Annotated in this window: 175 protein-coding genes and 7 pseudogenes (1 of these 182 cut by a window edge); 117 read left to right on the forward strand and 65 right to left on the reverse strand. The window is 63.9% G+C overall.

Annotated elements, in window-relative coordinates:
* Positions 1 to 126: 126 nt before the first annotated feature.
* Positions 127 to 1,098 carry a bile acid:sodium symporter family protein gene (locus DM374_RS03420; protein WP_110968602.1) on the reverse strand — a complete coding sequence of 324 codons (972 nt, stop codon included), beginning with the start codon at positions 1,096 to 1,098 and terminating at the stop codon, positions 127 to 129.
* Positions 1,099 to 1,180: 82 nt separating this feature from the next.
* On the opposite strand from DM374_RS03420, the gene DM374_RS03425 reads away from it, so the two are divergent.
* Entirely contained in the window at positions 1,181 to 1,978 is a 798-nt protein-coding gene (locus DM374_RS03425) for an AraC family transcriptional regulator (protein WP_110968603.1), read from the forward strand.
* 89 nt (positions 1,979 to 2,067) lie between these two features.
* Positions 2,068 to 2,538, forward strand: a complete 471-nt coding sequence (locus DM374_RS03430) for an FAD/FMN-containing dehydrogenase (protein WP_110968604.1) — start codon at positions 2,068 to 2,070, stop codon at positions 2,536 to 2,538.
* Between the two features lie 2 nt (positions 2,539 to 2,540).
* On the opposite strand, the gene DM374_RS03435 is transcribed toward DM374_RS03430, so the two are convergent.
* From DM374_RS03435 to DM374_RS03445, 3 genes are all read right to left on the reverse strand, one after another.
* Positions 2,541 to 3,740, reverse strand: a complete 1,200-nt coding sequence (locus tag DM374_RS03435; RefSeq protein WP_110968605.1) for an MFS transporter — start codon at positions 3,738 to 3,740, stop codon at positions 2,541 to 2,543.
* An 83-nt stretch (positions 3,741 to 3,823) separates the two neighbouring features.
* A complete protein-coding gene (locus DM374_RS03440) occupies positions 3,824 to 4,270 on the reverse strand; it encodes an SRPBCC family protein (RefSeq protein WP_095155023.1) in 447 nt (148 codons plus the stop codon).
* 83 nt (positions 4,271 to 4,353) lie between these two features.
* The gene (locus tag DM374_RS03445; protein WP_095155024.1) at positions 4,354 to 4,671 is read right to left on the reverse strand and encodes a DUF2388 domain-containing protein; all 318 of its coding nucleotides are present in this window, start codon (positions 4,669 to 4,671) and stop codon (positions 4,354 to 4,356) included.
* A gap of 260 nt (positions 4,672 to 4,931) precedes the next feature.
* Between DM374_RS03445 and DM374_RS03450 the strand changes: the two genes are divergently transcribed.
* Complete coding sequence (locus tag DM374_RS03450; protein WP_110968606.1) at positions 4,932 to 6,872, forward strand: methyl-accepting chemotaxis protein; 1,941 nt, start codon at positions 4,932 to 4,934, stop codon at positions 6,870 to 6,872.
* Between the two features lie 80 nt (positions 6,873 to 6,952).
* On the forward strand, positions 6,953 to 8,083 hold the full coding sequence (gene ampC / locus DM374_RS03455; RefSeq protein WP_110968607.1) for a class C beta-lactamase: 1,131 nt from the start codon (positions 6,953 to 6,955) through the stop codon (positions 8,081 to 8,083).
* A 14-nt stretch (positions 8,084 to 8,097) separates the two neighbouring features.
* On the opposite strand, the gene DM374_RS03460 is transcribed toward ampC, so the two are convergent.
* Both DM374_RS03460 and DM374_RS03465 read right to left on the reverse strand, forming a co-directional pair.
* The gene (locus tag DM374_RS03460; protein ID WP_110968608.1) at positions 8,098 to 8,688 is read right to left on the reverse strand and encodes a 2-hydroxychromene-2-carboxylate isomerase; all 591 of its coding nucleotides are present in this window, start codon (positions 8,686 to 8,688) and stop codon (positions 8,098 to 8,100) included.
* A gap of 53 nt (positions 8,689 to 8,741) precedes the next feature.
* Positions 8,742 to 9,476 carry an SDR family oxidoreductase gene (locus DM374_RS03465; RefSeq protein WP_110968609.1) on the reverse strand — a complete coding sequence of 245 codons (735 nt, stop codon included), beginning with the start codon at positions 9,474 to 9,476 and terminating at the stop codon, positions 8,742 to 8,744.
* A 92-nt stretch (positions 9,477 to 9,568) separates the two neighbouring features.
* Here DM374_RS03465 and DM374_RS03470 point away from each other — a divergent pair, with 92 nt between their 5' ends.
* On the forward strand, positions 9,569 to 10,135 hold the full coding sequence (locus DM374_RS03470; RefSeq protein ID WP_110968610.1) for a TetR/AcrR family transcriptional regulator: 567 nt from the start codon (positions 9,569 to 9,571) through the stop codon (positions 10,133 to 10,135).
* Between the two features lie 6 nt (positions 10,136 to 10,141).
* On the opposite strand, the gene DM374_RS03475 is transcribed toward DM374_RS03470, so the two are convergent.
* Positions 10,142 to 10,771, reverse strand: coding sequence for a LysE family translocator (locus DM374_RS03475; RefSeq protein ID WP_110968611.1), 630 nt, complete (start codon positions 10,769 to 10,771; stop codon positions 10,142 to 10,144).
* A 154-nt stretch (positions 10,772 to 10,925) separates the two neighbouring features.
* Here DM374_RS03475 and DM374_RS03480 point away from each other — a divergent pair, with 154 nt between their 5' ends.
* The 3 genes from DM374_RS03480 to DM374_RS03490 all read left to right on the forward strand — a co-directional run bounded on the left by DM374_RS03480 (position 10,926) and on the right by DM374_RS03490 (position 15,760).
* Positions 10,926 to 11,516 (forward strand): eCIS core domain-containing protein, encoded by a 591-nt coding sequence (locus tag DM374_RS03480; RefSeq protein ID WP_110968612.1) that lies wholly within the window; start codon positions 10,926 to 10,928, stop codon positions 11,514 to 11,516.
* A 358-nt stretch (positions 11,517 to 11,874) separates the two neighbouring features.
* Positions 11,875 to 12,489, forward strand: a complete 615-nt coding sequence (locus tag DM374_RS03485; RefSeq protein ID WP_110968613.1) for a response regulator transcription factor — start codon at positions 11,875 to 11,877, stop codon at positions 12,487 to 12,489.
* Between the two features lie 7 nt (positions 12,490 to 12,496).
* Positions 12,497 to 15,760: a transporter substrate-binding domain-containing protein gene (locus tag DM374_RS03490; protein WP_110968614.1), complete on the forward strand. Its 3,264-nt coding sequence runs from the start codon at positions 12,497 to 12,499 to the stop codon at positions 15,758 to 15,760.
* Positions 15,761 to 15,871: 111 nt separating this feature from the next.
* Here DM374_RS03490 and DM374_RS03495 read toward each other — a convergent pair whose 3' ends face one another.
* Complete coding sequence (locus tag DM374_RS03495; protein WP_110968615.1) at positions 15,872 to 16,621, reverse strand: PDC sensor domain-containing protein; 750 nt, start codon at positions 16,619 to 16,621, stop codon at positions 15,872 to 15,874.
* Between the two features lie 62 nt (positions 16,622 to 16,683).
* Positions 16,684 to 17,436 (reverse strand): FadR/GntR family transcriptional regulator, encoded by a 753-nt coding sequence (locus DM374_RS03500; protein ID WP_110968616.1) that lies wholly within the window; start codon positions 17,434 to 17,436, stop codon positions 16,684 to 16,686.
* 249 nt (positions 17,437 to 17,685) lie between these two features.
* Here DM374_RS03500 and DM374_RS03505 point away from each other — a divergent pair, with 249 nt between their 5' ends.
* The 5 genes from DM374_RS03505 to DM374_RS03525 all read left to right on the forward strand — a co-directional run bounded on the left by DM374_RS03505 (position 17,686) and on the right by DM374_RS03525 (position 23,246).
* Positions 17,686 to 19,110 (forward strand): gamma-aminobutyraldehyde dehydrogenase, encoded by a 1,425-nt coding sequence (locus DM374_RS03505; RefSeq protein ID WP_110968617.1) that lies wholly within the window; start codon positions 17,686 to 17,688, stop codon positions 19,108 to 19,110.
* Positions 19,111 to 19,348: 238 nt separating this feature from the next.
* The gene (locus DM374_RS03510) at positions 19,349 to 19,954 is read left to right on the forward strand and encodes a dimethylamine monooxygenase subunit DmmA family protein (RefSeq protein ID WP_095155041.1); all 606 of its coding nucleotides are present in this window, start codon (positions 19,349 to 19,351) and stop codon (positions 19,952 to 19,954) included.
* Positions 19,951 to 20,919, forward strand: coding sequence for a PDR/VanB family oxidoreductase (locus DM374_RS03515; protein ID WP_110968618.1), 969 nt, complete (start codon positions 19,951 to 19,953; stop codon positions 20,917 to 20,919). Before DM374_RS03510 ends, DM374_RS03515 begins: the two co-directional genes overlap by 4 nt.
* A 16-nt stretch (positions 20,920 to 20,935) precedes the next feature.
* Positions 20,936 to 21,985 (forward strand): heme-dependent oxidative N-demethylase family protein, encoded by a 1,050-nt coding sequence (locus DM374_RS03520; protein WP_110968619.1) that lies wholly within the window; start codon positions 20,936 to 20,938, stop codon positions 21,983 to 21,985.
* Between the two features lie 58 nt (positions 21,986 to 22,043).
* Positions 22,044 to 23,246 carry an MFS transporter gene (locus tag DM374_RS03525; RefSeq protein WP_110968620.1) on the forward strand — a complete coding sequence of 401 codons (1,203 nt, stop codon included), beginning with the start codon at positions 22,044 to 22,046 and terminating at the stop codon, positions 23,244 to 23,246.
* A 98-nt stretch (positions 23,247 to 23,344) separates the two neighbouring features.
* On the opposite strand, the gene DM374_RS34220 is transcribed toward DM374_RS03525, so the two are convergent.
* From DM374_RS34220 to paaY, 8 genes and pseudogenes are all read right to left on the reverse strand, one after another.
* Entirely contained in the window at positions 23,345 to 23,839 is a 495-nt protein-coding gene (locus DM374_RS34220; protein WP_225422445.1) for a methyl-accepting chemotaxis protein, read from the reverse strand.
* Positions 23,840 to 23,881: 42 nt separating this feature from the next.
* Positions 23,882 to 24,664 (reverse strand): annotated as a pseudogene (locus tag DM374_RS34225) (PAS domain-containing protein); the annotation flags it as partial.
* Positions 24,665 to 24,755: 91 nt separating this feature from the next.
* Positions 24,756 to 25,775, reverse strand: coding sequence for an HTH-type transcriptional regulator GntR (locus tag DM374_RS03535; protein WP_110968622.1), 1,020 nt, complete (start codon positions 25,773 to 25,775; stop codon positions 24,756 to 24,758).
* Positions 25,776 to 26,111: 336 nt separating this feature from the next.
* Entirely contained in the window at positions 26,112 to 27,260 is a 1,149-nt protein-coding gene (gene yiaY, locus DM374_RS03540; protein ID WP_110968623.1) for an L-threonine dehydrogenase, read from the reverse strand.
* An 80-nt stretch (positions 27,261 to 27,340) separates the two neighbouring features.
* A complete protein-coding gene (ilvA, locus tag DM374_RS03545) occupies positions 27,341 to 28,903 on the reverse strand; it encodes a threonine ammonia-lyase, biosynthetic (RefSeq protein WP_110968624.1) in 1,563 nt (520 codons plus the stop codon).
* 267 nt (positions 28,904 to 29,170) lie between these two features.
* Positions 29,171 to 31,024, reverse strand: coding sequence for a hypothetical protein (locus DM374_RS03550; protein ID WP_110968625.1), 1,854 nt, complete (start codon positions 31,022 to 31,024; stop codon positions 29,171 to 29,173).
* Between the two features lie 69 nt (positions 31,025 to 31,093).
* The gene (gene paaX, locus DM374_RS03555; protein ID WP_110968626.1) at positions 31,094 to 32,017 is read right to left on the reverse strand and encodes a phenylacetic acid degradation operon negative regulatory protein PaaX; all 924 of its coding nucleotides are present in this window, start codon (positions 32,015 to 32,017) and stop codon (positions 31,094 to 31,096) included.
* A gap of 75 nt (positions 32,018 to 32,092) precedes the next feature.
* A complete protein-coding gene (gene paaY / locus DM374_RS03560; RefSeq protein WP_110968627.1) occupies positions 32,093 to 32,692 on the reverse strand; it encodes a phenylacetic acid degradation protein PaaY in 600 nt (199 codons plus the stop codon).
* Between the two features lie 238 nt (positions 32,693 to 32,930).
* Here paaY and paaF point away from each other — a divergent pair, with 238 nt between their 5' ends.
* The 6 genes from paaF to paaK all read left to right on the forward strand — a co-directional run bounded on the left by paaF (position 32,931) and on the right by paaK (position 39,080).
* Positions 32,931 to 33,701 (forward strand): 2,3-dehydroadipyl-CoA hydratase PaaF, encoded by a 771-nt coding sequence (gene paaF, locus DM374_RS03565; RefSeq protein ID WP_110968628.1) that lies wholly within the window; start codon positions 32,931 to 32,933, stop codon positions 33,699 to 33,701.
* An 11-nt stretch (positions 33,702 to 33,712) separates the two neighbouring features.
* Positions 33,713 to 34,504, forward strand: a complete 792-nt coding sequence (paaG, locus tag DM374_RS03570; protein WP_110968629.1) for a 2-(1,2-epoxy-1,2-dihydrophenyl)acetyl-CoA isomerase PaaG — start codon at positions 33,713 to 33,715, stop codon at positions 34,502 to 34,504.
* 4 nt (positions 34,505 to 34,508) lie between these two features.
* Complete coding sequence (paaH, locus tag DM374_RS03575; protein ID WP_110968630.1) at positions 34,509 to 36,026, forward strand: 3-hydroxyacyl-CoA dehydrogenase PaaH; 1,518 nt, start codon at positions 34,509 to 34,511, stop codon at positions 36,024 to 36,026.
* Complete coding sequence (gene paaI / locus DM374_RS03580; protein WP_110968631.1) at positions 36,019 to 36,459, forward strand: hydroxyphenylacetyl-CoA thioesterase PaaI; 441 nt, start codon at positions 36,019 to 36,021, stop codon at positions 36,457 to 36,459. Before paaH ends, paaI begins: the two co-directional genes overlap by 8 nt.
* Positions 36,456 to 37,667 carry a 3-oxoadipyl-CoA thiolase gene (gene pcaF / locus DM374_RS03585; protein ID WP_110968632.1) on the forward strand — a complete coding sequence of 404 codons (1,212 nt, stop codon included), beginning with the start codon at positions 36,456 to 36,458 and terminating at the stop codon, positions 37,665 to 37,667. The genes paaI and pcaF overlap by 4 nt, the downstream gene beginning before the upstream one ends.
* A 93-nt stretch (positions 37,668 to 37,760) precedes the next feature.
* Complete coding sequence (paaK, locus tag DM374_RS03590) at positions 37,761 to 39,080, forward strand: phenylacetate--CoA ligase PaaK (RefSeq protein ID WP_110968633.1); 1,320 nt, start codon at positions 37,761 to 37,763, stop codon at positions 39,078 to 39,080.
* A 103-nt stretch (positions 39,081 to 39,183) separates the two neighbouring features.
* Here paaK and DM374_RS03595 read toward each other — a convergent pair whose 3' ends face one another.
* Together DM374_RS03595 and DM374_RS03600 are read right to left on the reverse strand one after the other, a co-directional pair.
* Positions 39,184 to 39,759 carry a TetR/AcrR family transcriptional regulator gene (locus DM374_RS03595; protein WP_110968634.1) on the reverse strand — a complete coding sequence of 192 codons (576 nt, stop codon included), beginning with the start codon at positions 39,757 to 39,759 and terminating at the stop codon, positions 39,184 to 39,186.
* Between the two features lie 3 nt (positions 39,760 to 39,762).
* Positions 39,763 to 40,341 (reverse strand): NAD(P)H-dependent oxidoreductase, encoded by a 579-nt coding sequence (locus tag DM374_RS03600; RefSeq protein WP_110968635.1) that lies wholly within the window; start codon positions 40,339 to 40,341, stop codon positions 39,763 to 39,765.
* Between the two features lie 214 nt (positions 40,342 to 40,555).
* Here DM374_RS03600 and paaA point away from each other — a divergent pair, with 214 nt between their 5' ends.
* The 11 genes and pseudogenes from paaA (at position 40,556) to DM374_RS03655 (ending at position 54,650) form a co-directional block, all read left to right on the forward strand.
* A complete protein-coding gene (gene paaA / locus DM374_RS03605; RefSeq protein WP_110968636.1) occupies positions 40,556 to 41,545 on the forward strand; it encodes a 1,2-phenylacetyl-CoA epoxidase subunit PaaA in 990 nt (329 codons plus the stop codon).
* A 25-nt stretch (positions 41,546 to 41,570) separates the two neighbouring features.
* Positions 41,571 to 41,852 (forward strand): 1,2-phenylacetyl-CoA epoxidase subunit PaaB, encoded by a 282-nt coding sequence (paaB, locus tag DM374_RS03610; protein ID WP_095155061.1) that lies wholly within the window; start codon positions 41,571 to 41,573, stop codon positions 41,850 to 41,852.
* Positions 41,852 to 42,607, forward strand: coding sequence for a 1,2-phenylacetyl-CoA epoxidase subunit PaaC (gene paaC, locus DM374_RS03615; protein ID WP_110968637.1), 756 nt, complete (start codon positions 41,852 to 41,854; stop codon positions 42,605 to 42,607). Before paaB ends, paaC begins: the two co-directional genes overlap by 1 nt.
* Positions 42,594 to 43,127, forward strand: coding sequence for a 1,2-phenylacetyl-CoA epoxidase subunit PaaD (gene paaD, locus DM374_RS03620; protein ID WP_110968638.1), 534 nt, complete (start codon positions 42,594 to 42,596; stop codon positions 43,125 to 43,127). The genes paaC and paaD overlap by 14 nt, the downstream gene beginning before the upstream one ends.
* Before the next feature lie 31 nt (positions 43,128 to 43,158).
* On the forward strand, positions 43,159 to 44,235 hold the full coding sequence (gene paaE, locus DM374_RS03625) for a 1,2-phenylacetyl-CoA epoxidase subunit PaaE (protein WP_110968639.1): 1,077 nt from the start codon (positions 43,159 to 43,161) through the stop codon (positions 44,233 to 44,235).
* Between the two features lie 214 nt (positions 44,236 to 44,449).
* Positions 44,450 to 44,758, forward strand: a complete 309-nt coding sequence (locus DM374_RS03630; protein WP_110968640.1) for a DUF485 domain-containing protein — start codon at positions 44,450 to 44,452, stop codon at positions 44,756 to 44,758.
* Positions 44,749 to 46,317 (forward strand): annotated as a pseudogene (locus DM374_RS03635) (cation acetate symporter); the annotation flags it as partial. The gene DM374_RS03630 and the pseudogene DM374_RS03635, both read left to right, overlap by 10 nt.
* Before the next feature lie 46 nt (positions 46,318 to 46,363).
* Positions 46,364 to 47,590 carry an OprD family porin gene (locus DM374_RS03640; RefSeq protein ID WP_110968642.1) on the forward strand — a complete coding sequence of 409 codons (1,227 nt, stop codon included), beginning with the start codon at positions 46,364 to 46,366 and terminating at the stop codon, positions 47,588 to 47,590.
* Positions 47,591 to 47,623: 33 nt separating this feature from the next.
* Positions 47,624 to 49,678, forward strand: a complete 2,055-nt coding sequence (paaZ, locus tag DM374_RS03645) for a phenylacetic acid degradation bifunctional protein PaaZ (RefSeq protein ID WP_110968643.1) — start codon at positions 47,624 to 47,626, stop codon at positions 49,676 to 49,678.
* Positions 49,679 to 49,882: 204 nt separating this feature from the next.
* Positions 49,883 to 52,117: a TonB-dependent receptor gene (locus tag DM374_RS03650; RefSeq protein WP_110968644.1), complete on the forward strand. Its 2,235-nt coding sequence runs from the start codon at positions 49,883 to 49,885 to the stop codon at positions 52,115 to 52,117.
* Between the two features lie 61 nt (positions 52,118 to 52,178).
* The gene (locus DM374_RS03655) at positions 52,179 to 54,650 is read left to right on the forward strand and encodes a TonB-dependent receptor plug domain-containing protein (RefSeq protein ID WP_110968645.1); all 2,472 of its coding nucleotides are present in this window, start codon (positions 52,179 to 52,181) and stop codon (positions 54,648 to 54,650) included.
* Here the strand turns inward: DM374_RS03655 and DM374_RS33075 are convergent.
* The 3 genes from DM374_RS33075 to DM374_RS03665 form a co-directional block, all read right to left on the reverse strand.
* Entirely contained in the window at positions 54,589 to 55,047 is a 459-nt protein-coding gene (locus tag DM374_RS33075; RefSeq protein ID WP_157969651.1) for a hypothetical protein, read from the reverse strand. The genes DM374_RS03655 and DM374_RS33075 overlap by 62 nt on opposite strands.
* Before the next feature lie 315 nt (positions 55,048 to 55,362).
* The gene (gene nfuA, locus DM374_RS03660) at positions 55,363 to 55,947 is read right to left on the reverse strand and encodes a Fe-S biogenesis protein NfuA (protein ID WP_095155072.1); all 585 of its coding nucleotides are present in this window, start codon (positions 55,945 to 55,947) and stop codon (positions 55,363 to 55,365) included.
* Positions 55,948 to 56,117: 170 nt separating this feature from the next.
* Entirely contained in the window at positions 56,118 to 58,418 is a 2,301-nt protein-coding gene (locus DM374_RS03665) for a fatty acid cis/trans isomerase (protein ID WP_110968646.1), read from the reverse strand.
* 159 nt (positions 58,419 to 58,577) lie between these two features.
* Between DM374_RS03665 and metH the strand changes: the two genes are divergently transcribed.
* The 4 genes from metH (at position 58,578) to DM374_RS03685 (ending at position 65,285) form a co-directional block, all read left to right on the forward strand.
* On the forward strand, positions 58,578 to 62,285 hold the full coding sequence (gene metH, locus DM374_RS03670) for a methionine synthase (RefSeq protein ID WP_110968647.1): 3,708 nt from the start codon (positions 58,578 to 58,580) through the stop codon (positions 62,283 to 62,285).
* Between the two features lie 120 nt (positions 62,286 to 62,405).
* Complete coding sequence (locus tag DM374_RS03675; protein ID WP_110968648.1) at positions 62,406 to 62,624, forward strand: DUF2970 domain-containing protein; 219 nt, start codon at positions 62,406 to 62,408, stop codon at positions 62,622 to 62,624.
* 524 nt (positions 62,625 to 63,148) lie between these two features.
* Positions 63,149 to 64,807, forward strand: a complete 1,659-nt coding sequence (locus DM374_RS03680) for a nitrite/sulfite reductase (protein ID WP_095155076.1) — start codon at positions 63,149 to 63,151, stop codon at positions 64,805 to 64,807.
* The gene (locus DM374_RS03685) at positions 64,791 to 65,285 is read left to right on the forward strand and encodes a DUF934 domain-containing protein (protein WP_095155077.1); all 495 of its coding nucleotides are present in this window, start codon (positions 64,791 to 64,793) and stop codon (positions 65,283 to 65,285) included. Before DM374_RS03680 ends, DM374_RS03685 begins: the two co-directional genes overlap by 17 nt.
* A gap of 59 nt (positions 65,286 to 65,344) precedes the next feature.
* On the opposite strand, the gene DM374_RS03690 is transcribed toward DM374_RS03685, so the two are convergent.
* Both DM374_RS03690 and sohB read right to left on the reverse strand, forming a co-directional pair.
* A complete protein-coding gene (locus DM374_RS03690; RefSeq protein WP_110968649.1) occupies positions 65,345 to 70,573 on the reverse strand; it encodes a dermonecrotic toxin domain-containing protein in 5,229 nt (1,742 codons plus the stop codon).
* Positions 70,574 to 70,644: 71 nt separating this feature from the next.
* Positions 70,645 to 71,661, reverse strand: a complete 1,017-nt coding sequence (sohB, locus tag DM374_RS03695) for a protease SohB (RefSeq protein WP_110968650.1) — start codon at positions 71,659 to 71,661, stop codon at positions 70,645 to 70,647.
* A 199-nt stretch (positions 71,662 to 71,860) separates the two neighbouring features.
* Here sohB and DM374_RS03700 point away from each other — a divergent pair, with 199 nt between their 5' ends.
* The 5 genes from DM374_RS03700 to DM374_RS03720 all read left to right on the forward strand — a co-directional run bounded on the left by DM374_RS03700 (position 71,861) and on the right by DM374_RS03720 (position 75,918).
* Positions 71,861 to 72,571: a histidine phosphatase family protein gene (locus DM374_RS03700; protein WP_110968651.1), complete on the forward strand. Its 711-nt coding sequence runs from the start codon at positions 71,861 to 71,863 to the stop codon at positions 72,569 to 72,571.
* Between the two features lie 56 nt (positions 72,572 to 72,627).
* Positions 72,628 to 72,945: an SCP2 sterol-binding domain-containing protein gene (locus DM374_RS03705; RefSeq protein WP_036995189.1), complete on the forward strand. Its 318-nt coding sequence runs from the start codon at positions 72,628 to 72,630 to the stop codon at positions 72,943 to 72,945.
* Between the two features lie 193 nt (positions 72,946 to 73,138).
* The gene (locus tag DM374_RS03710; RefSeq protein WP_110968652.1) at positions 73,139 to 74,206 is read left to right on the forward strand and encodes a phosphotransferase family protein; all 1,068 of its coding nucleotides are present in this window, start codon (positions 73,139 to 73,141) and stop codon (positions 74,204 to 74,206) included.
* Between the two features lie 22 nt (positions 74,207 to 74,228).
* Positions 74,229 to 74,996 (forward strand): SDR family oxidoreductase, encoded by a 768-nt coding sequence (locus DM374_RS03715; protein ID WP_095155082.1) that lies wholly within the window; start codon positions 74,229 to 74,231, stop codon positions 74,994 to 74,996.
* A gap of 142 nt (positions 74,997 to 75,138) precedes the next feature.
* Positions 75,139 to 75,918 (forward strand): TSUP family transporter, encoded by a 780-nt coding sequence (locus tag DM374_RS03720; RefSeq protein WP_110968653.1) that lies wholly within the window; start codon positions 75,139 to 75,141, stop codon positions 75,916 to 75,918.
* On the opposite strand, the gene nudC is transcribed toward DM374_RS03720, so the two are convergent.
* Both nudC and DM374_RS03730 read right to left on the reverse strand, forming a co-directional pair.
* On the reverse strand, positions 75,886 to 76,716 hold the full coding sequence (gene nudC, locus DM374_RS03725; RefSeq protein ID WP_110968654.1) for an NAD(+) diphosphatase: 831 nt from the start codon (positions 76,714 to 76,716) through the stop codon (positions 75,886 to 75,888). The genes DM374_RS03720 and nudC overlap by 33 nt on opposite strands.
* 31 nt (positions 76,717 to 76,747) lie before the next feature.
* The gene (locus DM374_RS03730; RefSeq protein WP_110968655.1) at positions 76,748 to 77,560 is read right to left on the reverse strand and encodes a crotonase/enoyl-CoA hydratase family protein; all 813 of its coding nucleotides are present in this window, start codon (positions 77,558 to 77,560) and stop codon (positions 76,748 to 76,750) included.
* Between the two features lie 164 nt (positions 77,561 to 77,724).
* Between DM374_RS03730 and nhaB the strand changes: the two genes are divergently transcribed.
* A complete protein-coding gene (nhaB, locus tag DM374_RS03735; protein WP_110968656.1) occupies positions 77,725 to 79,227 on the forward strand; it encodes a sodium/proton antiporter NhaB in 1,503 nt (500 codons plus the stop codon).
* Here nhaB and DM374_RS03740 read toward each other — a convergent pair.
* The 6 genes from DM374_RS03740 to DM374_RS03765 form a co-directional block, all read right to left on the reverse strand.
* On the reverse strand, positions 79,184 to 81,688 hold the full coding sequence (locus DM374_RS03740; RefSeq protein ID WP_110968657.1) for a UvrD-helicase domain-containing protein: 2,505 nt from the start codon (positions 81,686 to 81,688) through the stop codon (positions 79,184 to 79,186). The genes nhaB and DM374_RS03740 overlap by 44 nt on opposite strands.
* A gap of 208 nt (positions 81,689 to 81,896) precedes the next feature.
* Entirely contained in the window at positions 81,897 to 83,537 is a 1,641-nt protein-coding gene (pgm, locus tag DM374_RS03745; protein WP_110968658.1) for a phosphoglucomutase (alpha-D-glucose-1,6-bisphosphate-dependent), read from the reverse strand.
* Between the two features lie 94 nt (positions 83,538 to 83,631).
* Positions 83,632 to 85,893, reverse strand: a complete 2,262-nt coding sequence (locus DM374_RS03750) for an ATP-dependent DNA helicase (protein ID WP_110968872.1) — start codon at positions 85,891 to 85,893, stop codon at positions 83,632 to 83,634.
* Entirely contained in the window at positions 85,890 to 87,539 is a 1,650-nt protein-coding gene (locus tag DM374_RS03755) for a VRR-NUC domain-containing protein (RefSeq protein WP_110968873.1), read from the reverse strand. Before DM374_RS03755 ends, DM374_RS03750 begins: the two co-directional genes overlap by 4 nt.
* A gap of 71 nt (positions 87,540 to 87,610) precedes the next feature.
* Positions 87,611 to 88,987 carry a hypothetical protein gene (locus DM374_RS03760; protein WP_157969652.1) on the reverse strand — a complete coding sequence of 459 codons (1,377 nt, stop codon included), beginning with the start codon at positions 88,985 to 88,987 and terminating at the stop codon, positions 87,611 to 87,613.
* Positions 88,988 to 89,525: 538 nt separating this feature from the next.
* Positions 89,526 to 90,548, reverse strand: coding sequence for a zinc-dependent alcohol dehydrogenase family protein (locus tag DM374_RS03765; RefSeq protein ID WP_095155091.1), 1,023 nt, complete (start codon positions 90,546 to 90,548; stop codon positions 89,526 to 89,528).
* Between the two features lie 220 nt (positions 90,549 to 90,768).
* On the opposite strand from DM374_RS03765, the gene DM374_RS03770 reads away from it, so the two are divergent.
* Positions 90,769 to 91,683, forward strand: coding sequence for a LysR family transcriptional regulator (locus DM374_RS03770; protein ID WP_110968660.1), 915 nt, complete (start codon positions 90,769 to 90,771; stop codon positions 91,681 to 91,683).
* A 379-nt stretch (positions 91,684 to 92,062) separates the two neighbouring features.
* Here DM374_RS03770 and DM374_RS03775 read toward each other — a convergent pair whose 3' ends face one another.
* From DM374_RS03775 to DM374_RS34235, 3 genes and pseudogenes are all read right to left on the reverse strand, one after another.
* A complete protein-coding gene (locus DM374_RS03775) occupies positions 92,063 to 93,460 on the reverse strand; it encodes a methyl-accepting chemotaxis protein (RefSeq protein ID WP_110968661.1) in 1,398 nt (465 codons plus the stop codon).
* A gap of 193 nt (positions 93,461 to 93,653) precedes the next feature.
* Entirely contained in the window at positions 93,654 to 94,088 is a 435-nt protein-coding gene (locus DM374_RS34230; RefSeq protein WP_404821289.1) for a CZB domain-containing protein, read from the reverse strand.
* 24 nt (positions 94,089 to 94,112) lie between these two features.
* Positions 94,113 to 94,361: pseudogene (locus DM374_RS34235) on the reverse strand (methyl-accepting chemotaxis protein); the annotation flags it as partial.
* Positions 94,362 to 95,301: 940 nt separating this feature from the next.
* Between DM374_RS34235 and DM374_RS03790 the strand changes: the two are divergent.
* The 7 genes from DM374_RS03790 (at position 95,302) to DM374_RS03820 (ending at position 104,311) form a co-directional block, all read left to right on the forward strand.
* Positions 95,302 to 96,240, forward strand: coding sequence for a helix-turn-helix transcriptional regulator (locus DM374_RS03790; protein WP_157969653.1), 939 nt, complete (start codon positions 95,302 to 95,304; stop codon positions 96,238 to 96,240).
* Between the two features lie 103 nt (positions 96,241 to 96,343).
* The gene (locus DM374_RS03795; RefSeq protein WP_110968664.1) at positions 96,344 to 98,350 is read left to right on the forward strand and encodes a TonB-dependent receptor; all 2,007 of its coding nucleotides are present in this window, start codon (positions 96,344 to 96,346) and stop codon (positions 98,348 to 98,350) included.
* Position 98,351: 1 nt separating this feature from the next.
* On the forward strand, positions 98,352 to 99,617 hold the full coding sequence (locus DM374_RS03800; protein ID WP_110968665.1) for an MFS transporter: 1,266 nt from the start codon (positions 98,352 to 98,354) through the stop codon (positions 99,615 to 99,617).
* A 73-nt stretch (positions 99,618 to 99,690) separates the two neighbouring features.
* The gene (locus DM374_RS03805; protein ID WP_110968666.1) at positions 99,691 to 101,496 is read left to right on the forward strand and encodes an ABC transporter ATP-binding protein; all 1,806 of its coding nucleotides are present in this window, start codon (positions 99,691 to 99,693) and stop codon (positions 101,494 to 101,496) included.
* Positions 101,493 to 103,247, forward strand: a complete 1,755-nt coding sequence (locus DM374_RS03810; protein WP_110968667.1) for an ABC transporter ATP-binding protein — start codon at positions 101,493 to 101,495, stop codon at positions 103,245 to 103,247. Before DM374_RS03805 ends, DM374_RS03810 begins: the two co-directional genes overlap by 4 nt.
* A 51-nt stretch (positions 103,248 to 103,298) precedes the next feature.
* Positions 103,299 to 103,697, forward strand: coding sequence for a hypothetical protein (locus tag DM374_RS03815; RefSeq protein WP_110968668.1), 399 nt, complete (start codon positions 103,299 to 103,301; stop codon positions 103,695 to 103,697).
* 248 nt (positions 103,698 to 103,945) lie between these two features.
* Positions 103,946 to 104,311, forward strand: coding sequence for a hypothetical protein (locus DM374_RS03820; RefSeq protein ID WP_110968669.1), 366 nt, complete (start codon positions 103,946 to 103,948; stop codon positions 104,309 to 104,311).
* A gap of 71 nt (positions 104,312 to 104,382) precedes the next feature.
* On the opposite strand, the gene DM374_RS03825 is transcribed toward DM374_RS03820, so the two are convergent.
* On the reverse strand, positions 104,383 to 106,236 hold the full coding sequence (locus DM374_RS03825; RefSeq protein WP_110968670.1) for an ABC transporter ATP-binding protein: 1,854 nt from the start codon (positions 106,234 to 106,236) through the stop codon (positions 104,383 to 104,385).
* 85 nt (positions 106,237 to 106,321) lie between these two features.
* Positions 106,322 to 107,155, reverse strand: a complete 834-nt coding sequence (locus DM374_RS33620) for a deaminase (RefSeq protein ID WP_225422440.1) — start codon at positions 107,153 to 107,155, stop codon at positions 106,322 to 106,324.
* 348 nt (positions 107,156 to 107,503) lie between these two features.
* Here DM374_RS33620 and DM374_RS03835 point away from each other — a divergent pair, with 348 nt between their 5' ends.
* A complete protein-coding gene (locus DM374_RS03835; protein ID WP_110968671.1) occupies positions 107,504 to 108,178 on the forward strand; it encodes a hypothetical protein in 675 nt (224 codons plus the stop codon).
* 113 nt (positions 108,179 to 108,291) lie between these two features.
* On the opposite strand, the gene DM374_RS03840 is transcribed toward DM374_RS03835, so the two are convergent.
* The 5 genes from DM374_RS03840 to DM374_RS03860 form a co-directional block, all read right to left on the reverse strand.
* Complete coding sequence (locus DM374_RS03840; protein ID WP_110968672.1) at positions 108,292 to 109,902, reverse strand: gamma-glutamyltransferase family protein; 1,611 nt, start codon at positions 109,900 to 109,902, stop codon at positions 108,292 to 108,294.
* Between the two features lie 36 nt (positions 109,903 to 109,938).
* A complete protein-coding gene (locus DM374_RS03845; protein WP_110968673.1) occupies positions 109,939 to 110,718 on the reverse strand; it encodes an amino acid ABC transporter ATP-binding protein in 780 nt (259 codons plus the stop codon).
* 2 nt (positions 110,719 to 110,720) lie between these two features.
* Entirely contained in the window at positions 110,721 to 111,497 is a 777-nt protein-coding gene (locus tag DM374_RS03850) for an amino acid ABC transporter permease (RefSeq protein WP_110968674.1), read from the reverse strand.
* A 12-nt stretch (positions 111,498 to 111,509) separates the two neighbouring features.
* Positions 111,510 to 112,316, reverse strand: a complete 807-nt coding sequence (locus DM374_RS03855) for an ABC transporter substrate-binding protein (RefSeq protein WP_110968675.1) — start codon at positions 112,314 to 112,316, stop codon at positions 111,510 to 111,512.
* A gap of 71 nt (positions 112,317 to 112,387) precedes the next feature.
* Positions 112,388 to 113,056, reverse strand: a complete 669-nt coding sequence (locus DM374_RS03860) for a GntR family transcriptional regulator (RefSeq protein WP_110968676.1) — start codon at positions 113,054 to 113,056, stop codon at positions 112,388 to 112,390.
* Positions 113,057 to 113,588: 532 nt separating this feature from the next.
* On the opposite strand from DM374_RS03860, the gene DM374_RS03865 reads away from it, so the two are divergent.
* The 7 genes from DM374_RS03865 to DM374_RS03895 all read left to right on the forward strand — a co-directional run bounded on the left by DM374_RS03865 (position 113,589) and on the right by DM374_RS03895 (position 122,830).
* Entirely contained in the window at positions 113,589 to 114,137 is a 549-nt protein-coding gene (locus tag DM374_RS03865; protein WP_110968677.1) for a GNAT family N-acetyltransferase, read from the forward strand.
* A 282-nt stretch (positions 114,138 to 114,419) separates the two neighbouring features.
* Complete coding sequence (locus tag DM374_RS03870) at positions 114,420 to 116,837, forward strand: glucose/quinate/shikimate family membrane-bound PQQ-dependent dehydrogenase (protein WP_110968678.1); 2,418 nt, start codon at positions 114,420 to 114,422, stop codon at positions 116,835 to 116,837.
* Positions 116,838 to 116,931: 94 nt separating this feature from the next.
* A complete protein-coding gene (locus DM374_RS03875) occupies positions 116,932 to 118,209 on the forward strand; it encodes a carbohydrate porin (RefSeq protein WP_110968679.1) in 1,278 nt (425 codons plus the stop codon).
* Positions 118,210 to 118,475: 266 nt separating this feature from the next.
* Positions 118,476 to 119,711, forward strand: a complete 1,236-nt coding sequence (eutH, locus tag DM374_RS03880; RefSeq protein WP_110968680.1) for an ethanolamine utilization protein EutH — start codon at positions 118,476 to 118,478, stop codon at positions 119,709 to 119,711.
* Positions 119,712 to 119,740: 29 nt separating this feature from the next.
* Positions 119,741 to 120,544 carry a helix-turn-helix transcriptional regulator gene (locus DM374_RS03885; RefSeq protein WP_110968681.1) on the forward strand — a complete coding sequence of 268 codons (804 nt, stop codon included), beginning with the start codon at positions 119,741 to 119,743 and terminating at the stop codon, positions 120,542 to 120,544.
* Positions 120,545 to 120,764: 220 nt separating this feature from the next.
* The gene (locus tag DM374_RS03890) at positions 120,765 to 121,532 is read left to right on the forward strand and encodes an SDR family NAD(P)-dependent oxidoreductase (RefSeq protein ID WP_110968682.1); all 768 of its coding nucleotides are present in this window, start codon (positions 120,765 to 120,767) and stop codon (positions 121,530 to 121,532) included.
* 26 nt (positions 121,533 to 121,558) lie between these two features.
* A complete protein-coding gene (locus tag DM374_RS03895) occupies positions 121,559 to 122,830 on the forward strand; it encodes a D-arabinono-1,4-lactone oxidase (protein WP_110968683.1) in 1,272 nt (423 codons plus the stop codon).
* A 225-nt stretch (positions 122,831 to 123,055) separates the two neighbouring features.
* Here the strand turns inward: DM374_RS03895 and DM374_RS03900 are convergent, their stop codons facing one another.
* Positions 123,056 to 123,670, reverse strand: a complete 615-nt coding sequence (locus DM374_RS03900; protein WP_110968684.1) for a LuxR C-terminal-related transcriptional regulator — start codon at positions 123,668 to 123,670, stop codon at positions 123,056 to 123,058.
* A gap of 167 nt (positions 123,671 to 123,837) precedes the next feature.
* Between DM374_RS03900 and DM374_RS03905 the strand changes: the two genes are divergently transcribed.
* From DM374_RS03905 to DM374_RS03950, 11 genes and pseudogenes are all read left to right on the forward strand, one after another.
* The gene (locus DM374_RS03905; protein WP_110968685.1) at positions 123,838 to 124,326 is read left to right on the forward strand and encodes a dimethylamine monooxygenase subunit DmmA family protein; all 489 of its coding nucleotides are present in this window, start codon (positions 123,838 to 123,840) and stop codon (positions 124,324 to 124,326) included.
* On the forward strand, positions 124,323 to 125,243 hold the full coding sequence (locus DM374_RS03910; protein WP_110968686.1) for a PDR/VanB family oxidoreductase: 921 nt from the start codon (positions 124,323 to 124,325) through the stop codon (positions 125,241 to 125,243). Before DM374_RS03905 ends, DM374_RS03910 begins: the two co-directional genes overlap by 4 nt.
* 18 nt (positions 125,244 to 125,261) lie before the next feature.
* Positions 125,262 to 126,278, forward strand: a complete 1,017-nt coding sequence (locus DM374_RS03915; protein WP_110968687.1) for a heme-dependent oxidative N-demethylase family protein — start codon at positions 125,262 to 125,264, stop codon at positions 126,276 to 126,278.
* A gap of 29 nt (positions 126,279 to 126,307) precedes the next feature.
* Positions 126,308 to 127,438: an aminomethyltransferase family protein gene (locus DM374_RS03920; RefSeq protein WP_110968688.1), complete on the forward strand. Its 1,131-nt coding sequence runs from the start codon at positions 126,308 to 126,310 to the stop codon at positions 127,436 to 127,438.
* A 35-nt stretch (positions 127,439 to 127,473) separates the two neighbouring features.
* Positions 127,474 to 128,328 carry a formyltetrahydrofolate deformylase gene (purU, locus tag DM374_RS03925; protein ID WP_110968689.1) on the forward strand — a complete coding sequence of 285 codons (855 nt, stop codon included), beginning with the start codon at positions 127,474 to 127,476 and terminating at the stop codon, positions 128,326 to 128,328.
* Between the two features lie 210 nt (positions 128,329 to 128,538).
* On the forward strand, positions 128,539 to 129,936 hold the full coding sequence (locus DM374_RS03930) for an NAD(P)-binding domain-containing protein (RefSeq protein WP_110968690.1): 1,398 nt from the start codon (positions 128,539 to 128,541) through the stop codon (positions 129,934 to 129,936).
* Positions 129,937 to 129,966: 30 nt separating this feature from the next.
* Positions 129,967 to 132,309, forward strand: a complete 2,343-nt coding sequence (locus tag DM374_RS03935) for a DUF1989 domain-containing protein (protein WP_110968691.1) — start codon at positions 129,967 to 129,969, stop codon at positions 132,307 to 132,309.
* A 467-nt stretch (positions 132,310 to 132,776) separates the two neighbouring features.
* Positions 132,777 to 133,109 (forward strand): annotated as a pseudogene (locus tag DM374_RS34025) (PAS domain-containing protein); the annotation flags it as partial.
* Positions 133,089 to 133,352 (forward strand): annotated as a pseudogene (locus tag DM374_RS34030) (methyl-accepting chemotaxis protein); the annotation flags it as partial. The pseudogenes DM374_RS34025 and DM374_RS34030, both read left to right, overlap by 21 nt.
* Before the next feature lie 159 nt (positions 133,353 to 133,511).
* Positions 133,512 to 134,873: an ammonium transporter gene (locus DM374_RS03945; protein ID WP_110968693.1), complete on the forward strand. Its 1,362-nt coding sequence runs from the start codon at positions 133,512 to 133,514 to the stop codon at positions 134,871 to 134,873.
* 11 nt (positions 134,874 to 134,884) lie between these two features.
* A complete protein-coding gene (locus DM374_RS03950) occupies positions 134,885 to 135,064 on the forward strand; it encodes a hypothetical protein (protein ID WP_110968694.1) in 180 nt (59 codons plus the stop codon).
* A gap of 118 nt (positions 135,065 to 135,182) precedes the next feature.
* On the opposite strand, the gene DM374_RS03955 is transcribed toward DM374_RS03950, so the two are convergent.
* Both DM374_RS03955 and DM374_RS03960 read right to left on the reverse strand, forming a co-directional pair.
* Positions 135,183 to 135,524 (reverse strand): DMT family transporter, encoded by a 342-nt coding sequence (locus tag DM374_RS03955; protein WP_110968695.1) that lies wholly within the window; start codon positions 135,522 to 135,524, stop codon positions 135,183 to 135,185.
* Between the two features lie 65 nt (positions 135,525 to 135,589).
* Complete coding sequence (locus DM374_RS03960; protein ID WP_110968696.1) at positions 135,590 to 136,909, reverse strand: ammonium transporter; 1,320 nt, start codon at positions 136,907 to 136,909, stop codon at positions 135,590 to 135,592.
* Positions 136,910 to 137,312: 403 nt separating this feature from the next.
* On the opposite strand from DM374_RS03960, the gene DM374_RS03965 reads away from it, so the two are divergent.
* Complete coding sequence (locus DM374_RS03965) at positions 137,313 to 137,966, forward strand: hypothetical protein (protein WP_110968697.1); 654 nt, start codon at positions 137,313 to 137,315, stop codon at positions 137,964 to 137,966.
* A gap of 214 nt (positions 137,967 to 138,180) precedes the next feature.
* A complete protein-coding gene (locus tag DM374_RS03970) occupies positions 138,181 to 140,313 on the forward strand; it encodes a TonB-dependent siderophore receptor (RefSeq protein WP_110968698.1) in 2,133 nt (710 codons plus the stop codon).
* A gap of 51 nt (positions 140,314 to 140,364) precedes the next feature.
* Here the strand turns inward: DM374_RS03970 and DM374_RS03975 are convergent, their stop codons facing one another.
* Both DM374_RS03975 and DM374_RS03980 read right to left on the reverse strand, forming a co-directional pair.
* A complete protein-coding gene (locus DM374_RS03975) occupies positions 140,365 to 142,305 on the reverse strand; it encodes a GmrSD restriction endonuclease domain-containing protein (RefSeq protein WP_110968699.1) in 1,941 nt (646 codons plus the stop codon).
* Entirely contained in the window at positions 142,298 to 143,659 is a 1,362-nt protein-coding gene (locus DM374_RS03980; protein ID WP_110968700.1) for a DUF262 domain-containing protein, read from the reverse strand. The genes DM374_RS03975 and DM374_RS03980 overlap by 8 nt, the downstream gene beginning before the upstream one ends.
* A gap of 394 nt (positions 143,660 to 144,053) precedes the next feature.
* Here DM374_RS03980 and DM374_RS03985 point away from each other — a divergent pair, with 394 nt between their 5' ends.
* From DM374_RS03985 to DM374_RS04005, 5 genes are read left to right on the forward strand one after another with little or no spacing between them, the layout of a single operon-like run.
* The gene (locus DM374_RS03985; protein ID WP_110968701.1) at positions 144,054 to 146,468 is read left to right on the forward strand and encodes a TonB-dependent receptor plug domain-containing protein; all 2,415 of its coding nucleotides are present in this window, start codon (positions 144,054 to 144,056) and stop codon (positions 146,466 to 146,468) included.
* A 53-nt stretch (positions 146,469 to 146,521) separates the two neighbouring features.
* The gene (locus tag DM374_RS03990) at positions 146,522 to 148,150 is read left to right on the forward strand and encodes an ABC transporter substrate-binding protein (protein WP_110968702.1); all 1,629 of its coding nucleotides are present in this window, start codon (positions 146,522 to 146,524) and stop codon (positions 148,148 to 148,150) included.
* Positions 148,147 to 149,097 (forward strand): ABC transporter permease, encoded by a 951-nt coding sequence (locus tag DM374_RS03995; protein WP_110968703.1) that lies wholly within the window; start codon positions 148,147 to 148,149, stop codon positions 149,095 to 149,097. The genes DM374_RS03990 and DM374_RS03995 overlap by 4 nt, the downstream gene beginning before the upstream one ends.
* 1 nt (position 149,098) lies before the next feature.
* On the forward strand, positions 149,099 to 149,989 hold the full coding sequence (locus DM374_RS04000) for an ABC transporter permease (protein ID WP_110968704.1): 891 nt from the start codon (positions 149,099 to 149,101) through the stop codon (positions 149,987 to 149,989).
* On the forward strand, positions 149,986 to 151,602 hold the full coding sequence (locus tag DM374_RS04005; RefSeq protein WP_110968705.1) for a dipeptide ABC transporter ATP-binding protein: 1,617 nt from the start codon (positions 149,986 to 149,988) through the stop codon (positions 151,600 to 151,602). Before DM374_RS04000 ends, DM374_RS04005 begins: the two co-directional genes overlap by 4 nt.
* Positions 151,603 to 151,689: 87 nt before the next feature.
* Here the strand turns inward: DM374_RS04005 and sodC are convergent, their stop codons facing one another.
* Positions 151,690 to 152,217: a superoxide dismutase family protein gene (gene sodC, locus DM374_RS04010; RefSeq protein ID WP_110968706.1), complete on the reverse strand. Its 528-nt coding sequence runs from the start codon at positions 152,215 to 152,217 to the stop codon at positions 151,690 to 151,692.
* Positions 152,218 to 152,350: 133 nt separating this feature from the next.
* The gene (locus DM374_RS04015; RefSeq protein ID WP_110968707.1) at positions 152,351 to 152,836 is read right to left on the reverse strand and encodes an Lrp/AsnC family transcriptional regulator; all 486 of its coding nucleotides are present in this window, start codon (positions 152,834 to 152,836) and stop codon (positions 152,351 to 152,353) included.
* A gap of 121 nt (positions 152,837 to 152,957) precedes the next feature.
* On the opposite strand from DM374_RS04015, the gene DM374_RS04020 reads away from it, so the two are divergent.
* From DM374_RS04020 to DM374_RS04030, 3 genes are all read left to right on the forward strand, one after another.
* Positions 152,958 to 153,989: a histone deacetylase family protein gene (locus tag DM374_RS04020; protein ID WP_110968708.1), complete on the forward strand. Its 1,032-nt coding sequence runs from the start codon at positions 152,958 to 152,960 to the stop codon at positions 153,987 to 153,989.
* Between the two features lie 63 nt (positions 153,990 to 154,052).
* Positions 154,053 to 155,450, forward strand: coding sequence for an amino acid permease (locus DM374_RS04025; protein ID WP_110968709.1), 1,398 nt, complete (start codon positions 154,053 to 154,055; stop codon positions 155,448 to 155,450).
* 145 nt (positions 155,451 to 155,595) lie between these two features.
* Positions 155,596 to 156,813: a DUF3422 domain-containing protein gene (locus DM374_RS04030; protein WP_110968710.1), complete on the forward strand. Its 1,218-nt coding sequence runs from the start codon at positions 155,596 to 155,598 to the stop codon at positions 156,811 to 156,813.
* A gap of 117 nt (positions 156,814 to 156,930) precedes the next feature.
* On the opposite strand, the gene DM374_RS04035 is transcribed toward DM374_RS04030, so the two are convergent.
* Complete coding sequence (locus DM374_RS04035) at positions 156,931 to 158,349, reverse strand: amino acid permease (RefSeq protein ID WP_110968711.1); 1,419 nt, start codon at positions 158,347 to 158,349, stop codon at positions 156,931 to 156,933.
* A gap of 455 nt (positions 158,350 to 158,804) precedes the next feature.
* Here DM374_RS04035 and DM374_RS04040 point away from each other — a divergent pair, with 455 nt between their 5' ends.
* Positions 158,805 to 160,232, forward strand: coding sequence for an aminotransferase-like domain-containing protein (locus DM374_RS04040; RefSeq protein WP_110968712.1), 1,428 nt, complete (start codon positions 158,805 to 158,807; stop codon positions 160,230 to 160,232).
* 82 nt (positions 160,233 to 160,314) lie between these two features.
* Here the strand turns inward: DM374_RS04040 and DM374_RS04045 are convergent, their stop codons facing one another.
* The gene (locus DM374_RS04045; protein ID WP_110968713.1) at positions 160,315 to 161,481 is read right to left on the reverse strand and encodes a metallophosphoesterase family protein; all 1,167 of its coding nucleotides are present in this window, start codon (positions 161,479 to 161,481) and stop codon (positions 160,315 to 160,317) included.
* A 205-nt stretch (positions 161,482 to 161,686) separates the two neighbouring features.
* Between DM374_RS04045 and DM374_RS04050 the strand changes: the two genes are divergently transcribed.
* From DM374_RS04050 to DM374_RS04080, 7 genes are all read left to right on the forward strand, one after another.
* A complete protein-coding gene (locus DM374_RS04050; RefSeq protein ID WP_110968714.1) occupies positions 161,687 to 162,445 on the forward strand; it encodes a class I SAM-dependent methyltransferase in 759 nt (252 codons plus the stop codon).
* Positions 162,446 to 162,605: 160 nt separating this feature from the next.
* Positions 162,606 to 163,457 carry an STAS domain-containing protein gene (locus tag DM374_RS04055; RefSeq protein WP_110968715.1) on the forward strand — a complete coding sequence of 284 codons (852 nt, stop codon included), beginning with the start codon at positions 162,606 to 162,608 and terminating at the stop codon, positions 163,455 to 163,457.
* Positions 163,458 to 163,461: 4 nt separating this feature from the next.
* Positions 163,462 to 163,824: an STAS domain-containing protein gene (locus tag DM374_RS04060; protein WP_110968716.1), complete on the forward strand. Its 363-nt coding sequence runs from the start codon at positions 163,462 to 163,464 to the stop codon at positions 163,822 to 163,824.
* A complete protein-coding gene (locus tag DM374_RS04065; RefSeq protein WP_110968717.1) occupies positions 163,821 to 164,225 on the forward strand; it encodes an anti-sigma regulatory factor in 405 nt (134 codons plus the stop codon). Before DM374_RS04060 ends, DM374_RS04065 begins: the two co-directional genes overlap by 4 nt.
* Positions 164,216 to 165,232, forward strand: coding sequence for an ATP-binding protein (locus DM374_RS04070; RefSeq protein WP_225422441.1), 1,017 nt, complete (start codon positions 164,216 to 164,218; stop codon positions 165,230 to 165,232). The genes DM374_RS04065 and DM374_RS04070 overlap by 10 nt, the downstream gene beginning before the upstream one ends.
* The gene (locus DM374_RS04075; RefSeq protein WP_110968718.1) at positions 165,225 to 166,097 is read left to right on the forward strand and encodes a sensor histidine kinase; all 873 of its coding nucleotides are present in this window, start codon (positions 165,225 to 165,227) and stop codon (positions 166,095 to 166,097) included. Before DM374_RS04070 ends, DM374_RS04075 begins: the two co-directional genes overlap by 8 nt.
* The gene (locus DM374_RS04080; protein WP_110968719.1) at positions 166,087 to 168,048 is read left to right on the forward strand and encodes a response regulator; all 1,962 of its coding nucleotides are present in this window, start codon (positions 166,087 to 166,089) and stop codon (positions 168,046 to 168,048) included. Before DM374_RS04075 ends, DM374_RS04080 begins: the two co-directional genes overlap by 11 nt.
* A gap of 147 nt (positions 168,049 to 168,195) precedes the next feature.
* Here the strand turns inward: DM374_RS04080 and DM374_RS04085 are convergent, their stop codons facing one another.
* The gene (locus tag DM374_RS04085; RefSeq protein WP_110968720.1) at positions 168,196 to 169,092 is read right to left on the reverse strand and encodes a LysR substrate-binding domain-containing protein; all 897 of its coding nucleotides are present in this window, start codon (positions 169,090 to 169,092) and stop codon (positions 168,196 to 168,198) included.
* A gap of 152 nt (positions 169,093 to 169,244) precedes the next feature.
* Between DM374_RS04085 and ydiJ the strand changes: the two genes are divergently transcribed.
* Entirely contained in the window at positions 169,245 to 172,265 is a 3,021-nt protein-coding gene (ydiJ, locus tag DM374_RS04090) for a D-2-hydroxyglutarate dehydrogenase YdiJ (protein WP_110968721.1), read from the forward strand.
* 150 nt (positions 172,266 to 172,415) lie between these two features.
* Here the strand turns inward: ydiJ and DM374_RS04095 are convergent, their stop codons facing one another.
* From DM374_RS04095 to DM374_RS04115, 5 genes are all read right to left on the reverse strand, one after another.
* Complete coding sequence (locus DM374_RS04095) at positions 172,416 to 173,468, reverse strand: GlxA family transcriptional regulator (protein WP_110968722.1); 1,053 nt, start codon at positions 173,466 to 173,468, stop codon at positions 172,416 to 172,418.
* A 128-nt stretch (positions 173,469 to 173,596) separates the two neighbouring features.
* Positions 173,597 to 174,448: an ABC transporter permease gene (locus tag DM374_RS04100; RefSeq protein WP_110968723.1), complete on the reverse strand. Its 852-nt coding sequence runs from the start codon at positions 174,446 to 174,448 to the stop codon at positions 173,597 to 173,599.
* Complete coding sequence (locus tag DM374_RS04105; RefSeq protein WP_110968724.1) at positions 174,445 to 175,296, reverse strand: ABC transporter permease; 852 nt, start codon at positions 175,294 to 175,296, stop codon at positions 174,445 to 174,447. The genes DM374_RS04100 and DM374_RS04105 overlap by 4 nt, the downstream gene beginning before the upstream one ends.
* The gene (locus tag DM374_RS04110; RefSeq protein WP_110968725.1) at positions 175,293 to 176,390 is read right to left on the reverse strand and encodes a quaternary amine ABC transporter ATP-binding protein; all 1,098 of its coding nucleotides are present in this window, start codon (positions 176,388 to 176,390) and stop codon (positions 175,293 to 175,295) included. The genes DM374_RS04105 and DM374_RS04110 overlap by 4 nt, the downstream gene beginning before the upstream one ends.
* 106 nt (positions 176,391 to 176,496) lie before the next feature.
* Positions 176,497 to 177,348 (reverse strand): glycine betaine ABC transporter substrate-binding protein, encoded by an 852-nt coding sequence (locus DM374_RS04115; protein WP_110968726.1) that lies wholly within the window; start codon positions 177,346 to 177,348, stop codon positions 176,497 to 176,499.
* A 581-nt stretch (positions 177,349 to 177,929) separates the two neighbouring features.
* On the opposite strand from DM374_RS04115, the gene DM374_RS04120 reads away from it, so the two are divergent.
* From DM374_RS04120 to DM374_RS33080, 7 genes are all read left to right on the forward strand, one after another.
* The gene (locus tag DM374_RS04120; RefSeq protein ID WP_110968727.1) at positions 177,930 to 178,652 is read left to right on the forward strand and encodes a GntR family transcriptional regulator; all 723 of its coding nucleotides are present in this window, start codon (positions 177,930 to 177,932) and stop codon (positions 178,650 to 178,652) included.
* A gap of 92 nt (positions 178,653 to 178,744) precedes the next feature.
* Positions 178,745 to 180,064, forward strand: a complete 1,320-nt coding sequence (locus DM374_RS04125; protein ID WP_110968876.1) for an NAD(P)/FAD-dependent oxidoreductase — start codon at positions 178,745 to 178,747, stop codon at positions 180,062 to 180,064.
* 189 nt (positions 180,065 to 180,253) lie between these two features.
* Entirely contained in the window at positions 180,254 to 181,582 is a 1,329-nt protein-coding gene (locus DM374_RS04130; protein WP_110968728.1) for an MFS transporter, read from the forward strand.
* Between the two features lie 41 nt (positions 181,583 to 181,623).
* Positions 181,624 to 182,526: a dihydrodipicolinate synthase family protein gene (locus tag DM374_RS04135; protein ID WP_110968729.1), complete on the forward strand. Its 903-nt coding sequence runs from the start codon at positions 181,624 to 181,626 to the stop codon at positions 182,524 to 182,526.
* A 1-nt stretch (position 182,527) separates the two neighbouring features.
* On the forward strand, positions 182,528 to 184,018 hold the full coding sequence (locus DM374_RS04140) for an aldehyde dehydrogenase (protein WP_110968730.1): 1,491 nt from the start codon (positions 182,528 to 182,530) through the stop codon (positions 184,016 to 184,018).
* A 266-nt stretch (positions 184,019 to 184,284) separates the two neighbouring features.
* On the forward strand, positions 184,285 to 185,190 hold the full coding sequence (locus DM374_RS04145) for a DMT family transporter (protein ID WP_110968731.1): 906 nt from the start codon (positions 184,285 to 184,287) through the stop codon (positions 185,188 to 185,190).
* Between the two features lie 43 nt (positions 185,191 to 185,233).
* On the forward strand, positions 185,234 to 185,530 hold the full coding sequence (locus tag DM374_RS33080) for a hypothetical protein (RefSeq protein ID WP_157969654.1): 297 nt from the start codon (positions 185,234 to 185,236) through the stop codon (positions 185,528 to 185,530).
* Positions 185,531 to 185,555: 25 nt separating this feature from the next.
* On the opposite strand, the gene DM374_RS04150 is transcribed toward DM374_RS33080, so the two are convergent.
* A complete protein-coding gene (locus tag DM374_RS04150; protein ID WP_110968732.1) occupies positions 185,556 to 186,764 on the reverse strand; it encodes a diaminopropionate ammonia-lyase in 1,209 nt (402 codons plus the stop codon).
* Positions 186,765 to 186,825: 61 nt separating this feature from the next.
* Positions 186,826 to 188,058, reverse strand: a complete 1,233-nt coding sequence (locus DM374_RS04155) for a Zn-dependent hydrolase (RefSeq protein ID WP_110968733.1) — start codon at positions 188,056 to 188,058, stop codon at positions 186,826 to 186,828.
* A gap of 139 nt (positions 188,059 to 188,197) precedes the next feature.
* Between DM374_RS04155 and DM374_RS04160 the strand changes: the two genes are divergently transcribed.
* A complete protein-coding gene (locus DM374_RS04160) occupies positions 188,198 to 188,665 on the forward strand; it encodes an Lrp/AsnC family transcriptional regulator (RefSeq protein WP_110968734.1) in 468 nt (155 codons plus the stop codon).
* Here the strand turns inward: DM374_RS04160 and DM374_RS04165 are convergent.
* On the reverse strand, positions 188,662 to 189,405 hold the full coding sequence (locus tag DM374_RS04165; RefSeq protein ID WP_110968735.1) for a sulfite exporter TauE/SafE family protein: 744 nt from the start codon (positions 189,403 to 189,405) through the stop codon (positions 188,662 to 188,664). The two genes, DM374_RS04160 and DM374_RS04165, sit on opposite strands and share 4 nt — an antisense overlap.
* A gap of 218 nt (positions 189,406 to 189,623) precedes the next feature.
* Here DM374_RS04165 and DM374_RS04170 point away from each other — a divergent pair, with 218 nt between their 5' ends.
* From DM374_RS04170 to DM374_RS04180, 3 genes are all read left to right on the forward strand, one after another.
* A complete protein-coding gene (locus DM374_RS04170) occupies positions 189,624 to 190,484 on the forward strand; it encodes an AraC family transcriptional regulator (RefSeq protein WP_110968736.1) in 861 nt (286 codons plus the stop codon).
* Positions 190,485 to 190,556: 72 nt separating this feature from the next.
* Positions 190,557 to 191,474 carry a polyphosphate kinase 2 gene (ppk2, locus tag DM374_RS04175; protein ID WP_095158875.1) on the forward strand — a complete coding sequence of 306 codons (918 nt, stop codon included), beginning with the start codon at positions 190,557 to 190,559 and terminating at the stop codon, positions 191,472 to 191,474.
* Positions 191,475 to 191,547: 73 nt separating this feature from the next.
* A complete protein-coding gene (locus DM374_RS04180) occupies positions 191,548 to 193,164 on the forward strand; it encodes an inorganic phosphate transporter (protein WP_110968737.1) in 1,617 nt (538 codons plus the stop codon).
* 269 nt (positions 193,165 to 193,433) lie between these two features.
* Here the strand turns inward: DM374_RS04180 and DM374_RS04185 are convergent.
* Both DM374_RS04185 and DM374_RS04190 read right to left on the reverse strand, forming a co-directional pair.
* A pseudogene (locus DM374_RS04185) lies at positions 193,434 to 194,469 on the reverse strand (transporter).
* A gap of 3 nt (positions 194,470 to 194,472) precedes the next feature.
* On the reverse strand, positions 194,473 to 195,420 hold the full coding sequence (locus tag DM374_RS04190; protein WP_110968739.1) for a Ppx/GppA family phosphatase: 948 nt from the start codon (positions 195,418 to 195,420) through the stop codon (positions 194,473 to 194,475).
* Positions 195,421 to 195,627: 207 nt separating this feature from the next.
* Between DM374_RS04190 and DM374_RS34240 the strand changes: the two are divergent.
* The 12 genes and pseudogenes from DM374_RS34240 to DM374_RS04245 all read left to right on the forward strand — a co-directional run.
* Positions 195,628 to 196,425: pseudogene (locus DM374_RS34240) on the forward strand (cache domain-containing protein); the annotation flags it as partial.
* A gap of 102 nt (positions 196,426 to 196,527) precedes the next feature.
* Positions 196,528 to 197,283, forward strand: a complete 756-nt coding sequence (locus DM374_RS34245) for a methyl-accepting chemotaxis protein (protein ID WP_404821290.1) — start codon at positions 196,528 to 196,530, stop codon at positions 197,281 to 197,283.
* Between the two features lie 290 nt (positions 197,284 to 197,573).
* Positions 197,574 to 197,978 carry a hypothetical protein gene (locus DM374_RS04200; RefSeq protein WP_110968741.1) on the forward strand — a complete coding sequence of 135 codons (405 nt, stop codon included), beginning with the start codon at positions 197,574 to 197,576 and terminating at the stop codon, positions 197,976 to 197,978.
* Positions 197,979 to 198,115: 137 nt separating this feature from the next.
* Positions 198,116 to 204,661, forward strand: a complete 6,546-nt coding sequence (locus DM374_RS04205) for an SDR family NAD(P)-dependent oxidoreductase (protein ID WP_110968742.1) — start codon at positions 198,116 to 198,118, stop codon at positions 204,659 to 204,661.
* Between the two features lie 29 nt (positions 204,662 to 204,690).
* Complete coding sequence (locus DM374_RS04210) at positions 204,691 to 206,007, forward strand: flavin-containing monooxygenase (protein ID WP_110968743.1); 1,317 nt, start codon at positions 204,691 to 204,693, stop codon at positions 206,005 to 206,007.
* A gap of 25 nt (positions 206,008 to 206,032) precedes the next feature.
* The gene (locus DM374_RS04215; RefSeq protein ID WP_110968744.1) at positions 206,033 to 209,647 is read left to right on the forward strand and encodes an alpha/beta fold hydrolase; all 3,615 of its coding nucleotides are present in this window, start codon (positions 206,033 to 206,035) and stop codon (positions 209,645 to 209,647) included.
* Complete coding sequence (locus DM374_RS04220) at positions 209,644 to 211,146, forward strand: flavin-containing monooxygenase (protein WP_110968745.1); 1,503 nt, start codon at positions 209,644 to 209,646, stop codon at positions 211,144 to 211,146. Before DM374_RS04215 ends, DM374_RS04220 begins: the two co-directional genes overlap by 4 nt.
* The gene (locus DM374_RS04225; RefSeq protein WP_110968746.1) at positions 211,134 to 213,911 is read left to right on the forward strand and encodes a beta-ketoacyl synthase N-terminal-like domain-containing protein; all 2,778 of its coding nucleotides are present in this window, start codon (positions 211,134 to 211,136) and stop codon (positions 213,909 to 213,911) included. The genes DM374_RS04220 and DM374_RS04225 overlap by 13 nt, the downstream gene beginning before the upstream one ends.
* Positions 213,908 to 215,722: an acyltransferase domain-containing protein gene (locus DM374_RS04230; protein WP_110968747.1), complete on the forward strand. Its 1,815-nt coding sequence runs from the start codon at positions 213,908 to 213,910 to the stop codon at positions 215,720 to 215,722. The genes DM374_RS04225 and DM374_RS04230 overlap by 4 nt, the downstream gene beginning before the upstream one ends.
* Positions 215,719 to 215,991, forward strand: a complete 273-nt coding sequence (locus DM374_RS04235; RefSeq protein ID WP_110968748.1) for an acyl carrier protein — start codon at positions 215,719 to 215,721, stop codon at positions 215,989 to 215,991. Before DM374_RS04230 ends, DM374_RS04235 begins: the two co-directional genes overlap by 4 nt.
* Positions 215,984 to 217,753, forward strand: a complete 1,770-nt coding sequence (locus DM374_RS04240) for a fatty acyl-AMP ligase (RefSeq protein ID WP_110968749.1) — start codon at positions 215,984 to 215,986, stop codon at positions 217,751 to 217,753. The genes DM374_RS04235 and DM374_RS04240 overlap by 8 nt, the downstream gene beginning before the upstream one ends.
* Positions 217,740 to 218,525, forward strand: a complete 786-nt coding sequence (locus DM374_RS04245) for a thioesterase II family protein (RefSeq protein WP_110968750.1) — start codon at positions 217,740 to 217,742, stop codon at positions 218,523 to 218,525. The genes DM374_RS04240 and DM374_RS04245 overlap by 14 nt, the downstream gene beginning before the upstream one ends.
* Positions 218,526 to 218,678: 153 nt before the next feature.
* Here DM374_RS04245 and DM374_RS04250 read toward each other — a convergent pair whose 3' ends face one another.
* The 3 genes from DM374_RS04250 to DM374_RS04255 form a co-directional block, all read right to left on the reverse strand.
* Positions 218,679 to 219,374 carry a hypothetical protein gene (locus tag DM374_RS04250; RefSeq protein ID WP_110968751.1) on the reverse strand — a complete coding sequence of 232 codons (696 nt, stop codon included), beginning with the start codon at positions 219,372 to 219,374 and terminating at the stop codon, positions 218,679 to 218,681.
* Between the two features lie 595 nt (positions 219,375 to 219,969).
* On the reverse strand, positions 219,970 to 220,146 hold the full coding sequence (locus tag DM374_RS33425; protein ID WP_177431508.1) for a DUF6021 family protein: 177 nt from the start codon (positions 220,144 to 220,146) through the stop codon (positions 219,970 to 219,972).
* A gap of 137 nt (positions 220,147 to 220,283) precedes the next feature.
* Positions 220,284 to 221,159 (reverse strand): AEC family transporter, encoded by an 876-nt coding sequence (locus DM374_RS04255; RefSeq protein ID WP_110968752.1) that lies wholly within the window; start codon positions 221,157 to 221,159, stop codon positions 220,284 to 220,286.
* 438 nt (positions 221,160 to 221,597) lie between these two features.
* Between DM374_RS04255 and DM374_RS04260 the strand changes: the two genes are divergently transcribed.
* The 8 genes from DM374_RS04260 to DM374_RS04295 form a co-directional block, all read left to right on the forward strand.
* Positions 221,598 to 223,280, forward strand: a complete 1,683-nt coding sequence (locus tag DM374_RS04260) for a M64 family metallopeptidase (protein WP_157969655.1) — start codon at positions 221,598 to 221,600, stop codon at positions 223,278 to 223,280.
* 36 nt (positions 223,281 to 223,316) lie between these two features.
* Positions 223,317 to 223,703, forward strand: coding sequence for a VCBS domain-containing protein (locus DM374_RS04265; RefSeq protein WP_110968754.1), 387 nt, complete (start codon positions 223,317 to 223,319; stop codon positions 223,701 to 223,703).
* Positions 223,700 to 224,314 (forward strand): hypothetical protein, encoded by a 615-nt coding sequence (locus tag DM374_RS04270; protein ID WP_157969656.1) that lies wholly within the window; start codon positions 223,700 to 223,702, stop codon positions 224,312 to 224,314. The genes DM374_RS04265 and DM374_RS04270 overlap by 4 nt, the downstream gene beginning before the upstream one ends.
* A gap of 1 nt (position 224,315) precedes the next feature.
* Complete coding sequence (locus DM374_RS04275) at positions 224,316 to 224,840, forward strand: 3-hydroxyacyl-ACP dehydratase FabZ family protein (RefSeq protein ID WP_110968756.1); 525 nt, start codon at positions 224,316 to 224,318, stop codon at positions 224,838 to 224,840.
* On the forward strand, positions 224,833 to 226,122 hold the full coding sequence (locus DM374_RS04280) for a beta-ketoacyl-[acyl-carrier-protein] synthase family protein (protein WP_110968757.1): 1,290 nt from the start codon (positions 224,833 to 224,835) through the stop codon (positions 226,120 to 226,122). Before DM374_RS04275 ends, DM374_RS04280 begins: the two co-directional genes overlap by 8 nt.
* Positions 226,119 to 226,859, forward strand: a complete 741-nt coding sequence (locus tag DM374_RS04285) for an SDR family NAD(P)-dependent oxidoreductase (RefSeq protein WP_110968758.1) — start codon at positions 226,119 to 226,121, stop codon at positions 226,857 to 226,859. Before DM374_RS04280 ends, DM374_RS04285 begins: the two co-directional genes overlap by 4 nt.
* 14 nt (positions 226,860 to 226,873) lie before the next feature.
* A complete protein-coding gene (locus DM374_RS04290; RefSeq protein ID WP_157969657.1) occupies positions 226,874 to 227,137 on the forward strand; it encodes an acyl carrier protein in 264 nt (87 codons plus the stop codon).
* A 108-nt stretch (positions 227,138 to 227,245) separates the two neighbouring features.
* Positions 227,246 to 230,686 carry the 5' portion of a DUF6603 domain-containing protein gene (locus tag DM374_RS04295; protein WP_110968760.1) on the forward strand. The gene runs 1,110 nt beyond the window's last position, so only the first 3,441 of its 4,551 coding nucleotides appear in the window; the start codon lies at positions 227,246 to 227,248; the stop codon falls past the right edge of the window.

The following is a 230,686-nucleotide window of genomic DNA, read 5'->3' on the forward strand; positions in this document are numbered from 1 at the left end:
CTTGAGAGCGCTAGAAAACTTCCGGCATGCGCCTGGTGGCCATTCCTCGGTCTGTTGACAAGCGCTTTCCAACCAGCGCATGACCGAAAAAGCGTAGATACCGATGCGCATCGCTCAATCCAAGCCTCAGGCATCACTCCCCCGCCCCGCATACCGCTGCGCCAGCACCGCACACACCATCAACTGAATCTGGTGAAACAGCATCAGCGGCAAGATCAGCGCCCCCACTGCGCTGCCGGCAAACAGCAACTGGGCCATAGGCACGCCAGTCGCCATGCTCTTCTTCGATCCGGCGAACAGAATGGTGATGCGGTCCTCGACATTGAACCCCAGCCAGCGCCCAAGGCTCTGGGTGCAGAACAACACCAGCGCCAGCAACACACAGCACACCAGCGTCAGCCCGAACAAGTGCGACACCGGCACCGAATGCCACAGCCCGCTGACCACCGCACCGCTGAACGCGGTGTAGACCACCAGCAGAATCGAGCCCTGGTCCACCGACTTCAGCCAGCCGGCATTGCGCGCCACCCAGCCGCCAATCCAGCGTCGCGCCAGTTGTCCCGCCACAAACGGCACCAGCAGTTGCAGGACGATCGCCCCTACCGCTTCGAGGCTTGAACCGCTGTCGCCTTCGACGCCCATCAGCAGCATCACCAGCAGCGGCGTCAGGACGATCCCCAGCAGGCTGGACGCCGCCGCGCTGCAGATAGCCGCCGGCACGTTGCCGCGGGCCAGGGAGGTAAAAGCGATCGCCGATTGCACCGTGGCCGGCAAGGCGCACAGGTAGAGCACGCCCAGGTACAGGGCATCGCCTACCAGCGGCAGGATCAGCGGTTTGAGCAGCAGCCCCAGCAGTGGGAACATTACGAAGGTGCAGGCGAACACCAGCAGGTGCAGGCGCCAGTGCCCTGCCCCGGCGACCACCGCCTCGCGCGACAGCTTGGCGCCATGCAGGAAGAACAGCAGGCCGATGGCCAGGTGCGTCAGCCCTTCGAAAAACGTCGCGACCGCGCCGGAAGCCGGCAGCCAGGTGGCCAGGGCGACCACTGCGAGCAGGGCCAGGGTGAAGTTATCGAACAGTAAGCGCAGGTGTTTCATCGTCCATTCCGGCGTGTTGTGGTGAAGGTGGCGGAGACGATAAGGTGTTCGGCAATTTCCGACTAACGCCAGAACACCACTAATGTCGTCGAATGGACAAAACAAACTGCAACTGAGCGACCTAACCGCCCTGCCGCGTCCGCTGTACGGGCAGCGCAGCAGTTTGCCCAATATCGCCCTCGACTACCGCCACCGCCATCCGTGGGGCCAGTTGTCCCACGCGCTGCACGGGGTATTGCAGGTGCACACCGACAACGCCCGTCTGGTGGTGCCGCCGCACCGTGCGGTGTGGGTGCCGGCGCAGGTCGCGCATCGGGTTACCTGCACCGCGGACGCCTGTATCCGCAGCCTCTACCTCGACCCTGCGCTGGCCCTCTGGCCCGGCGAGCAGTGCCGGGTGATCGCCGTCGATCCGCTGTTACGCGAGCTGATCCGTAGCTTTGGCGAGGTGCCCGTGGACTACGACCTGAGCGGCGCCGATGGCCGCCTGGCCGAGGTGCTGGTGGATCGTCTGCGTTTGGCCGAAGAACTCGATCTGGTCTTGCCGCAACCCCGCGACTCGCGCCTGCGCGCCCTGTGCCGCAAGGCCCAGGCCCGGCCGCATGCCAGCGTCAGCCTGATGGATGCGAGCGAGAAAGCCGGAGTCAGCGAAAAAACCCTCAGCCGGCTGTTTCTCAAGGAAACCGGCATGACCTTCCGCACCTGGCGCCAGCGTATGCGACTGGTCAGCGCGCTGCCGGCGCTGGAGCGCGGCGAACGGGTCACCGATGTGGCCCTGGCTTGCGGCTATGACTCGCTATCGGCGTTCAGCGCCGCGTTTGGCAGGCTGTTCGGTTTGTCGCCGGGGGAACTGGGGCGAGGTCACGCTTACAAATCCTGAGCGGCAGGATGCCGCAGGTCGGCAACGCGCAAGCTTGCTATGCTGCGCCCCTGCTGCAATTCCTACCAATCTGCTCAAGGATTCGACTTGTGAAAGCTGCTTGCGTACTGCTGCTGGGCCTGCTGCCGTTCATGGCCAACGCCGCCGAAGTCGGCGACACCCTCAAGCCCTTCACCCTCAACGACCAGCATGACCAGGCATTCAGCCTCGACGCCGGCACCCGGGTCCTGCTTGCTGCTGGCGACATGGACGGCGCCAAACTGGTCAAGGCCGCCGTGGCGGAACAGCCCAAGGGTTACCTGGAAGCGCGCCATGCGGTGTTCGTCGCCGATATCCAGCGCATGCCGGCGCTGATCAGCAAGCTGTTCGCCGTCCCCGCAATGCGCGATTACAACTACCGCGTGGTGCTCGACCGCGACGGCCAGGTAGTACCGCAGTACGCGGTCGGCGAAGCGCAGGTGCAGGTGCTGCAACTGGACAACGGCAAGCTGGTGTCGAAACAGACCTTCAGCGACGCCGACGCCCTGCGCAAAGCCCTCGACGCCTTGCCGCAAGGCTGAGTTCAGCGCTGCAGGCCACGGTCCACATACCAGGTCAGCGGCAGCGTCAACAGCAGGGTCGCCGCCAGCACCATCAGCGCGAACGGCACCCCGCTGGCATCCCCCAGGCGGCCGAAGACGATCGGCGCCAGCGCCCCGCCTCCAATGGTGCCGGTGTAGAACAGGGCAAACGCCTGTTCCCGCCGGCCCGCGGCCGCCAGTTCCGGCACCACGCCATACAGCACCGACGAGGTGCCATTGAGCACCAGCCCGAGCAGCGGCAGCATGATCATCAGCGCGTTGAGCGGCAGGAACACCGCCGCCACCACCAACGCCGCCGTCAGCGACTCACTCAGCCAGACCGTTTTCAGCAGACCGAACCTTGCACCCAGGTAGCCGCAGATCAGCTTGCCGAAGGCGCCGCCGATGAACAGCAGGGTCAATGCCAGACCGATGCCGGCCGTGCCCGCGCCCTTGTCGGTGAGCAGGAATGGCAGGAAGGTGAGGAAACCCATGCGCACGGCGCTATCGAGAAAGCCGGTCGCCAGCAACGCCCGCAGGCCGGCCACCGAGCCGGTGCCGGCATGATCGCCGACCTTTTTCGCGGCGACCGTATGCTCGTTGTTGCCGCGCGGGATCAGCAGGTACATCGCCAGCGCCGCCAGCAAGCCGAGCACCCCGGCCAGGGTCACGCTCAGGCGCCAGCTCATTACCGTCAGGGACACGCCCACCAGCGCCGGAATCAGAGTTTTGCCGATATCGCCGGCGAAGTTGTAATGCGACAGCGCCTGTTTGACCGGCGCCCCCGGCTCATGGGTATCGCTGACCAGCGACGAAGCCAGCGGGTGCTGCGTGCTGGCGCCAAGCCCGCCAAGCACCAGCGCGGCGAACAAGGCGATCAGACCGCCCGCCTGCCCGGCCAGCAGGTAGGCCACGCCAATCAGCACGGTGCCACCAATCAGCAATTGCTCGCGACCAAAGCGCCGCGCCGCACGGCTGGCCAGCAACTGGAACGCCGCCATGGTGGCCGACCAGGCACCTCGCAGCAGGCCGATCTGTGCATAGCTCAGGCCGAACTGGACCTGCCAGATCGGCAGCAGCACATAAATCAGATCAGTCAGGCCATCGTGCACGGCGTGGGCGCCGCAGGCCGCCAGCAAGGCGCGGCGGCGCGGCGAGGTTTCAGCGGGGGATGGGAGAACGGCGTCGTGAGCTTCGGGCATGATTCAGGCGGTCCGTGCAACTGGACTCACCATTAAAACAGTAACAAAACATGAATACGATGCCATTTCTCCCATACAGCGACTCAGCCGGGGATTTCCGGCTCCACCAACGCCGCCAATTGATTCAGCGACTCCTGCCAGCCCAGGTAGCAGCCTTCCAGCGGAATCACGCTGGGCAGACCCTCCTGGACAATATGCACCTCGGTCCCGCACGACACGGCCTTGAAGGTGATGGTCGCGATGATTTCGCCGGGCAGGTTGGGGTCGTCGAAACGGTCGGTGTAGCGGATGCGCTCGTTGGGCAACAATTCGGTGTACTCACCGCCGAAGCCGTGGCGCTGGCCGCTGGAGAAATTGCTGAAGGACATCTTGTAGGTGCCGCCCACCCGCGGGTCGAAGTGATCGACCTTGCAGGTGAAGCCGTGGGGCGGCAGCCATTTGGCCATCGCCTCGGCATCGAGAAACGCCCGGTAGACGCGCTCGGCAGGCGCCTTGAACACACGGTGCAGGCGAACGGTGTTGCTGCTCATGGTCATCTCCTGGTCAGGTCACGGGGTGTAACCAGTCAAGTTGAAGTCCCGGGCGGCGTCCAGCCGTTCGCCTGATGCAGATCTCAGCGCTCATCACCGAAGTGATCGCTGACCAGAATCGCCCGCGCCAGTTCTTCGTCGCTGGCCTGGATGCCAGGGTTTTCCTGGCGGACGCGTTGCAACACCGACTCCAGGTAAGCGCCGCGGATCGCGCCGCCGCTGGCGACGAAGCTGGACGCCTCATCCCGCGCCGGGATGATCCGTTTGTCGTCCTTGAAGGTGGAATACAACGAAGCGGAGACACCGGCCGAAGTGGCGACATCACCAGCATCAACCCGGGCCAGCGCCGTGCCGAAAGGCAGGCAGAGCAACAACGAAGAAACGAGCAATGTACGCCGCATGACGGAATCCTCCGGAAATGACAGGTATTACTCAGTCTAGGATGCGCACGCTCAGGGCGTAGTTCCATCGGATGAACAGAAAGGCCGGTAACCAACAGGGAAAAACCTGACCGATAGCTCAAGACAATACGCTAACAACATGTATACGAAGTGCTTGCCAAATATTTATGTACGCGGTCTGATAAAGAAAAAAATAGCAAGTTGCCATTACTGTAAACAACGCTGCCATCTGCCTCCTGCCTGCATGGATGTACCTCACCATGAAAATAAAGAACAAACTCATACTTGCCTTCGTACTGGTGGCTTTTATCCCGGTAAGCCTTGTCGGAGCCCTATCAGTGTTGAGTATCCGCAGTGATGCGGTCGATCAGTTCGTCGAGAGCAGTACCCGTGAAATACGCCAGATCGACGGTAATATGCGGCAGTTCTTCGACGGCACTTCGCAGAACGTCGATCAAATGTCCAAAGATCCTGTATACAACTCTGTAGAACAATTAAAACAGTACATCAGTACCGACGCCCCTAACCAACCATTGCCGCCAGCAGCAAAACAGGTAATCGAAGCTTTCTCCCGTTATGGCGCCACTCATCCGGCCGCAGCGATCCTGTCCATTGGCCTGGAGGACGGCAGCTACGCCAAGTGGCCGGATGACCCGCAACTGGCTAACTACGACCCGCGCACCCGCCCCTGGTACAAGGCCGCCATGGCCAGCCCGCAAAAAACCGTGCGTACGGCGGCGTACTACTACGAAAAGGATGACGTGGCTCTGGTCGGCACCGCGCGGGCGCTGCTCGACGAGGCTGGCAAGGCCAAGGGCGTGTTCGTCGTCAGTGTCTCGCTGAAAAACCTCACCGAGCTGATCAAGAGCATCAAGCTGGGCGAAAGCGGCTACGTGATGCTGGTCGAGGACGGCACCGTGCTGGTCGATCCGCGCGACGCCAGCCACAGCTTCAAGAAACTCGCCGACCTCGGCGCACCGTACGCACACCTGGCAGCCACCGGCCAGGGCGTCACCGAAGTCGAACTCAATGGCGTGCGCTACATGGCCAACACCTGGACCTCCCCTGGCCTGGGCTGGCACTTCATCGGCCTGATCGAGCACAAGGAAGTGATGGGCACCGCCACCCGCATGACCTGGCTCACGTCGATCATCGTCATCGTCCTGGCGCTGGTCTTCGCCATCGTTGCAGCGGCGTTTTCCCGGGTGATCGTCAAGCCGATCGGCCAGGTCAGCACCGGCCTGCAGTCGATCGCCGAAGGCGAAGGTGACCTGCGCCGCGACCTGCAGGTGCAAGGCAAGGATGAAACGGCCGAACTGGCCGGCTGGTTCAACAAGTTCCTGGCGGCGATTCGCCAATTGATCCAGCACATCGGCGCCGCCTCGGGCAACCTGCAACGCGCCTCGCAGACCAACAGCGAAATGGCCGGCAACATGAATGACGCCGCCGGGCGCCAGCGCGAAGCGGTCGAGCTGGTGTCCACCGCGTTCAACGAGATGGTCGCCACCGCCAACGAGGTGGCCCGCTCTTGCAGCAGCGCCGCCGACGCGGCGGAAAATGGCCACCGCCGGGTGGCCGAAGGCAAGCAGCAGATCGAGCAGACCACCAGCAACGTCAACCGCCTGAGCAATCGCCTGACCGAATCGTCCCAGGCCATGGTCGAGCTGGAACAGGGTAGCCGCGACATCAACCAGATCCTCGGCACCATCCGCGCCATCGCTGAACAGACCAACCTGCTGGCGCTGAACGCAGCCATCGAGGCGGCCCGGGCCGGCGATCAGGGCCGTGGCTTCGCGGTGGTTGCCGATGAAGTACGGGCGCTGGCCAAGCGCACCTCCGACTCCACCGGCGAGATCGATCAGTTGCTCGGCACCCTGGGCAGCAAGACCCAGGAAGTCTCGCAGAAAATGGAAAGCTGCCTGGACCTGTCCCGTGCCAGCGTGTCGTCCATCGCCAGCGCGCAAGACAGCTTCGAAGGCATCCAGTTGTCGGTCAACGAGATCCGCGACCAGAACCTGCAGATCTCGGCGGCGGCGGAAGAGCAGCACAGCGTCGCCGAAGAGATCAACCGGCATATCCAGCAGATCTACGACGAAGCACGGCGGGTCGAGGACCTGGCCCGTTCGGCGCAGCAGGACTCCGGACGGCTGTCGGAGTTGTCGCAGGAACTGAGTGGCCTGGTGGGCCGCTTCAAGTCCTGAGGTGACACGGCGGAAGTATCGGCCTTGATACTTCCGCCCTTCTCAAGCAGGGTGCGTGTTTTTCGACACGGAAGCTTTCCATGCGCCTTCTTGCCCTTGTTGCGCTCTGCGCCACGCCCCTGGTCGCCTGGGCCGATACAGATTTCGACCGGCAGGTTCGCGACGCCGCCGAAGCGGTGATGCGTGACAACGCCATTCCTGGCCTGGCCATCGCCATCACCGACAATGGCCGCCAGCACTTCTATGAATTCGGCGTGGCCGACAAGGCCAGCGGCCAGCCGGTGACCCGCGCCACCCTGTTCGAGCTGGGCTCAATCAGCAAGACCTTCACCGCCACCCTCGCCGGCTACGCCCAGGCCAAGGGCACACTGTCGCTGACCGCCAGCACCGGCGACTACCTGCCGGAACTGGCCGGCACGCCGTTCGGCAAACTGTCGCTGATCAACCTCGCCACCCACACCACCGGCGGCATGCCGCTTCAATTCCCCGATGCCGTGACCAACGACGCGCAACTACTGGCCTGGCTCAAGGCCTGGACGCCGCAACAGCCACCGGGCACCTGGCGCACCTACGCCAACCCGAGCATCGGCATGCTCGGCGTGATTGCCGCCAGGCAACTGCAAACCCCGTTCGTCACAGCCATGCAGGAACAGCTTCTGCCAGAGCTTGGGCTCAAGCACACCTATCTCGCCGTACCGAAAGACCAACAGGCGCTGTATGCCTGGGGTTACGACAAGGGCGGCGCCCCGGTGCGGGTCAATCCCGGCGTGCTGGCCGACGAGGCCTACGGCCTGAAAAGCAGCAGCAGCGACCTGCTGCGGTTCGTCGAGATCAACCTGGGCCGGGTGAAACTCGCAGCGCCCTATGAACAGGCTGTGCAGGCAACCCATCGCGGCTACTTCCAGCGCGGCGCCATGACTCAGGACCTGATCTGGGAGCAATACGCCTATCCCCTGGCCTTGCAGACCCTGCTCGACGGCAACGACAACCGCAGCGCGCTGCAAGGCGCACCGGTCAAGGCCCTCGACCCGCCGCTGGCGCCGCAGCAACGGGCCTGGGTGAACAAGACCGGCGCCACCAACGGCTTTGGCGCGTATATCGCGTTCGTGCCGGAGCAACAGCGTGGCGTGGTGATCCTGGCCAACCGCAACTACCCCAATAGCGAGCGGGTGAAGCTGGCCTGGAACCTGCTGGAGCGGCTGGGCAAGTAGGACGCAATGGCCGATCAGCCCAGCGCGTCCACCACGAAGTCCAGGCGATCCTGACCAAAGAACATCTGCTCGCCGACAAAGAACGTCGGCGCGCCAAACACCCCGCGGGTCACCGCTTCTTCGGTCACCGTCTTCAACGCTGCCTTGACCTCGGCATCACCCACCAGGGCGACAAAGTCGTCCGGCGCGAACCCCGCCTCGGTCAGCACCTCGGCCACCACAGCCGGGTCGCCCAGGTTGCGCCCGGTCACCCACAACGCGGTGAACATCGCCGCCAGGTAATCCTCGAAACGCTCCGGCTGGCGCAATTGCACGCCGATCGCGCCGCGCATCAAGGTCAGGGTGTTGATCGGGAAATACGGGCTGAAGCGCAGCGTCACGCCATAACGGGCGGCATAGCGCTGGAAGTCGGCGTAGGTGTAGCGGGCCTTGGCCGGGACGGTCACCGGCGAACTGTTGCCGGTGGCCTGGAACACGCCACCCAGCAGCATCGGGCGCAGTACCACGTTGGCGCCGTGCTCGGCACGCAGCCGCGGCAGTTGGGTCCAGGCCAGGTAGCTGGCGGGGCTTCCGAGATCGAAGAAGAATTCGACGGTCTTGCTCATGAGATTCAGGTCCTTGTGCGCAGAGGGGGTCATACCAGGGTGAGCGAGGGGGCTTACCAACGTTCCATCCACGGGCGCAAGTCCAGTTCGAAGGTCCAGGCATCCCGCGGCTGGGCGTGCAGGTGCCAGTAGTTGTCGGCGATATGCGCGGGATCGAGGATGCCGTCCTGGTCCTTGAGCGCGTAACGCTCGGGGAAGCTGTCGCGGATAAACGCGGTGTCTATGGCGCCATCCACCACCACATGGCCGACATGAATGCCACGCGGGCCCAACTCCCGCGCCATGCTCTGGGCCAGGGCGCGGATGCCGTGCTTGGCCCCGGCGAAGGCGGCGAACCCGGCCGCGCCGCGCAGGCCGGCGGTGGCGCCGGTGAAGAGAATGGTGCCGCGCTCGCGGGTGACCATGCGCCGGGCCACCGCCTGCGCGGTGAGGAAGCCGGCAAAGCAGGCCATTTCCCAGATCTTGAAGTACTTGCGTGGGGTTTCTTCAAGGATGCTGCAAGGCACGTTGGCGCCGATATTGAAGACGAAGGCGTCGATCGGGCCGATGCTGCTTTCGATCTCCTCCACCAGAGCCGCGACCTCCTCCTCCTTGCGCGCATCGGAGCCAAAACCATGGGCCTGGCCGCCCTCGGCGCGGATTTCGTCCAGCAGCGGTTGCAACTTGTCGGCACTGCGCCGGGTGACGCAGGCGATATAGCCTTCACGGGCAAAGCGCTTGGCAATGGCGCCGCCCGTGGCATCGCCAGCGCCGATCACCAGTACGACGTTCTTGTTGTTATCGGTCATGGGTGTCGTCTCATTGATGAATGATCGTTTAGTGAACGAACGCTATGCTACGATCTGCACATTCGTCAAGCGTGTAACAGAGGATTTCCCAAGTGCGCTATTCCACCGACCACAAGGAACAGACCCGGCAACGGCTGGTGCAAAGCAGCGGCGCCCTGGCCAAGCAGGGCGGGTTCTCGTCCACCGGCGTGGCCGGCTTGATGAAGGCCATCGGCCTGACGGGCGGCGCCTTCTACAACCACTTCCCGTCGAAGGACGACCTGTTCAGCGAAATCGTCCGCGAGGAGCTGTCCCACAGTTTCATCAACCTGCAGACCCAGGCTGGCGAGTTGAACCGGGACAAGTTGCAGCGCTGCCTCGACCAGTACCTGAGCCTGGCGCACCTGCACAACCCGGAAAACGGCTGCGCGATTCCGGCCCTGGGCGCGGAAATCGCCCGAGCGGATATCAAGGTGCGGGAAGAAGCCGAGCACTGGCTGAAAACCCTGCACCAGGCGTGGGCGGTCACGTTGAAGGACGACGCCCTGGCCTGGGTGTTGCTGAGTCAGTGTGTCGGAGCGCTGCTGGTGGCGCGGATGCTCGCCGGGGAAGACACCCGGGAGGCCGTGCTGGCGGCCAGCCGGGGATTTGCGCGCAAGGCGCTGGAGCAAGTGCCGTAAAGGGAATCAGTGCAAGTCGTTGCGGCGGTACAGGCTGACGCCGACCGCCAGCACCGCGAGCATGCCGGCGCAGCCGCGGTTGATCCATTGCATCACCCGCGCCGAGAAGGCGCGCACCGCGTGCCGTCCGCCGAGGGCGTAGACGACCATCACCAGGCAATCGAGCAACGCGGTGACGACCGCGAGAACCAGGTACTGCTGCAATACCGGTTGGTCCGGGCGAATGAACTGCGGCAGAAATGCCGAGAAAAACAGCAAGCCCTTGGGATTGGACAATCCGACGAACAGCGCCCGCAGAAAGCTCGAACGACCGCTCACCGCGACCGCCGTACCACTGGCACTCAACGCCTGCACCGGTGCGCGCCAGAGCATCACCGCGAGGTACAGCAGGTACGCCGCGCCGACCCATTTGACCAGGCTGAACAAGTGCTCCGAGGCTTGCAGCAAGGCGCCAAGGCCACAACCCACGGCGCCGATCAGGATCAGATCGGAGAGCATCGCCCCGGCCATGCCGAAGCCCGCCACGCGCATGCCGTGGCTGGCGCCGTTGTTGAGGGCCAGCAGCATCGCCGGGCCGGGGGTGACCATCACCGCGCTGGCGGCGATGACGTACAGCAGAAGTGTCGAGGCGTCCATGACGGCTCCAGGCAGATCAAAGCGCGAAGGATGCCTGCGCCGCCCTTCTCACTCAAGCCCCCGGACAATTTGTCGGACGGTAGTAACTAAAGTTTGCCTGACCGGTCAAACTGCACGTCCCCGACATTCGCCGCTTATCCCCGGCAGGAGCTACATGTCCCTCCGCGTTCCCTTCAGGCTGTGCCCCTCGCTGCTGCTGTGCCTGGCGCTCGGCGCCGCACCTGTCGCGTCCGCCGCCACACCGGCGACGGGCCAGGCCGATGACCTGTTCACCCTGCTCGACAATGTCACACGCATGGCCTCTTCGGGGCTGGCCAACTGGCTCACGCTGTCACGCGACAGCGCCGTGGCCAGCGGTGTCGAACCGATTCCGCTGCACATCCGCGCGCAACTGGAGCCGTGGTATGACTTCCAGGTGCTCGATGCCGCCCGCTATCAGGTCGGCAACACCCAGCAACTCGACGCGGCCAGCGCCTTCCTGCAGAACCCCGACGTCAGCGCGGTGACCCTGGTCGACGTGATCGTCTTCCGCAATGCCGAAGACGCCCGCGACAACGTCGCCCTCTGGGCCCACGAGCTCAAGCATGTGCAGCAATACCAGCAATGGGGCGTGGAAGGGTTCGCCGCGCGCTACACACGCGATTTCGATGCGGTGGAAGCGCCGGCCTACGCAATCCAGGCCGAGGTGGGCAAAGCGCTGAAGCTGGCGCCGGGCGCTACTCTCGCCGCGCATCCGGCGCACTGAGCCCAACCCTTTAAGGGCATCGGGATCTACACATCCAAACCCGCAGCCACTCACGATCCGCACAAGCTGTGCATTGACCCATGCTTCAAGGACCCAAGGGGAAACGGCGTGTCAGCACACTTCCCTTTGCCCCGTCAGCAACATACCCGGTGCCCAACACCCTTGGCGCCGTGTACCACCGACAGACTCTTCGCCATTCTTGTAGGAGTTTTCATCTATCCCGCCGGAATTCTTCCACGCCTCTATACTCCTCGTACTCATCGAACCTGATTCGACGTATCGTGAGCGGCCCGTCAGAACCGGCGGTTTCCTCTCCTGAGTGACTCGGGAAAAATCCATTCCTGATGCAGGGCCTGCGATGCACAAGATTCTGATCGTCGATGATCACCCCACCATCCGTTTTGCCACTCGCCTGCTGCTTGAACGCGAGGGCTACGAGATCGTCGGCGAAGCCCACGACGGCGTCACCGCCGTCAGCCTGAGCCAGGAACACAGCCCCGATGTGGTGATTCTCGACCTCGGTCTGCCGCGGCTCGACGGTCTCAGCGTGCTGGAACGCCTGCGCGCCCTGAACCCGCCGCCACGGATCATGGTGTTCACCGGGCTGCCGCCCAGGCTGTTCGCCAAACGCTGCATCGAGGCCGGCGCGTCGGCCTTCGTGCGCAAGGACGAAGACCTGCAGATCTTCAGTGGCGCCCTCAAGGCCGTACTCAACGGTTACTCCTACCTGCCCGACGCCCTGCGCATGACGCCCCGCTCCAATTCCGAGTCCAACCGCCTGGAACTCCTGTCCAACCGCGAATTCGAGGTGATGCGCCAACTGGCCAAAGGCGCCAGCAACAACGAAATCGCCGATGCCATGATCCTCAGCGCAAAGACCATCAGCACCTACAAGTCCCGCGTCATGGAGAAACTCCAGGTCGAATCCCTGGCGGAACTGCTCGACCTGGCCAACCGCCACGAAATGATCTGAAGCGCCAATGAACGCCCATCTGTTCTGCGCCTGGGGCCTCGGCGGTTTGCTCCTGCTGCTGCCCGCGTCCCTGCCGGCCAGCGAGCCGGTGACCCAGCGTGAACTGCTCGGGCGTTCACTGAGCAGCAGCGCGGCGCCGGTACTCGGCAGCGCCGACCGGCAATGGCTGGAGCGCAAGAAGGTGCTGCGCCTGGGCACCTCGGCGCCGGACTACCCACCCTTCGACATCAACGTCAGCCAGCACGATTACGAAGGTCTGACCGCCGACTACGCCGGGCTATTGGCAGAGCAGTTGCGGGTCGGCGTCCAGGTGCTGCATTACCCCGACCGCAACGCGGCGATCCAGGCCTTGCACCGCGGCGAAATCGACCTGCTGGGCAGCGCCAACGGGTTTGAAGCAGCCGACAGCGAGCTGCTGTCGAGCCTGCCCTACGCCGAGGACCAGGCAGTGATCGCCACCCCGCTGGGCAAGCCACGCAACCCCGACGATGACCTCGCCGGGCTGCGCCTGGCGATGGTCGATCACTACCTGCCGGCCGAACGTATCCGCGAGGTCTATCCCCGCGCCAGGCTGCAGCTTTATGCATCAAGCATGGCCGCATTGTCCGCCCTGACCCAGGGCGATGCCGACGCCTTTATCGGCGATGCCATCAGTGCCGACTACCTGATCGGCAACCACTACCGCGACAGCGTGCAGATCAGCTACTACGTCAAGCCGCTGCGCTCGACCTTCAATTTCGCCCTCGAACACGACAACAGCACCTTGCTGCGGGTGCTCAACCAGGCCCTCGACAGCCTGTCGGAAAGCGACCGGATCAACGTCGCCCGGCGCTGGAGCAGCGGCCTCAACAGCGTCCTGCTCAACCGCGGCGCGCTGGTCCTGACGCCGAACGAACAGGCGTGGATCCGCGCTAATCCCAAGGTCAGGGTGGCGATCAACAAGTACTTCGCGCCCCTGACCTTCATTGACGACAAACAGCAATTTCGCGGCATCACCGCTGACCTGCTGGAGCAGATCGGCCTGCGCACCGGCCTGGATTTCCAGGTTGTCGAGGCGGCCTCGGTGCCGGAGATGATCCAGTTGGTCGAAGACGGCGAGGCCGATCTGGTCGGCACCCTGCCCTACGGCGCCGAGCGCGCCCGCACCCTTGATTTCACCCGGCCTTACCTGACCACGCCACGGGTGCTGGTCACCGCCGCCCACGCCAATGCCCCCGACACCGCCGAAGCGCTGGCCGGCAAACGCCTGGCGCTGATCCGTGGCACGCCGTACGCGCAAACCTTGCGCCGCGAGCACCCGGCTATCGAGCTGGTGGAGGTCGATGACCCGCTGGCGCTGATGGAATACGTCGCCCAGGGCCGCGCCGATGCCGCCATCAGTTCGCAGATCAACGCCGCTTATTTCATCAGCCGGCTGTTCAAGGACCGCCTGCGCATTGCCGCGCTGCTTGACGACACCCCAGCAACCGCCGCGTTCGCCACCGCCCACGGCAACACCCTGCTGCATTCGATCCTGGAAAAGACCCTGCTCAGCATCGAGCCGGACGAGATGACTCTGCTGGCCAACCGTTGGCGGACCAACGCCTTGATCAGTGACAACCCGTGGCGCAATTACCGCGGTCTGGTGTTGCAGATTCTGGTAGTCGCCGGCCTGCTGATCGCCGCCGTGGTGTTCTGGAACCGCTACCTGCGCCGCCTGATCGGCCAGCGCACCGAAGCCGAACAGGCGCTGCAACGGCAACTGAAAATCAGCGAAGGCCTGTTGCTGGAACTGCGCCAGGCCAAGGAACAGGCCGACAACGCCAACCACGCAAAAAGCGCGTTTCTCGCCACTATGAGCCATGAAATCCGCACGCCGATGAACGCGGTGATCGGCCTGCTGGAACTGGCCCTCAAGGACGCCGCGCAAGGCCGTATCGACCAGCCGTCGTTGCAGGTCGCCTTCGACTCCGCCAGCGGGCTGCTGGAACTGATCGGTGACGTGCTCGACATCGCCCGCATCGAGTCCGGGCACATGGCCCTCGCTCCCGAACCTACCGACCTGCCGCTGCTGATACGCAGTGCCGCGCAAGTCTTCGACAGCAGCGCCCGGCTCAAGGGCCTTACCCTGGAGCTGGACCTGCGCAGCCCGGCGCGGTCGGTGCTGGTCGATCCGCTGCGGTTGCGCCAGGTGCTGTCCAACCTGCTGAGCAACGCCATCAAGTTCACCGAGCACGGGGTGGTCAGGGTCGAGTTGAATATCGAAGCGGCAAGCGACGACCTCAACGCCCGCATCGAACTCAGCGTGCGCGACAGCGGCATCGGCATCAGCGCGACCGATCAGGCGCGACTGTTCAGCCCCTTCGCCCAGGTCGGCCAGCAGCCCGCGCGCCAGGGCACCGGCCTCGGCCTGGTGATCAGCCGGACCCTGTGCGAATTGATGGGCGGCGCGCTGCGGCTTTCCAGCGAACCCGGCCAGGGCACCCGGGTGGTGATCGACCTGAACCTGCCCTGGGCCGGCTCATTGGAGCACGCGCAAGTGATCAGCGAGACACCGGCCAACAGCCCCGCGCTGAACATCCTTGTAGTGGATGACTACCCGGCCAACCTGATGCTGCTGGACAAGCAGCTCGGCGTGCTCGGCCACCGCGTCAGCCAGGCCAGTGACGGCAGTGCGGCGTTACAGCTATGGCGCGACGGCCAGTTCGACGTGCTGATCACCGATTGCAATATGCCTGGCATGGACGGCCATGAATTGGCCCAGGCGGTGCGTGCTGAAGAAACCGCAAGCCAGCGTCGCCGCTGCCTGATCCTCGGCCTGACCGCCAACGCCCAGGCCGAGGAACGCGAACATTGCCTGGCTTCGGGAATGGATGACTGCCTGTTCAAACCCATCGGCCTTGGCGCCTTGCGCCAGCACCTGAGCGGGCTGGACGTGACGCCCGCCATGGCAGTCAACGAGGACGACAGCGGTTTCGACCTCGATGAACTGCGCCACCTGACCCTCAACGACCCGCAATTGATCCAGCGCCTGATCGCCGAACTGGCCCACAGCACCACCCTGGACCTCGCCGCCTTGCGCGCCCTCGGCCCGGACTCGCCGCGCCCGGCGCTCAAGGCACTGGTCCACCGGATTCGCGGCGGCATGAAAATGCTCAAGGCCCGCGGGCTGGTGGCGCATTGCGATACGCTGGAACGGGGGTGTGCGCAGAAGTTGGAGGATGGGGAATTGCAGGTGCTGAAGGGGCGGCTGGAGCAGAGTCTGGAGAGGTTGTTGCGCAGACTTGGCTGATGGGCCCCCATCGCGACGGTTCGGCGCCCCGACAAGCTCGCTACAGGATCGTGGCCACTGTAGGAGCGAGCTTGTCGGGGCGCCGAACCGTCGCGATAAGCCGCTCAACAATCAAGGCGCCTTGCGCAACCCCGGCAACCGCACCAGCGACCACCCCGTCTCCGACTCCGACAAGGTCAGGCGAATCTCGTCCAGTTGCATATTGCTCAACAAGGTCGAGACCAGATCCCCCACCATCCAGTTGGCTGTGTTGGACGCAATCACCCGGCCATCGGCGGACAGCAACACCGCTTCATGGTCCAGGCGCATCAGGCTGCGCACCAGCAAGCGTTCGACGTTGTGCAGCGACAGGTCGAGCCCGGCCACACCGATAAAGCGCCCCTGCACCATGATCGGCATGGTGAAGGTCAACACGTACATGTTGGTGCCGTAGAGGTCCACGTAAGGTCCCTCCACCACGCTTTTGCCGGTATCGCGGGGACGGCGGTACCAGGGCATTTCGGTGTAGTCGTAGTAATTCTCGCGGCGCCGGTCAAAGTTGGGGCGCAACGGCAGGGTCTTGCCGCCGTCCGCCAGGTACCACCATTCCAGGTGCATTTCCCGGTCGGCCAGGCAGTTGGGCTCGACGATCACACCGCCACCGCAGCCAAAGGCGCCGGTGGCGAGCAACTGGCGGTCGATTGCCGGGCGCAGGGACGCCAGGTCCTTCGCGGCGGGCTGCCGGCCTTCGGCCAGAACCCGTTCCCAGAGCGAGCGGGTGTCCTCCACCAACTCGCGGACCTGGTTGAAAATAGTCCCCAGGGTACTGTCCAACTGCTGGGCGCAGGCCGAAAAGGACGCGTTATCGCTCAGGGCAAACATGGCATTACCTCACGCAGGTTCGGCTTTTCTTGTTATGTCATCAGGCGTTGTGTCACGCCATTTCAGTCTTCATCGGTTTCGGCCAGCAGCTCCAGGCGCAGGCTGATCAGGCGCTTGATACCGCGGCTGACATGCGCCTCGGCCAGCGCACCGGCCAGCACCGCATCTCCCGCGACCAGCGCCTGCAGGATCGCCTGATGCTCCTGCTCCACCACCGCCACATCAGCGCCGCCGGCCGCATCCATCCACAGCAACTCGCCCACTTCGGATTGCAGGCGCATCTCTGCGTTGGTCAGGCGCAGCGACTGCGCGGCCGCAGCCACCTCGATATGAAAACGGGCATCCGCACGATGCCGCGCCTGGCGCGAAGCGGCCTGACGCAGCATGTCGATGTGATGGGCGATACGCGCCTGCTGCTCGGGCGAGCTGCGCCGGGCGGCAAGGCGCGCGGCGGTGCCGGAAATGGCGGTCTGCTCGTCGCCCAGGTCGCGCAGGTCCGGGCCGCTCATGTCGCGCAGGCGTTGCAGCAGCAACGCCTCGGGCAGCTCGATCGGCGCGCAGACGAAACTGCCGCCGTTACGCCCGCGCCGGGTCTCGATCAGGCCACGCTGGCGCAGCACCACCAGCGCCTCGCGCAGGGTAACGGTGGCGACGCCCAGTTGCAGCGCCAGCTCGGCCTCACTGGGCAACTGCTGGCCTTCGGCGAACAGGCCCAGTTCAATGGCCTCCACCAGCCTGCGCGCCACCTCATCGGTGCGCCCTTCCTGGCGCAGCCGGATGAATGCGGTGTTACGAGCACTATTCAGGGCAGTCATTGCCTCTCCCTATCGAGCATTGCAGAGCCTGAAGCCAGCCTCGGCGAAAAAATTCAATCCCGCATCTTATAGCGAAGAACCGGGCGCGTGATAGCGCCGAATTCGCTTCAACTTACCTTTCCCAAGCCAGTTGGCAAGATTCAAACTTTAAGATATGGTTTCATATGTTTAAAGCAGAGACGCGGATATCCACTACCTCCGCGCCTGCATCAGCGATTTCCGTCAACAAGTCCAACCAAGGAATACGCCATGCAAACCCGACTCCTGATCAATGGCCAGTTGATCGATGGGCAAGGTGCTCTCTACGCCGTGTACAACCCCTCCGAGGGCTGCGTCCTGGCGAACATCCCCGAAGCCAGCAGCGCCCAGGTTGACGCCGCGGTGCAGGCCGCCGACCAGGCGTTCGACGCCTGGTCGCAGACCCCGCCGAAAGACCGCGCGCACCTGCTGCTCAAGCTGGCCGACCGCATCGAAGCCGAGGCGGAAACCCTCGCTCGCCTGGAGTCGCTGAACTGCGGCAAGCCTTACCAGGCCGCCCTCAACGACGAAATCCCGGCCATCGCCGACGTCTTCCGCTTCTTTGCCGGTGCCAGCCGCTGCCTGTCGGGCTCCGCCGGCGGCGAATACCTGCCGGGCCACACCTCGATGATCCGCCGCGACCCACTGGGCGTGGTCGCTTCCATCGCGCCGTGGAACTACCCGCTGATGATGGTCGCCTGGAAACTCGCCCCGGCCCTGGCCGCCGGCAATACGGTGGTGCTCAAGCCGTCCGAGCAGACACCACTGACCGCCCTCGCCCTCGGCGAAATCATCGCCGAGCTGTTCCCCGCCGGCGTGGTCAACATCCTCTTTGGTCGCGGCCCAAGCGTTGGCGAGCCGCTGGTCAACCACGCCAAGGTGCGTATGGTCTCGCTGACAGGTTCAGTCGCCACCGGCGCGCGGATCATCTCCAGCACCGCCAGCAGCGTGAAGCGCACCCATATGGAACTGGGCGGCAAGGCACCGGTGCTGATCTTCGATGACGCCGATATCGACGCCGCCGTCGAAGGAATCCGCGCTTTTGCCTTCTACAACGCCGGCCAGGACTGCACCGCCGCCTGCCGCCTCTACGTTCAGAAAGGCGTCTACGAGCGCTTCGTCAGCCAGTTGGGCGAGGCGGTCGCCAGCCTGCGCATGGGCCTGCAGGACGATCCCGAAACCGAACTGGGCCCGCTGATCACCCGCGATCACCTGGAACGCGTGGCCGGTTTCGTGGAGCGAGCCAAGGCGCAGCCGCATATCCGTGTGGTCACCGGCGGCAACCGCGTCGACGGCCCGGGCTTCTTCTTCGAGCCGACCGTCCTGGCCGATGCCCGCCAGGACGATGAAATCGTCCAGCGCGAAGTCTTCGGGCCGGTGGTCAGCATCACCCCGTTCGACGACGAGGCGCAGGCCCTGGCCTGGGCCAACGACTCCGACTACGGCCTGGCATCCTCGGTCTGGACCCGCGACGTGGGCCGCGCCAACCGTCTGGCCGCGCGCCTGCAATACGGCTGCACCTGGGTCAACACCCACTTCATGCTGGTCAGCGAAATGCCCCACGGCGGCATGAAGCAGTCGGGCTATGGCAAGGACATGTCGATGTACGGCCTGGAAGACTACACCTGTGTCCGCCACGTGATGTTCAAGCACTGATCCGCACCGAACGGGTGCCTGGCGCACCCCTTTACGGCACCGATCCGATCGTCGCATCACCCTTCACCTTTGCACCACCTGATGAAACCGGCCCCAAACCGGCCTTTGCGATAAAACATATAAAACCATAGGCAATATGGCATAGGTTCTGCTTTATCTCCGACACGAAGCAGAAACCGGTCGCCATTGTTACCAACCGGCCCAAAACCGGGGTAACGACTTACGAGGTGTGTCACCCATGCTTATCACCGGCATCAAGAGCCGTCCGGTCTACGACCGGCTGCAACCCATGACGGGCGGCCTGCGCCACCTGATCGCGGGCCAGGGCAGCGGCGGCGCGGCCATGCTGCGCCTGATCGCGGACATGTCCGCCGAACAGCGCCACAACAGCGCCCTGCTCTACTCCACCGAATCCTTCTCCGGCCACACCCACTTGCAGGACCTGCAAGACGCCGACGTTGCAGGACTGGAAGTGTTCCCCAGCAACCAGGCGCTGCTCGACGCCCTGCGCGAACGCCTCGGCGCCGCCCATATGGGCACCCGCCTGTACCTGAGCGGCTCGGAAAGCTTCATCGGCACCGCCATGCAGGCCGCCAACGAAGTCGACCTGAACCGCGACGAAGTGCTGCGCGAGCACAGCGGCACTCTGGTTCGCCGGGTCTGGTGCGCGCACTGCGACACCTACACCGAGAACGTCGCGCAGCGTGTCTTCACCTGCCCCGGTTGCCAGCTCAACCTCGTGGTGCGCGACCACTATTCCCGTCGTTTGGCCGCCTTCCAGGGCATCAAGGCCGACGGCGAAGTCCCAGGCGAACTGCCCGCTGCCGAGGAGCTCGACACATGAATACCCATAACGGCACCCTCGCCGTCCGCGTTGCCCGGATCGAACCGCTGACCCCGGAAATCACCCGTTTCACCCTGGTCGATCCAGACGGCAAGAGCCTGCCGGCCTTCTCCGGCGGCAGTCATGTAGTGGTGATTCTCGAAGACGGCGACAAGACTCACCGCAACGCCTACTCGCTGATGAGTTCGCCCTACGACGCCAGCGCCTACCAGATCGCCGTGCGCCGGGTCAGCGAAGGCCGCGGCGGTTCGCGCTTCCTCCACGACCAGATCAATGAAGGCGACCTGCTGCACCTGCTGCAACCGGCCAACCTGTTCCCGCTGGCCAAGCACGCCCGCCAGCACCTGTTCATCGCCGGCGGCGTGGGTATCACCCCGGTGTATTCGCAACTGGAAGAACTGCAGCTCAAGCAGTCCACCTTCGAACTGCACCTGGCCGTGCGCGGCCCGGAACACCTCGCCCTCGGTCGCGAACTGCAAGCCCGCTACGGCGCCCGGGTGCATTTGTATGTGCAAGGCCAGGACGAGCGCATGGACATCCCGCGCATCCTCGCCGGCCGCCCGCTGGGCAGCCACGTCTATGTCTGCGGCCCGGACAGCATGATCGACGACACCGTCGACAGCGCCCACGCCCTGGGCTGGACCGACAGCCACATTCACTACGAGCGCTTTGTCGAGCAAGGCTCCAACGGCCTGCCGTTCAGCGTCACCCTGGCGCGCCAGGGCGTGACCATTGAAGTGCCGGCCGAGCAATCGCTGCTCGAAGCCGCCGAACAGGCCGGCTATGCCGTGCCCTACCTGTGCCGCGGCGGCGCCTGCGGCTACTGCGAAACCGAAGTGCTTGAAGTCGACGGCGAGCTGGACCACCGCGACGACTGGCTCAGCGAGGAAGACAAGCTGAGCAAGCGCAAATTCATGCCCTGCGTATCCCGCGCCAACTGCAGCCGCCTGGTCGTAGACCTCTGAGACAGGAAGAACACCCATGACCGTATTCAAGCCGATCGAAACCTACGCCGACGTCGACGCCAGCGACTTCACCTACAGCAACAGCCGCGACGCAGTGCTGCGCCTGCCGTTCCCTTACCCGGAAGACCAGTACATGTACTCGATGAACGTCGAGCCGCATGTGCCGTTCGGCACGGGCGCGCTGCGCGGTCAGTTCGACATCGACGAGCATTACATCTCCGAATGCCATCACCGCGCGCAGATCCTCGAAAGCCAGCCGGGCGTGCACTACGCCGCCCTGGCGCACATGATGGAAGCGCAGTGGGACTTGCTCGAACTGCTGATGGAGTCCTATTCCCGGGATTACCCCGAGCATTTCACCCTGGAGAAGAAAGGCACCCAGTGGCGCTGGATCAACCGCCCGCTGCAACTCGACGACACCTTCGTGTTCGGCGACGCCAGCACCCTGCCGATGGACCCGATGGAATACATCACCCGCCAGGCCCAGGGCGAGTTCATCCTGCTCGAAGAGCGTGACGACACCTTGGTGATGGGCGCCGGCATGGCGACCCAGCGCGCCGACTACTCTCTGCGCTTCAACCTTGGCATGAGCTTCATGGAGTTCCACGGCCCGGTGCCCAAGCTGCATGAAATGGGCATCCTGCAGCGCGCCCTGAAATTCCTTCTGCGCCTGCGTCCTGGCCACCCGGTACGCCGCACCAACTGGTCGATCACCGTCAACCCGCGCCTGGAAACCTCCGCCGAGACCCTGCCGGACTGGGCGCCGGACCGCACCATCGTCACCGCAGAAAACGCCGGCGAGCTGGTCAACCTGCGGATCGAGCTGCAACCGCTGCACCGTCTGCCGCGCAGCAACGCCGTGCTGTTCCCGGTGCGCACCTACCTGGTCAGCCTCAAGCAACTGGCCGAGTTCGCCCCGCAATGGGCCAAGCGCATGCACCGGGTCATCCGCGACCTCGACCAGGAATTGGTGGACTACAAGGGCTTCACCCGTTACCGCGACGCCATGGTCACCTGGCTGTCGCAATATGACGACGGGACGCCAGTCGACGAAAGTAAGCAATAAACCTTGATGAGCGCGCCGATAATGGCGCGCTTTTTTGCGTGCACTCCGGGAATACACAATGAAAACAATACGCAACGTCCTGCCTGAAAGCTGGAGCCTGGTGTTCTCCGCCGCGGGGTCCGCCTACGGGGTCGGACTGCTGGGCCTCTGGGCCCTGCCGTTCCTGATCAGCGCCATCATCCACGACCTGCAACTCAACGAAGCCCAGGCCGGGCTGCTGATGTCGGCGGAATTCGGCTTCACCATGCTCGCCTCGCTGCTGGTCGCTCCCTTCATGGGCCGCGCGCCACGCCGCACGCTGGCTCTGGCCGGTACCCTGCTGGCGATTGCCGCCAACCTGGTCAGCGCCAATATCGAGAACCTTTACGCCCTCGCCGCCGTGCGCTGCATCGCCGGCATCGGCGCGGGCCTGGCGCTGGCCTGCGGCAACGCCGCGGTGGCCAGCGCCAAACACCCGGACCGCATCGCCGGGCACATGAACGTGCTGTCGGTGCTGCTGATGATCGTGGTCATGCTGGGTTACGCCAAGGTCATGGCGTTGTATGGCCTGCCCGGCCTGTATTACGCGATGGCCGCGACCATGGCGGTAATGCTGCTGGCGATTCCGGCGATGCAACAACAGGCGCCGGTTGCCGCACCACTGCTCAACCCGGTCACCGGCAAGGGCACGGGCAATGTCCTGCTGAGCCTGCCGGCGGTGTGCATGATGCTCGCCATGTTTGTCTTCCAGGCCCGCGACACCATGGGCTGGGCCTTTGTCGAGCGGATCGGCACCATGGTCGGCTACAGCGGCGACGAATTGGGCGTGCTGTTATCGGTGCAATCGGTGGTCGGCCTGATCGGCCCGCTGCTGGCGGCGATGATCGGCAAGCGCTTCGGCATGAGCACCCCGGTGATCCTCGCGGTGCTGCTGACCGGCGGCACCAGCCTCGCCTATGTGCTGGGCGAGCACTCCAAGACCATGTACACCGCTGGCGTGATGACCATCTGCATCACCTACTTCTACGCCCTGAGCTACCTGACCGGCCTTGCGGCAGAACTGGACCGTGAAGGTCGCGTGGTTGCGGCAGCCGGCAGCTTCCTGAGCCTGGGCCTGGCGGTCGGGCCGGCGATTTCCGGTGGATTGATTTCGCTCGGCGGCTTCACTTTGGCGGCGTGGGGCATTGCCGTGACGGTGGTGCTGACATTGGCGCTGGTCAGCGTGCCGCTGGCGCGGATTCGGCGGGAGCATGTGGTGGCGCAACTGGCTGCGGCGGTCTGAGTTTGAGGGCCTCATCGCCGGCAAGCCGGCTCCCACAGGGTATGGTACAAGCCGATCCATTGTGGGAGCCGGCTTGCCGGCGATGAGGCCCTGACAGACTAATGCAACTGCAAGGTCGAATTGATCTGGCTGATCGCATCCACCACATGCTGCGAGCCCTGTTGAATCTCGAGGATCACTTCCCCGGCCTCATTGGCCAGTTCCACCCCGAGCCCGGTGCGGCTCAGACTTGATTGCATGCTGGCCACGGCATTCAGCGACAGATCGTGGTTCTGCCGCACCACCTCGACAATCTCCAGCGTCGCCTTGCTGGTGCGTGCCGCGAGGTTGCGCACTTCATCCGCCACCACCGCAAACCCGCGCCCGTGCTCACCGGCCCGCGCCGCCTCTATGGCCGCGTTGAGCGCCAGCAGGTTGGTCTGGTCGGCAATACCGCGGATCGTCTGGACGATTTGCCCGATCAACTCCGACTGACGGCTCACCGCATCGATGCTGCGCGCCGCTTCGTTGAGGTCATGGGAGATTTCCTCGATCACATGCACGGTCTGCTGCACCACTTCCGAGCCTTTGCGGGCACAGGCGTCGTTCTGCACCGAGGTGGCGTGGGCGGCCTCGGCGGCGGATTGCTGGGTACAGATCTGCTGGGTGATGTCGCTGGCGAACTTGACCACTTTGTAGAGCCGGCCATGGGTGTCGAAGATCGGGTTATAGGACGCTTCGAGGTAGACCATCTGCCCGAGCTTGTTCACCCGTTCGAAGCGGTGCGAATGGTATTCACCGCGGTTGAGCGAGGCCCAGAACGCCTTGTACGCCGGCGACTCGCTTTCGCTCTTGTGGCAAAACAGGCTGTGGTGCTGGCCGACCACCTCCTCGAGGCGGTAGCGCATGGTGCTGAGGAAATTGTCGTTGGCCTTGATCACCCGCCCATCAGGGGTGAACTCGATGACCGCCATCGAGCGGCCGATGGCTTCAAGCAGGCAATCGGCCTCGTGCTCATGGACCACCCGCTCGGTGATGTCGGACGCCACCTTGATGATGCTGGTGACCTGCCCGCCAGCGCCGAACACCGGCATGTAGCTGGCTTCGAGCCAGATTTCCTTGTGTTGCCGGTTTAGCCGCAAAAACGTGCCACTGCGCGGCTCGCCCCGCGTCAGGTCGCGCCAGAGCTGGCGGTATTCTTCGGTCTTGGTGAAGGCTTCGTCGCAAAACATCCGGTGATGCTGACCGCGGATGTCTTCGAGGCGGTAGCCCATGGCTTTGCAAAAGTGTTCATTGGCGTCGAGTACTACTCCGTCGGGGCTGAACTCGATCATTGCCATGGAACGGCTGATCGCGGCCAGCTTCGCGTTGGCTTCTGCCAACGCCCGATTACACCGCTCGATTTCTGCTAGATCGGTTTTGCGATGGGAGTCAAACATGTCGCGCTCACTCCATGGGCGGAATTGAGCTAAGCGTAGATGCGCCAAAGCGCACTGCAAGCAGTCTGCCAGCACCGCTTATCGGCTTTAATCAGCTGCTTTCGCGCACCATCAGCTCGAAACCGAGGTCGCGTGCAAGTGCTTGCCCGCGTTTTCCGTCGAGCAAAGCCAGCAGCGCTTGCGCCGCGTGATGCCCCACCGCGGCCCGTGGCGTGCGGATCGAGGTCAGCCGCGGGACCATATGGGCCGCGGCCGGCAGGTCGTTGAAACCGACCATCGCCACCTGTTTCGGCACCGCAATGCCCTGGCGTTGCGCCTGGTAGATCGCGCCCTGGGCGAGGTCGTCGTTACAGAAAAACAGGCCGTCGATATCGCCGTGACGGGCCAGCAACTGGCTGAACAGCTCGCCGCCCAGGCCGATGGACGACGGCTCCGGCACCAGCAATTCCAGCTCTGGATCGTATAATCCGGCGTCGCCGAGGGCCTGGCGAAAGCCCTCGGCGCGCTGCATCACCCGCGCATCCAGTTGTGCGGCGACAAAGCCGAGTCGTCGCCGCCCGCGCTCGATCAGGTGGCGGGCCACGGCGCGACCGGCGTCCTGCTGCGAGAAACCCACCGACAGCGTGCCCGGCTCGTTACTCAGTTCCATCATATGCACGCAAGGCACGCGGCTGGCGGCGAGCATCTGCCGGGCGGCGTCGCTGCGTTCGAAACCGGTGAGCAGCAGGCCGCGGGGCTGATAGGCCAGGTAATTGCGGATCAGGTTTTCCTCCACCGAGGCGTCGTAGTGGTAATTGCCGATCAGCACTTCCAGGCCGCGCGGGCGCAGGACGTCATGGATGGCGTCGAGGGTTTCGACGAACAGTTGGTTGGACAGCGAAGGGATCAGCACCACCACCGACTGGCTCTGCGCCGACGCGAGGGCGCGGGCGGCCGGGTTGGCGACGTAACCCAGCTCAGTGGCAGCGGCGCGGACCTTTTCCACCAGATCCGGAGCCACCGTGGCGACACCGCGCAGGGCGCGGGACACGGTGATCGGGGAAACCCCGGAAAGCCGGGCCACTTCGGCCAGCGTGGGACGTCCGGTGGTGCGGGAGGTGCTGCGGGTCATGGGGGCTCGGGGGCAAGACGCAAAGACCGGCAAGGTTAGAGATGCGATGGCGGGCTGGCAAGGATTCAGGCGGGTAGGTTTTTTGGTGTGATTGAGGGTAGTAGCGCACCAGGCGCATGTCGGGAGTTCTCCAGCGCTCTTGAGATCAAGCGCTGCCCGCGCATCGCGAGCAAGCTCGCTCCTACAGTCGTGTATACGCCAAGGCCCGCAACGCCAATTCCGCAGGCCATGGCGCGTTGCAACTTGCTCGCGATGCGCGGACAGCGCTCGATCTTGAGAGCGAAGAAAAACCGTCGGCTAGCGCCTGGTCACCATGAAATCTTCCTCAACCCAGACTCAAAACGCCGCCTTGAACACCGCCTCGATCTCCGCCTGGCTCGCGGGCCGTGGGTTGGTCAGGCCGCAAGCGTCCTTCAGGGCATTGGTCGCGAGGATCGGCACGTCTTCCACCTTTGCCCCCAGCGCCGCCAATCCCGGCGGGATGTCGATATCCCGGCTCAACTGCTCGATCGCCGCAATCGCCGCAGCCGCGCCCTGCTCCGCATCCAGTTCGCCCACCGGCACGCCCAGCGCCGCCGCCACATCCCGCAGCCGCGCCGCAGCCACCCGGGCGTTGAAGCGCTGCACATGCGGCAACAGCACCGCGTTGCACACGCCGTGAGGCAAGTCATAGAAGCCGCCCAACTGATGCGCCATCGCGTGCACATAACCCAGCGACGCGTTGTTGAAGGCCATGCCGGCGAGGAACTGGGCATAAGCCATGCTCTCCCGCGCCTGCATGTTGGTGCCGTCCGCCACGGCCTGGCGCAGGTTGGCGCTGATCAGTTCGATCGCCTTCAACGCACAGGCATCGGTAATCGGCGACGCGGCAGTCGACACATAGGCCTCGATCGCATGAGTCAACGCATCCATGCCGGTAGCGGCAGTCAGCGACTTGGGCATGCCGACCATCAGCGCCGGGTCGTTGACCGAGAGAATCGGGGTGACGTTGCGGTCGACGATGGCCATTTTCACGTGGCGCGCTTCGTCGGTGATGATGCAGAACCGGGTCATTTCGCTGGCGGTGCCGGCGGTGGTGTTGATCGCTACCAGCGGCAGTTGCGGCTTGGCCGAGCGGTCGACGCCCTCGTAATCGGCGATCTTGCCACCGTTGGTGGCGCACAGCGCTATGCCCTTGGCGCAGTCATGGGGCGAGCCGCCGCCCAGGGAAATCACGAAGTCGCATTTCTCCCGTTGCAGCAGCGCCAGGCCCTGCTCGACGTTGGCGATGCTCGGGTTTGGCTTGGCACCGTCGAACACCGCTGCGTCGATATCGCGCAGCGCCAGTTGCTCGACGATCTTCTCGGCAACGCCGGCCTTGGCCAGGCCCGCGTCGGTCACGATCAAGGCCTTGCGAAAGCCGTAGCCGGCAATGGCGGTCATCGCTTCATCAAGGCAGCCGATGCCCATGATATTCACGGCTGGAATGAAAAACGTGCTGCTCATGGTTTTGTCCCTCAGTGGCTTTATCTCGGTACTTTCAAGCATCCACCGGTCATGGGCAGCACGTGTTGATCTACGGCAATTCAGCCAAGAAACAGCCTGTACGCCGGATTATCGGTCTCGTCCCAATAGCGATAACCCATGGCATCCAGTGCGCCCGGCAGGCCGTCGCGTTCCTCGGCCGGCACTTCCAGCGCGGCGAACACCCGCGCCTCGGCGGCGCCGTGGTTGCGGTAATGGAACAGGCTGATGTTCCAGCGTTTGCCGAGGCTTTCCAGGAAGCCCAGCAGCGCACCCGGCCGCTCGGGGAATTCGAAGCGCAGCACACGCTCATCAGCCCCCGGCCCCGCGTGTCCGCCCACGGTATGGCGGATGTGCAGCTTGGCCAGCTCGTTATCGGTCAGGTCGACCACCTCGTAGCCCTGCTCGCGCAGGTTGGCCAGCAGTGCATCACGCGGATCGGTCAGCGGGTGGGTTTGCACGCCGACAAACAACCGCGCTTCCTTGCCGGGGTAGTAGCGGTAGTTGAACTCGGTGATCTGCCGACGGCCCAGGGCCTGGCAGAAAGCGCGGAAGCTGCCCGGGCGCTCGGGGATGGTCACGGCGATCACCGCTTCACGCTGTTCGCCCAGCTCGGCCCGTTCGGCGACATGGCGCAGGCGGTCGAAGTTGACGTTGGCACCGGAGTCGATCGCCACCAGGGTCTGCCCGCGCACGCCACGGGCGGCCACGTACTTCTTGATCCCGGCGACCGCCAACGCGCCGGACGGCTCGGTGATGGAACGGGTGTCGTCGTAGATGTCCTTGATTGCCGCGCACAGCTCGTCACTGCTGACGGTGATCACTTCGTCCACATAATGCCGGCAGATATCAAAGCAATGGGCGCCGATCTGCGCAACCGCCACACCGTCGGCAAAGGTGCCGACCTGCGGCAACACCACCCGCTCGCCGGCCGCGAGGGCCGCCTGCAGGCAGTTGGAGTCGTGCGGCTCGACGCCGATGACCTTGACCTCGGGCCGCAGGTATTTGACGTACGCGGCGATGCCGGCGATCAAGCCGCCACCTCCGACCGGAACGAAGATCGCATCCAACGGACCTTGCTGTTGGCGAAGGATTTCCATGGCCACGGTGCCCTGCCCGGCGATCACGTCCGGGTCGTCGAAGGGTGGGACGAACGTCGCGCCTTCGCTCTGCGCCAGTTGCAGCGCGTGTGCCAGGGCACGGGGGAAGGCATCGCCATGTAGCACCACATTGCCGCCACGGGAGCGCACGCCCTCGACCTTGAGCGCCGGGGTGGTTTCCGGCATCACGATGGTCGCGACAATGCCCAGCTCACGCGCCGCCAGCGCCACCCCTTGGGCATGGTTACCGGCGGACGCGGTGATCACGCCGCGATCACGCTGGTCCTGGGTCAGGCGGCTGAGGCGGTTGTAGGCGCCACGGACTTTGAAGGAGAAGGTCGGCTGCAGGTCTTCGCGCTTGAGCAACACCTGATTACCCAGTTGCGCCGAGAGCGAGCGGGCCGGTTGCAGCGGGGTTTCAATGGCCAGGTCGTACACCGGCGCGGCAAGAATCCGGCGCACATAGTCCGCCAGCAGGTTCGGTGCGCCAACGGCTGTACGGGTGCATGCGGTGAGGCTGGTCATCGGTAACTCCTGGTTTTTTCAAAGAGCCCAGGAGTCGAGAGAAAAAACCCGCCTCCAGGGCGGGTTCGGTGCAAGTGCCAGCTAACCCGCCAATCTGATAATGGCGGTAATAATGCTGTGGGTCGGCACGAGCTGGAGGTTCTTCATGCCAGCGAAACTAGCGAAGTGCCTTTGCCAAGTCAACGATTGATTCAAAAAGCTGCTGACAGCCACCTGGGTAGTGCCCTCGGTCGGGGGGGCACTACCACAGGCGAGGATTGAGCCGGCTCAGTCCGCTGCGCGCTCCATGGCGTGTTGCTGGATCGATAGATTCGCCCGCTGCAAGATATCGCCGTGCGCCCATAACGGCAGGGGGATGACAATAAAGCCGTGGTGATCGGAAAAGTCATCGAGCACCATCAGGTGCAAAATCGCAAAGCCGCTCGCCGTAGCGGCTGCCGAAAAAATGCCGTCCTCCGTGACGTTACAAGTTGCAGGCATGAGCATTCGCTCGAGTAAACGGTCGCCTATCTCGCCCAGATTGACCGGAATGCCTTTGCGCAGAACCTGAAGCTGAACGCGGTTGGTTTCAGGCTTGCTCTGCGCGCTGATGAACATCGGCACCGAGGGGACGATGTTAAGGACCAGTATCGAGACGAACTGTTCGTCCTCCGGGGCATGGGAATAGGTGCTTTTGACGCGGACCCTCTCCAGATACATGGCCGTCCTGTGTGTACTTGGTGCGGCCGCCTGGTAGGTGGAGCTCAGTCGATTGGTTGCCGTTTTGAGCGTTCCACCCATGTTCGGGGAAACAATCTGCCAGGAAAGCGTCGAATCGTGCGTAGAAGGAATAGCCGCCGACATGACTACGCTCTGTCCGGCGTTGCAAACCTCAAAACCCGGTGAAACAGCCACGGGATGCTTCAAAACGGAAACCAGAGCGGAAGAGCGCAATTCCCGCCCTGGCAGGCTCCAACTGGCCGATACCGTGACGTTCTCGCAGTCTCTCTTCATTGACGCGGGCTCTGGTGGAAAGTAGTGACCAGAGGTGCCGATCCTGCCGACGTTACTGTTACCCGGCTCCGTTGCGCGCACACTCCACTTGAATGCCCAGTTAACCCCCGAAGGCATCATGTCAAAGCCGAAATAAGCCCCCGCCCAAATGACTGGAAATGCCGGAATGACGTCAAACACATCGCTCGGTAATTGAACGTTGCCGTAAGCCGCCAGATGCAGCCCTGGTGCGGAACCGGAGCTATTGTCGTGCATGACAAACTGATGGTAGTCACCAAAAGAGATGACATTCAGGGGTGAAGAAAGTGTGTCTTCGACGGCCTCGTCGCCAAATACCTGTGCATTGCCACCGAAATACATGATCGTCGCTGTATACCGCCTGAACGCGGTGTGCTCTGGAATCGGGTACATGAAGTCCGGACCAGGGTAGGCACCGTCGGAGCCTTTGTTGTGACGTATGAAGATCACTAGTGCGCCGCCACTGCTGGTGAGCGCGCCATCTCGCGTTCCGGGGACGGGCATGACGCGTGCGGCAATCTTTTTCGGCACGGGTAAAACATCGTCGAGCCGGCCCAACTCATAAACCCGCAACCGCTCAGGCAGCTTCTGAAACGCTTCTTTGAAACGCTGACCAATGGCTCGTTGATCCAGTGTGTCGAGCACGAAGTTGGCCGAGAATTCTGTCCCCTTGCTGATATCCAGGACAATTTTTCGACCGTCGCTCACCTGCCCACTCAACTGCGTCAACGGCACGCCCAACGTCAGTTGAGGCCCTCCAACAGGCAACAGGTTGCGGATCTTGCCGACATGGGGCACTACCCCCGCAATCGTTACCTCGGTGATGATCATTCCGCTGATGCAGTCCATGCTCAAGCGTAGCGAATCACTTTCAACTGAAGCCACCGGCGCCCTGAGCCTGATGTCTTGCATATGCTCGGTGGAGTAGGTCAGGTCGATGCTTTGAGAAATCGCCGGCACAAAGTCGTCTTGGCTGAACCGGTGGATGTACTGCTGTTGCAGCAGTTCGTTGATCATGTCCCGGTCATAGGCGACGATCATTTCCCAGCCCAGGCCTCTTGACCCGCTGGCCAGCCAGGACTTCAGTTGTGACAGGGAAGGTTTGGCCATGGTGAAGTCCCTCTTCGGAAGGAGTTCAGTAAGCCCCTTGATCCTTAAACGACACAACTGGCATTTTTATCAGGTCAACCCACCAAACCGCCTGTAAAAACCCTCCCCCGCCTCGGGCAACGGCCCGTCCGCAGTCTCCATCGCCGCCTCCAGCCACTGCTCGGCCGCAGCGTGGATCAACCGGTAGATATTGCGGCACAACTGCCGCGCCGCGCGGCCTTCCCAGTCACCCGGCAGCAACTCGTCCGGCAGTTGCGGGTCGCGCAGCAGCAGCTTGCGGTATTCATGAATCAGCAGCACCCGGGCCAGGAAGCAGGCTTTCGGGTCGAGGGTGTCCTGTTCCTTGAGGCTCTGCCACAACGGCCGGAACAACTGAATGAACTCGCTGTAGTGCGCCGCCAGTTCGTCGATCTTCCAGCTTTCGCGCACCTGCATGCGCAGCGCCTTGGAGGCCAGCACGTCCTGGGCAGTGGTTTCGAAGAGGATGGTGTCTTCCTGGGCGCCGAGGTCCACCAGGGTGGCATTGACATCCGCACGCTCGCACCGCGGGCAACCCAGCACGCCGGGAGAGATGGCGCCGAAGCCCTGCCATTCCAGTTCCTCGCGGACTTCCTTGCGTTTGTCCTGGGGCAACTGGGTCAGGATCGCCAGGCACCACGAACCGTCCCACGCCGGTGGATTGGCCGCATAGACACGCTTGAAGGCTTTCTCGAAACGCCGCCGCCCCGTGCCGGTGAGGCTGTAGTAGCTGCGCCGGCCGACCTTCTCGGCGGTCAGCCAGTTTTCCTTGGTCAGGCGAAAGATCGAGGTGCGAATCAGCCGCTCGTTGATACCCATGGGTTCGAGCAACCGGATCAGGCTGCCCAGCCACACCGTCCCGCCACGGGGCTCGATGGCATCGCCATAAAGGGTGACGATCAGGGAACTGGCGCGAACCGGTGTCTGTTGCTGGAAGCGGTCGATCAGGTGGTCGAGTGGCGTGAGGGACGACATAAGCGTTCCGGTCAGAAAAGGAAGGAATATACCCGCGCGCCCGCAGCATGACCATGCTCGCGGCGCGCCGGCGGTTCAGGCGCCGCCCGGCAATTTCGGGCGCACGGCGTCGTCGCGGTAGCGGCCGCGACCGGCCTCCATCTCGCTCAGGGGCTCGCACTCGCGCAGGCTTTCAAGGCAGCGCCGGGTCAGTTGCTGATAGGCGCGGGTGCCGGTCTGTTTCCAGGCCACTTCGTCGTCGCTCAGGCGCCGTGTCACTTTTGCCGGCGAGCCCAGCACCAGCGATTGTTCCTCGCAATGGAACCCTGCCTTGACCAGCGCGCCCGCCGAAACGATACAGCGCGGCGCGATGTGGGCGTTGTCGAGTACCACTGCGTTCATCCCGATCAACGCATCCTCGCCCACCCGGCAGCCGTGCAACACCGCGCCGTGGCCGACATGGCCGTTGCGCTCGACCACCGTGTCACTGGCCGGAAAGCCGTGCATGACGCAGGTGTCCTGCAGGTTGGCGCCCTCCTCCAGGACGATCCGTCCGAAGTCGCCACGCAGCGCAGCCAGCGGGCCGACATAGCAGTTCGGCCCAATGATCACATCACCGATCAATACCGCCGACGGGTGCACGTACGCCGTGGGGTGAACCACCGGGGTCAGGCCGTCGATGCTGTAACAAGTCATGCCATTTCTCCTCGAAAACGATACGCAACAGGCAATTTCATGAAAACCCTTAACACAAGGTTTGCTTAGGAATAACGGAGCTTCTTGAGCATTACAATCCGCCATTGGACACATTTTTAATTATCAATATTGTTTTTCTGTATCGCATTATGCCTATACTTTGGCGAAACGGCCATCGAGCCCGTCCAACAATAAAACGCCGACCTGTGAGTCCGGCGAGCCTTGCGAGGAAGTCGTGATGCCGAACACCCTTGTGGTGCAGGCGCATCAGGCCACACGCCTGATCACCCTGCATCGTCCACATGCACTGAATGCCCTGACCACCGAACTGCTGGGCGAGCTGGCGGACGAACTGCAACGCTGCGCCGACGACCCCGAGGTCCGCGCCGTGGTCATCACCGGCAGCCGCAAGGCCTTCGCTGCCGGTGCTGACCTCAACGAAATGGCCGAGCGCGATCTGGTCGGCATGCTCGACGACCCGCGCCAGGCCTATTGGCAACAAATCACCCGCTTCCCCAAACCCCTGATCGCCGCGGTCAACGGCTATGCCCTGGGCGGTGGCTGCGAACTGGCGATGCACGCCGACATCCTGATTGCCGGCGACGACGCCCAGTTCGGCCAGCCGGAAATCAACCTCGGCATCATGCCCGGCGCCGGTGGCACCCAGCGTCTGCTGCGGGCGGTGGGCAAGTCGCTGGCGATGCAGATGGTCCTCGCTGGCGAACCCATCAGCGCCCGCCGCGCCCTCGATGCCGGGCTGGTCAGCGAAATCACCCCACCCGAACTGACCGTCGAACGCGCCCTGCAGATCGCCCAGCGCATTGCCGCCAAAGCGCCGCTGGCGGTGCGCCTGGCCAAGGAAGCCGTGCTCAAGGCCCAGGACCTTGACCTCGCCAGCGGCCTGCGCTTCGAACGCCACGCCTTCACCCTGCTCGCCGGCACCGCCGACCGCAACGAAGGCATCCGCGCCTTCCAGGAAAAACGCCCGGCCCAATTCAAAGGCTGCTAAGAGGACCCGTCATGAGCTACCAGCACATCCTGTTTTCCATCGAAGCCGGGGTCGCCACCCTGAGCCTCAACCGCCCCGAGCAACTGAACAGCTTCAACACGCTGATGCACCAGGAAGTGCGCGAGGCGCTGAAGACCGTGCAGAACAACGGCGACGTCCGCGTTCTGCTGCTGACCGCCGAAGGCCGCGGCTTCTGTGCTGGGCAAGACCTCAGTGACCGCAACGTCGCCCCCGGCGCGGAAATGCCCGATCTCGGCCTGTCCATCGAACGCTTCTACAACCCGCTGATCCGCACCCTGCGCGAGCTGCCAATCCCGGTGATCTGCGCGGTGAACGGCGTTGCCGCTGGCGCCGGGGCCAATATCCCGCTGGCCTGCGATCTGGTCCTGGCGGCGCGCTCGGCCAGCTTTATCCAGGCGTTTTGCAAGATCGGCCTGATTCCCGACTCCGCCGGCACCTGGGCGTTGCCACGGCTGGTCGGCATGGCCCGGGCCAAGGCGCTGACGCTGCTCGGCGAGCGCCTGAGCGCCGAGCAGGCGCTGGAATGGGGGCTGATCTATCGGGTGGTCGATGACGCCGAACTGCGCGACCAGGCCATCGCCCTCGCCCGCCAGCTCGCCACCCAGCCGACCTACGGCCTGGGCCTGATCAAGCGCAGCCTGCACGCCAGCCTGGACAACAGCTTCGAGCAGCAACTGACGCTGGAGCGCGACCTGCAACGCCTGGCCGGACGCAGCGAGGACTACCGCGAAGGCGTCGCCGCCTTCATGGACAAACGCACGCCGCAATTCAAGGGGTACTGAGTCGATGAGCGCACTGAACAGTAACGTGCCCGTCGCGGTGATCGGCGCCGGCGCCATGGGCGCTGGCATCGCCCAGGTGGCCGCCAGCGCCGGGCATCGGGTCTGGCTCTACGACAACCGCCCCGGCGCCGCCGCCCAGGCCATCGACGGCATCGCCCGGCAACTGGCGAAGCGAGTCGACAACGGTAAATTGGCCGCCAGCGCCCGCGACGCCTGCCTTGCCGCGCTGGTACCGGCAGACAGCCTGGAGCGACTGGCCGATGCTGGCCTGGTGATCGAGGCCATCGTCGAGAACCTGGAGGTCAAGCAAGCATTGCTGCAGCAACTGGAGTCCCTCTGCGCCCCGGACTGCATCCTCGCCAGCAACACCTCGTCGATTTCCATCACCCGCCTCGGCGCCGGCATGCGGCGGCCCGAGCGGCTGGTCGGCATGCACTTCTTCAACCCGGCGCCGGTCATGGCCCTGGTGGAAGTGATCAATGGACTGGCCACCGACCCGAATGTCGCCGCACGCGTGCTCGCCACTGCCCTGGCGTGGGGCAAGCAGCCGGTGCTGGCGCGCTCCACCCCCGGCTTTATCGTCAACCGCGTGGCCCGGCCGTTCTATGCCGAAAGCTTGCGCTTGCTGCAAGAAGGTGCCGCCGATTGCGCCAGCCTCGACGCGCTTTTGCGCGAGGCCGGCGGCTTTGCCATGGGCGCCTTCGAACTCACCGACCTGATCGGCCACGACGTCAATTACGCGGTGACCTGCTCGGTCTTCGACGCCTATTACCAGGACATGCGCTTCCAGCCGTCACAGATTCAGAAAGAACTGGTGGACGCCGGCCACTACGGACGCAAGAGCGGTCGCGGCTTCTATGACTACCGCGAAGGCGCCGTGCGCCCATCCGCCGCCAGCCTCGACAGCCCGGCACAAGTGCCGGCCGTGATCGTCGAAGGCGAAGCCGGGCTGCTGCAGCCATTGCTGGAGCGTCTGGCCGAACAGGGCGTGAGCATCAGCCGCCGTGCCGGGCGCGGTCTGTTGCGGGTCGGCGACGCCAGCCTGGCCCTGAGCGACGGACGCCTGGCCAGCCAGCGCGCCGCCGATGACGGCCTGACCGAACTGGTGCTGCTTGACCTGGCCCTGGATTACCGCCGCTGCTCCCGTGTGGGTATCAGTTGGGCCAACGGCACCTCGCCCAAGGCCGTGGATCAGGTGGTCGCGCTGCTGAACGCCGCCGGCATCGCCGTCACCCCGCTGCGCGACAGCCCGGCGCTGTGCGTGCTGCGCACCGTCGCCATGCTCGCCAACGAAGCCACCGACGCCCTGCTGCAAGGCGTGGCCTCGGCGGCGGACATCGACCTGGCGATGCGCGCCGGAGTCAATTACCCCCGCGGTCCCCTGGCCTGGGCCGACCAGCTCGGCGCCGACACCCTGGTGACCGTGCTCGATCACCTGCAAGCCGCCTATGGCGAAGAACGCTATCGCCCGTCCCTGCAACTGCGTCGGCAACTGGCCGAAGGAGCACGCTTTCATGAATGACCGTCTGGATCTGGCCAGCCGTTGCGCCCAGGCCCTGTTCGACCGCGATGCCGCCAGCCAGGGCCTGGGCATGCGCCTGCTGGCCAGCGGCCCGGGCACGGCGCGGGTCGGCATGAGCGTGCGCGCCGACATGTTGCAAGGCCACGGCACCTGCCACGGCGGGTTTCTGTTCGCCCTTGCCGATTCGGCGTTCGCTTTCGCCTGCAACAGCCACAACGACGCCACCGTGGCCCAGGGTTGCAGCATCGAGTACATCGCCCCGGCGCTCCTCGATGACACCCTGACCGCCGACTGCACTGAACTGAACCGCGGCAAACGCACCGGCACTTATGACGTCCGCATCGAGAACCAGCACGGCAAGTTGATCGCGCTGTTTCGCGGCAAGTCCTACCAGATACGCGGCAGCGTACTCGAACCGGAGACCCTGACATGAATGACGCCCTGATCATCGATGCCGTACGCACCCCCATCGGGCGCTACGCCGGAGCCTTGAGCGGCGTGCGCGCCGACGACCTCGGCGCCGTGCCGCTGCGCGCCCTGATGCAACGCCATCCGCAGGTGGACTGGAGCCAGGTGGACGATGTGTTCTACGGCTGCGCCAACCAGGCCGGCGAAGACAACCGCAACGTCGCGCGCATGTCGTCGCTGCTGGCCGGCCTGCCGATCAGCGTGCCCGGCGTGACCCTCAACCGCCTCTGCGCCTCCGGCCTGGAAGCGGTTGGCGCTGCGGCGCGGGCGATCCGCTGCAACGAAGCCGGGCTAGTGCTGGCCGGCGGTGTCGAATCGATGTCCCGCGCGCCACTGGTGATGGGCAAGGCCGAGCAGGCGTTTTCGCGCCAGGCTGAACTCTTCGACACCACCATCGGCTGGCGCTTCGTCAACCCGCTGATGCAGCAGCAGTACGGCATCGACAGCATGCCGGAGACCGCCGAGAACGTTGCCGCACAGTTCAATATCAGCCGCGCCGACCAGGACGCCTTCGCCCTGCGCAGCCAGCAGCGCGCCGGCGCGGCCCAGACCAGCGGCCGCCTCGGACTGGAAATCGTCCCAGTGCCGGTGCCGCAGCGCAAAGGTCCGCCAAAACTGGTGGAGCATGACGAGCACCCGCGCGCCGACACCACCCTGGAACAGTTGCAACGCCTCGGCACGCCGTTCCGCGAAGGCGGCAGCATCACCGCCGGCAACGCCTCGGGCGTGAATGACGGCGCCTGCGCCGTGCTGCTTGCCAGCCGCGAAGTCGCCCGCCGCTACGGCCTGAAAGCCCGGGGCCGGGTGGTGGCAATGGCCAGCGCCGGAGTCGAGCCGCGGATCATGGGCATCGGTCCGGTGCCGGCGACCCGCAAGGTGTTGGAACTGGCCGGCCTGGCCCTGGCTGACATGGACGTGATCGAACTCAACGAAGCCTTTGCCGCACAGGGCCTGGCGGTGCTGCGGGAACTCGGCGTGGGCGACGACGATCCACGGGTCAACCCCAACGGCGGCGCCATCGCCCTGGGTCATCCACTGGGCATGAGCGGCGCGCGGCTGGTCACCACCGCCCTCACCGAACTGGAACAACGCAATGGCCGCTACGCCCTGTGCACCTTGTGCATCGGCGTCGGCCAGGGGCTGGCGATGATCATCGAACGCCTCGACGACTGAACACTGAACGCTCCATGGCGCCGGGTTATGCTTGGCGTCATGCACTCGGGCCGACGTGCCGGCCGCAGACAACAACAACATTAGAGTGAACCCATGAACATGCAGCTTTCCCCCGCCTCCGTGCTTGACCCGATGGAAACCGCCAGTGTCGACGAACTGCGCGCCCACCAGTTGCAGCGCCTGCGCTGGAGCCTGGAGCACGCGTACCAGAACGTGCCGATGTACCGGCAGCGCTTCGACGAACTGGGCATTCATCCTTCCGACCTGAACAGCCTCGATGACCTCGCGCGCTTCCCGTTCACGGTGAAGAACGACCTGCGCGACAACTACCCGTTCGGCATGTTCGCCGTGCCGCAACACGACATCGTCCGCCTGCACGCCTCCAGCGGCACCACCGGCAAACCGACGGTGGTTGGCTACACCCAGAAAGACATCGACAACTGGGCCGACCTGGTGGCCCGCTCGATCCGCGCTGCGGGCGGGCGCAAGGGCGACAAGGTACACATTTCCTATGGCTACGGCCTGTTTACCGGCGGCCTCGGCGCCCACTACGGCGCCGAACGCCTGGGCTGCACGGTGATCCCGATGTCCGGCGGCCAGACCGAGAAACAGGTGCAACTGATCCGCGACTTCCAGCCCGACATCATCATGGTCACCCCGTCATACATGCTCAACCTGGCCGACGAAATCGAACGCCAGGGCATCGACCCGCACAAGCTGGCGCTGCGCCTGGGCATCTTCGGCGCCGAGCCGTGGACGCCGGAACTGCGCGCATCGATCGAAGCGCGCCTGGGCATCACCGCGCTGGATATTTATGGCCTGTCGGAAATCATGGGGCCGGGTGTCGCCATGGAATGCGCTGAAAGCCGCGACGGGCCGACCGTCTGGGAAGACCACTTCTACCCCGAGATCATTGACCCGGTCACCGGCGAAGTGCTGCCGGACGGCGAATTGGGGGAATTGGTGTTCACCACCCTGAGCAAGGAAGCGCTGCCGATGGTGCGCTACCGCACCCGCGACCTGACCCGCCTGCTGCCGGGCACCGCGCGGCCCATGCGGCGCATCGACAAGATCACCGGCCGCAGCGACGACATGCTGATCATCCGCGGGGTCAACGTGTTCCCGACCCAGGTCGAGGAGCAGGTGCTGAAAGTCAAACAGCTATCCGAGTGCTACGAGATTCACCTGTACCGCAATGGCAACCTGGACAGCATCGATATCCATGTTGAATTGCGCGGTGAGCACCAGCATCTGGGCGATGCGCAGCAGAAAGAGGTGTGCTCGGAGCTGAGCCGGCATATCAAGACCCATATCGGCATCAGCTCACGGATCGTGTTGCAGCCGGCGTATTCGATCAAGCGCTCGGAAGGCAAGGCGTGTCATGTGTATGACAAGCGCAAGCAGGCGAGTTGAAGGCTGAGCCTCATCGCCGGCAAGCCGGCTCCCACAGCGCTCCATGCAGACCCTGTGGGAGCTGGCTTGCCAGCGATAGGGCCCTCACTAACCAGTGATAACCTCAGCTTCTGTCCACCAGACTGACAATCACCGCAAACAACTCCCCCCGCGCCTGCCCATGGTCAATTTCCCCGGCCACCGCCGCCCCGGACAACGCATCCGCCGCGCCCAGCATTCCCCATAGCCCCGCCGTAGAAAGCGCCCCGGCAAACGGCCCGAGCACCGTCCGGCACTTGCCGAGAAATTCAAGCTGACACTCGCGCTTCAACCGCGCCAGTTCCGGCGAACCTTCCAGCGCCGCCAGCACTCCGGGAATCTCGCGCCCCTCGGCCAGCACGCAGTCGACGTAACTGTCGGCAATCGCCCGCGCCTTACCGGCCAGGCTGGCGTCACCCGCCGCCATGGCCGCGTCGATCAGCAGGTTCTGCCGCGTTTCAAAATCCCGGTACAGCGCGGTCAGCAACCCTTCCCGCGTGCCGAAATGGTCATACACCGTCGGCTTGGTGATCCCCGCAGCCTCGGCCAATCGGCCCAGGCTCAGGGCATCGGTGCCCTCGGCGGCGATCAGTTGCCGGGAAACGTCGAGCAACTGCTCCAGGCGCTGCTCGCGGGTCAGGCGCTTGCGGGTGTCGCTCATGCTTCAACTCCTGTGACTGAACAGTTCACGACCAATACGCCGCACCGTCTCGAAATGCCCTTCGGGAAAACGCTCATCCATCTGGGTCAAAAGCGTCGAGGATGCCACCCGCGCGCCGCAATAGCCAAAGATCCCGTGTTCGATCTGGGTATTCATAGCCACCGAATAGCCGTGCTTGTCGTAGGTACGCGGGCCGGCGCCGGCAATCGCCACCAGGTGCACCGGCAAACGCTGCAACAGCCCCTGCTCGGCCTGATCGTAGGCCCAGCCGCTGGTGAACACGCGGTCGATCCAGCCCTTGAGCAGCGCCGGGAACGACCACCAATACACCGGGTACACCAGCACCAGCGCATCGGCCCGGTTGATTCGCGCCTGTTCGGCAAGGACATCCGCAGGCACGGCCGTCTGGTTGCGAAACAGGTCGAGATCCTCGGTGTTGTAGCGCGGATCGAAACCTTCGGCGCTGAGGTCGGCGAGCTCGAACCCATGCTGTTCAGCAACGCCGTAGGCCAGTTCGGCGGCGACGCGGTGGGTCAGGGATTCGGTGTCGGGATGCGCAACAACGATCAGGGCGTTTTGCATGGGTTTCTCCGGGAAATTGCGATGAATTATCGACATACCAAAGGTAGGTTACTTTTGGTACATAGCGCAACCCTGCCGCCGTTCGTCATCAACGCCGCGATGCGATACAAAAAACAATTACGACACGATTTTTTCTGTTTGATATTTGGTTTTGTATCACTTATAACTGTCTCACGCCCCAAAGCCCCCACGACAAAAAGGCGGGAGACCCCTCATGTATGCACAATTGGTCGAAACCGGCGTCAAGCGCCTGAAGACGCTCGAAGAGATGTCCGAGCAGGAACGCAACTTCCAGGAACGCATCGACGCCGAGATCAAGATCGAAGCCAAGAACTGGATGCCGGACGCCTACCGCCAGACGCTGATCCGGCAGATTTCCCAACACGCCCACTCCGAAATCGTCGGCATGTTGCCGGAAGGCAACTGGGTCACCCGCGCCCCGAGCCTCAAGCGCAAACTGCAACTGATGGCGAAGATTCAGGACGAAGCCGGCCACGGTTTGTACCTGTACAGCGCCATGGAAACCTTGGGCGCCGATCGCGATACAGAAATCGATAAACTGAACAGTGGAAAAGCCAAGTATTCGAGCATTTTCAACTACCCGACCCTGAGCTGGGCCGATATCGGCGCGGTGGGTTGGCTGGTGGATGGCGCCGCCATCGTCAATCAGGTGGTGCTCCAGCGCACCAGCTACGGCCCTTATTCGCGGGCGATGATCCGCATCTGCAAGGAAGAGAGCTTCCACCAGCGCCAAGGCTATGAACTGCTGCTGACCATGATGCGCGAGGGCACCCAGGCGCAGAAGGACATGGTCCAGGATGCGATCAACCGCCTCTGGTGGCCCTCGCTGATGATGTTCGGCCCCAGCGACGAACACTCGCCCAACAGCGCCCAGTCCATGGCCTGGAAAATCAAGCGCCAGAGCAACGACGAGCTGCGCCAGCGTTTCGTCGACCAGACCGTGCCGCAACTGGAACTGCTCGGCTGCACCGCCCCGGACCCGGACCTGAAGTGGAACGCCGAGCGGGGCCACTATGACTTCGGCCAGATCCAGTGGGACGAATTCTACGAAGTGCTCAAGGGCAACGGCCCGTGCAACCAGGAGCGCGTCGCCACCCGCCGCCAGGCCATCGAAGACGGTGCCTGGGTTCGCGCAGCCGCGGTCGCCCACGCTCGTAAAAAACACAACAAGAACGCCGCCTGACCGCCGCCTGACAGGAGATCCCGCCATGTCCGAATGGACCCTTTTCGAAGTCTTCGTGCGCAGCAAGCACGGCCTCAACCACAAGCATGTCGGCAGCGTGCACGCCGCCGACGCGGTAATGGCCATCGAGAACGCCCGCGAGCTGTACACCCGCCGCAATGAAGGCGTGAGCCTGTGGGTGGTGCCCTCGGCCCTGATCACCGCCTCGTCGCCGGACGAGAAAGACCCGCTGTTCGCCCCGTCCGAAGACAAGATCTACCGCCACGCCAGCTTCTACGAGCTGCCCGCTGAAGTGGGGCACATGTGATGAACCAGGACCTGATCCAGTACCTGCTGCGCCTGGGCGACAGCGCCATGGTCCAGGCCCAGCGCCTGTGCCAGTGGTGCGGCCGCGCCCCGGCGCTGGAAGAAGAACTGGCGCTGATGAACGTCGGCCTCGACCTGGTCGGCCAGGCGCGCAACTGGCTGGAATACGCCGCTGAGCTTGCGGATGACGGCCGCGACGCTGACCACCTGGTGTTCCGCCGCGACGAACGCGCCTACCGCAACCTGCTGCTGGTGGAGCAACCCAACGGCGATTACGCGGTGACCATCCTCAAGCAGTTCTTCTACGACGCCTGGCATTACGCGGTGCTTCAAGGCCTGTGCCGCTCCACTGACGAACGCGTGCAGGGCGTCGCCGCCAAGGCGCTGAAGGAAGTCACCTATCACCTGCGCCGCTCCGGCGAATGGGTCGAGCGGCTGGGCGATGGCACCGAGGAAAGCCGCCAGCGCATGCTCACTGCCCTGCCCCAGGTGTGGCGCTTCACGGTCGAGTTGGTGGAGGCCGATGCCGTCGAGCAGCGCCTGTTCCAGGCCGGCGTGATCGGTAACCCGGAGCAGGTAGCGCTGGACTGGCAGCAACAGGTCGAAGCCACCTTCGACCGCGCCAGCCTGCCGGTGCCGCAACCGGCCAGCCACTTCTATCTCAGCGGTCGCCAGGGCGTGCACAGCGAGCACCTGGGTTTGCTGCTGGCGGAAATGCAATTCCTGCCGCGAGCCTATCCCGATGCGACCTGGTGAGCTGATCGCCAGCGACCGCGGCGCCCGCGCGCCCCGGGTCGACGACCTGCAGCAGGCCTGGACGGTGCTGGAGCAGGTCATGGACCCGGAAGTGCCGGTGGTCAGCGTGGTCGACCTGGGCATCGTCCGCGATCTGGACTGGGCCGAAGGGCACCTGCATGTGACGGTGACCCCGACCTACTCGGGCTGCCCGGCCACCGAGGTGATCGAGCAGGACATCCGCGACGCCCTGGAACAGGCCGGTTTCGCCGCGCCGCGGCTGAGCCGGCAACTGAGCCCGGCCTGGACCACTGACTGGATCAGCGCCAGCGGGCGTGAACGTCTGCGCGCCTACGGCATCGCCGCGCCGGTCGGCAGCAGCAACAAGCGCAGCCTGCTGGGCGAGACCGACGTGATCGCCTGTCCGCAGTGCGGCAGCGTGCACACCGAGCTGCTCAGCCAGTTCGGTTCCACCGCCTGCAAAGCGCTGTACCGCTGCTGCGACTGCCGCGAGCCCTTTGACTACTTCAAGTGCATCTAGGCGCGGCCAAGCGCGCCTGATGGAGAATTCCATGAGCCAGTTCCATAGCCTGACCGTCAAGCAAGTCCGCAGCGAAACCCGTGACGCCGTGTCGATCCTGTTCGACGTGCCGCACGACCTGCGCGAAACCTTCCGCTTCACCCAGGGCCAGTACCTGGTGCTGCGCACCCGGCTGGACGACGAAGAAGTGCGCCGCTCGTACTCGATCTGCACCGGCATCAACGATGACGAACTGCGGGTGGCGGTGAAGAAAGTCAGCGGCGGGCGGTTCTCCGCCTTCGCCAACGAAGCCCTGGCGGCCGGTGACGTACTGGAAGTGATGCCGCCGTCCGGCAGCTTCCACGTCGCTCTCGACCCGACCCGCCACGGCCATTACCTCGCCGTAGCGGCGGGCAGCGGCATCACCCCGGTCCTGTCCATCGTCAAGAGCACCCTGGAAGCAGAGCCGAACAGCCGCGTAACCCTGCTCTACGGCAACCGCGCAAGCTCGGCGGCACTGTTTCGCGAACAGTTGGAAGACCTCAAGAACCGCTACCTGCAGCGCCTGAATCTGATCTTCGTGTTCAGCCGCGAACAGCAGGACATTGACCTCTACAACGGCCGTATCGACGCCGACAAATGCGAGCAACTGTTCAGCCGCTGGCTCGACGTGCCCAAGCTCGACGCCGCGTTCATCTGCGGCCCGCAGGAAATGACCGAGACCGTGCGCGATGCCCTGAAAGCCAAGGGCATGGCGGCCGAGCGCATCCACTTCGAACTGTTCGCCAGCGCCGGCAACAGCGAGCGCCGCCAGGCCCGCGAAGCCGCGCGGCAAGTGGACTCGGCACTGAGCCAGATCACCGTGATCAGCGACGGTCGCGCCCTCTCCTTCGACCTGCCGCGCAACACCGTGAGCGTGCTCGACGCCGGCAACGCCATCGGCGCCGAACTGCCGTACTCGTGCAAGGCCGGGGTGTGTTCCACCTGCAAGTGCAAGGTGATCGAAGGCGAAGTGGAAATGGACAGCAACCATGCCCTGGAAGACTACGAAGTGGCGGCCGGGTATGTGCTGTCGTGCCAGAGCTACCCGGTGAGCGAGCGCGTGGTGCTCGATTTCGATCAGCTCTGAATCTCGCGACGGTTCGGCGCCCGACAAGCTTGCTCCTACAAAAGCAAAACGCGCATTCGGTAGGAGCGAGCTTGCTCGCGAAGGGCCGCACGCGGCCCCAGAACCAGGCAATACAGTTTCACCGGAAATACCCAGGGTCCGCTTCGCGGCCCATCGCGGGTAAACCCGCTCCCACAACACAACAACTACAACAAGATCAAGAGAGCGCCCACCCATGACCCCCAGTCATATCGAATCCATAAGCAACAACCCCGACTTCCAGCAACTGGTCCGGCGCAAGCGCCGGCTCAACGGCACGCTGACCGCCGCCATGCTGGTGATCTACTACGGCTTCGTCCTGCTCGTGGCCTTTTCTCCCAGCACCCTGGGCCAGTCCCTCAGTGGCGGCGTGACCACGGTGGGCATGCTGGTGGGCGTGCTGATCGTGCTGCTGTCCTTCGCCCTGACCGGTATCTACGTGTATCGCGCCAACAACGTCCTCGATCCGCTCAATGACAAGGTCAAGCAGGAGTGCGCGCAATGAACTGGACCGCCATCGGCATGTTCCTGCTGTTCGTCGTCTTCACCCTCGGCGTGACCCGCTGGGCCGCCCTGCGCACCCGCTCGGCCAGTGATTTCTACACCGCCGGCGGCGGCCTGACCGGGATGCAGAACGGTCTGGCGATTGCCGGCGACATGATCAGCGCCGCGTCCTTCCTCGGCATCTCGGCGATGATGTTCCTCAACGGCTATGACGGCCTGCTCTACGCCCTCGGCGTGCTCGCCGGCTGGCCGATCATCCTGTTCCTGATTGCCGAGCGCCTGCGCAACCTGGGCAAGTACACCTTCGCCGACGTGGTCTCCTATCGCCTGTCGCAGACCCCAGTGCGCCTGACCTCGGCCTTCGGCACCCTGACCGTGGCGCTGCTGTACCTGGTGGCGCAGATGGTCGGAGCCGGCAAGCTGATCGAGCTGCTGTTCGGCATCAGCTACCTGTACGCGGTGATGCTGGTGGGCGTGCTGATGGTGTTCTACGTGACCTTCGGCGGCATGCTGGCCACCACCTGGGTGCAGATCATCAAGGCGGTGATGCTGCTGTCCGGCACCACGTTCATGGCGTTCATGGTGCTCAAGCATTTCGGTTTCAGCACCGAAGCGATGTTCGCCAGCGCCACCGCTGTACACGCCAAGGGCGCGGCGATCATGGCGCCGGGCGGCTTGCTGTCGAACCCGGTGGATGCCATTTCCCTGGCCGTGGGCATGATGTTCGGCACCGCCGGCCTGCCGCATATCCTGATGCGTTTCTTCACCGTCAGCGACGCCAAGGAAGCACGCAAATCGGTGTTCTACGCCACGGGTTTCATCGGCTACTTCTATCTGCTGCTGATCGTGATCGGCTTCGGCGCCATCGTCATGGTCGGTACTGAACCGGCCTACCGCGACGCCAGCGGCGCAATCATCGGCGGTGGCAACATGATCGCTGTGCACCTGGCGCAAGCCGTAGGCGGCAACCTGTTCCTCGGCTTCATCTCGGCCGTGGCCTTCGCCACCATCCTCGCGGTGGTCGCCGGTCTGGCGCTGTCCGGCGCCTCGGCGGTGTCCCATGACTTGTACGCCTGCGTAATCCGCAAGGGCAAGGCGACCGAACAGGAAGAAATCCGCGTCTCTCGCGTCGCCACCCTGGTGATCGGCGTACTGGCGATCATCCTCGGGCTGATGTTCGAATCGCAGAATATTGCCTTCCTGTCCGGGCTGGTGCTGGCGATCGCGGCCTCGGTCAACTTCCCGGTGCTGTTCCTGTCGATGTTCTGGAAAGGCCTGACCACCCGTGGCGCCGTTGCCGGCAGCCTGGCGGGCCTGCTTTCGGCCGTGATCCTGCTGGTGTTGAGCCCGGTGGTGTGGGTCAACGTGCTGCATCACGACAAGGCGCTGTTCCCCTACAGCAACCCGGCGCTGTTCTCCATGAGCGCAGCCTTCCTCAGTGCCTGGGTGTTCTCGGTCACCGACCGCTCGGCCCAGGCCAGCGAAGAACGCGGCCGCTACCTGGCGCAGTTCATCCGCTCCATGACCGGTATCGGCGCCGCCGGCGCCAGCAAACACTGATTCACAAGCACTCATTCAACAAGAACACGACTCGGGAATAACAACAATGAACCCTGTTCGCCTTCTGGCCGGCATCGCCCTGCCCTTCGCCTGCACCCAGGCCATGGCCGGCTTCGTCGAAGACAGCCACGCGAAAATCGAGCTGCGCAATCACTACATCAATCGCGACTTCCGTCAGGACAACGCGCCGCAATCCAAGGCCGAGGAATGGGCCCAGGGCTTCACCGCCAAGCTGGAGTCGGGCTTTACCGACGGCACGCTGGGCTTCGGTGTCGATGCCATGGGTCAACTGGGCATCAAGCTCGATTCCAGTCCTGACCGCCGTGGCACCGGCTTGCTGCCTTACGGGCGCAACAGCCTGGAGCCGGCGGACGACTACAGCGAGCTGGGCTTGACCGCCAAGGTGCGCCTGTCGAAAAGCGTGCTGCGCCTCGGCACCCTGCAGCCGCTGCTGCCGGTGGTGACCTACAACGACACCCGCCTGCTGGCCTCGACCTTCCGCGGCGGCCTGCTGACCAGCCAGGAGCTGGACGGCCTGACCCTTAATGGCGGCCGCCTGACCAAGGCCAACCTGCGCGACTCGTCGAGCAATGACGACATCGGCTACGGCGCCGCCACCAGCGACCACTTCGACTTCGGCGGTGGCACCTACGCCTTCAACCCGCAACTGGCAGTGACCTACTACTACGCCAAGCTGGAAGAGATCTACCGCCAGCAGTTCGTAGGCCTGGTCCACACCCTGCCGCTGGGCGAAGGCGTGAGCCTGCGCAGCGACCTGCGTTACTTCGACAGCCGCGGCGACGGCGCCGAACGCGCCGGGCGCATCGACAACCGCAACTTCAACAGCATGTTCACCCTGGCGGTCGGTGCCCATAAGTTCAGCGGCACCTTCCAGCAGATGTCCGGTGACAGCGCCTTCCCGTTCCTCAATGGCGGCGATCCGTACACCGTCAACCTGGTCACCTACAACACGTTCACCCGCGCCGGACTGGATTCCTGGCAGGCGCGCTACGACTACGACTTCGCCGCCCTTGGCATCCCCGGCCTGACCTTCATGACCCGCTATACCGACGGCCGCCATGCCAAGACCGCGTCCATCGACAACGGCCGTGAGCGCGAGCGCGACACCGACCTTGCCTACGTGATCCAGAGCGGCCCGCTGAAAAACGTCAGCCTGCGCTGGCGCAACGTCACCTTCCGTTCCGGCAACGGCCTGACCAATGCCCTGGACGAGAACCGCCTGATCGTCGGCTACACCCTGGCGCTGTGGTAACAGCGCCGCCTTAAAAGAATCGGAGGACACACCATGCCTGCTGCCCCAACCTTGCAAAGCTTCATCGCCGGCCGCTGGATCGGCGAGCACGGCGCGCAATCCCTGCGCAGCGCCCTGGACGGTCACGTCCTGGCCCATGCCCACGAAGAGCGCCCGGACTTCGCCGAAGCCGTCGAACACGCCCGCCGGCGCGGTCGCGTGGCGCTGCTGGGCCTGGATTTCCAGCAACGCGCCCAGCGCCTCAAGGCACTGGCGCTGTACCTGGCCGAGCGCAAGGAACAGCTCTACGCCCTGTCCCACCACAGCGGCGCGACCCGCGCCGACAGCTGGATCGACATCGAAGGCGGCAACGCCACGCTGTTCTCCTATGCCGGCATCGGCGCCCGCGAACTGCCGTCGGGCAACCTCGTGCATGAAGGCCCGGCGATCCCGCTGGGCAAACAGGGCCGCTTCGCCGGCAGCCATATCCTGGTGCCGCGCACCGGCGTGGCGGTGCACATCAACGCCTTCAACTTCCCGATCTGGGGGATGCTGGAGAAGTTCGCGCCGACCTTCCTCGCCGGCATGCCGTGCATCATCAAGCCGGCCACCGCCACCAGCTACCTGACCGAAGCCGTGGTGCGCCTGATGGATGAATCCGGCCTGCTGCCACAAGGCGCCCTGCAATTGGTGATCGGCAGCACCGGCGACCTGCTCGACCGCCTCGACGGCCAGGACGTGGTGACCTTCACCGGCTCGGCCGATACCGCGGCTAAGCTGCGCGTCAACCCCAACCTGATCCGTCATTCCGTGCCCTTCACCGCCGAGGCCGACTCCCTGAACTGCGCCATCCTCGGCCCGGACGTGACGCCGGACAGCGAAGAGTTCGATCTCTATATCAAGGAAGTGGTGCGCGAGATGACCACCAAGGCCGGGCAGAAATGCACGGCCATCCGTCGCGCCATCGTCCCGGCAAAACACCTGGATGCCGTGGCCACTCGCCTGCGCGAGCGCCTGAGCAAGGTGGTAGTGGGTGATCCGTCGGTGGAGGGCGTGCGCATGGGCGCCCTGGCGTCCCACGATCAGCAGGCCGACGTCGGCGAGCGGGTCGAACAACTGCTGCAAAGCTGCGACCTGCTGTTCGGCGCGCGGGACGGTTTCGAGCCGCGCGGCGAAGGCGTGGCCAACGGTGCGTTCTTCGCCCCGACCCTGCTGCTGGCCCGGGATGCCCATGCCGAAGGCGGCGCCCACGATATCGAGGCGTTCGGCCCGGTCAGCACCCTGATGGCCTACAACGACCTCGACGAAGCCCTCGACCTTGCCGCCCGCGGCAAAGGCAGCCTGGTGGCGAGCCTGGTCACCGCTGACCGTGCCGTGGCGGCCAAGGCGATTCCAGTAGCAGCGGCCTGGCATGGCCGGCTGCTGGTGCTGGACAGCGAAGCTGCTAGCGAATCCACCGGTCATGGTTCGCCCTTGCCGCAACTCAAGCACGGCGGCCCCGGCCGTGCCGGCGGTGGCGAAGAGCTGGGCGGCCTGCGGGCGGTCAAGCACTACCTGCAACGCGCCGCGATCCAGGGCTCGCCGAGCATGCTGATGGCGGTGACCGGCGAATACGTGCGCGGTGCCGAAGTGATCGAAACCGACGTACACCCGTTCCGCCGCCACTTCGAAGACCTGCGCATCGGCGAGTCGCTGCTGACCCACCGCCGCACCGTCACCGAGGCTGACCTGGTGAACTTCGGTTGCCTGTCGGGCGACCACTTCTATATGCACTTCGACGAAATCGCCGCCCGCGAATCGCAGTTCGGCAAGCGCATCGCCCACGGCTACTTCGTGCTGTCGGCCGCCGCCGGCCTGTTCGTCAGCCCCGCGCCCGGCCCGGTGCTGGCCAACTACGGCCTGGACAACCTGCGCTTCATCAACCCGGTAGGCATCGGCGACACCATCCAGGCGCGCCTGACCTGCAAGCGCAAGATCGACCAGGGCAAGAAGAGCCCGCAGGGCATTGCGCAAGGGGTGGTGGCATGGGATGTGGAGGTGACCAACCAGTTGGGTGAGCTGGTGGCGAGTTACGACATTCTGACGCTGGTGGTGAAACGCGAGGGCTGAGGTTCCCGCGTGCCCTATCGGGCCTGATCGCAGCGATCAGGCCCTGATGGCTGCTGCTGGAGCAGCAGCCATTCCACAGCCGCCTGCTGCCCAACTAGCAGTCATCGCCGAAAAACAACGTTTTATTGATTTAAATCAACACCTTACAAAACTGGCACAAACCCTGCTCTATCCCTGTATCTGCAACGCTCGGGGAGAAGCAGCATGTTCCAGATCAATCCAATCACTAAAGGCATCGGCCTCAGCCTGTTGCTGGCCGGCCAGTTCGCTCACGCCGACGACGACACCACCACTACGTCACTCAAGGCCGTCACGGTCACCGCCCAGCACCGCGAGGAAACCCTCCAGGAAGTGCCGGTAGCGGTCTCGGCGGTCCAGGGCAGCAACATCGTCGCCGACGGCGTGCGCGCCATGGGCGACATCACCACCTTCATTCCCAACGCTTCGGCGAAGAACCCTGACGGTGACGGCCGTCCGCGCTGGTACATCCGCGGCCTGGGCACCGGCGACACCGGCGCAGCCACGGTTTACCCGGTCGGCATCTACGCTGACGACGTCTACCTCAATGCACCGGTGGCCGGTGGCGGTCCGCTGTTCGACCTGGAGCGCATCGAGATCCTGCGTGGTCCGCAAGGCACCTTGTACGGCAAGAACACCACGGCCGGCGCGGTCAATGTGATCTCGAAGAAACCCACTTTCGACACCGACGGCTACGGAACCATCGGCTTCGGCAGCAAGAACGAACGCATCCTCAACGGCGCCATCGGCGGCACGCTGGTGGAAGACCGCCTGGCCGGCCGGGTGTCGCTGTATTCCGAGGAGCGCGACGGTTTCACCCACAACCTGACCAACGACCAGACCTACGGCGACGTCAACAAGAAGGCCGTGCGCGTGCAGTTCCTCGCCAAGGTGACTGATGACCTGGAAGCGCTGCTGAAAATCCACAGCCGCGAGTTCAAGGGCGACGGCAGCAGCGGCTCGCTGCCGCTGGGGCGGTACTACAACGTCGGCTATCAACGCCCCGAAGGCCGGCGCATCGAGCTCAACACCGACGAGGACTACAAACTCGACCACAGCGGCACTTCGCTGACCCTGAACTGGAACCTCGGTGACTACACCCTGACCTCGATCACGGCCTACGATTACCTGCGCAACCAGTCCCTCACCGACGCCGACTACACCCCCTACGAGGTGAACGGCGCCACCGACAGCGACAACCGCTACGACCAGTACTCGCAGGAGTTCCGCCTGGCTTCGCCGCAGCAGGAAACCCTGCGCTGGATGCTCGGCACCCACTACTTCCACGAAACCCTCGACAGCAGCGCCGTGCGCCGCGTGATCCCCGGCCCGACGCCCAATGGCACCGGCTCCAACCAGACCGGCGGCGCCGTCGGTTTCCGCGACCTGAACTACGACCACCGCACCGACAGCTATGCGCTGTTCGGCAATCTGGCCTACGACTTCACCGACAACCTCACGGTCACCGGTGGCCTGCGCTGGACCACCGAGAAAAAGGACATCGACCTCAACCTGACCCAGCTGACCCGCGCCACCGCCAACGGCCCGCTGATCCCGCTGACCGCCGCCGGCAGCAACGGCAACCAGGAAGAAGAGAAACGCTGGGACGCCTGGACTTACGACCTGACCCCGGAATACCGCATCAACGATAACCTGCGGGTGTTCTTCCGCTACGCCCACGGTTTCCGCTCCGGTGGCTTCAACACCGGCCTGTCCACTAGCCTCGCGCAGTTGACCACGGTGGACCCGGAAGAACTGGACGCCTACGAACTGGGCCTGAAATCGGAGTGGTTCGACCGCCGCCTGACGGTCAACGCCAACGTCTTCTACTACGACTACCAGGACATCCAGGTCAACCTGCTGACGGTCAACAACGGCATCCTTACCACCGCGCTGACCAACGGCGCCAAGGGCAAGGTCAAGGGCGCGGAACTGGAGATCGAGGGTCAGCCCACCGATCGCCTGCACCTGCGCGCGGCGCTGTCGTTCCTCGACACCGAATACACCGACTTCAAGAACAGCAACCCCACCACCGGCGCCGTCACTGCCGACTACAGCGGCAACAGCTTCGTCCGTTCGCCGCGCCACGTGGTCTCGCTGGGCGCCGACTACACCCTGCCGCTGGATATCCCCGGCAAGCTGGTGGCCGGTGGCGATGTCAGCTACCGCGACAAGGAATACTTCCTCGCCGACCGCCAGAGCAGCGCCGATGAACCGCTCAATCAGCCGCACTACACCCTGGTCAACAGTCGCCTGACCTGGCTCAGCGGTGACGAAAAACTAAGCGTCACCGGCTTCGTCAACAACCTTACCGACCGCCGCTACCAGGTCCATGGCCGGCCCAACGGCACCGCAGGGCAATACGTCATCACCTACGGCGACCCGCGCACCGTCGGTTTGAGCGTCACCAGCCGGTTCTGATCCCGTGTTTGCCGGCGACCCCGGTCGCCGGCCTCCTTCCGTGTTACAGGAGTAGCCTTGCATGTTCCGTTTGAATCCTTTGGCCGGCGCCGTGGCGCTGGTCATCGGCGGCCTTGCCGTGCCCGCCGTTCAGGCCCAGCAACCCGCCAGTGGTCCCGCAGCCAGGAGTGACAAGCTCGACACCGTGGTAGTGGTCGGTACCCGCCGCAGCGACGTCACCGCGCTGGAAAGCGCCGCGCCGGTCGATGTACTGAGCGCCGAGCGTCTTGAAGAAACCGGTGCCAAGGACTTGTCCGGTGCACTCACCGCGCTGTCGCCGTCCTTCAGCTTCCCGCAGTCGCCACAGGGCGCCTTCGCCGGCTCCATCGCCCAGGGCGCCTCGCTGCGCGGACTGGCTTCGGACCAGGTGCTGGTGCTGGTCAACGGCAAGCGCCGCCACAGCAGCGCCAACGTCACCCGCCAGGCGCTGGCCAACGGCCGCGGCGCAGCGGCGGTCGATCTCAGTCTGATCCCGCTCAGCGCGGTACAACGGGTGGAAATTCTGCGCGACGGCGCTGCCGCCCAATACGGCTCCGACGCCATCGCCGGGGTGATCAACATCGTGCTCAAGGAAAACGATGACGGCGGCAACATCGGCTACCGTTTCGGCGGCTACGACAAGGGAGACGGCCTGCAGCGCAAGCTCAGTGGCTGGAAAGGCTTTGCTCTGCCCAACGACGGCTTCCTCACCCTGTCGTTCGACGCCGGCAACCAGGACCCGGCCAGTGACACCCGTCCGGACAACCGGATCTTTTACCCCGGCAGCACCAGCATCAACACGCCGCGGGAGCAGAACAACCGCTACCGCACCTGGAACTGGGGTTCGGGCGGCGTATCGGACCAGTACAACCTCGTCGCCAACAGCGAAATCGGTCTCGGCGACGGCCTGACCGCCTACGGCTTCGCCACCTACGCGCACAAGAACACCGACGCCGAAGGCTTCTTCGACCCGCCCACCACCCTGCGCAGCAACTACGGCAGCGTGGCCTTGTCGCGCTACCCGGACGGGCGCCTGCCGATCACCCGCTACGCCCTCGAGGACTACGCGCTGACCGGCGGCGTGCGTTACGAGAGCGAGCAACTGGGCAAGTTCGACCTGGCGGCCAACTACGGCAACGACACCCTCAAGTCCACTGACCGCGACGCCATCAACCCGAGCTGGGGCACGGCCAGCCCGTACAACATCTACACCGGTGAACGCGAGAACGAGCAGACCAACCTGACCCTGGACTGGGTACGGGACTTCCCTACCGACCTGCTGGCCAAGCCACTGACCGTTTCCGCAGGCCTGGCCTGGCGCAAGGAAAATTACGCTCTGAGCGCCGGCGAAGCGGCCGGCTGGCAGAACGGTGCGCTGTTCAACACCCTCGACCCGATCACCGGACGGCGCATTCCAGGCTATTACTCGGGGATCACCCAGGTTGATGCCGCCTCGCTGGAGCGCAAGGTCCTCGGCGCTTATCTGGATTTCGAAGGGCAGATCACCGACAAATTCCAGGCCGGCCTGGCGGTGCGGTCCGAGCACTACTCGGACTTCGGCGACACCACCAACGGCAAGCTGTCGCTGCGCTACGACTTCACGCCGCAGATCGCCGCCCGCGGCAGCATCAGCAGTGGCTATCGCGCGCCGTCGCTGGTGCAGAGCGGTTTGTCATCGTTCAGCGTGCAGGTGGTCGAACAGCCGGCGGGCAGTGGCAACTGGGTTGAAGTACAACAGCGCACCCTGCGCGCCGACAGCCCGGAAGCGGCGTTGCTCGGTGGCCGGGCGCTGAAGCCCGAGGAGTCCACCAACTACTCCCTGGGGCTGGTCTGGCGGCCGCTGACCAATGCGTCGCTGAGCGTGGATGCCTACCGCATCGACATCGACAACCGCATCACCCTCTCCGACCAGTTGCCGTCCAACGTGGTCGGGCCGATCTTCGCCGGCACGCCCTACGCCAACATCCAGAGCGCGGCGTTCTACACCAACATCGCCGACACCCGCACCGACGGCATCGAGCTTAGCGGCCAGTACCAACTGGACCTCGCGGCCTATGGCCGGCTGGACCTGAACGCCGGCGTCGCCAAGACCCGCACACGGATCACTGACCTGCGGGATGTGGGTGGCATTCGTGGCGACCAGATCGTCGGGCGCAACACCCAGGGCCTGATCGAACACGGCACCCCGGAGAACAAACTAACCTTCAGCGCCAACTGGCTGTACGAGAACTGGGGCCTGACTCTGACCCAGCGTCGTTATGGCGAATGGAAAAACCTCAACGCCACCAACCCCGCGCTGGACCAGACCTTCAGCCCGCAGTGGGTGACCGACCTGGACCTGAGCTACCGCTTCGACCTCGGACTGAAAGTCTCGGTCGGCGCGATCAACCTGTTCGACAGCCACCCTGACAAGCTCAAGGGTGCGCAGTTGTACGGCGTGCCGAAGTACTCGATCACTTCTCCCGAAGGCGCCCAGGGGGCGTTTTACTACTCCAGCGTGAGTTACGACTTTTGACTGGCTGAGCCAGGGAGCGCGTCGCGCTCCTTGGCTCGATGAACGCCTCATTCAGCCGGGCCACCACACCTTTGGCGCCGTAGCAGCGGAAGCGAAACTCGCCGTTTACATGCCTGACCACCACGATGCCGGTGAACCAGCCGAATTCGTATTCGACCGAGGTCATATCCGCTGTGGGGATATGCACCTCGTTGAGGTGATCATGAGCCAGGCGGTTGGCGAAGTTGGCCAAGAAAGACAGGACGTCCTGCGTCACCTCCACCGTTCCGCCCACCCACCAGCTCTCCATCTTTGGCGCCATCGGCACGGTGGTGAAAGACGACTGGGAGTGGGAGTCGAGGAATGTCGACGCCTGAATATAGGCGTTGACCATTTTTTTGAGATAGAGAGGTTGCATGTCGGCCCTGACTGAGGATCTGCTGAAATACATCGCGGGGCGGGCCCGCGATGTCATATTGCCAGACTGAGACACACTTCAGTAGCAAGTGTTCCCTTTCTGCGAGTCGGTCATGGCATGTCCCCTGTGGGAGCTGGCTTGCCAGCGATTGGGCCTATCCTGCCAACCGCATTGTTCCGGCCGGCCTCATCGCCGGCAAGACCGGCTCCCACAAGGGCTGCGCCAGTCACTGAAATTGCATTCAGCTCAGCTCCCACAAAACGCTTGAGAAATCCCAGACAAAAAAACGGAGCCCTCCGGCTCCGTCTTCTTTGCTTAGTAGTAAGCGTTTTCTTTCTGCGTGTGGTCAGTCACGTCGCGAACACCTTTCAACTCAGGGATACGCTCGAGCAGGGTGCGCTCGATGCCGTCCTTGAGGGTCACGTCGGCCTGGCCGCAGCCCTGGCAACCACCGCCGAACTGCAGCACCGCGATACCGTCTTCGACCACTTCGATCAGGCTGACCTGACCGCCGTGGCTGGCCAGCCCCGGGTTGATCTCGGTTTGCAGGTAGTAGTTGATGCGCTCGTTGACCGGGCTGTCATCGTTGACCATCGGCACTTTGGCGTTCGGCGCCTTGATGGTCAGTTGGCCGCCCATGCGGTCGGTGGCGTAGTCGACGACGGCGTCGTCGAGGAACGGCTCGCTGACAGCGTCGATGTAGGCAGTAAAGCTCTTCAGGCCCAGCGCGGTGTCTTCAGGCTTCTCTTCACCCGGCTTGCAGTAGGCAATGCAGGTTTCGGCATATTGGGTGCCGGGCTGGGTGATGAAGACTCGGATACCGATCCCCGGCGTGTTCTGCTTGGACAGCAGATCGGCCAGGTAATCGTGCGCGGCGTCGGTAATAGTTATAGCGCTCATGGAATTTCCTCACAGACTTGTCGGCAGTTTACGCCAAGCACGCCGACGAACAAAGTCCTACCAAATATGTCGGGAAAGATAGCTGCAAGCCGCAAGTTGCAAGCGGCAAGAAAAAGCAGCCCGCGTCGCCGCTGCTTTCTCTTGTCGCTCGAGGCTCGAAGCTTGCGGCTTCAGAGATTCTCGTAGCGGTTCATGTCCAGAACCCCCGACTCCACCGGGTCGGTCTCTTTGATGTAGCTGTTCAGGTCATGGAAGTACTGCCAGAACTGCGGATGGCTGCGGCGCACGCCCCAACGCATGACGATCCGCTCGAACTTCGCCGTATCGTCGCGGGCGGCCTCCATGTCTTCGACGAACTCCGGCACATCGCTGGCCGGTACGTTGAAGATGAAGTTCGGGTAGCTGCTCATCACGCCCGGATAGATGGTCAGCGTGTCCAGCCCCGGCTGGTAGCGGTAGGCCTCGCCCAGCATGAAGGCGACGTTGCTGTGCGCGCGGTTGCGCAGCATGCTGTAGACCTGCCGTTTGCCGCCCTGCCCCTCGATACGCAGCAAGGTCGCTTCTGGTAACTGACCAATCACCTTCAAACCCGCCGCCGGACGCGATGCCAGGCGGCTCAGGGCCTGCTCGACATCACGGAATTCCTCGCTGACGGTGTCCCGCGAGCAATAGGCGCCGGTGCAGCGGTTGATCGGGTCAGGCGAGGCATTGAGGCTGCCAGTGCGCTCGATCAGCTTGAGGCCGAAATCACGCGTCGGGTTGCGCGGATCAAGCCTTAGCGCGGTTGGCGTGCTGGTGTCGATCTCCTCGTAGTCCATCCACATCTTGACCTTGCCACTGTTCTGATACCAGTTGCTGAGGATGTCGCCACGCTGGTCTGCCGGCATCAGGCGCAGGAAATTGACCTCCGCGCCGTTGCGGATCAGGTCGAAGTACAAGCGGGTCTGGGCCTGGTGCGAGACGTTGCCGTACACGTCGAAGTTGACCGCCAACTGGTAGTAAGTGCGTTCCAGCAACGGGTAGTCGAACAGCCACATCGTCAGCGGCACATCGCCGATCAGGCCCTTGGTCACCGAGGCACTGTCGAAGTGACGGAAGATGGTCAGCAGCGCGTTGTCGTTGCCAGCCCACAAACTCGACCAACTCGGTGCCGGCATGTCGGCGTAGGTGTCGCGGCGCAGGCTCTCGTACTCGTTGCGCTTGTCGCGGTAGGCGTGCCAGAGGCTGAGAATGCTGCCAACGTCGTCGATCTGACCGGGCATTGCCAACAATGGCGTGGCTTCGGCACGGTACACCGCATCGGTGATATAGCGGTCGTGGGCGGGCTCCTGGAACAAAGCCCAGAAGTTGTCGCGAATCACGTCGGTGGCGATCTGCCCGCGGCACACCGGGCCACGGATAAAGGTGCGCACGAAGTATTCGGCGTTATCCAGCATGAACTGATAACGCGCGACCGCCGGGATCGCCTCGAAGGTCTCGAATGGGTTGGAGCGGTGCCGTGGGCCGTAGCCGGGCAGCGACGTGGCATGCCAGTCGCCGCTGTAGAACAACTGCTTCACGCGCTTGAGCTTCTGCGGCCCCATCGGATAGGTGATGTGGGTCTTGTGCACGATCACGCCCTGCACAGGCATTAGCCGGTAGTAGAAGTCGGTACCCGGCGGATCATTGGGCCGGCGCGTGGCAATCAGGTCGACGGGCTGGCCGCTCGGCGTGCGCGAACGCACCCACTGGAAGAAATGCCCCGGCTCGCCACCGACAAAATAGATGTGCGCGAGGAACAGGTGCTCATAGAGCCAGCGCCCCACCAGCGCCTCGGAGGAACCCGGACGGTTCAGCAGTTCCTCCCACTCCGCGACCTGCGCCGCCTCCTTCGCGCTCGGCTGCACCGGGTTGTGCTCCACCGGCGCGCCCTGGGCCAGCCAGCGCTGCAGGGTCTGGTACTGGGCGTCGGTCAGGCCGGTGACGGCCAGCGGCATGCCTTCTTTCGGGTGCGCGCCGGCATACGCATCGAATTCGCCGGGCAACGGGCACAGGTTGTTGCGGTTCAGGCCAAGGACGATTTCCTCGGGCAGCTTGGCATTAGGCGTCAGCGGTGTGGTGTGCCCAAGTTCGAGCATCCGCGCCATCAACGCGGCCTGGCTGCCCTGGCGATCCAGCACCGAATTGAAGCCCATGCGCTGCCAGGCGGCCGGACCGCTGGCGTCATAGAACAATCGAGTCGGCGCGACCGCCTGGCTGCGATCGCCCTGGTAGACGGGTACCTTCGACATGCCGCGGCTAGCGCCCTCGGCACTGCCGAGGTTGAGCTGGCAGGCCGCGTCATTGCAGGCGTGGCAGGCCACACACTTCTCGGTGAAAATCGGCTGGATGTCCCGAGTGTAGGAAATTGCTGGAGCGTTCTGAGGGGCTTGTCCGAGCGCCGCGCCACTGATGAACAGAGCGAAGGCGCCGGCAAGAAAGCGATGCACCATGTGCCGTATGTCCTGATTTCATAAAGGCTTTTCACGATTCTACGGTGGGCCGCGGTGCCAACATGAATGAAATTCATGCAAATGTGCAGCGCGTCTAAAAAGCGCGCAGCTTTGTTATCATCCCGCAACTTTCGTCTTTGTCTGACCCAGGTAGTCCCAATGTCTGACCGCAGCGCTCGTTTCCAAGCACTTCAGCAAGCACTCAAAGAGCGCATCCTGATTCTAGATGGCGGCATGGGCACTATGATCCAAAGCTACCGTCTTGAGGAAGCAGACTATCGTGGAACGCGCTTCGCCGATTGGCCCAGCGACGTCAAAGGTAACAACGACCTGCTCCTGCTGAGCCGCCCGGACGTCATCGCCGCCATTGAAAAGGCCTACCTGGACGCCGGCGCCGATATCCTCGAAACCAACACCTTCAACGCCACCCAGATTTCCCAGGCCGACTACGGCATGGAAGCGCTGGTGTACGAACTGAACGTCGAAGGTGCGCGCATCGCGCGCCAGGTGGCGGACGCCAAGACCCTGGAAACCCCCGACCGTCCGCGCTTCGTCGCCGGCGTACTGGGCCCTACCAGCCGCACCTGCTCGATTTCCCCGGACGTCAACGACCCCGGCTACCGCAACGTCACCTTCGACGAACTGGTGGAAAACTACATCGAGGCCACCCGCGGCCTGATCGAGGGCGGCGCCGACCTGATCCTCATCGAAACCATCTTCGACACCCTCAACGCCAAGGCGGCGATCTTCGCCGTGCAGCAGGTGTTCGAGGACGACGGCATCGAACTGCCGATCATGATCTCCGGGACCATCACCGACGCCTCCGGCCGCACGCTGTCCGGGCAGACCACCGAAGCCTTCTGGAACTCGGTGCGCCACGCCAACCCGATCTCCGTCGGCCTGAACTGCGCACTTGGCGCCAAAGACCTGCGCCCGTACCTGGAAGAGCTGTCGACCAAGGCCGGCACCCACGTCTCCGCGCACCCGAACGCCGGCTTGCCCAACGCCTTCGGTGAATACGACGAGACGCCAGCGGAAATGGCCGTGGTGGTCGAGGAATTTGCCGCCAGCGGCTTCCTCAACATCATCGGCGGTTGCTGCGGTACCACCCCGGGCCACATCCAGGCGATCGCCGAGGCCGTGGCCAAGTACAAACCGCGGGAAATCCCCGAGATTCCAAGGGCCTGCCGCCTGTCCGGCCTTGAACCCTTCACCATCGACCGCAACTCGCTGTTCGTGAACGTCGGCGAGCGTACCAACATCACCGGTTCCGCCAAGTTCGCCCGGCTGATCCGCGAGGAAAACTACACCGAAGCGCTGGAAGTCGCCCTGCAGCAGGTCGAGGCTGGCGCCCAGGTGATCGACATCAACATGGACGAAGGGATGCTCGACTCCCAGGCCGCCATGGTCCGCTTCCTCAATATGATCGCCGGTGAGCCAGACATCTCCCGCGTGCCGATCATGATCGACTCCTCCAAGTGGGAAGTGATCGAGGCCGGCCTCAAGTGCATCCAGGGCAAGGGCATCGTCAACTCGATCTCGATGAAGGAAGGCGTCGACGCCTTCAAGCATCACGCCAAACTGTGCAAGCGCTACGGCGCCGCCGTGGTGGTGATGGCCTTCGACGAGGTCGGTCAGGCCGACACCGCCGCGCGCAAACGCGAGATCTGCCAGCGCAGCTACGACATCCTGGTCAACGAAGTCGGCTTCCCGCCGGAAGACATCATCTTCGACCCGAACATCTTCGCCGTCGCCACCGGCATCGAAGAGCACAACAACTATGCCGTGGACTTCATCGAAGCCTGCGCCTATATCCGCGACCACCTGCCCTACGCCCTGTCGTCGGGAGGCGTGTCCAACGTGTCGTTCTCGTTCCGCGGCAACAACCCGGTGCGTGAGGCGATTCACTCGGTATTCCTCTACCACGCCATCCAGAACGGCCTGACCATGGGCATCGTCAACGCCGGCCAACTGGAAATCTACGACGAGATTCCGCCGGCGCTGCGCGAACGCGTCGAAGACGTGGTGCTCAACCGCACTCCGGAAGGCACCGACGCTCTGCTGGCGATCGCCGAGGATTACCGTGGCGGCGGCGCGACCAAGGAAGTGGAAACCGAAGAGTGGCGTTCGCTGCCGGTGGAAAAGCGTCTGGAGCACGCGCTGGTCAAGGGCATCACCGCCTTTATCGTCGAAGACACCGAACTCTGCCGCCAGCAATGCGCGCGCCCGATCGAAGTGATCGAAGGCCCACTGATGAGCGGGATGAACATCGTTGGCGACCTGTTCGGTGCCGGCAAGATGTTCCTGCCTCAGGTGGTCAAGTCGGCGCGAGTCATGAAACAGGCCGTGGCGCACCTGATCCCCTTCATCGAAGAAGAGAAAGGCGACAAGCCGGAGGCCAAGGGCAAGATCCTCATGGCCACGGTCAAAGGCGATGTCCACGACATCGGCAAGAACATCGTCGGCGTGGTGCTCGGCTGTAACGGCTACGACATCGTCGACCTCGGCGTGATGGTGCCGGCGGAGAAAATCCTCCAGGTCGCCCGCGAAGAGAAATGCGACATCATCGGCCTGTCCGGCCTGATCACCCCCTCACTGGACGAAATGGTCCACGTCGCCCGCGAAATGCAGCGCCAGGACTTCCACCTGCCACTGATGATCGGCGGCGCCACCACCTCCAAGGCCCACACCGCGGTGAAAATCGAACCGCGCTACAGCAACGACGCGGTGATCTACGTCACCGACGCCTCGCGTGCAGTCGGCGTGGCCACGCAACTGCTGTCCAAAGAGTTGAAGCCGGCCTTCGTCGAGAAGACCCGCACCGAGTACGTCGACGTCCGCGAACGCACCGCCAACCGCAGCGCCCGTACCGAGCGCCTGAGCTACGCGCAGTCGATCGCCGCCAAACCGAAGTACGACTGGGCCGACTACCAGCCAGCAGTTCCGAGCTTTACCGGCGTCAAAGTGCTGCAGGACATCGACCTGAACGTGCTCGCCCAGTACATCGACTGGACACCGTTCTTCATTTCCTGGGACCTGGCTGGCAAATTCCCGCGCATCCTCACCGACGAAGTGGTGGGCGAAGCGGCGACCGCGCTGTACGAGGACGCCCGGCAGATGCTGACGAAACTGATCGACGAGAAACTGATCAGCGCCCGTGCGGTATTCGGCTTCTGGCCGGCCAACCAGGTCGCCGATGACGATATCGAGGTCTACGGCGACGACGGTCAGCCGCTGGAGCGCCTGCACCACCTGCGCCAGCAGACCATCAAGCCGGACAACAAGCCCAACTTCAGCCTGGCCGACTTCGTCGCGCCGAAGGACAGCGGCGTCACCGACTACGTAGGCGGCTTCATCACCACCGCCGGCATCGGCGCCGAAGAAGTGGCCAAGGCCTACCAGGACAAAGGCGACGACTACAGTTCGATCATGGTCAAGGCCCTCGCCGACCGCCTGGCCGAAGCCTGCGCCGAATGGCTGCACGAACAGGTGCGTAAAGATTACTGGGGTTACGCAAAAGACGAGCACCTGGACAACGACGCGCTGATCAAGGAGCAGTACGCCGGTATCCGCCCTGCCCCCGGCTACCCGGCCTGCCCGGACCACACCGAAAAAGCCACGCTGTTCCGCCTGCTGGACGGCACCGCCATCGGCGAAACGGGCCAGAGCGGCGTGTTCCTCACCGAACACTTCGCCATGTTCCCCGCTGCGGCGGTCAGCGGCTGGTACTTCGCCCATCCGCAGGCGCAGTACTTCGCGGTCGGCAAGGTGGACAAGGACCAGATCGAAAGCTACAGCGCGCGTAAAGCGCAGGATGTGTCGGTGAGCGAGCGCTGGCTGGCGCCGAACCTCGGCTACGACAACTGAGGGTCTAAAAGCCGCTGCACGGCGGTTCGGGACACCGAACCGCCGTAAGTGGACCGCAAGCGGCTCTGCCAACGTCTTCAACGACTAGACTCTCTGTCAAACCTGAACAGGGAGCCCATCATGGAAGATCCAAGCCAAGGCAAACCGCCCACCTTCTGGCAACTCCTGCACAGCACACTCGCCGCCGCCTTCGGCGTGCAGAGCGGCAAGAACCGCGCGCGCGACTTCACCCACGGCAAGCCCTCGCACTTCATCGCCATGGGCATCGCGTTCACCCTGGTGTTCATTCTGGTGCTGTACGGGCTGGTACAACTGGCCCTGCACCTTACCGCCCGCTGAAACGAAAACCGCCCGCGGGGTCCATGCCGCGGGCGGTTTTCATTTCAGGTCGCAAGATCACGGTTGTTGCAGGCAGCCTCAGCGCTCCATCACTGATGGCTGACCCAATACACAGCGGTCACGACAACCAGGACAATCAGGCAGAGGATTGCCCAAGCGTCGACATTGCTGTCGCTTTTGACGGCTTTGGTCGGGTTTCCCATTGCATTGCCTCTTTTATTGGTGGTTATGGGAATGCATACCCCCAGCAGTTAAGTCCAGCAATGCCCATTGCTCAAGCAGGGACTTTGACAAGTCGACGGACGCCCTGTCCGACCTTCGTTTCGTCGGTTGAAGGCATCTGCCAACCCCCTCGCAAAGACCGGTAAATGCCAGCAAATCTCACTTAGTCCAAATGGTTCTTTTCATATGCAAAAACATCACTTTTGCGCATAAATACAACCTGCTATCTTTCCCCGGCTCCGCATCCGGAGTGCGCGGCCGTGCGCGCGATTAGCTGCAAGCAGCTTGAGAACAGGACCCCTATGTACGTATACGACGAGTACGATCAGCGGATCATCGAGGACCGCGTCAAGCAGTTCCGGGATCAGACCCGCCGCTACCTGGCCGGCGAACTGAGCGAAGAAGAATTCCGCCCTCTGCGCCTGCAGAACGGCCTCTATATCCAACGTTTTGCCCCGATGTTGCGGGTTGCCGTGCCTTACGGCCAGCTGACCTCGCGTCAGACCCGCCTGCTGGCGAAGATCGCTCGCGACTATGACAAGGGCTACGCGCACATCAGCACCCGGCAGAACGTCCAGTACAACTGGCCTGCCCTGGAAGACATCCCGGACATCCTCGCCGAACTGGCCACCGTGCAGATGCACGCGATCCAGACCAGCGGCAACTGCCTGCGCAACGTCACCACCGACCAGTTCGCCGGTGTCGCTGCCGACGAGTTGATCGATCCGCGCCCATGGTGCGAGATCGTCCGTCAGTGGACGACCTTCCACCCGGAATTCGCCTACCTGCCGCGCAAGTTCAAGATCGCCATCAACGGCTCGACCAGCGACCGCGCGGCCATCGAAGTGCACGATATCGGCCTGGAGCCGGTGCACAACGAAGCCGGCGAGCTGGGCTTCCGCGTACTGGTCGGTGGCGGCCTTGGCCGTACCCCGGTAATCGGCGCCTTCATCAATGAGTTCCTGCCATGGCAGGACCTGCTGAGCTACCTGGACGCCATCCTGCGGGTTTACAACCGCTACGGCCGTCGTGACAACAAGTACAAGGCGCGGATCAAGATCCTGGTCAAGGCCCTGACGCCGGAAGTGTTTGCCGAGAAGGTCGAGGCCGAAATGGTCCACCTGCGCGGCGGCAGCAGCACCCTGACCGATGCCGAAGTGCATCGCGTTGCCAAGCACTTCGTCGATCCGGACTACAAGGCCCTGGACAACCTCGATACGCAACTGGCCGAGCTTGACCAGCAGCACCCGGGCTTCGCCCGCTGGCGCGTGCGCAACACCCTGGCGCACAAGAAGCCGGGCTATGTTGCCGTCACCCTGTCGCTCAAGCCTACCGGTGTCGCCCCTGGCGACCTGACCGACAAGCAACTGGACAAGGTCGCCGACCTCGCCGAGCGCTACAGCTTCGGCCAACTGCGTACCTCCCACGAACAAAACATCATCCTCGCCGATGTCGAGCAGAGCGAGTTGCACACGCTCTGGCTGGAACTGCGCGAGCATGGCTTCGCCACGCCGAACATTGGCCTGCTGACCGACATCATCTGCTGCCCGGGTGGTGACTTCTGCTCCCTGGCCAACGCCAAGTCGATCCCGATCGCCGAATCCATCCAGCGCCGTTTCGACGACCTGGACTACCTGTTCGACATCGGCGAACTGGACCTGAATATCTCCGGTTGCATGAACGCCTGTGGTCACCACCACGTTGGTCATATCGGTATTCTCGGCGTGGACAAGAAGGGTGAAGAGTTCTACCAGGTCTCCCTCGGTGGCAGCGCCAGCCGTGACGCCAGCCTGGGCAAGATCCTCGGCCCGTCCTTCGCCCAGGACGCCATGCCGGACGTGATCGAGAAGCTGATCAACGTCTACGTTGAGAAACGCAACGAAGACGAGCGCTTCATCGACACCTACCAGCGCATCGGCATCGACCCCTTCAAGGAGCGCGTCTATGCAGCGAATCATTAAGAACAACCAGATCGTCGACGAAACCTGGCACTTGCTGCCCAAGGACGTGACTCTGGACCAACTGAGCAACTGCGACGACTACATCGTGCCGCTGCAACTGTGGCGCGAACACGCCCACGCCCTGAAAGCCCGCGACGGCGGCCTGGGTGTGTGGCTGGACAGCGACGAAGAAGCCGAGGAAATCGGTGAAGACGTCGCGCATTTCCAGGTCATCGCCCTGAACTTCCCGGCCTTCACCGACGGGCGCAACTATTCCAATGCGCGTCTGCTGCGTGACCGCTACAAGTTCACCGGTGAGCTGCGTGCCATTGGCGACGTGCTGCGTGACCAGTTGTTCTACATGGCCCGCTGCGGCTTCGACGCCTTCGCCGTCCGCGCCGACAAAGACCCGGAAGATGCACTGCAAAGTCTCAAGGACTTCTCGGTGACCTACCAGGCAGCCACTGACGAACCGCTGCCGCTGTTCCGCCGCCGCTGATCGCTCATACAAAGGCCCCGTCACCGGGGCCTTTGTCTATCTGCACGATTCAATTGCTGCTACCCAAGAACCGGGCCGCTCGCGACGGCGTCGTCCTGCACCTTGGTAAGCCGGAAAATGCAGTCGTCTTCAGCCTGGCGCTGGGCATCGCGCACGGCATTGACAGCGACCAGATAGCGTTGGCCATTCAGCTCGATCCTGCGCAAGGCCCCTTGTGCATCCAGCAAGCTCTCACCAAGGGCGGCGCCGATCACATCCTGCACACCCTGTTCCAGTGCAGGGACCGGGTGGTGACTGATCTGCGCACAATACTCCAGGTACTCCAGCCCATCGGACCATGACGCGGTGAGGCGCTCGAATTGCTCGGCAAAGCGCCGTTTCAGATAGCGTTGCCAACTCACATCCGCGACCAACCATTGCTGACGGTTTACTGCGGTCTCATTCTCGAGCACAGCGGCTCTGATGTTTGCCACCACCCGCCTGGAAATGTTCGCCTCCTCTCGGTAGAGCATGCCCGCCGACAGTTCAGGGTAGTCCAGGCTGCGTGCCAACCCCTGACGCAGCGCCAGGCGGATCTCGATATCGTCGACGTTATCGCGCAAGAGCACGCGATCACTGATGTCATCGTGAACCGCCAGATCGGGCAGTGGCTCCTGCATGATCAATGCCCGGCGCCGAAGCACCCGGCGCTGGGCTATCAACTCACTGAGACGCCGCACTTCATGACGGCGGAACAGTTGCCGGTAGAGTTGAACCAGCCCGGTGTCCAGTTCGCTACTGTCGACAGCCTCGGCGGTTCGCCGATAAACCAGCACGGCTGTTTCCAGCTCACTGAAAGCGTCCGTGCCAGCATCGCCGCACGTGAACGGGAACCCACGGCCAATCTCGACCAGTTCCTCACGCAGCTCGTCATGCTGCGAGGTGAACTCCAGCAAGGCCCAGACCCTGTCGTTGAGACCGGCTCGGTTGATCTCGTACTCCCGGGACTCGGCCAGGCGGTCCAGCACGTCCATCAGTTCGATATTGCCTTGGCGAACGAACAGGCTATCCCACAGTTCCCGCTGTTCAGAGCTGCTCTGTTCCAGCCAGGGCAAGGCCATCTGTTGCAGTTGTCCCGATGAATGAACGGTAGATCCAGTGGCCTCAAGCCGCGCCACACTTTCGGCGTTCAGCGGGTTGTAATTGATATGTAGCCAGGCCGGGTTGACGCTGCGTGACTGCAGGACGCCCGCAAAAGATGTGTTTGCCAGCTCAGGAAGCTCGGCGATCAAGTTCGAGCTCAACTCGACCTCGCGCAGTCGGCAGTTGGGCACACTCATCAAGCGGATTAGCCCTTCGGGGAACGCGGTGATAGCACACGACTCAAGATCGAGGTGCCGCAACATCAGCATGGTGCTGACATCAGGAGCATGCCCCAGCGGATTGAACGAGAGTGATAACACACGCAACTGCGAGAATCGGGTGAAAACCCGTGCGCTAGCGGCGTCGAGAATGATTCGGTTATTACCGAGGCTCAACCGCTCAAGTGGCAATCTGGATAACACGTCCAGATCGTCGGCGCTTAAGGCCAAGCCATTGAAGCGCATGCTCAGCCGTGACAGTGAAGGCAAGCTGCACAGATCCCTCAGCGCCTGGGCGGGAAGGTTTCCGAGGCGATTACTGCTCACGTTCAGCAACTGCAGCCTGTTAAGCGGGCGCAGAGGCTCGAACAGTTTGACCGAGCTGGAAAGTTCATTACTGCTAAGGTCGAGGCTGCCAAGGCGAGCAAGACGAGCAACCGGCCCCGGGATTGCCCTCAGCTTGTTGTTGAGCAAGACCAACTCGCACACCGCCGGGAAACAGCCCAGGAAATGGTCGGGCACTTCTTCCAGCGTCATGCTCCCCATGTTCAGCAGCTTGATGTGATCGAATTGTGCTGCCAGTGCTGGAAGCCTGGACACATGCTGACCAGACAAATCGAGGCTATGAGTGCGCTCGCCGTCGCCAGCGAGGCGCCAGGCATTCTTCAACCTCTGCCCTACCCGCCACCGATAGTCACGTTCAAGTGAACTGGTCGGTTCCTGCTGCCACTCCAACAGGTGCCGCGAAAGCTGCGCGTATTCGTGCTCCAGCCTCTCGATGACACGACCCAGATGCTCCCCGCCCAGTGACAGTCGGGCCTTGAGCGCCCGTATCTGGCGGTTGCTCAAATGAGGATAGAGTTCGCTCAGACGACGCCCTGATGCTTGAGTGCTCTGCAAGCCACCCAGCGGATAGCCCAGCCGCCCGTCCGCCAGGCGCAGTGGTGAACGAAACCCTGGCCTTACCGGCTGCTGACCCAGCAGCCGCGAAACCCGCGCGCGATCGTCGATTGCCAAACGGTACAGCAACGCCCGCAATGGCGGCTGTCCGGGCAGGTCAAGTTCGCGCACAGTGCGATCGGCGCCGGGGAGCGCGGCAAGGATTGCCTCGGCCATCGAGTCGCTGTTGGCCAGCGCCTGCCCCTCCTTGTCATACACGACATAACTGTCGTGTTCGCGCACAAGGATCCTGGCAAGAGGGGCGTCCGGCTCGCCAACCTGCGCCAGCAAACGCGCGTCGGGTGCACTTGTGCGTAGCTCCAAACGGACTCCGGCGCTCCAGTTCGGCAGCTTTTCCAGCAAACGCAGAGTCAGGCGGTCACTGTCCCGAGTAGTCAGCGTTGGCCGATACAAGCCCTCAAGCGCTCGACTCAACCGAACCTGACGCTGACAGAGCCGGGCCTCTTCCGCCAACACCAGGGGAATCCGTGCATCGTCCACTTCCAGGCCGCTGGCATGCTTGAGCAGTTCCTCGGCAACCACGTCCGGCAACGACGTGAATTGCTGTTGCAGCTGCTTTACCTTTGACGAGCTGGAGGTCTGTCCCGGGTTGTACAGGTCGTTGAACAGAGCCTTTCTCCGGCGACGCCCGCGCAGGGCGATTTTGTCGCGCAACATCCGCGCCCGTGCATCGGGTGATGCGTCAGCACCAAGCAACTGTTTGATTTCGCTTTCATCAAGCTGCGCGACAATGGCCTCGGGCAGCCTGTTATGGGACAAATCACTGGCCAGGACCTTGATCGATCGACCTTGCGCCAGGAACTGCTGGCCATAGATCGTTGAGGCCGCCATCGAATCGGAACTATCGAACACCTCGATGGCCCGCTGCGGCCAACTCGGCAGCTCTATTGCCAGCTCCGCGCAGAAACTCATATCCAGCCCTGCTTGCCGCCCCGTACGCAGGTGGTCGAGCATCTGGCTGATACGGTCATCCAGACGCAGCCGGTGCAGGGTATCCTCCAGCAGAGGCGCAAGGGATGTGCTGTCCACGTACATTCCCCGCAACATATCGTCGGTGACACCGGCGATATCAGCCGCATGCGCCAACTCTACCTCCTCCAGTCCTGCTGCCAGTGGCCCCATGCGGCGCAGCAGTTGGCGGCGACTCCAGGCCAGGGGCTGCTCGCCCTTTGCGACCCAGGCACCCTGACCGTTGTGCCTGAGGTGTGGTTGATAAGCTCCGGGATTGGTGGGATGGAGGATACGCCACTGGCCGTCGGCGCCCTGGGCGACTTCGTGAGAGGTATCCCCCAGGCGCAGGTAGTGTTTGTCGGCGACCGTATAAATCCCCTGAGCGTTGCACACCTCGCCCGCCAGATCGACCTCACAGGCATAGGGCGTCAGGTCCGGTTTCCACAAGCGAATCTTGCCGTCCGGGCACCTGACCTGGGCCAGACCATCCATCAGCTCGCTGGACGTCGGCCTGGACAGTCGATGACTCGCCAGGCCCAACCCGGCCATCAGCGCGATATTCAAACCCACCGCCTCGAAAGCGGACCAAGCTTCATCCAGATCACCCGCCTCCCAGGCGTGGACACCGTCGACCATATCCGCGAGCAATTGCTCTGCTGCTACAGCCGCCATTACCACGTCCAGCCCGGGTATGAAAAAAGCAGCAGCGTTGAGCAGGTTGAAACCGATACTTTCCCAGTATGCCAGGCGGGCCTTGCGCGCCTGCTCATCGGCGTCCTTGCTGGGGACCGCCAGACGCCTGGCGTCCGCCTTGAGCTTCTCGACATGACGGTCTTGCAGGTAACCGAACAGCTCGGCATCAATGGGCTCCGCTCCCAGATAAAGATTGGCGCTGGGATCAGGCTGGCGCGTATGCACACCATTGGCCAGGCGAACCTGGCGGTACAGCGCCCCTTCGAGCCGGCCCATGACATGGGCCTCGCTGGCGCTGGGTATATACCGTCGCAGCAGTGCCTGATAGTCAGACGAACGTAGCTTCTCCCGCAGATCCCGTATCGCGGCGCTAGCCGAAGGGTATTCTTTCAACGGGCTCGACGGCGCGCCCGGCAGATAGACCAGCAGCGGCTCGGCTTTGTCACCACTACCCAAGTCACCGGCGAACAGCAGCGCCTGAGCCAGCACCGTACCGAACATCGACAATTGCCAGCAGCGTACCGGTCTGTCATTGAAAAGCGGTGCCCGCTCGCCCCGGAGCAATTCCAGCAGCATCTGCCGGGCCGCCGGGCCGATGTCCTTCTTCAGGAACGCTATCTGTGCCTGGACCCGCAACTGATCCTTGCTGGCAGTCATGGATTGCTCATGCACCATGCTCCGGGTGGCAGCAGCCTCGTACACCTGCTCCAGATGCCGCTGATACTGCCCGCCCAGATCAAGCTCGTGGCACATGCGGGCGAATCGCTTCGGCTCGACGTCCAACCGCTCGCGGTAGCGATAGCGAAAACGGGGGTACGCACCGGGGCTGCCAGGGATCAATTCCATAGTGAAGGCATCTTTGGGCGCCAGTGCGGTGCCGGCCTCGAATTCGACCTCACCGGAAAAATTCTGCAGGGCGGCCTGCATCAGGCTTTGCCGCAGCGGCACAGTCCTGAGCATGGAGCCAAGCATCTCTGGCTCGCGGGCGATCTGAACGAACTCATCCTTGTCAACGTCCACCACCACGCCCAACTCCGCACTGATACGTGCCTGGAGCAACGGCTCGGCGAATTCGCCAATACCTTTCAACTGCTTGAGCGTGGTAGCTAGCGCTTGGGCTGAGCGGCGGCGCCGAGCCTGATAGTCGAGCAGCGCCTGGCGCTCCGTTTCAGGGGCGCTGTTGAACCAGTGCCCGGGCGCCGAAGCGCCATGCTGTTCGGCCAGGTGACTGCTGCGCAGGCGCTGGAAGTCCGCGGGCGTGGAATGCTTGAACCACGCCGGCAGTCGACTCTGGATAAAGGGCGCGTGCAGATCAGGGATATCAGGGATAGGAGAGGACGTCATCGCGGGTTTTCCTAAGGCAAATGAGCACAAAGGAAAACCGCTTGAGCTGCTGTGACGGTGCTACATACTGCTTAACGCCAGCGACTGAACCTGCTCCACAGCCCGAGCAATGCATTCTCGACCGAGCCGCTGGCCGCCAGCCCAACCCGTTCCTGCAGACTTTTGCGCTCGGCATAGTGCAGGTGATACAGGTTAGAGTCACGCGCGCGCTCGCCGAGGTACTCATCACTGGTCTTGAGTTCATCGACCAGTTGCTTGTTCAGCGCCGCCACGCCCAGCCAGACTTCGCCGGTGGCGACATCATCGATGTGCAACTGCGGGCGATAACGCGACACGAAATCCTTGAACAACTGATGGGTGACGTCCAGGTCTTCCTGGAATTTCTCCCGCCCTTTCTCGGTGTTCTCGCCGAACACCGTCAGGGTGCGTTTGTACTCGCCGGCGGTGAGTACTTCGAAGTCGATATCGTGCTTCTTCAGCAGGCGGTTGACGTTGGGCAACTGCGCCACCACGCCGATGGAGCCCAGAATGGCGAATGGCGCACTGACGATGCGCTCGCCAATACAGGCCATCATGTAGCCGCCGCTGGCCGCGACCTTGTCGATACACACCGTGAGCGGCACGCCGGCCTGACGAATACGCGCCAACTGGGAGGCGGCCAGGCCGTAGCTGTGGACCATGCCGCCGCCGCTTTCAAGGCGCAGCACCACTTCGTCACGCGGCGTTGCCAGCGTCAGCAGGGCAGTGATTTCGTGGCGCAGGCTGTCGGTGGCCGAAGCCTTGATGTCGCCGTCAAAGTCCAGGACAAACACCCGCGGCTTGTCTTCCGGGGCTTTCTTCTGCTTCTTCAGCTCCTTGGCCTGCTGCTTGCGCAGGGCCTTGAGCTCGCTCTTTTCCAACAGGCCCGACTCCAGGCGCTCACGCAAGTCCTTGTAGAACTCATTGAGCCGAGTAACCTGCAAATGCCCGCCGGCCTTGCGCCGTCCCTTGCCGCGAAGACCGGCGATAGCCGACAACACAACCAGAACCGCGATCACCAGGGTGGCGGTCTTGGCGAGAAAGCTTGCGTACTCTGCAAGAAACTCCACGATAACTCCTTAGCTGACCTGCGCCGCGAGGGCGCGAAAACGATAGTGAAGCATACCGACGCCGACAGGCCGTCGCCAGCGTAGGAAATTTCCAGCAACGCAGTTCAAACGCCCTTTTCAAACGCTTGTATGTTTTTTCGTTGACAGCCTGCCGGTGGCAACCTAACCTCGCCAAATCCAACTTACCCAGGCATACGACGTGGGCAACATCTACCTGATTCGACATGGCCAGGCCTCATTCGGTGCAGATGATTACGACGTGCTGTCCCCGGTCGGCACACGCCAGAGCAAAGTGCTCGGCGCTCACATGGCCGAGCTCGGGCTGAGCCTGGATCGCTGCCTGGCCGGCGACCTGCGCCGCCAACAAGACACCGCGAGCCTGGCGATGGCCAGCATGCAAGCAGACGGCGCCCTGGTGCCAACGCTTGAAACCGATGCCGCTTTCAACGAGTTCGACGCCGACGCGGTGATCCGCGCGCTGCTCCCCGGCCTTCTTCCGGATGAGCCCGAAGCCCTGCATGTACTGCGCAACGCCCGCGATAACCGGGCCGAGTTCCAGCGCCTGTTCGCCCTGATCGTGCAGCGCTGGCATGGCGGACAACACGACAGCGACGGCCTGGAAAGCTGGGCCGGTTTCGTCCAGCGCACCGGCGAAGGTTTGCAGCGAGTGCTGGAGCAGGCCGCCAGCGGCGACAACATCGCGATCTTCACCTCCGGTGGCACCATTGCCGCCCTGCTTCACCGCGTCACCGGTATCAGCCCCAGCCAGGCTTTCGAGCTGAACTGGCAGATCATCAACACCTCGCTCAGCCAACTGAAGTTCCGTGGCAGCGAAGTGACCCTGGCCTCCTTCAACAGCCAAGCCCACGTGCGGCTATTGAGGGTGCCGGAACTCGTCACCTACCGATGAATTCCGGCTCACCGCGACCCCCTGCGTCGCTGAAATCACTTAATAAGGAAAACACCATGAGCGATGTCGCCAAAGCCGTTGAAGCCATGAAAGCCAAATTCAACCCGGCTGCCGCTGCCGGCCTGGACCTGGTCTTCGGCTTCAACATCACCGATGAAGACAAGCACTACGCCCTGATCGTCAAGGATGGCACCTGCGAAATCCAGGAAGGCGAGAACGCCGACGCCAACTGCACTCTGGTGCTGGACAGCGAAACCCTGAAAGGCATCGTCAGCGGCGAAACCGACGGCATGCAGGCCTTCATGGGCGGCAAGCTGCGCGTTGAAGGCGACATGATGCTGTCGATGAAGCTCAGCGAGCTGTTCCCGGCCTAAGCGTCACGCCCATGGCGAAAAAGAACCGAAGCCCTCACCCGCTTCGGTTTTTTTTCGCCCGCGAATCAGACGACATCAGGTGCGTTGATCGACCGGCAACACCCACGCCAATAAGGCGCGGCGGCACTTGGCAGTCATCCGCGCGAGAATTAGATTAGCCAATGTTCCATGGCTACCAAAATAAGGGAAAAGCATGACGCTCACCGACCAGTCCACCCAGGTCCGCCCCGGCGAAGAACTCGATCCCGCCCTGATCGATCCGTACCTGCAGGCGAACATCCCCGGCCTCAGCGGTGTTCCGACCATCAGCCAGTTCCCCGGCGGCGCCTCCAACCTGACCTATTTGGTGACCTACCCGGAGCGCGAATTCGTGCTGCGCCGGCCGCCCTTTGGCCACAAGGCCAAATCGGCCCACGACATGGGTCGCGAGTTCCGCATCCTCAACCAGCTCAACGCCGGCTTCCCGTACTGCCCCAAGGCCTACGTACACTGCACCGATGAATCGCTGATCGGTGGCGAGTTCTACGTGATGGAGCGGGTCAAGGGCATCATCCTGCGCTCCGACCTGCCGCCGGAACTGGGCCTCGACGCTCAGCGCACCGAAGCGCTGTGCAAAAGCTTCATCGACCGCCTGGTGGAACTGCACCAGGTCGATTACCACGCCTGCGGCCTGGCCGATCTGGGCAAGCCGGAAGGCTACGTGCAGCGCCAGATCGAAGGCTGGAACACCCGCTACGAAAAGGCCCTGACCCCCGACGCGCCGCGCTGGGAAGCCGTGATCGCCTGGTTGCGCGAGAAGATGCCGGCGGACCATAACCGCCCGGGCATCATTCATAACGACTACCGCTTCGACAACGTCATCCTCGACGCAGAAAACCCGATGCGCATCATTGGTGTGCTGGACTGGGAAATGACCACCATCGGCGACCCGCTGATGGACCTGGGCAACACCCTCGCGTACTGGATCGAAGCCGATGACCCGGCACCGGTGCAACTGATGCGCCGCCAACCGAGCAATGCCCCGGGCATGCTCACCCGCCGCCAGTTCGTCGACTACTACGCCGAACGCGCGGGCATCGAAATCACCAACTTCGACTTCTACTACACCTATGGCCTGTTCCGCCTGGCCGGGATCGTCCAGCAGATCTACTACCGCTTCTACCACGGCCAGACCCAGGACAAACGCTTCGCCCAGTTCATCCACATGAACACGCTGCTGGAACACATGAGCCTGCAGGTCATCAAAGCGTCCAGCCTCTGACAACTACAACAAGGAACCGCCCATGTCCAAGACCCAACTGTTCGACCTCGACGGCAAGATCGCCTTCGTCTCCGGCGCCAGCCGCGGCATCGGCGAGGCCATCGCCCACCTGCTGGCCCAGCAGGGCGCCCATGTGATCGTCTCCAGCCGCAAACTGGACGGCTGCCAGCATGTGGCTGACGCCATCATCGCCGCCGGCGGCAAAGCCACTGCCGTTGCCTGCCACATTGGCGAGATGGAGCAGATCGGCGCTGTGTTTGCCGGTATTCGCGAGCAGTTCGGTCGCCTGGACATCCTGGTCAACAATGCCGCTACCAACCCGCAGTTCTGCAACGTGCTGGACACTGACCTCAGCGCCTTCCAGAAAACCGTGGACGTGAATATCCGCGGCTACTTCTTCATGTCGGTGGAAGCCGGCAAGCTGATGCGCGAGAACGGCGGCGGCAGCATCATCAACGTCGCCTCGATCAACGGCGTCTCGCCGGGCGTGTTCCAGGGCATCTACTCGGTGACCAAGGCCGCCGTGATCAACATGACCAAGGTCTTCGCCAAGGAATGCGCACCGTTCGGCATTCGCTGCAACGCCCTGCTGCCGGGCCTGACCGACACCAAGTTCGCCTCGGCGCTGGTGAAGAACGAGGCCATCCTCAATACCGCGCTGCAACAGATCCCGCTCAAGCGCGTGGCCGATCCGAAAGAGATGGCGGGCGCGGTGCTGTATCTGGCCAGCGATGCGTCGAGCTACACCACGGGTGTGGCGTTGAATGTGGACGGTGGGTTCCTGTCCTGATTCTTGGGCCTCATCGCTGGCTTGGTACCCCGACATGCCTGCGATGAGGCCCTCAACCCAACACAAAACCTGACGACAGCGGTAACATACAGCCCTTCCGGCGAGCCCATTCCCGCCAGCCCCTGTCGCTCAAGAAATTCCCATGCCTTTCGAACTCAGCGTTGACCTCACCACCCTCGCCATTCTCGCCGCCGTAGCCTTCGTTGCCGGTTTCATCGATGCCATCGCCGGCGGGGGCGGCCTGCTGACCACGCCCGCCCTGCTCACCGCTGGCATGCCGCCGCACCTGGTCCTGGGCACCAACAAACTCAGTTCCACGTTCGGCTCGGCCACCGCCGGCTTCACTTACTACCGGCGCAAGCTGTTCCATCCGGCGCAATGGAAGCATGCCTTGGTGGGCACCCTGGTCGGTGCACTGATCGGCGCGGTCATCGCCCACTACTTGCCAGCAGAATGGCTGAACAAGATGCTGCCGGTGGTGGTCTTCGCCTGCGGCGTTTATCTGCTGTTCGGCGGCACACCGAAGGCGCCACTGGACGCCGATGCCCCCATCAAGAAGAAATGGCAGTTCCCGCAGGGCTTCACCCTCGGTTTCTATGACGGCGTCGCGGGCCCCGGTACCGGCGCCTTCTGGACCGTCAGCACGCTGCTGATCTACCCCATCGACCTGGTCAAGGCCAGCGGCGTGGCGCGCAGCATGAACTTCGTCAGCAACGCGGCGGCGCTGTCGGTGTTCATCTTCTCGGGTCAGGTGGATTGGCTGGTGGGGCTGTCGATGGGCTCGGCGTTGATGGTCGGCGCCTTCTTCGGTGCCCGAACCGCCATCAGCGGCGGTTCGAAGTTCATTCGCCCGGTGTTCATCACTGTGGTGCTGGCGCTGACCGTGCGCCTAGCGTGGCAGCACTGGTTCGGCCAGGCCTAAGCGCCGCGCCACATAGAGGTCGATCAGGTAGCGGGCGATGGAGCGCCCGGCCGGCAGTGGCGGCAGCGCATCGATGCGGAACCACTGGGCGTCCTCGATCTCGTCCGGCTGCATGACAATCTCGCCACCTGCGTACTCGGCATGGAAGCCCAACATCATCGAGTGCGGGAACGGCCAGCACTGGCTGCCGACGTACTGGATGTTCTGCACCTCGATCGCCACTTCCTCGCGCACCTCGCGCACCAGACAATCCTCCGCCGACTCGCCCGGCTCGGCAAAGCCGGCCAGGGTGCTGTAGACGCCGGTGACGAAGCGCGGCGAACGCGCCAGGAGGATTTCGTCGCCACGGGTGACAAGCACGATCATGCTCGGAGAAATCCGCGGGTAGCTGCGCAGGTCACAGGGCTGGCAGTACATCGCCCGCTCCAGCGGCACCTGGGTCATGGTCTGACCGCAACTGCCGCAGAAGCGGTGCTCGCGGGCCCAGGTGGAAATCTGCGCGGCATAGCCAAGGATCTTGTAGGTATCGAAGTCGCCGTCCAGCATGAACTGACGCAGCCCCTGCCAGCCGCACCCGGGCAACGCCTGGGTGCCGTGCAACTCGATCAGGTAGACCGGCTGGCCATCGTAATGACCAATGCCGTGTTCGAAGCGGATATCCAGCTCCTGGCGTTTGAGCCAGTCGCGGGGGAACAGCGCGCCGTTGGCGTCCAGCATGAATCCTTCGGCGCTGCGCACGACCGCCAGGCCGCCATTGAGAGTCGTATCCAGTACCGCTGTGGTCCAACGCGCTGACATGTTCCCTTTCCTTAGCGGGTCGCCGCCCTGCTCAGTCGGCGAACTCCGGCTTCTGTTTGCTCATGTGGGCGGCCACGGCTACCCGCAGGTCGGTGGATTGCAGCATGGCGGCGTTCCAGGTGGCGATGTACTCGAGCCCGTCGTCGATCCGGTGATCGCGCATGTAGCTGAGCATCTCCTTGGTGCCGGCCACGGCAATCGGGGATTTTCCCGCAATTTCCGTGGCAATGGCAAAGACTCCGTCAAGCAGGCTGCCGTGATCGTCGAACGTACGGTTGACCAGGCCGATGCGCAACGCCTCTTCGGCGTCGATGGTGCGCCCGGTGTAGGCCAGTTCGCGCACCAGGCCATCGCTGATGATCCGCGGCAAACGTTGCAGGGTACCGACGTCGGCGGCCATGCCCATGTCGATTTCCTTGATCGAGAACTGGGCATCGCTGGCGGCATAGCGCATGTCACAGGCGGCGATCAGGTCGATGGCGCCGCCGATGCAGTAGCCCTGGATCGCCGCCAGCACCGGCTTGCGACAGTTGTCGACGGCGTTGAAGGAGGCTTGCATCTGCAGGATCTTGCGGCGCAACAGACGGGCGTTGCGGCCGACGTCCTTGCCCAGCTCGTTGGCCACCGAGGCCAGCAGCATCAGGTCGATACCCGAAGAAAAGTGCTTGCCGGCGCCGCTGATAACCACCACACGCACCGCATCGGTCTCATCGATCCACTGAAAGATGTCGACGATCTCGCTCCAGAACGCGGCGTTCATGGCGTTGATCTTTTCCGGACGGTTGATCTGGACGTGGGCGATGTTGTTCGACAGCTCGACCTTGAACGCGGTGTAGTCGGTCACGGCGACGCTCCTTGAGCAGCAGAGTAGGAAAGAGAAGCAGGAAAGCTCGGACTATATCCCAACCGCCAGGCCGCACTTGTGCCAAAAGCGGGACTTCATACCTTGATCTTGCAAAGCGCTTGCGGCACCGTGCGCAGGTCTTTGAATTATCAGGAAACATCTTCATGCCCCGCTCCCTTGCCGGCGCCCTGGCCCGCAACTTCCTCGGCCAATCGCCGCGCTGGTACAAGGCCACCCTCTGCCTGTTCCTGCTGCTCAATCCGCTACTGCTGTTCACCCTCGGCCCGGTGATCACCGGCTGGGTTCTGGTGGTGCAGTTCATCTTCACCCTGGGCATGGCGCTCAAATGCTACCCGCTGATGCCCGGCGGCCTGCTGCTGGTCGAAGCCCTGTTGCTGGGGATGACCACCCCACAGGCGTTGTACGAAGAACTGCAGCACAACTTCCCGGTGATCCTGCTGCTGATGTTCATGGTGGCGGGGATCTTCTTCATGAAGGACCTGTTGCTGTTCGCATTCTCACGTATTTTGTTAGGAATAAAGTCCAAGCCACTGTTGGCACTGACTTTTTGTTTTCTCTCTGCTTTCCTGTCCGCCTTCCTTGATGCACTGACCGTGACCGCCGTGATCATCAGCGCCGCCGTCGGTTTTTACGCCGTGTATCACCGCGTGACCTCCGGCAGTAACCCGCGAGGCGATGCGCAGATCGATAGTGATCAGCAGATTCCCGAACTGGCCCGCGAAGACCTGCAGCAGTTCCGCGCTTTCCTGCGCAGCCTGTTGATGCATGGTGCTGTGGGCACCGCGCTGGGTGGCGTGTGTACGCTGGTGGGCGAGCCGCAGAACCTGTTGATCGGCCATGAGCTGGGCTGGCATTTCCAGGACTTCTTCTTCAAGGTCGCGCCGGTGTCTCTACCGGTGCTGGTGGCGGGCCTGGTGACCTGCGTGCTGCTGGAGAAGCTGCGCTGGTTCGGCTACGGCACCCTGCTGCCGGACCGCGTGCGCCAGGTGCTCGCCGCCTACGCCGCCGAAGACGATGCCCAACGCACCGCCCAGCAACGCGCCGCCCTGCTGGTGCAGGGGATTGCCGCGCTGATCCTGATCGTCTGCCTGGGGCTGCACATTGCCGAAGTGGGCCTGATCGGCCTGCTGGTGATCGTGCTGATCACCTCGTTCACCGGTATCACCGACGAGCACCGCCTGGGCCGGGCGTTCCAGGACGCCATGCCGTTCACCTCGCTGCTGGTGGTGTTCTTCGCCGTGGTCGCGGTGATTCATCAGCAGGCGCTGTTCACACCGCTGATCCAGGCGGTGCTGGCGCTGCCGGCGGAGCAGCAGCCGGGCATGCTGTTCATCGCCAACGGCCTGCTCTCGGCCATCAGCGACAACGTGTTCGTCGCCACCATCTACATCACCGAGGTCAAGCAGGCGTTCCTCGACGGCGCCATGAGCCGCGAGCACTTCGAGACCCTGGCCGTGGCGATCAACACTGGCACCAACCTGCCCAGCGTGGCCACGCCGAACGGCCAAGCAGCGTTCCTGTTCCTGCTGACCTCGGCGATTGCGCCGCTGATCCGGCTGTCTTACGGACGGATGGTATGGATGGCGCTGCCCTATACCGTTGTCATGGGCGGATTGGGCTGGTGGGCTGTGACCTACTGGTTGTGACCCGCAAATCCTCGAAGAACGCCTTCTTCCCATCCACCTGCACCGAAGCCCGGGGCAGGTTCGCCTGCTCCCCGTTAGGCACTTCCACATGCCAGTAGCAGTGGCGCACCGCCCGGGTAATCGCGACATAGGCCAGCCGCAGTATCTCTTCCTTCTGCGCCGTATCGAAGGCTTCCGGGTCACCCGAACGGCCCAGCCCCGCCAGCCGGTAGACCTGATTCTTGTACGGCGAGCGGGTCACATACTGGCAATCCCCGAGCATGAACACCGCATCCGCCTGCAGGCCCTTGGCGCTGTGATAGGTCAATTGGCGCAGCCGGCGCTGCCCTGGCGGCAAGCTAGAATCCACATTAACTACAGATTGAATATGCTCTGAAATCAATGATTTATCAGAACCTTTTCGAAACAGGATCATGATCGAATCGCCGCGCCGGTAGTGCTCCATCACCTGCTGCGCCAGCGCCGACTCGTCCCGCTCCTGTACGTGCACCGGCCAACGCTCTTCAGCCGCTGCCCCCACCGCCTTGGCCTTTTTGCCGGTAATCGACGGCGCGGACTTCACGATATGCTCGGCGGCATCGATGATGTGCTGGTGGCTACGGTAGTTGTCGGTGAGCATGACCCGGGTACTGGAAGGCGCGACGAAGGTCTTGGCGAACTCCATGAAGTACTTCGGCGAGCTGCCCCGCCAGCCATAGATCGACTGCCAGTCATCGCCCACGCAAAGCAGCGAGGAATGCTGTGCCCTGCGCCCGACCTGCATGGCCGGGCCACGGCGGCGGATCTCCCGCAGGCTGGCCCGCAGCCAGGACACAATCTGCGGCGAGACATCCTGAAATTCGTCGATCATCAGGTGCGCTAGCGGCCGCAATAGCGGGTCGGGCAACAAGCGCAAGTTCTCCGGGTTGTTCTCGCCGAACAGGGCGAACATGCGGTTATAGGTCATCACCGGTGGCGACTGCCCCAACAGATGTTCCTCCAGCGCTTTCCAATACAGGCTCAAGGCCTCGAAGAACTGCGCATCGCTGTCGCCCTGCGGGAAGCTCATGCCGCTCACGGCGACAGCGACATCCAACCCCAGATTTTCGATAAAGCCCGCCGCCGTGACGAAAGCATCCAGCAGCGGCACCGCGGCCAGCTCGCCCTTGACCTTGTAATCGAAGCCGGGACCAGCCACCGCATCGCCCGCCAGGGACGCGGTCAAGCGCTTGGCAGCAGCATAATTTTCCAGCCAGATCACAGGCTTATCGCAGAAAGCTTGAAACAGGGTGCGCTTGATCACCCACTCAGCCCAGACCGGCAGCTTGGCGCTCGGGCGCTTGTACTGCTGGTTTTCCCCCGGATCGAAACCCAGCACCACCCAGGCGTCCAGCTCGGCGATATGGCCATGGAAATGGAAACGGCTGCCGTTGATTTCGACCGTCTCACGGCTCGGCTCGATGCCTTTGATGGGCCAGGCACCGGCGCCAAACCACAGGTCTTCGATGGTGTCGCACAGTTCTTCATCGCGACTGGCGGAGAGCTGGGTTACCGCCATGCGTTTCTGCACGTCGGGATGGTCTTTTTCCAGCGACTTCAGTTGCACCGCCTCGCGACGCAGCCCGCCGATCAACGCGGCAAAACGCGGATTGGCCCGCAGCAGGTCGCGGTAACACAGGTTGAGTTGCTGACGCTGGGCGTCGTTGATGCGCAGGTCGAAGGGGTTGCTCTCGGCGTCGGCTTCGGCGCCGGCGGGCAGTTCGCTGCCGAGGGTTTCGAAGGCACGCACCTGGCTGAATCCCGGCAGGCTGCGCACCAGCGGCAGGATCCGCGAGTGGAAGGTGCGCACCAGCTCCCGCGCCTGCGCCGGGTTCAACGCCACCTGCCAGAGGCTGAACACCTGCAGCAAGCGGGCAATGAAGTCCTTGCGCGACTCGCGGGTGAACGTCACCACGGTCATGGCGTCCAGCTCGTAGCCCAGGTAATGACGCAGCAGCAGGATGCGCAGCACCAGGGATGTGGACTTGCCCGCCCCCGCGCCGGCGATGACACAGGTGGAAGGCGTGTCGCTGAAGATCATCTTCCACTGCGCGGCGCTGGGTTGGGCGTGCTCCGGCAGATGCCGGGTGACATCGGCCTTGAAGCGCTTCTTCAGCTCGGCGGTGAGCGGCAGGCGCCAGTCGTCGAACAGGCTGTCGTCCAGGCCGGGAATACCATGGCTGTCGGGGCGGGTGTCACGGATCACCAACACCTGACGACCGGCTTCGTAGCCATCGACACGCCCCTGGTCGTAACCCTCACGCAAGCCATCGGCGTGGCCAGTGCGCTGACCGCTGGCGTGGCCCTGGAACCAGGAATCCCGATGTTGCGCCCGCAGGCGGTTGAGGCCACGGCCGAGCAGGCGCGCGGTGAAGCGCCGGATCCACGGCAACTGGGCGGGAGGGGTCAATTCGAGGGGTTGCGGGGGAAGCTTGTCTGACACACCGGCTCCGGCAGGAAATCACATAAGCCGGAAGTTTTACCCCATTCAGGCGCAATGGGACAGAACTGATTGTCTGGAAAATCAGGGGATTAGCAGGGGGACTTGAGAAAAGCCATTGCGCTGGGCGCCATCGCTGGCAAGCCAGCCCCCACAGGGTGGACTGTGATGTTCACACAACCTGTGGGAGCCGGCTTGCCGGCGATCAGTGTCAGGAAATCGCCTTGTCCACCAGTTCCTGCGCCTCGCTCACCAGACGCTGCAGGTGCGCATCGTCGATAAAGCTTTCGGCGTAGATCTTGTAGATGTCCTCGGTGCCCGACGGCCGCGCGGCGAACCAGCCATTGGCGGTCATTACTTTCAGGCCGCCGATGGCCTGGTCGTTGCCCGGCGCATGGCTGAGGATCTGCTGGATCGGCTCGCCCGCCAGTTCCGTGGACTTGACCTGCTCCGGCGCCAGCTTGCCCAGCAGGGCCTTCTGTTGCGGGTTGGCCTTGGCTTCGACGCGGGTGGCGAACGGCTCGCCCAGTTCGGCGGTCAGTTCGGCATAAGCCTGGCTCGGGTCGCGGCCGGTACGGGCGGTAATTTCGGCCGCCAGCAGTGCCGGGATCAGGCCGTCCTTGTCGGTGGTCCAGACGCTGCCGTCCTTGCGCAGGAACGACGCACCCGCGCTCTCCTCGCCACCGAAGCCCAGCGAGCCGTCGAACAGCCCGTCGGCGAAGAACTTGAAGCCCACCGGCACTTCGTACAGACGACGGCCCAGACGTGCGGTAACCCGGTCGATCAGGCCGCTGCTGACCACGGTCTTGCCCACCGCGGCGTCCACACGCCACTGCGGACGGTTCTGGAACAGGTAGTCGATGGCCACGGCCAGGTAGTTGTTCGGCGCCAGCAGGCCACCGGTCGGGGTGACGATGCCGTGGCGGTCGTGGTCCGGGTCACAGGCGAATGCGACGTCGAAACGGTCACGCAGGCCAATCAAGCCTTGCATGGCGTATGGCGAGGATGGGTCCATGCGGATCTGGCCGTCCCAGTCCACCGACATGAAGCGGAAGGTCGGATCGACCTCGGCGTTGACCACTTCCAGGTTGAGCTTGTAGTGCTCGGCAATGGCCGACCAGTAGCGCACGCCCGCGCCGCCCAGCGGATCGACGCCCAGGCGCAGGTTGGCGCCGCGAATGGCATCGAAATCGATGACGTTGACCAGATCGGCGACGTAGCTGCCGACATAGTCATGGCGATGGGTGGTGGCCGCCTTCAGTGCCTGCTCGTAAGGCAGACGCTTGACGCCCTTGAGGCCGTCGGCCAGCAGTTCGTTGGCCTTGGCCTCGACCCACTTGGTGACATGGCTGTCGGCCGGACCGCCATTGGGCGGGTTGTACTTGAAGCCGCCACTCTGCGGCGGGTTGTGCGACGGCGTTATGACGATGCCGTCGGCGAGGCCGGCGGTGCGGCCACGGTTGTAGCAGATGATCGCGTGGGATACGGCCGGGGTCGGGGTGTACTCGTCATCCTTCGACAGCATCACTTCGACGCCATTGGCCGCAAGCACTTCCAGCGCACTGGCCAGGGCTGGGGTCGACAGCGCGTGGGTGTCAGCGCCGATGAACAGCGGGCCATCTATGCCCTGAGCCTGGCGGTACAGGCAGATTGCCTGGCTGATAGCCAGCACATGGTTCTCGTTGAAACTCAGGTCAAAGGAACTGCCGCGGTGGCCGGAGGTGCCGAAGGCGACCCGCTGGGTGGCCACGCCAACATCGGGCTGGCCAGTGTAGTAAGCGGTCAACAGACGCGGGATATCGACCAGTACGGAAGCGGGAGCCAACTTGCCAGCCAGAGGACTGAGCTTCATGCAAAACCTCAAGAAAAGAGTTTCAGGGTGATGAAATCACGCAGTTTACTGGCACTTCGACTACAAGGCGACGATGAAGATCCACGGCACCTGACTATTTATCCTGAGGTGCCCACCAGGCCGGAAACATCCGTTGCACGCGGGCTTCAGCGAAACGGTCATCGATCAGCAGAACAGTGCCACGGTCCTCGGTGCCACGGATGACTCGCCCCGCCGCCTGGATCACCTTGCGCACGCCGGGGTAGAGATAGGTGTAGTCAAAGCCGGAACTGAACAATGCCGCCATGCGCTCCTTGAGCTGTTCATTCACCGGATTGACCTGAGGCAGCCCGAGGGTGGCGATGAATGCGCCGATCAAGCGGGTTCCCGGCAGGTCCACGCCCTCGGCGAAAGCGCCGCCGAGCACCGCAAAACCAATGCCGTGGCCGTTTTCGACAAAGCGATCGAGAAAACCCTGACGCTGCTCTTCATCCATGCCCGAAGACTGCGACCACTGCTCGATGCCCGGATAACGCTCGGCCAGCAGCGCCGACACTTGCTGGAGGTATTCAAAACTGCTGAAGAACGCCAGGTAGTTGCCCGGCTGATCGCGAAACTGGCTGGCTATCAGTTCAACGATGGGCGCCAGGGAAGCCCGGCGGTGCTGATAGCGGGTGGAGACATTGCTGACGATACGCACTTGCAACTGCTCGGCCACGAAAGGCGATTCGACCTCCAGCCAGGCCGTGTCGGTGGGGATGCCCAGCAGGTCGGCGTAGAAATGCCGTGGACTGAGCGTGGCGGAAAACAGCACGGCGCTGCGCGCGGCGGCGAAACGCGGGGCCAGCAGCGGCGCCGGCACTACGTTGCGCAGACACAGGGTCGAAAGGCTGCGGCGCCCTGCCCCGTTGCGCTTGCTGATATCGAACAGGAAGTGCTCGTCGAACACCTCGCTCAAACGCAGGAATTGCAGAGCCTGGAAGAAAAACTGCAACAGCGCCGGGTCCACCGCCTGGGGCGTGCGGTTCATCAATTCCTGGACCAGGCCGACGCAGCGCAGCAACGCCTTGAGAAACGCCGTCGGCAGCTCGTTGCCCGCCTGATACGGCGCCACCTGTTCCTTGTGCAGGCGGTTCCATTCGCGGTTGAGGCTCTGCAAGGCGCTGACCATGCCCGCCGGCGGTTCGCGTCGCAAGGCCTGCAACTGGCCCTGGTCGAGGCTGGCGCTGTACATCTGCCGCGCCCGCTCCACCAGGTTGTGCGCCTCGTCCACTGCCAGCGCCAGACGCCATTGATCGGTCTGGGCAAGGCCGAACAGCAACGCACTCTGGTCGAAGTAGTAGTTGTAGTCCGCCACCAGCAGATCGACCCAGCGCGCCAGTTCCTGGGCGAGGTAGTACGGACAGACCTGATGAGCCAGGGCCAGTTCGCGGACCTGGGCTTTGTCCAGCAGCGGCAGGCGCATCGCCGCCTCGCGGGCGACTGGCAGGCGATCATAAAAGCCTTTGGCCAATGGACAGGCGTCGCCGTGGCAGGCGGTACCGGGGTATTCGCAGGCTTTGTCGCGAGCGACCAGCTCCAGGCTACGCAGGGCCAGTTCCGGATCGGTCGTCATTACCTGACGCAGCGCATCCAGTGCCAGCGCGCGGCCCGGAGTCTTGGCGGTGAGAAAGAGGATCTTGTCCAGCGACTGGCGGGGCATGGCCTTGAGCAACGGAAACAGCGTGCCGAGGGTTTTGCCGATGCCGGTGGTGGCTTGAGCCATCAGACAGCGGCCGGTGCTGACCGCCTTGTACACGGTCTCGGCCAGCTCACGTTGCCCCTTGCGAAACAACGGCCAGGGAAAACCCAACGCCTGCAGCCCGGCATCGCGCAGCGCCAGGCGCCGGCTCTGCTCCTCGGCCCACTGCACGAAGCGTCCGCATAGCTGTTGGAAATAGGCTTCAAGTTCGGCGGCGCTGGTGGTGCATTCGAAACGGGTTTCCTGGTCGCTGTCGACATCCAGGTAGACCAGCGCCAGGTTGATCGTTGCCAGGTTGCGCTGCTGGCACATCAGCCAGCCATAGACCCGCGCCTGCGCCCAATGCAATTGCCGGTGGTTATCCGGCTGGGTGTTCAGGTCACCGCGATGGGTCTTGATCTCTTCCAGGCAATTGCGGCCCGGCGCATAGCCGTCGGCACGACCACGGACTTCAAGGCTGCCGAACATCCCGTCCAGAGCAACCTCGGCCTCGTAGTCGCTGCCGCGCCGCCCAACCACCCGGCGATGCCCGGCCACCCCTTCCTGCGCGGTTGGTGACGGGGTAAACCGCAGGTCCAGATCACCGACCTTGGCGGTGAACTCGCACAAGGTGCGCACCGCCACCCGATAGCTCACGGGCTTACCCATTCGACGTGGCAGACATCTACCGGCAGTCCGTGGGTGGAGCAGAATTCGATCCAGCGCAGTTGGTTGTCCTGCAGGCGGTCGCCGGGGCCTTTTACCTCGATCATCCGGTAACGCTTCTCTTCGGGCCAGAACTGGATCAGGTCGGGCATGCCGGCGCGATTGGCCTGGATATCCTCGAGCAAACGCAGGAAACAGTGCTTCAAATGCACAGGCGGCAGGCACACCAGTGCTTGCTCCAACAAGGCATGGGTCAGCAAGTCCCAGTATACGAATGGCGATTGCAGACCGTGCTTGGCGGCATAGTTGTCGAGAATGGTCTGGCGATAGCGCCCATCGTCCAGCTGTCCGAGACACTCGGCAAACCGCTCTGCACGGCGGGCGTGGAAACCAGCATCGAGCAAGTCCTGGGGACCACTCTGGAACGGATGAAAGAAGGCGCCGGGTAGCGGCTCGAAAATCGCGGTCCAGCAAAGTAAGCCGAACAGACTGTTGAACAGGGTGTTCTCGACATAGTGAACCGGCGCCGCCTCGGTCTGTTCCAGGTGAGCCCGCACTGCCCCCTCCACACCCAGTGTCGACAGATCCTGAGGCAGGCACAGGTCCAGGCGACGGATCGCGCGCGGCTTGCGCCGTGACTGTGGCGGACCACCGAGCTTGCGCTTGAGCCGCGGCAAGATCCGGGTCAGGGCCTGGGCCTCGGCGGCATTCCCCGGCTGCTCCGCAGCCAGGAGCGCCAATTCGAGTGCTGCGGGGTAATCGCCGCTGCGCTCGAGAACACGGATATGCCGCTCTCGCGCCTGCGGGTGTGCGCAGTTGGGATAGATCCTCAACGCCCGCGACCAGTCACCCAGGCGCTCGCAGTGGTAGGCAAGCTGGTATTGAACGCGGGCCCGGCGACGCTCAAGCCACGGGTTGGCCGTGCTCAGCGTGGCTAGCTTGCCCAGCAGCAGGTCGATGTCCGGTTGGCTTTCCAGTTGTTCGGAACAGGCATGCAGTGCCAGGCACAACTCGATATCGGCGCGCTCGCGCAAGGCCCGGGAGTCGCTGCTGAAACTCACCTGCTCATAGCGCAGAACGCCCAGGTCGGCGAGGACGAACTCAGACCAGTCCTGATAGAGATTTCCGAAAAACATCAGTCGCAGACGGTCACAGATCGCCTGCTGGCGCAGCACATAAATGACCTCGTCGCAGCCCGGCCACCACTGCCGTAACGGCCGCGGCTCGGGGAACAGACCGTGCAATTGCTCGAACAACTCGTGCTTGGCGGCCCTCGGCCGGCTCAGGACCGAGGCGAAGCAGGTACTGATTTCCTCCTTGAGCAACACCTCGAACAGTGCGTCCAGTCCCAAGGGCGCGTCATCCTCAACCCAGCCCAGCGCCAGCAAGGGTTGCAACGCCTGACGTGGCGAACCTATCTCGGCATAGACCAGCCGGCGCTCACGAAACAGCACGCCCTTGCGCATCACCATACGCACAAACAGCGCCTGGCTTGCCTGAGGCAACTGCGCGAAGCTCTCGATAAACGCGTGTTCGTCGGCGTCCAGCAAATCGGCATAACGCGCGCGCAACCAGTCCAGCACTTGCCGGAAGTTGTGCAGGTAGTAGAGCGGTTCGTTGACGGAATGGGCGATCACGAGCGGTACAACCAACAAAAAACGGACACTGGTTATACATACAGACCAATACTATTGGCAACCGCACAAGATCAATGGTCGAGCGCGATCGGGCTCGCCTCGATCAGCGCATCGCGCCGGTATAGTGCCTGCAGGGCGGACATGGGCAAACCACTGGTGCCGGTCAGCCACTGCACGACCGACTCCGGCGACGGCTGCCCCTTCAGGACCTTGTGCAGGTAAGGCAGCGCCACCGCCATCCCGGGATGACAACGTCGCAGAAACTCTTCCAATCCCCTGCCTTGGCTGACGATGGGCGCGAACAACAGGCAGACCAGTTGCGCCTCGCTGACACCAAATGCCTGCGAGGCAAAATCTCCCGCCAGACGTCGCACCTGTTGCAGGTCTTCGGACTTCTGCCAAGGCCCGAGCAATTGCTCGCGCAGGGTTATCGGCAATTGCTCGCGCTGCATGCCCTCTTCCGCACGCTGCAGGCACTCTTCAAGACCGTCCTGGTAACAACGCCCGCCGACGAACTCGCCGCGCAAGCCGTGCAGGTGCGCTCGCAAAAGCGGATTGCCGGGCTCCGTAACGGGAAAGGCAAACGACCACTCATCATGCCGGTAGCGCAACAGATCGAGCAAAAGCCGCCCTTGGCCACAGGACGGGTCGTGAACCAGATCATCCACCGCAACGAAACGCGGCATACGGCCGCGAGGCTCGGGCGCCACAGGTTTCTCCCCGACTGCGTCTGCACAGGCAGGCATCCGGTACTCCTGGCGCACAGCGCTTGCCAGCTCGAACAGCGCCCGTGGGAAGGCTTCGACCGGTCGCACACGTGGCAGGCCAACCTCACGCATCATCCGCAACGCACCGGCGACAAAGCGCTTGCGCCGCGGGCCCGGGTCTCCGTTGACCAACACATCGACCCCACCATTCCAGGCAGCACCGAGGCGATGCAGGTCGGCCAGGTCGAGATAATGTCGATGCGTCAGCGCCAAATGTGGATGGCCTGCCGTCAGATGACCTGCCATCAGTATCGCGTAGCGGTCCGCCTGTTGCTGGGCTCGGGAAATCGCCTGACGGGCATCGAAGGGACGTACCTGGCCGTCGTCGACCATCAGCAGCTCGACCCGGGGGTCGTCATGCACCACCAGCGCAGCGAAAGCCCGTTCGACGTTTCTCAGCACGACGGCAGGCATGTCGGTATGCCGCGCAGTGGCCACCCGCAGGGTGAAAGTGCCGGGAGAGCGCGCCGCCAGGCTCAGTTGGGCGGCCCTGAGGAAGGCCAGCGTGTGAGTGCTGTCCTGACTGCCGGTGTGCACCATCATGACCTTTAACCCATGGATGCACTCCTGGCCTCCGGCAATCACCATTAGTCGCTGGATCAACAACTGCAACGACGCGCGCTGGCCCTGGCTCAGGCTTTCGAGCAGCCGCTGCAGGACTTGTTGATAGACAAATTGCATGGCTTGATCATGAATCGCGCCCATAGTATTTCCCTGATATTTATTGCAACTAATGAAAACCAGAAACACACCCGAAAAGATGCTTCAACAAGGAACTTTCTTTCTCTTCGGATTCAATTTTTAATTCCAATGTAGGAATTTGTTTCCAGCTTGCAGGAAGCCTCCTACACCCAAACAGAACTACCCAAACAGACCCCTGCGGCGGACCTGACCGAGCGCGATGGCATCCGGATCGCACCTGTCCCGACTGGCAATCAATAATTGAACGAACATATCTCACTCCCTGAGACGATAACGGCAAGGCGGTTTGATTACGTGCGGGAAGTCTTTTGCGGCTTGATGCAGCCCATGTTTCTGTACAGCGTTGCGTAATTCAACGGACACTGAAACACCCTTATTCCCACAGCAACAACATAGCCGAAGCAAAGTCCTTAGTCCGCATAAGACTAATAGGAAATTTCTGAAATTTTATGAGGCAAATTTCACAAAAAAGCCCGAGCATATTCTCGGGCTGTGCAGGAGGGAGCTGAAAGTGCTGTCAGGCGTCGGGGAGTTCCAGCACTACACGACCACCACACGGGCACTCGTCCATATGTCGGTGGGCGTCGACGACACGCTCGAACGGGTAGACCTGAATGATTTGCGGCAGCAACTGGCGGTCAGCGGTGAACTGATTGATGTCGCGCAACGCCCGGTGCAAGGCGACCTGGTCCTGGGTGATACCCAGCTCCGGCTTGCCGGTGAAGTTGCTGATGCAGTGGACAAAGAACTGGATGTTCTTCTGGAACGCCGCGCAGGCCGGGAACGGCGTCTGGTTGCCGCCCTGCAGGCCGTACAGGACCAGGCTGCCGCGCGGCGCCAGGACATCGCCGAGCAGCGACATCTGCGGCCCGCCGAGACCGTCCAGGACCATGTCGACCCCACGGTTGTCGGTGTACTTGTTGATCTGCATGAGCAGATCCTGCTCCTCGGTGACGATCACCTTGTCGGCGCCCAGTTTGAGCAGCGGCTCGCGCTGTTCGGCATCGCGGGTGGCAGCGATCACCTTCAGGCCCAGGGCCTTGCCCAGTTGCACGAATGAAGGGCCGGCGCAGTGGCTGGCATCAGTGACCAGCGCGGTCTGCCCGGCCTTGGCACGGGCCAGATCGACGTAGGCGAAATAGGCCATCAGCAGCGGCGTGTAGTGCACGCTGGCTTCGATGGGCGTCAGGATGTCGGGATAACGGGTCAGCGCCAGCCGCGGCAGGACGATGATTTCGCCATAGACCGGGTGATCGTTAGGGCTGCTGGCCGGGAAGCTGGCGACCTTGTCGCCCACCGCCAGGTCATCGACACCTTCGCCTACCGCCGTCACCACGCCCGCCATTTCATGGCCGATGCCGACCGGCAGACGCGCCTGGGACGGCGCCAGATTCTGCCGCCAGAGCACGTCATACCAACTGACGCCGATCGCCTGGACACGAATCTGCACTTCCCCGGCAGCCGGCGCGGGCGTTGGTTGCTCCTCGATCTTGAGCACCTCGGCCGGACCAAACTTGTGGAAACGGATCATGCGGGACATCGCAAACCTCGCCTAGTGAACCTCTAATGCCCTGAACTCTATCGGGGCTTTCACGGTTAGACCATCAGTGGTCATTAATAGTCGACATGCTTGTCATCGATTGGGCTCATGCCTGGCTGCTTGCCGTAAACTGGCACACAGCCACAATTTACGGTGCAGGGTAACAGCCTTTGCTCGTAAGATTCACCCCTTGCCCCGAACCGCCAGCGAAGCGAAGCCGATGAACCGTAACGACCTGCGCCGCGTCGATCTCAATCTGCTGATCGTCTTCGAGACCTTGATGCACGAACGCAGCGTCACCCGGGCTGCGGAAAAACTCTTCCTCGGGCAGCCGGCGATCAGCGCTGCGTTGTCGCGGTTGCGTACCCTGTTCGATGACCCGCTGTTCGTCCGCACCGGACGCGCGATGGAGCCCTCGGCGCGGGCCACCGAGATTTTCGCCCTGCTCTCGCCGGCGCTGGACTCCATCTCCACCGCCGTCAGCCGCGCTGCCGACTTCGATCCGGCGACCAGCACCAACGTGTTCCGTATCGGCCTGTCGGACGACGCCGAATTCGCCCTGCTGCCACTGCTGCTCAAGCGCGTCCGTGCCGAGGCGCCAGGTGTCGTACTGGTGGTGCGTCGAGTGAATTACCTGTTGATGCCCACCCTGCTCGCCTCCGGCGAAATCTCCGTCGGCGTCAGCTACACCGCCGACCTGCCGGCCAATGCCAAGCGCAAGGTACTGCGACGCAGCAAGCCGAAACTGCTGCGGGCCGACAGCGTGCCCGGCTCGCTGAGCCTTGATGATTTCTGCAAGCGCCCCCATGCACTGGTGTCCTTCGCCGGCGACCTCAGCGGCTTCATCGATGAAGAACTGCAAAAGCTTGGCCGCGAACGCCACGTGGTGCTGGCGGTGCCACAGTTCAATGGCCTGGGCAGCCTGCTTACCGGCACCGACATCGTCGCCACCGTCCCCGACTACACCGCCGACATCCTCACCGCCGCCGGCGGCCTGCGCGCCGAAGAACTGCCGCTGGAGGCGCGGACCTTCGAACTGCATATGGCCTGGCGAGGGGCGCAGGATAATGATCCGGGGGAGAAGTGGTTGCGGTCGAGGATTCAGATGTTTTTTGGGGATCCTGAGAGTCTGTAATGAACTTCCGCTTAACCCAAAAAAATCTTTATAAACATATAGTTACCAAACCATTTAATCCAAAGCCGTCTGCCCAGTCCCCCTGGCTTCCAGAGCTTATGGGGGCAAATTTTCGAGTGTTGGAAAAACGGTGTCCCCACCGATGCCCTCAGAAACCGCCGCCCCTTTCAGACCAACACTCAGCGATGCCTTCATCCGCTCGCTGACCGAGCCCGGCAAGCACGCCGACGGCGAAGTCCCCCGTCTCGACTTAGAGGTCAGGCGTCGAGCAAGGTCTGGGAACCTCCTTCCAGGTTCTGCATGCCAGGCGCGCAGGGCGCGGTATGTGCACGCGCCCAATTGCTGCCACAACGCCGAGAGGCCGCGCAGCAATGGACGATTATTTGAAGTTGCGGAAACTCCCAATTCGCTCGGTCAGCGCCTTGCCCAGCGCCGCGATCTGCTGCGTGGATTCATCGATCTTGCGGGTCGCTGTCACGTTCAACTGGGTCACGTCACGAATGCGCACCACGCTGTCGCTCACCTGGTCGGCAACACTGCTCTGCTGCTCCGCTGCGGCGGCAATCTGCAGGCTCCGCTGCTCGATGACCGAGGCCATACGGGTAATGCGCTCCAGTGATGAACCGGCTTCTTCGGCCAGCAGCAAGCTGTCATCGATCAGGACCAAGCCCGACTGCATCTCGTCCACCACCTGGGTGGTGACCTGCAGCAATTGGTCGATGGTGCCTTCGATTTCCCCCGCCGATTGCCGGGTCCGTCCCGCCAGGCCGCGGACGCCGTCGGCGACCACGGCAAAGCCCCGGCCATACTCCCCTGCCCGCGCCGCTTCGATGGCGGCGTTCAATGCCAGCAGGTTGGTCTGTTCGGCCAGGGCCTTGATCACGTCCAGCACCCGCACGATGCTGCGGCTCTGCTCATCCAGACGGGCAACGGAACCTGCGGTCTGTTGCATGCCATCGGACAGCAACCTGATCCGCCCGAGCATCTGCAACACCACCTGCTCGCCACGCTGGGCGCTGCCGTCGGCCTCCAGCGCGGCCTGAGACGCGCGGACGCCGTCTTCGGCGACGCTCTGGGCGCTGGCCGCCAGTTGCTGCACGGCGCTAGCGGTCTGCTCGGTTTCATCGCGCTGGCGGTCCATGCCGTCGAGGCTTTCGCGGCTGAGCTGGCCAAGGCCTTCAGTCGCCTGGGACAGTTGCCGCACGCCGTGCTGGATATGCCCGACCAGCCCGCGCAGGTTGCCCGTCATGCCGTGCATGGCCTGTTGCAGTTCACCAAATTCGTCGCCACGCGCACGCGGCGGCTCTTCACGCAGGTCGCCATCAGCTACCCGCCGCGCCATCAATAGTGTGTCGCGCAGCGGCTCCAGGGTGAGTCGGCGGATCAGCCAGGCGGCCAGCACGCTGAGGGTCATGGACAACAACAGGATCAGGCCCATGCCCAGCAAGAAACCACGGCTTTGCTGATGCAGTCGGGCGACTTCGCTGTCATAGGCACCGGCGGTCAGGTCGAGCATCTGTTGCGCCAGGCCGATCATCCGCGCCTGGCTGGCAGCGCTGCTGTGCAAGCCATCGCGGTAGCCGATAAACGCTTCAGTGTAGTGCTGCAACGCCGCCAGGCCGTTCTGCAAGGCGCTGCGGTGAGCCCCTTCGACCTGGCGTGAAAGGCTTTCCAGGTTTTCGGTGACGCCGGCATTGAACGTGTGCCAGGCGTCGTAGTGATCAGCGCTGGGTTGCAGGTCCCAGGTAAATTCCAGGGTGCGCAGGGTGAGGAGCATGCGGATCAGTTCACGCCGCGCTCTACTGCGCCTGCAAATCTGATCGAAGCCTTGGCGATGGAATGGGCGCGCCACAGCATCAACGTCAATGCCATCGCGCCTGGCCTGTTCGAAACCACCAAACCAATGATGAAAAACAGTAGCGATCTACGACTACGGTTCCGCTGCCTCCGAAAACACGAAGCTCATGTCATCAGTGACACTGCAGCAAACGCGTGTCTTTCTCGCCGCTCTCAGCCATGTGCTCGAGGCAATCCTGGACAATCAGGCTTGCCTCTTCCATGGCAGCAACCTCCTTCAACAAGGTAACCGAATCGCCCTGTGCATGAGCACGCAGCGCCGCGAAAGCCGCGTCGTGGACTTTCTTGTGAGGACTTTCTATATCGCGGTAGCCGGGGAGTTGGGCGTAGCTGGTCTTGCCCTCACCTTCGTAATACCACTTGCCAAGCCTGCAATGGGTATGGAGTGCAAAACTGGATTCGCCTTCATTGGAAATACCGAACAGAACCTTGTACACGCGAAACTTGTAAATCAGATGATCAACTTTCGCCAGCTCGCAGAAACTGCGCAACGCCGAGGCCGAGACCGTTTGCTCGCTAGTGGAAGACATACTCAGAAGACGTCTCATGGTATCCGCTGCGGCCTGCCCATCCTTGCTGAATGACGCTGAATGCTCTGCAAGAGAAGCGATCTGATCGCGGCTGTCCGAGCTGTCCAGACGAATCTTCCCCACCAGGGTGGTGATTTCCGCAGTAGCCTCCGCAGTGCGCTTGGCCAGCTTGCGCACTTCATCGGCCACCACCGCGAAGCCACGCCCGGCGTCGCCTGCGCGAGCCGCCTCAATGGCGGCGTTGAGCGCCAGAAGATTGGTCTGGTCAGCAATCTCCTTGATCATTTGCAGTATTCCACCGACCTTCTGCGCCTGCTCATCAAGCTGTCCGACCTTGTGCGAGGCTTCTTCCGAAGTGCCTGCCAGTGTCTGGAGGTTGACCGCAATCAGGTCGATCGCATTGCGGCTATCCATGGAAATGAGCTGGGCCTGTACTGCGTGTTGCCGCTCATCGCCCATGGTTCCCGCCAACTTGGCGAAGGAGGACTGGGTCATCTCCAGCGAATGCGAAAAGGTAGCGAGATTGGCGGCCAGGTCCTCGAACTTCCTGATACGACCGTGGCATTCGACAACCTGCTGTTCTGCTTGTGCGAGGCGACCATTTGCAGCCTCCAGATCATGGTTTGCAATCTCGAGTGCTTGTTTCAAACGCTCAACCTCAGCGCCGCGTGAATCTGCCTTCTTCCACCACACTTTCATGCTGTACCTATATCGATCAAATTCCAGAATCGTGTCGTTCATCTGCATGCAGCCGCCAGCGTTCTACCTAATCGAACAATCACGGTTGAAACCTGCCGCACGCTCAAGACCGTCATCCAGATAGTTTCTCTGAACCTCCTTTTGTTGCCATGCCGTGGAGCAATGCATGGCGCATTAGGCCGGTATCAAAGGCAAAAAACCGACTCAATGGCCGGTTTCTTTGTCGTTCGTCAGGGTTCGGGCGGACTCGTTGCGTACTGATTAATCCGCCAGAAATGCCTCCAGAATAGATGTCAGCCATTCTGGTCGATCTTCTTGGGGCGAGTGATTCACAGATTCTGCTTTCCAACCCGGCACACCACTAAGGAATCACCGCTTCGCCCAAGTCTTCGCACCAACCCACAATCAACAATAATTATCATTTACATAAAGACAAAAAGCCTTATCCTAGCCCCCGCCCCCTATGCCCCCCGCCCGGATTTGCCACTCCGGTGCCCGGCGCCTCAGGTCATTGGCTTCTGGGAGATATGCCGTGTCTACCCCAACCTGCCCACCCGCTGCATCGCTTTCCACCGATCGTGACCCTGGCTATGCCCGCTTCGACCTGCCCGAACACCACGGCAGCGGCTGGACCGACCTGCACCGCATCGCCCATGGCATCACCCTCGCCCGCGGTCAGTATGATTTCGCCGGCACTTTCGAAGATCACTACGTACAACCCCCCGGCTGCCTGACTATCAAGATCATGGTCGCCGGCGAACTGTACCTGCAGGTCCCCGAGCAGCGCAAGCCCACGGTCTATCACGGTGCCGGGGTGATGCTGCGCCAGGCCAGCGAGCAGCAGACTTTCAACCGCGAGATGGCCGGTCATTTCAGTGGCGTGTCGATCGAGGTGCCCACTCCGCTGCTTGAGCAGCTGTTCGAGGATCAGGCCGAGACCATCGGCGGCCCGGACGGCACCGAACTGCTACTCGACAGCGAACACCTGTGCCACAGCCTCGGCATGACCACCGCCAGTACCCTGCTGACCAGCGCCATGCACACCACGATTGGGCGCCTGCACGCCGAAGCCGCCGCCCTGCAGATGCTCGCCCAACTGGCCGACCACAAACCCTGGCGCCAGCGCCCGCAGTTGCCTGTGCGCCAGCGGGTAGCCGTGCAGGACGCCCGCGACATCCTCCACGGCGAGTTCGCCCACAGCCACTCCATCGCCTCGCTGGCCCGGCGTGTGGGCATCAACGAGTGCTACCTGAAGTCGGCGTTCAAAGCCGCCACCGGCCAGACCATCGCGCAGTACCTGCGCGGGGTGCGCATGCAGCAGGCGCGCTCGCTGCTCGAAGCCGGCGCCTGCAGCGTGCTGCAGGCCTGCGAATTCGTCGGCTATTCCAACCCCGGCCAGTTCGCCGCAGCCTTCCGGCGCATACACGGTGTCGCACCGGCCACCGTCAAAGGGCTCAAGGACATTCACTGAAGTGAAGTTTTCCCGAATGGGATCGTAAATTCCCGCATGGGGTAGATCGCCGGACGCACAGATAATAATAATTATTATTATCAAAAATCAGCGATCCCCCATCATGAAAAAAACCACGTTTCTGCCCTACCCGCTGTCGCTGCTCGCCCTCGCTTTGGCCATCCCGGCACAGGCCGATGACACCACCAGCCCCGCCCTCGAACTGCCTGCCGTAACGGTCAAGGCCACCAAGCGCGACCAGCAGTTGCAGGACATCGCCGGCGCCGCCGACGTGGCCACTGCCGACGAAATCCTGCCCCGTGGCCTGCGCCGGGTCGACCAGCTCGACCGGGTGTTCACCGACGTGCACATCCGCCAGCGCTCCTCGCGGGCCTTCGACAACTTCACCATTCGCGGACAGTCCTCGCCAGACTTCTACAACCCGGCGGCGCAACTGCTGGTCGACGGCCTGCCGCAAGACCAGGCCCTGCTTTCGCAACTGCTGCCACAGGGCCTGGAACAGGTGGAGATTCTCTACGGCCCGCAAGGCACTCTGTATGGCCGCGGCGCGGTCGGCGGGGTGATCAACGTGGTTACGCGCAAACCCGACGATCAAGCGCGCTTCGACGCCAGCCTCGATGCCAACAAGCGCGGCCAGGGTATGCAGCTCATGGCCAGCGGGCCGCTGGTGCCAGGTGCGCTGTTCGGTGACATCGCGGTCGGCACCAGCGACACCCGCGGCGAGCTGGAAAACATGAACACCGGCTCGCGCCTGGGCGACCACGACAACAGCAACGGCCGCGCACGCCTGCGCTACGCACCCACCGACAGCCCGCTGGACGTGATGGTCAGCGCCTCGCGCGATGTCACCCACTCCGACGAGGAATACTTCGTGGTCGACGGCGACAAGGACGCCCGCCGCGTCCTGCCGATGGAGTCCAACTACCGACTGGCCACCAACAGCTACGGCCTGCACGTGGACTACGCCCTGGGCTCGATGGTGCTCAGCGCACTGACCGGCTACCAGACCCGCGACAACGAGCGCACCGTGTTCGGCAGCTACACCCCCGAGCAGCAGCGCACGATCTCCCAGGAGCTGCGCCTGGCGTCGCGCAAGGAACCCGGCAAGGCCGTGGACTTCGTTACCGGCCTGTACGCCGAGGACCTGGACTTCAAGCGCCAGATCCCGGCGTATGCGCTCGACTCGCACCAGGACATCCGCTCCTACGCCGCTTACGGCGAGCTCACCTGGCACGCCACCGAACGCCTGGACATCACTCCCGGCATCCGCATCGAACAACAGCGCACCGATGTCGACACCCGCTTCGCCACCCTGGCGATGGACAACGACAAGCGCGACAACGCCACCTCGCCCAAGCTGGGTATCAACTACAAGCTCACCGACGACGTCTCGGTGTACGCCCTGTACAGCACCGGCTTCAAGGCGGGTGGTTTTACCCGCGCGGTCACCCCGCAGAACATCGACTTCGCCTATTCACCGCAAAAAGCGCGTAATTACGAGGTCGGTTTCAAGGCCAACCTGTTCGACGGCAGCCTGGAACTGGCCGGTGCCGCCTACCAGATGCGCATCAAGGATTACCAGCTCTCGGTCGGCCCGGTGCAGGGCCAGTACCTGCAGAACGTCGGCGATGCACGCACCCGCGGCGCCAGCCTGACCGCCAAGTGGCAGGCCACCGAGGCGCTGCGTATCAAGGCCGGGGTGGCGATGAACAAGTCCGAGTTCAGCCACTATCAGGATCCCACCGGCAGCTCCAGCAACGACCTGTCGGGCAACATCCTGCCCTACGCCCCGCGCAGCACCGCCAACCTGGCCGCCGAGTATGCCTTCAACCTGGACAACGGCATGGCGCTTGTCCCGCACATCGGTCTCTCCTACATCGGCAAGACCTACTTCGACGAAGCCAACAATTTGGTCCAGGGCGGCTACTCGCTGCTCGACGCGGGGCTGTCGTGGCAGGTCAACCGCAACCTGTCCACCGACTTCTACGTCGACAATCTCGCGGACAAGACCTACGCCGTCTATGCCTTCGACGCCGGTGCGCCGATCGGCACCGCCTACCAGGTGGGCGAAGGGCGGCTGGCCGGCGTGCGCCTGAACCTGAGCTTCTGACATGAACGAGTCCACCCTCCCAAGGGCAAACGCCGCACGCCGCGCCGTAGGACTGCCCGGACTGCTCGCCGCATTCGGCGGGCTGTACGCAAGCCAGGGCCTGCTCAGCGGCCTGGCCCACGAAGGTTTGCCGGTGCTGCTACGCGCACAGGGCGTGGGCCTGGACAAGATCGGCCTGCTGTCGCTGCTGTTCCTGCCCACGGCCATCAAGTTTCTCTGGGCCGCGCGCACCGACCGCGTGGCCGGAAACGGCCCCGGCGACCGGCTGCGTCTGGCCAACAAGCTGCAAGGGTTGCTGGTTCTGGGCATGCTGCTGGCAATCATGTTGCCACCCGCCACCGCGATGACCCCGCTGCTGGCCCTGCTTGGGGTGCTGATGCTGGTGATGGTCACCCAGGACATCGTCACCGATGGCACTGCGGTGCTGAGCCTGAGCCGCCGTCAGCGCGGCTTGGGCAACATCATGCAGATTGGTGGCAGCTACCTGGGATACATCCTCGGTGGTGGTGTGTGGGTGGCCCTGGCCAGCAGCGTCGGTTGGGCGCTCGCCAGTCTGTACCTGGTCGCGCTGCTGGGCCTGTGTGCGGTGCCGGCGTTGCTGCTGCGCCGCCGTGCCTTGCCGCTGCCGGCGCGCTGCGCCGAACAGCCGTCCGAGCCGCCCAGCCTGCGCCGCGCCTGGCAAAACCCGGCGGTGCGCTGGGGCATGGCTTGCGTGGTCAGTTTCCAGGCACCGGTACGCTGGTTCACCGCGATCATGCTCACCTACCTGGTCGACCGTGGCTTCGATGTGCTGCAGGTCGGGCTACTGTCGAGCAGCGGCATCGCCCTGTCCGGCATCGCCGGCGCCTGTCTGGGTGGTCTGCTGCTGGAGCGGGCAGGTCGCCGGCGCATGGTCTGGGCAAGCTTGTTCAGCTACCTGCTGCTGCAACTGGGCTACCTGGCCCTGGAAAGCCAGGGCAACACGGACACGGTCCTGCTGACGACGATTTTCCTGGCGTTCTGCCTGAGCATGGCAATGGGCTTCGTGGTGCTCTACAGCCTGATGATGGACTGGGTCTCCCCCGCCCAGGCCGGCACCGACTACTCGCTGCTGCAATGCACCGATGCCTGGTGTGCACTGGTGCTGGGCCTGTCCGCCACCCAGTTCACCCATCACTACGGCTATGCCGCAAGTTTCGCCGTGGCCAGCGTGCTGGCCCTGCTGGCTCTGGTGCTGGCGCCACGTTGCCAGGCCCGCGCCAGCGCCGCCGTGCAGGCGGCTCAATGAGCAGCCGTGATCAACGCCCACCGTTTCAGGCCCGGCTGCGCCGGCTGGCCGAACACACGCTCGCGGAGTGACCATGAGCCAACCCTCCCCCTCCCACGAAACCGGCTTCGCCGCCCTGCTGGCGCTGGTCGGCGGCCAGCGCCGCCGACTGTACGTCGCAGCCTTGTGCAGCGCCTTGTCCGGGGTGCTGTCGATCACCCCGCTGATCGCCCTCTATCTGGTACTGCTGCGCTACGCCCAAGGTGATACGGCCCCGTTTGCCGAGGTGCTGCCGATCCTGGCCTGGTGCGGCGCGGCCATGCTGCTGCGCTGGGTGCTGCTGTGCGCCGGCGGGGTGCTGTCGCACCTGGCGGCCTTCGACTGCCTCCACGAACTGCGCCTGGTCCTGGCCAACAAGCTCACCCGTCTGCCGCTGGGCTGGATCGACGCGCGCACCGCCAGCATCGCCAACCAGGTGTTACGCGAAGACATCGATCGCCTGGAGCAATTCATCGCCCACCACCTCAACGACACCGCTACCGCCCTGGCCCTACCGCTGGCCAGTGCCGTGGTGCTGTTCTGGCTCGACTGGCGCATGGCCCTGGCGACCCTGGTCACCGTGCCCCTGGCGGTGGCGGTGCAGGCCGTGCTGTTCAAGCGCATCCCGCAGGTGATGGCCGAATACGGCCAGGTCAACGCCGAGCTTTCGGCAAGCATCGTCGACTATGTGCAGGGCATCGCCGTGGTCAAGACGTACCTGGGCGGCGAAAACGCCACCGGCCGCCTGCAAGGCGCCATTGACGCCTACCGGACGGTGATCGGGCGCATGGTCGCCAGCACCGTGCCAGGCTGGTCGGCCTTCACCGTGGTGATCAGCGCCAACAGCCTGTTCATCCTGCCCATCGGCGGCTACTTCTATCTGCAAGGCAGCCTCTCGCTTCAAGCCTTCACCCTGTGCCTGCTATTGGGCCTGGGCATCACCCGGCCGCTGTTCGCCCTGGCGTTCTTCGGCAATCTGATGCGCCTGGTGCAGGCGGCCAACACCCGCGTGCAGACCCTGCTGCGCGCCCCCGACCTGGTCGAGGACGAGGCGCCACCCGGCCTCGCGGGCAGCGCCGCACTGGCGTTCGAGCAGGTCGACTTCGCCTACGACGAAGGCGTCCCGGTGCTGCACGACATCAGTTTCAGCCTGCCCCACGGCAGCCTGACCGCCATCGTCGGGCCCAGCGGCGCCGGCAAGTCGACCCTGGCGCAGTTGATGCTGCGCTTCTGGGACGTCAGGCAAGGCCGCATCGTTCTGCAGGGCCGCGACGTGCGCGCCTGGCCGCTGGGCGAACTGCACGACCAGGTGGCCTACGTGATGCAGGAGGTGCACCTGTTCAATCAGAGCGTGCTCGACAACATCCGCCTGGGCCGCACCGATATCGACGAAGCCCAGGTCATCGAAGCGGCCAAGGCCGCCCAGGCCCACGACTTCATCCAGGCCCTGCCCCAGGGCTACCAGACCCTGCTCGGCGAGCGCGGTGCCCGGCTGTCTGGTGGTGAGCGCCAGCGCCTGTCGATCGCCCGCGCCCTGGTACGCAACGCTCCGATCGTAGTACTCGACGAGGCCACCGCCTTCGCCGACCCCATGAACGAAGCGCTGATCCTCCAAGCCCTGGCTACCCTCACCGCGGGGCGTACGGTGGTGCTGATCGCCCACCGCCTCGCCAGCGTCGTCGAAGCCGACCAGATCCTGCTGCTGGACGCCGGACGCATCCGCGCCCGCGGCAGCCACGCCCAACTGCTCGCCGACGTCCCCCTCTATCAGCGCCTCTGGCAAGCCCAGCAGGCCCACGCCGACTGGCGCCTGGGCCAACAACCGACCCACTACCACAGTTTGGAAGCGGCACGCCCATGAACATGCTCCTGGCGGTTTTCCGTATCACCCAAAGTGCCGACAACCGGCGGGTGTGGCGCAGCATCGGCTGGCGCCTGGGCGAGGCGTTGTTCGCCAGCGTGCCCTACGGCGTGCTGTATATCGCCCTGCGCGAGATCTTCGCCGCCCGCCTCGACGGCACGCTGCTGATAGGGCTGACGCTGATCCTGCTGGCCAGCCTGACCTTGCAGTTGGTCTGCAACCTGGCCTCCAACCTTGACGGTTTCCTCGGCGGCACCGGCATGCTCTGCGACCTGCGCCTGCAACTGGCCGCGCACCTGCGCCGCCTGCCCCTGGGTTTTTACAACCGCAACCGCAGCGGTGAACTCAGCGCAGTGCTGGGCGAGAACGCCACCCAGGTCGAGGAAGCCTTCACCCACCTGACCGGCGAGCTCTTCGGCCGCCTCGGCATCGCCGCGCTCACCGGTGCGCTGATGCTGCTGATCGACTGGCGCCTGGGCCTGGCCGCACTGGCCGCTGCCACCGCAGGCAGCCTTCTGGTCACGACCCTGCGCCGGCGCTTCGCGGCCATGAGCCAGGCCAAGCATGCCCAGCGCGCGGCCCTGGCCGGACAGTTGCTGGAGTTCGTCCAGGGCATCAAGGTGATCCGCGCCTTCGGCCTGTCGGCCGAGCGCTTCGGCGCGCTGGAAGCGTCGATGCAGCACCTGCGCCGCCTGTCTATCCGCATCGAGGTGCTGGCGGGGCTTCTGGCAGTGGGCTTTGCCGTGCTGCTGGATATCGGCCTGCTCGGCCTGCTGGCGCTGGCGGTGTACCTGGCCGTACAGGGCGAACTGGCGCAACCCATGCTGATACTGATGCTGGTGCTGGCGCACCGTTTCTTCGCCATGCTCGGCGAATCGGCCACACTCATGGCGCAACTGGCGTTCTACCGCAGAAGCCTTGAGCGCATCGAAACGCTGTTGCAAGCCCCTTGCCTGCAAGAGCCGAGCGAGGCCCGCCTCCCTCAGGGTCACGGCATCCAGGTGCGCAACCTGCGCTTCACCCATCCTGGCGGCGCACTGGCCCTGCGCAACATCTTCTTCGACGCGCCAGCCGGCAGCATCACCGCGCTGGTCGGCGCCAGCGGCGCCGGCAAGACCACCCTGGCGCATCTGCTCGCGCGCTTTCATGACGCCGATGAAGGTCAGGTGCTGATCGGTGGCGTCGATGTGCGCCAGATGCGCCAGGAAGACCTGCTGGCACGCATCGCCTTCGTGTTCCAGGACACCCACCTGTTCGCCGACACGGTCGAGAACAACCTGCGCATCGCCCGCCCCGAAGCTACCCGAACCGAGCTCGAAGCCGCCGCACGCGCCGCCTGCTGCCACGATTTCATCATGGCCCTGCCCGACGGCTACCAGACCCGCCTGGGCGAAGGTCTGAACCTGTCCGGTGGCGAGCGCCAGCGCCTGTCGATTGCCCGGGCTCTGCTCAAGGACGCGCCGATCGTGATCCTCGACGAGGCTACCGCGGCGCTGGACAGCAACAACGAATCCGCCGTCACCCAGGCCCTGAACCAACTGACCCGCAACAAGACAGTCATCGTCATCGCCCACCGCCTGTACACCCTCACCGATGTGCAGCAAATCCTGGTGCTGGACCAGCAGACCATCGTCGAGCGCGGCTCCCATGCCCAACTGCTGGCGGCCGGAGGACTGTACGCGCGCTTCTGGGCGCAGCAGCGAAGCACCCGCTACTGGCACCTGCGCCGTGGGCACAGCACCACGGACTGAGCTTGGCTGGACGAATCGCTGCGTCCATCCCTTCACCTGAACGAGATCGAAATGAACACTGAAGACTTCAAGGTCCACGACATTCGTACCTTTCCCCTCTGCCTGATTGAACCGCAGGTGGTGGTGCCAGGTTACAGCCAGCAGTGGGCAGAGGAACTCGATGCACTGTTGGCACGCGGCGAGCCGTTCGTGCTGATCTACCGGGAACCGGCGGACGACGAACCCCACCCGGACCGCAAGCTGCGCACCCAGTGGCTCAAGCAGCACAAGGTGGCCTTCGCCGGGTTGTGCCGCGGCATCATCAGCGTGCTCGACGATGCCGTACGGCGGGCGCACTTCGACCAGATGGGGGAAATGGGCGAGCAGGTTTTCGGAGTCCGCTACCGCACCGCGCCGACCCTGGTCGAAGGCCAGACGCTGGCCTGGCGCCTGCTTGATGGGGAAGGTTGAGCGCAAGCCCAGGTTTCACCGCCCACATCAGATGCCCTCTGCACTTCAGCGGATCTCCCCGGCGAATAACAGCACCCGTGGATCGGAGGATTTGAAAACCATCGAACCGTTGTCGGCTACCGCGGCGGCAGCATGCTGATCGCATCAATCGACGGGCCCACATTGTCTTTTATCGAATCCCACTCAACTTCATCGGACATTTCATGCTCTGATCACCCACAGCACACACCACCAAGGACACGTCATTCATGGATAGCGCTTTCCCCCAACTCCGCGACCGCCTGCACAACCGCCGCTTCGCCGTCGCCGCCAATACCAGCGGGCTCTCCGGCAGCGGCACGGTGTTTCATTACCTCGTCGAGGACAACGGCATTTCCAGCACCTACCAGGGCGGGCGGATTCGTATCGGCAATCAGGTAGGCCGGGTGACAGGGCCCGACAGTATCGAGCTGCTGTTCCACTGCCTGACCACTGAGGGAGAGATGCTTGCGGGCTGGTCGCGGGGGACGGTGGGGGTCGATGACACAGGGCGGACCACGCTGAGCTTTGTCTGGGGCTGGCTGTCGGGGGCATCCGGGGGCGGAGAGTCGAGTTACGTCGAGCTGGTTGACTGAACAGGAGCGAGTGCTGAAGGCTAACCGATAGCTGCCAGCCTGAACCGCAGCTATCGGTGTTCCGCTGCTTTCTACTCGACCGCTTCGACCACGCCCTGATCCTCGCCCAGGAATCCACCGCTCTGGTGCTGCCAAAGCCGCGCATAAGTGCCGTTCTTCTCGAGCAACTGGGCGTGGGTGCCTTGTTCGATGATGCGCCCGTTATCCATGACAATCAGCCGGTCCATGGCCGCGATGGTGGACAGCCGGTGGGCGATGGCGATCACGGTCTTGCCCTGCATCATTTCATCGAGGCTTTCCTGAATGGCAACCTCGACCTCCGAGTCCAGGGCGCTGGTGGCTTCGTCGAGCAACAGGATCGGTGCGTTCTTGAGCATCACCCGGGCGATGGCGATACGTTGCCGCTGTCCGCCCGACAGCTTGATACCGCGCTCGCCGACCAAGGTGTCATAGCCAGTATGACCCTGCCGGTCGCTGAGCTGGTCGATGAAGCCCGCCGCCTGGGCGTTGGCCGCAGCCTCGCGGATCTGCGCATCGGTCGCGTCGGGGCGGCCATAGGCAATGTTGTCACGGATCGAGCGGTGCAGCAGCGAAGTGTCCTGGGTGACCATGCCGATGGCGCTGCGCAGGCTGTCCTGGGTGACCCGGGAAATGTCCTGCCCGTCGATGCGAATCGCGCCGCTGTCCACATCGTAGAAGCGCAGCAGCAGATTGATCAGGGTGGATTTGCCCGCCCCGGAACGGCCCACCAGGCCGATCTTCTCACCCGGACGGATAGTCAGGCTCAGGCTATCGAGGACCTGGCGCTCGCCGCCGTAGTTGAAACTGACGTTATCGAAACTGACCGCACCGCCGCTGGTGACCAGTTGGCCCGCGTCCGGCGCATCCACCACCTTGGGCCCCTGGGTCAGGGTCTGCATGCCGTCCTGCACGGTGCCGATGCTTTCGAACAGCGAGGTCATCTGCCACATGATCCAGTGCGACATGCCATTGATGCGCAAGGCCATGGCGGTGATCGCCGCCACCGCGCCGGTACCGACATCGCCCTGGTGCCACAGCCACAGTGCATAACCTCCGGCGCCGAGGATCAAGCCCACCACCAGCGTCTGGTTGACGATCTCGAACAGGCTGACCAGACGCATCTGGCGAAAGCCGGTTTCCTTGAAGTCTTCCATCGCCGCGCGGGCGAAGTGCGCCTCGCGCTTGGAGTGGGAGAACAGCTTCACCGTGGTGATGTTGGTGTACGCGTCCGACACCCGACCGGTCATGGATGAGCGCGCATTGGCCTGTTCCTGTCCGACCTTGCCCAGGCGCGGCACGAAATACAGCATGGACAGCCCGAACAGGACAATCCAGGCAAGGAACGGCAGCATCAGCTTCAGGGCGAAGCCGCCGGCCAGGGCAATGATCGCGATGAAATACACGCCGATCCCGGGGAGGATTTCGATCAGGGTGAACAGCACCTCGCGCACCGCCAGGGCGGTCTGCATCACCTTGGTGGTGACCCGGCCGGAAAACTCGTCGGAGAAGAACGAAAGGCTCTGCCGCAGCATCAGGCGGTGGAAGTCCCAGCGCAGCCGCAACGGCAAATTGATCGCCAGGACTTGGTGCTGGACCATGGTCCGCAGCGCCACGATCCCGATGCTGGTGACCAGCACAATGGCGATCCCCCACAGCACGCGGCTTTCCTGCCCCGCTTCAGCGCCGCCGGCTTTCCAGGCCGAAAGCAGGTCCACGACCTGGCCAAGGAAGGCAAACAGCCAGGCCTCGTAGATCGACACTGCGGCGCTCAGCAGCGCGAAGAGAAGGATGTAACCACGGGCGCCGCGTGTGCAGGCCCACAGGAAACGCATCAGGCCGACGGGAGGCGGAGGAAGTTCGTCAGGTGGAAACGGGTCGAGGCGTCGTTCGAAAACACGAAGCATGGTGATCTCTGTAAAAAGTGAAAGTGGCGTAAGTCTGTCATTCGACAGAGGCTTTTTGTGCGATTGAGTTCAAGAGAGAAACATTTTACGAAGACAGGCAATGGCTCAAGCCAGAGAAATCCACCTGGTAAATGCCCCGTGCGGCCCTGACCGGAACCGGCGGCGTGATTGGCCGGACATCGGTCAGTTCCCAGGCAAGCCAGCCCTGCGCATAGCTGCTGGCGCAGGCGGCCGGGATGTCGGCCTCAACGAAGGGGCGAACCGCCCTGACCCGCACGATGGCGACGGCATGACCATCGTCTTCATCGCCATCGACATGAAGGAAGCGCTCGTTTTCAACGATCAACAGGTCCTCGTTTGGGTCCAGATGCGGGTGCCAGCGGCGCACTTCGAGGGTTTTCTGGCCGGATGCAATGCGCCCGCCGTTGGGGCTCACGATGGACAAGGCCTTGAGGGGCTGCACGCGGTGCAAGTACGGGCCCAGGTCCTGACGAGCCTGGTCTTCAAGCAACCCGACCGTGACCTCTATTCCGGCTTGTCGGAGCATGGCAACACCTGCTCCGGCATTACGGGGGTCGGGATCGAGCATCGAGACATGCACTCGCGCGATACCCGCGGCAATCAAAGCCAGAGCGCATGAAGGTGTCCGGCCGGTGAACGAGCAAGGCTCCAACGTGACGTAGGCCGTCAGGTCATCGAGCCCCTGCTCCAGTTGTGAGAGGGCCATCGCTTCCGCGTGATGCTGTCCTGGTGACTGGGTGTAGCCACTGGCAATGATGGAACCATGGCGCGTGATGACGCATCCGACGGGAGGGTTGGGCAGACAATCAGGAAGCGCGCGTCGTCCTTGATCGAGCGCCTGCCCCATGAAAAACGAGTCTGTATCGGAGAACGCATTTAGTTCGCTGGGAAGCGACATACCAGGGTCCTTGGTAGCGACATGACGCGGTCAGGATACAGGGTGAGCCCTTGAGATGCTGTGATCGCGTTTGCGCGGCGGGTACTGGAGGCAGATTACCCGGGGCGCAGCTTGACCCATCACAGGATCGATAGATGGCCACTCGACATCACCCCCTTTGCCTTGCCACACTGCCTCTCGTTCACGCAAGGGATCCTGTGCCATGGAAAGCGCCTCAGCCCTCAAGACAGCACGCCTGCTGCTGCTCCCGCTGCAACCGGGCGACGCCCCGCCATCCAGCAGCCGAACCCGGCAAGAAAAGAAGCCCGACACATCAGCGAGCAACCATCCATCCTGAAGGGGAGTCTTATGAGCACCTACTACACCATTAATGTCACCAACAATTCAGGCTCAGGCCAAGGCTTCTTTTTCTTCCAGTCACCAATCAGTTCTACAGGCGGGGCGGCGCAGTCACACTCGCTGTTCCAGGCAAATTTGCCGGCTTACGCGACCTCGGGATCGGTGCTGACATTCTGCGTTTTGCAACAGTACTACGCGTGTGCCCAGACCGAACTTCCGACAGCCGCAACGAACACCCCGTTCAACGGCATCACCTCCAGCCAGCCGATCGAGCTGGCCCTGCCAGCAGGCCCTTCGGACAACAATTCGACCAATTTGAGCGTCAATCCGTTGGGGCTGTCGCCCGCCTACCCGCAAGCAGGCGTGATGCCAGGTGCATTTCGAATCGTCACACCTTTCTATGACCCCGAAGCGAGCGGAACTATCAATATCGGCCTGGCCGTCAAATTTCCCCGCGATGGTTCCATAGCCATATCAAGCCTGCTCGAGGCAGCGCCCAACCTGACCGTTGACTGCCAGCCAAACCTGCAGTTCTGGGTGCAGACCGGAGAATACCCACAAGGCTACTTGCTCAATTTCCCGGGAGTGTCCCAGGACGCCGCCGTCTGCGATGCCCGCACCGGTAAAACCACATTCAACGTTACTTACAACCTGGACCTGACGTGGACGGTGACTGCTCAGTAACGGTGCTCTCACCGTAATTGGCGGCGCTCAAGCGGCGATGACACCTGGGCTCCACCGCTGATTGAACGCAGCCGATGGCTGCCGGTTTTCCCGGCAGCCATCGGCGTTCGCCGTCAGCAAACCCCGATATGCGAATCCGCCCGCGGCTCCGTCCCACCCCACAACACACCCGTCACAGGGTCCCGCAGAATGATCTGTCCCCGGCCATAGTCGGTAAGGTCACTCGCCACCACCACCTCATGCCCGCGTCTCGCCAGGGCATTGATCAAGTCACGCGATGCCCCCTGCTCTATTCCGACCTTCATTTCGCCCAGCCACTGCCAGCGCGGCGCATCCAGCGCGGCCTGGGGGTTGAGCCCGAAATCCACCAGGTTCATCACCATCTGCACATGCCCTTGCGGCTGCATGTAGCCGCCCATCACGCCGAACGGCCCAAGTGCCTGGCCGTCCTTGGTGAGGAAGCCGGGGATGATGGTGTGGAAGGTCTTCTTGCCCGGTGCGAGGCAGTTGGCGTGCTCGGGATCAAGGCTGAATTCCTGCCCGCGGTTCTGCAGGGCAATGCCGCTGTCGGGCAGCACCACGCCGGAGCCAAAGCCGTGGTAGTTGCTCTGGATGAACGAGACCATGTTGCCCTCGGCATCCGCAGTGGCGAGGTAGACGGTGCCGCTGGCATGGGGATCGCCGGGCTTTGGCGGCTGCGCGTGTTCACCGATCTGTTCGCGACGACGGCGGGCGTAGTCGTCGCTGAGCAGGTCCTGCACCGCCACCCGCATATGCTGCGGGTCGGTGATGTAATGCAGCCCGTCGCTGTAGGCGAGTTTCATGGCTTCCAGTTGGCGGTGCCAGGTGCGCTGACTGTCGCGGTGGTCGAAGTCGAAGCCTTCGAGGATTTTCAGCGACATCAGGGCGACCAGGCCCTGGCCGCTGGGCGGGATTTCCCAGACGTCGACGCCACGGTAGTTGATGTGGATGGGGTCGACCCACTGCGCACGATAGCCTTCGAGGTCGCTGGCGCGCAGGTAGCCGCCAGTGGCGCGGGAGTGAGCATCGAGGCGTTGAGCCAAGGCGCCACGGTAGAGGCTTTCGCAACCGGTGGCGGCAAGTTCTTCGAGGGTCTCGGCCTGGGCCAGGTTGCAGAACAGCTCGCCCGCCCGCGGCGCGCGGCCGTCGATAAGGAAGGTGTCGAACCAGGCTTGCAGAACGCCGTCGCGGTGCGGGGTGAACTCCTTTAGCGCGTTCTGCCATTGATGGGCAACCATCGGTGACACCGGGAAACCATCGCGGGCGAGGTTGATGGCCGGTTGCAACAGGTCGGCGAAGGGCAATTTGCCGAAGCGCCGGGACAACTCGGCCCAGGCCGAGGCACAACCGGGAACGGTGACCGGGGTCCAGCCGTAAAGCGGCATGTGTCCATGGCCGGCAGCCTTCACCGCTTCGACGCTCAGTTCGGCCGGCGCCTGGCCGTTGCCGTTGAGACCGTGCAATTGGCCCTTGGTCCAGACCAGGGCGAAGGCGTCGCCACCGATGCCACAACCGGTGGGCTCGACCACGGTCAGCGTCGCCGCCGTGGCGATGGCGGCGTCAATGGCGTTGCCGCCCTTTTGCAGGATGTCGATCCCGGCCTGCACCGCCAGGGGCTGTGAGCCGGCGACCATACCGCGCCGGGCGAACACGCTCTGGCGCTGGGAGGGATAAGGGTATTCGTGGGCAGAGAGATTCAACATGACGAAGGCTCTTCAACTCGGAATTCAGGAAAAGGCTCACAGCACGCGGCTGAGAAAAGCCCGGGTACGCGGGTGGCTGGGGCGGTTGAAGATCTGTTCCGGCGGGCCCTGTTCGATCAGTTCGCCCTGATCGAGCACCACCACGCGGTCGGCCACTTCCTTGGCGAAACCCATTTCATGGGTGACCACGACCATGGTCATGCCCTCCTCGGCCAGCTCCTTCATCACCTGCAGCACCTCGCCGACAATTTCCGGGTCGAGGGCGCTGGTGGGCTCGTCGAACAGCATCGCCTGGGGTTTCATCGCCAGAGCCCGGGCGATTGCCACCCGCTGTTGCTGTCCACCGGAGAGCATCGACGGATAATGCCCGCCCTTGTCTGCCAGACCGACCCGCGCCAGCAGTTTCTTCGCCTGCTCCAGCGCTTCGGCTTTGGCTACGCCGAGCACCTGGATCGGCGCCTCGATGATGTTTTCCAGGGCGGTCATATGGGGGAACAGGTTGAAGCGCTGGAACACCATGCCGATATCGCGTCGCTGGCGGGCGATATTGCGTTCCGAGTCGCGCACCAGGCTGCCGTCGGCGCGCTCGCGGTAGCCCATGGCGTGGCCGTTGACGCGAATGCGCCCGGACTGAATGTCTTCCAACAGGTTGATGCAGCGGATAAAGGTGGTCTTGCCCGACCCCGAGGCGCCGATCAGCACCACCACTTCGCCGCGCCGCACTTGCAGGGACACACCCTTGAGGATTTCCAGCGCGCCGAACGACTTGTGGATGTCCAGCGCCTCGATGACCAGTTCTTCGCTTTTGTGCGCCATGTTCAGCGTCCTCTCAGCAGTTTCAGGGTGCCGCGGCCGAACATCCGGCTAGCCGCCGGCGGCGGTGACGATGGCCGTTCGGACTGGCCGAACCGCGTCTCCAGCCAGCGCTGGAAGAAGCCCCAGAGAGTGGTCAGCAGCAGGAAGTAGATAGCGACGACGAGGTACAACTCGAAGACGCGGAAAGTCGCCGAAGTGACCATCTGCGTGCTGAGCAGCAACTCCTGCACGCCGATCACGCTGACCAGGGTGGTGTTCTTCAGCATCACGTTGAACTCGTTGCCGATCGGCGGAACGATGACGCGAAAGGCCTGGGGCAGGACGACGCGGCGCATCAGCTTGCCGAAGGTCATGCCCAGCGAGCGCCCGGCCTCGTACTGGCCCTTGTCCACCGCGCCGATACCCGCGCGGATGATCTCGGACATGTACGCGCCTTCATTCAGGCCCAGGGCGATGATCGCCGCCTGGATATTGCCGGGCACCACCAGCCCGAGGAGCTCGATGTCCTCGAAGCGGAAGATCCCGCCCGCCGCCAGCGCGGTGTAGAGAAAGACGATCTGCACCAGCAGCGGCGTGCCGCGCATCAGCCACACATAAAAGCGCACCGGCCATTGCAGCAGCGGGTTCTTCGACAGGCGCAGCAAGGCCGCCGCCAGTCCCAGTGCGCAACCCAGCGCCATCGCCAGCACGCTGATCAGGCAGGTCAGCCAGAGCCCGGTGAGGTACACCCCGCTGGGCTGCAACAGGTATTGCCAAAACACATCCCAATTGAAGTTCATCGCTCGGATTCCTCAGTCGAGAGTGTCGCTGCTGACGTGCCAGGTGCTCAGCAACCTGGCGTAGCTGCCATCGCCGCGCATGTCGTCGATCACCTGCTGCACTGCGGCGCTCAATTGCGGATCGTCCTTGCGAATACCGAGGCCGGTGAGGATGCGGCTGAATGCCGGCACGCCTTCCTCGAACAGATCTGGCGCCATCGCCGCGTAGTAGCCGGCGGTTTCCACGGTGGTGCCGTAAGCGTCCACCTGATTGATGCGCAGAGCCTGGAAGGCATCGGTGTCGGTGTTGTAGACCACCGGCTTCATCGGCGCCTTGCCCGCCTTGGCCAGGCTGTCGTTGTGAGCGTCGAGCAGGGTCTTGATGGTGGAGCCGTTGAGCACCGCCACTTTGTGCCCGGACAAGTCATCGAGGGTCTTCAGGCCTTTCGGATTGCCCTTGGGCACCACCACCGCCTGGCTGGAATACATGTAGTTGACGATATCGATCACCTGGCGCCGTTCGGGCTTGTCGAACAGTTGGTCGACGATCATGTCGCACTGCCCCGCCAGCAGCGCCGGCACCAGGCCGGAGAACGGGATCACCCGCCACTGCACCTGCTTGTTGCCCAGGCGCTTGGCGATTTCCAGCCCCAGGTCGACGGTGAGGCCGCGCGGCTTTTGCGCCTCATCGAAGGAGACCAGGGGCGGCGAGTCCATCCCCGAGCAGTAGGTGAGTTTTTCGACCGTCTTCAGGCGATCCGGTACCTGGGGCGCGCCGGCGGCCCATTGCGTACTCAGACCGAGGGAAACAGCCACCAGCAAGGCGCGGCGTAAATGCATGACCAGACACTCCACTTCGTTGGAAAACGGCAGGATTCAAAGTCAAAACACGGGCGGGTTCGGACCCGCCTCTATTTTTCCGATTGCAGAAACTGGATCAGCGCCGGCACGGTGCCTTCGATGTGCTCGCGCACCACGGCTTCGGCGCGGGCGGCGTCGCCGGCGCGGATCGCGTCGAGGATCACCGCATGTTCCTGGCGGGCGCTGAGGGGTTTGTCGCCGTGCTGCAGCCACAGACGCATCGGCGCCTCGACCAGCGAGTACAGGGCGGAAATCTGTTTCATCAGCCGCGGGCGGCCGCTGAGGCTGCACAGGTATTCGTGGAAGGCGCGGTGCCGGCTGACCCACTGCGCGCTTTCATCGCGGTAGTCGTCCATCTCGTCGAGCATCCGCTCCAGCGCCGCCAACTGACGCTCGCCGATGCGGCCCACGGCGACCCGCACCGCCAGCCCTTCGAGGGCGCTGCGCATTTCGAACACTTCGTGCAATTCCTCGATATCCAGCCCACTGACCACCGCGCCGCGGTTCGGGCGCAGGGTCACCAGGCCTTGGGCGTCGAGGCGGCGGAATGCCTCACGTACCGGCATGCGACTCATGCCGATCTCGTTGGCGATGTCCTCGGCGATCAGGCGGTCGCCCTTGCGGTAGCGGCCACAACAGATGGCTTCCAGCAGGAAGTTGTAGGCCTCCTCCTCGGCGGTCTGCGGCTGACGGTCAACGTAAGCGGGAGCGAACTGCATTGCGGCACCTTTTGTATTTTTGTATCCAATTATCCATGTATCCGAAAAAGCAGAATGCGTGCCAGGTTGGTGGGCGAGCGTTCAAGTGATTGATTCGGATGGAAGGAGGGTTGGGAAACGGGCTGGTGAGGCGAGGGCAAGCGTGTGGGCGGTGCTACCAAATGGCTCAACTAGTGCGCCAGAAGCGTGCAACGTGGTCGCGGAGGTAACAAACGGGGGCAAGCGGCCCAACGAACGAAATGTTCTGACAGTGACTCAACGCAATACCCACTCGAGATATCGGCGGAGGCTACAAAGCCTCTCCCATTTCCGACTGTATTGGAGGCAGTTCCCCAGTCATGCTTTTCCGCCCCATGAGTCGTTGTCAGACATGGCGGCTGTGCACGGGGCGCCTTCGTGCGCGCCGGGTGCGTAGGTCCGGTCTACCAACCTGCGCACAGCCGCCACCCCTTCGGTGATGTCGAGTGGCCCCTCGACATCACCGCCCTTGCGTTGCGAAACTACCCCTCGCCCTCGCAAAGGATCCTGCGCCATGCACAGCACCCCCACCCTCAAAACCGCCCGCCTGCTACTGACCCCGCTACAACTGAGCGACGCCTCGCCCATTCAGCAGCTCTTTCCCCATTGGGAAGTGGTTCGCTACCTCGACAGCCGCGTGCCCTGGCCGTACCCCTACGACGGTGCGCTCACCTACGTCCGCGACATCGCCCTCCCCGCCATGGCCGCAGGTCGCGAATGGCACTGGATGATTTGTCTCGCGGCGGAGCCTGAGCAGAAGATCGGCAGCATTTGCCTGTACGACGAGCCCGGAAACAACCGCGGTTTTTGGCTCGCGCCGCAATGGCAGGGTCAGGGCTACATGCGGGAGGCGTGCGAAGTGATCAATGCTTATTGGTTCGAGACTCTGGGGCGGCCTGTCATGCAAGTGCCGAAGGCGGTGGAGAACGAGGGCTCGCGCAAGGTTTCCATTCGCGAGGGAATGCGGTTGGTGGCGACACAGGAAGGACGTTTCGTGTCAGGCGCCATGCTGAAAGAGGTGTGGGAGATGACGCGGGAGGAGTGGCTTCATCGATCGAGCTGAAGCCGTTGACGCCCCTTCTCCAACCTGCCCCCAGACCATGGCACGTTGCAAAATTGTAGGAGCGGCTTTAGCCGCGATGCGCCGCACAAGCGGCGCTCGATCTCAAGAACGCCGCAACACCATCCGCAAGCGCCAGCCAGCAAACCACCCCGCATGCGTCTAATCTCCCCTTTGTCAAGCCGACCAATTGCGTGCATTTGTCGCAGCTTTTTTAATGGACCACCTAGTTAATTAGCTAGCTAAGCGTATAATCGCCCGCATTCACACAGCGAGATGTTCCGCATGAAACAACCTTCTCAGGCCTCTGGCCTCAGCAAATTCATCCTCATCGGGCTGGGCGTGGTCGTCGCCCTGCTCGGCCTTGCACTGGCCGCGGGCGGGGTTCGTCTGACCTCTCTGGGCGGCAGTTGGTACTTCCTGATCGGTGGCCTGGCCATGGCGGTCGCGGGGGTGTTGATCGCCCTGCGCAAACCGGCCGGCGCCTGGCTGTTCGCCGCATTCCTGGTCGGCACCGCCGTCTGGGCATTGGTGGACACCGACCGTAGCTTCTGGCCGATGTTCTCCCGCCTGTTCATGTTCAGCGCCATCGGCTTCGTCGTCGCGCTGGCCTACCCGACGCTGGTGCGCGCTTCCGGCGGCACTGCCGGGCGCGGTGCCTACGGCGTCGCGGGCGTGCTGGCGATCGCGCTGGTGTGGGCGGTGGGCAATATGTTCGTCGCGCACCCAACCGTCGCCGCCAACGGCAACGGTCCGGGACTGACGCCGGTGGACCCGGCCAAGGCGCAGAAAGACTGGGCTCACTACGGCAACACCGAGGGCGGCAGCCGCTTCGCCGCGCTTGACCAGATCAACCGCGACACCGTCAACAAGCTGAAAGTGGCCTGGACCTACCAGACCGGCGACGTCGCCCTCAGCGACGGCAACGGTGCCGAAGACCAGCTCACCCCGCTGCAGATCGGCGACAAGGTGTTCATCTGCACCCCGCACAACAACCTGATCGCGCTCGATGCCGACACCGGCAAGGAGCTCTGGAAAAACCAGATCAACGCCCAGTCCAAGGTCTGGCAGCGTTGCCGTGGCATGGCCTATTTCGACGCCACCCAGGCCGTCGCGCAGCCGACCCAGCCCAACAGTTCGCCGATCATCGCGGCCACAGTTGCGGCCGGCGCCAACTGCCAGCGTCGCCTGCTGACCAACACCATCGACGCTCGCCTGATCGCAGTCGACGCTGACACCGGCGAGTTCTGCCAGGGCTTCGGCAACAACGGCCAGGTTGACCTCAAGGCCGGTCTGGGCAACGTGCCCGACTCCTACTATCAGTTGTCGTCGGCACCGCTGATGGCCGGCACCACCGTGGTGGTTGGCGGTCGCGTTGCGGACAACGTGCAGACCGACATGCCCGGCGGCGTGATCCGCGGCTTCGATGTGATCACCGGTGCAATGCGCTGGGCCTTCGACCCGGGCAACCCGGAAGACAAGCAGGCGCCAAACGGCGACAGCACCTACGTGCGCAGCACGCCGAACAGCTGGGCGCCGATGTCCTACGACCCGGCGCTGAACACCGTGTTCCTGCCGATGGGCAGTTCGTCCACTGACATCTATGGTGCCGAGCGCACCGCGCTGAACCACAAGTACGGCGCTTCGATCCTCGCGGTCGACGCCAGCACCGGCGCCGAGAAGTGGGTCTACCAGACCGTGCACAACGACCTCTGGGACTTCGACCTGCCGATGCAGCCGAGCCTGATCGACTTCACCAAGGACGACGGCAACACCGTTCCTGCGCTGGTGATCGGCACCAAGGCCGGGCAAATCTTCGTGCTCGACCGCGCCACCGGCCAGCCGCTGACCAAGGTCGAGGAAGTCCCGGTGAAAGCCGCCGGCATCCCCGACGAGCAGTATTCGGCCACCCAGCCACGTTCGGTCGGTATGCCGCAGATCGGTGCGCAAACCCTGACCGAGTCGGACATGTGGGGCGCCACTCCGTATGACCAACTGCTGTGCCGCATCGACTTCAAGAAGATGCGCTACGACGGCCTCTACACCGCGCCGGGCACCGACCTGTCGCTGAGTTTCCCCGGCTCCCTCGGCGGGATGAACTGGGGCAGCCTGTCCACCGATCCGGTGCACGGTTTCATCTTCGTCAACGACATGCGCCTGGGCCTGTGGATTCAGATGATCCCGTCGGCCAACCAGGGCAAGGCCGCCGGTGGTGGTGAAGCACTGAACACCGGCATGGGCGCGGTACCGCTCAAAGGCACGCCGTATGCGGTGAACAAGAACCGCTTCCTGTCGGTTGCCGGTATTCCATGCCAGGCCCCGCCTTATGGCACCCTGACCGCCATCGACATGAAGACTCGCCAGGTTGCCTGGCAGGTCCCCGTCGGCACCGTGGAAGACACCGGCCCGCTGGGCATCCGCATGCACCTGCCGCTGCCGATCGGTCTGCCGACCCTTGGCGGCACCCTGTCGACCCAGGGCGGCCTGGTATTCATTGCCGGCACTCAGGATTTCTACCTGCGCGCCTTCGACAGCGGCAACGGCAAGGAAATCTGGAAATCCCGTCTGCCAGTGGGCAGCCAGGGCGGTCCGATGACCTATGTCTCGCCGAAGACCGGCAAGCAGTATGTGGTGATCACCGCCGGTGGTGCGCGTCAGTCGACCGACCGCGGCGACTACGTCATCTCCTACGCCCTGCCGTGACCTGACCCCGCGCCCGCCCTTGCGGCGGGCGCACGTTTTCCCGCGCGGCCTCGGCCGCGCGTTCTGTTTTGGCTTTACCCCGGGAACCTCCTTCATGTTTTCTGTTTTTTCCGACCGTCGTGCTGCCCTGCTGCTGGCGGCCTGCTGTCTGACCCCCGCCTTCGCTAACGCCTCCGATGTGTTCGACCGCTCGACCCTGACCGGCGACTGGGGCGGCCTGCGCAACCAACTCGAATCCGACGGTATCCGCTTTACCGGCGACTACAGCGGCGAGACCGTGTACAACGCCGACGGCGGCCTCAAGCGTTCGGCGCGTTACTCGCAGAACCTCAAGCTCGGCGTGCGCTTTGACCTGGACAAACTCTACGGCGTCGACAACGCCGGCGTGGTGCAGTTGACCATCAACGACCGACGCGGCAACGACGGCTCCGGCGACTTGGTCGGCAACCGCCTGCCGGTGCAGGAAAACTTCGGCGGCCTCTACACTCGCCTCACTGAGCTGAGCTACGAGCGCAGCCTGTTCACCCCCGCGCTGGACGTGAAGCTCGGCTACATGGCCATGGGCAACGACCTCGGCGGCCTCGACAGCGGCATCCTGTGCAACTTCATGAACGCCGGTTTCTGCGGGCATCCGCTGAACATGTCCGGCGGCAGCGGCTGGACCAACTACCCCAACGCCCGCCTCGGCGTGCGCCTGAAGTACAGCTTCAACCCGGCCTGGCAGGTCCGCGTCGCGGCATTCGCCGTCGACCCGGACAGCAACGGCAACTCCAGCCGTGCCTGGCATGTCATGCCCAAGCACAAGACCGGCACCGTGGTGCCGGTGGAGCTGGTGTACAAGAAACTCGATGGCCTGGCGGGCGAATACAAACTGGGCTGGTACTACGACAGCTCCGACGCCAAGCGCATCGGCAGCAACGAGGAAGTCGCCGGTCGTGGCGGCCATTACCTGCTGCTGGACCAGGCCATGTGGCAGTCCGGCGCGCTGTCCGGCCAGAGCCTGCATGTGTTCGGCCAGGCTGCGGCGGCCAGTTCGGCGGCGTCGCCGTTCAGCAAGTGGTACAGCACCGGCGTGGTGCTCAAACAGCCGTTCGCCAGCCGTCCCAACGACACCGTCGCCCTCGGCTTCGGTCGCGCGGTACCTAATCCACGCAGCCGCGAAGTGCAGGAGCAGAACGCCCTCGCCACTGGCCAGGACTTCCCCAACCTGGGCAACGCCGAGCGCCTGATCGAGCTGAGCTACGGCTACCAGGCGACCCCTTGGCTGATGCTGCGCCCGGATGTGCAGTACATCATCGAACCGGGAGCTTTCTCGGGCAGTGATATCGATAATGCGCTGGTGTTTGGGTTGCAGGTGAAGGCTGCGCTTTGACGTAGCCAGCGATAGCGGCCGGCCGGCAACAGGGTTGTTGCGGCCGGCCTCATCGCCAGCAACTCCAGCAACATTTCATCCCCCCTCCTATACCCCCCGGTATATGTACAGAACGGCGCCCGCCGCCGTACCTTGCCTATCACTCCGGCAAGCGTCCCTCACAACAATCCCGCCCCCGGAGCCGGCGCCAGCCTTGCGCTTCGGCGTCGCCCTGCAGCATCCCTGTCCAACTGCCAATAAACCGAACAAGAGAAGAGGCAGCAATCATGGAAAACATCGGCACGTACATCATTTATCTGATCATGGCCTGCGCCGTCATTGGCGCCATCGCCTCGATCGTCGACGCCGAGTCGGCGCTCGGCAAGGAGTTCACTGCGGGCCTGCACAGCATCGGCCCGATCTTTATCCCGGTCGCCGGGATCATGGCCTCGATTCCCTATATCTCCAGCTTCATCGCCACCTTCATCGCGCCGATATTCCTGTGGATGGGCGCCGACCCGGGAATAGCCGGCCCGATCTTCATCGCCTCGGACATGGGCGGTTATCAGCTGGCCCATAGCCTCGCGCAAAGCCCGGAAGGCTGGATCCTCGGCCTGCTGACCGGCTTTCAGTCCGGGGCCACGGTGATCTTCGTCATTCCGGTAGGGCTGGCGATGCTGCGCAAGGTCGATCACAAGTACATGGCGCTCGGGGTCATGGCCGGGCTGTTGACCATCCCCCTGAGCATCATGGTGATTGCCCTGGTGACCCAATTCCTCGGCCTCGGTGTGCGGGCGGATGTCGCCACCACCGGCGCCGCCACCCAGGTCCTGCACTTCACCCTGCCGATGCTGTTGCGCAACCTGATGCCGCTGATTCTGTTCTGTCTCGCCCTGGCTGCCGCCCTGCGCTACCTGCCCGGGTTGATGGTGACGCTGTTCCTGAAACTGGGTCAGCTCCTGTATCTGCTGGTAACACTGGTGCTGGTCGCCTCCATCGTCGAGTACTTCACCTCCGCCTTCAGCCACCTGTTCGGCGGCTGGGGCTTCGCGCCGATCATTGCCGACCAGGCCGACCAGTTCCGCGCCCTGGAAATCGCCGGCTACATCGGCATCATGCTGTGCGGCGCGTTCCCGATGGTGTACTTGATCAAGCGCTTCCTGTCCCGGCCGATCGAGAAGGTCGCGACACGCCTGGGCCTGTCCGCGGTAGGCGCCGCCGGTGTGCTGGCGGCCTCGTGCAATATCCTGGCGATGTTCCGCCTGGTGCAGGACATGCCGGCCAAGGACAAGGTGCTGGTCATCGCCTTCTCGGTTTGCGCCGCCTTCACCTTCGGCGATCACATGGCCTTCTCGGCCAACTTCCAGCCCACTCTCATCCTGCCCCTGATCATCGGCAAATTGACCGGCGGCGCCCTTGGCATGCTTCTGGCTTACTGGCTGGCGGTGCCGAAAGCCGTGGAGATGGATCTTTCGGACATCGCCGGGCAAGCGCACTTCGAGGCCGCGCCCCGGCTTGTTTGAGCCCGAAACCAGAAGGCGTGGCAATCACAATGAGAGCTGAAGAAGCGACACGCCTGTCGGCGGTCATACGCGCGGCAGGCAGCGAGGCACTGGGCGCTGCGCTGGATGAGATGGTCCGGCACACGCTGGCGTTCGATATGAGCTGCGCCTACCTGTTCCGCTTCAACCACAACGCGCTGCTGATCCACAACGGCTACAACCAGTCGGTGCCGGAAAAGACCCTGGCCGCCTACCTGCGTGGGGGCTATCTGCTCGATCCGTTCTATGTCGCCTGCATCAACGAACACCCCGCCGGCCTCTGGCGCATGAGCGACCTGGCCCCCGACAGTTTCTTTTCATCGGGCTTCGCCATCTCCAGGGACCTGCATCCCTGCGTCTCGTCCGGGCAAGGCAGCGAGATCGAGGAAGTGGGGTTTATCGTGCCCATCCGCCCGCAGGTCGCAGTGGTCTACTCACTGATGCGCAACCTCTCCAAGGGGCCGTTCAGCGACGACGAACTGGCGGAACTGGCACTGATGGCTCCGGTGCTGTCATCGGTCTTCGAACTGCATTGCCGGCTGGCCCTGGGCGACCAACTGGTGGACCCGCAACGCAGCGATGTGATGCTCGAAGACGCGTTCATCGACATGCTCCAGGGGCAACTCACCGATACCCAGCGCTATGTCGCCAAACTGGTGTTGCAGGGGCACAGCAGCACTTCGATCGCACGCACCCTGAATATCTCGGAAGGCACGGTAAAAGTGCACAAGCACAATATCTACCAGCGTCTGGAGATCTCCACTTACGCAGAACTTTTCCGTTTATTCATCAACTACATCGCCAGAACTTCCTGAACAGCCACCGTTATTGCCCCGGGCCTCTGCAACAGGCACCGGGGCTTTTCCGTGCACGAATCCGGTGCAACTTCCAATCGATTTAAATCCCCCCTTCTATACCCCCCGGTATATGGTTTTCCGTAACTTTCCCAGTCATTCTCAATACCACAGCGCCGGTTGCTGCCCTCCAATAAAAGCACTTCATTACGTGGCCTGTTCCACGTTCAGGAGAAACACAATGAGTGGACGCCTCAACGGCAAAGTTGCCCTTGTCACCGGTGGTGCGGGAGGCTGCGGCCTGGCCGCATCGGAGCTGTTCGCCGCCGAGGGCGCACGGGTTGGGATTGTCGACCTGCCGAGCAGCGACGGCAGCCGCATCGCCCATGCCTTGCGGGAGGCCGGTCACGACGTGGTGTTCGCGGCGGCGGATGTGTCCGACGCGGCACAAGTGGCCGCCGCCGTGGCCAGTGTGGAGGAGGCGTTCGGCCCGATCACCGTACTGATGAACCACGCCGGCATCCTCTGCGCCAAGCCTTTCCTCGACACCACCGAAGAGGACTGGGACCGGATCATGGCGGTCAACGTCAAGAGCATGTTCCTCGTGACCAAGGCCGTGTTGCCGGGAATGCTCGCTGCGGGTGGCGGCAGCATCGTCTGCACCTCGTCGATCTCGGCGGTGGTGGGTACACCGATGGAGGTGCTGTATTGCACCAGCAAGGGCGCCACCCATATGTTCGCCCGGGCCATCGCGGTCGAGTACCGTGATCGCGGTATCCGCTCCAACGCCATCTGTCCCGGCTTCATCGCCACCGCTCACGGCCTGCGCGAAATCGACACCCTGGGCAAATACGGTGTGGATGTCACCGAGGCAGCGATCGCCGCAGCCCAGGGCCGTCTGTGCCGCCCCGAAGAAATCGCCGCTGCCGCGCTGTTCCTCGCCAGCGACGACGCCAGTTTCGTCAACGGCGCGCACCTGTTCGCCGACAACGCCTACACCGCTCTCTGATCAGAACAACAAGCAGGAGATCTATCGTGACCACCTCGTCGAACAACATGCACATCAATGAGTTCGGGCTGGAACACGCCCACTGGCGCAACTGGGCCGGCAACCAGTCCTGCATCCGTGCCGAGCGCGGCGCGCCGACCAGTGAAGACGAACTGTGCAGCCTGGTCAGCGACGCAACGCGCCGGGGCCTGAACGTGCGCGTTGCCGGGTCCGGGCATTCCTTCACGCCCGTGGCGCTGACCAACGGCCTGCACCTGACACTGGGCAACCTCAGTGGCATCCGCCATATCGACTACGAGCGCAAACGGGTAACCGCCGGCGCCGGAACCACCGTCAACGCCTTCGGCAAAGCCCTGCGGGACGCCGGGTTTTCCATGATCAACCAGGGCGATATCGACAGTCAGTCCATCGCCGGCGCCCTCACCACCGGCACCCATGGCACCGGCCTGCAACTGGGCAACCTGGCGTCGTCGATCGTCGGCATGAAGCTGATCCAGCCGGACGGCCGCATCATCGTCGTCGACGAAAGCACCCCCGACCTGCTCCAGGCCGGGCGGGTGTCACTCGGCGTGCTGGGCATCGTCTCCGAACTGACGATGCAGGTGACCGACAGCTTCCATCTGCACGAACGCATCTGGCGGGAAGACTTCGAAAGCGTGATGGAAAAGCATGACGAATTGGCCAGGACACACCGGCACTTCAGCTTCTTCTGGTGCCCCACCGAACGCAGCCGTCACTGCTACTGCCTGCCCGACACCGCAGCCACCTCCAGCAGCGGCCGCACCACCGATGTCTGCGAGGTCAAGGTGATGGACATCACCGACCGCCCGCCGATTGAAAGTGCCTTCGAAAAAATCGCCTACAGCTCCGACGTCTACCCCATCGAATACCTGCCCAACTTCCATGAACTGGAATACGCCGTGCCGCTGGCCCACGCCAAAGAAGCGCTGCGGGCCGTGCGCAAGACCATGCTCGAAGACTTCCCGGAAGCGATCTACCCGATCGAGTACCGCTTCACAGCCGGGGATGGCGCCTGGATGAGCCCGTTCTTCGAGCAGGACAGCGTGACGATTTCGGTCTCCGGAGAACCGGGTACGGACTACTGGGGGTTCCTCCGGGCGGTGGATGCCATCCTGCGCAGTTATGGGGGGCGGCCGCATTGGGGCAAGCTGCACTTCCTCACCGGTGAGGATGTGGCGGCGATCTACCCGCGGGCCAAGGACTTCCGCGCCCTGCGCCGCGAACTGGACCCGGAGGGGGTGTACCTCAGCGAGCATTTGAGTCCGTTGTTCAAGTAGCTGTGGGCCTTGTGTCAGGACCCTCTTTGTGGGTAAGCCACTCCCTCTGTGTGTGGCTTGCCAGCGAGAGGCCAGCCCCGGCAATGACATCGCCGTGGCCGGCCTCATCGCCGGCAAGACCGGCTCCCACAGGGTCCTGCGCCAGGCACTGAAATTGCGTTCAGCTCATGGCCCTGTGGGAGCTGGCTTGCCAGCGATGAGGCCCTGTCACCCCCCTCAAGCCTCTCAGACCAACCGCTCGAAAATCGCCCCTTCCACCCCCAACACCTCGCCGCTGCTGGAGTAAATCCCCACCCCCGTCTCCCAGACATCCTTGATCCGCCCCTCCGCGCAGCGGATGCGGTAGCTGAGCTGATACGGCTCGTGCTTGAGCAGCGCGCACTGCACGCAGTACCAGATGTAATCGGCGTACTCATCGAGAATCAGCGAGCCGAAACTGCGTTGCGGATTGCTGGTGAGGTAGTCGGCGGGGTAGCCGGTCAGGGGCATGCAGCCGGCGCTGACGTACTCCATGTACCAACTGCGGTCGTTCTTGCCGCGGTAGATCAGGCCCGGCAGTTCATTCAGCAGGCCAAGGGCGAACGGAATCGGTGCAGCCGGCGCCATGGTTGCACGCTCAGCGGGCACGCCACGGTGCACCCGTGTCGCCAGCGCCAGGCGCGATTCCATGCGGAATTTGCGCAACAGGTTGCGCACGTAGATCTTCACGGTCCCGTCGCTGATTCCCAGCTCCCGAGCGATCTGCTTGTTGCTCAGGCCCGCGCCGATCAGCGTCAGGGTCTGGCCCTCGCGCTCGGTGAGTGCGTCCCAGCCGGGCGTCGACAGCGTGGCGTTGTCCATCCCTCTACTCCTGCAACCCTGGGGAATTGCCTGAGGGGGAGCAACTTCCATGCCCTTTCATGGCAACTACCCCTTTTGGCATACCTCCTCTAGCGGATTGAGCAAAATTTCTTCCGGGGAAATTATTTACCCCACGAAGAAACACGACTTTACCCGCCGAGGTGTCCATGAGCAGTATCGCCACCGTCCATCCGTTCAGCGTCCCGTGCTATCCGGCCAGCCCGTCGCGCCCGGCCATCGATCTGCTGGTGACCCGCGCCAGGGACACCCAGATAGCAGACGAACGCCAATTGGTGCTGACTGACTTCGCCGACAGCGCCGCCCTGCACCACGCCCTGAGTAGCCGCCTGGCCCAGGCCCGTTGCGGCCTCCGTCTGGAACTGCGCGGCGACGAGGCGTTTATCTGGCCGCTGCACGGCGTGGCACGGCAAGCCGGCCTGCAAGACGACGAAATCGTCCTCAGCCATGTGCAGGGCAGCCGCCTGGTGTTCTGCGTGCACTGCGCCCGCTGCCAGCCCGCCAGCCCGGAAGACACCCTGGTCTGTAGCCACTGCGGCGTGCACCTGGAGGTGCGCCGCCACTTCTCGCAACGGCTGGGCGCCTACCTCGGCGTATGCGCCGATGCCGAGCAACCGTTCGCCGAGGTGCACCCATGATCGACGTCCGTATCACCGCCATCCGCGAACTCACCCCGGTGATCCGCGAGTACTGCCTGGAAGCCCTGACCGGCGAGTTGCCCGGTTTCTCCGCCGGCAGCCACGTGCAAGTGCGCCTGCCCAATGGCCGGCGCAACGCCTACTCGCTGCTGGGCGACCCGGCCGACCGCCGCCAGTACCGCATCGCCGTACGTCATCAGGACGATTCCCGAGGCGGCTCGCGCTTTCTGCACCAGGAAATGAACGCCGGCGACAAGCTCGCCATCAGCGCCCCGGCCAACCTCTTTGCGCTCTACGGCAAAGCTCGCCAGCACCTGCTGGTGGCGGCCGGCATCGGCATCACGCCGTTCCTCGCCCATAGCCGCGAACTGCTGCGCCGCGGCGAAGACTTCGAGCTGCACTACGCCTACCGCGCCGGCAGCAGCGATGCCTACCTGGCCGAACTGCGCACGCTGCTGGGCCCGCGCCTGCATGAATACCCCAGCGGCACCCGGCGCCTGAACCCCGCCGCCCTGCTGCGCGATCGCCCGCTGGGCGCCCACGTCTACAGTTGCGGCCCGCAATCGCTGCTGCTGGCGATCCAGGAGCAGGCCGCCGCCTTCGGCTGGAGCTCCCGCCGGGTGCACAGCGAAGCCTTCGCCGCAGCGCAACCCGGCCAGCCGTTTCGCGTCGAGCTGCTGCGCAGCGGTCGACACCTGCAGGTCAGCGCCGAGCAAAGCTTGCTCGAAGCCCTCGAAGCCGCCGGTGTGGACGTGCCCAACCTGTGTCGTGGCGGGGTCTGCGGCCAGTGCCAGACGCCCTACCTGAAAGGCGATGTGGAACACCGCGACCATGTCCTCAGCGCCGCCGAGCGCGCCAACAGCCTGATGCCCTGCGTATCCCGCGGCTGCGGCAGCCCGATCCTGCTCGATATCTGACCCCGGAGACGCCACGCCATGAACCTGACTTTCACGCCGAACGAAACCTACCGGGACGACTTCAGTTTCCACAACAGCGCGGCGGCGATCGCGCGCTTCCCCTTCCCGTTCCCCGAAGACCAGTACATGTACTCGGTGAACATCGAGCCGGCGGTATCCCGCGATCCGGGCTCGGTGTTCGAACACACCTTCGACGTGGACGAACACTACGTCTCGGAAATGGCCGAGCGCGCCCGGGTGCTGGAGCAAGACCCGGAGCGCTGCATGGTCATGCCGCACATGGTGCCGGCGGCCTGGGACATCCTCGAAGTACTGATGGAACACCTCGCCCGCGACTACCCGGCGCACTTTCAGCTGACCCGCCACGGCGACGCCTGGCACTGGCGCAACCTCGCCCTCGGCATCGACCAGCACTTCACCTACGGCGACCCGGCCACCCTGCCCTGCGAGCCACTGGAATACATCACCCGGCAGATGCAGGGCGATTTCGCCCTGCTCGACCAGCGCGACAACGACCTGTTCATGGACGCCGGCATGGTCACCTGCCCGGCCGACTGGTCGCTGCGTTTCGACGCCGGCATGAGCTTCAAGCAGTGGCATTCGCCGGTACCGATCGCCAACCAGATCGGCGTGTTCGACCGCGCCCTCAAGTACCTGCTGAACATTCAGGTCGGCCAGCCGGTACGCCGGCTGAACTGGACCCTGACCATCAACCCGCGCCTGGACACCTCGCCCGAGACGTTCCACCAGTGGGGCAGCGACCGCAGCAAGGTCACCGCCGACAACGCCGGCGAGCTGGTGCACCTGCGGGTGGAGTTGCAACTGATGCTGCGCCTGCCGCGCTCCAACGCGCTGCTGTTCGGCATCCGCACGTACCTGATCAGCCTGGATGAGCTGGTCACCAACCCGGCCTGGGCGCAGCGCCTGCACCGAGTGATCCGCGACCTGCCCGAGGCCATCGCCGACTACAAGGGCATGACCCGTTACCGCCAGCCGCTGGTCCAGTGGCTGAGCCGCTTCGACCCGCAAGCCTGAACCCCGATTCACCACAAGAGGAATTTCCCATGAGCAACTCATGGCGCATCAGCGCGCTCCGCGAACGCCACCTGGCCCTCGGCTCGAACCTGGAAGACTGGAACGGCATGGGCACCGCATGGACCTACGCCAGCGACCTGGCCGACCACCACGAAGCGATCCGCACCCACGCCGGCTTGATGGACGTCTCGGGGCTGAAGAAGGTGCACTACGTCGGGCCCCATGCCGAAAGCCTGCTGCAGTACGCCACCACCCGCGACATCAGCAAGCTCTATCCGGGCAAATCGGTGTACGCCAGCCTGCTCGACGAAGACGGCACCTTCGCCGATGACTGCATCGTCTACCGCACCGGGCCCAACGCCTTCATGGTGGTGCATGGCGCCGGCATCGGCCACGAAATGCTGATTCGCTCGGCCCAGGGCCGCCAGGTCGCGGTGCTGTTCGACGACGACCTCCACGACCTGTCGCTGCAAGGGCCCAAAGCCGTGGACTTTCTCGCCGAGCACGTTCCGGGCATCCGCGACCTGCCGTACTTCCACCACCTGCAGACCAGGCTGTTTGACCGCCCGGTGATGATCTCCCGCACCGGCTATACCGGCGAGCGCGGCTACGAGATCTTCTGCAAGGCCGCCGACGCGCCGCTGATCTGGGACAGCATCCTGGAAAAAGGCCAGGGCCACGGCATCATCCCCTGCGCCTTCACCGCCCTCGACTGGCTGCGGGTCGAGAGCTACCTGCTGTTCTTCCCCTACGACAACTCGCAGATGTATCCCTTCGCCGACCAGAAAGCCGGCGACACCCTCTGGGAACTGGGTCTGGACTTCACCGTATCGCCCGGCAAGCGCGACTTTCGCGGCGCCGGCGAGCACTACCGCCGCCAGGGCCAGGAGCGCTTCAAGATCTTCGGCGTACTGCTCGACGGTCACAGCGCGGCGCAGAACGGCGACACCCTCTGGCACGACGGCCGCCAGGTCGGCGTGATCACCTGCGCCATGTACTCGCGCCTGACCGAACGCTCCATGGCCATCGCCCGCGTCGAGCCGCACATCGCCAGCCAGGGCCTGCCCCTGGAAGTGCGCGGCAGCCTCAGCGCCAGGGCCATCGCCCACAGCCTGCCATTCGACGACCCGGAAAAGAAAAAGCGCACCGCCAAAGGCTGAACGCTTCCGACCTTGCCTGCACGAGAACCACCGATATGACCCACTACATCCTCAAGATCAGTTGCCCGGCCACCTCCGGCATCGTCGCGGCGGTCACCACTTACCTCGCGGGCCGCGAGTGCTATATCAGCGAACTCGCCCAGTTCGACGACGAACTTGCCGGACGCTTCTTCATGCGCGCGGTGTTCCGCTTCAACGACGGCGTGAAGCCCGATCTGGACGCCTTGCGCCAAGGCTTCATCGACGTCGCCGTGCCCTTCGCCATGGACTGGGACCTGTTCGAAGGCAACCGGCCGATGCCGGTGCTGCTGATGGTCAGCAAATACGACCACTGCCTGGCCGACCTGCTCTATCGCCACCAGAAAGGCGAGATGGACATGCGCATCACCGCCATCGTCTCCAACCACCTCGACTTGCGGCCGATGGCCGAGCGCGAGGGCATCCGCTTCGTCTACCTGCCGGTGACCCGCGACACCAAGGCGCAACAGGAAGCCGCGCTGCTGCAACTGGTGGAAGAGACCGGCACCGAACTGGTGGTGCTGGCGCGCTACATGCAGATTCTGTCCGATGACCTGTGCCGGCAACTGTCTGGCCGGGCCATCAACATCCACCACTCGTTCCTCCCCGGATTCAAGGGCGCCAAGCCCTATCACCAGGCCTACGCTCGCGGCGTCAAGCTGATCGGCGCCACCGCGCACTACGTCACCTCCGACCTCGACGAGGGCCCGATCATCGAACAGGAAGTGCAGCGGGTGGACCACGCCTGGCTGCCCGACGACCTGGTCAGCATTGGCCGCGACACCGAGACCGTGGCCTTGTCCCGCGCCGTGAAATACCACCTGCAACACCGGGTGTTTCTCAACGGCGAACGGACCGTGATTTTCCGCTGATACCGCGCACCGCACGAGCAATGCAAAACCTGTAGGGCGAGCTAGTCGGAGCGCCGAACCGTCGCGAAGCCCCCCTCGCCGGCCTGGACAGTTTCAGTTGCCGAGGCTGGGACTGCGTTGCAACGCCCTTCGCGAGCGAGCTCGCTCCTACAGAACCCTTTGAGCCAACAAGTGATGCTCTTCCGAGAAAACTCACATGGAGTACCCCCCATGAAACTGCGTGTTGCCATCATCGGCGCCGGCCCCTGCGGCCTGGCCCAGTTGCGTGCCTTCCAGTCGGCCCATGCCAAGGGCGCCGAAATCCCCGAACTGGTCTGCTTCGAGAAGCAGGCCGATTGGGGCGGTATGTGGAACTACACCTGGCGCACCGGCCTGGACGAACACGGCGAGCCGGTCCACGGCAGCATGTACCGCTACCTCTGGTCCAACGGCCCGAAGGAATGCCTGGAGTTCGCCGACTACAGCTTCGACGAGCATTTCGGCCGGCCCATGGGTTCCTACCCGCCGCGCGAGGTGCTCTGGGATTACATCCAGGGGCGCGTGGAAAAAGCCGGCGTCCGTCCGTGGATCCGCTTCAGTACCGCCGTGCGCGACGTGCGCTTCGACGCCGACCACCAGACTTTCAGCGTCACCGCCCACAACTACGAGCAGGACCTCACCTATAGCGAAACCTTCGATTACGTGGTGGTCGCCAGCGGTCATTTCTCCACGCCGAACGTGCCCTGCTTCCCCGGCTTCGAAAGCTTCGCCGGGCGCGTGCTGCACGCCCACGACTTTCGCGACGCCCTGGAGTTTCGTGGCAAGGACGTCCTTATCGTCGGCGGCAGCTACTCGGCCGAAGACATCGGCTCGCAATGCTTCAAGTACGGCGCCCGCAGCATCACCAGTTGCTACCGCAGCGCGCCGATGGGTTACCAGTGGCCGGAGAACTGGGAAGAAAAACCGCTGCTCACCCATGTCAAAGGCAGCACCGCGTTCTTCATCGATGGCAGCAGCAAGCACGTCGACGCGATCATTCTCTGCACTGGCTACAAGCACCACTTTCCGTTCCTGCCGGAGGCACTGCGCCTGAAAACCGACAACCGCCTGTGGCCGCTGAACCTTTACAAAGGCGTGTTCTGGGAGCAGAACACGCGGCTGATCTACCTCGGCATGCAGGACCAGTGGTACAGCTTCAACATGTTCGACGCCCAGGCCTGGTACGCCCGCGACGTGATCCTCGGGCGCATCGCCCTGCCCGATGCGGCGCTCATGCAGGCCGAAGACCTGAGCTGGCGCTCGGAGGAAGAAAACCTGCAAACCGCCCAGCAGATGTTCGAGTTCCAGGGCGAGTACATCCGCCAGTTGATCGAGGCCACCGACTACCCGAGTTTCGACATCGCCGCAGTGAACGAAACCTTCCTGAGATGGAAGAAAGACAAGTACGAAAACATCATGGGCTACCGCGACAAATGCCACCGCTCACTGATCACCGGCACCCTTGCCACGCCCCATCACACGCCCTGGCTGGAGGCGCTTGACGATTCCCTCACGGCCTACCTGGCCGATGACCCGCGCAGCGTATTGAAAACGCCGGAGCCGATCCCCGGCGCGATGACCACCTCGTAAGCGCGCAACCCGTCAGCCAAGGAGCCTTGCATGCAAACCCCCGTGATATCCCGACCGCTGGAGCCGGCGTTGTTCGCCCGCGCGGCGAGCCTGGAACGCCACCGCGTCGCCCCCGGCGGCATGACGGTGATTGGCCTTGAGCCGGGCGACCGGCTGGAGGTGATCGACCTCGAAGGCGACCAGCGCGCCGAACTGCTGGCCTTCGCCGGCAGCCGCCCGGCGCTGGGCGCCCTCGGCCTGCGGCCAAGCCCCGACACCGGTTTCATCAGCCACCTGCTGCACGACGGTAGCCGCGAAGCCGCGTACATGACCGAGGGCCTGGTGCGGCGCGGTATCGACTGCCGGCACCTGCCGGAGGCCGCGCGACTGTGGCCCGCCGGCACGCCGGCCAATCACAGCCGCCGCTTCCATGCCGCCGAAGCGCTGCTGGTGATGGTCGCCGCGCCCGGCGGGCCGACCGCCGTCGACAGCCAGGCGCGGGCCAGCGAGCTGCGCCTGCTGATCCACCGGGCCAATCCGCGCAATGCCCTGGCTCCGCCGCTGCCCGCTCCTCTGGGCGAGGTGGTGGACGAATTCACCATCCGCCCAGGCTTTGCGCGGGACTATTTGGTCAGTGCCGGCCAGTACATCCAGGTGCTGGACGTCGCCGGGCGGCAGTGCTCGGACTTCGTCGCCTTCGACCGTCGCGGCCTGGATACCGGCCGCGAAATCGACCTCGACCCGACCGTGACCCGCACCCTCAACGGCAGCGCCTACCCAGGGCCCGGCCTGTACAGCCGCTTCTACGACCGCAACCTGCAACCCATGCTGGAAGTGGTGCGCGACACCGTGGGCCGCCACGACACCTTCGCCCTGGCCTGCACCGCGCGCTACTACGAGGCGCAGGGTTACTTCGGCCACGACAACTGCAGCGACAACCTCAGCCGCGCCCTCGCCGCCCACGGCGTGACAGGTCGCCCCGGCTGGCCGGCGATCAATTTCTTCTTCAACACCGGGGTCGATGCCCACCAGCACCTGACCCTCGACGAACCCTGGTCGCGCCCCGGCGACTACGTGCTGCTGCGCGCCATGACCGACCTGGTCTGCGCCAGCAGTTCATGCCCGGACGATATCGACCCGGCCAACGGCTGGCTGCCCACCGACATCCATATCCGTGTGTATTGCGAAAAGGAGCGTTTCAGTATCGCCATGGCCACCCGAAAATCGCCCGACGCCGACCCGGTGCTGACCCGCGAAAGCGGCTTCCACCCCGGTACCACCGCCCTCACCCGCCAGTTCAGCGAATACCGCGGTTTCTGGACCCCGACCCAGTACGACGGCTACGGCACCCTGGCCGAATACCACGGCTGCCGCGAACGCGTGGCGGTGATGGACCTCTCCGCCCTGCGCAAATTCGAGGTGCTCGGCCCCGACGCCGAAGCCCTGCTCGACCACTGCCTGACCCGCGACGTGCGCAAGCTGGCGGTGGGTCAGGTGGTCTACAGCGCGATGTGCTACGACCACGGCGGCATGCTCGACGACGGCACCCTGCTGCGCCTGGGCGCCGATGCCTTCCGCTGGGTCGGCGGCGAGGACCATGCCGGTGACTGGCTGCGCGAGCAGGCGGCCAGGTTGGGTATGAAGGTGTGGGTCAAGAGCGCTTCGGAGCAGATCCACAACATCGCCGTGCAAGGCCCGCTGGCCCGCGCCCTGCTCAAGGAGATGATCTGGACCCCGGGCACCCAGCCGAAACTCGAAGACCTCGGCTGGTTCCGCTTCCTCACCGGGCGCCTGGATGACTACAACGGCCCGCCACTGATGGTCTCGCGCACCGGCTACACCGGCGAACTGGGCTACGAAATCTGGTGCCACCCCGGCGACGCCCTGCGCGTGTGGAACCGTGTCTGGGAGCTGGGCGACCCGTTGGGCCTGGTACCGCTGGGCCTGCAGGCGCTGGACATGCTGCGCATCGAAGCCGGGCTGATCTTCGCTGGCTACGAATTCTGCGACCAGACCGATCCGTTCGAAGCCGGCATCGGCTTCTGCGTGCCATTGAAAAGCAAGCAGGCCGACTTTATCGGCCGCGAAGCGCTGCTGCGCCGGGCCGCCCATCCGCAGCAGAAACTGGTGGGCCTGGAACTGGACGGCAACGAGCCGGCGGCCCATGGCGATTGCGTCCGGGTGGGCCGGGCCCAGGTCGGCGTGATCACCAGCGCCACCCGCTCGCCGGTGCTGGGCAAGAACATCGCCCTGTGTCGCCTCGACGTCGCCCACTGCGAGCCGGGCACCCGCGTCGAAGTGGGCAAGCTCGACGGCCAGCAGAAGCGCATCGGCGCAACGGTAGCCGCCGGCACCGTGGCCTATGACCCGGACAAAAGCCGCGTGCGCGCGTGAGGACGAAACTGGAGGAGAAATTGCTAGGTGTAAGCCGAGGGACTGTCCCCACCGTCAAGGAGTAGCGAGCGATGTGGTTCAGCAAAGCGTCCAGTGAACTGGCCAATGAAGTCAGCCAGTGGCTCGAACACCTGTCCAGCAACGGCGGCGGCGCGCTCAACCCGCCGGTTCTGCAGCGTCAGCCGCGTTTGGCCGGCGCCCTGCAGCACCTGCAAAGGGATTGGGCGGAGCTGCAGCGGGTACGCCTGCAGGCCGAGCGCCAACCGCCGCCGCCCTGCACCGCCGAGGAGCACGCTGCCCTCGAACGTCGCGTGGCCCAGGCCGAGGCGCAGGCTGCGGCCCTTGCCGCCGAGCGCGATGACGCCGAACAACGCTGCTTGACCCTGGAAGCCGAGCGGCAGCGCTGGGACGAAGAACGCCAGGTCTGGGAACTGACCAAGCGCACCCTCACCGAAGGTTGCTGGGCGATGAATGTGGTCAACGGCGACCCGGACCACCCGCAGAACGTGATCCGCTGGTCCGAGCAGTTCCGCAACCTGATCGGTTACAGCTCCGAAGCGTTCCCCGATGGCTGGGACAGCTACTTCGGCGTGGTCAATGCCGACGACCTGAAGAACGTGATGAAGGTCTTCAACAGCGCCATGGTCGACAGCCAGGCTGACGGGCTGTACGCCGTGGAATATCGCATGCGCCACAAGACCCGTGGCGAAGTCTGGTTCCGTGAGCGCGGCCGTTGCCTGCGCGACGCCAAGGGGCGATTGACCTGGGTGACCGGTGCGGTGCGGGAAATCAGCGACGAGAAAACCGCCGCCTCGCTGCATGACCGCGAGCAGGCCAGCATCCAGGCCACCTACGGGCAGATCGCCCAGGTCGCCGGGGTGATTCGCGGGATTGCCGAGCAGACCAACCTGCTGGCGTTGAACGCCGCCATCGAAGCGGCGCGGGCTGGCGAAGGTGGCCGCGGCTTCGCCGTGGTGGCCGACGAAGTGCGCAATCTGGCGCGCAGGACACAGGAGTCGGTGCAGCAGATCCAGACCATGTTGCAGAGTCAGTAGCACAGAATCGCTGGCCAGCCTCCACAGTACCTGTGGGAGCTGGCTTGCCAGCGATGAATCCCACAACAACAAAAGCCCCAAGGCAAGCAGTCCCCTTCCCTCTGCCCACCACAACTATTCCAGCGACAACGCATCGAGGATTGAGTGATGGAAGAACAGAAAACGCCGACCCTGGAGGAACTCAAGGGTCTGATCGAGATGACCAACACCCTCAATATGGAAATCTTCTATTGGTGGTGCATCGCCCTGATGATCCTGATCCACGCGGGGTTCCTCTCCTACGAAATCGGCGCCTCGCGCCTGAAGAACGCCCTGGCCGCCGGGGTGAAGAACATCCTCGCCTTCGGCTTCATCGTCCCCACCTTCTTCCTCTTCGGCTGGGCCATCTACAACGCCTTCCCCGACGGCATCGTGCCGCGCATGGACGCTCTCGCCGCAGCCATGCCCTGGAGCCAGAGCATGGGCCCGAACATCAAGGACAACGCCACCGGCATTTTCTGGGGCGCCTTCGCCCTGTTCGCCGCAACCACCGGCTCGATCCTCTCCGGGGCCATCATCGAGCGGGCGCGGATGAGCGCCTTCATCATCATGACCATCCTGCTCGGCTCGGTGCTGTGGCTGTTCGGCGCCGCGTGGGGCTGGCACCCGGAAGGCTGGCTGACCGTGAAGTGGGGCTACCATGACGTCGGCGCGGCGGGCGTGGTGCACATGATCGCCGGCTTCTTCGCCCTGGCGGTGGTGATCAACCTCGGCGCCCGCATCGGCCGCTTCAACCCCGACGGCAGCGCCAACGCCATCGTCGGCCACAGCATGCCGATGAGCGTGGTCGGCCTGATGCTGATCATCGTCGGCTTCTTCGGTTTCCTTGGCGGCTGCATCATCTACAGCTCGGGCGCGCAGTGGATCAACATCTACGGCGCCCCCACCACCCTTTCCGCCTTCGCCTTCAACACCTTGATGGGCTTCGCCGGCGGCCTGATCGGCGCCTACCTGACCAGCCGCGAACCGTACTGGATGATGTCCGGTGGCCTGGTCGGGATCATCTCCGTGGCCCCTGGCCTGGACCTCTACCACCCCGGCCTTGCGTACCTGATCGGCATGGGTGTAGCCGCCGTCGCACCACTGGTGAACAACCTGCTGCTGAAATTCCGCCTCGACGACGCCGTCGGCGCCTTCGCCGTGCACGGCTTCGGTGGCTTCGCCGGGCTGGTCATCAGCGGCATCTTCCTTGCTGGCTACCCGAACATGAACGGCATGGCGCCGATCAGCTTCTTCGGCCAACTGGGCGGTGCGGTGGTGATGGCGGCGCTCGGCTTCATCCCTGGTTACCTGGTTTCCTGGGCGCTGAAGAAAGCCGGCGTGCTGCGGGTTCCGGCGCATGCCGAAGAGCGTGGACTGGACCTCACCGAAGTCCCGGCCCAGGCCTATCCGGAGTGGAGCGGGATCTATGGTGAACCGGTCAGCAAACCCAAGGCGAACCTGATCGCCGAAAGCAAAGCCACAGTCTGAGGAGCAACGCCATGAGCATCAGTACCTACGAAGGCGCCAGCGCCGTATTCACCTTCGCCGACAAACCGGTCGTGCTCGGCTTCATCACCTTGGTGGTGGTGGCCGCGACCCTGTATGCCCTGGTGACGACGTTTGTGCATGAGAAACACAGCTATGCGATGCAGGATGAGGAATTGCCGAAGCTGAAGTGAGGTAGAGGATTCCGGGGCCTGTGGCTTGGGCCTCGGATGAAGGCTATCAGGTGCACGCCGGCAGATCTTCAGCGCCCTTCAGATCTGCCGGCGTGCACCTGATAGCCATGACGCGACCTCAAGCCACTTGACTCCCCCCCACCAGCTTCAACCCGACAATCCCGCCAACAATCATCAACAAGCACAACCCCTTCAACACCCCCAGCGATTCCCCCAGAAACAGGCTGCCATACACCACCGTCCCCAGCGTGCCGATCCCCACCCATACCGCATAGGCCAGGCCCAGCGGCAATTCGCGTACCGAGAGGCTCAGCAGGTAGATGCTCAACGCCAGAAAGAACCCGCAGTACAGGCTCGGCCACAGCCGGGTAAAGCCTTCGGTGCGGGGGATGATCGAGGCGTAGAACACCTCGCACACGCCCGCGAAAATCAGGTAGCCCCATCCATTCAACCCACCCATCGCACAACTCCCTCGATCCCAATGAAAACGCCGACGCAAGGCGTCGGCGCGGGGTTTTGCAGCACTCAATTGGAGTATTTGTAGCCCACCTCGCCATGGGCGGAGAGGTCCAGGCCATCGACTTCGGCTTCTTCATCCACGCGCAGGCCACCGCACAGCGCCGCCGCCACCTTGAAGGCGATCCAGCTAGTGATCGCGGAAACGCTGATGCTGAACAGGATCGCGCCGGCGTTGATCGACAACTGTTCCATCAGGCCGCGACCTTCGGCAAAGCCCTGGCCGCCAATCGCAGTCAATGCGAAGACCGGAGTCAGCAGGCCACCCAGAATGCCGGCCACGCCATGCACGCCGAACACATCAAAGGCGTCGTCCAGGCCGATCATCGGCTTGAGTTTGTCCACTGACCAGACGCACACCGGACCTGCGATCAGGCCCAGCAAAATCGCGCCCATGGGCCCGACATAACCGCACGCCGGGGTGATCGCCACCAGCCCGGCGATGGCGCCGGAGATCGCGCCGAACAGGCTCGGCCGGCCGCGGTGCTGCCACTCGACGAGGATCCAGCCCAGCGCCCCGGCGCAACTGGCGAGCATGGTGTTGACCATCACCAGCATCGCGAAACCATTGGCCGCCAGCGCGCAACCGCCGCAGAACCCCAGCCAGCCGACCCAGAGCATGCAGCCACCGGTGAAGGTCATGGTCATGTTGTGCGGTGCCAGCGCCGAGGTGCCGAAACCGCGTCGACGCCCAAGCATCCAGGCCCCGACCAGCGCGGCGATACCAACGTTGAGGTGCACCACGTTGCCGCCGGCAAAATCCTGCACGCCCAGGTTGAACACCCAGCCGCCGCCCCAGGCCATGTGCGCCATGGGGATGTAGTTGATGCTCAGCCAGATCGCCATGAACACCAGCACCGCGCTGAACTTCATCCGTTCGGCAAAGGCGCCGACGATGATCGCCGGGGTGATTGCGGCGAACAGCAGCATGAACAGGAAGTAGAGGTATTCGGGGATGGTGCCGACCACCGTGTCCTTGGTCACGCCACTCATGAACAGCTTGTCGAGGCCGCCGATCACCGCTTGCAGCGAACCGCCATCGGCAAAGGTCAGGCTGTAGCCGTAGACGGCGAACAGCACCGCCATCAGCGACGAGGTGCAGAACACCTGCATCATGATCGACAGTACGTTCTTGCTCCGCGCCATGCCGCCATAGAACAGCGCCAGGCCCGGTAGCATCATCAACAGCACCACCAGCGAGCACAACGCCACGAAGGCGGTGTCGCCACTGTTGATCGCGGGCGGCGCTTCCTCGGCCAGGGCCGCAGTCGCGCTCAACATCAGGGAAAGGCCCAAGGTACCGCGGACCACAGGTGAAAACCGGATCATTGCCCACTGCCTCCAATCGATGGGGATGCCTGCACCCCGTGCTCGGATGACGGGTCGGCATTCGGATGCCTCGGGAAGAGCATCCTTCCACGTGGCTGTTGAGTTGCCCCATGGACAAGGCAATTGGCCTGCCAAGTTCTGCGCGCTGCCTTCATCAACATTCAAGCAGATGATTTAAAAGACTTTTATTTGAAGATTCGACGGGAAGACGGTCTTTTTAATATTTCCCCAAGGGAAAGTTAGTTTCTTTTTGTGCAACTTTTAAGTGCACTTCACCGTAAAGGTGCTTCACTCCGGGCGGCCCGCTTCAGCCTCGTGCAGCGCAGCTCAGATTCCCGAGGCAGTCGAAGAGACATCACCTTGATATCATCGCCCAAAACCAAGGACTGGAGAGTCTTGAGCAATGACTACAAACGTTGATATCGCCGCCACGCTACACCGTAAATATGGCGTGCTGGTCGAGCCCTCTTCGCTAAGCGACGAGGTGGTCCAGAGGCTGGCCAAGAAGATCAACTACCCGCGAATCACGTCCTGGCAAACATTGAAAGACTGGAGTGACCGGGTGCTCGGGGAAGGCGAGTCCGTGCGTTTTCTGCTTCCGCAGTCGCCAGGCCGCAACACCCATTTCGGCACACTGCGCTTCCTCAGCGAAGAAGCCCGGGAATTGGTCGAGCATATCGCCGAGCGTCAGGTGGACCAGGCGATCGGTCAACTGGAGGAGGCCGAAGAGGACGTCGATTTCGACGATGAAATCGAGGCCGAGGTCGCCGTCTTCGCACCCGGCGCCGCGGAAGTTGAAGCCATTACCTCGAGCGCGCAACGCGGCCTGAATACCTTGCACGCCCTGCTCGAAGAAAGTGACCGCTGGGAACCGGTGATTGCCGCACGCATCGAAGACCTGCTCAAGCAGCACCGCGGCACAGAAGAAGTGGACACGCTGAGCGTGATGAGCGCGCTGCTGGACCAACTGAACAAGCCGATCAAGGCGATCCGCGAACTGAACGAAAAGCGCTCGGCTGACGTAGCCCGGTCGATGGCGCCCGCCGTAAGCAACTAAGCCAAAACGCCTCCCGCCAGGCCGGTAATCCGGCCTGGCATCTCTACGCTAGAACCGCGTAAGACCCTCTATTCCAAGACATTTTTCTGTCTGACCCATCAAGTTTTCTGGCATACCATCAGTTTAAAAAGTATTTGCAAATGCGAATTACACGCAGATACTATCGCCCGCCTTTCTCGTTGTCCTACAACCTCCCGCCAGGATTTCAAACTCGATGCGTCGCACGATCGTCTCGCTGTGCCTGCTCCACGCCATTCCTTCGCTGGCTTTGGCTGCCCAGTCCCCCGAAAACGCCACCGGCAACGTCCAGCTCGACGCGGTGAACATCAACGCCGACGCCGCCGACTACGAGCGCGCCGACGGTCCGGTGCAAGGCTACAAAGCCACCCGCTCCGCCAGCGCGACACGCACCGACACGGCGCTGCACGAAACCCCGCAATCGATCAGCGTGGTACCGCGGGATGTGCTGGAAGACACCGCATCCACCCGCCTGCAGGACGCCCTCGACTACGCCGGCGGCGTGGGTCGGGCCAACAACTTCGGCGGCCAGGGGCTGACCACCGTGACGGTGCGCGGCTTCACCACCGGCGAGTACTACCGCAACGGCTTCCCGATGAACCGCGGCTACCCCAACGCCCCGGACGCCAACAGCGTCGAGCGCCTGGAAGTGATTCGCGGCCCGGCCACCAGCCTGTATGGCCGTGGTGATCCTGGCGGCACCTTCAACGTCGTCAGCAAGCAGCCGCTGCCGGAAACCAAAGTCACCCTCGGCAGCCAGTTCGATGACCAGGGCATGCACCGCGCCACCCTCGACGCCACCGGCCCGCTGAACCAGGACGGCAGCCTCGCCTATCGCCTGAACATCCTCGGCGAAGGCGGCGACAGTTTCCGCGACGATGTCGAGAGCGAGCGCTACGAAGTCGCGCCGGTGCTCAGTTGGCAGGTCAATGACGCCACGAAGATCATCTTCGAAGGCGACTTCATGCGGAACAATCACCCGCTGGACCGCGGCCTGACCCGCTACACCACCCAGACCGGCAGCGCCTCCCGTGACACCAACATCTGGGAAAAAGGCAGCGACAACCTGCTGCACAACGATAACGACATGGCCCAGTTGCGTTTCGAACACGCCCTGAACGACAACTGGACCCTCGGCGGTGGCTTCCAGTGGTTGGACGGCACCCTGCAGGGCAACGCCGTCGAAGCCAATGGCGCCCCGGCGGACGGCCGCACCCTGCAGCGCAACTTCAACTGGCGCAAGCTGGACTGGACCGACCGCGACTACCAACTGAACCTCACCGGCCACTTCGACACCGGCGGCTTCGCCCACACCTTGCTGACTGGCGTCGAGTACGAAGACTATGACTACCAGTCGATCATCCTGCGTTCCGCGACCGCCAATGACACCTACCCGATCGATATCTACAACCCGGTGCTGGGCCAGCAGCGTCCGGCCCTGACCCGCACCACCACCCACGACCAGGAAAACCTCAAGACCTGGGCCTACTTCCTGCAGGATCAGGTGGCCCTGACCGAGCGTCTCAAGGCACTGGCGGGTGTGCGCATCGAACGTTTCGAGCACCACTACGACAACTACCTGCCGGGCACCAAGGGTTGGGAAGCTGCGGAGAACGCGGTGACACCGCGCTTCGGCCTGATCTACGATCTCACCGACAGCCTCGCGGTCTATGCCAACACCGCGCGCTCGTTCAAGCCCAACAGCGGTGCCAGTCTGCAAGGCGACGGCTTCGAGCCGGAAAAAGGCAAGTCCTATGAGCTGGGGATGAAGTGGGAAGCGCTAGACCGCCAGCTCAGCGTCGACGGCGCGATCTACCACATCGTCAAGGAAAACGTGCTGACCCGCGACCCGACCGACCCGAACTACAGCATCGCCGCCGGCGAGGTACGCAGCCGCGGCCTGGACCTCAACATCGCCGGCAACCTCACCCCCGAGTGGCGTGTGATCGGTGGCTACGCCTACGTCGATGCCGAAGTGACCAAGGACAACCGCCTGCCGACCGGCACCCGTCTGGCCAACATCCCGCGCAACAGCTTCAGCCTGCTCAACACCTACGAGTTCCAGGACGGCGTTGCCAAGGGCCTGGGTCTGGGCGTGGGCCTGAAGTACGTCGGCGACCGCAATGGCCAGACCGAAGCCGTGACCTACACCATGGAGCGCTACAGCGTGGTGGACCTGTTGAGCTTTTATAAGGTCAACGAGCATGTCCGGCTGAACCTGGATGTGAAGAACGTCTTCAACAAGGGCTATGACGAGGGGGCGTTCAACACCTACGCCTACCCGGGTGCACCGCGGACAGTGCAGGCGGGGGTTGCGTACACCTTCTGAGCGAGCTGACAGACTCGGGACTGCCCACGCGGTCCCGAATCATTCGGTCACTCAGGTTCGCGCCAGACTATCGCGCAACACCTGCAACATCTCCCCCTCATGCCTGGCAATGGCCCCGGCCCCCCAATTGCCACGCATCATCAGGTGTTGTTTGACGCTATCCATCTCCGCAGCCTTGTAATGCTGTTTCTTGTGCTCGGGCAAATGGTTGCTCAGTCGAGAATTCTTGCTATGACTGATCAGGTAGAGATTGCCGAACGCATTCAATGGCCCCTCCTCAAGCCGCGTCGCCGAGACGGGATTGCGCGGATAGTGATGCTCGACCGAACTGCGGAAGGTGAACCTGAATGCCTCGACATCCGCATCCGTGGCGCGGTGCTTCTGCCACAGCAGGTAGTCAAGAAAGTTGAACACCAGATTGTTCTCGATGGCGCCATACCGCAACCGTGTGGCTGTCGCTGGCAGATCGATCGACTCAGGACCGCTCAGGCACTGGCGCCCCTCGCGATGAATGATCTCGTGATATCCCATCCCCTCTTGCGCCAACGCCCGGTCAAAGACAAAGCCCTTGGCAATGGACAGCAGGTAGTCGAGATAAGCCGCGGCCTCCACGGGCTGGTCTGCCTGCTGGAACAGATAGCGCAGCGCGGCGTACAGCCAATATTTGTAAGCCTGACTGGGTGCGGACACATGGAATGCCGACAGCAGCATCAGGACCGGCAGGTTCAGGTGTTTGTCCTGCTCACCCCCGAAGGTGTTGGGATAGCTGATGCCGGGGCTGTCTGACTTGCATCGCTTGAGGCTCCAGCCATCGGTCGTGTCCAGTTGCACGCGCTTGACCACAAACTGGTCATAGAGCGCTTTGCACCGCAACAGGTCGACCATGAACTGCCCCGCCTGCTCGCGGTTAGCAGCTTTCAGCAGGTGCGTATCGAAGGCCTGAAGCAAACGCTTGTCGTCCAGCGCGATGGTTTCGGCGGAGCCCGGATTGCGCTGTTCCGCATGCAACCGAAGGACATGCAGCAGGAAGTTGGGGAAGTTGATGACCGAACCGAATCGCTCCGGCGCGCCCTCGTCCTTGTCGACCGGGTAGTGCTGCGCCGCGGTTGCGGGGTCAGCAAGGATCGCGTCCAGTGTCAGTGCCGTCGACGCATCGACGACATCCGCGGGTCTGGCGTCCTTCAGCGCCGCCATCAGCTCGGTGAAACCGTCAACCCTGAGGCGACTCTCGTCAAACAGGCGAGTGCGTTGCTCTGGGGAGAACCCTGTTTGCACGTACTTCTCCATGTTCGCGCAGGCTTCCCAGACCTGATGCACACATGCCGCCGTTTCGGCATCGGCACCCAGCACCTCCAGCAATCGAGCCTTCAACACCTCATGCTTTTCGAGCTGCTCGCCACGGTTGTTCATGACTTCGAAATAGTGATTCAGCTGGGTGCCCTCCGGCACCTGCACCCGCATGATTTGCACCTGCTGCAGCAGGTAGTCGGCAAAGCCCTTGAGGGTGGCATTACTTTCCCTCAGGCGCGCAGGAACCAGCTTGTGCACCAGTCGGTAACCGTTGAGGATCGCGCTGTTGAAGTGTTTGTCCGCCGCTTTTTCGCCGAGATCATCATGTCCTTCCGCACAGGCGATCGCCTCAAGGGTTCTGCTCGATTGCGGACGGTTTTCGAAAGCCACGGGCGAACGGCTGAACGATTCCGACAACGCCAACTGCTTCTGCAGGTACAGCACCAGCAAGGACAACGTGGTCAGCCGCTGCTGTCCGTCGAGGGTCTCGAACTGTGCGGGTCCGTGGCCCGGACGCGGATACACTACCAGCGAGCCAAGGTAGTAGGACTTGCCAGCCGGCATGGCATCGATCACGTCCTGGATCAGTTGACCGATCTCCCCTTCTTCCCAGGCGTAATTGCGCTGGTACATGGGGATCAGGTAACGGTCGTCGCCATTGAACAGCGTCTCGATGGAAAGCTGGGTAACGGGTTCATTCATTGACATTCAGCACCTTGAACAACGCTAGCAATTCTGTCTCGTTTTCACGGTTGATCCGGGTCGCCGGCAACGGGTGCAAAAACACCTCCCGGGGGCGAGCCGCTGCCTGGACCACGCGAAACAGGTTGTGCTCCAGCACGTGGTTGTCCACGGTGGCGAGATGCACGGCGTGGCGTTCCAGGCGCACGTGATAGGCCCAGACGAACGCCTTTTCGATGGCCCGACCGATTTCCTCCGTAGCGAAGCGGTCGAGGTAGTACATGACCAGGCAGTCGAACATCCCGCGCACGTAACGATCGCCCTTGCGGTGTCGGCCCGGGTAGCTGTCGAGCGTCTTGAGCACCTCTTGCGCCGTGTCATCCAGCGCGAACCTGCCGGCCTTTACCGTCTCGACCATCCGTTGGTAGTGGGCCGCCATTTCGAAGAAACGCCGACCATTGACGATGGTCTGGTCGAAGTGAAAGGGAAACGCAGCGTGCTGCAGATCAATACGGCGATCCGGCTGCTGGTTGTATTGATCGACCCAGTGGTGGGCGATACGCAGTTGCTGGACATACGGATACGGCGGCGAGGTGACTAGATTCACCCCCTTGAACAACGCCACATCGTCTTTGCCGAAATAGCGCGCCGAATCCCCCTTCACCCAGCGGCGAATGCGGTACAGGTACTGGCCGAACAGCTTCGCCAGCTCCTGGCTTTTACTGTTCTCCCATTCCGCCACCACAGTAGTTTTAAGTCCATCGTCGGCGGGATCGAACTCGCGCAGGTGATAAGCCTTGAGCAGGTCATGAGGTTCCAGGTCACGGCCACGGGCGTTCTGCGAATCGAAGAACTGGAAGGCCTCGGAGATATCACCCAGCGTGAAGCAGACCACTTCGCATCTGTTCAGCAGAAAATCGATCAACGACTCGTCGAAGTCCTCGCGTTGTACGAGGCGACAGATCGTCTGGTAGTTCTGGCGCAGATTGCGCATCGACACCTGACTGCTGAACCTCAGAGGGTGCTGGATCGCGCCAAGCGCAGCCAGTTGCTCGCGCAAGGCCGAGGACTTCAGCGGCCGGGGCCGAGCAATCAGCGCCCGCACCATCAACAACAGCGTCAGGGTGCGCTGCTGACCGTCGACGATGTCCAGCCAGCCCGTTCCCGCTGGCTCATGCCCGTGATGAAACACCACGGTGCCGAGCCGATAGACCACCTCGCCGTGAAAGGTCTGCAGGTCGAGAAACAGTTGCATCACCTGCTTCTCGGTCCACTTGTAAGGCCGCTGATAGGGAGGAATTCGCAGGTTCAGCGACAGTAATTGCCGCACCGACAAGGCGCGTCGATGCGCAATATCCGTAACCGGGACCGTCATGTAATCGATCCTTGAGCGGCGGTCAGTAGCGTTTGATCGTTCATCGTCAGGCATCCATGGCTTGCATAGGGCGCCAATGGTGAACGGGCTCCGCGTCATCTTGTGTCGCGGTTGGATCGGCATAGCGACAGGCCAGCTCCCACAGGGGTATCCGGCAGCGCAAAAGGCGCTGATGAACACTCACGAAACACATCAATAACTTGCATATTAAAAATAAACAATAATTCCTAAAAAGAATAATATTCATATTCCAAAAAAGAATTTCCGCTGACGTTCTTATAAAAATAAGATCAATCCCAGACGACCTCGTCCCTCCTTCAAAAACGACAACGCCAGGCGATCTACCTGCACCCAGACCCAGGGCCAGTGCCACGCAGTAACGGACTATGCCCGCATGCACATATCCCGATACCCGCACCTCAGCACCCTCACTACCGCCCTGCTGTTCGCCGGCTTTGCGCCCGCAACCCAGGCCGCGGACAAAGACGCCCGCCTCGACACCGTCACCGTCATCTCCACCGGTGTCCGTGGCCAGGAACGTACCGTCGCCGACAGCCCTGCACCGATCGATGTGATCAACAGCGAGCAACTGCTCAAGACCGGCCGCGCCGAGCTGTCCGAAGCTATCTCGCGGCTGCTGCCGTCGTTCAACTTCGGCACCAATATCGCCGGCTACAACTCGGTCACCCGGCCGCTGAGCAACCGCAGCCTGGGCCCGGCCTACACCCTGGTGCTGGTCAACGGCAAGCGCCGGCACAACGGTGCCGTCGGCCAGCGCGGCAATATCGACAACAGCGGCGCCAACGCGGTGGACATCGACCTGATCCCGGTCAGTGCCGTTGACCACATCGAAATCCTCAAGGACAGCGCCGCCGCCCAGTACGGCTCCGATGCGGTGGCCGGGGTGATCAATATCATCCTCAAGTCCAGCGCCTCCGGCGGGCATGTGGAGACCAGCTACGGCCAGCTCTATTCCGGCCAGGGCGAGACCATCAAGGTGGCCGGCGACCAAGGCTTCAAGCTCGGCGAAAGCGGCTTTGTGCACCTGTCCGCCGACGCCCGCAAACGCGGGGATGCCGCCTGGAACGACAAGGCCGACAGCAGCGTACGGGCCTTCCGCGACCCAGTGAAGGAAGCCGCCTGGGACCGCGTCGCGATCAAGAACGGCGACCCCGAGATCAAGGCGTTCAACATCGCCTACAACGCCGAACTGCCGCTGGACGCGCTGACCCTCTACTCCTACGCCACCTACGGCGAACGCGACGCCGAGGCCTACAACTATTTCCGCCTGCCCACCGGCACCGCCGCCGTCCCGGAGCTGTTCCCGGACGGTTACTACCCGCTGAACAACATCAAGGACCGCGACTACCAGTTCCTGTTCGGCGGCAAGGGCGAGCGTGCCGATTGGCACTGGGACCTGAGCACCACCTATGGGCGCAACAACATCCACCACTCCAGCGATTTCAACATCAACCCGTCGCTGGGCACCGCGACGCCCACCAGCTTCGACAACCTGGCGACCTTCCGCTTCGAGCAGTGGGTCAACAACTTCGACCTTACCCGCCGCTACGACAGCCTGTTCGGCCTGACTTCGCCGGTGCAGGTGTCAGCCGGCCTCGAACACCGCTGGGAACGCTTCAGCACCTTCGCCGGCGAACGTGAGGCGTATATCACCGGTAACTACCCGGCGGCCTCCGGCGCCCAGGCGGCGGTGACCCTGCGCCCGGAGGACGAAGTCAGCCTTATCCGCAACAACTATGCGGCCTACCTGGACCTCGGCTTCGACCTCACCGACCGCTGGTTCCTCGACCTGGCCGGCCGCGTCGAGCACTACGACGACGACTCGGGCAACACCTTCGGCCTCAAGCTCAACTCGCGTTATGAACTGACCGACAGCGTCGCCGTGCGCGGCACCGTCGGCACCGGCTTCCGCGCGCCGTCGCTGACCCAGATCGGCTACACCGTCGCCGACAACCGCGTCGCCACCGACGTCAACGGCAACGTGGTCCCAGCCGTCACTCGCCTGACCCCGTCCGACAGCGGTCTGGCCGCAGCCCTCGGCGGTGACGCGCTGAAGCCTGAGAAATCGCGCAACCTCGGCTTCGGTGTGACCTGGCAACCGGCGCCGCGCACCAGCATCACTGCCGACGCTTACCTGATCGATATCGACGACCGCATCACCCTGACCAGCAACATCTATGACCAGGGCAATGGCGTCATCAACAGCATTCTGCAAAGCCAGGGCGTGACCCGCGGCACCTGGGTCAACTACTACACCAACGCCTACGACACCCGCACCAAGGGCCTGGATATCGTCGCCGACCACAGCACCGACTTCGGCGCCTGGGGCGATGTGCGCTGGAGCCTGGCGTTCAACTGGAACAAGACCAGCATCGAGGACGTGCGTGACACCCCCGCCTCCCTCGCAGGTTCCGGCGTAACCCTGGTGGGCCGCGACCGCGAAGGCGACCTGACCGTGGCCAGCCCGGAAACCAAGTGGATCCTCGGCGCCAACTGGAAGGTCAGCGACTTCGCGGTGAACCTGCAGACCACCCGCTTCGGCAGCGTGAAGACCCTGGCGGTCAACCCCAGCGGCGACCGCAGCTTCGGCGCCAAATGGATCACCGACCTGGACGTCGCCTATACCTTCTTCGATCAACTGACCCTCAGCGTCGGCGCCACCAACCTGTTCGACGTGCGCCCCGACAAGCACGCGGTGTACAGCCCGCTGGGCCTGGCGCCGTACGGCAACCCGCCGTTCCATCCGGGTGGCGGCTACTGGTACAGCAAAATCGCCTACGACTTCTGATCAGCCCGGCCGCGCCGCCGGGATGCGGCGCGGTCCTCAACGAGGAACCGCCCATGAGACTGCAACGAACCCTGGCCAGCGCGGCCATCCTGCTTGCCCTGGGCCTGACCCTGCCGGGCTGCTCGCCTTCGCAACCGGACGCACAGGCGGCCAGCACGCTGAAGATCGCGTTCTTCAACGACAACACGCAGTTGGTCAGCATCGATCCGTTCCAGGTCTATTGGATCGAGCACCGCGTGGTGCTGCGCAACGTGGTCGAGTCGCTGACCGACCAGGACCCCCAGACCGGCAACATCATTCCGTGGCTCGCCGAGCGTTGGGAAGTCAGCCCGGACGCCCGCGAGTACACCTTCTACCTGCGCCAGGGCGTGACCTTCAGCAACGGCGAGGTCTTCGACGCCCAGGCGGTGAAGACCGCCTTCGACAGCAACAAGGCGTTCGCCGCCGAGCTGCCGAGCACCTTCGGCGCCACTTACCTGGCCGGCTACGACCACGCCGAGATCATCGACCCGCAGACCATCAAGCTGGTGCTGAGCAAGCCCAACGCGGGCTTTCTCCAGGCCACCTCCACCACCAACCTGTCGATCCTTGCGCCCGAGTCCTACCGCAAGAGCGTCAAGGAACGCTCCCTGGGTGCGGTGATCGGCAGCGGCCCGTTCAAGCTCGACCACTACACCCCGGAAACCGGCCTGAAACTGGTACGCCGCGAGGGCTACGCCTGGGCGTCGGCCAACGTGCAGAACAAGGGCGACGCGCACCTGTCCGCCATCGAAGTCAGCTACGTGCCGGAAGAAAGCGTGCGCAACGGCCTGTTCCTGCAAGGCAAGGTCGATATCGTCTGGCCGCGCGTGCCGTTCTCCGAAGTCGACCTGCAACTGCTGCAACGCAACAACGCCACCATCCAGAGCCGCTCGCTGCCGGGGCCGGCCTTCAACCTCTACCCGAACACCCGCGACAACCGCATCCTCGCCGACCAGGCCGTGCGCCAGGCGGTGCAGAAAGCCATCGACCGCAAGAGCTACGCCAGCACCGTGTACAACGCCGCCTTCCCGGTGGTGGACGGTGTATATGACGTGACCACGCCGTACTTCCGCAGCCAGGGCGACAAGCTCGCCTTCGACCCGCAAGGCGCGGCGGCGTTGCTCGACGGCGCCGGCTGGACGCTTGGCCCCGACAACTACCGCTACAAGAACGGCAAGCGTCTGACCTTGCAGTACAGCGTGGCCGGCAAGGAAAACGCCGGCGACGTGTTGATCCAGGATCAACTGCGCAAAGTCGGTATCGAGGTCAAGCTCAAGATCCAGACCATCGCCGAATGGGCCGCCGGCAACGCCGCCGGCACCTATGACCTGACCTACACCTACATGACCCGCGCCGACCCGATCGTGCTGCAGACCATTCTCGATCCACGCTCGGCCAACAGCTCGACCCTGGCCACCAACACCTACGAACCCAGCGTATTGCCGCTGGCCCAAGGGCTGTTCGACGCCGGCCTGACCGCCACCTCGACGCAGCAGCGCGCCGATGCCTATGGTCAGTTGCAGGATTTGCTGATCGAACAGGGCTCGGCGATCCCGGTGTACGAGCGGGTCTGGCAGGCGGCGACCTCCTCGCGGGTGCACAACTTCCGTTGGAGCGCTGAAGGCTTCGCCTTCCTCAATGACATCGAGATCAAACCATGAGCCGCTACCTGCTCGGCCGTATCGCCCAGGCCGCACTGGTGCTCTGGGGTGCCTACACCATCACCTACTTCATTCTCTATCTGCTGCCGGGTGACCCGCTGAGCATCATGCTCAGCGCCTCGGGCATGGAAATCGATGCGCTGTCGCCCGAACAACTGGCCAAGGCCCGCGCCTATTACGGCCTCGACCAGGGCCTGCTGGAGCGCTACGTCGACCTGCTGCTGGGCGTGTTGCAGGGCGATCTGGGCCAGTCACTGACCCTCAGTCGCCCGGTCACCGAAATCCTCGCCGAGCGCCTGCCGCAAACCCTGGCCCTGGCCGGGCTGGCGATCCTGCTGTCGCTGGTCGGCGGAATCGGCCTGGCCTACCTCACCGCCTATGTGCGCTGGCAGCCGCTGAAAATCGCTCTCGCCCGCCTCCCGGCACTGGGCATCTCGGTGCCGGTGTTCTGGATGGGCCTGCTGCTGATCCAGGTCTTCGCCTTCGGCCTGGGCTGGTTCCCGGCCACCGGCAGCATCGGCTTCGAAAGCCTGGTGCTGCCGGTGATAACCCTGGCGATCCCCAGCGCCGCGGTCTACGCCCAGGTGCTGCAACGTGGTTTCCAGGACATCTGGCGCGAGCCTTACATCACCACCGCCTACGCCAAGGGCCTGAGCCGCGGCCAGGTGCAAGCCCGCCACGGTTTTCGCAATGCCGCCCTGCCGCTGCTGACGCTAATTGGCCTGCAGGTCGGCAACACGGTGTCAGGCGCGGTGCTGGTGGAAACCATCTTCGCCCGCAACGGCGTCGGCCGGCTGGTCCAGGAAGCCGTGCTACGCCAGGACATTTCGCTGGTGCTGGGCGTGGTCACGGTGTCCGCCGCCGCCTTCGTGCTGGTCAACCTGCTGGTGGACCTGCTCTATCCGATCCTCGACCCGCGCATCACCCACGCGCCCAAGGTGACCTGAGATGACTGTCTTGCAACGTACGTTCTCGACTGCCGTGCAACATCCTCACTGGCGCCCGCGCCATCGCCTGCAACGGCTGCTGGACCAGGCCGGGCCGCTATTGCGCCGGCCCGGCTTCGTGCTGGCCATGGCACTGCTGCTGTTCACCCTGCTGGCGGCCGTGCTGCCCGGTCTGTTCACCAGCGTCGATCCCTACGCCACCCAGCCTGCGGCCAAACTGCTACCACCCAGCGCCACGCACTGGTTCGGCACCGATGAACTGGGCCGCGACCTCTACACACGGGTGCTGTACGGCTCACGGCTTTCGGTGCTGGCGGCCTTGCTGGCGGTGGGCCTGGCGCTGGTGGTCGGGCTCGGCCTGGGCATTGTCTCGGGCTTTATCGGCGGGCGCCTGGACGCAGTGATCATGCGGGTGGTCGATGTGCTGCTGGCCCTGCCCGGCCTGCTGCTGGCCCTGGCCATGGTCACCGCGATCGGCTTCGGCACGGTGCCGGTGGCAATCGCCGTGGGCGTCGGGATCATTCCCGGTTTCGCCCGCACCACGCGCGCCGAGGTGCTGCGGATCAAGACCCTGCCCTATGTCGAAGCGGCGCGGCTGGGCGGCGCGAGCTGGGGCCGCACCCTGCTGCGCCATGTGCTGCCCAACGCCTGGGGCCCGGTGGCGGTGCTCGCCACCCTCGATGTCGGCGCGGCGATCCTCGCCACCGCCGGCCTCAGCTTCCTCGGCTTCGGCGCCGCGCCGCCTGCGGCGGAATGGGGCACGTTGATCGCCAACGGTCGCCACTTCCTGATCACTGCGCCGTGGGTGTCGCTGCTGCCGGGGCTGTTCCTGGTGCTGGTGGTATTCAGCCTCAACCATATCGCCCGCACTTTCGAAGAGGTCCAACGATGAGCCGCCTGATCGACGTCAAGGACCTGCGGGTCAGTTACCACAGCGCCGGACGCGTCACCGAAGCGGTGCGCGGGGTGAGTTTTCACCTGGAGCCGGGCGAGACCCTGGCCATCGTCGGCGAGTCCGGCTCGGGCAAGACCACCCTCGCCAGCGCCCTGCTCGGCCTGTTGCCGCTGACCGCGCGGATCGACGGAGGCAGCCTGGTGGTCAGTGGCCAGGACATCAGCCACGCCAGCGACAAGGTCAAACAACAGTTGCGCGGCCGGGTGGTCGGCCTGGTGCCACAAGACCCGATGGTCAGCCTCAACCCGACCCTGAGCATCGGCAAGCAGATCGGCGAAAGCCTGATCCTGCGCCATGGTCGGCGCTATCCGGGGCTGGACGCCGATGTGCTGGAACTGCTGGAACAGGTGGGCATCGACAACCCCGCCCTACGCGCCGTGCAGTATCCCCATGAGCTTTCCGGCGGCATGCGCCAGCGCGTGCTGATCGCCATCGCCCTGGCCGGCGAGCCGAAGCTGATCATCGCCGACGAACCCACCAGCGCCCTCGACGTAACGGTGCAAAAACGCATCCTCGACCACCTGGAGCAACTGGTGAAAGCGCGGGGCATCGCTCTGGTGATCATCACCCACGACCTCGGCGTGGCCGCCGACCGCGCCGACCGGGTGCTGGTGATGAGGAACGGTGAGGTGATGGAAGCCGGTCCGGCGCGGGACGTGCTGTCCGCCCCCAGCCACGCCTACACCCGCGACCTGCTGGCCGCTGCGCCGGCCTTCGGCGAAACCCGTCGGCCCGTGCCGGTGGACATCCGCGGGGCGCAGCCGCTGCTCAGTTTCGAGGACGTTGGTAAAGACTTTCGCCTGCCCCGGCATGCCGGCGCACAGCAGAGTTTCCAGGCCTTGCAGGGGCTGAGCTTGAATGTCTATCCACGACAGACCCTGGCCATCGTCGGTGAATCCGGCTCGGGCAAAAGCACCAGCCTGCGCATCGCCCTCGGCCTGGATCACCCCAGCCGTGGCCGCGTGCGCTTCGACGGCCAGGACATCGGCGGCCTGAGCTGGAAGCAATTCAGACCGCTGCGCCAACGCATGCAACTGGTGCAACAAAACCCCTTCGCCGCGCTGGACCCGCGTTTCAGCATCTACCAGAGCGTGGTCGAGCCGCTGGTGTCGTTCGGCCTGCTCAAGGGCCGTGAACTGGAACAGGCGGCGCGGCAACTGATGGACCAGGTGCAATTGCCCGCCAGCTACCTCGATCGTCTGCCGCGCGAGTTGTCGGGTGGCCAGCGCCAACGCGTCGCCATCGCCCGCGCCCTGGCGCTCAAGCCGGATCTGTTGCTGCTGGATGAGCCGGTGTCGGCGCTGGACGTATCGGTGCAGGCGCAGATCCTCGACCTGCTGCGGGAATTGCAGGCGGAACTGGGCGTGGCCTATGTGCTGGTGTCCCATGACCTGGCGGTGGTCGCCAGCCTGGCCCATGAAGTGGTGGTGTTGCGCCAGGGGCAGGTGGTGGAACAGGGGTCGGCGCAGGATGTACTGGAAAGGCCGCAGGACCGCTATACGCGGGAGTTGCTGGAGGCGGTACCGGGAAGGAGGTTGGCGGTGGCTTGACTCAGGGCTTATCGCACCGAAGCGTCGCGATAAGCCCGCCACAAAAAATCCCGGCCAAAAGACCGGGATTCTTTATTCCAACAACCGTTACTTGATCACGCCACAAGCAAACCGCGCCGCGCCGCCGCCCAGCGGGGCCGGATGATCCGAGTGGTTATCGCCACCGGCATGAATCATCAGCGCATGGCCTTTGAGCTCATCCAGATTCTTGATCTTCGGCGCCAGCAGCGGCTGCGCGGCCTTGCCGTCTGCGGTGACGATCAGCGCCGGCAGGTCGCCCTGGTGGCCGGCGTCATCCCACGGGAAGCTGTGCTTGCCGGTGTTCTTCGGGTCCCAGTGCCCACCGGCACCACCGGCCGGGACCGCCTTGCCGTCAACCTCAGTCGGCGCGCAGCTCGGGTTGGCATGAACGTGGAAGCCATGCACGCCCGGCGCCACGCCACTCAGCTCCGGCGTGAACACCGCGCCATACGGGCTCTGGGTGATAGTGACGAACCCGACGCTCTTGCCTTCGCCCTGGGCGCTGGCTTCCTTGAGCTCGACCTTGAGGGAATCGGCGGCATTCACCGCAGCGCTGGCACACAGGGCGACAGACAGAGCAATCCACTTTTTCATTGGGCACATTCCTTAATTCGCTGAAAAAACGTTTGAGAGCTTAGACAAAACTGCCGGTGGATTCGAATGAAAATCATCCACCGACAATATGAGGCAACAGCTCAACCCCGACAGTTCCAGGCCGGGCGCATGCTTACTGCCGCACCGGCAAGCGCGTCACCGCCTTCACCTCGCGCAGCGACAGGCTCGACTGGATCGAGGCAATCCCCGGCTGGCGGCGCAGCACGTCCTCGACGAAGCGCCCGTAGCTCTCAAGGTCAGTCGCCACCACCGTGAGCACGTAGTCCGCCTCGCCCGTGACCTTGTGGCAGGACAGCACTTGCGGCAGTTCGCCGATGGCCCGTTCGAACTGATCCGGCGCGTTGTCCGACACGTTACCGAACCGCACCTGGGCGAATGCCATGACGTCGTAGCCGAGCTTGCGACGGTCGAGGTTGGCCTGGTAGTCGCGGATGATGCCGAGGTCTTCGAGACGCTTGCGCCGGCGCCAGCACGGCGTGACCGACATCGACAGGCGCTCGCCCAAGGCTGCGCTGGACAGCGTCCCGTCGTCCTGCAGCAGTTGCAGCAACGTGCGGTCCACACCATCCAGCGAGTCAAAAGAACTGTCTTTGCTCATTACGCCAATTCCCTGAAATGAATTCGCTAACTTAACCGTATTCGCCTGAAATAAAGCAAAACAATTTCCCGACCCTAGCGTGAAAATTGTCCTCACAACAACACCATCCGAGGACGCCCCTGTGCTGACCGTATTCAGTCCCAGCCACCGCCTGCACCACGGCACCGAACTCAAGGACGGCGCCCTGACGCCGTCCTTCGAAAAACCGCAACGGGTCGAAACCGTCCTGGCTCGCGTCCGCAGCAGCGGGCTGGGCGAGGTGATCGCCGAGCAGCGTTACGACAGGGCCTGCTATGTGGCCGCTCACAGCGAACGCTACGTGGCCTTCCTGGAAAACGCCTGGGGCGAGTGGTCGGCCACCGGCAAAACCCACGACGCCCTGCCGCTGGTCTGGCCGGTACGGGACCTGGCCGGCGCGCCGGAGCCCGGGTTCATCGACGGCAAGCTGGGCTTCTATGCGATGGACGCCGGGTCGCCGATCACCGCCGGCACCTGGGAAGCGGTGCGCGCCAGCGCCGACGTGGCCCTGACGGCGATGGACAAAGTCCTCGGCCAGCATCACAGCGCCTTTGCCCTGTGTCGCCCACCGGGCCACCACGCGGCCCGCGAGTACATGGGCGGCTATTGCTACCTGAACAATGCCGCGATCGCCGCCGAACGCTGCCTGGCCCAAGGCTCGAAGCGGGTGGCTATCCTCGACGTGGACTTTCACCACGGCAATGGCACGCAGAACATTTTCTACGACCGCCCAGACGTGTTCTTCGCCTCGATCCACGGCGATCCCCATGTGTCCTACCCGTACTTCTCCGGCTATGCCGAAGAGACCGGCCAGGGTGCGGGAGAAGGTTTCAACGCCAACTATCCGCTGGCCCGCGGCACCACCTGGGCGCGCTTCAGCGAAGCACTGGCCCACGCCCTCGCCCGCATCGTCGCCTACCGCCCGGAACAACTGATCATCTCCCTGGGCGTCGACACCTTCGAAGATGACCCCATCAGCCATTTCCGCCTGACCAGCGAAGACTTCCTGCGCCTAGGCCAGCTGATTGCCGGCGCCGCGCTGCCCACCCTGTTCGTCATGGAGGGCGGCTACATGGTCGACGAGATCGGCATCAACGCGGTGAACACCCTGCAAGGCTTCGAAGCCAATACCTGACGTCTCCCGCCCCGCCCGGGCGGGGCCCATCTGATCAACTACAACAACAAAAGAGGTTCGATCATGCACACGTCTTCCGCGCAGCCCGCTGCCGACGGGCACCTGCAACGCACGCTGGAAAACCGCCATATCCAGCTGATTGCCATTGGCGGAGCGATCGGTACCGGGCTGTTCATGGGCTCGGGCAAGATCATCGCCCTGTCTGGCACGTCGATCATCCTGGTCTACGCGATCATCGGTTTTTTCCTGTTCTTCGTGATGCGCGCCATGGGCGAGCTGCTGCTCTCGGACCTGCGCTTCAAATCCTTCGCCGACATTGTTGCCGCCTACCTCGGGCCGCGGGCCGGTTTCGTCCTGAGCTGGTCGTACTGGCTAAGCTGGAGCGTGGCGGTGGTGGGCGATGTGGTGGTCGTCGCCGGGTTCATGCAGTACTGGTACCCGGACCTGCCCGCGTGGATGCCGGCCTTTTTCACCCTGTTCCTGCTGCTGGGCCTGAACATGCTGGCGGTGCGTATTTTCGGTGAGGTGGAGTTCTGGTTCGCGATCATCAAGATCGTTGCCATCGTCGTGCTGATCCTCACCGCATTGGTGATGATTGCCACCTCGTTCACTTCGCCCAACGGCGTGGCGGCCTCGCTGGGGCATATGGTCACGCCGGGGGCGATCTTCCCCCATGGCGCCAGCGGCTTCTTCGCCGGCTTCCAGATTGCCGTGTTCTCCTTCGCCGGTACCGAGCTGATCGGCACCACCGCTGCCGAAGCGAAGAACCCGGAGCGCACCCTGCCCAAGGCAATCAACACCATCCCGGCGCGGATCCTGCTGTTCTACATCCTCGCGCTGGTCTGCATCATCAGCGTGGTGTCCTGGGCCGAAGTGCCGGCCAACCGCAGCCCCTTCGTCGAACTGTTCCTGCTGGCGGGCTTCCCTGCCGCCGCCGGGATGATCAATTTCGTGGTGCTGACGTCGGCCGCGTCGTCGGCCAACAGCGGTGTGTACTCGGGCTGCCGGATGCTCTTCGGCCTGGCCGAGCGGCGCAATGCAGCGGCGATTTTCGGCCGGCTGTCGAAGCTCAGCGTGCCGGTGTACAGCTTGATGTTCTCGGGCATCTGCATGCTGGCCGGATTGACGCTGCTGTTCGTGATCCCCGAGGTGATGACTGCGTTCACCCTGATCTCCACCGTGTCGGCAGTACTGGTACTGTTCACCTGGTCGATGATCCTCGCCGCCTACCTGGCCTATCGCCGGGCCAATCCGGCGGCGCACCAGCGCTCGACCTTCAAGATGCCCGGCGGCGTGCCCATGGCCATCGCCACCCTGGGCTTTTTGCTGTTCGTGCTGTCGCTGCTCGCCCTTGAAGCCGACACCCGTGCCGCGCTGACGGCGATGCCGTTCTGGTTCGTCTTCCTGTTACTGATGTACCGCCGGCGCAGCAACCAGGCCGCCGCCGCTCGCCCCGCGTGACCCCTGGAACGGAGCGGGACTCCCCGCTCCGCCTCCCTGCGACATTTCGTCCAGCCGGACGGACGTGACCTGCCAGTCACTCGCCAAGTCTCCCCAGATACGCAGTTGTATCCGCAGACAATTCCAAAAACACGGCTGAACATCCATGCACCCCCAACGCACCGCCTTGCACAACGAGCTGCATGCTCGTCCCTCCCTGTATTTCGACGCCCCGGCCCATGTCTTTCACCTGGCGTTCATCGGTGGCCAGCAACCCTGTAACGCCCTGCTGCAGCGCTGCTGCCCGGACGCCACCGACACCGACGCGGTGCAGGGCATCAGCCGCTTCGACGGCTGCCCGTTCAAATGGGAACGCCATTCCGAGTTCTTCACCCTGACCCTGGTCCAGCCCAGCACCAGCGCCGATCCGCAGTGGAGCGGCCTGCCTCCTGCCCTGGCCGCCGCCATCGAGCCGTACCGCGAGCAACTGATCAACGCCATGCAACTGGTGGTGCGCGAGGAACCGGGCCTGGACTTCGCCAGTTACGGTTTCAAAGACCCCAGCGGCTCCAGCGTGGGCGGTGGTGATGCGGTGGTGTGGAGCGACTTTCGTCTGGACGAAGATGGCGTCAACCGGTTGCTTTTCGTCAATCACAGGCTCAATGCCTACCGGCTCGGGCGCATGGTGCGTCGCCTGCTGGAGCTCGAAACCTACCGGATGATGGCATCACTGGCGCTGAGCACAGCCAAAGATCTCAGCCCGCAACTGGACGGTTTCGACCGGACGCTGGTCGATCTGTCGCAGCGCAATGCCGGGGCCAGTGGCGTGCAGGCCAAAGTGTTGCTGGAAGACATCGTCGAACTGTCGCGGCAGGTGGTCGCCAGCACAGTGAAAAGCCGCCACCGCTTCAGCGCCACCCAGGCCTACGCGCAACTGGTGTTCGAGCGGCTGACGGAACTGCGTGAGGGCAACGTCGAGGATTACCAGCGCCTGGGCGTGTTCATCGAACGACGCTTCAAGCCGACCGTGCGTTACTGCGCTGCGACCGAACAGCGGCTGGATCACCTGGCCAAGGGCGTGGCCAACCTCGGCGACCTGTTGCAGGCGCGGGTGCAGGTGGACATGGAGGAGCAGAACGCCGAGATCCTGCGCAGCCTGGCTGCCCGGGCCGAGTCGCAGATCAAGATTCAGCGGGCGGTAGAAGGTTTGTCGATCATCGCGATCACCTATTACCTGCTGAGCCTGTTCAAGTTGCTGTATGCGGGGCTGGATACGTTGGGCGCACACATTGCGCCGCGGGATGCGCTGCTGGGACTGGCGCCGGTGGTGGGGTTGATGCTGGGGGTGATTCTGCTGCGGATCAGGAAGGCCAAGCAGCATTAAGGCTGGAGGGCATCGCGACGGTTCGGCGCCCCGACGAGCTCGCTCCTACAAGGTCTGAATACCCGTAGGAGCGAGCTTGTCGGGGCGCCGAACCGTCGCGATGATGGAACTACACCATCAGGCCGCTTTCTTCAGCGCCCGGTAGTGCACAACCATACCCATCATTGCCACGACCGCCGCCGCCGCGCCGGTGGAGATCACCAGAATCTGGTACTCCTCGACGAACGCCATGGTCACCAGGCAGCCAACGATGAACACGATGCTCAGGTAGGTCAGCCAAGGGAACAGCCACATTTTCAGGCGGATCTGCTTGCCTTCGGCTTCCAGCTTGCGGCGCATCTTCAGTTGCGAGCAGGCGATCACCAGGTACACCAGCATGGCGATCATGCCGGTGGTGTTCATCAAGGTGTCCAGTACGTCTTTCGGACGCAGGGCCTCGTTGAAGTTGATCAGGGCGCAGATCACTGCAACAGCGCACGAACCGATGATTGCGAAGACCGGTACGCCGGTGCCGGCACGGGTCATCTTGAAGATCTTCGGTGCGTCACCACGGGTCGCCAGCGAGAACATCATGCGCGAGGCGGTGTAGTGAGCCGAGATCAGGCAGCTGCTGACCGAGGTCAGGACCACGAAGTTCATCACGAACTCGGCGCCCGGAATACCCAGCAGTTCCAGGGTGCGGCGGTACGAACCGTAGCCGGAGGTGCCCATCAGCGGGTCATTCCACGGCACCAGGCAGACGATCAGGAAGATCGAGCCAATGTAGAACAGGCAAACGCGCCAGACCACCGAGTTGGTCGCCTTGACGATCTGGCCGGCCGGGTCTTTCGACTCGGAGGCCGCGATGGTGACGATTTCCGCACCGAGGAAGGCGAACATCGCACCCAGCATCGCCACCACCACCGACTCGATGCCGTTAGGCATGAAGCCGCCGTGGGCGGTCAGGTTGGCCATGCCGCTGACTTCACCGGTCGGCCACAGGTTCATCACCGCCGCCGCGCAGACCACCAGGAAGCAGACAATGGCCACGACCTTGATCAGGGCGAACCAGAACTCGAACTCACCGTAGTGCTTGACGTTGAAGAAGTTCACGCAGATCAGCGCCAGGGTGGCAATCAGCACGAAGCTGTTGATGCTCACCGAGGGGAACCAGCCGTGCAGGATCTTGCCGGCGACGTAGGCTTCCCACGCCATCAGGATCACCCAGTAGCCCCAGTACAACCAGCCGATGGTGAAACCGGCCCAGCGACCAATGGCGCGCTCGGCATAGGTGGAGAAGGAGCCGGTGTCCGGCGAGGACGTCGCCATTTCACCGAGCATGCGCATGACCAGCACCACCAGGATGCCGCCCGCCAGGTAAGCCAGTACTGCAGCCGGGCCGGCGCTGTGGATCACGCTGCCGGAACCGACGAACAATGCGCCGCCGATAACGCCGGCGATCGACATCATGGTCAAGTGACGTGATTTGAGCGAAGCCGCCAGCTTGCTCTCGTGCCCCGACTTCTCTGCAGAAGTCGATGTGGATGTTGCGTCCATCAGTGGTCTACCCCGTGTTCTTTTTATCCAAGGAAACTCAACCGGGGCGCGACATGACGTCGCGCCCCCTACTGCATCAGTTGCTCTGATTCGACGTGCACGACGCTGTCCGGGCCGACGAACGGCTAATGCTGGGCAGCTTTTGTGTCGTGCTCAGGCTCGTCCGGTGGGCCTGAAAGGTGCTGCAAGAACGCTGTTTCCGACGATTTCACACGCCGGTATCAGCGGGAGAGACACAAGGGCTGGGCCTTGCATCGAGAATTCATGGTTCGACGAGCGGTTGTTCATGAAGCTTCACGGCATTGATCTAGCGGTAACTGCTACCTAATGTAAAAATGTACGGCCTCAAGAGCCATGCACAGCGCGCACTAATCGTCACTGCACTGTACAGGCCGTCAATGCAATACAGCGCATGCGCGGCCGGCGTTACGCTCACTCGAAGGCACTGCTTCCCCATGTTCGAACTACGCCCCGATGCCTCGCCCCCGTTGGTCAACCAGATCATCAACGGGTTGCGCGAAGCGATCGAGAACCAGACTCTCAAGCCCGGCGCCAAGGTGCCATCGATCCGCGCCTTCGCCGCAAAATATTCGGTGAGCACCTTCACCGTGGTCGAAGCCTATGACCGCCTGGTGGCCCAAGGGCTGCTGGTCAGCCGCGGCACCGCCGGGTTCTTCGTCAACCGCACCGCTGGCGACCTGATCGATCCCCAGACCAGCGAACCGGACCCGGCCAAGCCGGCGTTCAACTCCGAGTGGTACCTGCAACAGATCTTCGAAAGCCGGCAACTGGCGTTCAAGCCCGGCTGCGGCTGGCTGCCCAACGACTGGATGTTCGAAGACGGCCTGCGCCGCGGCCTGCGCCAGGTCGCCAGCAGCGTCATGGAACTGAGCGGCTACGGCGACCCCATGGGTCTGGCCGAACTGCGCACCTTGACCGCGCAGAACCTGCAACAGGACCTGCGCATCGTCGTGCCACCCAACCAGTTGATGCTCACCCACGGCGCCAGCCAGGCGCTGGACCTGGCGGTGCGCACACTGGTCAAGCCCGGTGACGTGGTACTGGTGGACGATCCCGGCTACCCGAACCTGATGAGCATCCTGCGCTTCCAGGGCGCCACCCTGCTCGGCGTGCCGCGCACGCCCAACGGTTACGACCTGGAGCACCTGGAGCGGCTGCTCGACCATCATCGCCCGACCGTGTTCTTCACCCAGCCGCACCTGCACAGCCCGACCTGCTCGCGAACCCCACTGGTGCAATTGCACCGTTTGCTGCAACTGGCGACCCAGCACGGCTTCCGTCTGGTGGAAAACAACCTCTACGCCGACATGATCGAAGAGCCGCAACCGTGCCTGACCACCCTCGACCACCTGCAGCAGGTGGTCTACGTCGGCAGTTACTCGAAGAGCATCTCGCCCAACGTGCGGGTCGGCTACATGCTGGCCAACCCGGAACTGATGCAGCAACTGGTGCAACTGAAGATGCGCTCGGGGCTGACCACCTCCCAGGTGATGGAACGGGTGGTCTACGCTGCGATCACCGACGGTCGCTGGCGCAAACACCTCAAGCGCCTGCGCCAGCGCCTGGCCGAAGCGCATCAGGAAGTGGGCCGGCAACTGGCGCGGCTGGGTTTCGAACGGTTTATCGAATCGGACGAAGGCATGTACATCTGGACCCGCCACCCGGCCATCGCCGACAGTGCCGCGTTGGTGGACGACGCCCTTGATCAGGGCATCATGCTCGGCCCTGGCCAGTTGTTCATGGTGGACTCCCAGGCCACCGGCTGGATGCGCTTCAACGTCGCCTTCAGCACCGACCCGGCGTTGTGGGAGCAGTTGGAGAAGTTGCTGGTCAAGCATATTCGCGGGGCGAAAGAGCGCTGATGGATGAGCCGCTGTGTCGGGCTGTACGATACGCGGCTCACGGATAAATATAAAAATCGATGCTGGAAATCCTCGTACAGGGTCACCAACGTGTCCTTAAGGTTACGGGAGGGAAGTTTTTCCGTTCGCCTCGGAGCAGCACGCCAGAGACAATCTCTTTCTGGGCATTGCTCTTTCCGGGAGCAACCTTGTAAACCTTGGCAGCACCAAGGTCAGCGGTCACATCCGGCTCAAACTCAACAATCAGATAGCTTTTATTCAGCAGCGCACCACTCTGAAATACCGGAACAAGGCCATACCGCTCTATCTCCCACTCATAGGGCACAAGGCCTAACTCGCCATGTACATGCCCGGCGAACACGGCGCTTACCAGATAGTTATTGACCATCGCCTTGAACCGCGCAACATCCCCCGACGGCCACGTATTACGCTTGTGCAGATTGATAAAGATGTACTGACCGCGTGCCCGTGCATCACGCAAATCAGACTCCAGCCAACTCAGCGAGTCACGGATATTGAATTTTCGCTTTGGCGACGTTATGTGATTGCCCGTCTCGAAATAGACGCTGTAGAGCGGCCCATTATGCAGTTGTATGAAATGCATACGGCCAATATCAAAAGAATAGGAAAGGCTCCCTCGGTGCTCCGGCTTGGCATAGTGGTAATCGATACTGCGCAAGCCAGGAATCTGCATCTCCCACTGCAGGACATCACACACCGAATCACGCGCACATCCATTATTGGCACACTCTCCGACGTTTTGGTCATAGTCGTGATTACCGAGCCCTGGAAAGAATAACGGCCCCCCAGGACCGCCACTCAACCCACGGAACAGCTTCTGGGTCGTCTCTCTCTCGTGACCATGACCAAAGTGCGTAAGATCGCCATTGATAAAAAACGGAACGAAGGTATTACTCTTGACACGGTAGTTAGCGATGTCACTGAAGACCTGGCTAAGTCGCTGATTGGACAACGCGCGGTTTTCATAAAGATGGCCATTTGAATCCAGCGTTGCTGGATACTGCGGATCAGAACCAACGACCATGCTCTTCGGCGTGCTCTGGTTCCAGCCTGGCTGAATGTAGCCGGTGTAATTCTGGGTGGTCGTAGCCTCGCAACCCGCCACGGCATTTTTTTCATCCTGATCGTTTGCAGGAGGCATTGCTGTGCAGGCTGATAGCACTGTGAACGCAAGAGCCGAGGAAAAGAAAGACACTACCCGTTGCTTGATCGAGCAGAAATTGTTCATCGAGACCTCAACTTGCAGTTGTGGGTTTAAACAGTACGACCATGCTGAAACAGGGCTGTATCTCCGTCTACTGACAAAAATATCAGGTGCGCCAAAGGGCCGACCCTTGCCATGCCGGGCAACCACTACAGATAAAGGTCGTATTGGGTCGACACTCTGGCAGGCGCTAGCATCGCTTTACCAAAAAAAGACAGAGGCCGAGCTCATGACAAGCAGCATCTTCAAGGATCATTTCTCCAGCGGCTCGGCCGGCTACGCGGCCTACCGACCGAGCTACCCGCTGGAACTGATCGACGAACTGACCAGCATCAGCCCCGGCACCGGCCGGGCGCTGGATTGCGGTTGCGGCACCGGGCAACTGTCGGTGCTGCTGGCCGAGCGCTTCGACGAGGTGGTAGCCACCGACGCCAGCGCTACGCAGATCGCCGCCGCCGAACCCCGCGAAGGCGTGATCTACCGCGCCGCCCTGGCCGAAGACAGCGGCCTGGCGGAAAACAGCGTCGACCTGATCACCGTCGCCCAGGCCGCCCACTGGCTGGACCTGGACCGTTTCTACGCCGAGGCCCGGCGCATCGCCCGGCCCCAGGCGGCAATCGCCCTGATCACCTACGGCGTGCTGCACCTGGAGGGCGAACTGGACCGCCACCTGCAGCAGTTCTACTACCACGACATCGTCAGCTACTGGCCGCCCGAGCGCCGTCATGTGGAAACCGGCTACCGCGACCTGCCCTTCCCCTTCGCGGCAATAGACTTGCCGCCGCAGGTCATCGAGATGCAGTGGAACCTGCCGCAGTTGATCGGCTACCTGAACACCTGGTCGGCGGTGAAGGCCGCGCAACAGGCGCTCGGTTTCAATCCGGTCGACACCCTGGCGCAACAGTTCGCCGAGGAATGGGGCGACCCGACCACCCGCCGCCGGATCACCTGGCCGCTGACCCTCCGTGCCGGGCGCCTTCGCGATTGATCGTTCTGCTGCCACGGAACCATTTGCCCACCCCAATGATCGGAGTCACATTCCCTGCCAATAGTGGCAAGACGCCCAGCATTTTCTCACCGGCGGTGCTACTGTCCGCAGACCGGTGCTTCGGGACAACCGGTCCTTTTTTCAGGAGCGATCAATAAAAATGGCAACACTCAACACCAGCACCCTCGAAGCGATCAAATCCCAACGCAGTCAACTGCTTGGCGAGTGGACCAAGGGCCTCGAAGACAGCGGCTCGACGCGCAACCTCAAGGAACACGACCTGCAACAGCAGACTTCGGAGTTCCTGCAGTTGGTGACCGCCGGGCTGGAACAAGGCGGCGGTCCAAGCATCAACGCTGCGGGCTGGGAAAACACCCGCCAGTTCCTCGAAAAGCTCTCCCACAGCCGCGCCCTGCTGGGCCATGATTCGCAGCAAACTGCGGCGTTCATCTTTGCCCTCAAAGGCCCGCTGTTCAGTCTGCTGCAACGCCACTACCGTGAAGATCCGGCGCAACTGGCCGAACAACTCTGGGAAATCTCCGAACTGCTCGATGCGTTCGGCATGCACACCATCCGCACCTTCCAGAAATCCCGTGAATCGGTGATCAAGCGCCAGCAGGAAGAGTTGCTGGAACTGTCCACCCCGGTGGTCAAGCTGTGGGACGGCGTGTTGGCGCTGCCGATGATCGGCACCCTCGACTCGCAACGCACCCAGGTGGTGATGGAGTCGCTGCTACAGCGCATCGTCGATACCGGTGCCGAAATCGCCATCATCGACATCACCGGGGTACCGACCGTCGACACCCTGGTCGCCCAGCACCTGCTCAAGACCGTCACCGCGATCCGCCTGATGGGTGCCGACTGCATCATCAGCGGCGTGCGTCCGCAAATCGCCCAGACCATCGTTCACCTGGGCCTGGACCTGCAAGGCGTGGTGACCAAGGCCAACCTGGCCGATGCCCTGAAACTGGCGCTGACCCGCCTGGGCATCAGCGTTATCAAGCCGGTCTGATCCCATGGAACGCATTCCGATTCTGCAAATGGGTGAGTTCCTGCTGGTGACCATCCAGGTCGACATGCACGACCAACTCGCCATGACCCTCCAGGACGACCTGTCCGAGCGCATCAGTCGCACGTCCGCCAAGGGCGTGCTGATCGATATCTCTGCGCTGGACATGGTCGACTCCTTTATCGGCCGGATGATCGGCACCATTTCCGGCCTGTCGAGCATCATGGATGCACGCACGGTGCTGGTGGGCATGCAGCCCTCGGTGGCGATCACCCTGGTGGAACTTGGCCTGACCCTGCCCGGTGTCAGCACGGCACTGAACGTCGAGCGGGGCATGCGCCTGCTCCAGGAACGAGTAGCCCGACAATGATCGTGCGCAGCAGCGGCACCCAACCGATCCGCCTGGAACAGGATGTGGTGCTTGCGCGCCAGACTGCGCGCAAAGTCGCCACCGAGTGCGGTATGCGCTTGATCGACCAGACCAAACTGGTCACCGCGGTCAGCGAGCTGGCACGCAACACCATGGTCTATGGCGGTGGCGGCGACATGGACTGGCAGGTACTGGAAGACGTTGGCCGGGTGGGCGTGCGCCTGAAGTTCAGCGACAACGGCCCCGGCATTGCCGATATCCGCCTGGCCATGACCGACGGCTGGACCTCCGGCGGCGGCCTGGGCCTGGGCCTGTCGGGCGCCAAGCGGCTGGTGGAAGAGTTCGAACTGGACACCGCACCCGGCGAGGGCACCCGCATAACGATCACCCGATGGACGTGACGATTGCGGGTGCACTGACCCAAGTCCTGATCATTGAAGACGTCAGCCAGATCGGCTACGCCCGCCGGACCACCCAGAAGCTCGCCGAACAGCTGGGCTTCAACGAGGGTGATGCCGGACGGGTGGCACTGGTCACCACGGAGCTGGCGAGCAACCTGCTCAAGCACGCCGCCCGTGGTGAACTGCATGTACAGGCGGTGCCTGGCAAAACCGGCGTCGGCGTGGAAATTCTGGCGATCGACCGCGCTGGCGGCTTCGACCGCGAGGCCTGCCTGACCGACGGCTTCTCCACCCGCGGCACCCAGGGCATCGGCCTGGGCGCGATATCACGCCAGGCGGAAGTCTTCGACATGTACGCCGACGAGCGCGGCGCGGTGCTGCTGACGCGCTTCTACGCCGGCGGCCAGCGCAATGCCGACCTGCCCTTCGGCGCCAGCCAACATTCACTGCACGACGACCCGGCCTGCGGCGATTGCTGGCAACTGGTACTGGCGGACAACGGCGTCAGCGCGCTGGTGATCGATGGCCTGGGCCATGGCGAAGAAGCCGAGCGCGCCGCCCTCGCCGGGCGCAAGGTGTTTGCACGCATGCCCTTCGCCGCCCCGCACGACCTGTTTCAGGACATGCACCAGGCGATGACCGGCAGCCGCGGCGGCGCAGCCGCAGTCGCCCAGTTCAGCGCCGGCAGCGACAGCCTGTGCTTTACCGGCATCGGCAATATCGGCGCCAGCCTGATCGCCCCGGAGAACTACCGCGGGCTGACCTCGCACCCGGGCATCGTCGGCGTGCAATACCGGAAAGCCCAGCCCTTTGACTATGCTCACGTGAACGGAAATCTATTGATCATGTACAGCGATGGCCTGCAGTCCCGATGGAACCTGCGCGACTATCCCGGCCTGGTGCATCGCCACCCGGCGGTGATCGCCGCCGTTCTGCACCGCGACTTCAGCCGTGGCCGCGACGACGCCACGGTACTGGTCGTCGCCCTGGAGGCATCCCATGGTTGACCTGTCCAACCTCAGCGATGAACAGCGCACGCTGTTCCAGCGCCTGGAAAGCGAGGCCGGAGCCTTGCGCGCCGAACTCGAAGAAACCAACCAGGGTGTCCTTGCGCTGTACTCGGAACTCGACACCCAGGCCGAGCAACTGCGCCAGGCCTCAGACCTGAAAAGCCGCTTCCTGTCCTACATGAGCCACGAGTTCCGCACCCCGCTGGGCTCGATCCTGAGCATCACCAGCCTGCTCGCCGACGAACTGGACGGCCCGCTGAGCCCCGAGCAGCACAAACAAGTGGCCTTCGTCAGCAACGCCACCCGCGAGCTGAGCGACATGGTCGACGACCTGCTGGACCTTGCCAAGATCGAGGCCGGGCGCATCACCATCTCGCCGGGCTGGTTCGACATGCTCGACCTGTTCGCCGCCCTGCGCGGCATGTTCCGACCGATCGTCAACACCGCCGAAGTGGCGTTGATCTTCGAAGAACCGGTGGGCTTGCCGCGGCTTTACACCGACGACAAGAAGCTGGCGCAGATCCTGCGCAACTTCATTTCCAACTCGCTGAAGTTCACCACCAGCGGCGAAGTGCGCGTCTCGGCCCGCCTTGAAGGCACGGACCAGGTGCGGTTCGCCGTCAGCGATACCGGCATCGGTATCGCCCCGGAACTGCACAACGCCCTGTTCGAAGACTTCTCCCAGGTCGATTCGCCGTTGCAGAAACGCCTGCGCGGCACGGGCCTGGGGCTGTCGCTGTGCAAGCGCTTCGCCGCCCTGCTCGGCGGTGAAGTCGGGGTGCAGAGTGAGCCCGGCATGGGCTCGACCTTTTTCGTCATCATTCCGCTGGCCGTGGCCATGGAGTCTGTCGATGAAACGTGACATCCGCCTGTTGATCGTCGACGACAACGTCGCCACCCGCTACGCCCTGCGCCGACGCCTCGACCGCCACGGCTACGAGGTCCTCGAAGCGGGCACCGGCGGCGAAGGCCTGGCGCTGATCGAGCGCGAACGGCCCGATGCGCTGATCCTCGATGTCAACCTGCCGGACATGAGCGGCTTCGATATCGTCCGCACGCTGCGCGCCGACCCGCTCACCGCCCTGCTGCCGGTGATCCACGTCTCGGCCGCGTCGATCCAGACCGGCGACATCATCACCGGCCTCGACGCCGGGGCCGATGCCTACCTGATCCACCCCGTGGACCCGGACGTGCTGCTGGCGACCCTGCGCACCCTGCTGCGGGTTCGCGACACCGAACACGCCCTGCGCGAGAGCGAGGCGCGCTTTCGCGAGATCTTCACCAACGTCACGGCGCCCATCGCCGTGCTCGACGCCAACCTGACCGTCCACGAATGCAACCACGCCTTTGCCCGGCTGCTGCCGGACAACGATGACCCGAACGCCCTGAATGACTGCCTGAAAGATAATCCGTCGGCCACGATCGGCGAGTTGCGCCTGCGCCTGGCCGACGGCGAGCGCTGGAAAGGCACGCTGAACATGCGGGTCAAGGGCGAGACGCGGGAAACCGAGTGGCAGATTTCACCCTACCGCACGCCGGGCTCCAGCCTGGTGTTCGTCGAGGACGTCACCGAGCACCGCCACCGCGAGCGCTCACACCGGGCACAACTGGACGACGCCAACACCCAACTGGCGAAAGAGGTCGCCGAGCGCGCGCGCACCGAAGCGCAACTGCTGCAGGTGCAGAAAATGGACGCCCTCGGCAAGCTCACCGGCGGCATCGCCCACGACTTCAACAACCTGCTCACCGGGATCATCACCAGCCTGGAACTGATCCGCAAACAGACCAGCGGGCAACCGGCGGGCAAGCTTCAGATCTACGCCGACGCAGCACTGAACTCCGCCACCAGCGCCGCCTCGCTGACCCACCGCCTGCTGGCCTTCGCCCGCCAGCAGCCGCTGGATACCCGGCCGGTGGACATCAACGAGCATGTGCGTTCGCTGGAAGAGCTGCTGATCCGCACCATCGGCGAACGCATCGCCCTCAAGCTGGAACTGACCGATCAACCGGCGACCGCGCTGGTCGACCCGGTGCAACTGGAAAGCGCGGTGCTGAACCTTGTGATCAACGCCCGCGATGCCTTGCCCCAGGGCGGCACCATCTGGGTTACCACGCAGAGCGCCAGCGCCCTCGGCAACCCCAAGCTGCAGGACGGCGCGTATGTTTCGCTGTCGGTGCGCGATGACGGTATCGGCATCGACCACAGCGTGATCGACAAGGTCTTCGAACCCTTCTTCACCACCAAACCGCTGGGCCAGGGCACTGGTCTGGGGCTTTCGACCATCTACGGCTTCGCCCGCCAGTCCGGCGGCGACGCCTATATCCGCAGCGTGATCGGCCGGGGGACGGAAGTGACCATGATCCTGCCGGCCAGCAGCGCGCCCTCGGCGCCCAGCGTGGTGCCTGACAGCGTCAACTCGCAAGGGCACGGCGAGCACTTGCTGATCGTCGAGGACATGCCGGCAGTGCGGATGTTCGTCAGTGAAGTACTGCTGGATGCCGGCTACCGCTGCACGGCGGTGGAAAGCATCGAGCTGGCGCTGGAGAACCTGCAGAACGATCCGTCCATCGAGTTGCTGCTGACCGATGTCGGTCTGCCGCGCATGAGCGGCCGTGAGCTGGCCGATGTCGCCCGGGGATGGCGGCCTGCGTTGCCGATTCTGTTCATGACCGGATATGCCCAGAGTGCGCTGAACCGCCAGGCGTTCCTGGCGCCGGGCATGGACATGCTGTTCAAGCCGTTCCAGATCGGCGAGTTGCTGGACAAGGTGCGACGGGCGCTGGATGGAGCTGGTGCGGGGGCGGGTGCCTGATTCAGGAAAATAAGCGCACCGCAATGGCCATGGTAGACCGCCTCTTGCGAGCCCCCTCACAAGGCGGCCGACCATGGCCTGGCAGGTCGTGACACCCACTGTAGGAGCGAGCTTGCTCGCGATATCCCCCCCAGCCAACACCTCCCCTCAAGCCCGCATATCCGGCTCTTCCAGCAACCATTCGCGAAACGCCTCCAGCGCCGGCAGCGACTGGTTACGCGGTGGATACACAAGGTAATAGCTGCGGGCACTGGCATAGGGCAGCACCGGGCTGACCAGCTTGCCTTCGGCCAACTCATCGGTGATCAGGATGCGCGGCACCAGGCCAATACCGATATCCGCGCGTACTGCCTGGATCAGGTGCGAGGTCAGTTCGAAGCTCGGTCCCAGGCGCATGGCCTGGTGCGCCAAACCATGGTGGGTGAACCAGTCGCCCCAGGCATGGGGATTGTTGGCGACGCTGAGCAGCACCTGGCGGCTGATGTCCTCGGGCGTCCACACATCGCGGGACGCCGCCAGCGCCGGCGACAGGATCACCACCAGTTCCTCTGCATGCAGCAGGTGGCAGACCAGCCCCGGCTGGTCGCCGCTGGCGACGACGATGGCGGCGTCGATGCCGCTGGTGGCGAAGTCCACCGGTTCGATCCGCGAATTGATGTGCACCTGCACCTCGGGATGGCGGCGATAGAACTCGTGCAGGCGCGGCAGCAGCCAGGTCGAACCGAAGGTCGGCAGTGTCGCCAGGCGCAGGTTGCCGCCGCCGGCCTGGTGGGCAATGGCATGCAGGGTGGCGCTGCGGATCCGGCCCAGAGCCTCGCTGATCTCGCGCTGGTAGAGCCGGCCCACCTCGGTGAGCTTGACGGTGCGGCCTTCGCGGCGAAACAGGATGACCCCCAGTTGCTGCTCCAGGGCCTGGACCTGGCGGCTGACCGCGCTCTGGGTCAGGGACAATTCCACCGCCGCGCGGGTGTAGCTTTCATGCCGGGCAGCGGCTTCGAATGCCAGAAGCAGTGACATCGACGGGGTCAGGTTTCGGTAATTCATTCATAAAACTCATCAAAGGCCGCGCCATTATCCGTTTGTGCGCAGCGCCAGACTCGGGAATCATTGGCATCATCCACCACCTGACGGTTCGAGACCATACATTCACGTCAGGAATCCAATGATTAGCCAAAGATAAAATAGGCCATCCCGTGATGATCGCCCAACTGCCGGTGAGCGCACCCGCCACCGACTATTCCGCCTTTCTCGATGCCCTGCGCGCCGCCGGTTTCCGTGGCCAGTTCAGCACCGATTACGGCACCCGTACCGTGCTCGCCACCGACAACTCCATCTATCAGCGCCTGCCCCAGGCCGCGGTGTTTCCGCTGGACGCCGAAGACGTAGCGCGGGTCGCCACGCTGATGGCCGAGCCACGCTTCCAGCAGATCAAGCTGACCCCGCGCGGCGGCGGCACCGGCACCAACGGCCAGTCGCTGACCGACGGCATCGTCGTCGACCTGTCGCGGCATATGAACACCATTCTCGAAATCAACGTCGAAGAGCGCTGGGTGCGGGTTCAAGCCGGGGTGGTCAAGGACCAGCTCAACGCCGCGCTGAAACCCCACGGGCTGTTCTTCGCCCCGGAGCTGTCCACCTCCAACCGCGCCACCGTCGGCGGCATGATCAACACCGACGCCAGCGGCCAGGGCAGTTGCACCTACGGCAAGACCCGCGACCACGTACTGGAGTTGCACAGCGTGCTGCTCGGCGGCGAGCGCCTGCACAGCCTGCCGATCGATGACGCCACGCTGGACGCCGCCTGCGCCCTGCCCGGCCGGGTTGGCGAGGTCTACCGCATGGCCCGCGAGATCCAGGAAACCCAGGGCGATCTGATCGAAAGCACCTTCCCCAAACTGAACCGCTGCCTGACCGGCTACGACCTGGCACACCTGCGCGACGACGCCGGCCTGTTCAACCTGAACAGCGTGCTGTGCGGCGCCGAGGGTTCGCTGGGCTATGTGGTCGAGGCCAAGCTCAATGTGCTGCCGATCCCGAAATACGCGGTGCTGGTCAACGTCCGCTATGTCAGCTTCATGGACGCCCTGCGCGACGCCAATGCGCTGATGGCGCACAAACCGCTGTCGATCGAGACGGTGGATTCGCGGGTGCTGATGCTGGCGATGCAGGACATCGTCTGGCACAGCGTCGCCGAATATTTCCCGGCCGATCCCGAGAAGCCGACCCTGGGCATCAACCTGGTGGAGTTCTGCGGCGATGAGCCGGACGAAGTCAATGCTCGGGTCGCCGCCTTTATCGAACACTTGCAGGCCGACCGCAGCGTCGAGCGCCTCGGCCACACTTTGGCCGAAGGTTCTGCCGCGGTGACCAAGGTCTACACCATGCGCAAGCGTTCGGTGGGGCTGCTCGGCAACGTCGAGGGTGAAGTGCGCCCGCAGCCGTTCGTGGAAGACACCGCAGTGCCGCCGGAGCAACTGGCCGACTACATCACCGAGTTCCGCGCCCTGCTGGACGGCTACGGCCTGACCTACGGCATGTTCGGCCACGTCGATGCCGGCGTGCTGCACGTGCGCCCGGCGCTGGACATGAAAGACCCGGCCCAGGCCGCACTGGTCAAGCCGATTTCCGATGCCGTGGCCGCGCTGACCCAACACTACGGCGGCCTGCTCTGGGGCGAGCACGGCAAGGGCCTGCGTTCGGAATACGTGCCCGCCTACTTCGGCGCGCTGTACCCGTCGCTGCAACGCCTCAAAGGCGCCTTCGACCCGCACAACCAGCTCAACCCTGGCAAGATCTGCACCCCGCCGGACAGCGCCGAGGGCCTGATCAAGGTCAACGAAGCCCCGCTGCGCGGCGAGCACGACCGGCAGATCGACGAGCGCGTCTGGCAGAGCTATGCCAGCGCGGTGCACTGCAACGGCAATGGCGCCTGCTACAACTTCGATCCTGACGACGCCATGTGCCCGTCATGGAAAGCCACCCGCGAACGTCGCCACTCGCCCAAGGGTCGCGCCTCGCTGATCCGCGAATGGCTGCGCCTGCAGGGCGCGGCCAATATCGACGTGCTGGCTGCCGCGCAGAACAAGGCGTCCTGGCTCAAGGGCCTGCCGCAACGCCTGCGCAACAGCCGCGCCCAGCAACGCGGCCAGGCCGACTTTTCGCATGAGGTCTACGACGCCATGGCCGGCTGCCTGGCGTGCAAGTCCTGCGCGGGGCAATGCCCGATCAAGGTCAACGTGCCGGACTTCCGCTCGCGTTTCCTCGAGCTGTACCACAAGCGTTATCAACGTCCGCTGCGCGACTACCTGATCGGCTCGCTGGAGTTCACCATTCCGTACCTGGCCCACGCGCCGGGGCTGTACAACGCGGTGATGGGTTCGAAATGGGTGAGCAAGCTGCTGGCGGACCAGATCGGCATGGTCGACAGCCCGCTGATCAGCCGCTTCAACTTCCAGGCCACCCTGACCCGCTGCAACGTCCGCGCTGCCAGCGTGCCGGCCCTGCGCGAACTGACCCCGGCACAGCGCGAGCGCAGCATCGTGCTGGTCCAGGACGCCTTCACCCGCTACTTCGAAACGCCGCTGCTGGCGTCGTTCATCGACCTCGCCCACCGCCTCGGCCACCGCGTGTTCCTCGCCCCGTACAGCGCCAACGGCAAACCGCTGCACGTGCAAGGCTTCCTTGGCGCCTTCGCCAAAGCGGCGATCCGCAATGGCACCCAGCTCAAGGCCCTGGCCGACTGCGGCGTGCCACTGGTGGGCCTGGACCCGGCGATGACCCTGGTCTATCGCCAGGAGTACCAGAAAGTCCCCGGCCTGGAAGGCTGCCCGAACGTGCTGTTGCCGCAGGAATGGCTGATGGACGTGCTGCCAGAGCACGTCGGCGGCAAGACGGCCAACTTCCGCCTGATGGCCCACTGCACCGAGAAAACCAACGTACCGGCCAGCACCCGCCAGTGGGAGCAGGTGTTCGCGCGCCTGGGCCTGAAACTGGCGACCGAAGCGACGGGCTGCTGCGGGATGTCCGGCACTTACGGTCATGAAGCACGCAACCAGGAAACCTCGAAGACCATCTTCGAGCAGTCCTGGGCCGGCAAACTGGAGAAGGACGGCGAGCCGCTGGCGACCGGGTATTCGTGCCGTAGCCAGGTCAAGCGGCTGGCGGACCGCAAGTTGCGGCACCCGCTGGAGGTGGTGTTGCAGTATGTGATTGGTTAAGGGAGTGAGCGGGCGCCGTCAGTGACAGAGATGGTGCCTGGTCGAACAGTTACTGTGCGTGCAAAACCTGTGGGAGCCGGCTTGCCGGCGATGAGGCCGTCAGTGACAGCGATGGCGTCTGGTCGAATGCAATCGCTTGCAAGCCCCCGCTCACTTCACCTCTTCCACCCTCTTGCCCTTCCCCCCCTTCACCAGCCCATGGCGAATCTCCTTCGACGGCCCGTAGCCATAAAAGGACGCATAGCACTTGCTGAAATGGCTCGGCGAGACGAAGCCGCAGGCCAGCGCCACGTCGATCAGTTGCAGGTCGGAATGCTGCAGCAACCGGCGACTCTCGGTGATCCGCAGTTCCAGGTAATAGCGCACGGGCGTAGTGCCGAGCTGGGTCATGAACAATCGGCCGATCTGCCGTTTGGAGCGGCCGACGTAATGGGCCAGTTGATCCTGGCTCAAGGGCTCTTCGATGTTCGCGCTCATCAGGTTGATGGCTTCGCGCAGCGGCTCGCTCATTTTCTCGTGCAAGGTCGGCCGCGCGCGACGGTAGCGGGACTCCTCGAAGGCGAGGATATCGACGATGGCGTCGACCATGCCGCGGCCATGCAAGGTATTGATCCACTCCAGCACCATGTGGAACGCCCCCGCCGGGCTGGCGGCGGTCAGGCGGTCGCGGTCGACGATGTAGCTTTCGCTGGTGACCTGGCTGTCCTTGGCGATCTCGGCCACGGCGCCGCGGTGTTCGGGGTGTACGGCGCAGCGGTAGCCATCAAGCAGTCCGGTCTGGCCGAGGAACCAGGCGCCGTTCCACAGGCCGGCCAGGGCCACTTGCTTCTCGGCCGCACGCAGAAGCATCTGGGTCAGTTCCGGGATCGGCTTGAGCACGGTGCGCAAGCCGCCGCAGACCACCAGCAGGTCGAGGTCGTCCAGGCTGGCGGAATTGAGGGCGGCATCCGGGCAGATCACCAGCCCCAGGTCGCTGACCCGCGAGCCGCCGTCCATGGTGAACGTTCGGTAGGTGAAGGACGCCGACTGGATCAGGTTGGCGGTGACCACGGTGTCCAGCGCCTGGGTGAAGGCCGGTAGGGAGAAGTGTTCGAGCAGGATGAAACCGACCCGGCCCTGGGCAATCGCCGGCTGCCCTTTCTCGCCCGTGAAGCGCAGGTTTGAGCCCTGCAGGGCATCACTGAAATGCCTTCTTTCAACCACGTCGTTGCCTCGTTCGATCTTGTTCTGGTGTTGCCGGAGGGATGACGGAAACCGCAACGCCGGCGTGCATCGTTTGCATGATGCACGCCGGCGCGGCGCTTATCCAACAGCCATTGTGGGATTTTTCGTCAGGTTGCGGCCCGCACACGCCGCCCTTGCAAGGCGCCGCGGGATAGCCGGTCGAGCAGCAGCGCCACGGCGACGATGGTCAGACCGGCACGCAAGCCAAGGCCCATTTCCATGCGGGTCAGGCCGCGGGTCACTTCCGCGCCCAGGCCACCCGCCCCCACCAGCCCGGCCAGAACGACCATGGCCAGCGACAGCAGAATGCACTGGTTCAAGCCCACCAACAGGGTCGGCATGGCCGACGGCAGCTCGATCTTCAGCAGGATGCCACGCGGCGTGGCGCCCATGGCCTGGCCCAGTTCCAGCAGGTCGCGGGGCACCTGGTTGAACGCCAGGGTGGTCAAGCGCAGCATCGGCGGAATGCCGTAGATGATGGTGGCGAGGATCGCCGGCACCTTGCCCAGGCTGAAGACCATGACGGCGGGAATCAGGTACACCCACGGCGGCACGGTCTGCATGACACTGAGGATCGGCTGCAGCACCGCGTCCAGGCGTTTGGCCCGTGACGCCAGCACGCCCAGCGGAAAGGCGATGGTCACCGAGATCAGCACCGCCACCGTAACCAGGGCGATGGTCTGCATCGACGCCACCCAGAACCCGGAAAGCAGACAGAAACCCAGCATCGCCGCTGCCAGCACGGCGGCGCGCAGGTTGATCAGCACCCCGGCGAGCAGCGCAACCAGGGCGATCATGCCGTAGGCCGGTACCGCCAGCAGCACGCCTTCGATACCGCCCAGCACCATCTCGATAAAGCGGCTGATGGCGGCGAACAGGCCGTGCAGGTTGGCGTTGAGCCAATCCACCGAGGGCGCCAGCCAGGCACCGGGGGAGAACTTGAGATCAGTAAGGTTCATGCTGCGGCCCTCCTGCCGAGACGCGTGGCGCTTTGCGCCATCCGGTCGAGGATCAGGGTGAGAATGACGATGGCGATCGCGGCGTTGATCGACATGGCGATATCCAGGGTGCGGATCGCGCCGTAGATCACTTCGCCCAGCCCGCCGGAACCGACGATGCCGGCGATCACCACCATGCCGAAGGCCATCATCAGGCCCTGGTTGACCCCGGCCATGATGCTCGGCAGGGCAAACGGCAGGCGAATCTTGTAGAACTGCTGCCAACCGTTGGTGCCGCTGGCATGGCCCAGTTCGATAAACACCTTGGGCGTCATGCGGATGCCGAGGGAGGTCAGCCGCACCACCGGCGGGACCGCGACGATAAAGGTGGCGACCAGCGCCGTGCCCGGCCCGTAGCCAAGCAAGGCGATGGCCGGCAGCAGATAAATGTAGGGCGGCAGGGTCTGGATCAGGTCGAGCACCGGCTCGCTGATCCGGTCCAGCGACGGCATCAGGCCGGCGGCGACACCGACGGGAATGCCAACGATCAGCGCCATGCTGGTGGCGGCCAGCACCAGCGCCAGGGTGCTCATGGTCTGCGGCCACAGGCCCATGATCACGCAGAGCACCAGCCCGAGCATGGCGCCCACGGCGAAACGCCAACTGCCGGTGAGGCGCCAGCCGAGCGCGCCGAACAGCAAAATGATCACGTAGAACGGCACCAGCGTCAGACCGCTGTAGATGACCTGATAACCGCCCTGCAATACCGCGTTGAGGCCATCGAAGAACCACGCGCCGTTGTCTGACAGCCACTCCAGCCGCGCATCGACGAACGCATCGAAGGCTGCGGCGAAACCGGAGCCGTTCATAGCGCGGTCTCCAGTTGCGCAGCAGGCTGCTCGACCGCCGGCTGGCCCTGCACGCCACGCAGCAAGTCTTGCTGGGTGATGACGCCGAGCACCTGGCCCTGCTCCACCACCGCCAGCGCATCACCGCCGGAGCTGATCATCAGGTTGATCAAGGCATCCAGGTCGGCATTCGGCCCCGCGCCCGGCAGGCGAGTTGGGTCAAGCTGTGGATGAGCCGCGACGGAGGACATGATCGAGTGCGCCTTGACCAGATGCAGCCGAGAAATCCCCGCAACGAACTCGGCGACATACGCATCGGCGGGCTTGAGCACGATATCCTCAGCGGTGCCCTCCTGGATGATCACGCCGTCTTTCATGATCGCGATGCGGTCACCGATGCGGATGGCTTCTTCCAGGTCGTGGGTGATGAACACCGCGGACTTGCCCAGGGATTTGGTGAGCTGGCGGAATTCGTCCTGCAGTTGCCGACGGATCAGCGGATCGAGGGCGCTGAAGGGTTCGTCCATGAGGATCACTTCCGGGTCGGAGGCGATCGCCCGGGCCAGGCCAACCCGCTGCTGCATGCCGCCAGACAACTCGTCGGGGTAACGCTGGGACCAGTCGCTCAAACCCACCTTGGCCAGCGCCTGCTCGGCGATCGCGTGGCGCTCGGTCTTGCCGACGCCACGCACCTCCAGGCCGAAGGCGGCGTTTTCCAGCACGGTGCGGTGTGGCAGCAAGGCCACGCTCTGGAACACCATGCCGATCTGGCGGGCGCGGGTTTCGCGCAGTGCCGCGGCGTCGAGGGCGGCGAGGTCCTTGCCCTTGATCAGGATCTTCCCGGAGGTCGGGTCGATCAGCCGGTTGAACATACGGATGAGGGTCGACTTGCCGCTGCCGGACAGCCCCATGATGCAGAATATTTCGCCACGCTTGACCTTGAGGCTGACCTCCGAGACGCCGACCACGCAGCCGTAGTCCTGGAGAATCTGCTTCTTGCTCAAACCACGCTCTTTATAAGCACGCATGGCGGTATCGGCGTTCTTGCCAAAAATCTTCCAGACCGATTGGCACTCCACCAATACGTCTTCTGCTACATCGCTTGCTGTGTTCATCTCGCACCCGTCGAACCAGGAATCTGGTTGGCTTTTTTATTACGTTCAGTTCGGCAGTGTTCAAGGCGTTGTCCGGGAAATGCCCCGAACAACGCGGTGTTTCAAATCAGTATTTTTTGATGTTTTCCCAGCGTTTGATCAGGTCGGCGTTTTTCGTCGACCAGTCGGCAACCGCCTCTTCCACGGTCTTGCCGTCTTTCATCGCGCCGTTGATGGCGGTGATATCGGCCAGTGGCAGGTAGACCCCGGCAATCAGCTCACGGGCCTGCGGGTATTCAGCCGAGAAGCCTTTGTGGCCGATCCAGTAGTAACCCTGCGCCGGCGCGAACGAGCCTTTCGGGTCCTTGAGGAATTTCACGTCGAACTTCTGGCTCATCCAGGACGGCTCCCAGGTGGTGACCGCGATCCATTCCTTGCGGTCCACCGCCGACTTCAGCGCGGCGGCCATGGCCGCGGTGCTGCCCTCGAGCAGGTTGAGCTTGAGGCCGTAGTCGGTCACCGCCTTGGCGGCGTCGCTCATCAGACCCGAACCCGGCTCGATGCCGACGATCTTGTTGCCGAACTTGTCAGCATTGGCGTTCAGCTCTTCCAGCGAATCGATGGTCACGTAGCGCGGTACGGCGATCGCCTGGTAAAGGCCGTGGGAAACCGGCGAGATCTTTTCCAGACGGTTCTTGTTCTTTTTCCAGTAATCCTGGGCGGCGTAATCGATCTGCGACGCCAGGATCTGGATATCACCCTTGCCCAGCGCGGCGTAGGCGATGCCCCATTCGGAGAAGTTGGTCACCTTGACGGTGTAGCCAGCATCTTCGAGCACTTTCTTGGTCACGGTGGTGATGGGGGTGAGGTCTTCCCACGAGAGCGTGCCCATGGTGATGGTCTTTTCCTCGGCGTGTGCCTGGAACACCGTGAGACCGACCATTGCGAGCGTACAGAGAGCCTTCCGGAAGAATTTCATTGTTGTTCATCTCCTGGTTGTGGTGCTGGCAGGGCAATGGCTTGCCCATTCATTGTTGTTGGTTTCGAGCACTGCGTGGTTCAGGGTGCAGGCAGTCTCACCTGCATCCGCTTCACAACTTTCTGGCGGGGTATTTCTGGCGCCGGGATCACCGGTTGACCAGGGGAAGTGCCCGCGAACACTGGCCTTGAGGCGAGATTCGCACGGGTTCAGGAGGCGGTCAACGGAATTGTATTCTTTGTGTATACCTAAGGAATTCAAAAAGAATTCATTGAAAGTGCTATTTTCCCCAGTGTTTTCAGGGCTCTGACGCCCTGAACGTTGCCTGAAACCTTGTCGCGGACTGGCATGTCAATGGCGGGAATTGATAAGAGTGCGTCTCGTGGATGCCATAAAGACCCTCTTTGCGGGTAGCTTTAGACCCTGCGCACCAACAAAACCGGGGATCTGACCCTGTCACAGTCACCTCGATCAGCGGGCAGTACCGCTCATCGAAATATCTGTAGACACATTGTCTAATCCTCCCCTATATTCGTTATACAAATTGTAGACACAACCTGATGAGTACAAAAAAGGCTCCCATGAAAGCCCCCGCAGCCGTCTCCCCTTCCATCGCCGATGCCTCCCCGGATCGCAAGGCGCTTCTCTCCGAAGCCCTGCGCCGCCGCATCCTGAGCATGGAACTGGCGCCAGGCGCGGTGGTAGATGAACTGGCACTGTGTGAAGAGTTCGGGCTGTCCCGACCGCCCGTTCGCGAGTTGCTGCGGCAGATCGCCGCCGAGGGCTACATCGAGCTGGAGGCCAACCGCGCCCCGCGTGTCGCCGCCATGAGTCATGAGTCGTTGCGGGCCTTCTTCCTGGCCGCGCCGCTGGTCTACATCGCCACCACCCAGTTGGCCGCCACCCGCGCCACTGCGGCGGAGATCGAAGAGCTGCGCCGGATCCAGGCCCTGTTCCGCCAGGCCATCGAAGCGCAGCACGTGGAAAACCGGGTCATCTACAACGACGAGTTCCACCTCGAAATCGGCAAGATGGCGCACAACGACTACCTGATGCCGAGCCTGCGCCGGGTCCTGATCGACCACGCACGCCTGGGCAAGATTTTCTACCGCCACCCCACTACCAGCGACATGCAGAAAGACCTGGAACTGGCCTGCGACCAGCACGACCAGATCATCGAAGCCATTGCACGTCACGACAAGGAAGCGGCGGGACAACTGATTCGCGAGCATATGGAACTGTCACGCCGGCGCATGGCGGAATACGCCGCACCGGAAGGCATGGAGGTATCGCTCGCGTTTTGAAATACCCCGGAGCATGAAGGTTGGCGAGGTTCGCCAGTCATTTCGGCCTGGGTGGCAACACCGGATCAAACAAGAACAGCCAGGTCCCTGAAATGACAAAAGTAACCTCGTTGCCGGCCGATGATAAATCGTGCGGCTGGTATCACCTGAGCCCTTCGCGCACACCGCGGCCCGCCCATGTCGGCAACCGCAACGCGCGCTGGGTGGTGCTCGGCGCCGGCTATGTCGGCCTCGCTGCTGCGCGCCAGTTGGCGCTGAAGTTTCCTGACGAAGAGATCGTCCTGATCGAAGCGCAGGAAGTCGGCTTCGGCACGGCAGGCCGCAACGCCGGCTTCGCCATCGATCTGCCCCACGATATCGGTGCCGAGGATTACATCGGCGACATCGGTACCGCAAAAATCTCGTTGCGCCTGAACCTCACCGGCCAGAACTACCTCAAGGATCTGGTGGCCGAGCACAGCATCGACTGCCAGATGAAGTTCTGCGGCAAGTACCAGGCCGCTGTCGAAGAGCGCGGCATCGCCGTCCTCGACGCCTACCGCCGCGGCCTGGAAAAGCTTGGCCAGCCCTTCGAAGTGATCGAAGGCGCCGACCTGCCGGACCACATTGGCACCGACTTCTACCGCAAGGCCCTGTTCACCCCGGGCACCGCCTTGATCCAGCCGTCGGCGCTGGTCAAGGGCCTGGCCGAAAGCCTGCCGTCCAATGTCACGCTGTATGAGTGGACGCCCATCACCGATGTCGAATACGGCGCGAAAACCGTATTGCGCCACGCCAACGGCAGCATCACCGCCGACAAGCTGCTGCTGGCCAACAATGCCTTCGGCGGCCACTTCGGCTTCCTCAAGGGCACCATGCTGCCAGTCTTCACCTACGCCAGCCTGACCCGCCCGATGACGGCCGCGGAACAGGCGCGCCTGGGCGGCAAGCCATACTGGGGCGTGATCCCCGCCGATCCGTTCGGCACCACAGTGCGCCGCACCCCGGACAACCGGTTGCTGATTCGCAACAGTTTCAGCTTCAACCCCAGTGGTCGCGCCGACAGCAAGTACCTCGAGCGCTTCATCAGCCGCCACAAGGCCTCATTCGACCGCCGCTTCCCGATGCTTCCGGATGTCGGCATCGAGTACACCTGGGGTGGCGCGCTGGCGATGTCGCGCAACCACGAAAGTTTCTTCGGCCAACTGGCACCGAACGTCTATGGCGCGCTGTGCTGCAACGGCCTGGGCGTCACCCGTGGCACCGCCACCGGCAAATTGCTGGCGGACTGGCTGAGCGGAGAAAGGAGCGACCTGATCGACTTCCTGCTGCGCTCGCCGGGCCCCAACGTCAACCCGCCCCAGCCGTTCCTGTCGCTGGGCGTGAATGCCAATTTGAAGTGGGGACAAATGCGAGCCGGCAAAGAAAGCTGATTCACCCGAAGTTTCAACGCAGTTCTTAATAACAATTGCCGCACTGTCGAAGTGTGGCGATGCGGGTTAGTGCACCCGTAAACAACGTCGCGATGGCCGTTTGCAAGTTCCGGGACTGAAGTCTTTTTTCAGCGCCGCGGACCCACTCGGCCTCAAGAAACCCGACGCTCGATAATGCAGGAAATAATAATGACAACGCCTACTTGTTCAGTTGAAGACGTTCCACTCAATCGCTTTCACCAGTTACTCACCGTGCGTTCCGGCGGCGGTTCGTTCGTCGACGGTTATGTGCTCAGCATCATTGGCGTGGCCATGGTGCAGATGTCCGCAGGCCTGAGCCTCACCGCGTTCTGGCAAGGCATGATCGCCGCCTCGGCGCTGATCGGCATTTTCTTCGGCGGCTTCTTCGGCGGCTGGCTGACCGACCATTTCGGGCGTAAACGGATTTTCTTCGTCGGCCCGATCCTGTTCATGCTCGGCTCGCTGGTGCAGTTCTGGGTCGAGTCCGGCCCGGAGCTGTTCGCCCTGCGCTTCGTGATCGGCGTCGCGGTCGGCATCGAATACCCGGTAGCCACCGCGCTGCTGGTGGAATTCCTGCCGAAGAAATACCGCGGCCCGCGCCTGGCTACCCTGACCATCCTCTGGTTTGCCGGTGCCGCGTTCGCCTACATCCTCGGTCACTTCATCCTCGCCGCCGGTGGCGAGAACGGCTGGCGCCTGGTGCTGGCAAGTCCGGTGATCATCGGCGCGATCCTGTTCGCCGTGCGCATGGGTACCCCCGAGTCGCCGCGCTGGCTGCTGAGCAAGCACCGCCCGCAAGAAGCCGAGGCCATCATCAAGCAGGTGTACGGCAACGGTTTCTCGCTGAAGAACCTGCCGGAACAGCCCCAGGAGAAAAAGACCTCGCTGCTGAGCCTGCTCAGTTCCGGCTACGGCAAGCGCATGTTGTTCGTTGCCATGTTCTGGTCCTGCTCGGTGATCCCGGTGTTCGCCGTCTATTCCTTCGCGCCGAAGGTGCTCGAAGCGCTGAACCTCAAGGGTGACTGGGCGTCCTTCGGCTCGGTGGCGATCACCCTGCTGTTCGTGGTCGGCTGCATCATCGCCACCCGTCTGATCAACAGCATGGGCCGGCGCAGCATGTTGATCCACAGCTTCCTCTGGTCGGGCCTGGCCCTGCTCGGCCTCGGCGCCTCCCACGACAGCTCGCCGATGGCGGTGCTGGTGCTGTTCGGTGCCTACGCCCTGTTTATCGGCGGTGCCCAGGTGCTGCAACTGGTCTACCCCAACGAGCTGTTCCCCACCGAGATCCGCGCCAAGGCGGTCGGCATCGGCACCTCGTTGTCGCGCGTCGGCGCCGCCGTCGGCACCTGGCTGGTACCGATGTCGCTGCAGACCCTGGGCATCGCCCAGACCATGTACGCCGCCGCCATCGTCACCCTGATCGGCCTGCTGTTCGCCTGGGCCCTGGCCCCGGAAACCCGTTCCCTGACTCTGCAACAAGCCGCCTCGCTGAACTGAGCGCGGCCCGAACCTTCCTTGCGTCCCACTGGAGAAAACACATGAAATTCGAAGGCATCTACACCCCCGCAGTCACCCCGCTGAACGCTGACGGCAGCATCGACAAGGCCGGCTTCGCTGCGGTGCTGGACTACCTGGTGGAATCGAAGATCCACGGCATCATCATCGGCGGCTCCACCGGCGAGTACTATGCCCACACCGCCCAGGAGCGCGTCGAGCTGGCCGCCCAGGCCAAGGACGTGATCAACGGCCGCATCCCGCTGATCATCGGTACCGGCGCGATCCGCACCGAAGACTCGGTGGCTTACGCCAAACACGCCAAAGAGATCAAGGCCGACGCGCTGCTGGTGGGCACCCCGCCGTACGCCCTGCCAACCCAGCAGGAAATCGCCGTGCACGTCAAAGCCGTGGACGCCGCCGCCGACCTGCCGATCATGCTCTACAACTACCCAGGCCGCATGAGCGTAAGCATGGGCCCTGAGTTCTTCGACGCGGTGGCCGACGTCAAGAACATCGTCGCCATCAAGGAAAGCTCCGGCGGCATGAACCAACTGCACCGCCTGGCCACTAAATACCCGCACATCTCGCTGTCCTGCGGCTGGGATGACCAGGCCCTGGAGTTCTTCGCCTGGGGCGCGCAAAGCTGGGTCTGCGCCGGTTCCAACTTCATCCCGCGTGAACACGTCGCCCTCTTCGAGGCCTGCGTGATCGAGAAGGACTTCGCCAAAGGCCGCCGCATCATGGCGGAAATGATGCCACTGATGGACTTCCTCGAAGGCGGCAAATTCGTCCAGTCGATCAAGCACGGCGTCAGCCTGAACGGCCTGCGCACCGGCGGCGTTCGCGCTCCGCTGCAAGGCCTGGATGCTGCCGAACAGGCCGCGCTGGCCGATGTGGTCACCACCTTGAAACGCAACATCGCCGCTATCGTCGAGGGCAAGTGAAATGACCGACCTCCTGAGCAAGGAACAGTACGTCGCGATCGCCGCCGGCCTGACGCCGCGCAACCAGGCCTTTATCGACGGTGAGTTCCGCGACGCCATTGGCGGACGCACCTTCATCACCACCAACCCGGCCACCGGCAAACCACTGGCCGAAGTCGCCGCCTGTGACGTGCAGGACGTCAACGTCGCCGTTGCCGCGGCCAAGGCCGCCTTCGAAGACGGTCGCTGGAGCGCACTGAGCCCGGGCGCCCGTAAAAAGGTGCTGCTCAAGTTCGCCCAGTTGCTGGAAGACAACGCCCATGAACTGGCCGTGCTGGAAAGCCTGGACAGCGGCAAGCCGGTCAGCGAATGCCAGAACGTCGACGTGCCGGAAACCATCCACACCCTGCGCTGGCACGCCGAGCTGATCGACAAAATCTACGACGCTACCGCGCCGACCGGTTCCGCCGCCGTGACCATGGTGGTGCGCGAAGCCATCGGCGTGGTCGGCCTGGTTCTGCCGTGGAACTTCCCGCTGCTGATGCTGGCCTGGAAGATCGGCCCGTCGCTGGCCGCCGGTTGTTCCATCGTGGTCAAGCCGGCCAAGGAAACCACCCTCACCGCCCTGCGCGTCGCCGAACTGGCCCACGCCGCCGGCATCCCGGCCGGTGTTTTCAACATCGTGCCCGGCGGTGGCCGCGAAGCGGGTGAAGCCATCGGCCGGCACATGGACGTGTCCATGGTCAGCTTCACCGGCTCCACCGACACCGGTCGCCTGTTCCTCAAATACGCCTCCGAGTCCAACCTCAAGCGCGTGGTGCTGGAACTGGGCGGCAAGAACCCGGCCGTGGTCATGAACGACTGCGAAGACCTCGACGCCGTGGCCCAGTTCGTCACTGCCGGCGCCTTCTGGAACATGGGCGAGAACTGCTCGGCCTCCTCGCGCCTGATCGTCCACCAGGACGTCAAGGACGAACTGCTGGGCCTGATCGGCAAGCACATCAAGGACTGGAAACTGGGCGACCCGCTCGACCCGGAAAACCGCCTCGGCGCCATGGTCAGCAAGGCGCACTTCGAGAAAGTCCGCTCGTACCTGGAATACGCCGCCGAACAGCAACTCAACGTGGTCCAGGGTGGCGAAACCCAGGACGGCGTGTTCGTGCAGCCGACCATCGTCGACGGCGTCAGCCGCGACAGCCGCCTGTTCGTCGAAGAAATCTTCGGCCCGGTGCTGAGCGTGACCAGCTTCGCCACTATCGATGAAGCCATCGAACTGGCCAACGACACCATCTACGGCCTGGCCGCCTCGGCCTACACCGGCAACCTGCGCAACGCCCTGCGCCTGTCGCGGGAAATCCGCGCCGGCGTGGTCACCGTCAACTGCTTCGGCGAAGGCGATGCCTCGACGCCGTTCGGAGGCTACAAAGAGTCCGGATTTGGCGGTCGCGACAAGTCCATCTGGGCGCATGATCAGTACACGGAACTGAAGACCATCTGGATCGACGCTTCGTGAGCTGAAAACGCGGTGCTGTTCTGACGGAGTTCGGCACCACACCCCGGCCACCGCCCCACGCAGGCGGTGGCCGACCCCTTTTCGGTTTCTGTTTCATCTCGCAGTACGGCGAACAAGCAGCACGGCCCATGCAGGCCACTACAACGCTGCGGCGCTGACGGCTTCCGGTCCCGGAAGACCACACATATTCCTATACCCAAAAACCAGTCCGCACGACCACCGGAGAGTGCTCGCGTGCGCACACTTGCACAGACTTTCTACTGCCCATGCTCGCTTCCAACGTTTCAACCCAGGGTGCAACCCTGGGGCATCGCAATGCGCTGATCATCGCCCACCTGGCCGCCGTGTTGTTCGGCCTGACCGGCATCCTCGGCCACCTGATCGACGCCAGCGCCTCGGTCATCACCTTCGGTCGCGCGGCATTCGCCGTGCTCGCACTGGGCGCCGTGGCGCAATTCCAGCGCCGTGGCGTCTTCCATCAACTGAACTGGCGCAAGCTGGCGATGATCGCCCTCAGCGGGGTCATGCTGATGGCTCACTGGGTGACCTTCTTCATCGCCATCAAGGTCGGCGGCGTGGCCGTCGCGACCCTCGGCTTCGCCAGCTTCCCGGCCTTCATCGCCCTGCTCGACCTGGCGGTTTTCCGCGAACGTATCGGCGCCAGCGAAGGCTTGCTGTTGCTGCTGGTGAGTGCCGGTCTGGTGCTGGTGGTGCCGTCTTTCGACCTGTTCGATCAGGGCACCATCGGCTTGCTTTGGGGCCTGGCTTCAGGGTTGTCCTTTGCGTTGCTGGCGATCACCAACCGCCGTGGCCTGCAAGGCATGAACGCGGTGCAAGTGGCCTTCTGGCAAAACATGACCGTCGCCCTGCTGGTCGCCCCGTTTGCCCTCGACAACATGATGGTCCGCGGCCTGAGCCACAGCGACTGGCTGTACCTGGCGATGCTCGGCGTGTTCTGCACCGGGTTGTCGCAGTACCTGTTCGTCAAAAGCCTGGAAGGGCTGGAAGCACGCAGCGCGGGAATGATCATCGCCCTCGAGCCGGTCTACGCCATCGCCTGCGCCTGGTGGCTGTTCGGCGATCAGCCGTCGCTGCGGATGGTCGCGGGGGCGTCGCTGATCATCCTGGCGACGGTGTTGTCGGCATGGGGCAAGCTGGCCCGGACTGAGTGAAGGTCAGAGCCAGCCATCTCCGAACCGGTGTGGCTTGCCAGCGATGGACCTCATCGCCGGCAAGCCGGCTCCCACAAGTTCTGAGCCAAACCTTGAAGTTGCGGTCGGCTCAAAATTTGTGGGAGTTGGCCTTGCCAGCGATGAGGTCGGTACAGGCACCCGTATCGGCTGCAATGGGCCCATCGCCGGCAAGCCGGCTCCCACAAGTTCTGAGCCAAACCTTGAAGTTGCGGTCGGCTCAAAATTTGTGGGAGCTGGCCTTGCCAGCGATGAGGTCGGTACAGGCACCCGTATCGGCTGCAATGGGCCCATCGCCGGCGAGGTATTCGCCGCCCGGTGATGCACCCAGCCCGGAGGGAAAAATCTCAGGCGCCGGGAGTCCAGCGCTGCTGCCGGGTACGTACCGACTCCGCCGACTCGCCTACCAGCTCGGCATAGACGCCCGGCGCGGTGGCGCCTTCGGTGCTGATCAGCAGCACCCGCGAATTGGCGTTCAAGCCAATTTCGGCAGCCAGGCTCGGCGCCTCGGCCAGACGCTGCAACGCGGCCAGCCCGGCCACCGCCGACTCGCCGGCCTCCAGCGGAATGTCACGGGCGCTGCCAGCGGCGAGGCGGCCCATGGCCCGTACCGCGTCGCTGTCTTCGATGGTCATGAAGAAATCCACGCCCGGCTGCAGGAATTTCCACGCCAGCGGCGAGGTTTCCCCGCAGGCAAGACCCGCCATCACCGAGTCCACCGAACCGCTGGCCTTCGCCGCACGCCCGGCCAGGGCGCTTTGGTACAGGCAGTCGGCCTGCTCCGGCTCGACCACGACAAAGGTCGGGCGCTGCTCGCCCTGCAACTCCCACAGGTAGCTGGCGATACCCGCTGCCAGGCCACCGACGCCGCCCTGCAGGAACACATGGGTGAAGCCTTCGGCATGGGCTTCGATGATTTCGGCGGCGATGGTGCCGTAGCCCTGCATCACGTCGCGGGGGATGTCTTCGTAGCCTTCATAAGACGTATCCGAAACCACCCGCCAGCCGTTGCGATACGCCTGCGCGGCCGCCTCTTCCACCGACTCGTCGTAGTTGCCGCTGATCCGCACGATCTTCGCGCCGTAAGCGGCGATGGCCTGTTCCCGTTCGACGCTGACATTGGCGTGCAGCACGATCACGCAGCGGCAGCCGACGCTCTGCGCCGCCGCCGCCAACGCGCGGCCATGGTTGCCGTCGGTGGCACTGATCACGGTGAAGTCGGCCAGGGCATGGCGGTATTCACCGGCTAGCAGCGCCGGCACGTCGAAGCGCTGCTCGGGAAAACGCCGCAGGATCAGACGCACCAGGGCGATCGGCGCGCCGAGGGCCTTGAAACTGCCCAGCGCCGAGCGGCGTGATTCGTCCTTGACCCGCAACTGACCCACGCCCAGTTCGGCGGCCAGGTCCGGCAGCGCGTACAGCGGCGTGGCGCCCCGGTTGAGTCCGGTCCAGTGACTCAGCCATTCGCGGCTTTCCTGAGCGTTGGCGATGTTCATGATGTTTTTCAGCGCCTCGGGGTATGGCTGGCGAGTGGCATTAGGGTTGGCTAACAGCATGAGGCACATCTCCACATTGCAATTGTCGTCATCTGTTTTTGCAGGAGGGTTTCGAAACAGCTCAGGACAGCCGCCGCACCACCACATCCAGCAGCACCTCGGCGCCTTCGATCAGCGCCGCGTCATCGGTGTGTTCCCGCGGGTTGTGGCTGATGCCGCCACGGCTGGGCACGAAGATCATCGCGGCCGGGGCGATACGGGCGATCATCTGCGCGTCATGGCCGGCGCCGGAGGTCATGCGCCGGTGGCTCAGGTCAAGGCGTCGGGCGCTGGCCTCGATGGCATCGGCCAGCCCGGCGTCAAACACCACCGGCTCGAAGCGCACCAGTTGCTCACGGCTGACGCTCACGCCCTCGTCCTGCGCCAGTCGATCAAGCACCTCGGCAAAGCGCTGTTCGGCCTGACACAGGCGCGATTCGTCGGGGTCGCGTAGATCGACGGTGAAAGTGGCCCGGCGCGGAATCACGTTGATCACGTTGGGCTCGAAGGCAATGCAGCCAGTGGTCGCCAGCGTAGTGCCGGCAGAATCCCGGGCGATGGCGCGGGCTTCGGCTACTGCGGCGCAGGCAACGAAACCGGCGTCGTGGCGCAGGCGGGTCGGCGTGGTGCCGGCATGGTTGGCGCTGCCGCTCACCGTCACCTGCTGCCAGGAAATGCCCTGCAGGTTTTCCACCACGCCAATCTGCAGGCCCTCGGCTTCGAGGACCGGGCCCTGTTCAATATGCAGTTCAAGGTATTCATGGGGCACGATGGCGCCGGGTTCCAGATCACCGGCATAACCGATGCGCGCCAGCTCGTCGCCAAGACGGGTGCCGTCGGTGCCGAGGGTGTCCAGCGCCGCGTCCACCGCCAGGCCGCCGGCGTACACCAGCGAGCCCATCATGTCTGGCTGGTAGCGCACGCCCTCCTCGTTGGTGAACGCCGCGACGGTGATCGGCCGCGACGGCAGCACACCCGCGTCACGCCAGGCACGGACCACCGCCAGCCCGGCGAGCACGCCATAGCAGCCATCAAGGGCGCCGGCGTTGGTCACGGTGTCGATATGCGAGCCCATCATCAGCGGCGCTCGTTGTTCGCCGGACGACGAAGGCAAGGTGCCGAAGATATTGCCGATGCGGTCGATGCGCACGGTCAGGCCCAGCTCGTTCATCCAGGCCACCACCTGGTCGCGACCGGCCTTCTCGGCGTCGGTCAGGGCGATACGGGTGCGTCCACCGTGGCGCGGATCAGCGCCCAGTTCACCGAGGATGCGGATCTGCTCCAGGAGCAGCGCGCCATTGAGCTGAAGGTTCATAGAAAGGTCTCTGCGTGCTCGGTTGATCTGTAAATCCTATTTCAACCTAACGCAGTTATTTCTTGATTTTCGGCCTATAAATGAATTTTTATTCCGCATTCGCCCGCCTTCGGGGGGTTTGACCTCAGGAACCCGTTACATGAGCCTGGACCCCTTTGACCTGGCCCTGCTGGACGCCGTCCAGCAGGACGCCACCACCTCGCAACAAGACCTCGGCGCACGGGTCAACCTGTCCCCCGCTGCCGTCAACCGCCGCCTGAAAAAACTCAATGCCGAGGGAGTGGTGCGCAAGACCGTCGCCCTGGTGGACCCGGTTTCCGTGGGCTACGGCCTGACGGTGATCGCCGAAGTGGAAGTCGAAAACGAACGCCTCGACCTGCTCGACGCGATGAAACGCACCTTCCTCGCCTGCCCGCAAGTGCAGCAGTGCTACTACGTGGCCGGCGAGTGCGATTTCGTGCTGATCATGGCGGTGCGCAACATGGAGCAGTACACCGAGCTGACGCGGACGCTGTTCTTCGAAAGCAACAACGTCAAACGCTTCAAGACCCTGGTGTCGATGAGCAATGTGAAGGTCGGGCTGAATGTGCCGGTGGACGGGCGTTAAACCACATGCGGCAGCGACTGGACAATCAGCAACACACCCGCCAGCGCCAGCAAGCCCAGGACGATCTTGCGAAAGGCGATATCACTGAAATGCCGATAGGCGCGGATACCGGCGAAGGTGGGCAGCAGCACCGCCAGCGCCACCAACGGGAACAGGCCGAGGGCTTCAGCGGTAACGGTGCCGGAAACCAGATAGGTGATCATCGTCAGCAACTGCATCCCCAGGTTGAAACCCTGGATCACCGAGCGCTGGGTATCGCGGTCCCAGCCCTTGAGCACCGCCCACAGCGCCGGCGCCGGCCCGGTCAGGCCGCCGATGCCGCCCATCACCCCGCCCAGCACGCCTACGGCGGCGTCGGCCTTGCGTCCGCCGAGGCGCAGTGTCGGCAAGTTGGTGGAAAACAGCATCAACGGGCACCACAGCGCCAACACGATTCCCACCAGCAGGCGGAACACCAGCGGGTCGATGGCATGCAGCAACACCACCCCCAGCGGCACCCCGGCCAGCCCGCCAATCAGCATCGGCACCAGATGCTCGCGCTTCAGCCCACGGCGTAGCGTCCCCGCAGCCAGCACCTGACCCACCAGCGAGCCGCAGACCACCAGCGGCCCGGTCAGGGTCGGATCCAGCGCCCAGGCCCAGACCGCCATGGCCACCAGGCCGAAGTTCGAGCCCGACAGGCCCTGAACGAACCCGGCCAGGGCAGCGCCGAGGATGATGGTGAGGAGCAGTGAATCCATGAAGAAGGGTTCCGGACAAATGGGCAGCAGAATAGGGGCAGGATAAAGGTTGATAAAGAGCCAATTGATCGGGTTTTGACAGGGCCGTTTTGCGCACGCCAATCGCACCCTTGAGCCCAATCCCGATCTCCCCCACCATCGAGCAAATCCGGCTAGGCGCGCCCAGTCGTCAATCACCGATCCTGTGCCTACCGCAAAACCAGCCCACGGTACCCGAGATGTCCAGCGACTCCAGTTACGCCAAACGCTTCGCCACCGTCCTGACCCACATTGCCGACAACCTCGAAGGCGATCTGTCGGTCAAGACCCTGAGCCATCTGGCGAATTTCTCGGAGTTCCATTTTCACCGCCAGTTTTCGGCCTTTGTCGGCGTGCCGGTTGCCCGTTATGTGCAACTGATGCGCCTGCGCCGGGCCGCGCATCGGCTGGTGCAAAGCGCCGGGCATTCGGTGCTGGACGCCGCGCTGGGCGCCGGGTTCGAAAGTCCCGAGGCGTTCAGCCGGGCGTTTCGCCGGGACTTCGGCATGAGCCCCAGCGCCTTTCGCAAGGCGCCGAACTGGCAGGTCTGGAACGCGGTGTTTGCCATCCCTCACTTTTCCAGGAGCATCACCATGCAGGTCAGAATTGTCGATTTCGCCGAAGTCCGCGTTGCCGCGCTGGAGCATATCGGACCTCCGGGGCTGGTCCCGGAGACGGTGCGCCGCTTTATCGACTGGCGCATCCACAGCGGCCAGTCGCCGGTGGCGTCGAGCCGCAGCTTCGGCATGCCGTTCAACAACCCCGATACCACCCCGCCAGAGCACTTCCATTTCGCCGTTTGCGGCGAGATCGACGAGGCGGTAAGGCCCAACGACTTCGCCGTCGGCGAACGGGTCATTCCCGGCGGGCGCTACGCGGTGGTGCGTCATTCCGGGTCGCCCGACCATATCGGCGAAACCATCTACCCGATCTACCGCGACTGGCTGCCCGCCAGCGGCGAAGAGTTGCGCGATCAGCCGCTGTTTTTCCAGTACCTGAGCGTGTTCCCGCAAACGCCGCTGGAGCAGTGGCAGACGGATATTTTCGTACCGCTGAAGTAAGCGCCCGGATTGTCACTTGCCTGCCACGGAGCCTGCCTAACATCGGCGCTATTACCGTGAGCGAGACCGATGATGATCCTGACCGATGACTCCCTGATCCAGCGCATCTACCACGAGCTGATCGACCACAGCGACGAAGAGCTCGAACTGGAGCTGGCCGAAGACGCCGAGAACCTCGACGAACTGTTCGACGAAAACCTTCCGGACAGCCCGGAAAAAGCCGCACGCCGCCGCTATTTCCGCGAGCTGTTCCGGCTCCAGGGCGAGTTGGTCAAGCTGCAGAGCTGGGTGGTCAAGACCGGCCACAAGATCGTGATCCTCTTCGAAGGCCGTGACGCCGCCGGCAAAGGCGGGGTGATCAAGCGCATCACCCAGCGCCTCAATCCGCGGGTCTGCCGGGTCGCCGCCCTGCCCGCGCCGAACGACCGCGAACAGACCCAGTGGTACTTCCAGCGCTACGTGCCGCACCTGCCGGCAGCCGGTGAGGTGGTGCTGTTCGACCGCAGTTGGTACAACCGCGCCGGCGTCGAGCGGGTCATGGGCTTTTGCAGCGACGACCAATACGAAGAGTTTTTCCGCAGCGTGCCGGAGTTCGAACGCATGCTGGTACGTTCCGGGATCCAGGTGATCAAGTACTGGTTCTCGATCTCCGACCAGGAACAGAACCTGCGCTTCCTCAGCCGTATCCACGACCCGCTCAAGCAATGGAAACTCAGCCCGATGGACCTGGAATCCCGCCGACGCTGGGAGGCCTACACCAAGGCCAAGGAAATCATGCTCGAGCGCACCCATATCGATGAAGCGCGCTGGTGGGTGGTGCAGGCGGACGACAAGAAAAAGGCCCGCCTGAACTGCATCCAGCACCTGCTCGACCAGGTGCCGTATGAAGAGGTGCAGACGCCGACCGTGTCGCTGCCGCAACGGGTTCGCCAGGCCGACTACAGCCGCACGCCGACGCCGCAGGCGCTGATCGTGCCGGAGGTCTACTGATTTCGATGTAGACACATCCTGTAACATCCGCTTCCGATAATCACCGGTGCCCTCCACTCACCGGTACCGGAACATGGACACCAGCACGCTCACCGCAACGCCTTCCCCACGCGCCGCGGGCCCTCGCCCGCAGCTCGTGCACAAGCCTGGCCGGCTCGCCTCGGCGAGTTTCTTCATCATCATTGCCGCCGGCATCCTGTTCTCGGCCTGGAGCCTGGTGCGTGACGTCGGCGACATGAATGCCGTGGTCACCACCTGGACGCCCTTCCTGCTACTGGGCATCGCCCTGCTGATCGCCCTCGGTTTCGAGTTCGTCAACGGCTTCCACGACACCGCCAACGCCGTCGCCACGGTGATTTACACCAACTCCCTGCCGGCGCATTTCGCGGTGGTCTGGTCCGGCTGCTTCAACTTCCTCGGCGTGCTGCTCTCCAGCGGCGCGGTGGCGTTCGGCATCATCGCCCTGCTGCCGGTGGAACTGATCCTGCAGGTCGGCTCGTCGGCCGGCTTCGCGATGATCTTCGCCCTGCTGATCGCCGCGATCATCTGGAACCTAGGCACCTGGTGGCTGGGGCTGCCGGCTTCGTCGTCGCACACCCTGATCGGTTCGATCATCGGCGTCGGCGTCGCCAACGCGCTGATGCACGGCCGTGACGGCACCAGCGGCGTGGACTGGGCGCAGGCGACCAAGGTGGGTTATTCGCTGTTGCTGTCGCCGCTGGTCGGTTTCGTCTGCGCAGCGCTGCTGCTCCTGGCCCTGCGCCTGTTCGTGAAAAACCGCGCGCTGTACAAGGCCCCCGAAGGTGACGCGCCACCGCCGTGGTGGATTCGCGGCATGTTGATCCTCACCTGCACCGGCGTGTCCTTCGCCCACGGCTCCAACGACGGCCAAAAAGGCATGGGCCTGATCATGTTGATCCTGATCGGCACCCTGCCCATGGCCTACGCGCTCAACCGCACCATGCCGGAAAGCCAGGCCATCCAGTTCGCCGCAGTGGCCGAAGTGACTCAGCAAGCCCTGCAACGCAGCGTCCCGCTGCCGGCCCCGGCCGATCCACGTCCGGTGCTGGAAACCTACGTGCGCACCAAGCAGGTCACGCCTGAACTGGTGCCGGCGCTGGCCGTCCTGTCGGGTCAGATCGGCGCCCAGGTGAAAGGCTACGGTTCGCTGTCGCGGGTGCCGGCCGAAGCCATGGCCAACGTGCGCAACGACATGTACCTGGCCTCCGAAGCCATTCGCCTGATGGACAAGGACAAGGTCGGCGGCTTCGACGCCGACACCAGCGCCAAGCTGCAAGCCTTCAAGAAACAGATCGACGATGCGACCCGCTTTATTCCGCTGTGGGTCAAGGTCGCCGTGGCTATCGCCCTGGGGTTGGGCACCATGGTTGGCTGGAGGCGCATCGTGGTGACCGTCGGCGAACGCATCGGCAAGACCCACCTTACCTACGCCCAGGGTGCTTCGGCGGAAACCGTGGCGATGCTGACCATCGGCGCGGCTGACTTGTATGGTTTGCCGGTGTCAACGACTCAGGTGCTGTCTTCGGGCGTGGCCGGGACCATGACCGCCAACGGCTCGGGGTTGCAGTGGGGAACGGTGCGCAACCTGCTGATGGCCTGGGTGCTGACCTTGCCGGCGGCGATTCTGTTGTCGGGGAGTTTGTACTGGGTGTTGAGCAAGCTGTTCTGATCCAATGCCGCATCACTGCGGTTCGGCGCCCGACAAGCCAACTCCCACAGGTCCGCTGACATCGCGCACCCTGTGGGAGCTGGCTTGCCAGCGATACCCATGCAACGACAGCGCCCAGCCCCGCAACAGCGTTGTTCCTGCCGGCCTCATCGCCGGCAAGACCGGCTCCCACAGGGCTCCGCGCCAGGCACTGCAATCGAGTTCAGCTCACCACCCTGTGAGAGCTGGCTTGTCGGGGCACCTAACCGCAGCGATGAGGCTCCGCGAAATCAATAATCCCCACGCTTGCGAAACGCCCACCGCCCTGCCAGCACGGTAAAGGTCGCCACCAGCGCCACCAGCACCCAGAACCCGTGCGGATCATCCGCCAACGGCACCCCACCAACGTTCATGCCGAAGAAGCCGGCAATGATGTTGATCGGCAACGCCAGCACCGTCACCACTGTCAGGGTGAACAGCGTGCGGTTGTTCTCTTCAGTGAGCTTGGCGGCGATCTCTTCCTGCAACAGCTTGATCCGCTCCACCAGCGCGGTGAGGTCATTGATGATCACCGCAAACTCTTCAGTGGCCGAGCGCAACTGGCGCATGTCCTGCTCGCGCAGCCAGTCCGGCGGGCGGTTGAGCAGGCGCAGCAGCGAGCCCGGTTCCAGCGCCAGCAGACGTTGCAGGCGTACCAGCACGCGGCGCATGGCACTGAGTTCGGCACGGTTGTCACTCAGCCGCTGGGACAGCAACTGGTCTTCGATACGGTCCACGTTCAACGTGGTTTCGCGGACGATCTGCGTCAGCAGATCACCCTGGTCACCCAGCAGGTGAATCAGCAATTCGACGGTGGAGGCAAAGCGTTCGCCGCGTTTCACCGAGGAACGCAAACGGTCCACCGAGTGCAGCGGCTGCAAACGTGCACTGACCAGCAGCCGACTGCGGGCGCAAGCCCAGAGCGTGGACACGTCCGACGACACCAGGCCGAAGTTGAACACCACGTCGTTGACCACCGCCAGCAAAGCGGTGTCGGTGTGTTCGATGCGGGTCGAGCGCGAGCCTTCGCGCAGGGTTTCGAAGAAGGTTTCCGGCAGGTCGAGGCTGCCTTTCATCCAGCGCTCGCAAGCGGCGTGCGCGAGGTTCATGTGCAGCCAGAGGAATTCTTCCGGCTCGCCAGGATTGAGCAGCAGTTCCAGGGCCTGCGTCGAATCGATCTCCCGCCCCGGCTGGCCGGGGCGAAAGACGAAGCCGTAGAGCAAGCCATTGAGATCGGCGTCCTGGTGGTGACCCTGAGTGGTGATCATGCGAGTACTCAAGGGCTATTTATCAGTGTCGGGCCGAACCGGTGTCCATCAGGCTGTGCAACAGGCCGAAGCGCAGGCCGGGCTCGGACGGGGTCATGTCCTCGATACCAAAGGCCTTGAACGCCGCCAGCATGATCGCCAGACCGCCGGGCAGCATGCCCAGGCGATGTTCCTGCAGGCCGCAGAGTTTCACGCGTTTGACGTGGCCGGCTTCGAGCAGGCTCAGGGACAGACGCAGCAGGCCGGCGTAAGTGATGCCGTCACGGCCACCGTCGTTCAGACCGTTGGCCTTGAGCACCCGCGCTAGCATGCGCGCAGTGCCAGACGAGCCGATCGCCGCGTGCCAGCCGTGTGCGCCAATCTCCCGGGCGACCCGGGAAAACTCCAGGCAGGCGCTCTGCTCCGCCAATTGCAGCGAACGGCTGTCGACCCGTCCGCCAGCAAAAAAGCGTTTACCGAAAGTGCCACTGCCGATGGTCAGGCTTTCACTGAAGATCGGTTGCTTGCCGCGACCGACGATCAGCTCGGTGGAGCCGCCGCCGATATCCACCACCAGGCGGGTAGTTTTCTCACAGGGCATGGTGTGAGCGATGCCGGAATAGACCAGTTGCGCTTCTTCCTGGCCGGAGATCACGTCGATGGGGAAACCCAGGCGTGCCTCCGCGCCTTCGAGAAACACCGCCGCATTGCGCGCCTGCCGCACCGCACTGGTGGCCACGGCGCGCACGCTGCCTTCGCGGAACCCGCTGAGGTGCTTGCCGAACCGCGCCAATGCCTGCCAGCCACGCTCCAGCGCCAGGGCATCCAGCGCATCGCCTTGCAGCCCTTCAGCCAACCGCACCGGCTCGCGCAGGCTCTTCACCTTGCGAATGACCAGGCGACGGTTGCACACGACCTGTTGGCCGATGGTCATACGAAATGCATTGGAGCCGAGATCCACGGCCGCAAACAGGGAAGCGCTGCCTTTCATGCGAGAGTCCTGACCTATTCCAGGGTTGGAGGATATATCTCGTTACATGACAGTTGGATGAAGGGCGGGATGTGCCCGAAAACAATAGCCCTTAAGCAAAATGCCACCATCTTCAGCTTTCCCCAACCCTGCCGATGAATCGGTAAACCCCTCGCAATGTGCGACGCCACTGAGGAAACGAAGATGCAGTTGACTCTAAGAACAAAAATGCTGTTGCTCGCTGTCCTCCCGGTCCTTGTGTTCGCCCTGGTCATCAGCGGCGCGGCGGACCGGGTCCTCCGCAACCTCGCCGAAGACGAAGTCAGTGAAACCCGCCAGCGCCTGCTCGATGAAAGCCGCCAGAGCCTCGAACACTACATGCAGATCGCCCTTGGCTCGGTGCAAGGCCTGTACGACGCCGCCGCCAACGGCGACGAGGCCAGCCGGGCGCAGGCGATCACAGTCCTGTCGAAGATCAAGTACGGCAAAGACGGCTATTTCTTCGCCCACGACTCCAACGTGGTGCGCCTGTTCCGCGGCGACAGCCCGGTAGACGTTGGCAAGAACCTCAATGAGCGCAAGGACGCCAACGGTGTGTTCGTCAACCGCGAGCTGGTGCGGGTGGCCAAGGACGGCAGTCACTTCGTCAATTACAGCTCGCCGCTGCCGGGCAACGAAAGCGTGCAGGTGCCAAAGCTCGGCTACAGCTATTACCTGCCGAAGTGGGACATGGCCTTGGGCACGGCGGTCAACCTGGACAATATCGAGCTGCGCATCACCGAACTGCGTGCCGAGATCGACCAGCGTATCCAGTCAATCCTCACCAGCATCCTGGGTATCGCCGCAGTATTGCTGGTGATCCTCGGCATCGCCGGGCTGACCCTGAGCAACGCCCTGCTCAAGCCGCTCAAGGCGATGAAAGATAACCTCGACGACATCGCTGCCGGTGACGGCGACCTCACCCACCGCCTGCGCGCCGGCAATGACGAACTGGGCCAACTGGCCGGCTCGTTCAACCGTTTTGTCGAGAAGATCCAGAGCCTGGTGCGCCAGGTAGTGGAAGTCAGCGGCGAGCTGTCGAGCCTGGTGGAGTCGGTGGAAAGCCAGAGCCGTCGCTCGGAAGCGGCCATGGAACAACAACGCCACGAAACCACCCAGGTCGCCACGGCGATCAACCAGATGTCCGCCGCCGCCCAGGAAGTCGCGCACAGCGCGCAGAATGCCGCCCATGCCGCCCAGGAAACCGACACCCAGGGCCAGCAGGCCCGGCAGGTGGTGGACGGCAGCATCAAACGCATCCACGCGCTGGTGGAGAACATCCGCGGCAGCGGTACCTCGCTGGACAGCCTGCAACAGGACGTGCAGTCCATCGTCAGCGTGCTTGGGGTAATCCGCTCGATCGCCGAGCAGACCAACCTGCTGGCGCTCAATGCCGCCATCGAAGCGGCGCGGGCCGGTGAGGCCGGGCGTGGTTTCGCGGTGGTCGCCGACGAGGTACGCGGGCTCGCCAGCCGCACCCAGCAGAGCACCCAGGAAATCCAGGTAATGATCGACCGCCTAACCACCGGCACCCATTCGGCGGTGGAGTCGATGCGCCATTCCTGTGAAACCGGCGACGCCACCCGCAACCAGGCCAGCGAAGCGGGTACCTCACTGGATGCCATGTCCACGCTGATCGGCACCATCAGCTCGATGAACGCGCAGATTGCCAGCGCCGCCGAGGAACAGACCGCCGTGGCCGAGGAGATCAACCAGAGCGTGCACCAGATCGCGGTGGCGGTGGAAAGCGTCGCCGAGCAAACCCGTCAGGGTGCGCAAACGGCGAAAAGCCTGTCGTCGCTGGAAGCGCATTTGCGGGCGCTGGTGCGGCAATTCCGTATTTGAGAACGGTTTCAGGTGGCGGGTCGTTTTGAAACGCCCGCCACTGTTTTTTTGCACACTTGTATCAGCTTGATATAACCGCTCATCGCCCGTTGTATTGAAATAAAACACCCGCATCGAAACTTACGGCGCGCCCAGTATTACTCCCCTCCGCGCCTTTGGTAGTAGGCCCTTTTGTACAGTTGACACTGTTGTTCAGCCCTCGCAATACTTCCCGCCGCAAACCAGCCAGTCACAACAATAATAATTACTGCATGGCGCGTTAACGCGCCAATGGAACAAGGAGTTCTTGAATGCTTGGTTACTATGCGCAATACAGCAAGGAATACATCACCACCCTGATGATCGTGACCACCCTGTTCTTTGCCTTACCCATCTTCCTCGCCCCGCTGCAATGGGCCCGGCTCATGCGCTGGACCGTCCCCGAACACGAACACCTGGCGATCTATTTCGGTCGTTGCCTCGGTGCGTTCATTCTTGTGGTTGAAGTAGCGATGCTGCGCTCGGCCACCACCGGCACCAGTTTCAGCTATGCCTTCGATATTCTTTTCGTGGTCTTCACGTTGATGTTCTTCGTGCATGTCTACGGTGCAATCAAAAAGATCCAGCCTATTACCGAAACATTGGAAATCGGTTTCTGGATGATCCTCTTCGTACTCAATATCCTGTTCTACCCCACTACCAGTATCACGTTGTAAACCTTCACCGGACCGCGACCGGTCAGTTGCCGGTCGCCGTCCACCCCCGTTGAAAGTCCGCATAGCCTGGCGCGCCCTTGCGTCGGCGGCCCTGTGTCCGCCGAACGCCCCGCCGTGGCCGGTTCAAGGAGTGAACAATGATCCAGTCCAGGGAACATACCGCCCTCAAGGCTGCCCTCAAGGAATTGGTGCGCAACCTGTTGCTGCAAGCCACAGGCCTCGCCCCGTCAGCGCTGCACGATGAGGCGCCGTTCCATGAGATCGGTCTGACCTCCCTGGCGATCCTGAATTTCAACGAGCAGATCCAGCCGGTATTCCCCGGCCTGAACAAAACCCTGCTGTTCGACTGCCGCAGCGTCGGCGACGTAGTCGAGCACCTGCTGCGCGAGCACCCCGAGGCTTGCGCGCGCTTTCTGCAACAACGGCACCCGACGCAGCCAGAAACACCCGCGGCGCCAGAAAACGCCGCAGCACCCTGGCCGCACCTCGTTCCCCTTGCCCTTCGGCGGCCGGACAGTGACGCTCTGGATATCGCAATCGTTGGCCTGCACGGACGCTTTCCCGATGCCGACAACCTCGACCGGCTCTGGCAGAACTTGCTGCACGGGCTGGATTCGATCAGCGAGATTCCTGGCGAGCGCTGGCCGCTGGAGGGCTTTTTCCAGGCCGGGGCGAATGCCCGTGAGAGCGGCCTGAGCTACGCCAAATGGGGCGGGTTTCTCCACGATATCGAGCGCTTCGACGCGCAATTCTTCGGTATTCCGCCACGCGAAGCGGCCTGCCTCGACCCGCAGGAGCGGCTGTTTCTGCAATGCGCCTGGCATGCCCTGGAAGACAGCGGCCACCTTGGCGAACGCAGCCGCGTGTTGCGCCACGCCAACGGTTCGCTGGATATCGGTGTGTTCGTCGGCATCACCAGCAACACCTGGCCGCTGCTCGGCCCGGCGCTGTGGCAGGCCGGGCAGACCGCGATCCCCAGCGGCCTGCCGTGGTCGGTGGCCAACCGCGTGTCCTGGGCCCTCGACCTGTGCGGACCGAGCCTGGCAGTGGACACCGCCTGTTCGTCGTCGCTGACCGCCCTGCACCTGGCCATCGAAAGCCTGCGCAAAGGCCAGTGCCGCGCGGCGCTGGTGGGCGGGGTCAACCTCTACAGCCACCCGGCCAAATACGTGCAGTTGTGCCAGCAACACATGCTCTCACCCAGTGGCCGCTGCCAGGCATTCGGCAGTGGCGCCGACGGCTTCGTCCCCGGCGAAGGTGTCGCGGCAGTGTTGCTCAAGCCGCTGTCGGCGGCGCGCCGCGATGGCGACCGGATCCTCGCGGTGCTCAAGGGCAGCGCGGTCAACCACGGCGGGCGCAGCAACGGCTACACCGTGCCCAGCGCCCGCGCCCAGGCCGAACTGATCGAACAGGCGCTGAGCGACGCACGGGTGCCGGCGGCCAGCATCAGCTATATCGAAGCCCACGGCACCGGCACGCGCCTGGGCGACCCGATCGAATTGCAGGGACTGAAACAGGCCCTCGCCGCAGCCGATAACGAGCCCTGCGATGTCGGTTCGATAAAGAGCAACTTCGGTCATCTGGAAGCTGCGGCGGGCATGGCCAGCCTGTGCAAGGTGGTACTGCAACTGCGCCACCGCAGACTGGCGCCATCGCTGCACACGCAGACCCTGAACCCCGACGCCGGGCTCGAACACAGCCACCTGCGCATCGTCCGCGAAGCCCGCGAATGGAACACCCGTGATGTGCGCCGCGCCGGTATCAGTTCCTTCGGCGCGGGCGGCGCCAACGCCCATGTCATCGTTGAGCAGGCACCCGATGCCCTGGCCCGCAGCGCCAGCGTCGGGGTGCCGATCTTCGTCCTCTCGGCACGCAGTGCCCACCAATTGCGCGAACAGGCCAGCGCCTTGCTGGACTGGCTCGCCCACCACGACGGCGACGCCCTTGGCGCCCTCGCCTACACCCTGCAATGCTGCCGCGCGGCCTTCGATCACCGGTTTGCACTGGTCGCCGGCGGCACCCAATCCCTGCGTGACGGACTGTCGCGCTTTCTCGACGGCGAGTCCTCGGGCTATCAGGGCCGCGTTCCGGCGGGGACAACTGCGGATGCCCAAGCACCCGACGACGATCCCCACGCCCTCGCCCGCGCCTGGGTCGCCGGCCAGTTCGCCGACTGGAGCCAGTTCTGGCCGCAGCCACCGATCCCGCTGGCCGCGCCACTGTACCCCTTCGCCCACGACCTGCATCAACTGCCGCGCATTGCCGCCGTCAACGCGAGTGACAGCCGTCGCATCGCCCTCGATCCGCAGCGGTTCTTCCTGCGCGATCACCGTGTTCAGGGCCAGCCGGTGCTGCCGGCGGCGGCATACCTGGATTTCTGCGTCGACAGCGCACGCCACCACGGCCTCGACCTGCCGCTGGAACTGCGCGCCCTGACCTGGGCCAGCCCGGTGCGCTTCGATACTCCACAAACACGCAACCTCGACTGTCACCACGAACGCCACGACCGCGGACTGCGCCTGAGTTTCCAGAGCAATGGCGAGACGCACCTGCGCGGCGAGTGCCGGCCCCTGACCCACGCGCTACACAGCGCACCGGATCTGGCCCAACTGCGCCGCGACTGCCGCGAAGCGCTGGACCTCAGCCAACTCTACCCGACCCTCGAACGCCTTGGCATCGCCTACGGCCCGACCTTCCAGTGCCTGCACGCCGCCTGGCGCGGCGCTGACCAGGCGCTGACCGAAGTGCGCCTGCGTCCCCGCTCCCACGAAGCGCTGACCGCCCTCGATCCGGCATTGCTGGATGCGGTGCTGCAAAGCGCCTTCGTCACCGCGGGCCCGATCGAAACCACCTTCGTGCCCTACGCCTGCCAATCGCTGCGCTGCCATGGCGTGCTGACCGAGCGGCTGTTTGTGCAGGTGCGCCCGCATCCGGCGCAAAGCGGGCCGATGCGCCTCTACGACTTCCGCGTGTTCGCCGATTCCGGCGCGCTGCTGCTGGAAATCGACGGCTTTGCCTTCCGCCAGTACCGGGTGGCCGCCGAGCAGCCGGTGCATTTACTGGAACCGTACTGGCAGCCAGCGCCACCCGTGCAAGCCACTTCGCCGGCCACCACCCTGCTCTATCGCGCGCACCCGGACCTCGCCCTGCCCGCCGCCGTGCTGGACAATAGTTGGCACCTGCACCCCGCCAGCCACTTCCATTACATGGCGCCGCGCACGGTACAAGCCGACCTCAACGACCCGCGACAGATCGACCTGCTGCTGCGCCTGCTGACCACCCAGGGACTGAGCCCCGAACGCCTGCTGCTGGACCTGCGTGCGCCCGCCAACCGTGACGCCGACATGAGCGATGGCCTCGACGCCGTGCTCACCGCCGCCGATCTGCTGCGTCACCTGTGCCAGAGCCTCGGCACGCCGCGCCTGCAGGTTCGGGTAGTGGTCGATGGCGGCCCGGCCAGCGCCATCGAAGGCCTGCTGCGTTCGGTAGTGCAGGAACTGCCGAGCCTGAGCGCCAGCCTGATCGAGGTCGAGGGCAATCCCGCCAGCCTTGAACAGGAACTGCTGGCCGCCGCGCAACCCGGCGTGCAACGGATCCGCCTCGGCGCCGATTCGCGCCAGCTCGCAACCTTGCGGTTCATCGCCCCCAACGAACGCGGCCAGGCCATCGACTTCGCCCTCGGCGACACCCTGCTCATCAGCGGTGGCCTGGGCGCCGTCGGCCGTGCGCTGGCCGGCGCGCTAGCGAAGCTGGGCGGTTTGAACCTGGCCATCCTCGGCCGCCGCGACGCCGACGCCAGCAGCGATCAGTGGCTGCAACAGCTTCGCCAACTGGGCGCGGCCGATGCCGGCTACTGGCAGGCCGATTGCGCCGATGCCGACTCGCTGCACGCCGCACTGGCTGCGATTCGCCAGCGCTTCGGCGGCTGTCATGGGGTGATTCATTGCGCCGGCGTGCTGCACGACGGTTATTTCCTGCGCCAGCCGGCCAGCGAGCGCCACGCCGTGTTGCAAGGCAAAACCCTCGCTGCGCAGCACCTGGGCCAGGCGACGGCGCAGGATCCGCTGAAGCTGTTCATGGTCTGTTCGTCGCTGGCCGGGGTTTACGGCAATGTCGGGCAGAGCGCCTACGCCCTGGCCAACGCCTGGCTCGACCGCTTCGTCGAACGCCGTCAGCAAGGTGGCGGCAGCGGCCGCTCGCTGTCCATCGCCTGGCCGCTGTGGCAGACCGAACACGGCATGCAGGCGCCGGAGCCGGTGCGCCAGTGGCTGAGCCGCAATGGCCTGGCGCTCTTGCCCGAGGACCAGGGCGTGGAAGTGTTTCTGCGTTGCCTGGCCCTGCCGCAGACCGTGCTGGTGCCGGTGTGCGGCCAGCGCGAGGCGGTGGCGACGCTGTTCGGCATCGCCGCGCAAGTGCCAGTCGCCGCGCCCGTCACACAACCGGGCGTGTCGCTGCTGGACTACCTGAGCCAGCAACTGGCAGAAGTCACCGCCACCGCGTTGGAGCGCATCGATCCGGACACCTCGCTGGAGATCTTCGGCCTCGATTCGATCCTGGTCATGGAACTGAACGGTCGCCTTGAGCGGCACTTCCCCGACCTGCCGAAAACCGTGCTGTTCGAAGTGCGCAGCCTGCGCGAGCTAGCGGCGCTGCTGGAAGCCGAGCACCCCGAGCAGGCCGCTCGCCTGGCACCGGTCGAAGTCGCCAGCCCGGAGATACAAGCGGAAGCACCACCACTGCCGGCAACGATCAGGGAGCCCGACGCCGGGCGCCAGGACATCGCGATCATCGGCCTCGCCGGCCGCTATCCCGGCGCCCGCGACGCCCAGGCGCTATGGCAGCACCTGGCGGCGGGTGATGATCTGGTCAGCGACATCAGCCACCGCTGGCAGCAGGCGGACGAGCAAGACCCGCTGTACGCCCGCTGGGGCGGGCAACTGGAAGACTTCGACTGTTTCGACCCGCTGTTCTTCGGCATTTCGCCCCGCGACGCCGAACGCATGGACCCGCAAGAGCGGCTGTTCCTGCAGACCGCCTGGCATGCCGTCGAAGATGCCGGCTACACCCCGCAGAGCCTGTCCGGCCCGCGCCTGCCCGGCGTGCCACGGCGGCGAGTGGCGGTGATCGCCGGGGTGATGTACGGCGAATACCAGTTCTATGGCGCCAGCGCGTGGCCGGAAAAACCGGCGACCCTGACCAATTCCTCCTATGCCTCGATCGCCAACCGGGTGTCGTTCTGCCTTGACCTGGAAGGCCCGTCGTTCGCCGTCGACAGCATGTGCTCGTCGTCGCTGACCAGCCTGCACCTGGCCTGCGACCTGATTCGTGGCGGCAGTTGCGAACTGGCGCTGGCCGGTGGCGTGAACCTGTCACTGCACCCGTACAAATACCGCACCCTGTGCGAGCTCAACTTCGCCTCGACTCAGGGCCAGTGCCGCAGCTTCGGCGCCGACGGCGACGGCTACGTGCCGGGTGAAGGCGTCGGCGTGGTCCTGCTCAAGCCGCTGGCCCAGGCCCTGCGCGACGGCGACCATATCCACGGGGTGATTCGCGGCAGCGACCTCAACCATGGCGGCCGCACGTCCGGCTACACGGTGCCGAACGCCGACGCCCAGGCCCAAGTGATCGGCCGCGCGCTGGAGCGCTCGGGCCTGTCGGCATCGCGGCTGGGCTATATCGAAGCCCACGGCACCGGCACCAGCCTGGGCGATCCGATCGAAATCCGCGGCCTAGGCAAGGCCATCGCTGCCCGGGTTCCAGCGGACTGGCAGTGCCCGATCGGCTCGGTGAAAGCCAACCTCGGCCATCTGGAATCGGCTGCCGGCATGGCCGCGCTGACCAAGGTGCTGTTGCAGTTCAAGCACCGGCAACTGGCGCCGTCGATCCATGCCGAGCCATTGAACCCGAACATCGATTTCAGCAAGACGCCGTTTGTAGTGCAGCAGCAGCTTGCGCCGTGGCCGCAACCCCGCGACGGTCTGCCACGGGTGGCAGCGATCAGCTCCTTCGGGGCCGGTGGCGCCAACGCCCATGTGCTGGTGGAAGACGCCGCGCCGAGCGCCCTGCCGCCGGTGACCGACGCACAGGTGTTCGTCTTCAGCGCCCGTGGTCAGGGGCAACTGCGCGAGTACCTGCTGCGCTTCGTCGATCACCTGGAACACGAACGCGCCCTGGCACCACAGCAGCCGACGGCACGATTGGGCCGCGAAGGCTTCACCACTGCCGAGGTGGCCAGGACCTTGCGCGAGGGTCGGCAGCGGTTCGATGAGGTGCGCCTGGCGGTAGTTGCCGGGGACTTCGATGAGTTGCGGCAGTTGCTCGGTGAGTGGTTGCTGGAAGGTCGCGAGGGTGAGGCGCGGACGCTGTTGGGGGCGGGTGGGTTGCGGGATGAGGCGGCGCGCTGGCTGGAAGGCAGTGAGGTTTCGGCTGTAGCTGATCAGCCGTCCCGAAAAGTCCCGTTGCCTGGGTATGCCTTCCTTCGACGCCGGTATTGGGTTGAGAGCATCGCGACGGTTCGGCGCCCCGACAAGCTCGCTCCTACAGGATCGCGCGTCACTGTAGGAGCGAGCTTGCTCGCGATTGCTCCCCCCAAACCACCCACCCCCCAAGACATCCTCGACCGCCTGTCCCGCCAGGAAATCACCCCGGACCAGGCCCGCACCCTGCTCAAGGCCCTGCTTTGACCACTTCAACCGCAAAGGGAATCGACGCAATGCAGCAGCCGACAATCGCCATCATCGGCGCCGGGGCCAGTGGCCTGGGCGTGGCCAAGGCCCTTCGCGAAGCCGGGGTGAACTTCGAGATCATCGAGGCCACCGCGCGCTTCGGCGGCAACTGGCAGCCCGATGGCCCGGCGTCGAAGATGTACGAATCGGTGCACCTGATCAGCTCGCGGCGCAACACCCAGTTCGCCGACTTCCCCATGCCCGCCGACTACCCCGACTACCCGCGGCACAACCAGGTGTTCGCCTACCTCACGCAACTGGCCGAGCACTGCCAGCTCGCCGCGCACACCCGTTTCAACACCCGCGTCACGCACATGACCAAGGACCGTCAGGGCTGGCAACTGACCTTCGCCGACGGCAGCCAGTCGCGCTACGAGGTGGTGGTGGTGTGCAACGGCCTGCTCGGCGTGCCGAAGATCCCCGCTTACCCTGGCACCTTCAGCGGCCCGAGCCTGCACGCCCGGGACTACCGCTCTGCCGAGCAACTGCGCGGCAAGCGGGTGCTGGTGGTGGGCGGCGGCAACTCCGGCTGCGACATCGCCGTCGACGCCGCGCAAACCGCCAGCCGTGCGCTGCACTCGACCCGCCGCGGCTACCACTACATGCCCAAATTCATCGACGGCCAGCCGACCCAGGAATGGCTGATGGACCAGGCCCCCAAATTCAGCGACGACGATGCCTACTGGGCGCATGTCGAGCGCAGCTTCAAGTTCGCCGGTTTCGATGGCCGCGACTACGGCCTGCCCGCGCCGGACCACGATATCCGCGAATGCCACCCGATCCTCAACTCGCAGATCCTCTACTACATCGGCCACGGCGACCTGCACGCCAAACCGGACATCAGCCGCTTCGACGGCCAGCAGGTGCACTTCAGCGACGGCAGCGTGGAAACCATCGACCTGATCGTCTGGGCCACCGGCTACGGCATCGACCTGCCGTTCCTGCCGCAGGAGGTGTTCGACTGGAAGCGCGATTTCGACGGGTTGTTCATGCGCATTCTGCCGGCCCGGCACGACGACCTGATGTTCGTCGGCTATCTCAACACACCGTCGGGCATCGGCAACCTGGCCAACATGACCGGTCGTTTCATCGCCGCCTGCATCCAGGCCCGCGCCGCCGACAGCCCGGCGTGGCGGCAACTGCAACAGATCAAGCTCGCGCCGGAACGGCTCGACCTTGGACAGCAACGCTTCATGCAGACCCAGCGGCATGCCCATGAAGTCGACCTGTGGAAATTCATTCGCACCATGAACTTCCTCACCGCCCGCCTGCAAACGGCGCAATCCCTGGCCCACAGCGCCTGAACCCGAAGCTTCGCGAGGCTCGACCATGAACCAGCCCACCCACCTGCCATCTGCCAACGAACTGAGCGCCCTTGACGCGCTGCGCCTGCTCGACAGCCTCGACGCACCGCCGACGCTGGAAGCCCGCTTGCTGGAGGATCTGCGCGAACTGCTGCTGGGCGTACTGAAGATCGCCCCCGAAGACTTCTCGCCGACCCGGCCGCTGATGGACTACGGCCTGGACTCCATTGCCTCGACCGAGATTGGCACGCTGTTTACCCGGAAATTCGGCATCACCGTGCCGCCGACGGTGTTTTTCGAGTTTCAGGATCTGCAGAGTTTTTGCGGGTATTTGCTGGCGGGGCATCGGGTGCAGTTGGAGAACCACTACGAAGCCCCTCTCTCATCCCCATCTTCATCGCCACTCTCTGTAGGAGCGAGCTTGCTCGCGATGGACCGCAAAGCGGTCCCAACGCATGCCACAACGGACCTTAAATTTCAAAAACAAGCGGTGATGCCTACATCACCTAGCACCTCGGAGATCACATCATCCGGTTTTAGGGCCGCTTCGCGGCCCTTCGCGACGGTTCGGCGCCCCGACAAGCTCGCTCCCACAGGGGAAGGGGCGGTCGTCACGGAGCTGTCTGGCAACACCGCCTTATCAATCGAAGCCCTCTGGCAAGAATCCCCCCACCTGGAACCCGCCCAATCCCTCCTCGACCACCACCTCCTCACCTGCCGCCAGGCCACCCGCATCCAGTTCCAGCGCCCTGCCGCGCCGCGTCTGGAATGCGCCACTTACGGCCAGGGCACGCCAGTCCTGCTGCTGGGCGGGTTGGTCATGCAGTACGACGTGATGTGGCGCCTGCAAATGCAGGCCCTGGGTGAACGCCACCGGCTGATCATGTTCCACCTGCCCGGCTGCGGCGACGCCGAGCTGCCGGATGCCTTCGATATCGCGCACCTGGTCGCCGGCCTCACCGACCTGCTCGACCAACTCGGCATCACCGCCCCGCTGCCGGTGATCGGCTATTCCTTCGGCGGCGTCCTCGCCCAGGCCTTCGCTCTGGCCCATCCCGAGCGCTGCGCCGGGTTGTGCATCACCGTCAGTTCGCCGTTCAGCGAAGGTGCCGGCAATTTCCCGGTGCTGATGCGCGAGCTGCAAAAAAGCCCGCGCTTCATGACCCTCAATCGCGGCTGGAACATGCCGGCGCTGCCGGCCTACCAACAGGTGATCGACAACTTCGATCTGCGCCCGCATCTGCCGACATTGAGCTGTCCGTGCCGGATCATCTGCGGCAGCGACGACGCCTACCAGCCACCCGCCTACTCGGCGCTGATCGCCGAGGCCATGCCCCACGCCGAGCTGATCGAGGTGGCCGGCGCCGGGCATTTGCTGGGCTTCACTCACCATGAGCGCTACAACCGCCTGCTGCTGGAATTCCTCGCGGGGCTGCCAGCGCCTGGCAATCCGGCGCCACGCCCGCGCCCCGGGGTGTTCCAGGCGGCCAGCCCGCAGACCCTGGAAACCCTCGGCGACTACGTGCGTCAGGGCGACCAGAGCCATTGCGCGATTCTTTCGGCGCCAGCCGCACAGACCGCGCTGCTGCTCAATCACCTGGGCCAGCGCGGCAAACGCGAGACCGCCGACTACCGCAGCTACTTCCTGACCTCACTGGAAGAAGCCCTCGACGCCGCCCTGCGCCTGGCCCGCCACCACGCGCGCAATCGCACCCCGGACGGCGAAGCCGGACTGTTGCTGGTGGATGCCAGCGGCTACTGGGCGCGCTACTTCAACCCGCTGCAAAGCGCGGACGCCCAAGCCCTGGTCCCCGGCGTGCGGGTGGTCGGCAGTCTCGCCGAAGCCCGTGTGCTGCTCGCCAGCCTGGGCCCGCAACACCTCGCGGCGGTAGCCTGTATCGAGGCCGCCGATGCCAGCCCGCAGGCATGCGATTCGCTGATCGCCAGCCTCGCCGGCAGCGGCATTCTCAGCCTGTTCATCGAACACTGCCGTGGTGACGGTGACTGGTCGCTGGCGGCCCTGCGCGAAAGCCCGGATTTGCTGGTCTTCGGCGAGGGCATCAGCGGCTTCCAGGCGCCGCTCGGCGCATGCCTGGTGCATGAGCGGGTGAAGAACCCCTGGCTGATGACGCCCAACGAAAGCTATGTGCGCCATGTGATGAGTAACTTGGGTCTGCCGCTGCGCCTGGCGGCCGAACACCTGACGCAGCGCTTTGCCGGCGAGTTGCCCGGCGACTTGTTGCGCCAGTTGCGCCGTGTCGAATCGAGCAGCGAAGCGACTTTCCAGGCGCACCTGCGCCACGGCAACAGCGGTTATGCGCGCATTGCCCGCATGCACGGCTTCGATGCGCGCTTCTACGAAGCTCGTGGCGTGCGTTCGCGGCTGCGGGTGGATGGCGAACCGTCGCGGGAAATCATCGACTGTTTCGTCAATGTCGGTACCTGCCCGCGCGGCCTCAACCCGACCGATGTGATCGATCAAGTGGCGGGCAAACACGACCCGCGCCACGACTACTGGGCCGAGCTGACCCAGTTGCTCGCCGAGCAAACCGGCCTGTCGCTGGCGCTCCCGGCATCGAGCACGGTCACGGCGGTGGAAGCCGCCCTGACCCTCGGCCTGCTCGGCGCCCCCGACAAGCGCCGCAAGCTGCTGTGCTTCAGTGGCGGGCTGGGGTTTTCCATGCTCAGTGCGGCGGCATCGCGCAACGAAACCTTCGATATCTTCCGCCAGCCATTCGAGCCGCTGCACGCCAACACCCTGTTTATCGACCCGCAGGCGGCAGACGCCGAAAGCCAGTTGCAGGCGCATCTGCTCAGCGGCGAGGTCGCGCTGGTCTGGTTCGAAACCCTGCAGGTCGACGCCAACGCCTCGCGGCCGATTCCACCGGCATTGATCGCCCTGATCGAGCGCCACCGCGAGGCCGGCGGCTACCTGGTGGGCGTCGACGAAACCCAGACCAACCTGGCCACCGGGCAGTTTCTGCATAGCCAGGCGCAGGTGTCGCAGCCGGATATCGTCGCCCTCGGCAGCGCGCTGTGTGACAGCCTGATGCCCATGGGCGTGGTGCTTTACGGCGAAGCGCTGGGGCAACGCGCCGCGCAACGCCAGCCCGAAAGGCTGCTGGATTTGCAGACCCGCGGGATCAATCAGTTGTGCGCTCACCTGGCGCTCAACTGCCTGCGCGCCATCGCCCGCGATGCCGGTCTCGCGCAAGCTCGCGATCAGGGCGAGTACTTCAAGCAAGGCCTGCTGGCGCTGCAACGGGAGTTCCCGCTGATCAGCGGCGTGCGCGGCGAGGGCCTGCTGCTCACCGTCGAGCTGGACCTGCGCGACACCCCGGCCTTCGTCGAGCGCAGCTTCGGTTACATGCTCTGGGGCAGCCTGCTGCGCGACCCGCACGGCGGCGTCGCTGCGGCCGTGTGCCCGATCTACAACAACTGCCTGCGTTACCTGCCACCCCTGACTATCGACCGCGAGGCCATCGACCTGATGCTCGCCAACCTGCGCCGGGCCCTGGTCCTGGGCATCGATGGCGTGCTTCAGGACTGCGCCGCGCACAACCGGCGCCTGGGCGATTCGCGCACCGCCGACTTTCTCGCCGGGCTGATTCCGGCAAAAAAAAAAGGAGCCACGCTGTGACTGAGCACACCCGCGTCAACCCGTCGCGCCCCGCCGAACCCGGCGTGGCTTCCATCCGCCCCTTGCAGGGCCGTGGCCCGATGGTCTGCATCATCGGCGCCGGGGTCGGCGGCCTGTCCATGGCCCGCGCGCTGAAGCGCAAGGGCATCGCCTTCGACTGCTTCGACCGCCGCGACCGTATCGGCGGCATCTGGGCCTTCGACCACAGCGGGCAGCACACCTCGGTGTGGCACAGCATGAACATGAACACGCCCAAGGGCCTGTACCAGTTCAGCGATTTCCCGATGCCCCGGCACTACCCGGATTTCCCTTCGCACCGCCAGGTGCACGCCTACCTGGACAGCTTCGTCGAGCACTTCGAATTGCGTGATTCGATCCACCTCGACTGCCCGGTGCAGCGCACCGAACGCCTGCCGGACGGCGTCTGGCGGGTGACCCTCGGCTCGGGCGAGGTCCGCCACTACGACGCCCTGGTAGTCGCCAACGGACACCACAACACGCCCAACTTCCCCGACTACGCCGCCGACACCACGATCGACGCCATCCACTCGCAGCAGTACCGCTACCGCCACGGCTACCAGGACAAGCAAGTAATGGTGGTCGGCGTCGGCAACAGCGGCGCGCAGATCGCCGTGGATGTCAGCCATGACGCGCGCATGACCTACCTGTCGCTGCGCCGCGGCGTCTACGTGCTGCCGCATTACCTGTTCGGCATCCGCATCGACAAGGTCATGGGTTGCCTGAACGACTGGTGGGTGAAGAAGATCCTGCCCTACCCGCTCAGCGGGCTGATGTTCACCGGCCTGTACAAAGCGCTGATCGCCAAGCGCAAGCAACTGGGCATGCCCAAGCCTGACCATCTGATGATGTCGAGCCTGCCGACCCTCTCGGAAAACTTCGCCAACCGCGTCGGCGACGGCAAGCTCAAGGTGGTGCCGCAGGTGCAGCGCATCGACGGCAACACCGTGCACTTCGTCGATGGCAGCCAGCTCGAAGTGGACGCGGTGATCTACGCCACCGGCTACCACACCGATTTCCCGTTCCTGCCGACCGAGCTGCTCAAGGTCGAGGAAAACCGCATCCCGCTGTTCCAGCGGATCTTCCTGCCGGAGGTGCCCAACCTGGCCTTTATCGGCCTGTTCCAGGCGGTGACCTGGGGCTTCCTCGACATGATGGAACGCCAGGCCGAATTGACCGCCGACTACTTTGCCGGCCAGTACCTGCGCCCCGAGCCGGACAGCGAACGCCAGCACATCGCCGCCGAACGCAAGGTGATCGAACGCGAATTCCTCGCCACCCCGCGCAACAACTACGAAATGCACGGCCCGACCTACATGCACTACCTGGCCAAGGAGTTGCGCCAGGGCCACGACCGCGCCAAGGCCACCGGCAGCGTCAGCCCGCTGCTGGCCCAGGCCTACGCCTACGACGCCGTGAGCGCGCTGGCCCAGCCGCAGGCGACGGCGACAGCCTTGGAGAGCGATCCATGCCAGGGATGAGCGCAGCGGCCCTGGCCGTGGTCGGCATGTCCGGGCGCTTTCCCGGTGCCCCGGACCTGCGCGCCTTCTGGCAGCTGCTGCGCGACGGCGGCGATGCCGTGCGCCAGGTGCCGGCCGAGCGCTGGAACTGGCGCGACTACGACAGCGAACTGAATGCCGGCGAAGACACCAGCTATTGCCAGCGCGGCGGTTTCATCGAACACGTCGACCGCTTCGACGGGCGCTTCTTCGGCATCCTGCCCCGCGAAGCGCAGAGCATGGACCCGCAGCAGCGGCTATTCCTGCAATGCGCCTGGGCCGCGCTAGAGGACGCCGGCTACGCGCCGGCGCACCTGGCGAAGCGGCGCGTCGGGGTGTTCGTCGGGGTCGGCCATGCCGACTACCCGACGCTGATGCGCCGCGACGGCGTGCCCAGCGACGCCTGGCGCGGCACCGGCATCGCCCTCACCGCCATCGCCAACCGGGTGTCGTATTGTCTGGACCTGCACGGCCCCAGCGAAAGCATCGACACCGCCTGTTCCAGCTCGCTGGTGGCGCTGCACCGTGCCAGCCAGACGCTACGGGCCGGCGAGTGCGAAGTGGCGATCGTCGGCGGGGTCAACCTGTTGCTCGGCCCGGAACTGTTCATCGCCTTCGCCAAGGCCGGCATGCTCAGCCATGCCGGGCATTGCCAGACCTTCTGCGCCGACGCCGACGGCTATGTGCGCGGCGAAGGTGTGGCCGCGCTGGTGCTGACATCGCTGGACGTCGCCCAGGCCAACGGCGACTACGTCTACGGCGAAGTGCTCGGTAGCGCACAGAACCACGGCGGGCGGGCCCACAGTTTTACCGCGCCCAACCCCAAGGCGCAGAGCGAGGTCATCCAGAAGGCCTGGGCGCAGGCCGGTCACTCGCCACGCCAGGCGCGGCTGATCGAAACCCACGGCACTGGCACGCCACTGGGCGACCCGATCGAGATCAATGCGCTGAAAAAGGCCGTGCCCGCAGGCGACGGCGCGCCAATCGTGTTAGGCGCACTGAAAAGCCAGATCGGTCATCTGGAAGCCGCCGCCGGGATCGCCTCGGTGATCAAAAGCCTGCTGTGTCTGCACCATCGGCAACAGGTCGGCAATCTGCATAACCACCAGCTCAACCCGCAGATCACCCTGGACAACAGCCCCTTCCAGCTCGCCAGCAGCACCGCCGCGCTGGCGGAAAATCCGGGTGAGCCGCTGCTGGCGGGCGTCAGCGCCTTCGGTTTTGGCGGGGTCAACGCCCATGTGGTGTTGCGCGCCGCCGCCGCTCCCAACGTCGAAGACGCCGCTGCCCAGCCATGCCTGATCCTGCTGTCGGCCAAGGACGACGCCGGCCTGCGCGCCCGCGCCCGCCAGTTGCTCGACGCCTTCGGCGAAGCCGGCACACCCGGCAACGCACCGCTGCGTCAGGCCATACTTGAACGCCTGCGTGATCTGCTCGGACTGATGCCGACGAACGACACCACGCCGACCCGGCTGGCAACCCTGAATGTCGACGCCGGCTACTTCGTCGGCTGCCTGGAACAAGTGCTTGATGCCCTGCAACTGGATGTACCGATCGACGCCTGGCGCGGCGCGGTCAGCCTGGAAGACGTGGCGCAACGGCTGGCCGCCGAAGCGCAGCCCCAGGCGAGCGCCGAACCGCGCCTGGACAGCTTCGCAGCGCTGTCCACCGAGCACCTGGCCAACGCCAGCCTCGCCCGTATCGCCCGCACCCTGCAGGAGGGCCGCGAGGCCATGCCCAAACGCCTCGCCTTCGTCGCCGACAGCCGTGAACAGCTATTCCAGCGCCTGCGCGACTTCCTTGAGGGCCACCACGACGGGCTGTCGTGCAGCGGCAGCACAGAGACAGTCGCCGCCCCGACAGGCACCGGGCAACTGGCGCAGTGGGCTGCGCATTGGGCCAGCAGCAAAGTGCCCAGCCCGGACTGGGCCAGCGTCTACGGCGAGCGGCCGCGCCCCGGCAAGCTGCCGCTGCCCGCCTATCCCTGGCGCCTGGAGCGGGTCTGGTACACCCCGGCATTCACTGCCGCCAAACCCGCCGCGCCGAACGCGGCGCAAGCCTGGCTCGACCTCTGGGAAAACGCTGCCGCCCTGCCCGGCTCGGTCATGGCGCTGGCCGGGCTGATCGCTCAGGTGTTGCGGCACAACCCGGCTGAACCACTGGCTTGGCGTGACCTGCGTTTCGGCCCGCCGCTGCCACTGGACAGCGCCGAGACGCTGCACTTTACCCCGGTCGCGCCACACTGGCAGGTCAGCCAGGGTGGGCAGGTGCTGTTGCAAGTGGAACGCGGTGAAGCCGCGCCGATGCCCGTCGCCCTGCAGCCGCAAGCCGGCACCACCACCCTGGCGGCCAAGGCATTTTATGCCAGCCTTGCCGAACAGGGCCTGTGCTACAGCGCTTTTGGCCGCGCCTTGCAAGACCTGCGCAGCACGCCAAACAGCCTGCACGCCAGCCTCGCCCTCGGCTGCCAAAGCGTGGATGACCTACCGTTCTGGGCGGCGCTGCTGGCCAGCCTGTGCGCCGCGCCGGCAGTCCTCAGTCAGGCGTCGACGCCTAGCCTGCCATTCAGCATCCGCCAACTGTCACTCGACCCCGAGGCGCTGGCCGGCGCCCGGCACCTGGGCATCGTGCGCCGGGGTGACGAACTGGCCGTCAGCCTGAGCAATACCGACGGCCGCTGCGCCCTTTATCTGGAGGGCTTGGTCATGCGCACTATCCCGCTGGCCTTGAGCCGGGTGAGCGCATGAACGCCTGGCTGTTTCAGGGCCAGGGCAGTCAGCGCAAGGGCATGGGCGCGGCGCTGTTTCCACGCTTCCCGGCGCTGGTGGCCGAGGCCGATCGGGTGCTCGGCTACTCCATCGAGCGCCTGTGCCTGGAAGACCCCGACCAGCAACTGAACCAGACCCGCTACACCCAGCCGGCCATCTACGTGGTGTCCTGGCTGGGCTGGCTGGCGGCGCGGGAAGATGGCGCCACGGCGCAGTTCGCCGCAGGTCACAGCGTCGGCGAATATGCCGCGCTGACCGCCGCCGGCGTGCTGGATTTCGTCCTCGGCCTGCGCATCGTCACCGAGCGTGCGCGGTTGATGGCCGAAGTCGAGGATGGCGGGCTGGTGGCGGTGCTCGGCCACGATGAGCAACAGGTCCGCCAACTGCTGGCGGAACTGCCGGACAGCGGCCTGGCTATCGCCAATATCAACAGCCCGCGGCAGATCATCGTCGGCGGCGCGCACGTCGCCCTCGACCACCTCCTGACGCTGTGCGCCGGCCGCGGCATCCGCGCCCTGGCGCTGAAAGTCAGCGGGCCGTTCCACACCCCGCATATGGCCGCGGCGGAACGCGACTTCCGGGATTTCCTGCGCAGCGTCCGCCACCAGTTCCGTGAGCCGGCCTTCCCGGTGATCGCCAATATCGACGCCCACCCACACCGCCGCGACGCGTTGGTGGATACCCTGTCCCGCCACCTCTCCCACCCGGTGCAATGGCAACAGGTGGTGCAACACCTGCTGGCGGCGGGGGTCGAGGAATTCATCGAAATCGGCCAGCCGCCAATCCTCGCCGGCATGCTCAAGGACATCCGCGAACATGCGCCGGTGCCGGTGCCGGCGCCAGCTTCACCACCTCGCGCGGTACGCGAACGCCCGGTGCTGGTGGCGGCGCTGCCCCCGGACCTCGGCGGCGAAGCGCTGCTGCTTGAACTTGCCCGCCATGGCGCCATGGGTCTGCTGGACGCCCACGATCTGGACGACCAGCACCTGCGCGAAACCCTCCAGCGCTGCAACGCCAACCCGCGCCTGCGCGGCCGCTTCGGCGTCAGCCTCGGCGGTACGGCACGGCTGGCCGAAGTCGCCGAGATGGGCATCGGTTGCATCGAAATCGCCGCGCACCAGTTGACCGCGCACTTGCGCGAACGCTGGCCGGCAGTGCACTGGTTGGTGCGCCTGGAACACCCACGCGACCTCGACGCCGGTCTCGCCCATGCCGACGCCCTGCTGATCGCTGCCGATCAACACCTGCCGCTGTTGCTGGAAGCCCTGGCCCGTCGCGAACAGCAGATTCGTCGCCCCTTGATCGGCGCTGCGGGTCTGATCGGCAGCGCCAGCAGCGCCCGGGCCATGTTCGAACTGGGGGTGGATTTCATCGCCCCCGGTGCGGTGTTCCTGCTCGCCGCCGAGGCGGCCGTGCCGGTGTCACGCCAACAGCAACTTGCGCGGGCAGGCCGGCAAACACACCTATGGCTGGCCGACTGGCGTTATCCCGAACTGCACAGCCGCAGCCAGGGCTACGTGCTAGATCGCAGTGCCCATGAACAGAGCGAAGCCGCGCAAGCCTTCTACCTCAGCAACAACGGCGACAGCGGCGAAGGCCGCCGCGCCCTGCACGCGCGCATGCAAAACCGCGTACGCGAGGCGAATGTCTGCGGCGATGCCTCGCTCTGGCTGTTCAACCACTGGCGTCGTCAACACGCCCCGGAACTCGCCGTCCCCTTACCCACGGCACAGCTGCTCGACCTGCTGTGTCCGGTCGCCCCCGATGCCCCTTCAAGGACACGCCCATGAGCCTGATCGAACGCCTGCAAATCCATATCAGTGACTTCATCTGCAAGGAAGCGGACCTGCCCGCAGACGAGATCGACCTGCACACGCCGCTGGGCGCCCTGGGCGTCGGTTCGCTGGTCGGCACCCGGCTGATCGGCAGCCTGGAAGAACAGTTCGGCGTGCGCTTGTGGCCGACCCTGGTTTTCGAACACCCAAGCATCACCGAACTGGCCGAGGCCATCGCCGAAATTGTCAGCCAGGCCAACCGCGAGGAACCCGCGCATGTTTGACAAGACCTGCCTGAGCCCCCAGGAACTGGCTTCGGCCACCGGCAGCCTGGCGATCCACGACAGCCTGGCCCTGCGCGCCCGGCTGCACCCCGACAAAGTGCTGTTCACCCTGCTCGACGACAACGGCGAAGAACAGCAGCGCCTGACCTACCGGCAACTGCTCGGCCGCGCCAGCGCCATCGCCCGCCAGTTGGGCGAGCACAGCCAGCCGGGCGAGCGAATCGCGCTGTTCTTCCCGCAGGGGCTGGAATTTATCGCCAGCTTCCTCGCCTGCCTGATGGCCGGGCGCATCGCCGTGCCCGTCAACCTGCCGACCCGGCGCCGGGTCGAGCGCTGCCTGAGGATCCTCGACGACAGCGGCAGCCGCCTGCTGCTGGTGGCCGACAGCGAACGCGCCGCGCTGCAACAGGCGTTCGCCGGCAGCGCCGCGGCGGAGTTGACGATGCTCAGCCCGACCAGCGCCTGCGACGACGACGTGCAGTGGTCGCGCCCTGACGCCAGCGACCCGCAGCGCACCGCCTTCCTGCAGTACACCTCCGGCTCCACTTCGGCGCCCAAGGGGGTGATGGTCAGCCACGCCAATATCAGCGCCAACCTGCGCATGATGCGCGACTCCTGGGCGCTGGATCACACCAGCGATTTCGTCACCTGGCAGCCGCACCACCACGACATGGGGCTGATCCTCGGCCAGTTGCTGCCCATCGTGCTGGGCAACCACACGGTGATCATGGCGCCCTCGACCTTTGTCCGACAGCCACTGATCTGGCTACAAGCGATTGCCCGCTACAGGGCGCGGCTGGCCGGTGGCCCGAACTTCGCCTACAACCTCGCCGTGGAACGCTACGACGCCCAGCGCCTGGAAGGCCTGGACCTGTCGAACTGGAGCCACGCGCTCAATGGCGCCGACGTGGTCCGCCCGGCCAGCTTGCAACGCTTCGCCGAGTGCTACGGTGTCCACGGTTTTTATGCCAACGCCTTCCTGCCCTGCTACGGACTTGCCGAAGCGACCCTGTTCGTCAGCGGCGGCCCCCACGGTCAGCCGGTGCGCTCGGTGCTGGCCAACCCGCTGACCCTGGCCCTGGAACAGCGCCTCAGCGCACCCACCGACCCGGCCACGGCCCAGGCTCTGGTGGGCTGTGGCGAACCCTCGTGGGAAGTGCAGGTGGCGGTGGTCGACCCGGCCACACGACAGCGCTGCGACGCACAGCGCATCGGTGAAATCTGGCTGCGCGGCCCGGCCATCGCCAGCGGCTACTGGCAGAACCCCGAGGCCACCGAGGCCGGTTTCCGTGCGCGGCTCGCCGATGGCAGCGAACAGACCTGGCTGCGCACCGGCGACCTTGGCTTCGTCGAGGAACAGGACCGCCAGGTGTACATCTGTGGCCGCCTCAAGGACCTGATCATTTGTGAAGGCCGCAACCTGCACCCCGAAGACATCGAGCACACCGTGATCGAAGCCCTCAAGGACGTGCGCCCGCAAAGCTGCGCGGTGTTCAGCCACGACAACGAACAGCAGCGCCAGACCATCGTCGCCGCCATCGAACTCAACCGCGAGATCAAGCGCTGGCTGCAGGACAACCCGCGCCAGCTCAAGGCCGCAGTGCGCAGCGCAGTGGTGGACAACCACGGCATTACCCTCAACCGCATCGTCTTCGTCCAGCCCACCAGCATCCACAAGACCACCAGCGGCAAGATCCAGCGCGGCAAGATGCGCCAGCTCTACCTGGCAGCGGAACTGGACCTGCTCAATGAAGCCGGCTGAACCCGCGCTGGTGCAGTGGCTGGCCGACGCTGCAGCGCCGGTCAGCCTGGTCTGCTTTCACTGCGCTGGTGGCAGCGCACAAAGCTTCTTCCCGTGGAAGAAACCGGCGACCGGGCTGTGCGAGCTGTACGCGGTGGAACTGCCGGGCCGCGCCCGCCGCCTGCGCGAACCCTTCGCCCCCTCGGTGGACGCGCTGGCCGAGCACTTCGCCGAGCAATGCCGCGCGCTGCCGGACAAACCCCTGGTGCTGTTCGGCCACAGCCTCGGCGCCCTGCTCGCCTACGAAACCGCGCGGCGCTTGCTGGCCGAGGGCGAGCGGCAGCCGGTGGCGTTGCTGGTGTCATCACGGCAGAGCCCGGACTGGCTGCCGGCCTGCGCCGGTTTGCCGCAACTCAACGACCAGGCCCTGCGCGACTATCTCACCGACCTCTCCGGCACCCCGCGCGAGGTGCTGGAAAACCAGGCAATGATGGACCTCGCCGTACCGATCCTACAGGCGGACCTGACGTTGCTCCTCGACTACCAGCATCTGCACCCGCGTCCGCTGGAGATTCCCGTGCGGGTGTTTGGCGCCATCGATGATCCGCAAGTGGGATATGAATCACTGGTGGCCTGGCAACGGGTCAGTAGTGCGGACTTCGGTTTGCGCATGATCGACGGGGGGCATTTTGCGGTGATGGAGGAGATGGGGTGGGTGTTGCGGGAGGTGGACGTTGGGGTGATCTGCTGGGCTGTAGCGCGTAATCGGGGAAGGCAGAGTGCGTCGGATTGACGAAGCTTCTGTACGACTATTCACCATCCCTCCGCCCCTCGCGCGCGAGGGGCTGGAGAACAAGTACATCGCCACGACTAGTCTGCTGGTATGCCTGATGCTGATCTTCGACTACCGACACCAGCATCACCGTGCATTCTAATCAGGTACTGACTAGCGCAGATCACACTTGAGGCCTGTCGCATCCAACCAAGCAACTATCTGGAAAGTTTTTCTCTTGGAAACCGTGAAAGCACCGTCACAAGACAACCCGGAAGCCTGCAACTGCGGCCCGGCAACAGGGTGCATAAAATAGCCGTTTATATTTTCGAAGTTGAATTCATGAGTACCTTCCGCCAGCTCCCCCACATCAACCAGAAGCGAGCCCGAGCGGTTATCGAACTCATACTCTTCACCCTCTATATTGATGGACATGGTAAGACCTGAAGCAGTTCCAAGCTGAGCAGGCTGCCCTCTGAGTTTCACAGGAAAAGTTTTGAGTTCTGCCGTAACGGAAGAGTCTGTCACCAGCTTATCTATGAGTTTTTGGGAGATCGACTCCTTACACTTTGTGCTGTTTGTAATAAGGGGAGCCAGATCCTGTTGCAAAACGCCCTCATATTCCTTTGACTCATACTTTGCCGCACCATCGATGCCGAGATCCACGACCTTTTTCACCAAGCCTTTCAACTCAGCCTTTGCCGCACCAGAAAGCTCGGTTGTCTGGGAGTTCCCTCTGGCTTCTGGTGTGCTGCAAATGCGCTCGGCGAAAGTCGCAATGGCATCCAGAGGATCGTCATTTGCCATGACAAGAACTGGATTACCAAAAGCCATTAAGGTCATAACGATCAGTGCGCTACCCTGCCTCATATCTGAATCTCCTTATGCCCAGCCGTGTGAGAGATCAACACCCAACCAAAGGATAGGCCTCTCAGAACAGCACCACCCCGTTTTTCGAGCCCACCCAACGTGCCTGACATTAGCTGATAACTATTGAAGCAACCTCACCAGACCATTTGATTTTTGTAAGTGCGCCAACCAATAGGAACCTACCAACAACCACATATCAAACTTTTGGATGTCCAAATCCCATAATTTTTTGTGAGGCTTCGCCTGTAAACAGGTCACACCGTCATAAGGCACTTGCATGGGCAAACGCCTAACGGGAGTAACTTAGGCGTGACAAAGAGAGGGCTGTGGCGATCGAGCAGACAGGGTGGGTGTTAGGCTTTTCATACAGAGCCTACGGGAAGTAGGTGTCGTGATGCGCTGGAAAAACACTGCACGAGTAGATCGGGCGATGGCCCGTGGGTGTACGTCGAGTGAAATTTTCAGCGACTGAAGATCGAGCGCTTCTAGGCCAGCGCCTCAGACTTCCAGCCATACGCACCACTGAGCTGGCTTGCCAGCGAAGAGGTGCTCGATTTCAAGAACGCTGAAACCCTTTCGACAGGCACATAGCAACTCAATCGTCCCTGCCACCCTCATTCCCCGGCCCACCCAGCGGCGCCTTCGCCGGCCCCGCCGGGTCGACCTGCGGATCATCCAGGTCCGGGGAATCCGGATCAAAACCCGGATCGTCGTTGCCGCTGGAATGTTCCGAAGAATGCGGGCCTTGGTCGTCGTTCGGTTTGTCGTGCATGGCGTGACTCCTGTGTGTAGTTACGGGTTTAGGTCGCCTTGCGGACGCAGACGTTCAGTCGGTGTTCCGGACGGTCGCGCGACAGGCTCAACGTCGGAAGCCGGCCGTCAGGCAGCCCTCTTCAACGGCTCGACGCCTTACATCCACCCCGCCAACACCATCGGCAACCACACAAACGACAGCACCGTCGAACACATCACCACATTCGCTACCTGCTCCGGCGCACGATTGGCACGCACCGCCAGCAGGTAGTTGAACACCGCCACCGGCATCGCCGACTGCATGACCAGCACCGCATGGGCCAGGTGGTCCAGGTCGAGCAACGCGCCGATGCCCCAGCCGACGCCGGCACCGATGACAATGCGCAACGCGCCGATCAGCATGCCGCTGCCGATGTGTTGCGGGCGGATGCTGGCCAGCGATACGCCAAGGGTCAGCAGCATCAGCGGAATGGTCATGCCGCCCAGCAGATCGACGGTGTTGCCCAGCCAGCGCGGCAGTTCAAGATCGAAGAAGATCACCGGCAATGCCAGCGCGAGGCTAATGACAATCGGATTTTTCAACAGCCCGCGGAACGAGGCGACACCACCGGACAGGGCGATACCGAGGGTGAAATGGAAGCTCGACAAGGTCAGGAAAAACGCCACCGCCAGGGCCAAGCCTTGCTCGCCGAAAGCGTACAGCGCCACCGGCAAACCCATGTTGCCAGTGTTGGGGAACATGAACGCCGGCATCAGTACCCGCCAGTGTTGGCGAAAGGCGCGGCTGACCGCATAACCCACCGCCGCCATGGCGACCATGCACAGCACGCAGGCCAGGGCCATGTGGGTGAAGGCCGCAGGGTCGAGTCGGGTGCGGTGCAGGGTGGACAGCACCAGCGATGGCGTGCCGACGGTCATCACCAGGCTGGCAATGAAATCCGTGGGATAGGCATGGCCCTTGCGCGCCCAGATAAAGCCGATACCGGCGACGATGAAGACCGGCGCCAGAACGGCGAACAACGAAGCCAGCATGCGGCTTTTCCTTTGCGAAAAACGGCCATGCTAGAAGCCCCGTGCCAGCACGTGCAAGGACCGCGACGCTGAACCACGCCGATATCCGTTTGAGTGTGGGACGATCGGGCGGATCTTCTGGCCGATTCGCCATGCTTCACTTGTCGGGTTGGCAAAAACACCGTGAAACCGACTCCTAAGTGCACAAAGCATTGATTCGGGTCATTGATTCACACTCAAGATGTGTTAGGCACCGAGCCGAACCCAAGCGCTCTATCACCCGCTTTTTAGCCAAAAAAAGCGACGAATTGGTCAACTTGTATCCATGAAACTTTTCTGAACACCCTTGACGGGCGTTCAAACGCGATAGCAGGATGCCGCCATCGAAGTAAAACAATTCGCGTTTGCCAGTAAGAATTTTCGACCTTATGGATGAGGGTGATTCGAATGGATTCGGCTGTGTCGTGCACGAAAATCGTCGACAACGGTGACGATGGCAAACGCTTCATCATCGCGATCACCGGCGATGGCTTTACCTCTTCCCAACTCACCACATTCCACCAGGCGGTGGTCACCTTGCTCGCTGGGCTCAGCGACATCGTGCCGATCTCGTGGCGCCTGGGCGACGCAATCAACGTCTACATGATCGATACCGTCTCGGCGGCTTCGGGCATTGGCTCGGGCACCGGTTGCGGTACGCCGGTCACGGTGAACAATGCCTTGGGCACGGTGTCCTGCGCCGACGGCAATTCCAGCAGTTGTATCTCCGCCTCCCCCAGCCTGGTGAACGCCGCGCTGAACGCCGCCGGGATCACCTGGCACCTGGCGGTGGTGATTGCCAACACTGGCGTTGCCGGCGGCAGTTTCGGCGGCAACCAGTGCACCCTGACCCTGGACAGCGGCAACGTCGCGCTGCTGGCCCGGGCCATCGCCCAACTGGCGGCCGGACTCGGCGTCGAGTACGCCGCCCAGCCCGGCACATACCCGGATATCGAACCCAGCAGCCCCAACCTCACCACCAACATCGCCGCCGCCACGCTGAAGTGGGCGAAGTACCTCACCCCCGGCTACACCGCCCTGCCCTCCAATCCGGCAGCCAGCGGCTGGCAACCGTGGATGGTCGGCGCCTTCGAAGGCGGCGGCAATTACGCCCAGGGCATCTATCGGCCAAGCCAGAATTGCCTGATGCGTGACCCCGCCGCCGACTTCTGCCTGGTCTGCTACAACGAGCTGCTCAATGCGTTCGCGCCCTATCACCAGACCACCGGGCTGTCCTGGCTGGCCAGCCAGAACGGGCTTGGCGTCTGGTCGGCGGTGAAAGCAGTGTCCGCACCGGTGCAGCCTGCGCCGATCCAGTCTCTGGCGACCACCAGCCTGGCCAGCCGGCTCTACGTGTTCACCCTGGCCAACGGCGTGATCGGCCACAACTCCGCCACCGTGGTCGGCAACTGGGAAAGCCTGCAAGCGATCCCGCTGGCCACCGGCAACATGGGCGTGCCCACCGATATCGCCGCCACACTCGCCGGGGCGGTAGTGGTCGTCACGGCGTTGTCCGCCAATCAGGTCTGGATCGCCAGCCAGCCTTCGGGCGCCGCCTGGAGTGCGTTCACGGCCATCAGCTCGACAGGCCTGCCCGCAGGCTGCACCCGTGTCGCCTGCGCGGTGGCAAACGGTCAGTTGTTCGTGTTCGCCTCGGGCAGCAAGGGCATCTGGCTGAGCGTGCGCAACGGCGCCAATACCTGGGATGCGACGTGGAGCGAAGTCACTTCGCAACTGGGCCTGAGCAACGGTTCGGCGATCGACTGCCTCGCCGCCGGCGCTGCTGTGCAAGGCCAGTTCATCCATGTGTTCGCCGCCCAGGGCACCACGCTCAAACACGTCAAAGTCACCAGCGCACGGCAGTGGCAGGGCCTGGAGAACGTCGGCAGCAGCGGCCTGGTCCCGGCCCTCGACCTGAACTGCGCGGTGCGCGACGAAGCCTCGGTTTTTCTCACCGCCGCCACCAGCAAAGGCCCGGTTGGCGCCACGCGCAATGCCGTGGCCTGGCCAGCGACGGCCACGACCCTATCTGCTCTGCCAGGCACGGTCACCCGTGTCTCGGCGGGCATCCTGTCCGGCACGCTTCTGGCCGCGGCATCCTGACCCACCCACACAGCAAGGCCATCATGGAGAACGCTTATGAGTAGTGGCGGCGGCAGTAGTCCAACCCCCAACCGTACCTGTACCGGCAACCTGAAAACCAACGTCAGGCTGGTGCTGGTCTATCAGCCCGCGTACAGCCTCAACGGTGCGAACTGGCAAACCACGCCGGCGACCCAGGTCGCCGCGAACAACTCGCCAGCGTCGGTGTTCATCGCCAACGGCCAGAACCCCGACGGCAGGATCACTTACCAGGCCGACGACGGTACCCAGTTCGTGCTGGCGTTCACCATGAACGGTACCAACGCCATCAACGTCATCGGCAACGGCGGCGGCGCGTCGGGCTACAACTATTCCGTGGCAAGCCCTGGAACCGGGGACACCATCACGGCCGTCTACACCATTTCCAGGAGCAACTCGCAATGAGTTACACAATGTCCGTGGATCGGGTGATTCAGCTCGCCCGTTGCGATGATTTCCCCGAAGCGACCATTCGCCAGATGTTCGCTGACCACAACGCCACCGAACTGCCGCTGGATGTGCTGGCTACGCTGCCGATCCCACTGTCGGTGAAGGTGTTCCTGGGTCTGCAGGATGAATTCTTCGACGCCGATGAATTCCGCGAACTGGCCGTCGCATTCGCCAAGCGCGCCGCGCTGGAAAACCCCAAGGCAGAAAGCGACTACTTCGTCGGCAAAGTCCTCGACGCCTATGAGCAGGTGGTGCAGGCAACCCGCACCCTCAAGCTCGGTGCGGTCCTCGATGCCCACCTCACCCAACTGGTGACTGGCTACCGTGGCGCGATCAAGGCCCTGACCGAACCGCTGAGCAAGGCGCTGCAGAGCACCAGCGGCGAACAGTTGCAAACCATCGCCGCCTATGAGGCCGTGTGGTTCGCCGGCTATGAAAGCCAGGGCATCGCCTGCCGCAACGCCGCCTCCTGCGCCGTGGCCTCGGTGCCCAAGCCAGAAGCCGATGGCGTGCTGCAATGGGTGCTGGACAACGCCGTGGCCGTGACCCAGGCACGGGCCGCCTGACATGACGGGGACCAGCGCTGCCCTGGATGTCACCGCCGCGCTGGCCCAACTGCGCCGTGGTCCGTTGCTGCAACAGACGGCGGCATCCGCCGTCGTCGCAGAATTCCCGCCGCTGCAACAGGTGCTGCCGCACCGCGCGCCGTTCCTGTTGCTGGACCGGATTCTCGCGTGGGATCCGCACCTCGATGCCTTGCTGGCGCAACGCCGGGTCGATCCTGAAGACCCGGTGCTCGCCGGCCATTTTCCCGGTAACCCGATCTACCCCGGCTCGCTGCAGGGCGAGGCCATCGCCCAGGCTGGCCAGTGCCTGCTGCACATGACCTGCGGCTGCCCGCCGGCGCCGCTGCGGCTGTTGGCAACACGGGTGTTCGGGGCGCAGTTCATCGGCCAGGTGCGTCCTGGCGAAATCATGGATATCGAAGTCCGCCTGCTCGACGACAACGGCATGCTGGCGGTCTTTGGCGGGCGCATCAGCGTCGATGGCGCGGTGCGCACGGTGGTGGTGATGGAGGGTTGTCGTGTCTGAGCTGCCACGTATCGTCGTGACCGGCATGTCGGTCCTCACGGCCCTGGGCGAAGACCCGGGCACCCTGCTCGACAACCTGCTCGCCGGCCGCTCCGGCATCAGCCGCTGGCAGCACATGGGCGATATCGCCACCAAGGTCGGCGGCAGCCTGGAAGGTTTCGAACCCCGCCCACGGCTTGCCGCGCTGGCCGACAGCCTGCCGGACGCAGCACGCCTGCGCCTGCGCCGGGCCAGCAACCGCTTGCCGTGGTCCACGGCACTGTCGGTGCTGATGGCCGGACGCGCCTGGCAGCACGCCGGCCTGTTCGAACAGCCACCGGGAGACGACGGCGAAACCGCCATCGTGGTCGGCGGGCACAACATCGGCCAGAACTACAACTTCGAAAACTACCGCCAGTTCCAGCGCGACCCCGACCATATCGATGTGCAGTTCGGCCTCGCCGGGCTGGATTCCGATCATGCCGCCGTGGCGTCCGAGGTGATCGGCATCCGTGGTCCCGGCTACACCGTTGGCGGCGCTTGCGCCAGCGGCGCACTGGCGCTGCGGGCGGCGTTCAACGAGATCCGTTACGGCGGCGCCGAACGGGTGGTGGTGCTGGCGCCGGTGCTGGATTACTCGCCGCTGGAACTGCACGCACTGGCGCTGATGCAGGCGGTCAGCCAACGCGCCTTCAACGACTGCCCGGAACAGGCCAGCCGGCCGTTCGACCGCCGCCGCGAAGGCTTCGTGCCCAGCCATGGCGGTGCCTGCCTGGTGCTGGAGCGGGCTGACCTCGCCGTGGCCCGCGGCGCCGAGCCGCTGTGCGAAGTGCTCGCGGTCGCCGCGCGCTCCGATGCCAGCCGCCAGCCGAGCCCACAGGAAGACGGCCAGGTGCGAGCGATCAATGCTGCGCTGCGCGAAGCCCGCTTGCGCCCCAAAGACATCGACTTCGTCTGCGCCCACGCCACCTCGACACCGCTGGGCGATATCACCGAGGCGCGTTCGATCCGTCGCGCCTTCGGCCGTCACCTGGCGCAGATGAAAGTCAACGCACCGAAATCCATGCTCGGCCATACCTGCTGGTCGGCGCCGCTGGTGGAACTGGTGGCGGCCATCGCGCAGATGCGCGCCGGGCAATTGCACCCGACCATCAACCTCGACGACCCGGACCCGGAGCTGGACTTCGACATCTGCGCCGCCGGCCCGGTGACGCACCCGGTGCGCTACCTGCTGAAGAACTCGTTCGGCTTCGGCGGCAACAACTGTGTTGCGGTGCTCGGCCGCTGGGAGTCGCAGCCATGAACTTCTTCATTACCGGCGGCACCCGCGGCATCGGTCGCTGCATTGTCGAGCAGGTGCTGGCCGCCGGGCACAACGTCGCCTTCACCTGGAACCACGACGCCGACGCCGCGGCCGCCGTGCAGCGCCACGCCGCGCAGACCGCGCCGGAACAACGCTGCGTCGCGCTACGCCTGGACCTCGCCGACGCCGCCGCCATCGATGCCGTGTGCGACCAGGCCGACAGCGCCCTCGACGGCATCGACGTGCTGGTGGGCAACGCCGCGATCAATCGCCCGAGCCTCGCCGTCAGCCTGCCCGACGCCGACTGGCGGGCGGTGATGGACGTCAACCTCGACGGCAACTTCCGCCTGTGCCGCGCCCTGCTGCCGGGCTTCATTGCCCGCCGTCGCGGACGCATCGTGCTGCTGTCCTCGGTGGCCGCGCACGGCATGACCGGGCAGATTGCCTACAACGTGTCCAAGGCCGGCCTGATCGCCATGGCCGCCACCCTCGCCCGCGAATACGGGCGTCGCGGCATCACCGCCAACGCGCTGGTGCTGGGCCTGGTGGACACCGACCTGAGCCGCGAAAGCGCGCCGCCGAAAACCTTCGAACACTGGCTCGGGCAATGCCCGAGCGGTCGCCTGGGCACGCCGCACGACGTGGCGCAGGCGGTGCTCTACCTGGCCTCGGACGGGGCCGGATTCGTTAACGGTCAGGCCATGCACCTCACCGGTGGCCTGGATTGGGTGCCATGACAAGGAGCCATGCAATGCACGACATCCACGCCAAGGTTCGCGAGGTAGTGATCAAACACACCGAAGCCGCGCTGGCCTTTCTCGACCTCGGGCCGATCGACACCCAGTTGCGTTTCGATCACCTGGGCGCCAGCAGCCTCGACATCATCACCATCGTCTCCGACGCCATGCGCGAGCTGCAGGTGAAAGTGCCGGTGGAGCAACTGAACCAGTTGTCGAGCATCGATGCGCTGATCGACACCCTCAGCGGCGCGGTGTACTGCCGACAGCCCGGCTGACACCGCGGCGCCCCTGCTCGGCGCCGGCAATCAGCCGGGCCATGGCCCACAAGGATGTACAGGACTCCCTTCCTGCAGCGGACCGATCTCTCTCGGAGGCACCCCCGCATGACCGCCATGAACAACGTTTCACCGGACCTGAGCCAGTTACAGGCCCAGCTCACGCAGAAAAAGGACGCCAGCGGCACCCTCGCCCTCGGTGCCGACACCACCGGCATCAGCGCACTGGACACCCTGTTCGGCGCCAGCAACGTCAGCCTGGCCGATGCCGATATCGGTGCGGTTGGCAGCGACTGGCCGCGCAGCTTCAGTGTCAGCGGCACGCCCAGCGGTGACTGGACCCTCACGGGCCTGGCCGCCAATGCGGCAATCAGCCAACTGAGCCTGACCTTCACCCAGAGCGCGCAAGGCGCCGCCATCACCTTCAGCCTCGAAACAGCTGCCAGCGTGACCCAGGGCAAGAGCGTGATCGGCTTCAGCGGCAACCTCGATGACGACGACGCGCTGGTGCTGCAACTGACCCCGCCAGACAGCAACCTGCCGTTGCTGGCGGTGGGCAACTTCGCCTTCCGCAACCGCTTCGGCGGCTGGCTGCCGGTGGACCTGCCGTTGTTCAGCAACATGCCGTTCAGCCAGATCGAGGTCCAGGCCAGTTACGGTGACGCCGCCGAGACCCGCTGCGACGTGACCACCGGGGTCAATGGCGACTGGACGCTGGTCCAGGGCGGGCCGAGCCTGAAAAACGCCTCGGTGAACCTGGCCAGCGACAGCAAAGTGGCGGATGACAAACCCGTCACCCAGCTCAGTGGCAGGGTCGACGGCAGCCTGCAGATTGGCGGCCAGTTGTGGGCCGTCAGCGTCAATCTCAATGGCAGCAGCCAGGTTGCCATCGCGGTGAAAGGCGACGCTGGCCAGCAACCGGCGCTGGCCGCCCTCGCCGGGCTGATCGCCGGTGACGCCGCGGCGGCGACGGTCACCACACAAGTGGCGAGCCTGCCCTTGGCCAATCTGGTGCTGAACAGCGTCGACATCGCCTTCGACTGGCAACAAGGCAAGCTGCTGTCGTCCAGTGTCGCCGCGACCCTGCCCTTCACCTTCAACAGCAAACCCGCCGACCTGCTGCTGGCCGTCTCGCTGCCACCGCTGGACGTGGGCGGCAAGCTGTCGGCGGACACCCCGGTGAAGATCCGCGATGTCGTGACCCAGTACCTCGGCGATGCCAGCGGTTTCCCCGATACTACCGTGACCACGCTGGCCTTCAGCACCGTGCCGAGCGAGGGCAGCTACGGCTTTGCCCTGGCCATGAACGACGTGTTCAGTGCGGGGCCACTGGCGCTGGACAAGGTCAGCGTCAACATCGACAAGAGCGCCGAGGCCACCACCGGCAAGATGAACGCCGAGCTGACCCTGGCCGAAGTCGGTATCGAGGTGGCTGCGGTCTACGGCAAGGGCTGGCAGATCAGCGGCAGCACCGGCAAAGACCAGAGCATCGACGTCGGCAAACTGCTCAGCCAGTTGGCCTCGAGCTTCGGCGTGACCTGCCCCGCCGCCCTCAACGAATTCAAGCTGAAAAACCTGGCGGTCAGCCTCGACACCGGCGCCTCGGACTTCACCTTCGCCTGCGAAGGCAGCTTCCCGATTGCCGGCGTCAGCCTGGACTTCAGCGTCGACATCGAACTGTCGAAACCGAAAACCGCCTGGCAAGGCAACTTCACCGGCGAAGTGGTGATCGGCGCCGCGACCTTCAAGGTCACCTTCACCCAGGACAGCAAGGTCAAGCTGCTGCGCGCCGAACTGGTGCCCACGGCGGGCAAGACCCTGGCCCTGGTCGACGTGGCGCAGACCTTCGCCATCGACCTGTCCGGAGTACCGGCGGAACTGCTGCCGGTACTCAAACAGGCGTCTTTCACCTACGACTTCAACAAGTCGCAACTGGTGCTCACCGCCAGCACCGACAGCGTGGCGGTGAGCCTGGTCTGCGTACCCGCAGCCACCACCGGACGGCTGTACGCGGCCGTAGTCGATATCCAGGTGGAAGCCGATATCTCGCAGTTGCCGGTGGTCGGCAGCCACCTGGCGGCCATCGAGAACATCGGCCTGAACGGCATGAGCCTGGTTATCGCCTCTGGCGTGTTCAGCGCCGATGAGATCACCGCAGTCAACGCGGTGATCCCCGAAGGCCTGCCGGTGGTGCCTGCGCTCAGCGCCACGGGCCGGGTGGTGCTGTCGGCCAACCTGATGCTTGGCGGCAAGGCGGCCAAGCCGCTGCAACTGGCGTTCGCCCAACCGGAAAAACCCAAGCAGGCGCTATTGGCCGACGCCGACGTCGCGGCCAACGCACCGACCCCGGCGGGCAACTCCAAGGCCCAGGGCAAGTGGGTCAATGTGCAGAAGAGCTTCGGCCCGATCTCCCTCAGCCGGGTCGGCGTGGCCTACCGCGACCAGCGCGTGTGGCTGATGCTCGACGGCGGCTTCGCCATGGGCGGCATCAATATCGAGCTGATGGGCGCCTCGATCGCCTTCCGCCCGGTGCTGCCGCCGATCCCCGACGGCGCCAGCCTCGACGGCGTGTTCATCGGCTACAGCAATGCCTCGGTGACCATCGCCGGTGGCCTGCTCAAAGTGGTGACCGAAGACGACAAGGGCCAGGAACTGATCGAGTACGACGGCCAGTTGCTGCTCAAGCTTCCACAGTTCCAGCTATCGGCGCTGGCGTCCTATGCCTCGCTCGACGGCTCGCCATCGCTGTTCGCCTACGCGGTGCTGTCCGCGCCGATCGGCGGCCCGCCGTTCCTGCAGGTGGACGCGCTGGCCGCGGGCTTCGGTTTCAACCGCGACCTGGTCATTCCGGGCCTCGACACGCTTGACCAGATGCCGCTGATCGCCGCAGTCAACGGCGACTCGCCGTTCGCCGGCAAAGACCCGTCGCAAGCCCTGAAAGTCATGCACAACTACGTGCCGCCCCGTTACGGCGAGTACTTCCTGGCGCTGGGCGTGCGGGTCGCCTCGTTCCAGATGATCAAGGGTTTCCTGCTGGCCACCGGCAAGCTCGGCAACGAATTCGAGATCGCCCTGCTGGGCCTGGCCACGGTGTCGGTGCCACCGGCCACCCCCTCGCCCATCGGTTATGCCGAACTGGTGCTCAAGGCCGACTACAACTTCAATCGCGGCACGCTGTTCCTCGGCGCGCAACTGACCGCCAACTCGTACATCCTGGCCAAGGACTGCCACCTGACCGGCGGCTTTGTCGTGGCGGCCTGGACCAAGGACAACCCGGACGACCCGAACGGCTACAAGGCCGGCGACTTCGTGGTATCGCTGGGCGGCTATCACCCGGCGTACAGCAAGCCGAGCTGGTACCCCGACGTACCGCGCATGGGCTTCAACTGGAACGTGACCTCGGAACTGACCGTCAAGGGCGGCCTGTACTTCGCCCTGGTGCCGTCGGCGGTCATGGCTGGCGGCAGCCTCGAAGCGGTCTGGCAGAGCGGCGACCTGCGTGCCTGGTTCAAGGCCTGGGTGGACTTCCTGCTAGGCTGGAAACCGTTT

This window comes from Pseudomonas huaxiensis (assembly GCF_003231275.1).
Lineage (GTDB): Bacteria > Pseudomonadota > Gammaproteobacteria > Pseudomonadales > Pseudomonadaceae > Aquipseudomonas > Aquipseudomonas huaxiensis.

Coding starts and splice junctions, on each gene's coding strand:
- DM374_RS03420 (WP_110968602.1), bottom strand. CDS start 1,098: ATGAAACACCTGCGCTTACTGTTCGATAACTTCACCCTGGCCCTGCTC.
- DM374_RS03425 (WP_110968603.1), top strand. CDS start 1,181: ATGTCGTCGAATGGACAAAACAAACTGCAACTGAGCGACCTAACCGCC.
- DM374_RS03435 (WP_110968605.1), bottom strand. CDS start 3,740: ATGCCCGAAGCTCACGACGCCGTTCTCCCATCCCCCGCTGAAACCTCG.
- DM374_RS03440 (WP_095155023.1), bottom strand. CDS start 4,270: ATGAGCAGCAACACCGTTCGCCTGCACCGTGTGTTCAAGGCGCCTGCC.
- DM374_RS03445 (WP_095155024.1), bottom strand. CDS start 4,671: ATGCGGCGTACATTGCTCGTTTCTTCGTTGTTGCTCTGCCTGCCTTTC.
- DM374_RS03450 (WP_110968606.1), top strand. CDS start 4,932: ATGAAAATAAAGAACAAACTCATACTTGCCTTCGTACTGGTGGCTTTT.
- ampC (WP_110968607.1), top strand. CDS start 6,953: ATGCGCCTTCTTGCCCTTGTTGCGCTCTGCGCCACGCCCCTGGTCGCC.
- DM374_RS03460 (WP_110968608.1), bottom strand. CDS start 8,688: ATGAGCAAGACCGTCGAATTCTTCTTCGATCTCGGAAGCCCCGCCAGC.
- DM374_RS03465 (WP_110968609.1), bottom strand. CDS start 9,476: ATGACCGATAACAACAAGAACGTCGTACTGGTGATCGGCGCTGGCGAT.
- DM374_RS03475 (WP_110968611.1), bottom strand. CDS start 10,771: ATGGACGCCTCGACACTTCTGCTGTACGTCATCGCCGCCAGCGCGGTG.
- DM374_RS03480 (WP_110968612.1), top strand. CDS start 10,926: ATGTCCCTCCGCGTTCCCTTCAGGCTGTGCCCCTCGCTGCTGCTGTGC.
- DM374_RS03485 (WP_110968613.1), top strand. CDS start 11,875: ATGCACAAGATTCTGATCGTCGATGATCACCCCACCATCCGTTTTGCC.
- DM374_RS03490 (WP_110968614.1), top strand. CDS start 12,497: ATGAACGCCCATCTGTTCTGCGCCTGGGGCCTCGGCGGTTTGCTCCTG.
- DM374_RS03495 (WP_110968615.1), bottom strand. CDS start 16,621: ATGTTTGCCCTGAGCGATAACGCGTCCTTTTCGGCCTGCGCCCAGCAG.
- DM374_RS03500 (WP_110968616.1), bottom strand. CDS start 17,436: ATGACTGCCCTGAATAGTGCTCGTAACACCGCATTCATCCGGCTGCGC.
- DM374_RS03505 (WP_110968617.1), top strand. CDS start 17,686: ATGCAAACCCGACTCCTGATCAATGGCCAGTTGATCGATGGGCAAGGT.
- DM374_RS03510 (WP_095155041.1), top strand. CDS start 19,349: ATGCTTATCACCGGCATCAAGAGCCGTCCGGTCTACGACCGGCTGCAA.
- DM374_RS03515 (WP_110968618.1), top strand. CDS start 19,951: ATGAATACCCATAACGGCACCCTCGCCGTCCGCGTTGCCCGGATCGAA.
- DM374_RS03520 (WP_110968619.1), top strand. CDS start 20,936: ATGACCGTATTCAAGCCGATCGAAACCTACGCCGACGTCGACGCCAGC.
- DM374_RS03525 (WP_110968620.1), top strand. CDS start 22,044: ATGAAAACAATACGCAACGTCCTGCCTGAAAGCTGGAGCCTGGTGTTC.
- DM374_RS03535 (WP_110968622.1), bottom strand. CDS start 25,775: ATGACCCGCAGCACCTCCCGCACCACCGGACGTCCCACGCTGGCCGAA.
- yiaY (WP_110968623.1), bottom strand. CDS start 27,260: ATGAGCAGCACGTTTTTCATTCCAGCCGTGAATATCATGGGCATCGGC.
- ilvA (WP_110968624.1), bottom strand. CDS start 28,903: ATGACCAGCCTCACCGCATGCACCCGTACAGCCGTTGGCGCACCGAAC.
- DM374_RS03550 (WP_110968625.1), bottom strand. CDS start 31,024: ATGGCCAAACCTTCCCTGTCACAACTGAAGTCCTGGCTGGCCAGCGGG.
- paaX (WP_110968626.1), bottom strand. CDS start 32,017: ATGTCGTCCCTCACGCCACTCGACCACCTGATCGACCGCTTCCAGCAA.
- paaY (WP_110968627.1), bottom strand. CDS start 32,692: ATGACTTGTTACAGCATCGACGGCCTGACCCCGGTGGTTCACCCCACG.
- paaF (WP_110968628.1), top strand. CDS start 32,931: ATGCCGAACACCCTTGTGGTGCAGGCGCATCAGGCCACACGCCTGATC.
- paaG (WP_110968629.1), top strand. CDS start 33,713: ATGAGCTACCAGCACATCCTGTTTTCCATCGAAGCCGGGGTCGCCACC.
- paaH (WP_110968630.1), top strand. CDS start 34,509: ATGAGCGCACTGAACAGTAACGTGCCCGTCGCGGTGATCGGCGCCGGC.
- paaI (WP_110968631.1), top strand. CDS start 36,019: ATGAATGACCGTCTGGATCTGGCCAGCCGTTGCGCCCAGGCCCTGTTC.
- pcaF (WP_110968632.1), top strand. CDS start 36,456: ATGAATGACGCCCTGATCATCGATGCCGTACGCACCCCCATCGGGCGC.
- paaK (WP_110968633.1), top strand. CDS start 37,761: ATGAACATGCAGCTTTCCCCCGCCTCCGTGCTTGACCCGATGGAAACC.
- DM374_RS03595 (WP_110968634.1), bottom strand. CDS start 39,759: ATGAGCGACACCCGCAAGCGCCTGACCCGCGAGCAGCGCCTGGAGCAG.
- DM374_RS03600 (WP_110968635.1), bottom strand. CDS start 40,341: ATGCAAAACGCCCTGATCGTTGTTGCGCATCCCGACACCGAATCCCTG.
- paaA (WP_110968636.1), top strand. CDS start 40,556: ATGTATGCACAATTGGTCGAAACCGGCGTCAAGCGCCTGAAGACGCTC.
- paaB (WP_095155061.1), top strand. CDS start 41,571: ATGTCCGAATGGACCCTTTTCGAAGTCTTCGTGCGCAGCAAGCACGGC.
- paaC (WP_110968637.1), top strand. CDS start 41,852: ATGAACCAGGACCTGATCCAGTACCTGCTGCGCCTGGGCGACAGCGCC.
- paaD (WP_110968638.1), top strand. CDS start 42,594: ATGCGACCTGGTGAGCTGATCGCCAGCGACCGCGGCGCCCGCGCGCCC.
- paaE (WP_110968639.1), top strand. CDS start 43,159: ATGAGCCAGTTCCATAGCCTGACCGTCAAGCAAGTCCGCAGCGAAACC.
- DM374_RS03630 (WP_110968640.1), top strand. CDS start 44,450: ATGACCCCCAGTCATATCGAATCCATAAGCAACAACCCCGACTTCCAG.
- DM374_RS03640 (WP_110968642.1), top strand. CDS start 46,364: ATGAACCCTGTTCGCCTTCTGGCCGGCATCGCCCTGCCCTTCGCCTGC.
- paaZ (WP_110968643.1), top strand. CDS start 47,624: ATGCCTGCTGCCCCAACCTTGCAAAGCTTCATCGCCGGCCGCTGGATC.
- DM374_RS03650 (WP_110968644.1), top strand. CDS start 49,883: ATGTTCCAGATCAATCCAATCACTAAAGGCATCGGCCTCAGCCTGTTG.
- DM374_RS03655 (WP_110968645.1), top strand. CDS start 52,179: ATGTTCCGTTTGAATCCTTTGGCCGGCGCCGTGGCGCTGGTCATCGGC.
- DM374_RS33075 (WP_157969651.1), bottom strand. CDS start 55,047: ATGCAACCTCTCTATCTCAAAAAAATGGTCAACGCCTATATTCAGGCG.
- nfuA (WP_095155072.1), bottom strand. CDS start 55,947: ATGAGCGCTATAACTATTACCGACGCCGCGCACGATTACCTGGCCGAT.
- DM374_RS03665 (WP_110968646.1), bottom strand. CDS start 58,418: ATGGTGCATCGCTTTCTTGCCGGCGCCTTCGCTCTGTTCATCAGTGGC.
- metH (WP_110968647.1), top strand. CDS start 58,578: ATGTCTGACCGCAGCGCTCGTTTCCAAGCACTTCAGCAAGCACTCAAA.
- DM374_RS03675 (WP_110968648.1), top strand. CDS start 62,406: ATGGAAGATCCAAGCCAAGGCAAACCGCCCACCTTCTGGCAACTCCTG.
- DM374_RS03680 (WP_095155076.1), top strand. CDS start 63,149: ATGTACGTATACGACGAGTACGATCAGCGGATCATCGAGGACCGCGTC.
- DM374_RS03685 (WP_095155077.1), top strand. CDS start 64,791: ATGCAGCGAATCATTAAGAACAACCAGATCGTCGACGAAACCTGGCAC.
- DM374_RS03690 (WP_110968649.1), bottom strand. CDS start 70,573: ATGACGTCCTCTCCTATCCCTGATATCCCTGATCTGCACGCGCCCTTT.
- DM374_RS03705 (WP_036995189.1), top strand. CDS start 72,628: ATGAGCGATGTCGCCAAAGCCGTTGAAGCCATGAAAGCCAAATTCAAC.
- DM374_RS03710 (WP_110968652.1), top strand. CDS start 73,139: ATGACGCTCACCGACCAGTCCACCCAGGTCCGCCCCGGCGAAGAACTC.
- DM374_RS03715 (WP_095155082.1), top strand. CDS start 74,229: ATGTCCAAGACCCAACTGTTCGACCTCGACGGCAAGATCGCCTTCGTC.
- DM374_RS03720 (WP_110968653.1), top strand. CDS start 75,139: ATGCCTTTCGAACTCAGCGTTGACCTCACCACCCTCGCCATTCTCGCC.
- nudC (WP_110968654.1), bottom strand. CDS start 76,716: ATGTCAGCGCGTTGGACCACAGCGGTACTGGATACGACTCTCAATGGC.
- nhaB (WP_110968656.1), top strand. CDS start 77,725: ATGCCCCGCTCCCTTGCCGGCGCCCTGGCCCGCAACTTCCTCGGCCAA.
- pgm (WP_110968658.1), bottom strand. CDS start 83,537: ATGAAGCTCAGTCCTCTGGCTGGCAAGTTGGCTCCCGCTTCCGTACTG.
- DM374_RS03760 (WP_157969652.1), bottom strand. CDS start 88,987: ATGCAATTTGTCTATCAACAAGTCCTGCAGCGGCTGCTCGAAAGCCTG.
- DM374_RS03765 (WP_095155091.1), bottom strand. CDS start 90,548: ATGTCCCGCATGATCCGTTTCCACAAGTTTGGTCCGGCCGAGGTGCTC.
- DM374_RS03770 (WP_110968660.1), top strand. CDS start 90,769: ATGAACCGTAACGACCTGCGCCGCGTCGATCTCAATCTGCTGATCGTC.
- DM374_RS03775 (WP_110968661.1), bottom strand. CDS start 93,460: ATGCTCCTCACCCTGCGCACCCTGGAATTTACCTGGGACCTGCAACCC.
- DM374_RS34230 (WP_404821289.1), bottom strand. CDS start 94,088: ATGAGACGTCTTCTGAGTATGTCTTCCACTAGCGAGCAAACGGTCTCG.
- DM374_RS03795 (WP_110968664.1), top strand. CDS start 96,344: ATGAAAAAAACCACGTTTCTGCCCTACCCGCTGTCGCTGCTCGCCCTC.
- DM374_RS03800 (WP_110968665.1), top strand. CDS start 98,352: ATGAACGAGTCCACCCTCCCAAGGGCAAACGCCGCACGCCGCGCCGTA.
- DM374_RS03805 (WP_110968666.1), top strand. CDS start 99,691: ATGAGCCAACCCTCCCCCTCCCACGAAACCGGCTTCGCCGCCCTGCTG.
- DM374_RS03810 (WP_110968667.1), top strand. CDS start 101,493: ATGAACATGCTCCTGGCGGTTTTCCGTATCACCCAAAGTGCCGACAAC.
- DM374_RS03815 (WP_110968668.1), top strand. CDS start 103,299: ATGAACACTGAAGACTTCAAGGTCCACGACATTCGTACCTTTCCCCTC.
- DM374_RS03820 (WP_110968669.1), top strand. CDS start 103,946: ATGGATAGCGCTTTCCCCCAACTCCGCGACCGCCTGCACAACCGCCGC.
- DM374_RS03825 (WP_110968670.1), bottom strand. CDS start 106,236: ATGCTTCGTGTTTTCGAACGACGCCTCGACCCGTTTCCACCTGACGAA.
- DM374_RS33620 (WP_225422440.1), bottom strand. CDS start 107,155: ATGTCGCTTCCCAGCGAACTAAATGCGTTCTCCGATACAGACTCGTTT.
- DM374_RS03835 (WP_110968671.1), top strand. CDS start 107,504: ATGAGCACCTACTACACCATTAATGTCACCAACAATTCAGGCTCAGGC.
- DM374_RS03840 (WP_110968672.1), bottom strand. CDS start 109,902: ATGTTGAATCTCTCTGCCCACGAATACCCTTATCCCTCCCAGCGCCAG.
- DM374_RS03845 (WP_110968673.1), bottom strand. CDS start 110,718: ATGGCGCACAAAAGCGAAGAACTGGTCATCGAGGCGCTGGACATCCAC.
- DM374_RS03850 (WP_110968674.1), bottom strand. CDS start 111,497: ATGAACTTCAATTGGGATGTGTTTTGGCAATACCTGTTGCAGCCCAGC.
- DM374_RS03855 (WP_110968675.1), bottom strand. CDS start 112,316: ATGCATTTACGCCGCGCCTTGCTGGTGGCTGTTTCCCTCGGTCTGAGT.
- DM374_RS03860 (WP_110968676.1), bottom strand. CDS start 113,056: ATGCAGTTCGCTCCCGCTTACGTTGACCGTCAGCCGCAGACCGCCGAG.
- DM374_RS03865 (WP_110968677.1), top strand. CDS start 113,589: ATGCACAGCACCCCCACCCTCAAAACCGCCCGCCTGCTACTGACCCCG.
- DM374_RS03870 (WP_110968678.1), top strand. CDS start 114,420: ATGAAACAACCTTCTCAGGCCTCTGGCCTCAGCAAATTCATCCTCATC.
- DM374_RS03875 (WP_110968679.1), top strand. CDS start 116,932: ATGTTTTCTGTTTTTTCCGACCGTCGTGCTGCCCTGCTGCTGGCGGCC.
- eutH (WP_110968680.1), top strand. CDS start 118,476: ATGGAAAACATCGGCACGTACATCATTTATCTGATCATGGCCTGCGCC.
- DM374_RS03885 (WP_110968681.1), top strand. CDS start 119,741: ATGAGAGCTGAAGAAGCGACACGCCTGTCGGCGGTCATACGCGCGGCA.
- DM374_RS03890 (WP_110968682.1), top strand. CDS start 120,765: ATGAGTGGACGCCTCAACGGCAAAGTTGCCCTTGTCACCGGTGGTGCG.
- DM374_RS03900 (WP_110968684.1), bottom strand. CDS start 123,670: ATGGACAACGCCACGCTGTCGACGCCCGGCTGGGACGCACTCACCGAG.
- DM374_RS03905 (WP_110968685.1), top strand. CDS start 123,838: ATGAGCAGTATCGCCACCGTCCATCCGTTCAGCGTCCCGTGCTATCCG.
- DM374_RS03910 (WP_110968686.1), top strand. CDS start 124,323: ATGATCGACGTCCGTATCACCGCCATCCGCGAACTCACCCCGGTGATC.
- DM374_RS03915 (WP_110968687.1), top strand. CDS start 125,262: ATGAACCTGACTTTCACGCCGAACGAAACCTACCGGGACGACTTCAGT.
- DM374_RS03920 (WP_110968688.1), top strand. CDS start 126,308: ATGAGCAACTCATGGCGCATCAGCGCGCTCCGCGAACGCCACCTGGCC.
- purU (WP_110968689.1), top strand. CDS start 127,474: ATGACCCACTACATCCTCAAGATCAGTTGCCCGGCCACCTCCGGCATC.
- DM374_RS03930 (WP_110968690.1), top strand. CDS start 128,539: ATGAAACTGCGTGTTGCCATCATCGGCGCCGGCCCCTGCGGCCTGGCC.
- DM374_RS03935 (WP_110968691.1), top strand. CDS start 129,967: ATGCAAACCCCCGTGATATCCCGACCGCTGGAGCCGGCGTTGTTCGCC.
- DM374_RS03945 (WP_110968693.1), top strand. CDS start 133,512: ATGGAAGAACAGAAAACGCCGACCCTGGAGGAACTCAAGGGTCTGATC.
- DM374_RS03950 (WP_110968694.1), top strand. CDS start 134,885: ATGAGCATCAGTACCTACGAAGGCGCCAGCGCCGTATTCACCTTCGCC.
- DM374_RS03955 (WP_110968695.1), bottom strand. CDS start 135,524: ATGGGTGGGTTGAATGGATGGGGCTACCTGATTTTCGCGGGCGTGTGC.
- DM374_RS03960 (WP_110968696.1), bottom strand. CDS start 136,909: ATGATCCGGTTTTCACCTGTGGTCCGCGGTACCTTGGGCCTTTCCCTG.
- DM374_RS03965 (WP_110968697.1), top strand. CDS start 137,313: ATGACTACAAACGTTGATATCGCCGCCACGCTACACCGTAAATATGGC.
- DM374_RS03970 (WP_110968698.1), top strand. CDS start 138,181: ATGCGTCGCACGATCGTCTCGCTGTGCCTGCTCCACGCCATTCCTTCG.
- DM374_RS03975 (WP_110968699.1), bottom strand. CDS start 142,305: ATGAATGAACCCGTTACCCAGCTTTCCATCGAGACGCTGTTCAATGGC.
- DM374_RS03980 (WP_110968700.1), bottom strand. CDS start 143,659: ATGACGGTCCCGGTTACGGATATTGCGCATCGACGCGCCTTGTCGGTG.
- DM374_RS03985 (WP_110968701.1), top strand. CDS start 144,054: ATGCACATATCCCGATACCCGCACCTCAGCACCCTCACTACCGCCCTG.
- DM374_RS03990 (WP_110968702.1), top strand. CDS start 146,522: ATGAGACTGCAACGAACCCTGGCCAGCGCGGCCATCCTGCTTGCCCTG.
- DM374_RS03995 (WP_110968703.1), top strand. CDS start 148,147: ATGAGCCGCTACCTGCTCGGCCGTATCGCCCAGGCCGCACTGGTGCTC.
- DM374_RS04000 (WP_110968704.1), top strand. CDS start 149,099: ATGACTGTCTTGCAACGTACGTTCTCGACTGCCGTGCAACATCCTCAC.
- DM374_RS04005 (WP_110968705.1), top strand. CDS start 149,986: ATGAGCCGCCTGATCGACGTCAAGGACCTGCGGGTCAGTTACCACAGC.
- sodC (WP_110968706.1), bottom strand. CDS start 152,217: ATGAAAAAGTGGATTGCTCTGTCTGTCGCCCTGTGTGCCAGCGCTGCG.
- DM374_RS04015 (WP_110968707.1), bottom strand. CDS start 152,836: ATGAGCAAAGACAGTTCTTTTGACTCGCTGGATGGTGTGGACCGCACG.
- DM374_RS04025 (WP_110968709.1), top strand. CDS start 154,053: ATGCACACGTCTTCCGCGCAGCCCGCTGCCGACGGGCACCTGCAACGC.
- DM374_RS04030 (WP_110968710.1), top strand. CDS start 155,596: ATGCACCCCCAACGCACCGCCTTGCACAACGAGCTGCATGCTCGTCCC.
- DM374_RS04035 (WP_110968711.1), bottom strand. CDS start 158,349: ATGGACGCAACATCCACATCGACTTCTGCAGAGAAGTCGGGGCACGAG.
- DM374_RS04040 (WP_110968712.1), top strand. CDS start 158,805: ATGTTCGAACTACGCCCCGATGCCTCGCCCCCGTTGGTCAACCAGATC.
- DM374_RS04045 (WP_110968713.1), bottom strand. CDS start 161,481: ATGAACAATTTCTGCTCGATCAAGCAACGGGTAGTGTCTTTCTTTTCC.
- DM374_RS04050 (WP_110968714.1), top strand. CDS start 161,687: ATGACAAGCAGCATCTTCAAGGATCATTTCTCCAGCGGCTCGGCCGGC.
- DM374_RS04055 (WP_110968715.1), top strand. CDS start 162,606: ATGGCAACACTCAACACCAGCACCCTCGAAGCGATCAAATCCCAACGC.
- DM374_RS04060 (WP_110968716.1), top strand. CDS start 163,462: ATGGAACGCATTCCGATTCTGCAAATGGGTGAGTTCCTGCTGGTGACC.
- DM374_RS04065 (WP_110968717.1), top strand. CDS start 163,821: ATGATCGTGCGCAGCAGCGGCACCCAACCGATCCGCCTGGAACAGGAT.
- DM374_RS04070 (WP_225422441.1), top strand. CDS start 164,216: ATGGACGTGACGATTGCGGGTGCACTGACCCAAGTCCTGATCATTGAA.
- DM374_RS04075 (WP_110968718.1), top strand. CDS start 165,225: ATGGTTGACCTGTCCAACCTCAGCGATGAACAGCGCACGCTGTTCCAG.
- DM374_RS04080 (WP_110968719.1), top strand. CDS start 166,087: ATGAAACGTGACATCCGCCTGTTGATCGTCGACGACAACGTCGCCACC.
- DM374_RS04085 (WP_110968720.1), bottom strand. CDS start 169,092: ATGAATTACCGAAACCTGACCCCGTCGATGTCACTGCTTCTGGCATTC.
- ydiJ (WP_110968721.1), top strand. CDS start 169,245: ATGATCGCCCAACTGCCGGTGAGCGCACCCGCCACCGACTATTCCGCC.
- DM374_RS04100 (WP_110968723.1), bottom strand. CDS start 174,448: ATGAACCTTACTGATCTCAAGTTCTCCCCCGGTGCCTGGCTGGCGCCC.
- DM374_RS04105 (WP_110968724.1), bottom strand. CDS start 175,296: ATGAACGGCTCCGGTTTCGCCGCAGCCTTCGATGCGTTCGTCGATGCG.
- DM374_RS04110 (WP_110968725.1), bottom strand. CDS start 176,390: ATGAACACAGCAAGCGATGTAGCAGAAGACGTATTGGTGGAGTGCCAA.
- DM374_RS04115 (WP_110968726.1), bottom strand. CDS start 177,348: ATGAAATTCTTCCGGAAGGCTCTCTGTACGCTCGCAATGGTCGGTCTC.
- DM374_RS04120 (WP_110968727.1), top strand. CDS start 177,930: ATGAAAGCCCCCGCAGCCGTCTCCCCTTCCATCGCCGATGCCTCCCCG.
- DM374_RS04125 (WP_110968876.1), top strand. CDS start 178,745: ATGACAAAAGTAACCTCGTTGCCGGCCGATGATAAATCGTGCGGCTGG.
- DM374_RS04130 (WP_110968728.1), top strand. CDS start 180,254: ATGACAACGCCTACTTGTTCAGTTGAAGACGTTCCACTCAATCGCTTT.
- DM374_RS04135 (WP_110968729.1), top strand. CDS start 181,624: ATGAAATTCGAAGGCATCTACACCCCCGCAGTCACCCCGCTGAACGCT.
- DM374_RS04140 (WP_110968730.1), top strand. CDS start 182,528: ATGACCGACCTCCTGAGCAAGGAACAGTACGTCGCGATCGCCGCCGGC.
- DM374_RS04145 (WP_110968731.1), top strand. CDS start 184,285: ATGCTCGCTTCCAACGTTTCAACCCAGGGTGCAACCCTGGGGCATCGC.
- DM374_RS33080 (WP_157969654.1), top strand. CDS start 185,234: ATGGACCTCATCGCCGGCAAGCCGGCTCCCACAAGTTCTGAGCCAAAC.
- DM374_RS04150 (WP_110968732.1), bottom strand. CDS start 186,764: ATGCTGTTAGCCAACCCTAATGCCACTCGCCAGCCATACCCCGAGGCG.
- DM374_RS04155 (WP_110968733.1), bottom strand. CDS start 188,058: ATGAACCTTCAGCTCAATGGCGCGCTGCTCCTGGAGCAGATCCGCATC.
- DM374_RS04160 (WP_110968734.1), top strand. CDS start 188,198: ATGAGCCTGGACCCCTTTGACCTGGCCCTGCTGGACGCCGTCCAGCAG.
- DM374_RS04165 (WP_110968735.1), bottom strand. CDS start 189,405: ATGGATTCACTGCTCCTCACCATCATCCTCGGCGCTGCCCTGGCCGGG.
- DM374_RS04170 (WP_110968736.1), top strand. CDS start 189,624: ATGTCCAGCGACTCCAGTTACGCCAAACGCTTCGCCACCGTCCTGACC.
- ppk2 (WP_095158875.1), top strand. CDS start 190,557: ATGATCCTGACCGATGACTCCCTGATCCAGCGCATCTACCACGAGCTG.
- DM374_RS04180 (WP_110968737.1), top strand. CDS start 191,548: ATGGACACCAGCACGCTCACCGCAACGCCTTCCCCACGCGCCGCGGGC.
- DM374_RS04190 (WP_110968739.1), bottom strand. CDS start 195,420: ATGAAAGGCAGCGCTTCCCTGTTTGCGGCCGTGGATCTCGGCTCCAAT.
- DM374_RS34245 (WP_404821290.1), top strand. CDS start 196,528: ATGGAACAACAACGCCACGAAACCACCCAGGTCGCCACGGCGATCAAC.
- DM374_RS04200 (WP_110968741.1), top strand. CDS start 197,574: ATGCTTGGTTACTATGCGCAATACAGCAAGGAATACATCACCACCCTG.
- DM374_RS04205 (WP_110968742.1), top strand. CDS start 198,116: ATGATCCAGTCCAGGGAACATACCGCCCTCAAGGCTGCCCTCAAGGAA.
- DM374_RS04210 (WP_110968743.1), top strand. CDS start 204,691: ATGCAGCAGCCGACAATCGCCATCATCGGCGCCGGGGCCAGTGGCCTG.
- DM374_RS04215 (WP_110968744.1), top strand. CDS start 206,033: ATGAACCAGCCCACCCACCTGCCATCTGCCAACGAACTGAGCGCCCTT.
- DM374_RS04225 (WP_110968746.1), top strand. CDS start 211,134: ATGCCAGGGATGAGCGCAGCGGCCCTGGCCGTGGTCGGCATGTCCGGG.
- DM374_RS04230 (WP_110968747.1), top strand. CDS start 213,908: ATGAACGCCTGGCTGTTTCAGGGCCAGGGCAGTCAGCGCAAGGGCATG.
- DM374_RS04235 (WP_110968748.1), top strand. CDS start 215,719: ATGAGCCTGATCGAACGCCTGCAAATCCATATCAGTGACTTCATCTGC.
- DM374_RS04240 (WP_110968749.1), top strand. CDS start 215,984: ATGTTTGACAAGACCTGCCTGAGCCCCCAGGAACTGGCTTCGGCCACC.
- DM374_RS04245 (WP_110968750.1), top strand. CDS start 217,740: ATGAAGCCGGCTGAACCCGCGCTGGTGCAGTGGCTGGCCGACGCTGCA.
- DM374_RS04250 (WP_110968751.1), bottom strand. CDS start 219,374: ATGAGGCAGGGTAGCGCACTGATCGTTATGACCTTAATGGCTTTTGGT.
- DM374_RS33425 (WP_177431508.1), bottom strand. CDS start 220,146: ATGCACGACAAACCGAACGACGACCAAGGCCCGCATTCTTCGGAACAT.
- DM374_RS04255 (WP_110968752.1), bottom strand. CDS start 221,159: ATGCTGGCTTCGTTGTTCGCCGTTCTGGCGCCGGTCTTCATCGTCGCC.
- DM374_RS04265 (WP_110968754.1), top strand. CDS start 223,317: ATGAGTAGTGGCGGCGGCAGTAGTCCAACCCCCAACCGTACCTGTACC.
- DM374_RS04270 (WP_157969656.1), top strand. CDS start 223,700: ATGAGTTACACAATGTCCGTGGATCGGGTGATTCAGCTCGCCCGTTGC.
- DM374_RS04275 (WP_110968756.1), top strand. CDS start 224,316: ATGACGGGGACCAGCGCTGCCCTGGATGTCACCGCCGCGCTGGCCCAA.
- DM374_RS04285 (WP_110968758.1), top strand. CDS start 226,119: ATGAACTTCTTCATTACCGGCGGCACCCGCGGCATCGGTCGCTGCATT.
- DM374_RS04290 (WP_157969657.1), top strand. CDS start 226,874: ATGCACGACATCCACGCCAAGGTTCGCGAGGTAGTGATCAAACACACC.